The 230,686-nt window shown below is 54.6% G+C and carries 203 protein-coding genes, 5 tRNA genes, 1 other RNA gene and 2 pseudogenes (2 of these 211 only partly in view); 87 read left to right on the forward strand and 124 right to left on the reverse strand.

The annotated features are described in order from the left end of the window. On the reverse strand, positions 1-21 hold the 5' portion of the coding sequence (gene uvrY, locus Q5705_16200; GenBank protein WLI76115.1) for a UvrY/SirA/GacA family response regulator transcription factor. 636 nt of this gene lie to the left of the window's left edge; only the first 21 of its 657 coding nucleotides appear in the window; its start codon is at positions 19-21; its stop codon lies off the left edge, out of view. A 578-nt stretch (positions 22-599) separates the two neighbouring features. Here uvrY and Q5705_16205 point away from each other — a divergent pair. Continuing rightward, positions 600-824, forward strand: a complete 225-nt coding sequence (locus Q5705_16205) for a DUF2594 family protein (protein ID WLI76116.1) — start codon at positions 600-602, stop codon at positions 822-824. A 78-nt stretch (positions 825-902) separates the two neighbouring features. Here Q5705_16205 and sdiA read toward each other — a convergent pair whose 3' ends face one another. From sdiA to mltB, 18 genes are all read right to left on the reverse strand, one after another. Then, a complete protein-coding gene (sdiA, locus tag Q5705_16210) occupies positions 903-1,625 on the reverse strand; it encodes a transcriptional regulator SdiA (GenBank protein WLI76117.1) in 723 nt (240 codons plus the stop codon). A 246-nt stretch (positions 1,626-1,871) separates the two neighbouring features. Continuing rightward, complete coding sequence (tcyN, locus tag Q5705_16215) at positions 1,872-2,624, reverse strand: L-cystine ABC transporter ATP-binding protein TcyN (GenBank protein ID WLI76118.1); 753 nt, start codon at positions 2,622-2,624, stop codon at positions 1,872-1,874. Next, the gene (tcyL, locus tag Q5705_16220; protein ID WLI76119.1) at positions 2,621-3,289 is read right to left on the reverse strand and encodes a cystine ABC transporter permease; all 669 of its coding nucleotides are present in this window, start codon (positions 3,287-3,289) and stop codon (positions 2,621-2,623) included. The genes tcyN and tcyL overlap by 4 nt, the downstream gene beginning before the upstream one ends. A 21-nt stretch (positions 3,290-3,310) precedes the next feature. Further along, a complete protein-coding gene (dcyD, locus tag Q5705_16225; GenBank protein ID WLI76120.1) occupies positions 3,311-4,297 on the reverse strand; it encodes a D-cysteine desulfhydrase in 987 nt (328 codons plus the stop codon). Positions 4,298-4,406: 109 nt separating this feature from the next. Next, positions 4,407-5,207 (reverse strand): cystine ABC transporter substrate-binding protein, encoded by an 801-nt coding sequence (gene tcyJ, locus Q5705_16230; GenBank protein ID WLI76121.1) that lies wholly within the window; start codon positions 5,205-5,207, stop codon positions 4,407-4,409. An 80-nt stretch (positions 5,208-5,287) separates the two neighbouring features. Beyond that, a complete protein-coding gene (fliZ, locus tag Q5705_16235) occupies positions 5,288-5,839 on the reverse strand; it encodes a flagella biosynthesis regulatory protein FliZ (GenBank protein WLI76122.1) in 552 nt (183 codons plus the stop codon). A 65-nt stretch (positions 5,840-5,904) separates the two neighbouring features. After that, entirely contained in the window at positions 5,905-6,624 is a 720-nt protein-coding gene (locus Q5705_16240; GenBank protein ID WLI76123.1) for an RNA polymerase sigma factor FliA, read from the reverse strand. Between the two features lie 299 nt (positions 6,625-6,923). Beyond that, entirely contained in the window at positions 6,924-10,595 is a 3,672-nt protein-coding gene (locus tag Q5705_16245) for a glycosyltransferase (protein ID WLI76124.1), read from the reverse strand. 314 nt (positions 10,596-10,909) lie between these two features. Next, a tRNA-Ser gene (locus Q5705_16250) sits at positions 10,910-11,002 on the reverse strand. Positions 11,003-11,340: 338 nt separating this feature from the next. Then, entirely contained in the window at positions 11,341-11,526 is a 186-nt protein-coding gene (gene csrA, locus Q5705_16255) for a carbon storage regulator CsrA (protein WLI76125.1), read from the reverse strand. 239 nt (positions 11,527-11,765) lie between these two features. After that, positions 11,766-14,396, reverse strand: a complete 2,631-nt coding sequence (gene alaS, locus Q5705_16260) for an alanine--tRNA ligase (GenBank protein ID WLI76126.1) — start codon at positions 14,394-14,396, stop codon at positions 11,766-11,768. A gap of 129 nt (positions 14,397-14,525) precedes the next feature. Then, positions 14,526-15,026 (reverse strand): recombination regulator RecX, encoded by a 501-nt coding sequence (gene recX / locus Q5705_16265; protein ID WLI76127.1) that lies wholly within the window; start codon positions 15,024-15,026, stop codon positions 14,526-14,528. 68 nt (positions 15,027-15,094) lie between these two features. Next, the gene (gene recA / locus Q5705_16270) at positions 15,095-16,159 is read right to left on the reverse strand and encodes a recombinase RecA (protein ID WLI76128.1); all 1,065 of its coding nucleotides are present in this window, start codon (positions 16,157-16,159) and stop codon (positions 15,095-15,097) included. Between the two features lie 90 nt (positions 16,160-16,249). Beyond that, entirely contained in the window at positions 16,250-16,747 is a 498-nt protein-coding gene (pncC, locus tag Q5705_16275) for a nicotinamide-nucleotide amidase (protein WLI76129.1), read from the reverse strand. A gap of 146 nt (positions 16,748-16,893) precedes the next feature. Next, positions 16,894-17,772 carry a metal ABC transporter substrate-binding protein gene (locus tag Q5705_16280; protein ID WLI76130.1) on the reverse strand — a complete coding sequence of 293 codons (879 nt, stop codon included), beginning with the start codon at positions 17,770-17,772 and terminating at the stop codon, positions 16,894-16,896. A 10-nt stretch (positions 17,773-17,782) separates the two neighbouring features. Beyond that, positions 17,783-18,646, reverse strand: a complete 864-nt coding sequence (locus Q5705_16285) for a metal ABC transporter permease (GenBank protein WLI79047.1) — start codon at positions 18,644-18,646, stop codon at positions 17,783-17,785. After that, on the reverse strand, positions 18,643-19,311 hold the full coding sequence (locus tag Q5705_16290; GenBank protein ID WLI76131.1) for an ATP-binding cassette domain-containing protein: 669 nt from the start codon (positions 19,309-19,311) through the stop codon (positions 18,643-18,645). Before Q5705_16290 ends, Q5705_16285 begins: the two co-directional genes overlap by 4 nt. 224 nt (positions 19,312-19,535) lie before the next feature. Then, positions 19,536-20,618: a lytic murein transglycosylase B gene (mltB, locus tag Q5705_16295; GenBank protein WLI76132.1), complete on the reverse strand. Its 1,083-nt coding sequence runs from the start codon at positions 20,616-20,618 to the stop codon at positions 19,536-19,538. A gap of 266 nt (positions 20,619-20,884) precedes the next feature. Between mltB and srlA the strand changes: the two genes are divergently transcribed. From srlA to gutQ, 7 genes are all read left to right on the forward strand, one after another. Continuing rightward, a complete protein-coding gene (gene srlA / locus Q5705_16300) occupies positions 20,885-21,445 on the forward strand; it encodes a PTS glucitol/sorbitol transporter subunit IIC (GenBank protein ID WLI76133.1) in 561 nt (186 codons plus the stop codon). Then, entirely contained in the window at positions 21,442-22,401 is a 960-nt protein-coding gene (locus tag Q5705_16305; GenBank protein ID WLI76134.1) for a PTS glucitol/sorbitol transporter subunit IIB, read from the forward strand. The genes srlA and Q5705_16305 overlap by 4 nt, the downstream gene beginning before the upstream one ends. A gap of 10 nt (positions 22,402-22,411) precedes the next feature. After that, positions 22,412-22,774, forward strand: coding sequence for a PTS glucitol/sorbitol transporter subunit IIA (srlB, locus tag Q5705_16310; protein ID WLI76135.1), 363 nt, complete (start codon positions 22,412-22,414; stop codon positions 22,772-22,774). Positions 22,775-22,791: 17 nt separating this feature from the next. Further along, a complete protein-coding gene (srlD, locus tag Q5705_16315) occupies positions 22,792-23,571 on the forward strand; it encodes a sorbitol-6-phosphate dehydrogenase (protein WLI76136.1) in 780 nt (259 codons plus the stop codon). A 100-nt stretch (positions 23,572-23,671) separates the two neighbouring features. Continuing rightward, complete coding sequence (gene gutM / locus Q5705_16320) at positions 23,672-24,031, forward strand: transcriptional regulator GutM (GenBank protein ID WLI76137.1); 360 nt, start codon at positions 23,672-23,674, stop codon at positions 24,029-24,031. Positions 24,032-24,098: 67 nt separating this feature from the next. Further along, entirely contained in the window at positions 24,099-24,872 is a 774-nt protein-coding gene (locus Q5705_16325) for a DNA-binding transcriptional repressor (protein ID WLI76138.1), read from the forward strand. Beyond that, complete coding sequence (gene gutQ, locus Q5705_16330; GenBank protein WLI76139.1) at positions 24,865-25,830, forward strand: arabinose-5-phosphate isomerase GutQ; 966 nt, start codon at positions 24,865-24,867, stop codon at positions 25,828-25,830. Before Q5705_16325 ends, gutQ begins: the two co-directional genes overlap by 8 nt. Here gutQ and norR read toward each other — a convergent pair. After that, positions 25,827-27,341 (reverse strand): nitric oxide reductase transcriptional regulator NorR, encoded by a 1,515-nt coding sequence (gene norR, locus Q5705_16335; GenBank protein WLI76140.1) that lies wholly within the window; start codon positions 27,339-27,341, stop codon positions 25,827-25,829. The two genes, gutQ and norR, sit on opposite strands and share 4 nt — an antisense overlap. Before the next feature lie 182 nt (positions 27,342-27,523). Here norR and norV point away from each other — a divergent pair, with 182 nt between their 5' ends. Next, positions 27,524-28,969, forward strand: coding sequence for an anaerobic nitric oxide reductase flavorubredoxin (gene norV, locus Q5705_16340; protein ID WLI76141.1), 1,446 nt, complete (start codon positions 27,524-27,526; stop codon positions 28,967-28,969). Continuing rightward, positions 28,966-30,099 carry an NADH:flavorubredoxin reductase NorW gene (norW, locus tag Q5705_16345; protein ID WLI76142.1) on the forward strand — a complete coding sequence of 378 codons (1,134 nt, stop codon included), beginning with the start codon at positions 28,966-28,968 and terminating at the stop codon, positions 30,097-30,099. Before norV ends, norW begins: the two co-directional genes overlap by 4 nt. Here norW and hypF read toward each other — a convergent pair. From hypF to Q5705_16365, 4 genes are all read right to left on the reverse strand, one after another. Continuing rightward, a complete protein-coding gene (gene hypF / locus Q5705_16350) occupies positions 30,080-32,317 on the reverse strand; it encodes a carbamoyltransferase HypF (GenBank protein WLI76143.1) in 2,238 nt (745 codons plus the stop codon). The genes norW and hypF overlap by 20 nt on opposite strands. 4 nt (positions 32,318-32,321) lie before the next feature. Further along, positions 32,322-34,472 (reverse strand): formate dehydrogenase subunit alpha, encoded by a 2,151-nt coding sequence (gene fdhF / locus Q5705_16355; GenBank protein ID WLI76144.1) that lies wholly within the window; start codon positions 34,470-34,472, stop codon positions 32,322-32,324. 35 nt (positions 34,473-34,507) lie between these two features. After that, positions 34,508-35,053 (reverse strand): electron transport protein HydN, encoded by a 546-nt coding sequence (hydN, locus tag Q5705_16360; protein WLI76145.1) that lies wholly within the window; start codon positions 35,051-35,053, stop codon positions 34,508-34,510. Between the two features lie 134 nt (positions 35,054-35,187). After that, positions 35,188-36,201, reverse strand: coding sequence for a LacI family DNA-binding transcriptional regulator (locus Q5705_16365; protein ID WLI76146.1), 1,014 nt, complete (start codon positions 36,199-36,201; stop codon positions 35,188-35,190). A gap of 265 nt (positions 36,202-36,466) precedes the next feature. Between Q5705_16365 and ascF the strand changes: the two genes are divergently transcribed. From ascF to Q5705_16385, 4 genes are all read left to right on the forward strand, one after another. Then, the gene (ascF, locus tag Q5705_16370; protein ID WLI76147.1) at positions 36,467-37,909 is read left to right on the forward strand and encodes a PTS cellobiose/arbutin/salicin transporter subunit IIBC; all 1,443 of its coding nucleotides are present in this window, start codon (positions 36,467-36,469) and stop codon (positions 37,907-37,909) included. A 20-nt stretch (positions 37,910-37,929) separates the two neighbouring features. Beyond that, complete coding sequence (locus tag Q5705_16375) at positions 37,930-39,354, forward strand: 6-phospho-beta-glucosidase (GenBank protein ID WLI76148.1); 1,425 nt, start codon at positions 37,930-37,932, stop codon at positions 39,352-39,354. Positions 39,355-39,491: 137 nt separating this feature from the next. Beyond that, positions 39,492-40,385, forward strand: a complete 894-nt coding sequence (locus Q5705_16380) for an SDR family oxidoreductase (GenBank protein ID WLI76149.1) — start codon at positions 39,492-39,494, stop codon at positions 40,383-40,385. 83 nt (positions 40,386-40,468) lie between these two features. Beyond that, positions 40,469-42,283, forward strand: a complete 1,815-nt coding sequence (locus tag Q5705_16385) for a glycoside hydrolase family 15 protein (GenBank protein ID WLI76150.1) — start codon at positions 40,469-40,471, stop codon at positions 42,281-42,283. Between the two features lie 74 nt (positions 42,284-42,357). Here Q5705_16385 and Q5705_16390 read toward each other — a convergent pair whose 3' ends face one another. Further along, positions 42,358-42,657 (reverse strand): helix-turn-helix transcriptional regulator, encoded by a 300-nt coding sequence (locus Q5705_16390; protein ID WLI76151.1) that lies wholly within the window; start codon positions 42,655-42,657, stop codon positions 42,358-42,360. After that, the gene (locus Q5705_16395) at positions 42,645-43,007 is read right to left on the reverse strand and encodes a type II toxin-antitoxin system RelE/ParE family toxin (protein ID WLI76152.1); all 363 of its coding nucleotides are present in this window, start codon (positions 43,005-43,007) and stop codon (positions 42,645-42,647) included. Before Q5705_16395 ends, Q5705_16390 begins: the two co-directional genes overlap by 13 nt. 313 nt (positions 43,008-43,320) lie before the next feature. On the opposite strand from Q5705_16395, the gene Q5705_16400 reads away from it, so the two are divergent. Both Q5705_16400 and Q5705_16405 read left to right on the forward strand, forming a co-directional pair. After that, positions 43,321-45,174, forward strand: a complete 1,854-nt coding sequence (locus Q5705_16400) for a beta-glucoside-specific PTS transporter subunit IIABC (GenBank protein WLI76153.1) — start codon at positions 43,321-43,323, stop codon at positions 45,172-45,174. 30 nt (positions 45,175-45,204) lie between these two features. After that, positions 45,205-46,218, forward strand: coding sequence for a LacI family DNA-binding transcriptional regulator (locus tag Q5705_16405; GenBank protein WLI76154.1), 1,014 nt, complete (start codon positions 45,205-45,207; stop codon positions 46,216-46,218). A 39-nt stretch (positions 46,219-46,257) separates the two neighbouring features. Here Q5705_16405 and Q5705_16410 read toward each other — a convergent pair whose 3' ends face one another. Continuing rightward, on the reverse strand, positions 46,258-47,118 hold the full coding sequence (locus Q5705_16410; protein ID WLI76155.1) for an aldo/keto reductase family oxidoreductase: 861 nt from the start codon (positions 47,116-47,118) through the stop codon (positions 46,258-46,260). A 167-nt stretch (positions 47,119-47,285) separates the two neighbouring features. On the opposite strand from Q5705_16410, the gene Q5705_16415 reads away from it, so the two are divergent. Then, a complete protein-coding gene (locus Q5705_16415; protein WLI76156.1) occupies positions 47,286-48,239 on the forward strand; it encodes a sensor domain-containing diguanylate cyclase in 954 nt (317 codons plus the stop codon). 11 nt (positions 48,240-48,250) lie between these two features. Here the strand turns inward: Q5705_16415 and hycI are convergent, their stop codons facing one another. The 9 genes from hycI to hycA form a co-directional block, all read right to left on the reverse strand. Beyond that, positions 48,251-48,706 carry a hydrogenase maturation peptidase HycI gene (hycI, locus tag Q5705_16420; protein WLI76157.1) on the reverse strand — a complete coding sequence of 152 codons (456 nt, stop codon included), beginning with the start codon at positions 48,704-48,706 and terminating at the stop codon, positions 48,251-48,253. Next, positions 48,699-49,109 (reverse strand): formate hydrogenlyase maturation HycH family protein, encoded by a 411-nt coding sequence (locus Q5705_16425; protein ID WLI76158.1) that lies wholly within the window; start codon positions 49,107-49,109, stop codon positions 48,699-48,701. Before Q5705_16425 ends, hycI begins: the two co-directional genes overlap by 8 nt. Continuing rightward, positions 49,109-49,873: an NADH-quinone oxidoreductase subunit B family protein gene (locus Q5705_16430; protein WLI76159.1), complete on the reverse strand. Its 765-nt coding sequence runs from the start codon at positions 49,871-49,873 to the stop codon at positions 49,109-49,111. The genes Q5705_16425 and Q5705_16430 overlap by 1 nt, the downstream gene beginning before the upstream one ends. Further along, on the reverse strand, positions 49,873-50,415 hold the full coding sequence (locus tag Q5705_16435) for a formate hydrogenlyase complex iron-sulfur subunit (protein ID WLI76160.1): 543 nt from the start codon (positions 50,413-50,415) through the stop codon (positions 49,873-49,875). Before Q5705_16435 ends, Q5705_16430 begins: the two co-directional genes overlap by 1 nt. 18 nt (positions 50,416-50,433) lie before the next feature. Further along, positions 50,434-52,143, reverse strand: coding sequence for a formate hydrogenlyase subunit HycE (hycE, locus tag Q5705_16440; protein ID WLI76161.1), 1,710 nt, complete (start codon positions 52,141-52,143; stop codon positions 50,434-50,436). Positions 52,144-52,155: 12 nt separating this feature from the next. Further along, a complete protein-coding gene (locus Q5705_16445; protein ID WLI76162.1) occupies positions 52,156-53,082 on the reverse strand; it encodes a respiratory chain complex I subunit 1 family protein in 927 nt (308 codons plus the stop codon). Positions 53,083-53,084: 2 nt separating this feature from the next. Then, on the reverse strand, positions 53,085-54,899 hold the full coding sequence (gene hycC / locus Q5705_16450; GenBank protein ID WLI76163.1) for a formate hydrogenlyase subunit 3: 1,815 nt from the start codon (positions 54,897-54,899) through the stop codon (positions 53,085-53,087). After that, a complete protein-coding gene (locus Q5705_16455; GenBank protein WLI76164.1) occupies positions 54,896-55,504 on the reverse strand; it encodes a 4Fe-4S dicluster domain-containing protein in 609 nt (202 codons plus the stop codon). The genes hycC and Q5705_16455 overlap by 4 nt, the downstream gene beginning before the upstream one ends. 97 nt (positions 55,505-55,601) lie before the next feature. Next, positions 55,602-56,048: a formate hydrogenlyase regulator HycA gene (hycA, locus tag Q5705_16460; GenBank protein WLI76165.1), complete on the reverse strand. Its 447-nt coding sequence runs from the start codon at positions 56,046-56,048 to the stop codon at positions 55,602-55,604. Between the two features lie 200 nt (positions 56,049-56,248). Here hycA and hypA point away from each other — a divergent pair, with 200 nt between their 5' ends. From hypA to flhA, 6 genes are read left to right on the forward strand one after another with little or no spacing between them, the layout of a single operon-like run. Next, on the forward strand, positions 56,249-56,596 hold the full coding sequence (gene hypA, locus Q5705_16465; protein WLI76166.1) for a hydrogenase maturation nickel metallochaperone HypA: 348 nt from the start codon (positions 56,249-56,251) through the stop codon (positions 56,594-56,596). Between the two features lie 3 nt (positions 56,597-56,599). Next, a complete protein-coding gene (hypB, locus tag Q5705_16470) occupies positions 56,600-57,472 on the forward strand; it encodes a hydrogenase nickel incorporation protein HypB (protein ID WLI76167.1) in 873 nt (290 codons plus the stop codon). Beyond that, positions 57,463-57,735: a HypC/HybG/HupF family hydrogenase formation chaperone gene (locus Q5705_16475; GenBank protein ID WLI76168.1), complete on the forward strand. Its 273-nt coding sequence runs from the start codon at positions 57,463-57,465 to the stop codon at positions 57,733-57,735. The genes hypB and Q5705_16475 overlap by 10 nt, the downstream gene beginning before the upstream one ends. Next, the gene (hypD, locus tag Q5705_16480) at positions 57,735-58,856 is read left to right on the forward strand and encodes a hydrogenase formation protein HypD (protein ID WLI76169.1); all 1,122 of its coding nucleotides are present in this window, start codon (positions 57,735-57,737) and stop codon (positions 58,854-58,856) included. The genes Q5705_16475 and hypD overlap by 1 nt, the downstream gene beginning before the upstream one ends. Beyond that, the gene (hypE, locus tag Q5705_16485; GenBank protein WLI76170.1) at positions 58,853-59,863 is read left to right on the forward strand and encodes a hydrogenase expression/formation protein HypE; all 1,011 of its coding nucleotides are present in this window, start codon (positions 58,853-58,855) and stop codon (positions 59,861-59,863) included. Before hypD ends, hypE begins: the two co-directional genes overlap by 4 nt. Before the next feature lie 48 nt (positions 59,864-59,911). Beyond that, positions 59,912-61,984, forward strand: a complete 2,073-nt coding sequence (gene flhA, locus Q5705_16490; protein WLI76171.1) for a formate hydrogenlyase transcriptional activator FlhA — start codon at positions 59,912-59,914, stop codon at positions 61,982-61,984. Between the two features lie 403 nt (positions 61,985-62,387). On the opposite strand, the gene Q5705_16495 is transcribed toward flhA, so the two are convergent. After that, complete coding sequence (locus tag Q5705_16495) at positions 62,388-62,729, reverse strand: nitrous oxide-stimulated promoter family protein (GenBank protein ID WLI76172.1); 342 nt, start codon at positions 62,727-62,729, stop codon at positions 62,388-62,390. A 209-nt stretch (positions 62,730-62,938) separates the two neighbouring features. Between Q5705_16495 and Q5705_16500 the strand changes: the two genes are divergently transcribed. From Q5705_16500 to chbG, 13 genes are all read left to right on the forward strand, one after another. Further along, positions 62,939-63,853, forward strand: a complete 915-nt coding sequence (locus Q5705_16500; protein ID WLI76173.1) for a LysR family transcriptional regulator — start codon at positions 62,939-62,941, stop codon at positions 63,851-63,853. 116 nt (positions 63,854-63,969) lie between these two features. Beyond that, positions 63,970-65,397, forward strand: a complete 1,428-nt coding sequence (locus tag Q5705_16505; GenBank protein ID WLI76174.1) for a M20 family metallopeptidase — start codon at positions 63,970-63,972, stop codon at positions 65,395-65,397. 9 nt (positions 65,398-65,406) lie between these two features. Next, a complete protein-coding gene (locus Q5705_16510; GenBank protein ID WLI76175.1) occupies positions 65,407-66,999 on the forward strand; it encodes an ABC transporter substrate-binding protein in 1,593 nt (530 codons plus the stop codon). A gap of 12 nt (positions 67,000-67,011) precedes the next feature. Further along, complete coding sequence (locus Q5705_16515) at positions 67,012-68,082, forward strand: ABC transporter permease (GenBank protein WLI76176.1); 1,071 nt, start codon at positions 67,012-67,014, stop codon at positions 68,080-68,082. Beyond that, positions 68,079-69,008 (forward strand): ABC transporter permease, encoded by a 930-nt coding sequence (locus Q5705_16520; protein ID WLI76177.1) that lies wholly within the window; start codon positions 68,079-68,081, stop codon positions 69,006-69,008. The genes Q5705_16515 and Q5705_16520 overlap by 4 nt, the downstream gene beginning before the upstream one ends. Continuing rightward, entirely contained in the window at positions 69,001-69,867 is an 867-nt protein-coding gene (locus Q5705_16525; GenBank protein ID WLI76178.1) for an ABC transporter ATP-binding protein, read from the forward strand. Before Q5705_16520 ends, Q5705_16525 begins: the two co-directional genes overlap by 8 nt. Then, positions 69,864-70,628 carry an ABC transporter ATP-binding protein gene (locus Q5705_16530; protein WLI76179.1) on the forward strand — a complete coding sequence of 255 codons (765 nt, stop codon included), beginning with the start codon at positions 69,864-69,866 and terminating at the stop codon, positions 70,626-70,628. The genes Q5705_16525 and Q5705_16530 overlap by 4 nt, the downstream gene beginning before the upstream one ends. A gap of 28 nt (positions 70,629-70,656) precedes the next feature. Further along, positions 70,657-71,949, forward strand: coding sequence for an MmgE/PrpD family protein (locus Q5705_16535; protein ID WLI76180.1), 1,293 nt, complete (start codon positions 70,657-70,659; stop codon positions 71,947-71,949). A 243-nt stretch (positions 71,950-72,192) separates the two neighbouring features. After that, positions 72,193-72,513: a PTS sugar transporter subunit IIB gene (locus Q5705_16540; protein WLI76181.1), complete on the forward strand. Its 321-nt coding sequence runs from the start codon at positions 72,193-72,195 to the stop codon at positions 72,511-72,513. 77 nt (positions 72,514-72,590) lie between these two features. Beyond that, positions 72,591-73,949, forward strand: coding sequence for a PTS N,N'-diacetylchitobiose transporter subunit IIC (gene chbC, locus Q5705_16545; protein WLI76182.1), 1,359 nt, complete (start codon positions 72,591-72,593; stop codon positions 73,947-73,949). 29 nt (positions 73,950-73,978) lie between these two features. Beyond that, complete coding sequence (gene chbR / locus Q5705_16550) at positions 73,979-74,818, forward strand: transcriptional regulator ChbR (protein ID WLI76183.1); 840 nt, start codon at positions 73,979-73,981, stop codon at positions 74,816-74,818. Between the two features lie 29 nt (positions 74,819-74,847). Next, the gene (locus Q5705_16555; protein ID WLI76184.1) at positions 74,848-76,203 is read left to right on the forward strand and encodes a 6-phospho-beta-glucosidase; all 1,356 of its coding nucleotides are present in this window, start codon (positions 74,848-74,850) and stop codon (positions 76,201-76,203) included. Positions 76,204-76,215: 12 nt separating this feature from the next. Further along, positions 76,216-76,974 carry a chitin disaccharide deacetylase gene (chbG, locus tag Q5705_16560; GenBank protein ID WLI76185.1) on the forward strand — a complete coding sequence of 253 codons (759 nt, stop codon included), beginning with the start codon at positions 76,216-76,218 and terminating at the stop codon, positions 76,972-76,974. A gap of 35 nt (positions 76,975-77,009) precedes the next feature. Here the strand turns inward: chbG and Q5705_16565 are convergent, their stop codons facing one another. Beyond that, positions 77,010-78,551, reverse strand: coding sequence for a carbohydrate porin (locus Q5705_16565; protein ID WLI76186.1), 1,542 nt, complete (start codon positions 78,549-78,551; stop codon positions 77,010-77,012). Between the two features lie 320 nt (positions 78,552-78,871). On the opposite strand from Q5705_16565, the gene Q5705_16570 reads away from it, so the two are divergent. Next, complete coding sequence (locus tag Q5705_16570; protein WLI76187.1) at positions 78,872-79,069, forward strand: hypothetical protein; 198 nt, start codon at positions 78,872-78,874, stop codon at positions 79,067-79,069. Between the two features lies 1 nt (position 79,070). After that, positions 79,071-79,841 carry a hypothetical protein gene (locus tag Q5705_16575; GenBank protein ID WLI76188.1) on the forward strand — a complete coding sequence of 257 codons (771 nt, stop codon included), beginning with the start codon at positions 79,071-79,073 and terminating at the stop codon, positions 79,839-79,841. 83 nt (positions 79,842-79,924) lie between these two features. Here Q5705_16575 and Q5705_16580 read toward each other — a convergent pair whose 3' ends face one another. Then, positions 79,925-80,248 carry a hypothetical protein gene (locus tag Q5705_16580; GenBank protein WLI76189.1) on the reverse strand — a complete coding sequence of 108 codons (324 nt, stop codon included), beginning with the start codon at positions 80,246-80,248 and terminating at the stop codon, positions 79,925-79,927. A gap of 145 nt (positions 80,249-80,393) precedes the next feature. On the opposite strand from Q5705_16580, the gene Q5705_16585 reads away from it, so the two are divergent. The 5 genes from Q5705_16585 to mutS all read left to right on the forward strand — a co-directional run bounded on the left by Q5705_16585 (position 80,394) and on the right by mutS (position 87,805). Beyond that, positions 80,394-81,728 carry a cation:proton antiporter gene (locus tag Q5705_16585; GenBank protein WLI76190.1) on the forward strand — a complete coding sequence of 445 codons (1,335 nt, stop codon included), beginning with the start codon at positions 80,394-80,396 and terminating at the stop codon, positions 81,726-81,728. A 245-nt stretch (positions 81,729-81,973) separates the two neighbouring features. Further along, positions 81,974-83,242 (forward strand): carbohydrate porin, encoded by a 1,269-nt coding sequence (locus Q5705_16590; protein ID WLI79048.1) that lies wholly within the window; start codon positions 81,974-81,976, stop codon positions 83,240-83,242. A gap of 190 nt (positions 83,243-83,432) precedes the next feature. Further along, positions 83,433-84,299, forward strand: coding sequence for a helix-turn-helix domain-containing protein (locus Q5705_16595; protein ID WLI76191.1), 867 nt, complete (start codon positions 83,433-83,435; stop codon positions 84,297-84,299). A gap of 130 nt (positions 84,300-84,429) precedes the next feature. Then, complete coding sequence (locus Q5705_16600) at positions 84,430-85,026, forward strand: transporter (protein WLI76192.1); 597 nt, start codon at positions 84,430-84,432, stop codon at positions 85,024-85,026. Between the two features lie 217 nt (positions 85,027-85,243). Further along, on the forward strand, positions 85,244-87,805 hold the full coding sequence (mutS, locus tag Q5705_16605) for a DNA mismatch repair protein MutS (protein ID WLI76193.1): 2,562 nt from the start codon (positions 85,244-85,246) through the stop codon (positions 87,803-87,805). Between the two features lie 68 nt (positions 87,806-87,873). Here mutS and rpoS read toward each other — a convergent pair whose 3' ends face one another. The 13 genes from rpoS to cysG form a co-directional block, all read right to left on the reverse strand. Continuing rightward, positions 87,874-88,866, reverse strand: coding sequence for an RNA polymerase sigma factor RpoS (gene rpoS / locus Q5705_16610; protein ID WLI76194.1), 993 nt, complete (start codon positions 88,864-88,866; stop codon positions 87,874-87,876). A 128-nt stretch (positions 88,867-88,994) separates the two neighbouring features. Continuing rightward, the gene (nlpD, locus tag Q5705_16615; protein ID WLI79049.1) at positions 88,995-90,065 is read right to left on the reverse strand and encodes a murein hydrolase activator NlpD; all 1,071 of its coding nucleotides are present in this window, start codon (positions 90,063-90,065) and stop codon (positions 88,995-88,997) included. 166 nt (positions 90,066-90,231) lie between these two features. Next, positions 90,232-90,858, reverse strand: coding sequence for a protein-L-isoaspartate(D-aspartate) O-methyltransferase (locus Q5705_16620; protein WLI76195.1), 627 nt, complete (start codon positions 90,856-90,858; stop codon positions 90,232-90,234). Continuing rightward, positions 90,852-91,613: a 5'/3'-nucleotidase SurE gene (surE, locus tag Q5705_16625; protein WLI76196.1), complete on the reverse strand. Its 762-nt coding sequence runs from the start codon at positions 91,611-91,613 to the stop codon at positions 90,852-90,854. Before surE ends, Q5705_16620 begins: the two co-directional genes overlap by 7 nt. After that, positions 91,594-92,643 carry a tRNA pseudouridine(13) synthase TruD gene (gene truD, locus Q5705_16630; GenBank protein ID WLI76197.1) on the reverse strand — a complete coding sequence of 350 codons (1,050 nt, stop codon included), beginning with the start codon at positions 92,641-92,643 and terminating at the stop codon, positions 91,594-91,596. Before truD ends, surE begins: the two co-directional genes overlap by 20 nt. Further along, complete coding sequence (gene ispF, locus Q5705_16635; GenBank protein WLI76198.1) at positions 92,640-93,119, reverse strand: 2-C-methyl-D-erythritol 2,4-cyclodiphosphate synthase; 480 nt, start codon at positions 93,117-93,119, stop codon at positions 92,640-92,642. Before ispF ends, truD begins: the two co-directional genes overlap by 4 nt. Further along, positions 93,119-93,829, reverse strand: a complete 711-nt coding sequence (gene ispD, locus Q5705_16640; protein ID WLI76199.1) for a 2-C-methyl-D-erythritol 4-phosphate cytidylyltransferase — start codon at positions 93,827-93,829, stop codon at positions 93,119-93,121. The genes ispF and ispD overlap by 1 nt, the downstream gene beginning before the upstream one ends. 19 nt (positions 93,830-93,848) lie before the next feature. Further along, complete coding sequence (ftsB, locus tag Q5705_16645; GenBank protein ID WLI76200.1) at positions 93,849-94,169, reverse strand: cell division protein FtsB; 321 nt, start codon at positions 94,167-94,169, stop codon at positions 93,849-93,851. Between the two features lie 162 nt (positions 94,170-94,331). Beyond that, positions 94,332-94,658 carry a DUF3561 family protein gene (locus Q5705_16650; GenBank protein ID WLI76201.1) on the reverse strand — a complete coding sequence of 109 codons (327 nt, stop codon included), beginning with the start codon at positions 94,656-94,658 and terminating at the stop codon, positions 94,332-94,334. A 111-nt stretch (positions 94,659-94,769) separates the two neighbouring features. Beyond that, positions 94,770-95,375, reverse strand: a complete 606-nt coding sequence (gene cysC / locus Q5705_16655) for an adenylyl-sulfate kinase (GenBank protein WLI76202.1) — start codon at positions 95,373-95,375, stop codon at positions 94,770-94,772. After that, a complete protein-coding gene (gene cysN, locus Q5705_16660; protein WLI76203.1) occupies positions 95,375-96,802 on the reverse strand; it encodes a sulfate adenylyltransferase subunit CysN in 1,428 nt (475 codons plus the stop codon). The genes cysC and cysN overlap by 1 nt, the downstream gene beginning before the upstream one ends. Positions 96,803-96,811: 9 nt before the next feature. After that, positions 96,812-97,720 carry a sulfate adenylyltransferase subunit CysD gene (gene cysD / locus Q5705_16665; GenBank protein WLI76204.1) on the reverse strand — a complete coding sequence of 303 codons (909 nt, stop codon included), beginning with the start codon at positions 97,718-97,720 and terminating at the stop codon, positions 96,812-96,814. A gap of 9 nt (positions 97,721-97,729) precedes the next feature. Beyond that, on the reverse strand, positions 97,730-99,136 hold the full coding sequence (cysG, locus tag Q5705_16670) for a siroheme synthase CysG (protein ID WLI79050.1): 1,407 nt from the start codon (positions 99,134-99,136) through the stop codon (positions 97,730-97,732). A gap of 245 nt (positions 99,137-99,381) precedes the next feature. Between cysG and Q5705_16675 the strand changes: the two genes are divergently transcribed. Continuing rightward, a complete protein-coding gene (locus tag Q5705_16675; GenBank protein ID WLI76205.1) occupies positions 99,382-100,404 on the forward strand; it encodes an aminopeptidase in 1,023 nt (340 codons plus the stop codon). 89 nt (positions 100,405-100,493) lie between these two features. Here the strand turns inward: Q5705_16675 and rlmM are convergent, their stop codons facing one another. From rlmM to Q5705_16695, 4 genes are all read right to left on the reverse strand, one after another. Next, on the reverse strand, positions 100,494-101,594 hold the full coding sequence (gene rlmM, locus Q5705_16680) for a 23S rRNA (cytidine(2498)-2'-O)-methyltransferase RlmM (GenBank protein WLI76206.1): 1,101 nt from the start codon (positions 101,592-101,594) through the stop codon (positions 100,494-100,496). Continuing rightward, positions 101,587-101,982, reverse strand: coding sequence for a DUF423 domain-containing protein (locus tag Q5705_16685; protein ID WLI76207.1), 396 nt, complete (start codon positions 101,980-101,982; stop codon positions 101,587-101,589). The genes rlmM and Q5705_16685 overlap by 8 nt, the downstream gene beginning before the upstream one ends. A 41-nt stretch (positions 101,983-102,023) precedes the next feature. Continuing rightward, entirely contained in the window at positions 102,024-102,938 is a 915-nt protein-coding gene (gcvA, locus tag Q5705_16690; GenBank protein ID WLI76208.1) for a glycine cleavage system transcriptional regulator GcvA, read from the reverse strand. Between the two features lie 350 nt (positions 102,939-103,288). Continuing rightward, complete coding sequence (locus Q5705_16695; protein ID WLI76209.1) at positions 103,289-103,516, reverse strand: YgdI/YgdR family lipoprotein; 228 nt, start codon at positions 103,514-103,516, stop codon at positions 103,289-103,291. 197 nt (positions 103,517-103,713) lie between these two features. Here Q5705_16695 and csdA point away from each other — a divergent pair, with 197 nt between their 5' ends. Both csdA and csdE read left to right on the forward strand, forming a co-directional pair. Further along, positions 103,714-104,919, forward strand: coding sequence for a cysteine desulfurase CsdA (gene csdA / locus Q5705_16700; GenBank protein ID WLI76210.1), 1,206 nt, complete (start codon positions 103,714-103,716; stop codon positions 104,917-104,919). Then, positions 104,919-105,368, forward strand: a complete 450-nt coding sequence (csdE, locus tag Q5705_16705; protein ID WLI76211.1) for a cysteine desulfurase sulfur acceptor subunit CsdE — start codon at positions 104,919-104,921, stop codon at positions 105,366-105,368. The genes csdA and csdE overlap by 1 nt, the downstream gene beginning before the upstream one ends. Here csdE and tcdA read toward each other — a convergent pair. Both tcdA and mltA read right to left on the reverse strand, forming a co-directional pair. Next, complete coding sequence (tcdA, locus tag Q5705_16710) at positions 105,353-106,165, reverse strand: tRNA cyclic N6-threonylcarbamoyladenosine(37) synthase TcdA (protein WLI76212.1); 813 nt, start codon at positions 106,163-106,165, stop codon at positions 105,353-105,355. The genes csdE and tcdA overlap by 16 nt on opposite strands. 66 nt (positions 106,166-106,231) lie before the next feature. Next, positions 106,232-107,338 carry a murein transglycosylase A gene (gene mltA / locus Q5705_16715; GenBank protein ID WLI76213.1) on the reverse strand — a complete coding sequence of 369 codons (1,107 nt, stop codon included), beginning with the start codon at positions 107,336-107,338 and terminating at the stop codon, positions 106,232-106,234. Positions 107,339-107,544: 206 nt separating this feature from the next. Between mltA and Q5705_16720 the strand changes: the two genes are divergently transcribed. The 4 genes from Q5705_16720 (at position 107,545) to Q5705_16735 (ending at position 108,011) form a co-directional block, all read left to right on the forward strand. Continuing rightward, positions 107,545-107,621, forward strand: a tRNA-Met gene (locus Q5705_16720). Positions 107,622-107,674: 53 nt separating this feature from the next. Beyond that, a tRNA-Met gene (locus Q5705_16725) sits at positions 107,675-107,751 on the forward strand. Between the two features lie 53 nt (positions 107,752-107,804). Next, positions 107,805-107,881: transfer RNA gene (locus tag Q5705_16730), tRNA-Met, on the forward strand. Between the two features lie 53 nt (positions 107,882-107,934). Next, positions 107,935-108,011, forward strand: a tRNA-Met gene (locus Q5705_16735). 89 nt (positions 108,012-108,100) lie between these two features. On the opposite strand, the gene amiC is transcribed toward Q5705_16735, so the two are convergent. Next, the gene (gene amiC, locus Q5705_16740) at positions 108,101-109,354 is read right to left on the reverse strand and encodes an N-acetylmuramoyl-L-alanine amidase AmiC (GenBank protein ID WLI76214.1); all 1,254 of its coding nucleotides are present in this window, start codon (positions 109,352-109,354) and stop codon (positions 108,101-108,103) included. A gap of 224 nt (positions 109,355-109,578) precedes the next feature. Between amiC and argA the strand changes: the two genes are divergently transcribed. After that, a complete protein-coding gene (gene argA, locus Q5705_16745) occupies positions 109,579-110,910 on the forward strand; it encodes an amino-acid N-acetyltransferase (protein WLI76215.1) in 1,332 nt (443 codons plus the stop codon). Positions 110,911-110,938: 28 nt separating this feature from the next. Here the strand turns inward: argA and recD are convergent, their stop codons facing one another. The 12 genes from recD to rppH form a co-directional block, all read right to left on the reverse strand. Next, positions 110,939-112,777, reverse strand: coding sequence for an exodeoxyribonuclease V subunit alpha (gene recD / locus Q5705_16750; protein ID WLI76216.1), 1,839 nt, complete (start codon positions 112,775-112,777; stop codon positions 110,939-110,941). Beyond that, positions 112,774-116,322, reverse strand: a complete 3,549-nt coding sequence (gene recB / locus Q5705_16755) for an exodeoxyribonuclease V subunit beta (GenBank protein WLI76217.1) — start codon at positions 116,320-116,322, stop codon at positions 112,774-112,776. The genes recD and recB overlap by 4 nt, the downstream gene beginning before the upstream one ends. Further along, a complete protein-coding gene (gene ptrA / locus Q5705_16760) occupies positions 116,315-119,203 on the reverse strand; it encodes a pitrilysin (protein ID WLI76218.1) in 2,889 nt (962 codons plus the stop codon). The genes recB and ptrA overlap by 8 nt, the downstream gene beginning before the upstream one ends. Positions 119,204-119,353: 150 nt before the next feature. Beyond that, the gene (gene recC / locus Q5705_16765; protein ID WLI76219.1) at positions 119,354-122,725 is read right to left on the reverse strand and encodes an exodeoxyribonuclease V subunit gamma; all 3,372 of its coding nucleotides are present in this window, start codon (positions 122,723-122,725) and stop codon (positions 119,354-119,356) included. A 12-nt stretch (positions 122,726-122,737) separates the two neighbouring features. Continuing rightward, positions 122,738-123,061: a prepilin-type N-terminal cleavage/methylation domain-containing protein gene (locus Q5705_16770; GenBank protein ID WLI76220.1), complete on the reverse strand. Its 324-nt coding sequence runs from the start codon at positions 123,059-123,061 to the stop codon at positions 122,738-122,740. Further along, complete coding sequence (locus Q5705_16775) at positions 123,046-123,453, reverse strand: DUF2509 family protein (GenBank protein ID WLI76221.1); 408 nt, start codon at positions 123,451-123,453, stop codon at positions 123,046-123,048. Before Q5705_16775 ends, Q5705_16770 begins: the two co-directional genes overlap by 16 nt. Then, positions 123,450-124,013 carry a prepilin peptidase-dependent protein gene (locus Q5705_16780; protein ID WLI76222.1) on the reverse strand — a complete coding sequence of 188 codons (564 nt, stop codon included), beginning with the start codon at positions 124,011-124,013 and terminating at the stop codon, positions 123,450-123,452. Before Q5705_16780 ends, Q5705_16775 begins: the two co-directional genes overlap by 4 nt. Continuing rightward, positions 124,007-124,468, reverse strand: coding sequence for a prepilin peptidase-dependent protein (locus Q5705_16785; GenBank protein ID WLI76223.1), 462 nt, complete (start codon positions 124,466-124,468; stop codon positions 124,007-124,009). Before Q5705_16785 ends, Q5705_16780 begins: the two co-directional genes overlap by 7 nt. Before the next feature lie 184 nt (positions 124,469-124,652). Beyond that, a complete protein-coding gene (gene thyA / locus Q5705_16790; protein WLI76224.1) occupies positions 124,653-125,447 on the reverse strand; it encodes a thymidylate synthase in 795 nt (264 codons plus the stop codon). Positions 125,448-125,453: 6 nt separating this feature from the next. After that, positions 125,454-126,329 carry a prolipoprotein diacylglyceryl transferase gene (gene lgt, locus Q5705_16795; protein ID WLI76225.1) on the reverse strand — a complete coding sequence of 292 codons (876 nt, stop codon included), beginning with the start codon at positions 126,327-126,329 and terminating at the stop codon, positions 125,454-125,456. Between the two features lie 225 nt (positions 126,330-126,554). Further along, positions 126,555-128,801 (reverse strand): phosphoenolpyruvate--protein phosphotransferase, encoded by a 2,247-nt coding sequence (gene ptsP / locus Q5705_16800; protein ID WLI76226.1) that lies wholly within the window; start codon positions 128,799-128,801, stop codon positions 126,555-126,557. Between the two features lie 12 nt (positions 128,802-128,813). Next, entirely contained in the window at positions 128,814-129,344 is a 531-nt protein-coding gene (rppH, locus tag Q5705_16805; protein WLI76227.1) for an RNA pyrophosphohydrolase, read from the reverse strand. Between the two features lie 680 nt (positions 129,345-130,024). On the opposite strand from rppH, the gene mutH reads away from it, so the two are divergent. From mutH to Q5705_16825, 4 genes are all read left to right on the forward strand, one after another. Further along, complete coding sequence (gene mutH, locus Q5705_16810; protein WLI76228.1) at positions 130,025-130,720, forward strand: DNA mismatch repair endonuclease MutH; 696 nt, start codon at positions 130,025-130,027, stop codon at positions 130,718-130,720. Between the two features lie 63 nt (positions 130,721-130,783). Next, positions 130,784-131,497: a TerC family protein gene (locus tag Q5705_16815; protein ID WLI76229.1), complete on the forward strand. Its 714-nt coding sequence runs from the start codon at positions 130,784-130,786 to the stop codon at positions 131,495-131,497. A gap of 144 nt (positions 131,498-131,641) precedes the next feature. After that, the gene (locus Q5705_16820) at positions 131,642-131,860 is read left to right on the forward strand and encodes a YgdI/YgdR family lipoprotein (protein ID WLI76230.1); all 219 of its coding nucleotides are present in this window, start codon (positions 131,642-131,644) and stop codon (positions 131,858-131,860) included. 126 nt (positions 131,861-131,986) lie between these two features. After that, positions 131,987-133,027, forward strand: coding sequence for an NADP(H)-dependent aldo-keto reductase (locus Q5705_16825; GenBank protein WLI76231.1), 1,041 nt, complete (start codon positions 131,987-131,989; stop codon positions 133,025-133,027). Positions 133,028-133,030: 3 nt separating this feature from the next. On the opposite strand, the gene lplT is transcribed toward Q5705_16825, so the two are convergent. After that, the gene (lplT, locus tag Q5705_16830) at positions 133,031-134,224 is read right to left on the reverse strand and encodes a lysophospholipid transporter LplT (GenBank protein ID WLI76232.1); all 1,194 of its coding nucleotides are present in this window, start codon (positions 134,222-134,224) and stop codon (positions 133,031-133,033) included. Further along, a complete protein-coding gene (gene aas / locus Q5705_16835; GenBank protein ID WLI76233.1) occupies positions 134,217-136,376 on the reverse strand; it encodes a bifunctional acyl-ACP--phospholipid O-acyltransferase/long-chain-fatty-acid--ACP ligase in 2,160 nt (719 codons plus the stop codon). Before aas ends, lplT begins: the two co-directional genes overlap by 8 nt. A 411-nt stretch (positions 136,377-136,787) precedes the next feature. On the opposite strand from aas, the gene galR reads away from it, so the two are divergent. Further along, positions 136,788-137,795: an HTH-type transcriptional regulator GalR gene (gene galR, locus Q5705_16840; protein ID WLI76234.1), complete on the forward strand. Its 1,008-nt coding sequence runs from the start codon at positions 136,788-136,790 to the stop codon at positions 137,793-137,795. A 383-nt stretch (positions 137,796-138,178) separates the two neighbouring features. Here galR and Q5705_16845 read toward each other — a convergent pair. From Q5705_16845 to lysA, 6 genes and pseudogenes are all read right to left on the reverse strand, one after another. Beyond that, positions 138,179-138,310: pseudogene (locus Q5705_16845) on the reverse strand (GNAT family N-acetyltransferase). Between the two features lie 30 nt (positions 138,311-138,340). Continuing rightward, entirely contained in the window at positions 138,341-138,790 is a 450-nt protein-coding gene (locus Q5705_16850) for a GNAT family N-acetyltransferase (protein WLI76235.1), read from the reverse strand. Continuing rightward, a complete protein-coding gene (locus Q5705_16855; protein ID WLI76236.1) occupies positions 138,787-139,560 on the reverse strand; it encodes a GntR family transcriptional regulator in 774 nt (257 codons plus the stop codon). Before Q5705_16855 ends, Q5705_16850 begins: the two co-directional genes overlap by 4 nt. Before the next feature lie 31 nt (positions 139,561-139,591). Continuing rightward, positions 139,592-141,019, reverse strand: coding sequence for a glycoside hydrolase family 1 protein (locus Q5705_16860; protein ID WLI76237.1), 1,428 nt, complete (start codon positions 141,017-141,019; stop codon positions 139,592-139,594). A gap of 7 nt (positions 141,020-141,026) precedes the next feature. After that, a complete protein-coding gene (locus Q5705_16865) occupies positions 141,027-142,355 on the reverse strand; it encodes a PTS transporter subunit EIIC (protein WLI76238.1) in 1,329 nt (442 codons plus the stop codon). A 230-nt stretch (positions 142,356-142,585) separates the two neighbouring features. After that, positions 142,586-143,848, reverse strand: a complete 1,263-nt coding sequence (gene lysA, locus Q5705_16870) for a diaminopimelate decarboxylase (GenBank protein ID WLI76239.1) — start codon at positions 143,846-143,848, stop codon at positions 142,586-142,588. Between the two features lie 120 nt (positions 143,849-143,968). Between lysA and Q5705_16875 the strand changes: the two genes are divergently transcribed. Then, positions 143,969-144,895, forward strand: a complete 927-nt coding sequence (locus tag Q5705_16875; GenBank protein WLI76240.1) for a LysR family transcriptional regulator — start codon at positions 143,969-143,971, stop codon at positions 144,893-144,895. Here Q5705_16875 and Q5705_16880 read toward each other — a convergent pair. Then, on the reverse strand, positions 144,892-145,584 hold the full coding sequence (locus Q5705_16880; GenBank protein ID WLI76241.1) for an aspartate/glutamate racemase: 693 nt from the start codon (positions 145,582-145,584) through the stop codon (positions 144,892-144,894). The two genes, Q5705_16875 and Q5705_16880, sit on opposite strands and share 4 nt — an antisense overlap. Positions 145,585-145,733: 149 nt before the next feature. Between Q5705_16880 and Q5705_16885 the strand changes: the two genes are divergently transcribed. The 5 genes from Q5705_16885 (at position 145,734) to Q5705_16905 (ending at position 150,747) form a co-directional block, all read left to right on the forward strand. Next, the gene (locus tag Q5705_16885; GenBank protein ID WLI76242.1) at positions 145,734-146,060 is read left to right on the forward strand and encodes a cupin domain-containing protein; all 327 of its coding nucleotides are present in this window, start codon (positions 145,734-145,736) and stop codon (positions 146,058-146,060) included. Between the two features lie 456 nt (positions 146,061-146,516). Further along, on the forward strand, positions 146,517-147,407 hold the full coding sequence (locus Q5705_16890; protein ID WLI76243.1) for a sugar ABC transporter permease: 891 nt from the start codon (positions 146,517-146,519) through the stop codon (positions 147,405-147,407). Beyond that, a complete protein-coding gene (locus Q5705_16895; GenBank protein ID WLI76244.1) occupies positions 147,400-148,302 on the forward strand; it encodes a carbohydrate ABC transporter permease in 903 nt (300 codons plus the stop codon). Before Q5705_16890 ends, Q5705_16895 begins: the two co-directional genes overlap by 8 nt. A 12-nt stretch (positions 148,303-148,314) precedes the next feature. Next, the gene (locus Q5705_16900) at positions 148,315-149,442 is read left to right on the forward strand and encodes an ABC transporter ATP-binding protein (GenBank protein ID WLI76245.1); all 1,128 of its coding nucleotides are present in this window, start codon (positions 148,315-148,317) and stop codon (positions 149,440-149,442) included. A gap of 15 nt (positions 149,443-149,457) precedes the next feature. After that, positions 149,458-150,747, forward strand: coding sequence for an ABC transporter substrate-binding protein (locus Q5705_16905; protein WLI76246.1), 1,290 nt, complete (start codon positions 149,458-149,460; stop codon positions 150,745-150,747). Positions 150,748-150,793: 46 nt separating this feature from the next. Here Q5705_16905 and Q5705_16910 read toward each other — a convergent pair whose 3' ends face one another. The 3 genes from Q5705_16910 to kduI all read right to left on the reverse strand — a co-directional run bounded on the left by Q5705_16910 (position 150,794) and on the right by kduI (position 154,186). After that, the gene (locus Q5705_16910; protein WLI76247.1) at positions 150,794-152,212 is read right to left on the reverse strand and encodes a sugar porter family MFS transporter; all 1,419 of its coding nucleotides are present in this window, start codon (positions 152,210-152,212) and stop codon (positions 150,794-150,796) included. Between the two features lie 316 nt (positions 152,213-152,528). Next, entirely contained in the window at positions 152,529-153,290 is a 762-nt protein-coding gene (gene kduD, locus Q5705_16915) for a 2-dehydro-3-deoxy-D-gluconate 5-dehydrogenase KduD (GenBank protein WLI76248.1), read from the reverse strand. A 59-nt stretch (positions 153,291-153,349) separates the two neighbouring features. Then, a complete protein-coding gene (gene kduI, locus Q5705_16920) occupies positions 153,350-154,186 on the reverse strand; it encodes a 5-dehydro-4-deoxy-D-glucuronate isomerase (protein ID WLI76249.1) in 837 nt (278 codons plus the stop codon). A 500-nt stretch (positions 154,187-154,686) separates the two neighbouring features. Here kduI and Q5705_16925 point away from each other — a divergent pair, with 500 nt between their 5' ends. After that, the gene (locus tag Q5705_16925) at positions 154,687-155,862 is read left to right on the forward strand and encodes an oligogalacturonate lyase family protein (GenBank protein WLI76250.1); all 1,176 of its coding nucleotides are present in this window, start codon (positions 154,687-154,689) and stop codon (positions 155,860-155,862) included. Between the two features lie 209 nt (positions 155,863-156,071). Here the strand turns inward: Q5705_16925 and Q5705_16930 are convergent, their stop codons facing one another. The 5 genes from Q5705_16930 to Q5705_16950 form a co-directional block, all read right to left on the reverse strand. Then, the gene (locus Q5705_16930) at positions 156,072-156,752 is read right to left on the reverse strand and encodes an oligogalacturonate-specific porin KdgM family protein (protein WLI76251.1); all 681 of its coding nucleotides are present in this window, start codon (positions 156,750-156,752) and stop codon (positions 156,072-156,074) included. Between the two features lie 475 nt (positions 156,753-157,227). Further along, complete coding sequence (locus tag Q5705_16935; protein WLI76252.1) at positions 157,228-158,409, reverse strand: acetyl-CoA C-acetyltransferase; 1,182 nt, start codon at positions 158,407-158,409, stop codon at positions 157,228-157,230. A gap of 155 nt (positions 158,410-158,564) precedes the next feature. Beyond that, entirely contained in the window at positions 158,565-159,377 is an 813-nt protein-coding gene (locus tag Q5705_16940; protein WLI76253.1) for a MetQ/NlpA family ABC transporter substrate-binding protein, read from the reverse strand. Positions 159,378-159,395: 18 nt separating this feature from the next. Then, complete coding sequence (locus Q5705_16945) at positions 159,396-160,064, reverse strand: methionine ABC transporter permease (GenBank protein WLI76254.1); 669 nt, start codon at positions 160,062-160,064, stop codon at positions 159,396-159,398. Further along, the gene (locus Q5705_16950; protein WLI76255.1) at positions 160,057-161,079 is read right to left on the reverse strand and encodes an ATP-binding cassette domain-containing protein; all 1,023 of its coding nucleotides are present in this window, start codon (positions 161,077-161,079) and stop codon (positions 160,057-160,059) included. Before Q5705_16950 ends, Q5705_16945 begins: the two co-directional genes overlap by 8 nt. A 374-nt stretch (positions 161,080-161,453) precedes the next feature. Between Q5705_16950 and Q5705_16955 the strand changes: the two genes are divergently transcribed. Beyond that, positions 161,454-162,170 (forward strand): nitroreductase family protein, encoded by a 717-nt coding sequence (locus Q5705_16955; protein WLI76256.1) that lies wholly within the window; start codon positions 161,454-161,456, stop codon positions 162,168-162,170. Between the two features lie 50 nt (positions 162,171-162,220). Here Q5705_16955 and Q5705_16960 read toward each other — a convergent pair whose 3' ends face one another. Further along, positions 162,221-163,342 (reverse strand): cupin domain-containing protein, encoded by a 1,122-nt coding sequence (locus tag Q5705_16960; protein WLI76257.1) that lies wholly within the window; start codon positions 163,340-163,342, stop codon positions 162,221-162,223. A 66-nt stretch (positions 163,343-163,408) separates the two neighbouring features. After that, the gene (locus tag Q5705_16965) at positions 163,409-164,326 is read right to left on the reverse strand and encodes a LysR family transcriptional regulator (GenBank protein WLI76258.1); all 918 of its coding nucleotides are present in this window, start codon (positions 164,324-164,326) and stop codon (positions 163,409-163,411) included. A gap of 102 nt (positions 164,327-164,428) precedes the next feature. Here Q5705_16965 and Q5705_16970 point away from each other — a divergent pair, with 102 nt between their 5' ends. Continuing rightward, complete coding sequence (locus Q5705_16970; protein WLI76259.1) at positions 164,429-165,496, forward strand: SDR family oxidoreductase; 1,068 nt, start codon at positions 164,429-164,431, stop codon at positions 165,494-165,496. A 37-nt stretch (positions 165,497-165,533) separates the two neighbouring features. Here Q5705_16970 and Q5705_16975 read toward each other — a convergent pair whose 3' ends face one another. Next, on the reverse strand, positions 165,534-166,106 hold the full coding sequence (locus tag Q5705_16975) for an ABATE domain-containing protein (protein ID WLI76260.1): 573 nt from the start codon (positions 166,104-166,106) through the stop codon (positions 165,534-165,536). Between the two features lie 137 nt (positions 166,107-166,243). Here Q5705_16975 and Q5705_16980 point away from each other — a divergent pair, with 137 nt between their 5' ends. Next, complete coding sequence (locus Q5705_16980; GenBank protein WLI76261.1) at positions 166,244-167,113, forward strand: alpha/beta hydrolase; 870 nt, start codon at positions 166,244-166,246, stop codon at positions 167,111-167,113. Between the two features lie 36 nt (positions 167,114-167,149). Here Q5705_16980 and Q5705_16985 read toward each other — a convergent pair whose 3' ends face one another. After that, positions 167,150-167,914, reverse strand: a complete 765-nt coding sequence (locus Q5705_16985) for a methyltransferase domain-containing protein (protein ID WLI76262.1) — start codon at positions 167,912-167,914, stop codon at positions 167,150-167,152. Positions 167,915-168,026: 112 nt separating this feature from the next. On the opposite strand from Q5705_16985, the gene Q5705_16990 reads away from it, so the two are divergent. Then, entirely contained in the window at positions 168,027-168,806 is a 780-nt protein-coding gene (locus tag Q5705_16990; protein WLI76263.1) for a helix-turn-helix transcriptional regulator, read from the forward strand. A gap of 43 nt (positions 168,807-168,849) precedes the next feature. Here Q5705_16990 and Q5705_16995 read toward each other — a convergent pair whose 3' ends face one another. Next, positions 168,850-169,038: a cold-shock protein gene (locus Q5705_16995; GenBank protein ID WLI79051.1), complete on the reverse strand. Its 189-nt coding sequence runs from the start codon at positions 169,036-169,038 to the stop codon at positions 168,850-168,852. 10 nt (positions 169,039-169,048) lie between these two features. Then, a complete protein-coding gene (gene cspA / locus Q5705_17000) occupies positions 169,049-169,261 on the reverse strand; it encodes an RNA chaperone/antiterminator CspA (GenBank protein ID WLI76264.1) in 213 nt (70 codons plus the stop codon). Between the two features lie 362 nt (positions 169,262-169,623). Between cspA and uxuA the strand changes: the two genes are divergently transcribed. After that, positions 169,624-170,691 carry a mannonate dehydratase gene (gene uxuA, locus Q5705_17005; protein ID WLI76265.1) on the forward strand — a complete coding sequence of 356 codons (1,068 nt, stop codon included), beginning with the start codon at positions 169,624-169,626 and terminating at the stop codon, positions 170,689-170,691. Between the two features lie 61 nt (positions 170,692-170,752). Continuing rightward, positions 170,753-172,087 carry a gluconate:H+ symporter gene (locus Q5705_17010; protein WLI76266.1) on the forward strand — a complete coding sequence of 445 codons (1,335 nt, stop codon included), beginning with the start codon at positions 170,753-170,755 and terminating at the stop codon, positions 172,085-172,087. Between the two features lie 71 nt (positions 172,088-172,158). Here the strand turns inward: Q5705_17010 and Q5705_17015 are convergent, their stop codons facing one another. Both Q5705_17015 and Q5705_17020 read right to left on the reverse strand, forming a co-directional pair. Next, the gene (locus Q5705_17015; GenBank protein WLI76267.1) at positions 172,159-173,619 is read right to left on the reverse strand and encodes a methyl-accepting chemotaxis protein; all 1,461 of its coding nucleotides are present in this window, start codon (positions 173,617-173,619) and stop codon (positions 172,159-172,161) included. A 341-nt stretch (positions 173,620-173,960) separates the two neighbouring features. Further along, positions 173,961-174,851, reverse strand: coding sequence for an oxidoreductase (locus tag Q5705_17020; GenBank protein ID WLI79052.1), 891 nt, complete (start codon positions 174,849-174,851; stop codon positions 173,961-173,963). A 493-nt stretch (positions 174,852-175,344) separates the two neighbouring features. On the opposite strand from Q5705_17020, the gene Q5705_17025 reads away from it, so the two are divergent. Continuing rightward, a complete protein-coding gene (locus Q5705_17025) occupies positions 175,345-175,554 on the forward strand; it encodes a hypothetical protein (protein WLI76268.1) in 210 nt (69 codons plus the stop codon). Between the two features lie 213 nt (positions 175,555-175,767). Here Q5705_17025 and rplS read toward each other — a convergent pair whose 3' ends face one another. The 5 genes from rplS to ffh all read right to left on the reverse strand — a co-directional run bounded on the left by rplS (position 175,768) and on the right by ffh (position 179,402). Continuing rightward, a complete protein-coding gene (gene rplS / locus Q5705_17030) occupies positions 175,768-176,115 on the reverse strand; it encodes a 50S ribosomal protein L19 (protein ID WLI76269.1) in 348 nt (115 codons plus the stop codon). A gap of 71 nt (positions 176,116-176,186) precedes the next feature. Beyond that, positions 176,187-176,930 (reverse strand): tRNA (guanosine(37)-N1)-methyltransferase TrmD, encoded by a 744-nt coding sequence (gene trmD / locus Q5705_17035; GenBank protein WLI76270.1) that lies wholly within the window; start codon positions 176,928-176,930, stop codon positions 176,187-176,189. Between the two features lie 44 nt (positions 176,931-176,974). Beyond that, positions 176,975-177,523, reverse strand: coding sequence for a ribosome maturation factor RimM (rimM, locus tag Q5705_17040; protein WLI76271.1), 549 nt, complete (start codon positions 177,521-177,523; stop codon positions 176,975-176,977). Between the two features lie 18 nt (positions 177,524-177,541). Continuing rightward, positions 177,542-177,790 (reverse strand): 30S ribosomal protein S16, encoded by a 249-nt coding sequence (gene rpsP, locus Q5705_17045; GenBank protein WLI76272.1) that lies wholly within the window; start codon positions 177,788-177,790, stop codon positions 177,542-177,544. Positions 177,791-178,040: 250 nt separating this feature from the next. After that, positions 178,041-179,402, reverse strand: a complete 1,362-nt coding sequence (gene ffh, locus Q5705_17050; GenBank protein WLI76273.1) for a signal recognition particle protein — start codon at positions 179,400-179,402, stop codon at positions 178,041-178,043. A 168-nt stretch (positions 179,403-179,570) separates the two neighbouring features. Here ffh and Q5705_17055 point away from each other — a divergent pair, with 168 nt between their 5' ends. Continuing rightward, the gene (locus Q5705_17055; protein ID WLI76274.1) at positions 179,571-180,359 is read left to right on the forward strand and encodes an inner membrane protein YpjD; all 789 of its coding nucleotides are present in this window, start codon (positions 179,571-179,573) and stop codon (positions 180,357-180,359) included. A 16-nt stretch (positions 180,360-180,375) separates the two neighbouring features. After that, the gene (locus Q5705_17060; GenBank protein WLI79053.1) at positions 180,376-181,662 is read left to right on the forward strand and encodes an HlyC/CorC family transporter; all 1,287 of its coding nucleotides are present in this window, start codon (positions 180,376-180,378) and stop codon (positions 181,660-181,662) included. 33 nt (positions 181,663-181,695) lie between these two features. Here Q5705_17060 and grpE read toward each other — a convergent pair whose 3' ends face one another. Beyond that, positions 181,696-182,292, reverse strand: coding sequence for a nucleotide exchange factor GrpE (gene grpE, locus Q5705_17065; GenBank protein WLI76275.1), 597 nt, complete (start codon positions 182,290-182,292; stop codon positions 181,696-181,698). 122 nt (positions 182,293-182,414) lie between these two features. Here grpE and nadK point away from each other — a divergent pair, with 122 nt between their 5' ends. The 3 genes from nadK (at position 182,415) to bamE (ending at position 185,530) form a co-directional block, all read left to right on the forward strand. Then, positions 182,415-183,293 (forward strand): NAD(+) kinase, encoded by an 879-nt coding sequence (nadK, locus tag Q5705_17070; protein ID WLI76276.1) that lies wholly within the window; start codon positions 182,415-182,417, stop codon positions 183,291-183,293. 86 nt (positions 183,294-183,379) lie between these two features. Next, complete coding sequence (recN, locus tag Q5705_17075) at positions 183,380-185,041, forward strand: DNA repair protein RecN (GenBank protein WLI76277.1); 1,662 nt, start codon at positions 183,380-183,382, stop codon at positions 185,039-185,041. A 147-nt stretch (positions 185,042-185,188) separates the two neighbouring features. Then, positions 185,189-185,530 carry an outer membrane protein assembly factor BamE gene (bamE, locus tag Q5705_17080; GenBank protein WLI76278.1) on the forward strand — a complete coding sequence of 114 codons (342 nt, stop codon included), beginning with the start codon at positions 185,189-185,191 and terminating at the stop codon, positions 185,528-185,530. 60 nt (positions 185,531-185,590) lie between these two features. On the opposite strand, the gene Q5705_17085 is transcribed toward bamE, so the two are convergent. Then, complete coding sequence (locus Q5705_17085; protein ID WLI76279.1) at positions 185,591-185,884, reverse strand: RnfH family protein; 294 nt, start codon at positions 185,882-185,884, stop codon at positions 185,591-185,593. After that, positions 185,874-186,311 (reverse strand): type II toxin-antitoxin system RatA family toxin, encoded by a 438-nt coding sequence (locus tag Q5705_17090; GenBank protein ID WLI76280.1) that lies wholly within the window; start codon positions 186,309-186,311, stop codon positions 185,874-185,876. The genes Q5705_17085 and Q5705_17090 overlap by 11 nt, the downstream gene beginning before the upstream one ends. Before the next feature lie 158 nt (positions 186,312-186,469). Between Q5705_17090 and smpB the strand changes: the two genes are divergently transcribed. Then, complete coding sequence (smpB, locus tag Q5705_17095) at positions 186,470-186,952, forward strand: SsrA-binding protein SmpB (GenBank protein WLI76281.1); 483 nt, start codon at positions 186,470-186,472, stop codon at positions 186,950-186,952. Between the two features lie 51 nt (positions 186,953-187,003). On the opposite strand, the gene Q5705_17100 is transcribed toward smpB, so the two are convergent. From Q5705_17100 to Q5705_17115, 4 genes are all read right to left on the reverse strand, one after another. After that, the gene (locus tag Q5705_17100) at positions 187,004-188,173 is read right to left on the reverse strand and encodes an HlyD family efflux transporter periplasmic adaptor subunit (GenBank protein WLI76282.1); all 1,170 of its coding nucleotides are present in this window, start codon (positions 188,171-188,173) and stop codon (positions 187,004-187,006) included. 9 nt (positions 188,174-188,182) lie between these two features. Continuing rightward, a complete protein-coding gene (locus Q5705_17105; GenBank protein ID WLI76283.1) occupies positions 188,183-190,315 on the reverse strand; it encodes a type I secretion system permease/ATPase in 2,133 nt (710 codons plus the stop codon). A 20-nt stretch (positions 190,316-190,335) separates the two neighbouring features. Beyond that, complete coding sequence (locus tag Q5705_17110; GenBank protein ID WLI79054.1) at positions 190,336-191,643, reverse strand: TolC family outer membrane protein; 1,308 nt, start codon at positions 191,641-191,643, stop codon at positions 190,336-190,338. Positions 191,644-191,743: 100 nt separating this feature from the next. Beyond that, a complete protein-coding gene (locus Q5705_17115) occupies positions 191,744-203,953 on the reverse strand; it encodes an Ig-like domain-containing protein (protein WLI76284.1) in 12,210 nt (4,069 codons plus the stop codon). Between the two features lie 561 nt (positions 203,954-204,514). Here Q5705_17115 and ssrA point away from each other — a divergent pair. The 4 genes and pseudogenes from ssrA to Q5705_17135 all read left to right on the forward strand — a co-directional run bounded on the left by ssrA (position 204,515) and on the right by Q5705_17135 (position 206,834). Further along, positions 204,515-204,878: a transfer-messenger RNA gene (ssrA, locus tag Q5705_17120) on the forward strand. Positions 204,879-205,068: 190 nt separating this feature from the next. After that, positions 205,069-205,296: pseudogene (locus Q5705_17125) on the forward strand (integrase arm-type DNA-binding domain-containing protein). 424 nt (positions 205,297-205,720) lie between these two features. Continuing rightward, the gene (locus tag Q5705_17130; protein ID WLI76285.1) at positions 205,721-206,446 is read left to right on the forward strand and encodes a hypothetical protein; all 726 of its coding nucleotides are present in this window, start codon (positions 205,721-205,723) and stop codon (positions 206,444-206,446) included. Position 206,447: 1 nt separating this feature from the next. Further along, positions 206,448-206,834, forward strand: coding sequence for a hypothetical protein (locus Q5705_17135; protein WLI76286.1), 387 nt, complete (start codon positions 206,448-206,450; stop codon positions 206,832-206,834). A 214-nt stretch (positions 206,835-207,048) separates the two neighbouring features. Here Q5705_17135 and Q5705_17140 read toward each other — a convergent pair whose 3' ends face one another. The 10 genes from Q5705_17140 to Q5705_17185 form a co-directional block, all read right to left on the reverse strand. Beyond that, complete coding sequence (locus tag Q5705_17140; GenBank protein WLI76287.1) at positions 207,049-207,663, reverse strand: 2-dehydro-3-deoxy-6-phosphogalactonate aldolase; 615 nt, start codon at positions 207,661-207,663, stop codon at positions 207,049-207,051. Then, positions 207,647-208,525, reverse strand: coding sequence for a 2-dehydro-3-deoxygalactonokinase (locus tag Q5705_17145; protein ID WLI76288.1), 879 nt, complete (start codon positions 208,523-208,525; stop codon positions 207,647-207,649). Before Q5705_17145 ends, Q5705_17140 begins: the two co-directional genes overlap by 17 nt. A 73-nt stretch (positions 208,526-208,598) precedes the next feature. Beyond that, positions 208,599-209,729 carry a mandelate racemase/muconate lactonizing enzyme family protein gene (locus tag Q5705_17150; GenBank protein ID WLI76289.1) on the reverse strand — a complete coding sequence of 377 codons (1,131 nt, stop codon included), beginning with the start codon at positions 209,727-209,729 and terminating at the stop codon, positions 208,599-208,601. 20 nt (positions 209,730-209,749) lie between these two features. Beyond that, positions 209,750-211,531 (reverse strand): alkaline phosphatase family protein, encoded by a 1,782-nt coding sequence (locus Q5705_17155; protein WLI76290.1) that lies wholly within the window; start codon positions 211,529-211,531, stop codon positions 209,750-209,752. 4 nt (positions 211,532-211,535) lie between these two features. Then, on the reverse strand, positions 211,536-212,273 hold the full coding sequence (locus Q5705_17160; protein ID WLI76291.1) for a GntR family transcriptional regulator: 738 nt from the start codon (positions 212,271-212,273) through the stop codon (positions 211,536-211,538). Positions 212,274-212,296: 23 nt separating this feature from the next. After that, positions 212,297-213,661 carry an MFS transporter gene (locus Q5705_17165; protein ID WLI76292.1) on the reverse strand — a complete coding sequence of 455 codons (1,365 nt, stop codon included), beginning with the start codon at positions 213,659-213,661 and terminating at the stop codon, positions 212,297-212,299. Positions 213,662-214,261: 600 nt separating this feature from the next. Continuing rightward, the gene (locus tag Q5705_17170) at positions 214,262-215,611 is read right to left on the reverse strand and encodes a GntP family permease (GenBank protein ID WLI76293.1); all 1,350 of its coding nucleotides are present in this window, start codon (positions 215,609-215,611) and stop codon (positions 214,262-214,264) included. A gap of 102 nt (positions 215,612-215,713) precedes the next feature. After that, positions 215,714-217,681 (reverse strand): YjhG/YagF family D-xylonate dehydratase, encoded by a 1,968-nt coding sequence (locus Q5705_17175; GenBank protein WLI76294.1) that lies wholly within the window; start codon positions 217,679-217,681, stop codon positions 215,714-215,716. Between the two features lie 10 nt (positions 217,682-217,691). Beyond that, positions 217,692-218,597, reverse strand: coding sequence for a dihydrodipicolinate synthase family protein (locus tag Q5705_17180; protein ID WLI76295.1), 906 nt, complete (start codon positions 218,595-218,597; stop codon positions 217,692-217,694). A 4-nt stretch (positions 218,598-218,601) separates the two neighbouring features. Continuing rightward, the gene (locus Q5705_17185; GenBank protein ID WLI76296.1) at positions 218,602-219,390 is read right to left on the reverse strand and encodes an IclR family transcriptional regulator; all 789 of its coding nucleotides are present in this window, start codon (positions 219,388-219,390) and stop codon (positions 218,602-218,604) included. A gap of 333 nt (positions 219,391-219,723) precedes the next feature. Here Q5705_17185 and leuC point away from each other — a divergent pair, with 333 nt between their 5' ends. The 5 genes from leuC to Q5705_17210 are packed head-to-tail and all read left to right on the forward strand — an operon-like array spanning position 219,724 to position 224,315. Beyond that, entirely contained in the window at positions 219,724-221,145 is a 1,422-nt protein-coding gene (leuC, locus tag Q5705_17190; protein ID WLI76297.1) for a 3-isopropylmalate dehydratase large subunit, read from the forward strand. 1 nt (position 221,146) lies between these two features. Beyond that, positions 221,147-221,764 (forward strand): 3-isopropylmalate dehydratase small subunit, encoded by a 618-nt coding sequence (leuD, locus tag Q5705_17195; protein WLI76298.1) that lies wholly within the window; start codon positions 221,147-221,149, stop codon positions 221,762-221,764. Further along, positions 221,764-222,678, forward strand: coding sequence for an alpha/beta hydrolase (locus Q5705_17200; GenBank protein WLI76299.1), 915 nt, complete (start codon positions 221,764-221,766; stop codon positions 222,676-222,678). The genes leuD and Q5705_17200 overlap by 1 nt, the downstream gene beginning before the upstream one ends. Before the next feature lie 33 nt (positions 222,679-222,711). Beyond that, on the forward strand, positions 222,712-223,674 hold the full coding sequence (locus tag Q5705_17205) for a LysR family transcriptional regulator (protein WLI76300.1): 963 nt from the start codon (positions 222,712-222,714) through the stop codon (positions 223,672-223,674). Then, positions 223,674-224,315 (forward strand): DUF943 family protein, encoded by a 642-nt coding sequence (locus tag Q5705_17210; GenBank protein ID WLI76301.1) that lies wholly within the window; start codon positions 223,674-223,676, stop codon positions 224,313-224,315. The genes Q5705_17205 and Q5705_17210 overlap by 1 nt, the downstream gene beginning before the upstream one ends. A gap of 34 nt (positions 224,316-224,349) precedes the next feature. On the opposite strand, the gene Q5705_17215 is transcribed toward Q5705_17210, so the two are convergent. Beyond that, on the reverse strand, positions 224,350-225,975 hold the full coding sequence (locus tag Q5705_17215; protein ID WLI76302.1) for a GMC family oxidoreductase N-terminal domain-containing protein: 1,626 nt from the start codon (positions 225,973-225,975) through the stop codon (positions 224,350-224,352). Positions 225,976-226,950: 975 nt separating this feature from the next. Between Q5705_17215 and flhD the strand changes: the two genes are divergently transcribed. Further along, the gene (gene flhD, locus Q5705_17220) at positions 226,951-227,298 is read left to right on the forward strand and encodes a flagellar transcriptional regulator FlhD (GenBank protein ID WLI76303.1); all 348 of its coding nucleotides are present in this window, start codon (positions 226,951-226,953) and stop codon (positions 227,296-227,298) included. Between the two features lie 14 nt (positions 227,299-227,312). Beyond that, a complete protein-coding gene (gene flhC / locus Q5705_17225) occupies positions 227,313-227,870 on the forward strand; it encodes a flagellar transcriptional regulator FlhC (protein WLI79055.1) in 558 nt (185 codons plus the stop codon). Between the two features lie 83 nt (positions 227,871-227,953). Here the strand turns inward: flhC and Q5705_17230 are convergent, their stop codons facing one another. From Q5705_17230 to fliO, 5 genes are all read right to left on the reverse strand, one after another. Beyond that, positions 227,954-228,553 carry a LuxR C-terminal-related transcriptional regulator gene (locus tag Q5705_17230; GenBank protein WLI76304.1) on the reverse strand — a complete coding sequence of 200 codons (600 nt, stop codon included), beginning with the start codon at positions 228,551-228,553 and terminating at the stop codon, positions 227,954-227,956. A 67-nt stretch (positions 228,554-228,620) separates the two neighbouring features. Beyond that, positions 228,621-229,400 carry a flagellar biosynthetic protein FliR gene (gene fliR / locus Q5705_17235; GenBank protein WLI76305.1) on the reverse strand — a complete coding sequence of 260 codons (780 nt, stop codon included), beginning with the start codon at positions 229,398-229,400 and terminating at the stop codon, positions 228,621-228,623. A 2-nt stretch (positions 229,401-229,402) separates the two neighbouring features. Beyond that, positions 229,403-229,672: a flagellar biosynthesis protein FliQ gene (gene fliQ, locus Q5705_17240; protein WLI76306.1), complete on the reverse strand. Its 270-nt coding sequence runs from the start codon at positions 229,670-229,672 to the stop codon at positions 229,403-229,405. A 10-nt stretch (positions 229,673-229,682) separates the two neighbouring features. Next, positions 229,683-230,444: a flagellar type III secretion system pore protein FliP gene (fliP, locus tag Q5705_17245; GenBank protein WLI76307.1), complete on the reverse strand. Its 762-nt coding sequence runs from the start codon at positions 230,442-230,444 to the stop codon at positions 229,683-229,685. Then, positions 230,441-230,686, reverse strand: the 3' portion of a protein-coding gene (gene fliO / locus Q5705_17250; GenBank protein ID WLI76308.1) for a flagellar biosynthetic protein FliO. The gene runs 159 nt beyond the window's last position; the window shows 246 of its 405 coding nt (coding positions 160-405); its start codon lies beyond the right edge, outside the window; its stop codon occupies positions 230,441-230,443. The genes fliP and fliO overlap by 4 nt, the downstream gene beginning before the upstream one ends.

Consider the following 230,686-nt stretch of genomic DNA (forward strand, 5'->3'; position numbering starts at 1 on the left):
AACAAGTAGTACGTTGATCAAAGGAGTATCTCCGGAAATAGGGATAACGCTGCGAAAACTATATTTGGCTATATTAGCTTTTTTTCACATAACAAACCAGTTCATGGTCATCAACAAGTAGTACGTTGATCAAAGGAGTATCTCCGGAAATAGGGATAACGCTGCGAAAACTATATTTGGCTATATTAGCTTTTTTTCACATAACAAGGGAAGGTGAAAAAACAATGTCACCTGGATTTTGTTCTCGTTTTTGGAAATTAAGTTGTACATGACGTGGAAACTTTTACTGGTTAAACAAACGCAGCGGTAAAAAGACAAAACGCTTCTCTTTCAGAAAGTTAGCAAATTCTCTTTTTTTCACTGGCATAAATTGCTGTGCATTCGTTGTAACAACAATTAACCCTGTTTAAACGACAATTAAACATATATTTATAATGCATTAAATGCACTGCCCTTTATTGCGGCCGAGGTTTAATTCTATTACGCGCTGTAATGATCAAAAAACAACCACTGCTTTTTTTTGTAAACCTTGTGGTATACTTCGCCGCTTTGAGGGTGATCGTCGCGTAAGTTCGCGACGGCGTAACGAGGAAGATAAATTGAGCACACCTGATTTTTCCACTGCTGAGAACGCAAAGGAACTGGCGCAGGAAGTCGCTTGCCTGAAATCAATGATTACACTGATGCTGCAAGCGATGGGTCAGGCAGACGCGGGCCGCGTCATTATCAAAATGGAAAAGCTAATTGCACAAATGGAAGATGAAGCTAATGCCAGCGTATTTTCCAGCACTGTTAAGCAAATTAAACAAGCTTACCGCCAGTAAATAATATCCGGCTGTCAGATCGCGCTGACAGCCGGGTTTTGTTTAATATACTTTTCGCAATTACGATTCAAGTCAGATTCAAATGATTCCGGTTGCCGCCGCATAGCAGGCAATTTGTGTTTTATTCGGCGCGTTAAATTTCTTCTGCATGTTTTTCTGATGGAAATTAACGGTGTTTTCCGAAATAGATAAAATAATCGCAATTTCCGCCGAGGTTTTCCCTTCCGCCGTCCATTTCAGAATCTCACGTTCACGTTTACTGAATTTCATTTCCGGCGTCATTACCGTATGATCCTGCAAACGCGTCAATGCCAGCAGGCTTAACTGCACCAGCGTTTGCAAACGCAGTTCAATCTCATCATCCGCCATCATTTTGCCCGACAGGCTGGTTCGTGAGACGGACAAAAAGCCCAGCGCGTGGTTTGGCAGCATCAAACATTGCGAAATCCCTTTACGCAGGCCGTGGTCGCGCGCGGCGTCCCATAACGTCATCGCATCATGAAAGAGTTTGTCACTCCACGGCAAATGGCCCTGAATGAAATTTTCTGCCTTAAGCACCGGATCAATAGCAAAGTAATTCTCTGCCTGATAATGCTGCATCCATTCAGTCGGATATGACGTTTCAACGCTGAGCTTTGGCCGGGTAAAAGGGACCGGATGGCGTACGCAAAGTGAAAAATAATCAAATTCCAGCCGCTGAGTCTGCCGCTGAATCTCCGTATAAACGTCCTGTGCCGCTGTCATCTCCTGGAACCGCGATATCATTTCGCGACGCCAGGTAAAATAATCTTTTTGCTGCATACCGACCGGTAATACCCCTGCATTTAATAATCATTATTTTGTATACAATAACCTAACACATAAAACTTAATTATGAATATAAAATATCGGAACATTTGGAAATAAGTTAACTTTATTGCCGGATTTAACGCCAACAACCGGGCAGAAATATCGATTTATGCGAGGCATGCCAATCGCTTTGTATATTAATCACCTTAAGTGAAACTGCCGCGATTCAGCCGCCGGAAGGGGTGAATCGCGACACGGTTATTGCGTGAGGAATTTTTCGAGGAACTGGCGCGTGCGGGGGTGTTGCGGGTCATCGAAGAGGGTTTCTGCCGGGCCTTGCTCGACAATCCGCCCCTGATCCATAAAAATCGCCCGGTCCGCGACATAGCGGGCAAAGTTCATTTCATGGGTGACGATAACCATCGTACGTCTTTCCTCCGCCAGTTGGCGGATGGTATTCAGCACCTCGCCCACCAGTTCGGGATCGAGCGCCGAGGTCGGTTCATCGAATAAAATCACATCCGGGCGCATCGCCAGCGCCCGCGCAATGGCGACACGCTGCTGCTGCCCGCCGGATAAACGCCGCGGATAGCTGGTCTCTTTGTCACTCAGCCCCACTTTCGCCAGCAGTTCGCGCGCTCTCGCCGTTGCCTCTTCTTTCGCTTCGCCTTTCACAATCACCGGCCCTTCAATAATGTTTTCCAGCACCGTGCGATGCGGAAACAGGTTGAAGTTCTGGAATACAAAGCCGACATGCTGGCGCAACTGGCGGATAGCGCCCTTCTGCTTGCTGATGGCACGCGCGGCATCAATAGTGATATTACCCACGCGAATGGTGCCGCTTTCCGGCTGTTCCAGCAGGTTAATACTGCGCAGCAATGTGGTTTTACCGGAACCGCTCGGGCCGATAATCGCCACCACTTCACCCTCTTCGACCTGCAAATCGATACCGTGCAGCACCGTCTGCCCGTGGAATTTTTTCACCAGTTGTTTAACGTCGATGGCATTCATTTCGGATCACGCTCCTGGCGATTAAGCTGGTTTTCAAAATAGTTTTGCAGCGTCGACAGCACCGTTGCCATTACCCAGTAGATCAGCGACGCGGCAAGGTACATGGTGAACACTTCCAGCGTACGCGAGGTGATAAGCTGCGCCTGGCGGAACAACTCCGGCACCTGAATGGTGGCCGCCAGCGACGTATCTTTCACCAGGCTGATGAAACTGTTGCTGAGCGGCGGTAGCGCCACGCGGGCGGCCTGCGGCAGAATCGCCCGGCGCAGGGTTTGCCACGGCGTCATGCCAATACTCGCCGCCGCTTCCCACTGCCCTTTATCAATCGACGAGATCGCCGCGCGCAGCGTTTCCGCCGCATACGCCGCCGTGTTCAGCGACAGGCCAATCATCGCCGAGGGAATCGGGTCCAGCTCAATGCCAAACTGCGGTAGACCGTAATAGATCATAAAGAGCTGGGCGATAAGCGGCGTACCGCGAAAAATGGAGATATATAAGCGCGCCAGCCAGCGTATCGGCAGCAGCGGCGACATGCGCATCAATGCCAGGATAAAGCCGAGCAGCAAGCCAAAAAACATGCCGCCAATACTCAATTGCAGCGTGAAGACCGTGCCCTTTAACAGGAAAGGTGCGGAGTCGATAACGAGCTGTAAACTCTCTTGCATTATGATTTTTCTGCCTGCGGGTTAAATGTGAGGATGGTAGGCAAACAGCGCAGGTGCACCACCGGTGTGAATAAACAGGATCGGGCCATTATCTTTAAACCGTTTTTGTTCAATGCCATCAAGCAGCCCGGCCATGGCTTTACCGGTGTAAACCGGGTCGAGCAAGATACCTTCCAGACGCGCCAGTAACTTTACAGCTTCCATCCCTTCATCATTCGGCATGCCGTAGCCTGGCGCAAAATAGTCATCCCACAGCACTATATCTGCCTTTGCCTGCACCTCAAGTTGTTGCGCAATCTGCTGTTGAAGCGACACCACTTTCGGTTTTTGATCCGCCACGCTGCGCGACACCGTTACGCCAATCAGTTCCACCTCCGGCATCAGTTGTTCAAGGCCGACCGCCAGACCGGCGTGGGTCCCGGCGCTACCGGACGCCACCACCACGGAAGAGAGCCCGACCGCGCCTTCGCACTGCTGGGCAATTTCCAGCGCACTTTCAACATAACCCAGCGCGCCAAGGGCGTTAGAGCCGCCAACCGGAATGATATACGGGCGAAAACCCTGCGCTTCAATGCGCGTCGCCAGTTCGTCCAGTTGCGCCACCGGGTCGGTTAATGCATCGCACAGCTCAACCTGGGCATTAAACAGATCCAGCAGCAGTCGGTTGCCGTTGGTCAGGTAGTTTTCTGCACGCGTCCCGGTCGGGTTTTCCAGCAGCGCGACGCAATGTAGCCCCAATTTTGCCGCCACCGCCGCCGTCTGGCGTACATGGTTGGATTGAATCGCGCCCGCAGTCACCAGCGTGTCTGCGCCTTCACGCAGCGCATCGGCGGCGAGAAACTCCAGCTTGCGCAGTTTGTTGCCGCCCATTGCCACCGGCGTGACATCATCGCGTTTGATAAAAATGTCGCGCCCGAGGTAGTCAGAAAAACGCGGCAAATACTCCAGCGGCGTCGGGGCACCAATAAATTCCAGGCGGGGAAAGCGGGTTAAATTGTGCAAGGGCATGGATCCTCCGAAAGCCGCAAAATGAACTGTCTGGTTTTTATTATGCACGTAAAAATCCGATCAATAAAAAAGGCGCTTGATTAAGCGCCTTTTTCTGAGCGGGCAACGATTATTTCGTCACATCCGCCCCAAACCATTTTTCTGACAGCGCCTTCATGGTGCCATCTTTTTGCATGTCGGCAATCGCCGCATCAACCGCTTTCAGCAGGTCTTCGTTGCCCTTACGCAACGCCACGCCAGACTCCTGACGCGAGAACGCATCGCCCGCCACCGCCAGCGTATCTTTGGTTTTCTTCACCAGATCCAGCGCCGCCAGGCGGTCAACCAGAATGGCATCAATACGCCCTACGCGCAGATCCTGGTATTTCGTCGGATCATCATCATAGGTACGAATATCTACGCCCTGCACGTTCTGGCGCAGCCACTCTTCATAGTTGGTGCCCAGACCAACACCGACTTTTTTGCCTTTCAGATCGGCAGCCGACTTTATACTGGCTTCGTTGCCTTTTTTCACCAGCGCCTGAATGCCGGACACGGTGTACGGCGTGGAGAAGTCATATTTTTTCTTACGCTCGTCGGAAATGGTCACCTGATTGATAACCACATCGATGCGTTTAGAGTCCAGCGAGGCCAGCATACCGTCCCATTTGGTCGGTTTCAGCGACGCTTTAACGCCCAGATGTTTCGCCAGCGCTTCGGCAAATTCGACTTCAAACCCCGTCAACTTGCCATCATCACCCTGGAAGCTGAACGGCGGATAAGTTCCTTCCAGACCCACCAACAGCGTGCCGCGCTCTTTCACTTTATTGAGCAGGTTTTCTGCCGCGAACGTTTTTACGCTCATGCCTGCCACCAGCGCGACAGCCATAACGCTCATCAATAAATGACGACCAACAACAGCTAATCTCATCGAACCTCCATTAAGAATTTGGCTATAGCGGCCAGTGCCTGAGCAATACGCTCAGGCACTGCCTGTCTACATATTCATTTTTAATATATATCAGATGTCGCGCCGACAGCGATCTTTTGCACGCCAGCGAAACGCGCCTGGGTTTTAAACTGCGCATATTTGCGCAAGGCAATCCGATAGTTATTAGTGCTGGTCGCCGGTAACCAAGGTTCCAGATTTTCATCCAGGAAGCCCTCTTCCAGCAGTTGACGGGAGACATTGAGTTCGCTGAGATGGTTGCCTAAGCGGCGCAGACGCACAACATATTCGCGCACTGTGCCGTGGCTCATCTCGGTTTGTTCGAAGAGATACTGTTTAAAGCCGATGATATCGAAGAAATCGCTCTGCTCTTTGCAGTGCAGATCGCCGCAAAAACGGCAGAGTGCAACCCACTCTTTTTGCTCTTGTTGCCACGCCGCTTCGTCCAACAACATATCCAGACGCGAAATCGCAATTTTATTCACGATTTCGCCCCGGCGTACCAGCGTGATGCGATCAAGCAGTTTGTGGCAGTGAGCGCAATGCGTCTGGCTGTGTTTAAAGTCTTTCAGGTAGCGGCTTAGTGGCCGTCTTTTTGGTTGCTGCACCGTCATGATAACTCCTGGTTGTCAATGCGTTGTTCGGCATTTACCAGGAGGGATGCAGTCGCATCAACAACCTATAACTTACCCAGCTTGGTACGTAAGCGCTTAATGGCCTGGCTATGAAGCTGACTAACCCGCGACTCCCCAACTTCCAGTACCGCGCCAATCTCTTTAAGATTCAGCTCTTCCTGGTAGTAAAGCGTCAGGACAAGTTGTTCACGCTCCGGTAGCGATTCAATCGCGTCCATCACCCGGTGGCGTAAGTTACTTTCCATTAACTGGAATAACGGGTTTTCCTGTTGATGATCGTCCGTCACCAGCTCGATACTGTCGCCGTGCTCTTCCCGCCATTCGTCATAGGAGAAAAGCTGGCTATTATTGGTATCGAGCAGCATCTGACGGTATTCCTCGACAGGAATTCCAAGACGCTGCGACACTTCAGTTTCCGTCGCGTTACGTCCCAGCTCTTGCTCAAGTTGCCCCATAGCCTGCGCCACTTCGCGGGCATTACGCCGAACGCTGCGCGGCACCCAATCGCGGCTGCGCAGTTCGTCCAGCATTGCCCCACGAATACGCTGTACTGCGTAAGTGGTAAATGCCGTTCCTTGCAGAGCGTCATAGCGATCCACTGCATTCAATAGACCTATGCCGCCCGCCTGTAGCAGGTCGTCCAGTTCCACACTCGCCGGCAAACGCACCTGCAGGCGCAATGCTTCGTGACGCACAAGAGGTACATAACGCTGCCACAGCGAGTGTTTATCCATTACACCTTCAGCGGTATAGAGTGAATTCACGATAAACAGCCCTGCGTTAATTGAGTTATCGGCATGATTATCCTTTCCTGTAGGGGTTTTAATCGGAAGAATAGGCACTAAAAAGGATGTGTTTTTATTGGTATCGGCTTGAAATGTTAAATAAATGCGATTTTAAAAAGAAAAAACAGTATGTTAAGCAGGAACAAAAAATGAGCATTTTTTAAATTTTTGAGCTTCAAAGTTGGCATTTGAGGAAACCGAGTCACAAATTGCACCATTGTTCAGGTGCAATTCGCTCTGCTAAGGTTTGAATTGACATGTGATTTTCCACACGTGTATTACTTAACCCAGGCATTTCTCCAGGTCTCCAGCAACGCCCCTTCCAGCATCCAGTTATTGTTGATTGTTTCTCTTAACTTATCTCCGAGAATGGAGAGCGCATCCGGATTATTGATATGATCTTTAATCGCTTTAACCCAAGCTGAGAATTCATTTTTCACTAACGTTACAGGAAGACCGCACCGATATGGTTCTATGTCTGTGCATATAATAGGAATACCGCAGACACCTAACTCCAGTAAACGTAAGTTACTTTTACAGACATTAAATTGATTAATTTCGAGTGGAACAAGCGCCAGGTCAAGGTCAAGACTTGCAAGTTTTTCAGGGTATACCTCGATTGGTACCCCTTTGTGAAATTCACAATCCAAACCCTGAGGCTGCATTCCCATAAATACCCATTGCACATCGTTTTCAAACATTTTCATCAAGGGTTTGAGAATGGATAAATCCCCGGTATGAGTCGCCCCGCCAGCCCAACCGACACGTATTTTTTGACCAACCCGGCGACGAGATTTTAAGTTACCCCATATTTCGCGAGGTAGCCCGTTAGGCGCGACAACTATGGCGTCGGAAAAACGAAAGAACTCCTCAGCAAGTGCAGGGGTAGAAACCACTATTCGATCTGCCAACTGGCAATCTTTGCGAATGTCTTTAATGATATCCTGCTTAATAAAACGTCTAACTGCACTGCGCACGGGGATATTTGGCACATAGTCGTCATAATCAAGAATGATATTTGCATTGGAGAATTTCTTAATCCTTTCAATATAAGGTGCTAATCCTCTACGCGTTCCCGGTTGTATGAGTATGGTATCAGGCTTAAATTCCGTAATATCTGGAAGCTTAAGTAAAAGATCGCTCGTACCACCGTCAATGAAGAGTTCGTTGGTCAGTGCATTGAAAGGATGAATAATTCGATAGTAACCGCAGCCTTGTCTGTCAACGTTATTGGCGATAACTACAGGAAGTGGTTTTCCTGGCAGGTTATGATGCACTGTCGCCAGGTATGGAGATAACTCAAACCCTGGAGAATGTCGACTTAAGTTACGGTTATAAGCCGGATCCGAATGCAGTGAAGGAAGCCATTGTTCATAAAAACGCTCTTGCAAGCCTGCATCACTCTGACGGCTACTCGCAAAACCGATATTCAGACATACCAATCTGACGGAGGGAACAAAAACATGACAATATCCGTTTTGTATTAGGCGCAAAGCTAAATCCACTTCGCTAAAACCTGTAGTAAATTCATCTGCATTAAATCCAGATATGGCAACAAATACGTCTTTACGAATGGATAAACACTCGTGCGTCAACGCACTCATATTATTTGCTACCTGCAAGCGATTTAAATAACCAGCGGCAGCAGTAGATTCACCTTCGAAGATCCTACCAGTATTACCATTCATCCCCAAAACCAGACCGGCACCCACAACCTGGGCATCCTGGTTAATAATTTTCGGCCCAACCAATCCGACCTCAGGGCGAGTAAAATAACCCGCAAGCGTACTAAGCCAGTCGGGCTCCACGATTAACATGTCTGGGTTTAAAAATACGAGAATATCGCCGCTGCTCTCATAAGCTGCCATATTATTCATGCCCGGCCAGCTATAACTCCCCTGCCAGCTGCATACTTTAATCTGCGATATGCTTAAATCAGCCAGCTGTTGTAAATAACCTTTAACTTCAGGTAACAAATCATCATAGCTAACGACAATAATCTCGAAAGGAATTCCTGTGGTGAGTTCTAGCAGTTTTTCTACACAGCCACTTAACGCCTTCACGTCATTATTAGCGATGATGATGATTGAGGCACTGGCCGTTTCAAAACCCGTATATTTAATATTCAGCCATGAATTGTTATTAATAAAAATCGTGTCGATATGTGCTGCCACATTCAGGTTAGTAAGATGTTGACCAACTAACTTTTTGAAATGATGGGAATTATCTTTTGTTAACCATGCCAGGCTGGATACATTTGTACGGAAACAGATTTTCTGTAGATGCTCAATCACAGCAAGTCCCTGCTGTTCAATCAGTTTGAAGAACATCGAGACAGCGAAAAACTCACCATAAGTATTAACAGATGCACTTTCTTCGATTAACGTCGCGGTATCAAATGCGAGCATCTTGCCTACATAGGGGTAGCTTCTTAATAAATCAATATTGATGTCTGGTTTTAATATAGGGTGTGTTTTACCTTCCCCCCCAAAAACCTCTTCGTCAAAATAATACGCTTTTGCTTGAGGTTTCAGCGCCTTAGCTTCGGCTATAGCCAGTAAAGTGTGCGGGAAAACCATATCTCCCGCATGCACAAACAAAACAATGGAAGAATTGAGTACAGAAATAATATCGTTAAGGTTTGCGTCAAAACGGCTGTGTTCAGAGCCATTGATCGCTTCAACATACTGCTGACCTGCAACATCGCCGCTGAGCAACCAGACTTTGTTAGCCTTGTATTTCTGCTCTTCAATGCTCGCCAATGTCACGTCAATATCAATCGCCTCGTCTTGGCGGTAAATAATAACGTCTATAGGGATTAAAGCGTCATTTTCCTTCAGGATGTATTCCACAGCATCAAGACGTTTTTCACCATCCTGGATCGAGCTAAACCATTTGCTGTACGACCATGCAGGATCGACCAACTTCCTGAATTTTTTATTATGGAGGTCTATTTCACGGAATGCCGTTTCGCTGAACTGGAAAAATGAGGCTTCATCTTCTAAATCAATCAACGCAGAGAGTTTATTGTTTAAGCTCCAGCGACTGGCAAACTCGTTACGATTATTCACAACGAAACTGCGAGCATCTACATAGCCAGAGAGTATTTCGTTACAAATAGCGTCACCACTGCGTTTCTTATTTGTCGCGCGACCAGAGAAATTATGGTAATGAGATTTTTCCAGATTATCGGCAGTAAGGTAACCATCGCCTCCATATAGATCATAAATATAGACAGGAACGCCAGCGACTAAAGAATACTGTACTGATTTACCAATAGTGATGACTAAATCATATTCACTGATCAATTCAGGTGTGACTCTAACCTGCTTATTGTTACCCCCGATGAGCATACAGTCTACCCCTTCAGCAGTGAGTAGTTTGACTGCCTCATCAAGTTCGGGTGGGCGGTGATTGGAAATAAACAGTGCTTTTTTCAGTTCAGAAGAAGGATTAGCAGCCTTAGCGGTGATATAGCGATCAGGCACAGGATTGTCAAGCAGCGCAATCTTATCCGGATCAATTCCCCTTTCTTTCAGCGCGTCGCTACATTCATGGGATACGGCTAAGATACGATAAGCCATCTCATTTTCAGGAATGCCCGGTACAGGTAATTCCATGTCCGCAAAGGACGACATATGGTTGAAGATAAAGCGGGTACGTATGCCCTCCTCAAAAATATGACTACGTAACCACGCATTCATTACATTATGTTGCAACCAGACGATATCGTAATCACCCTCGAATGGATAGTTATCATCATTGGTCAGCAACAACCTCTCCTGGTGTTCCAGTTGCAAGAATAACTGCTCAACATCACCGCCAATGAGATGAGTAAAAACACCAACATCCCATCCATGCTCCAGAAAAAACTGTACGGCTTCCAGCGTGACTAGCTCGCTTCCCTGAAGTTTCTCTAAGTGGTTGGTTGTGATTAATATCCGGGGCATATTTTTTCCGTTGGCTGAGTAAGAGGTACCGCAGATAGCACGTCAACAAACTGCGTAAAATTCAAATTTACCTGATAACGCCAAATTCAAATTCGAAAAATCAGCTATAAAAAGTGGGTATTCCTGCGGATTACATCAGGTGGCAGGTGATTCGCTTCCTGGGCATAGATAAAAAAAAGCGCCGACAGACGGCGCTTTTTTATTACGAACTTTACGATTAACGCAGCAGGGACAGCATGGTCTGCGGAACCTGGTTGGCCTGAGCCAGCAGTTCGTAGCCGAGTACTCTATCCAGCTGAGCTACGGATGCAAAATGGCGGTGAGGCGGGGATTCGAACCCCGGATGCAGCTTTTGACCGCATACTCCCTTAGCAGGGGAGCGCCTTCAGCCTCTCGGCCACCTCACCACACGCCTCTTACGAGTGCTTCGAAGAACTTATTGAGAGCTCATCGTCGCTGCGTGGCGCACATATTACTTTCTGAGACTTATAAGTCAAACAATTTTTCCCACCCCTGAATCGTTTGCACACTTCGCAGACAATTAGCCTGCAAAAAGGCCAAAAAGGATGTTTTATCAGCAGAATTTCCGCCGTTTCGCTGATGAAAAGCATTGCGTAAATGGCAGCAAAAAAGGGCTCACAGAGAAAGAAATGCAGTGAATTTGAAATAAAAAGTCAACGTACGCGAAGGAGGATCTGGGAGAGTGGTTGCGTCTCGCCGGACAGCCGCGAGACGCATAATGGCATTAGTAATTGGACTGCTGGGATTTCTCAGCCTGGATACGCTGGTAGATCTCTTCACGGTGAACTGATACTTCTTTAGGAGCGTTTACGCCAATGCGTACCTGGTTACCCTTTACCCCTAATACAGTCACAGTGACCTCATCCCCAATCATGAGGGTTTCACCAACTCGACGAGTCAGAATCAGCATTCTTTGCTCCTTGAAAGATTAAAAGAGTCGGGTCTCTCTGTATCCCGGCATTATCCGTCATACAACGCTAAAAAGTAAGCGATGACAAACTCGTAAAGTGTAAGCAGTCACGGCATTACATTCTGCTAGACGTAAGTTTAGCCGATATACACAACTTCAACCTGACTTTCTCGTTACCAATAGCGTAGTGGCAACAAAGCCATAACCGCAAGGTTATGGCTTGTGCATTCGCTTTGTAATTATGACAGTTTAGCGCTTACCCAATCTTTAACACTGGCGAGAGCAGCAGGAAGTGCGGCTGCATCGGTACCACCGGCTTGTGCCATATCCGGGCGTCCACCACCTTTGCCCCCAACCTGCTGGGCGACCATTCCTACCAGTTCCCCTGCTTTCACACGGTCAGTCACATCCTTAGAGACGCCCGCGATAAGAGAAACTTTACCTTCGACTACGGTGGCAAGAACGATAACCGAAGCACCCAGTTGGTTCTTCAGATCATCCACCATAGTACGCAGCATCTTCGGCTCGACGCCTTCCAGCTCGCTCACCAGCAGTTTCACGCCGCTGATATCAATCGCTTTACCGGACAGGTTTGCGCTTTCTTGCGCTGCCGCCTGTGCTTTAAGCTGCTGCAACTCTTTTTCCAACTGCCGGGTACGTTCGATAACGGTACGCACTTTATCGCCAAGGTTCTGGCTGTCGCCCTTCAGCAGTTGTGCAATATCCTGCAACTGATCGTTCTGCGCATGCAGGCTGGCAATCGCTCCTTCGCCGGTAACAGCTTCGATACGACGTACGCCTGCCGCCGTGCCGGATTCAGACACAATGCGGAACAGACCAATATCGCCGGTGCGGGAAGCATGTGTGCCGCCGCAGAGCTCAGTCGAGAAATCACCCATGCGCAGCACGCGCACGCGATCTTCATATTTCTCGCCAAACAGCGCCATTGCGCCATTCGCTTTCGCCGCTTCCAGATCCATGATGTTGGTTTCGATTGGCAAGTTACGGCGAATTTGCGCGTTCACCAGATCTTCTACCGCACGGATTTCCGATGGCTTCATGGCTTCAAAATGGGAGAAGTCAAAGCGCAGCGCCTTGTCATTCACCAGCGAGCCTTTCTGCGCCACATGCGTACCGAGCACGCTACGCAGCGCAGCATGCATCAGGTGCGTTGCAGAGTGGTTCAGGCGAATACGGGCGCGACGCGCTTCGTCGACTTCCGCTTTCACACCCTCGCCCACTTTCAGGGAACCGGCGCTCAATTTACCGATATGACCAATCGCCTGGCCATATTTCTGCGTATCCTGCACGGCGAAGGTAAAACCGTTACCTTTCAGTTCACCTTTATCACCCACCTGGCCGCCAGATTCTGCATAGAATGGCGTTTCGTCGAGAACAACCACCGCATCCTGACCCGCAGCAATGGCGTCAACCGGTTTGCCATCGACAAACAGTGCGGTCACTTTGCCGTTCAGTTCAAGATGGTCATAACCTTTGAATTCTGACGCACCGTCAACGCGGATCATCGCGTTATAGTCTGCGCCGAACCCGCTGGATTCACGCGCGCGACGGCGCTGCTCTTCCATGGCGGCTTCGAAGCCCACTTCGTCAACTTTCAGATTACGCTCGCGGCAAACGTCAGCGGTCAGATCCACCGGGAAACCGTAGGTGTCATACAGGCGGAAAGCCGTTTCGCCATCCAGCGTGTCGCCTTTCAGTTTTGCCAGTTCTTCATCCAGCAGTGCCAGGCCGCGCTCCAGCGTACGGGCAAACTGCTCTTCTTCTGTTTTCAGAACCTGTTCAACCTGCGCTTGTTGACGTTGCAGATCTTCACCAGCGGAACCCATCACTTCAATCAACGGCCCAACCAGCTTATAGAAGAAGGTGTCTTTTGCGCCCAGCATATTGCCGTGACGAATTGCGCGGCGAATGATACGACGCAGCACATAGCCACGGTTTTCGTTCGATGGAATAACACCATCAGCGATCAGGAACGCACAAGAACGAATATGGTCGGCGATAACGCGCAGGGATTTGTTGCTCAAATCCGTCGCACCAGTCACCTTCGCTACCGCCTGAATCAGTTTGGTGAACAGGTCGATTTCATAGTTAGAGTTCACATGTTGCAGCACGGCCGCAACACGTTCCAGACCCATACCGGTATCCACGGACGGCTTCGGCAGCGGCTCCATAGTGCCATCGGCCTGGCGGTTAAACTGCATAAAGACGATATTCCAGATTTCGATATAGCGATCGCCGTCTTCTTCCGCGCTACCCGGAGGGCCGCCCCAGATATGGTCGCCGTGATCGTAGAAAATCTCGGTGCACGGGCCGCACGGGCCGGTATCACCCATCTGCCAGAAGTTGTCAGATGCATATGGTGCGCCTTTGTTATCACCGATGCGAATAATACGTTCGCGCGGGATACCCACTTCTTTTTCCCAAATTTCGTAGGCTTCATCGTCCGTTTCGTACACCGTCACCCACAGACGCTCTTTCGGCAGGTTGAACCAGTTTTCACCGGTCAGCAGTTCCCATGCGAACTGAATAGCATCATGTTTGAAGTAGTCGCCGAAGCTGAAGTTGCCCAGCATCTCAAAAAAGGTGTGATGACGCGCGGTGTAACCGACGTTTTCCAGGTCGTTGTGTTTACCACCAGCACGAACGCAGCGTTGTGCAGTAGTCGCGCGGGAATAATTACGTTTGTCGAGCCCAAGAAACACATCCTTGAACTGGTTCATCCCGGCGTTAGTAAACAGCAGAGTCGGGTCGTTATTCGGTACCAGGGAGCTGCTGGCAACTACCTGGTGTCCCTTGCTATGGAAAAAATCGAGAAACGCCTGACGGATCTCAGCGGTGCTCTTGCTCATAATTATCCTGAAATCAAGCTAACGAAATGTGGTAACTGGCCGTCGCCATTACATAACAGACGCACCAGCTACTGGAAAAAGTGGGAATAAGATAAGTTTTCTTTAGTGCGAAGTAAAACCCCTATGCGCTCAGTCGGCAAAATTTCGCCATATATCCTGAATATCGTCCTGCATAAAGCCGCGATAGAGTAAAAAGCGTTGCACTTTGACTTTGGCCGCAAACTCTGTCGGAAGCGGTTCGCCATATTTGCGTAGCGCCTGTTCGCGAGCATTGGCGACCCAGTCGATTTCACAATCGCGCATGGCATTTTCACTGATCTCGCGGGTGATCCCTTTTTGATTCAATTCCTGGCGGATACGCGCCGGACCATAACCTTTGCGCGCACGGCTGGCGATAAACTGGCGAACAAATCGTGTATCGTCGAGGAAGTTATGCTCCAGGCACCACGCCACGACCTGCTCGATCTCTTCCGGCGTGGCGTCTACTGCTTCCGGTCCGTTTTTCGTTATTACCGGCGCGGTGAGCTTACGCCGAAACTCTTGTTCACTGTGATCGCGCATCGCCAGAATGCGCATCGCCCGATCGCGTAAGCGGGCAACGGCTGAGCGGCGGGAAGAGTCATCAGACATAGCAAGATCCTGTAACCGTAGAAAACAAAAAGGGCTGCATCAGCAGCCCTTGATTGCGGTTCAGATTATCAAAAATCTTCGTTGGTTTCTTCAACGTCCGCGCCCTTGTCATCAACCGTGAATTCCGCTGTGGAATTCTGGTTGCTGAGCAGGATTTCGCGCAGTTTTTTCTCAATCTCTTTCGCCGCCGCCGGGTTTTCTTTCAGCCAGGTCGTCGCGTTAGCTTTACCCTGACCGATTTTGTCGCCGTTGTAGCTATACCAGGCACCCGCTTTTTCAATCAGCTTCTCTTTCACGCCCAGGTCAACCAGCTCGCCGTAGAAGTTGATACCTTCGCCGTAGAGGATCTGGAATTCAGCCTGTTTGAACGGCGCAGCGATTTTGTTTTTCACCACTTTCACGCGGGTTTCGCTGCCGACCACAACATCGCCCTCTTTCACCGCGCCAATACGACGGATATCCAGACGTACCGAGGCGTAGAATTTCAGCGCGTTACCACCGGTGGTGGTTTCCGGGTTACCGAACATCACGCCAATTTTCATACGGATCTGGTTGATGAAGATAAGCAGCGTGTTGGACTGCTTCAGGTTACCGGCCAGCTTACGCATCGCCTGGCTCATCATACGTGCCGCGAGGCCCATGTGAGAATCACCGATTTCGCCTTCGATTTCCGCTTTCGGCGTCAGTGCCGCAACGGAGTCGACAACCAGCACGTCAACCGCACCGGAGCGCGCCAGCGCATCACAGATTTCCAGCGCCTGCTCACCGGTATCCGGCTGAGAGCAGAGCAGGTTATCGATATCAACGCCGAGTTTACGGGCATAAACCGGATCCAGCGCGTGTTCCGCATCGATAAATGCACAGGTTTTGCCTTCGCGCTGTGCGGCGGCGATAACCTGCAAAGTCAACGTGGTTTTACCGGACGATTCCGGTCCGTAGATTTCGACGATACGGCCCATCGGCAGACCGCCCGCGCCCAGCGCGATATCCAGAGAGAGTGAGCCGGTAGAAATGGTTTCTACATCCATGGAGCGGTCTTCACCCAGACGCATGATAGAGCCTTTACCGAATTGCTTTTCGATCTGACCCAGTGCAGCTGCAAGCGCCTTTTGTTTGTTTTCGTCGATAGCCATTATTACTCCTGTCATGCAGAGTGAAGCGCATTACGCCCCGTGGTGAATAACTGTTCTGTTGCCGCAATTATACTGTATAGTCATACAGTATCAAGTGTTTTGTAGAAAATGTTGCCAAAGGGTCTGAAGCGCATAGGCGGTAGCCTGTCTGCGCACTGCTTCGCGGTCACCCTGGAAGCATTCACGTCGCGTAATCCCTTCTCCGCTGGCGCTGGCAAAGCCAAACCAGACCGTGCCAACGGGTTTGCTTTCGCTGCCACCGTCCGGCCCGGCAATCCCGCTAATTGAGATTGCATAATCAGCGCGCGCGGCTTTCAGTGCGCCAATTGCCATTTCCACGACGACCGGCTCACTCACCGCACCATGGGCATCCAGCGTCGCTGTTTTCACGCCAATCATTTGCGCTTTCGCTTCATTACTGTAGGTAACAAACCCGCGTTCAAACCAGGCGGAACTGCCTGCAATGTCGGTAATAACTTTTGCAACCCAACCGCCCGTGCAGGACTCCGCCGTCGTCAATGTCGCACCTCGCGCCTTCAGCGCCAGCCCGATGCGTTCACTCAACTGCATTAATTCGCTGTCCGTCATGATGGCTCCCGTGCGTCCAAAACCGTGGCGTGAAAGATAGCACTTTCCGGGCAAATAGGGGGATGTGTTAATAAATTTACGAGGAGGCTTCAGAAAAATTTACTGTGATGCCGGATGGCGGTGACAACCATCCGGCAAGAGAGAGGTTACTTCATGCTATTAGCGATAGTATCCACGTTATGACGAAACGCTTTCTGGTAAGTATCCGCCACTCCGCCCTTCGCGCTCAGCGCTTCCGGGTAGAGCTCGCCGCCCGGCTGTGCGCCGGTGGCGCTGGCGATCTGTTTCACCAGGCGCGGATCCAGTTGGTTTTCCATAAACCACACTTTCACCCCATCGGCTTTGATCTGCTTGATAAGCTCCGCAACCTGCGCCGCACTGGCCTCGCTTTCGGAAGAGATCCCCTGCGGAGCCATAAATTCGACGCCGTACGCGCGGGCAAAGTAGCCAAAGGCGTCATGGCTGGTCAGCACTTTACGTTTCGCCTGCGGGATGGCGCTGAAGCGCTCTTTTGCCCAGCTATCCATTTGTTTTAATTGCGCAATGTAACGCTGACCGGACGCGTTCAGCGCCGCTTCATCTGCCGGGTCGGCTTTCACCAGCGCAGTGAGAATATTTTGTGCATACAACGCGCCATTGGCGGCGCTATTCCAGGCATGCGGATCCGTCACCGTCGCGCCATCTTCTTCCAGCGTATGCGTTTCCACACCGTTTGACGCCACCACCAACTGGCCTTTAAAACCAGAGGCTTTGACCAGCCTGTCGAGCCAGCCTTCCAGTCCCAGGCCGTTGACCACCACCACATCAGCTTTGTTGAGTAATGCGCTATCTTTTGCCGATGGTTCAAACGTGTGCGGATCGCCATCCGGCCCCACCAGCGATGTCACCTTGACATGCTCACCGCCCACCTGCGAGGTGATATCCCCCAATATCGAAAAGCTGGTCACCACGTTTAACGTTTTTGCCATTGCACCCTGCGCCATCAGGCCGAGCGCGAGTGCCAGAATCAACCCTGTACGTTTCATTGTTTCCCCTTTATGTGAAAAGTGCGCGCAGGCTGTTCGCCAGCCCGCTACGCGTGCCGAATAAGATGGATAAAAAGAAGAAGACGCTGGCCGTCAGCACAATCGCCGGGCCAGCAGGCAAACCCGCCACCCATGACAGGCTTAAGCCCAGCCAGGCGCAAAGCGCGCCAATGCAGCCAGCCAGCAGCAATAACCCCGGCAACGTGCGCGCCCAGCAACGCGCCGCCACGGCAGGCAACATCATCACACCTACCGCCATCAGGGTGCCGAGCACCTGGAAACCGGCCACCAGGTTCAACACCAGCAGCGCCAGGAACAACCCGTGCAGCAAGCCCGGCAAGCGCGGCGCATTCACCTGCAAAAAAGCATTGTCGAAGGCTTCGCTGACTAACCCGCGATAGCAAAAAGCCAGCACCATCAGCGTCAGGCTGGCGACGCCAGCCACAAACAGCGCGGCATCACGATCCACCGCCAGAATTGAGCCAAACAGCAGATGTAAAAGATCGACATTCGAGCCGCGCAACGACACCAGCGTCACGCCAAGCGCCAGTGAACCGAGGTAGAACCCGGCGAAACTGGCATCCTCTTTTAACGGAGTGCGACGGCTCACCCAGCCCGCCACCAGCGCGACCACGATCCCGGCAATAAACCCGCCAATGCTCATTGCCAGCAGCGACATGCCGCTCAGCAGGTAACCTACTGCCACACCTGGCAAAATGGCGTGGGAAAGGGCGTCTCCCATCAGGCTCATACGCCGGAGTAACAGAAAAACGCCTAACGACGTAGTGCTAATAGAGAGCGCGAGGCACACCACCAGCGCGCGGCGCATAAAGCCAAACTCGATAAACGGTTGTAAAAAGAGATGCCAAATCATGCGTGGCACGCCTCCCTTTCCCGTTGTGGCGTTGCACCCCATTGCGCCACTTTTTCACCGAGGCGCAGGGTTTGCGGGAAATAGCGCGCCACGCGTTCGCTGTCGTGAAGCACCGCCAGCAGGGTTTGCCCCGCGCGGTGCATATCGACAATTTGTTCCATCAGGATCTGCGAAGTGATTTCATCGATACCGGTAAAAGGTTCGTCGAGCATCACCAGCGGCGCGTTCTGCACCCAGACGCGGGCAAACAACATGCGCTGAAACTGCCCGCCGGAGAGAGTGTCAATGGTCTCACGCGCCATGGACGACAGCCCGACGCGCTCCAGCCCCTGCGCCACGCGCTTACGGGCATCACGGTTAAGGCCACGAAACAGGGAGAATTGGGGCCAGCAGCCCATACTCACCACCTCCTGCACCGTGACCGGAAATTGCGATTCCAGGGCATGGCGCTGCGCCAGCCAGCCGATAGTTGGCCGCACCGGTTGCCAGCGCAGCACGCCGCTCACCGGGGGTAAAAATCCCGCCAGCGTTTTTAACAACGTCGATTTACCGCAGCCGTTCGCGCCGACAATCGCCGTCATGCTGCCCCGTTCCAGCGTGCCGCATAGCGCAGGGGTGATCGCCAGGCGGTCATAACCCGCCACCAAATGATCGAGTTCAATCATGGCAACGCGACCGCCCAACCAGTCAGAAGCCAAAGCACCAGCAATAGCCCCGCCGCCAGCAGCAGCCGGGTTGCGCCAGAAAGGGAAAACAGTGTTACGGGAATCATTCACACACCTCATATGTTATAACATAACAATAATCCGTAGTGATAATGAAGTAAACCGGTAAACGTAGCGGGAGTGCGTCGAAATGTTTCAATCCCCTCTCACAGGAGGGGAAAGCATTATTGAATACGCGTCAGCGAAACCGCCTGGCCGAGCTGCCAGACCGCCATGGCGTAGTGGGTGCTGTGGTTGTAACGGGTGATGGTGTAGAAATTCGGCAAACCGTACCAGTACTCATAACCGGTACCGACATCCAGGCGCAGCAGGCTGGCCTGTTGATGATCGCCGAGCGGCTGTTGCGGTGTCAGCCCCGCCGCGGCCAGTTGCCCGACGCTGTAATTGGTTTTAAAGCCATTTTCCAGCCCCGGCGCCTGGCCGTTCGCCGGGACCGCAACCAAATCGCCCTTCACCCAGCCATGCTGTTTGAAGTAGTTCGCCACGCTGCCGATGGCATCCACCGGATCCCACAGGTTGATGTGGCCGTCACCGTTGAAATCCACCGCATACTGCTTATAAGAGGACGGCATAAACTGGCCGTAACCCATTGCACCGGCGAACGAACCTTTCAGTTCAAGCGGGTCATCACTCTCATCACGCGCCATCAGCAGGAAAGTTTCCAGCTCGCTGGCGAAATAGTCCGCGCGACGCGGATAGGCAAAGGCCAGCGTCGCCAGCCCGTCGAGAATGCGGGTTTTGCCCATCACGCGGCCCCAGCGGGTCTCCACGCCAATAATGCCGACGATGATCTCCGGCGGCACGCCGTACACCTGCCAGGCGCGGTCGAGGGTATCCTGATACTGGTTCCAGAACGCCACGCCGTTTTGCACGTTATCCGGGGTAATAAATTGCTTGCGGTAACGCAGCCACGCCCCGTTTGGCCCGGTCGGCCCTGCGGTCGTAGGTGCTTGCCTGTCCATCAGGCGCAGGACGTAATCAAGACGTTTAGCCTGCGAAAGGATCTCGTGGAGCTGCTGACGATCGAAACCGTGCTTGCTCACCATCGCGTCAATAAACCGCTCCGCTGCCGGATTATTGGCGAAGTCGCCGCCGGTCATCACAACATCGTGCTGCGGCTTAAGCAAAAATCCACCGGACGGCGCGGGTGCTACCGTCTGAGGAGCTTCAGCAAGCGGGGGTTTACTGCTACAGGCACAGAGCAAAACAAACGCAGGCAGCAATGCTGCGTAACAACGCTTCAACATGGGACATCCATTTAAACGAATTCAGCCAGGAGCAAGTATGGTAAAGCATCTGGCTACCGACAAGGAAGCGCGGCAACGCTTGCGTAGACGATCGCATTTCACTTTTCTTTGTTACATCCGCCGTTCATTTAAAACCGTATACCCTCGCAAAACTTTCAAAGTGATCATTTTATCTTTCATAATGAGATCTAAATAACACATTTAGACCTTTCATCATGATTATTATAGTGCACGGTTAAATAACAAAAACCCTACAGGAGAGAACAATGGAAACCATTACACATGGTGCCGAATGGTTCATCGGGCTGTTTCAGAAAGGCGGCGAAGTGTTTACCGGCATGGTGACCGGTATTCTGCCGCTGCTGATAAGCCTGCTGGTCATCATGAATGCGCTCATTAACTTTATTGGCCAACACCGGATCGAAAACTTTGCCCAACGCTGCGCGGGTAACCCGATTGCCCGTTACCTGCTACTGCCCTGCGTCGGCACGTTTGTATTTTGTAACCCGATGACGCTGAGCCTGGGGCGCTTTATGCCAGAGAAGTACAAACCCAGTTATTACGCTGCGGCCTCATACAGTTGCCACTCGATGAATGGCCTGTTCCCACACATTAACCCTGGCGAGCTGTTTGTTTACCTCGGCATTGCTAATGGTCTGACGACGCTCGGTTTACCCCTGGGGCCGCTGGCGGTGAGCTACCTGCTGGTGGGTCTGGTGACCAACTTCTTCCGTGGTTGGATAACCGACCTGACCACCGCTGTCTTCGAGAAGAAAATGGGTATTCAACTTGAACAGAATGTTCAACTCGCCGGAGCAACATCATGAGCCGTATCGTTATTGAAAAAGGCACCGGCGGCTGGGGCGGCCCGCTGGAAATTGACGCCAGCACAGAGAAGAAAATCGTCTATATCACCGCCGGAACCCGCCCGGCTATCGTCGACAAGCTGGCACAGCTTACCGGCTGGCAAGCGGTGGACGGCTTTAAAGAGGGCGAACCGCCAGAAGAAGAAATTGGCGTCGCCGTCATCGACTGTGGCGGCACGCTGCGCTGCGGTATTTACCCTAAACGCCGCATCCCCACGGTCAATATTCACGCAACGGGTAAATCGGGGCCGCTGGCGCAGTACATCCTCGACGATATCTATGTCTCTGGCGTAAAAGAAGAAAACATCTATTACAAAGGAGAATCCACCGCAGCGAAACAGCCGCAACAGCGAGATTACGACACCAGCAAAAAAATTACCGAACAGAGCGACGGGCTGCTGGCGAAAGTCGGCATGGGCATGGGTTCAGCGGTAGCCGTACTGTTCCAGGCCGGACGCGACACCATCGATACGGTGTTAAAAACCATCCTGCCGTTTATGGCCTTCGTCTCGGCGCTGATCGGCATCATTATGGCCTCTGGTCTGGGCGACTGGATTGCCCACGGCCTCGCCCCGCTTGCCAGCCACCCGCTGGGTCTGGTGACGCTGGCGCTGATCTGCTCCTTCCCGCTGCTCTCGCCGTTCCTCGGCCCAGGCGCGGTGATCGCACAGGTCATCGGCGTGCTGATTGGCGTGCAGATAGGCCAGGGGCATATCCCACCGCACCTTGCCCTGCCCGCGCTGTTTGCTATTAACGCCCAGGCGGCCTGCGACTTTATCCCGGTAGGGTTGTCGCTGGCGGAAGCACGCCAGGATACGGTCCGCGTTGGGGTGCCATCGGTGCTGGTGAGTCGCTTTTTAACCGGCGCGCCAACGGTGCTGATCGCCTGGTTTGTCTCCGGCTTTATTTATCAATAAGGGGTGATGTATGACTGTGATTTATCAAACCACCATCACCCATATCGGTGAAAGCGCCCCGGACGCGCTCAGCGACAACATGCTGATTACCTTTCGCGAAGGTGCGCCTGCCGATGTTGCCGAGTTCTGTTTTATCCATAACCACGGTGCGCTCTCGGGCGCACTATTACCCGGCGCGCAGTTTGAGCTGGGTGACAAGCACTATCCGGTCACCGCAGTTGGCGACGTCGCCGAGCAGAATTTGCGCGAGCTGGGCCATATCACCCTGCGTTTCGATGGACAGACGCAGGCGGAATATCCGGGAACAGTACATGTCGCCGGCCCGGTGCCGGACGGTATCGTCCCCGGCTGCATTTTGAAATTTGTCGCTTAAGTCGTAAGGAGAAGAGTATGAAACAGGTTGCCGTTGTCATTGGTGGAGGACAAACCCTCGGGGCGTTCCTCAGCCGTGGGCTTGCCGCAGAAGGGTACCGCGTGGCGGTTGTGGATATTCAGAGTGATAAAGCGGCCACTGTCGCCCAGGAGATCAACAGCGAGTTTGGTGAAGGCATGGCGTATGGCTTTGGTGCCGACGCCACCAGCGAACAGAGCGTTCTGGCGCTGGCTCGCGGAGTGGATGAAATTTTTGGCCGCGTCGATTTGCTGGTCTACAGCGCAGGCATCGCCAAAGCGGCGTTTATCAGCGATTTCGCCCTCGGCGATTTTGACCGTTCGTTGCAGGTGAACCTGGTGGGCTATTTCCTCTGCGCACGCGAGTTCGCCAAACTGATGATCCGTGACGGTATTCAAGGGCGCATTATCCAGATCAACTCCAAATCCGGCAAAGTGGGCAGTAAACACAACTCCGGCTACAGCGCGGCGAAATTTGGCGGCGTGGGGCTGACGCAATCCCTGGCGTTGGATCTGGCGGAATACGGCATTACCGTCCACTCACTGATGCTTGGCAACCTGTTGAAATCACCCATGTTTCAGTCGCTTATCCCGCAGTATGCCAGCAAACTCGGTATCCCGGCAGACGAGGTGGAGCAGCATTACGTCGATAAAGTGCCGCTCAAACGCGGCTGCGATTACCAGGACGTGCTGAATGTGCTGATGTTTTACGCCAGCCCCAAAGCCTCTTACTGCACCGGCCAGTCCATTAATGTCACCGGCGGCCAGGTGATGTTTTGATAGCACAATAACCGCCTGATGGCGCTTCGCTTATCAGGTCTGCAAAATCCGCAGGCCGAATAAGGCAGCCGCCATCCGGCATCACGCTAAGGAGATATTCATGGTTTCATCTCTGATAACCCTCGCCGTCATCGCCTGGCTCAGCCAACTTGCCCTTGGTGGCTGGCAAATCCGCCAGTTCAACAAAGCTTTCGATGCCCTGTGCCAGCGCGGGCGCGTCGGCGTTGGGCGCTCCGGCGGGCGTTTTAAACCGCGCGTGGTGCTGGCGGTTGCTTTCGATCAACAAGACCGCGTCAGCGACACACTACTGATGCGCGGCATTACGGTCTTTGCCCGTCCGGCGAAAATCGACCACTTAATAGGTATAAAAAGAGAGGAATTAGAGCCTGATGTGATCTTTCCCCATGATCCGGGTTGTCAGAATGCTCTATCATTGGCGCTTAAAATGAAACATGGATAATTTCGTTGTGAACGCTATTAGCTTGCGAAATTATCATTTCGCAACGTAACGCAGGATAACTTCGCCTATGAAACCACGTCAGCGTCAGGCGGCAATTCTTGAGCATCTGCAAAAGCAGGGAAAGTGTTCTGTTGAAGAGCTGGCACATCACTTCGACACCACGGGGACGACCATACGTAAGGATTTGGTTGCGCTGGAGCAGTCCGGCGCGGTGATCCGCACCTATGGCGGCGTAGTGCTCAACAAAGACGAGGCCGATCCGCCTATCGATCACAAAACGCTGATCAATACCGTGCAAAAGGGGCTGATTGCCGAAGCGGCGGTTGGCTACATCCACGACGGGGATTCAATTATCCTCGACGCGGGCAGTACAGTGCTGCAAATGGTGCCGCTGCTGAGCCACTTCAACAACATCACGGTGATGACCAACAGCCTGCATATCGTCAACGCCCTGTCAGAGCTGGATAACGAACAAACCATTCTGATGCCCGGCGGCACCTTCCGTAAAAAATCCGCCTCCTTCCACGGCCAACTGGCAGAAAACGCCTTTGAGCACTTCAGTTTCGACAAACTGTTTATGGGCACCGACGGCATCGATCTGAATGCCGGGGTCACCACTTTCAATGAAGTGTTTACCGTCAGCAAAGCGATGTGCAACGCCGCGCGGGAAGTGATCCTGATGGCCGATTCTTCAAAGTTTGGCCGCAAAAGCCCGAACATTGTCTGTAGCCTTGAGAGCATCGACAAACTGATTACCGATGCCGGGATCCCAGCGGACGTACGTGCCGCCCTGGAAGAGAAAGGCGTCGAAGTGATCATTGCCGGAGAAGCGAATGAGTGAGTCATTAATTAACGCCGGGCGACAAACCCTGCTGCTGGAATTACAGGAAGCGAGCCGCCTGCCGGAACGCCTTGGCGAAGCGTTTGTCCGCGCCGCCGAAACGGTGCTGAGCTGCAAAGGGAAAGTGATTGTTTCCGGTATCGGTAAGTCGGGCCATATCGGCAAAAAGATTGCCGCTACGTTTGCCAGCACCGGCACACCGGCCTTTTTTGTCCATCCGGCGGAAGCGCTGCACGGCGATCTCGGCATGATTGAAAGCCGGGACGTGATGCTGTTTATCTCCTACTCCGGGTCGGCAAAAGAGCTGGATCTGATCCTGCCGCGCCTTGAAGAAAAGTCCGTTGCGCTGCTGGCAATGACCGGTAAACCTCTTTCGCCGCTGGCGCTGGCCGCCCACGCGGTGCTGGATATTGCCGTGGAACGTGAAGCCTGCCCAATGTATCTGGCGCCGACTTCCAGCACCGTCAATACGCTGATGATGGGCGATGCGCTGGCGATGGCGGTGATGCAGGCGCGCGGTTTCGATGAAGAGGATTTCGCCCGTTCGCACCCGGCGGGCGCACTTGGCGCACGGCTACTCAATAAAGTGCATCACCTGATGCGCAAAGAGGAGCAGGTTCCGCAGGTGATCCTCACCACCAGCGTGATGGACGCCATGCTGGAACTGAGCCGCACCGGTTTGGGTCTGGTGGCGGTATGCGACAGCGAACGCCACGTAAAAGGTGTTTTTACCGACGGCGACCTGCGCCGCTGGCTGGTGGCAGGCGGCGCGTTAACGGCAGATGTCAGCGAAGCGATGACACCGGGCGGTATTACGCTTGACGCCAGCAGCCGCGCGGTGGATGCCAAAGAGCGGTTGATGCAGCGCAAAATCGCCGCCGCACCGGTGGTGGATGACGCCGGTCAGTTGGTCGGTGCCATCAACCTTCAGGACTTTTACCAGGCCGGTATTCTTTAACCCTTCAGCCCCAGGCGTTTCGCCAGCCGGTGCAGGTTGGCGACGTCCATCTCCAGCGCTCTGGCGCAGGGCGCCCATTTTCCGCCGTGCTCTTGCAGCGAGCGGGAGATAAACGCCCGCTGAAAATCCTCTGTCGCATCACGCAAATTTTGCTCTGCGCCCGGCTGCGTGACCAACGGCGAAACCGCTGCGGGTTCATCGCTCAGGGCAAAATGACGCGCTTCCAGCACCACATCGTCATGGTTTCGCGTGCCGCGCGCCAGCACCACCGCACGGTGAATGGCATGTTCCAGCTCGCGCACATTCCCCGGCCAGCCATAGCTCAGCAGATGCGCCCGCGCACCGGGGCTTAACGCCACGCGGCCCAACCCCAGACGCAAACGGCACTGCTCGCAGAAATAACCCGCCAGCAGCACCACGTCTTCACCCCGCTCACGCAGCGGCGGTACCGTCAGCGGAAACACGCTCAGACGATGGTACAGATCGGCGCGAAAACGCCCGGCCAGCACTTCTTCGCGCAGGTCGCGGTTCGTCGCCGCGAGTACGCGCACATCCACCCGCAGGCTGCGGTCATCGCCCACGCGCTGAATATCGCCGTACTGCAACACACGCAATAGTTTCGCCTGGAGCGACAAGGAGAGTTCGCCAATCTCATCAAGAAACAGCGTGCCGTTATCCGCCATCTCGAATTTTCCGCTACGGTTGCTGATAGCCCCGGTAAACGCCCCTTTTACATGGCCGAAAAGCTCACTTTCGGCGACGCTTTCCGGCAATGCGGCACAGTTGAGATAGACCAGCGGATTGACCGCGCGCGGCGAACCTTCATGGAGAGCCTTCGCCACCAGCTCTTTGCCGGTGCCGGTCTCACCGCTTATCAGCACGTTAAGATCGGACGGCGCAACAATATCAATCTCTTTTTTCAACTGCATCATGCCCGCCGACAGGCCAATCATTTCGCTGCGTGCCACCTGCTCAAAAGTCGCGGGCGCACCGGGCAGCATGTTCTGGCTTTCCAGTTGCTCAATCAGCAGCGCATTGTTCAGCGCGCCTGCCGCCAGCGCGGCAATCAGCCGCAGCTCTTCATCGCTGAAGGTATCGAACTGATCTGGCGACATACCATCAAGGGTCAGCGCGCCAATCAGGTTCTGCCCGGCAAACAGCGGCAACCCGACGCAGGCATGCACTTTCAGGCTCTCCTGGCCGGGGATCAGGCCATCGTAGGGATCGGGCAGCGAGCTATCGGCGGGAAAACGCACCACATCGCCCGCGCGGGCAATCGCTTCGAGTCGCGGGTGGCCTTCCAGCGTAAAGCGCCGCCCCAACACATCCTGCGCCAGCCCGTCGATGGCCAGCGGAATAAACTGCCGCGCTTCGTAGCGCAATAACGCCGACGCATCGCACTCCAGCACCTGGCGCAGGGTGGTGATCAGCCGCTGGAAACGGTCCGCGTGCCCAATACCGCTTTGCAGTTCAATGGCGATGCCTGCCAGCACATTCAGCGAAAAACTCATGCTTACCTCACTGTCTTTTTGACAATGCATAGTGTCATATTGACAGTATTTATCATAGTCATAATGACATTTATGTTTTCGATAAAATAAATAAAAAGCTATAAATCAATAAATTAAAAAACTGGCACGCAACTTGATATAGCCATGCCATCGAATTGAAAAAACTGCACAGGACTTACACCATGGCTATTCATGTAAAAAATAACATTCACTGGGTTGGACAACGCGACTGGGAAGTGCGCGATTTTCATGGCACCGAATACAAAACCCTGAAAGGCAGCAGCTATAACAGCTACCTGATCCGCGAAGGCAAAAACGTGTTGATCGATACCGTCGATCACAAGTTCAGCCGCGAGTTCGTGCAGAATTTATGCGGCGAGATCGACCTTGAAATGATCGACTACATCGTGATCAACCACGCCGAAGAGGATCACGCTGGCGCACTGACCGAGCTAATGTCCCACATCCCGAACACGCCGATTTACTGCACCCATAACGCCATCGACTCGATCAACGGTCACCATCATCACCCAGAGTGGAATTTCCATGTGGTGAAAACCGGCGATACGCTGGATATCGGCAACGACAAACAGCTTATTTTCGTTGAAACGCCGATGCTGCACTGGCCGGACAGCATGATGACCTACCTGACCGGCGACGCCGTGCTGTTCAGCAACGACGCCTTCGGTCAGCACTACTGCGATGAACGTCTGTTCAATGATGAAGTGGATCAGGCCGAACTGTTCGAGCAGTGCCAGCGCTACTACGCCAATATTCTGACCCCGTTCAGCCGCCTGGTGACGCCAAAAATCACCGAGATCCTCGGCTTCAACCTGCCAGTGGATATGATTGCCACCTCCCACGGCGTGGTATGGCGCGATAACCCGACGCAAATCGTCGAGCTGTACCTGAAATGGGCGGCAGATTATCAGGAAGATCGCATCACGATTTTCTACGACACCATGTCCAACAACACCCGCATGATGGCCGACGCCATCGCTCAGGGGCTCAACGAAGTCGATCCGCGCGTGGCGGTGAAAATCTTTAACGTTGCCCGCAGCGACAAAAACGACATTCTCACCAATGTCTTCCGCTCGAAAGGTGTGCTGGTCGGCACGTCGACCATGAACAACGTGATGATGCCGAAAATCGCCGGGCTGGTGGAAGAGATAACCGGTCTGCGCTTTCGTAACAAACGCGCCGGCGCATTTGGATCCCACGGCTGGAGCGGCGGCGCGGTTGACCGTCTCTCTACCCGTCTACAGGATGCTGGCTTTGAGATGTCCGTCAGCCTGAAAGCGAAATGGCGACCGGACATGGACGCGCTGGAAGTGTGCCGCCAGCACGGGCGCGAGATTGCCCGCCAGTGGGCGCTCGCCCCGCTGCCGGAACCCGTAAGCAAACCCGCAGAAAAAGAAGCCTGCGCCTGTGCCGCGGCAGCCGTTGCGGATCTCGGCCCGAGTATGCAGTGCAGTGTTTGTCAGTGGATTTACGACCCGGAAAAAGGCGAGCCGATGCAGGATGTCGCGCCCGGTACGCCGTGGAGCGAGGTGCCGGACAACTTCCTTTGCCCGGAGTGTTCGCTCGGCAAAGAGGTGTTTGACGAACTGGCAGTGGAGGCAAAATGAGCGCAGGCATTGTGATTATCGGTTCGGGCTTCGCCGCCCGGACGCTGGTGAAAAATATCCGCAAACTGGATAGCAACGTGCCGCTAACCCTGATCGCCGCCGACGGCATGGAAGAGTACAACAAACCGGATCTCAGCCATGTCATTAGCCAGGCGCAGCGCGCCGACGATTTGATTCGCCAGACGGCGGGTGAGTTTGCCGAGCAGTTTAACTTGCGGCTGTTCCCCTACACTTTTGTCTCCGCTATCGACACCCACGCGCAGGTGGTGAAAAGCGCGGACAAACAGTGGCAGTACGACAAATTAGTGCTGGCAACCGGGGCGAAAGCGTTTGTGCCGCCGCTGCCGGGGCGCGAACAGATGCTGACGCTCAACAGCTTGCAGGAGTATCACGCCTGCGAAGCCAAACTGCGCGATGCCAACAGCGTGTTGATTGTCGGCGCGGGGCTGATTGGCTGCGAGCTGGCGATGGATTTTCGCCGCGCGGGAAAAACCGTGACCGTGCTGGATAACGCGGCGAGCATTCTGCCTTCGCTGATGCCACCGGAAGTGAGCGGTCGCCTGCAACACTGCCTGACAGCAATGGGCGTGCGACTGCTGCTCTCATCGCGCTTAACGCAGCTTGATGAGCGTGAAAACGGCGTGCGCGCGCAGCTTGATGATGAACGTTTTGTCGACGCCGATGTGGTGGTCGCCGCCACCGGTCTGTTGCCGCATAGCGCGCTGGCGCAGGCCGCCGGGCTGGAAACCGGGCGCGGGATTGTGGTAAACGGCATGCTGCAAACCAGCAATCCGAATATCTTCGCGCTGGGTGATTGCGCTGAGATCAACGGTCGGGTATTGCCATTCCTGCAACCTATCCAGCTTAGCGCGCTGACGCTGGCGAAAAACCTCACTGGCAACCCGGCGCAACTGACGCTGCCCGCAATGCTGGTGAAAGTGAAAACGCCGCTGATGCCGCTGCATCTGGCTGGCGAAACTCATCGCGCCGATCTGCGCTGGCAGGTTGCCACCGACGCCGTCGGCATGGTGGCGAAAGGGATGGATAGCGACGACAAACTTCGTGCGTTTGTCGTCAGCGAAGATCGGATGAAAGAAGCGTTTGCCCTGCTTAAAGCGCTGGCGGTATAGCCCGCGCCGCTGCCACCAGCCCCTGGCCGAAGGCAATCCCGCCATCCCCGGCCGGGAGCTGGTGGGGAAACAGCAACTGGAAATCCGCCAGATAGTGCTGTAAGCGGCGCTTGAGCAGGCGGTTATGCAGCACGCCGCCGCTGAACACCAGCGTGTGGATATCTCTCGGTGTTGCCTGTTCCCGCATAAGCTGTGCAAATCCCCGCGCCAGCGCATCGTGAAACGCCCATGCCCGTTGCTCCGGCGCAGCCTGCCAGTTCAGCCACGTCTGCCAGAAGCTCGCCAGATCGAGCAGATTGTCGCGCAGCGGCAAAATGACAGGGTGCTCAACGTTTGCAACCTGACGCGCCAGCGCTTCCAGCCGACAGGCGGCCTCGCCTTCATAACTGAGTTCCCGCGGCGCACAGCCGAGCGCGCAGGCAACTGCATCAAACAGTCGCCCGCAGGATGACGCCAGCGGCGATTGAATACCCCGCTCGATTGCCCGCGCCAGTAGCGGCCAGTTCTGCTGCTGGATTTCCGCCGTTTCCGGGTAGTTTTGCCAACCGGGCACAAACGCCAGCATCTGGGCCAGCAAATTACGCCACGGCTGCCTGGCGGCGACATCACCGCCCGGCAGCGCTACCGCAGGCAGGCCGCCGAGGTGTTCACACTCGCGGTAATTGACCCGCAAACACTCGCCGCCCCACAACGCCCCGCCCTCGCCCATGCCGATGCCATCAAGCGTCAGCGCAATGACATCTCCGCCATTGAGCGGCCAGCCATGCTCACCGAGGCAGGCGGCGGCGTGGGCGTGATGGTGCAGCACCGTTTGCAGCGGCAAACCTTCACTTTCTGCCCACTGGCGGGTGCGATACGCCGGGTGAGCATCCACCACCAGCTGTTGCGGGGTGAAATCGTAGATGTGCTGCATCAGGCGCAGCGCGTTTCGCCACTGCGCTTCTACGCCATCATCGGTTAAATCACCGAAATGCTGCCCCGGCACAGCACTGTCGCCGCGCACCAGGCAGAAGGTGTTTTTCATGTCCGCGCCAAGGCACAGCAACGGCGGAATAGCGCGAAAACCGTTGGGAAGCGGCAACGCATCCGGCACATAACCTCGGGAGCGCCTGAGCATTTCACCGCTCGCCCGCACTACAGAATCGTCCATGCGCTGCACAATATCGCGGTTATGCAGCAGGAAACCGTCAGCGATGTGTGTCAGGTCGTCCAGCGCTTGCGCATTGCTGATAGCGGGCGGTTTGCCGCTGAGATTGCCAGAGGTCATCACCAGCGGGCGCTGTAACGCCTGCGCCAGTAAATGTTGCAGCGGGTTTGCCGGTAACATCACGCCGACTTCATCAAGCCCTGGGGCAATGGCGTCACACAGGCCGCTGAGGCTGGATTTTTCCACCAGCACAATCGGCGCGGCAGGCGTTGAAAGCAGGCGCTGCGCATCCGTTGCCAGCCCGTCACCGTTTGGCAGCATTACCGCCAGCGGTTTCGCCGGGCGCTGTTTGCGCGTACGCAGGTGCAACACAGCCGCCTGGTTACTGGCATCGCAAGCAAGATGAAACCCGCCGATGCCTTTCACCGCCACCACGCCGCCGCTTTTTATCAGCGCGACGGCCATTTGCAGCGCCTCTTCGCCTGTCGCACGGTAGCTGTTATCACGCCACGCCAGTTGCGGCCCGCAGTCCGGGCAGGCCACCGGTTGAGCGTGAAAACGCCGGTCCAGCGGGTTACGGTACTCCGCCTCACAGGCCGGGCACAGCGGAAACGCCGCCATCACCGTATAAGGCCGGTCATAGGGCATGGCGTTGATAATGGTAAAGCGCGGCCCGCAATGGGTGCAGTTGATAAACGGGTAGCGAAAGCGGCGCTCAGCGGGGTTGAACATCTCCGCAAGACACGCGGGACAGGTTGCCGCATCGGGGACGATTTGGGTGTTCATCGCGCCGCCCGCGCTGTGACGAATTGTGAAATCTTGCGGGACGGGTTGCCAGTGAAAAGGCTGGTGCTCAACACGATCAATGCGCGCCAGCGGCGGGCAGTGCTGTTGCAGCAGGGCGAGGAAGTTATCTGCATCGCCAAGCAGACGAACCTCCACACCCTGCGCGTCGTTACAGACATCGCCCTTTAGCGCAAGCTGCTGCGCCAGTTGCCAGACAAAGGGGCGGAAGCCCACCCCTTGCACTTTACCGTACACACGTAAGCAAACACCGTTGCTATTGCTCATATCATCATTGCATCGCCGCATTGCGCAGGCGCGTCTTCATCTGTTGATAGGTGCTCCGAGTGTACTCTTCGGCCCAGGGCTGATCGTTGATCGCACTCACCCTGACTGCGCAATATTTGGTCTCCGGCGTTTTGGAAATCGGGTCGAGATTATCCTGGGTCAGCTCGTTGCACGCGCCAACCCACCACTGGTAGGTCATATAAACGCTGCCCTGATTGATACGCTCACTCACATCCGCACGGGTAATCACTTTGCCGCGGCGGGATTCGACCCATACCAGTTGGCGGTCTTTGACGCCCAGTGCTTCTGCATCTTGCGGGTTGATCTGCACAAAACCCGGTTCATCCGCGAGGGTTTGCAGCGCCGCGCAGTTGCCGGTCATCGAACGGCAGGAGTAGTGCCCCACTTCGCGCACCGTACAGAGTACCAGCGGGAATTCGTTATCCGGGCGCTCGGCAGGCGCGCGCCAGGGGGCGGCGAACAGGTGGCCTTTGCCGTCCGGGGTATCGAATTTGTTGTTCTGGTAGAGATACGGCGTGCCGGGGTGATCCAGCGTCGGGCACGGCCACTGCACATGGCCCATATCGCCCATTTTTTCGTAGGTGACGCCGTAAAACAGCGGGCACAACTCGCGCAGCTCATCCCAAATCTGCTGGTTGTTGTCGTAATGCATCGGGTAGCCCATTTCAGTCGCAATGAGGCTGATAATTTCCCAGTCACGTTTGACGTTGTACTTCGGCTCTATAGCTTTTTCGAACCGCTGGAAACCGCGATCGGCACAGGTAAAGACGCCGCCGTGTTCGCCCCAGGAGGTGGCGGGCAGCAGCACATCCGCCTGTTCGGCAGTTTTGGTCATAAAGATATCCTGCACGATGACCAAATCGAGAGCTGCAAAGCCTTTGCGCACCAGGCCTAAATCCGCTTCGGTCTGCAACGGATCTTCGCCCATGATGTAGTAGGCTTTCACTTTGCCTTCCAGCGCCAGGTGCGGCACTTCGGTAATACGCACGCCGACTTTATCGTCCATCACCGCCGGATCGATGCCCCAGGCGTTAGCGAATTTAGCCCGCACCTGCGGGTTCACCACATCCTGATAACCGGGGAACTGGTTAGGAATGACACCCATATCGCACGCGCCCTGCACGTTGTTTTGCCCACGTACCGGGCCGACGCCGACATTTTCCCGGCCAAGGTTACCGGTGAGCAGCGCAAGGCTGGAGAGGCCTTTAACCACATCCACCGCCTGGCCAAACTGCGTAACGCCCATACCCCACATAATGGTGGCAGACGGCGCGGCGGCGTAGGTGCGCATTGCCTGGCGCACCTGTTTTGCCGGTACGCCGGTCAGGTGTTCTACCGCTTCCGGCGCGTAATCTTTCACCGTTTCGCGGTAAGCCTCCAGCCCGGTGGTGAAGCTGGCGACATAATTTTTATCGTAGAGTTCTTCTTCAAGCAGCACGTAACCAAAGGCGTTAACCAGCGCCATATTGCAGCCGTTTTTCAGTTGCAGATGCTGATCGGCAATGCGCGCGGTTTCAATGCGACGCGGGTCGCAAACAATGATTTTCGCCCCTTTTTGTTTCGCTTTGACCACCCGGCGCGCCACGATCGGGTGCGAATCGGCGCAGTTGTAGCCGAAAACTAACAGGCAACTGGAGTTTTCAATATCACCGATGGAGTTACTCATCGCGCCGTTACCAAGGGTTTCCTGCAACCCGGCGACAGAGGGGCCGTGGCATACGCGGGCGCAGCAGTCGACGTTATTGGTATTCAGCACGCCACGGGCAAATTTTTGCATCACATAGTTGGTTTCGTTGCCCGTGCCGCGTGAAGAACCGGTGGTCATGATGGCGCGCGGGCCGAATTTGGCCTTGATCTCACTCAGACGTTTTGCGGTGTAGCGAATCGCCTCTTCCCAGGTGACCGGGGTTAATTTGCCGCCTTTTTGATAGCGGATCATCGGCTGGGTCAGGCGTGGGGTCAGCAGTTTGGTGTCGTTGAGAAAATCCCAGCCGTAGTAACCTTTCAGGCACAGTTCATTCTGGTTGGTATGGCCGTCGGCGGCTTCCGCGCGAATGATTTTTCCGTCTTCAACAACCAGTTTTAATTTGCAGCCCGCGCCGCAGTATGGGCAAACACTTGTGATCTTTTTCATCAGTAACAGACCTGTTAAAAGTGAAAGGGGATGAGTTAGAACATGATGGACACATTGCTGTCCAGCGCGGCGCGACGTCGTTTTTCCGCGCTCATCTGTTCCAGTAAATTACGATCGACACAGACCAGCGCTTTGGTCGGGCAGACTTGCATACAGGCCGGGCCGCTTTCACTGTGGTGACAGAGATCGCATTTGTTGGCTTCGGCTTTCTCGGCCCGTACGTTTAACCCCGCGCCGCTGTGGCGGATCACCGGGCGCACGACCACTTCCATTGCGCCGTAGGGACACGCCACCACGCAGGTTTTGCAGCCAATGCAGCGCTCCTGCATCACATGCACAAACCCTTCATCACGGCGGATTGCGCCGTTCGGGCAGACGTTGGCGCAGGGTGCGTCTTCGCACTGACGACAGAGCGTTGCCGTCGACACATTGACGCCTTTGATGACATGAATACGCGGTAAAAAGGTTTCCGGGGTGAGCGCCGCGCAATCCTGCTGCGCCTGGTGAGAGACCACGCAGGCGACCTCACAGGTGCGACAGCCAATGCATTTTGCGGCGTCGGCCATAATAAATCGGTTCATTATTTTCTCCAGCTAAGAGCCTTGTCCCGCGGGAGTATTCATAAAGCGTGCCAGTTTTTAACTGGTTGTTAAGTAAGAAGATTAAAAAAAGCGGGTGCTGTCATCGACACAAGTGACGATGACAGCTGACGAGATCAGGCGTGGGGGCCGCAAATCAGGGAGTCGCGCAGAATTAATTCGCCGGGGAACGTGCGCTGGTAAGTAAAATCGCCGCCGTCGAGCATAAATATCAGGCGATTGATGGTCTCTTTAATCATCCCGGTCACGGGGATTTTGACGCTGGACAGCGCCGGAACGGTGAACGGCGCCATGGCGATATCATCAAAGCCAATGACCGAGACCTGCTGCGGCACCGCAATCCCGCTGTCATGAAGCTGCTTAATGGCGCCCACCGCCATATCGTCATTGCTCGCCACCAGCGCGGTGAATTTTGCCTGGTGAGAGAGCAATGCTTTCACTCCCTGAGCGCCGCTCTGCGGTGTCCATTTCCCTTCGACAATCAAATCGTTACGCACAGCAATGCCGTGCTGGGCCAGCGCATCTTTATAGCCGGATAAACGCTCAATACCAGTAGGAGAATCCAGCGAGCCGGTGATAAAGGCGATATCCCGGTGGCCGTGCGCAATCAGTTCCGCCACCGCGCGCTGGCTGGCGACGTGCTGATCGCAAAAAACGCAATGGCTGAGGTTTTTTCGCAAGCGGCGGTTAAGCACCATAATCGGCTGCGAATGGCTGTCGATAATCGCATCCAGCTCATCGACGCTGAGAAAACGCGGGTAGATGATAATGGCGTCACAGCGCAGATCGAGCAGGTACTGGATTGCCTGGCGCTCTTCATCGGCGCTGTGTTTGCCATCCGCCAGCAGCAACTGGCGGCCTTTATCTTCGGTCATACGCGCTGCGTGAGAGAGCAGCTCGCTAAAGTAAACGCCGTGATACAAGGTGTTGGTGACCACTAAACCCAGCGTCTGGGTTTTGCTGCTGGCAAGGCTGCGTGCCAGCAGGTTCGGGCGATAGCCGCTTTCGCTAATCGCCTGAAACACGCGGCTTTTTGTCTCTTCGCTGACATACCCTTTGCCCGTTAGCACGCGTGAGACGGTGGCTTTTGACACCCCTGCCCGCTTTGCCACTTCCAGCATTGTCGCCATCTTTGACACCCCTGCAAATTTCGTGACCCGAAGTGTACTTCAGGCGCAGCGAGGAAGGGAACCGTTAACCCTTGATCCGTCGGTTTATCCCTTCTCTTTTCATGGTGATCTGCATCACGATTTTGAATATTGCTAATTTTTAGCGCTTGCCCACTACAAATAAACTCATCATGATTTTGTGGAACCGGTTACTTATTTTCTATTTCATCGCCGCCTGAACGTGCGATAAATCCTTACCCTATTGATTAAACAGGATAAAAATAAAATGGCTAAGAATTATGCACCGTTAGCCCGCTCGGTAGTGGATGCGCTCGGCGGAGTCGATAACATCGCCGCCGTAACGCACTGCATGACGCGTCTGCGCTTCGTGGTGAAAGATGAAACGCGCATCGACAGTGCCACGTTAAAAAGCGTGAGCGGCGTAATGGGCGTGGTTCGTAACGACAACCAGTGCCAGGTGATTATTGGTAACACCGTTTCCCAGGCGTTTCGCGAAGTGGTCAGCCTGCTGCCACAGGATATGCAGCCGGTCGAGGTGCAAACCAACCAGAAGCTGACGCTGCGACGCATTGGCGCGGGCATTCTCGATGCGCTGATCGGCACCATGTCACCGCTGATCCCGGCGATCATCGGCGGGTCGATGGTCAAACTGCTGGCGATGATGCTGGAGATGTCCGGCGCGCTGCCAAAGGGTTCCTCAACGCTGACTATTCTGACGGTGATCGGCGATGGGGCCTTCTTCTTCCTGCCGCTGATGGTGGCCGCCTCGGCTGCCGTTAAATTCAAAACCAATATGTCGCTGGCGATTGCGATTGCCGGTGTATTGGTGCACCCGAGTTTTATTGATTTAATGGCGAAAGCCGCACAGGGCGAGCATGTAGAGTTCGCGCTGATCCCGGTGACCGCGGTGAAATACACCTACACGGTTATCCCGGCGCTGGTGATGACCTGGTGCCTCTCTTACATTGAGCGCTGGGTGGATCGCATCACCCCGGCGGTGACGAAAAACTTCCTCAAACCGATGCTGATCGTGTTGATTGCCGCGCCACTGGCGATTGTGCTGATTGGCCCGTTGGGGATCTGGATCGGTAGCGCGATTTCCGCGCTGGTTTACACCATTCACGGCTATCTTGGCTGGCTCTCCGTTGCCATTATGGGCGCGCTGTGGCCGCTGCTGGTGATGACCGGGATGCACCGCGTCTTTACGCCAACCATTATTCAGACCATTGCCGAAACCGGTAAAGAAGGCATGGTGATGCCGTCGGAAATCGGCGCGAACCTGTCTCTCGGCGGCTCTTCGCTGGCGGTGGCGTGGAAAACGAAAAACCCGGAACTGCGTCAGACTGCAATGGCGGCGGCAGCGTCCGCTATTCTTGCCGGGATCTCCGAACCGGCGCTGTACGGTGTCGCAGTGCGCCTGAAACGCCCGCTTATCGCCAGCTTAATTAGCGGCTTTATCTGCGGCGCGGTCGCTGGCATTGCCGGGCTTGCCAGCCACTCGATGGCGGCCCCGGGGTTATTTACCAGCGTGCAGTTCTTCGATCCGGCAAACCCGATGACCATTGTCTGGGTGTTCGGCGTGATGGCGCTGGCGGTGGTGTTGTCCTTTGTGCTGACGCTGCTGCTCGGGTTTGAGGATATTCCGGTCGAAACTGAGAACAAAGCACCAACGGCGCAGCCGGTCACTGTTAAAGAAGCACAAGCCTGATTAATAAAGCGAGGTAACGCATGGCTGTATTTCCGCAAGGATTTTTATGGGGCGGCGCACTGGCCGCCAACCAGTCGGAAGGGGGATATCTGGAGGGCGGCAAAGGGCTGACCACCGTCGATATGATCCCGCACGGCGCGAACCGTCTGCCGGTCAAACTGGGTCAGGAAAAACGCTTTGCCTTGCGCGATGACGAATATTACCCGAGCCATGAGGCGATCGATTTTTATCACCGCTACAAAGAGGATATCGCCCTGATGGCGGAGATGGGCTTTACGGTGTTTCGCACCTCAATTGCCTGGAGCCGCCTCTACCCGAAAGGGGATGAACTGACGCCAAACCCGGAAGGCATCGCTTTTTACCGTTCGGTGTTTGAAGAGTGCAAAAAGTACAACATTGAGCCGCTGGTGACGCTGTGCCATTTCGATGTGCCGATGCATCTGGTAATTGAGTATGGCTCCTGGCGTAACCGCAAAATGGTGGAGTTTTTCACCCGTTACGCCCGTACCTGCTTTGAAGCCTTCGATGGGCTGGTGAAGTACTGGCTGACCTTCAACGAAATCAACATTATGCTGCACAGCCCCTTCTCCGGTGCCGGGCTGGTGTTCGAGGAAGGCGAAAATCAGGATCAGGTGAAATACCAGGCCGCGCATCATGAGCTGATTGCCAGCGCGCTGGCGACCAAAATCGCCCATGAAGTGAACCCGCAAAACCAGGTTGGCTGCATGCTGGCGGGCGGCAATTTCTACCCGTATTCCTGCAAACCGGCCGATGTCTGGACGGCGCTGGAAAAAGATCGCGAAAATCTATTCTTTATCGATGTGCAGGCGCGCGGCAGCTACCCGGCTTACTCCGCCCGCGTGTTTCGTGAGAAAGGCGTGCAGATTGTCAAAGAAGCCGGGGATGACGCGATCCTCAAGAACATCGTCGATTTTGTTTCGTTCAGCTATTACGCCTCGCGCTGTGCTTCGGCGGATATGAACGCCAATAACACCAGCGCGGCGAATATCGTCAAATCCCTGCGTAACCCGCACGTTGAATTGAGCGAATGGGGCTGGGGCATCGACCCGCTTGGTCTGCGCATCACCATGAACATGATGTACGACCGCTACCAGAAACCGCTGTTCCTGGTGGAAAACGGGCTGGGCGCGAAAGATGAAATCAACGCCAACGGCGAGATTGAAGATGATTACCGCATTAGCTACCTGCGCGAGCATATCCGCGCGATGGGCGATGCGATTGAAGACGGGATCCCGGTTATCGGTTACACCACCTGGGGCTGTATCGATCTGGTGGCGGCGTCCACTGGCGAGATGAGCAAGCGCTACGGGTTTGTTTATGTCGACAGAGACGATACCGGTAACGGTACGCTGGCCCGCAGCCGCAAGAAATCCTTCTGGTGGTACAAGAAAGTGATCGCCAGTAACGGGGCCGATCTCGACTGATATCAGCTGGCAGCGGGAAACCCCTTTTCCGCTGCCGGCATTTTTTACATGCGCATATTTTGCGCAGCCGTAACGTGACAATGCTCACATCTATGCCAGGCTTAAAAACGTGTCTACATAACGTTTAAGGAGAAAGCATGGCAGAGCAAAGCCCTAAAAACACATTAGCGCCGCAGTACCCAAATCCTCCTTTTGCCGAACAACCGCAAACGCCTCCCGGTCTTGCCAGCAAGATGATCCCGGTGCCGGATCATGGCGAAACCAGCTATCGTGGTTCTGGCCGTTTGACCGGGCGCAAGGCGCTTATCACCGGCGGTGATTCTGGTATCGGCCGCGCTGTCGCCATTGCCTATGCCCGCGAAGGCGCGGATGTCGCGATTGGCTACCTGCCGGAAGAAGAGTCCGATGCGGCTGAAGTTATCAAACTGATCGAAGCCGAAGGCCGCAAAGCGATCGCCATTCCAGGCGATATCCGCTCTGAAGATTTCTGTAAGAAGCTGGTGAAAGAGGCGGTGGATGGCCTGGGCGGGCTGGATATTCTGGTGAATAACGCCGGTCGCCAGCAGTTCAACGAGTCTATCCTGACCCTTTCCACGGAAGACTTTGACGCGACCTTTAAAACCAACGTCTATGCCATGTTCTGGATAACCAAAGCGGCGGTCGAATACCTGCCACGCGGGGCCAGCATCATTAACACTTCGTCGGTGCAGGCGTACCAGCCAAGCCCGATCCTGCTGGATTACGCGCAAACGAAAGCAGCGATTGTGGCGTTTACTAAATCCCTTGCCCAGCAGCTTGGCGAGAAAGGTATTCGCGTGAATGCGGTTGCGCCGGGGCCATACTGGACGCCGCTGCAATCCAGTGGCGGTCAGCCGCAGGAAAAAGTGCAGCAGTTCGGTGCCAGCGCGCCGCTCAAACGTCCAGGCCAGCCGGTGGAAATTGCGCCGCTGTACGTGACCATGGCGTCGGCGGAAAGCAGCTACAGCTCCGGTCAGGTATGGTGCTCCGATGGCGGTACCGGTACGTTGTAAAACCCGGTTTTCATGCCAACCTGCGTGGTCGCCGCCCGGCGGCCACGTCTGCATTTCCCCCTCTGCACAGGACAACAAATACCGTGAAGAACGCGCAATACACGTCTCCCGTCCGGGAAAATGGTTTTGTCGAGCCTGGCGATTACGCCGCGATTGGCGAGGGCCGATCCGTTGCGTTAATCGCGCCCGATGGCTCCATTGACTGGTGGTGTGCGCCAAACCTGGATTCTTCCCCGCTTTTTGACCGCCTGCTCGACCCCGGTATTGGCGGTTTTTTTCAGCTTGAACCGGGGCAGCCCTACAGCGTAACGCGCCGCTATCGCGATGACAGCAATGTACTGGAAACCATCTTTACCACCGATACCGGCAAAGTGCGGGTGACCGAGTCGATTAACAGCACGCTGGCGGGCCGCCTGCCGTGGAGCGAACTGGCGCGGCGCGTGGAGGGGATTGAAGGTGAAGTGACGATGACGCTCGCGCTGCGTTTCGGTACGCGGGCGGAGACCTGTTCCCCCTGGCTGCATGAGACCTCGCACGGCAACGTCTACCATATTGCAGATTTAATGGCGATGCTGCGCACCAGCGAGGATGTCGAGATTACGTGTCTGGATGATGAACAGATCCGCGGCACGCTAACCGCCGTGCCTGGGCGTCGCACGCTGATCGCCTTGCTGGTCACTGAGAAAGAGCCGCTGGCGGTGCCCGATCTTGCGGCTATTGATGAGCGAATCGAAACCAGCCATACCGCCTGGGTCGACTGGTCGAAAAGTCTCAATTATGCAGGGAGTTATCGAAACCATGTCGGGCGCTCGGCGCTGGCGTTGAAGTTTCTCTGGTATTCACCCACCGGAGCCCTTGCAGCGGCGGCGACAACCTCGATCCCGGAAAGGGTCGGGAAAGAGAAAAATTATGACTACCGCTATGCCTGGGTGCGCGATGCGTGTCTGATCATTAAAGCCTTCGCCTTTCTCGGCGCGCTGGAAGAGTGTAAGGCCGCGTTTTCCTGGTTATCAAAAACGATTATTCGCCACGGCGTAGAGTTGCAGGCTTGCTACACGCTGGAAGGCGATAGAGTGCCGCGCGAAACGTATCCGCCCCTGCGCGGGTTTAAGGATTCCCGCCCGGTTCGGGTGGGGAATAATGCTCAGGATCAGCTCCAGCTCAGTATGTACGGCGACATGCTGGCGACGGCGCAACTGTTTGTGAAGGCCGGGCATGTGCTGGATCTGCGAACATCGCGCTTGCTCGGCGAGCTGGCAAATTGCTGCGCCGATCACTGGCGGCAAAAAGATTGCGGCATTTGGGAGTTGCCCGAGCATCAGCACTATACCCATTCGAAAATGGCGTGCTGGATGGCACTGGATATGGCGCTGCAAATGGCAAAAGAGATGTCTATTGAACCGACCTGGGTGGGCCGCTGGGAGCGTGAGCGCGATCGGATCCGCGACTGGATTGAAAGCCACTGCTGGTCGGAGAGCAAACAGGCTTATCTCTTTTACCCACAAAGCGACGGTCGGCTGGATGCGTCGCTGGCGCTGGTTCATCACTACGGCAATAAGGTCAATCCGCAGCGCATGTTATCCACCTACCGGGCGATACGCGAAGAGTTGGGCGACGGCTGCGCCATGACGTACCGCTACAGCGGCGTGCAGGAAGAGGAAAACACTTTTGTCGCGTGCTCTTTCTGGCTGGCGGAAGCCTGGGCGGCAATGGGCGACATTGAGCAGGCGAAAAAGACGATGGATGAGATCCTCAACTGCATCTGCGACAAAGGGAATGTCGATACCTTCAATGAGATGTTTGATGTCCGCACCGGGAAATGGAGCGGCAACTTGCCGCAGGGCTTAAGCCACCTGGCGCTGATTTGCGCCGCGCAGGCGATAACGGAACATTCGTGAAAAAACCGGGCCTACGGGAGTGTAGGCCGGTTAAGGTGCAGGTGCCTTCCGGCAACGTATTCACAACATTAATGTCAGATATGAAATGCGACGCGCTTGCCTGTCGGTAAAGTGATATCAATGCTTAATTCACCACCCAATGCAGCAACGTAACGTTTAAGGGTTGAAAGGCGCGGATCATTTCCGGGCTGCTCGATTTTCGCCAATGTCGGCTGTTTCACCCCCATAGCCACGGCAAGCTCAGTCTGGGAAATATTGAGTTCCTCACGCAGTTGGCTCAAAACAATGTTCCGGCGCAGTTCATCAACTCGGGCTTCAATGCGCGCCAGGCTTTCAGGGCTACGTTTTGCTAAAAGCTCATCTAAGGTTGCCATGTTAACTCCTTATTTCGTAGATGAAGGCTGAACTCTGCATCTGCGATTTTGATCATGTCTTTATAAAATCGTTTCTCATTAACGCCAGTCTTATCTCCAGCACATAACACAATGGCTTGCCGCCTGGGGTCAAAAGCAAAAAATGCCCGAACAGGATTACCCGAAAATTGAATTCTTAACTCTTTCATATTCACGTATTTAGATCCTTTGACGGTATCGACATAGGGGCGTCCAAGGTTGGGTCCAAATTCGCCCAGTATTCTGAAAGCAGCCAAAATTTCATCCTGCAAAAGCTCAGGCTGTAGATAAAACCAAACATCGAAACGCTCCGTTGTTATGACATCCCACATTATCGTTCCCTCATAGCTTTCCCGCTATCGGCGAACATTATAGCCATTAGGCTATAAACTCAAGGGTAAAAACCGATCCGTACTAAATGAAACACGGTTGGCTCTGAGTTTTCACCAAAAAAACTACTCTGCCTTTCAAGCTTACCCTAACAAACTTTACTGGTTCGTCTTCCTCCCCCTACCACAAATCATGGAGTGATTTAGCTCGCATTTCTCCATGAAACCGGTTGCGCAAGGTCCTCACCAGGCCAGCATGAAACCGGTTTCACCCAGTTACACCTACTCAGTTTCCGATAATAAAAGGTAAATAAAAATGGCCGTTATCAGGGATTACAACAAGTTAGCGAGTGATATCCTTCGGGAAGTTGGCGGTGAAGAGAACATCAGCAACTTCTCCCGCTGCGCCACGCGTCTGCGGCTGGTGCTGAATAAAACGCCCGAAACGGCGAAAGCGAATGTGCAGAGCCTGCCCGGCGTGATTGCGGTGGTGGAAAGCGGCGGACAGTTCCAGGTGGTGATTGGCACTCACGTCGCCGATGTGTTTAGCGCCTTCAGCGGCATGGTGAAAGAGCGCGACAACAGCGCACCGCAGAAAACACGCTGGCTGGATGCGGTGATCGCCACCATGTCGGCGGTGTTTGCGCCCATCGTTTATATCCTTGCCGCCGCCGGGATTTTGCAAGGCCTGCTGATCCTGCTCGGTCTGGCGGATGCGGATATCAAATCCACCGGCACATTTGCGGTGCTCAACTTTATGTCATGGACGCCGTTTGCCTTCTTGCCGGTATTTATTGCCATTACCGCCGCGCGCCATTTCAAATGTAACCCTTTTATTGCCGTGCTCTGCTGCTGTGCGCTGATAAACCCGGAGTGGACAACGCTGGCAGGGAAAATCGCCGCCGGTAGCGAAGTGAAATTCCTCTTCTTCCCGCTTGCGGAAACAGTCTATACCTCGTCGGTGCTGCCGCCGCTGTTCCTCGTCTGGGCGCTCTCCTGGTTTGAGCGCCGCGTGGAAAAATGGCTGCCGGACGTGATTAGCCCGCTGCTTACGCCGCTCATCTGTTTTGTGGTGATCGTGCCGCTAACGTTAATTGTCATTGGGCCGATAACCAGTTGGGCGGCACTCGGCGTGGCGAACGGTTATAACGCCCTGTTCCATGCGGCTCCGGCATTGGCGGCGGCGATTATTGGTGGCGTGTGGCAGGTGATTGTGATTTTTGGCGTGCACTGGGGCATTACGCCGGTGATCATGGCCAACTTCGACACCCAGGGTTATGACTCTTTCCAGGCCTACCAGACCATCGCGGTGATCGGCCAGATGGCGGCAGTGTTCGGCGTGTTTATCAAAAGCCGCAACAAGCAACTGAAAGCCACCTCCCTGTCGGCAGGCGTAACGGCCATTTTTGGTATCACCGAACCGGCGATTTACGGCGTGACGTTACGCTTCAAAAAGCCGTTTATCTGCGGCTGCATTGGCGGGGCGATCGGTGCCGTGGTCGCGAGTCTCTTTGGCAGCCTTTATTACGCCTATGCCGCATTGCCGGGTCTGTTTACGCTGGTGAACGCCATTAGCCCTGAAGCGCCAATGTCCTTTATTGGCGAACTGGCAGGCGCCGGCACAGCGATTGTGCTGACCGTTGTGATGGTGCAGTTTGTTGGTTTTGACGACCCGGTTGAAGAAATCCAGCCGGAAACAAACGCGCCGCTGACCGTCGGTTCGTTGCAGATGCTAAGCCCGATAAAAGGCGAAGTGATTGCGCTGGAAAGTGTGAAAGATGAAGCTTTTGCCGGCAAAGTGCTGGGCGATGGCATCGCCATTATTCCTCACGAAGGTAAAGTTGTTGCGCCTTGTGATGCGCAGGTCGCAACATTGATTGACTCTCATCACGCTATCGGCCTGATATGTGATAATGGTGCAGAATTATTGATCCATGTCGGCCTCAATACCGTTAATTTACAGGGGCAGTATTTTACGCCGTTGGTCAAAGAGGGCGACAGAGTGAGCGCAGGCACACCGCTGCTGGCATTCGATAAAGAGCACATTGAGCAGGCAGGATACGATCTGACGACGCCGGTGCTGGTGGTCAATAGCGATGAATTTACGCTTACCCGCCACCAGTCGCAGGGCGCGGTCACCGTGGGCGTGCCGCTGATGTCGCTGGCCTGAGCAGCATAAAAATAAGAGTGAGGTTGAATAATGGTAACGATACTGGATGTCGCCCGGCTGGCGGGCGTCTCCAAAGCGACAGTATCGCGCGCGCTGAATGGCAAAGTTTTTGTCCGCGAGGAGGTCAAAGCCCGCATTATGCAGGCGATTGACGAAACGGGTTACAAGCCAAACCAACTGGCGCGCAACCTTGCCAACAACAAAACCAACTCGGTGGGGTTGGTTATCACTAACGGTCTGTACAATGGCCCGTTCTTCTCCAGCATGATTTACCACGCGGCGACGGACAGCGAAATGCATGGCCGCCAGTTGGTACTGGCCGACGGTAAACACAGTGCGCAGGAAGAGCGCGACGCCATCGACCTGCTGCTGTCGCTGCGTTGTGAAGCAATCATGATTTACCCCAAATACCTGACGGTCGAGGAACTCGACGAGATTATCGATAACAGCGAAACGCCAATTGTGGTGATCAACCGCGAGCTGATTCGCCACCGCCACCAGTGCGTGTATGTCGATCATCAGCAAAGCTGCGAAACGATGATGGCGCATCTGCTGGCGCAGGGACATACGCGTATCGCGTTTGTTGCCGGTTCAGAAGGCTCGCCGACGGGCGAGAGCCGTTTAGCGGGTTATGAGAATGCGCTGCGCAAGGCCGGTATCGAGCCGGATCCGCAATTGCTGGTGCGCGGCAGCTGGAGCACCGACAGCGGCTATGAAGCCGGGCGTGAATTGCTGGCCCGCAATGTGCCATTTACCTGTGTGCTGGCGGGCAATGATGATATGGCAATTGGCGTGGCAAAAGCCTGCCAGCAAGCAGGATTACGCTTACCGCAGGATGTTTCCCTTGCGGGGTTCGATGATTCGGTGATTGGCAAATATTACAACCCGGCGCTCACCACCCTTCACGTGCCGATGGATGAGATGATCCGCCACGCGGTGGCGATTGTGTTGATGCCGGATGAAACGCCGCCGAGCGCCCATCAGGGCGAATTAGTGTGCCGGGAATCGGTAGCGACCATCGACCGTAGCGATGCCACAACGTAGGCCGGAGTAGCGTTTACGCGCCATCCGGCACACATCTTATTACGCACCAATACCGTTCAATGTCGCCAGCGCTTCTGGCGGCAGTTCAAGCTGCGCACTGGCCAGATTTTCCTGCAAATGCTGCGGGGAAGAGGTTCCCGGAATAAGCAGAATATTTGGCGAACGCTGCAACAGCCACGCCAGCGCGACCTGCATTGGCGTGGCGCCCAATGCCTGCGCGACATCATTCAACTCGCTGGATTGCAACGGCGTAAACCCGCCGAGCGGGAAGAACGGCACAAAGGCAATGCCCTGCGCATTCAGGCTGTCGATAAGCGCGTCATCCTGGCGGTTCGCCACGTTGTAGAGATTCTGCACACAGGCGATAGTCGTCATTTTTTGCGCGTCCGCCACCTGTTTCGCCGTAACATTGCTCAGGCCGATATGGCGAATCAAGCCGCTTTCTTTCAGCTTAATCAATGTTGCAAGCGGTGCCTCAAGCGATCCTTCTTCCGGCCCGTGCACGCCGAACATCGCGCGCAGGTTAACCACATCCAGCGCCTCCAGCCCAAGATTACGCAGGTTATCTTCCACCGCGCGGGTTAGCTCTTCGTCGCTGAATGCCGGCAGCCAGTTGGCTTTATCATCACGACGCGCGCCCACTTTCGTCACAATCGTTAAATTGTCCGGGTAAGGATGCAGCGCCTGTTTAATCAATTTATTGGTGACATGCGGGCCGTAAAAATCACTGGTATCAATATGATTGACCCCGGCGGCAATCGCATCGCGCAGCACCTGAATCGCGCGAGCTTCGTCAGCCGGTGGGCCAAACACGCCAGGACCGGCAAGCTGCATGGCACCGTAACCCAGACGACCCACTTCTTTGTCGCCCAGACGATATGTAAGCGAGAGTTGAGACATGGCATAACTCCTGTTTGGTAAGTCAGACGATTGTAGGTGCATCGCCAGGGGGCGGCAATTCGCAGGGAGTGCGATCCGTTTTCGCGTCAGACAAGTTATGGATATATAACGCAATAGCTATAAGAAATGTCTACACTTTAGTAAACACGGTTTATCGAGGGCGTCGTATGATTTTTCCGGCTATGCCAGTCAATGAAAGAGAGCGGCTGAAATCGCTGTATATGATGGATCTGCTCGATAAAAAGGATGACGAACGCTTTGACCGGTTAACCCGCATGGCAAAAACGACGTTTGATGTGCCGATTGCGGTGATTAGCCTGCTCGATCGCGACCGTCAATGGCTGCTCTCGCGCAGCGGCATCGATAACCGTGAAACCCCGCGCAACCTCTCTTTTTGCGCCCATGCCATTCTCGAAGAGGGCGCGTTTATTGTGAAAGACACGCTTGCCGATACGCGCTTTGCCGATAACCCGTTTGTCACCGGCGAGCCGTGGGTGCGTTTCTATGCCGGTTGCCCGGTGCGCCTGCCAGACGGCGCAATTGCCGGGACTATCTGCATTATCGATACCTATCCGCGCCCGTTCTCCAGCGCGGAAATCAACACCCTGCTTGATTTCGCCGCCATCGTCGAAGATGAGTTTTTAATCCTCAGTATGGCAATGACCGACTCCCTTACCGGCATGCCAAACAACCGGGGGTTTTATCGTTCCGGCGAAAAACGATTTAGCTGGTCAAAAGAGCACAACACGCCGTTCAGCCTGCTCTATTTCAGTATCGATAACCTGAAATCGATTAACGAAGTCCTTGGTAATAAAGAGGGCGACGCGGTGGTAAAAACCTTCTCCAGCAATCTGACCAAATGCCTGAAAGAGCAGGATATCGCCGCGCGGATGGGCGGCGGTGAGTTTGCGGTACTGCTGGGCAACAGCGCCAGTCACGATGTGGATGCGTTTTTATTCGATCTGCAAACGCGGATGGATGCCTTCGACCAGTTGCCCGGTAAGAACTACCACATCAACTACTCCCACGGCATTATCGAAAACGGTGATAAGTACACTACGCTGCGCGATATGCTCGAAGACAGCGGCAAGGTGATGTACGCGGAAAAACGCCGCAGCTAAGGCGGCGCGCATCACAGGCTGTCGAAACCGCCCTGCCCTTGCCAGCCTGCCAGCCGCTGGTAAATCGTCTCGACTGCCGCTTTTACCGGCGGCGTCATCGGGTAGTAAAAACCGACAATATCGGGCTGAATGCCGAGAAAAATCACCTCGCCAACATCCTCTTTGAGCTGATCGACAAGGTAGTTGAGCGGCATGTTGTGGGTGGTCATCAGGAACATCTCGGCAATGTCGTCCGGGTTGACCACGCGGATCTCTCCGGGGTTAAGCCCCATATCGGTCGCATCAACAATTAACAGCCGCGCTGGTCGCAATTCGCGAATGGCGACCACATCATTTTCCGGCGCGCTGCCGCCGTCGATCACCCGCCAGTTGCCCGCCGGGTTTGCCGCGCACATCTCCGCCAGCAGCGGGCCTGCGCCATCGTCGCCCATCATGCTATTGCCAACACACAGCAACACGTCAGTCACGCAGTCTCCTTACCATCAGATAGATGGCGCTCTCCTGATAAATATCGTGCAGCATCGACAGCAGTTCACGGCTCCAGGCCTGCTGCGCCGCGGTTTGCTGCGCCAGCGCGCGGTCAAAGGCATTTGCCAGTAACATCACGTGCGTGCTGTCGATAACAATTTCGCCGTAGCGCGGCACGCCTTCCATTTTCCGCCGCGCTTCACTGCCCGCCTCCAGCGTGGCGATCCACGCCAGGTACGCTTCCCACGGGCACGAGAGCGCCGTTTCCAGGCAGTCGATCACCCCAAGATGGTGGCCGATAGCCAGGCTGTAATAGACCACCTGCTGCGCTTGCGCGGGCGTTGCGTCATTTTCGTCGATAAATTTGCGCCGCAGCTGGCTAAAGACCACCGATTCGCCCATCAGATTTTCGCCTCCTGCACCACCTGGTTAAGATGGCTGACAATCTCTGTCAGGCGCGGATCGTTCTCCTGCGCCAGCCAGCGCACCACTTCATGCTCACCGGCGCTGCGCAGGCGCAGGTAGTCGTCGGCAATCTGGCGACCATAACGGTAGCCCGCCAGGCGGCGCGCGGTGCGATCCACTTTTACGCGCAGCGGCTGCACCATCGTTGGGTGCAAAATCTCCGCCGGTTGGTCGTCCTGCTCACCGGGCAAACGCGCATGGATTTTCTGCTCCAGCAGCCCCAGCGCCATAGCAAACCCATACAGCGTGGCGGCAGGCGTTGGCGGGCAGCCGGGAATATAGACATCCACCGGCACGATTTTATCGGTGCCGCCCCACACGCAGTACAGGTCGTGGAAGATACCACCGCTATTGCCGCACGCGCCGTAAGAGATACAGATTTTGGGATCCGGCGCAGATTGCCACGCCCGCAGCGCAGGCGAGCGCATCGCACGCGTTACCGCGCCGGTAAACAGCAAAATATCAGCGTGACGCGGCGACGGCACCACTTTAATCCCGAAGCGTTCGGCATCGAACAGCGGCGAAAGCGTGGCGAAAATTTCGATTTCACAACCGTTGCAGCCGCCGCAGTCCACGCGGTAGACATAGGCAGAGCGTTTAATTTTATTCAGCAGCGAGGCTTTCATGCTGGCGATGGATTCGTCCACCGTCATCGGCACTGGGATCCCGTCCGCGTCGCGTGGACCTAATAACTGGCTCATTAGCTGGCCTCTCTCATATGGCGGGTCAATTCAATACGATCGGATGGCACCAGGCACTTCTGGCGTTTGCACGCCGGGCAGGTTTCAAAGCTTTCCCGGTGCTGCTCCGCGCGGGTATCGCCATTGTGGGCCAGCAGCGCGATGGCGTAATCAATCTCTTTTTGTACCGCGAACGGGCGCGCGCACTCACGGCACTGGCACAGTTCAAAGCGCGACTGTTGCAGGAAATCGGCTTTGTTCCACACCGCCAGTTCAAACTCCTGCGAAAGCGTAATTGCCGCCGTCGGGCACACCTCTTCGCAGCGGGCGCAAAAGATGCAGCGCCCCAGATTGAACTGCCAGGCTAACTCGCCGGTGGCGAGATCGGTCTCCACCGACAGCGCATTCGACGGGCAGGCATTGACACACGCCGCGCAGCCAATGCACTGCTGCGGGTTGTGCTGCGGCTTGCCGCGAAAGTTTTTATCGACCGGCATCGGCGACAGCGGATAACGGCTGGTCGGCGTGCCGGTTTTGAGCACTTTTTTGATAAAGGTAAACATGGCTCGCGAGGTTCCTCTCTATTTCAGCGGCGAGTGCTTACGCTCAACGCTGTAACGTTCGAGCTCTTTGTAGGCCACCACCTGGCTTTTCTTCTTGCGCACATCAACCACGGTCATGCGATCGGTACAGGAGTAGCACGGGTCGAGGCTGCCAATAATCAGCGGCGCATCAGAAACGGTATTGCCGCGCAGCATATAGCGCAGGGTCGGCCAGTTGGCATAGGTCGCCGCACGGCAGCGCCAGCGGTAGAGTTTCTGGTTGTCGCCGGTCATGCTCCAGTGGATATCGTCCCCGCGCGGCGCTTCGGAAAAGCCGAGCGCGAAGCGGTGCGGAATATAGGTAAAGCCTTCCACCATCAGCGGGCCGCCGGGCAGGTTATCGAGGCCGTAATCAATCATATTCAGCGCGGTAAAGACTTCGTTGATGCGCACTTTCAGGCGCGAAATCACATCGCAGCCCTGTTCGGTATGCACCGTCATCGGCAGCAGGCCATAACCGACAAACGGGTGATCGGCGCGGGTGTCGCGGGCATGGCCGCTGGCGCGCACCATCGGGCCGACGTTACTGAAATCACGGGCAATTTGCGGATCGAGACGGCCAATGCCCACCGTACGCTGCTCAATATTCGGCGTGCTCAGTAGCATGTCGACCAGCTCCTGCACATCGCGGCGCATCTGCTGCGCCAGTTGGCGGGTCTGGATCATGTCGTCTTTCAGCATGTCGCGGCGAATACCGCCAATCAGGTTCAGACCGTAGGTTTTGCGCGCGCCGGTGAGGATTTCCGCCATCTTCATGGAGGCTTCACGCACGCGGAAGAACTGCATAAAACCGGAGTCAAAGCCAACAAAGTGGCAGGCCAGCCCCAGGTTGAGCAGGTTGGAGTGCAGGCGTTCCACTTCCAGCAAAATGGCGCGGATCATCTGTGCCCGCTCCGGCACCACAATGCCCATCGCGTTTTCTACCGAGGTGGTGTACGCGGTGCTGTGGGCGAAGCCACAAATGCCACACACCCGATCCGAGAGGAACGTTACTTCGTTGTAACCCATGCGGGTTTCGGCCAGTTTTTCCATGCCGCGATGGACGTAAAACATGCGGTAATCGGCATCAACAATGTTTTCGCCATCGACAAACAGACGGAAATGACCCGGTTCGTCCGACGTGACATGCAGCGGGCCAATCGGCACCACATTGTTTTTCTTATCACCCAGCTCGTTAATAAATTCGTAGGTTTCCGCGTCCGTCGTTGGCGCAGGACGCTGGCGGTAATCCATGCTGTCTTTACGCAGCGGGTAGAGTTCGTCCGGCCAGTCATCGGGCAACACCAGGCGGCGTTCATCCGGCAAGCCGACCGGAACCAGCCCGTACATGTCGCGCACTTCGCGCTCGCCCCACACCGCCGCTGGCACGCGCGGCGTCACGGACGGGTATTCCGGTTTCAGGGCATCAACTTCGACGCGAACCGTTATCCAGCATTTGATGCCCTGCTCCATCGACAGCACATAGTAAACGGCGAAATGGCCGTTCAGCTTGCGCTCGTCGTTGCCAAACAGCACCGACAACCAGCCGCCCTGCTGGTAATAGAGAAACTCCACCACGTCCGGCAAATAATTAATTTTGATGGTGATGGTCAGTTGATCTTTGGTCTGCCACGCCTCATCAAGCACCACGCCGGGGAATTTCTCGTGCAGCGCGGCGAGATAGTGTTGACCGATTTTTTCTTCAGACATGCATAAACTCTCTTAATAGGTCGCCAGCAAGGAGACAAAAGCCAAAAAGGCGACGCCGAAACCGGCCCAGGTGATGCGCGAGGTGGCGACAAAACGCAGGCGCGCCATGCTGTTTTCAAACAGCGCGATCACCAGCACGCCGAGCAGCAGTTTGCCCAGCGCCACGACGACTGCCAGCAGCAAGCCCGTCACGCTAAAGTCGCTCATCTGCCCCCAGGGTAAAAAGACACCGACAAACAGTTGCAGCACCACCAGTTGTTTTAAGCTGATGCCCCATTTCATCACGGCAAAGCCGCTGCCGCTGTACTCGGAGAGCGGCCCTTCCTGCAACTCCTGCTCTGCTTCCGCGAGATCAAAAGGCAGTTTGCCCATTTCGATAAAAGTGGCGAAAGCGCAGGCGCAGAGCGCCAGAAACAGTGACAGGCTGTTGTGCAGCGGCCAGTGGTAAACGGTATCGGTGATGTGTGTGATATGGGTGGAACCCGCAACCAGCGCCGCTACCCACAAACCGAGCAGCAAAATCGGCTCTACCAGCACGCCGAGCATCGCTTCGCGACTGGCACCGATGCCTGTAAACGGGCTGCCGGTATCCAGCCCGCTAATAACAAAAAAGAAGCGGGCAATCGCGAACAGGTAAATCAGGGTGATCAAATCGCCGAGCACCGGCAGCGGCGAGGCAATCGTCACCACTGGCAGCGCCGTGGCGATGGTCAGCATTACCCCGACCATCACAAACGGCGTTAACCGAAACACCCAACCGGACGCTGCCGGGGCGATACTTTGCCGCCCGAGCAGTTTGAACAGGTCGCGGTACTCTTGCAGCACGCCCGGCCCTACGCGGTTATGCAAACGCGCACGCGCCACGCGGCTAATACCAGAAAGCAGCGGCGCGAGGGCGAACAGCACCAGCGCCTGTATGGCAGCAAACAGAAAACTCATCTTCAGGCTCCTCGCGAAATCACCACAACTACCAGCACCGCCAGCTCAATCAACGCCAGCCGCCGGAACAACACCGGTGCGCCCTCACCGCGCCATCCGGGAATGGGAAGCGTCGGCTCCAGCCATTTGCGCAGCTTCAGCACCGGGGCAAAGGCCGCTTTCACCGGCATGGCAAACCCGTGCGCGGTGATAACCATCGACTCTTCGTGATCGTAACCGCACACCCAGGCACTTCCCCGGCGGCGGGCCGGCAGGCGATCGCCTTTAAGCAGCAACATCAGCAGCAGCGGTAACAGCGGCGCGGCAATCAGCAGCAGCGCCATCATCGGTTGTGAAACCACGGTATTGGCGGTTTGTAACGGCAGCGGAACGGCAGCGAACAGACGCGGTAGTAACCACGGCGCGGCAACGCCACCAATGACGCAGCACAATGCCAGCGCCGCGACACTTGCCGTCATCAGCCACGGCACCGCGCGCGGGCTTGCGGCCTGTGCGGTACGCGGCGCACCGAGGAAGGTAACGCCATAGACTTTCGCCATACACATCACCGCCAGCGCGCCGGTAATAGCGAGACCCACCGCCAGCAGCGGCCCGAGTAGTTGCAAAGAGAACTCCCCGCTCGCACTTAAGCGAAAGAAGGATTGGTAGATAACCCACTCTCCGGCAAAACCGTTGAGCGGCGGCAGCGCGGCCATTGCCATCAACCCCACCAGCATTGCCAGTGAAAGAACCGGCATCTTTTTACCGATGCCGCCGAGTTTTTCGATATCGCGATAGCCGGTGGAAAACCACAGCGCACCCGCGCCAAGAAACAGCGTGCTTTTAAATAAGCTGTGATTGAAAAGATGGTACAGACCGCCAACAAGCCCCAGCGCCACCAGCGCGGGTTGACGCAGCGCCAGCCCGGTAATGCCCGCGCCAAGCCCCAGCAAAATAATGCCGATATTCTCCAGCGTGTGGTAAGCGAGCAGGCGCTGAATGTTGTGCTCCATCAGCGCATACAACCCGCCGACAAAGGCGGTAATGATGCCAAACACCAGCAGCGCCACGCCCCACCATAGCGGCGGCTGGCCGCCGAGCAGAGAGAGATTCAAAATACCGAACAGGCCGATTTTCATGACCACAGAGGAAAAGAGCGCCGCCGCCGGAGCCGGTGCGTTGGCATGGGCCTGCGGCACCCAGGCATGCAGCGGAATAATCCCCGCCAGCAGGCCAAAACCGATAACACCTGTCAGCCAGATGCCGCTGCTCAGCGGTTGTCCATTTAAGACGGCGAAATCCAGTGTCTGATAGCGCTGCCACAGCAGCCAGCAGACAATTGCCAGCAACAGCGTGCCAAGGCGACCCATGGCAAACCACAGTTTGCCCGATGCGCTACAGCCGGTGAGGAACACTGCACTTAGCGCCATGATCTCTGCCATTACCACCAGCGCGCCAAAACTCGCCGCGCTCACGGCGCAGATCGCCGCCGCCAGCAATAAATTGATCAGCAAACCGTTGGCTTGCACCTGCTCATGGCGATGCCAGGCAATGTTATACAGGCTGGTAAACGCGCCGCAAACGCCGAGGGTAATCAGCCATACTGCACTCAGCGGTGTGACCAGGATGTGATACTCAATCAGCGGGAGCGTGCCGGTCAGGGTTTGTGCGTCGAGCAGGACACTGATGCCTGTCACCGTTGCCAACACGCTGCCAACGACGCCGCCAATACCGGCCAGCAGGCCGCTGAAGATTTTTACTGGCGTAAAGAGATACGCCAGCGCCGCTGCGCAGGTAAGCACCAGTACGGCACCGCTAAGCAAAGAGAGAAGAGTCATTTCGCGCTCCCGTTACGCTGCGTAAATAACGACAAATCGCCGTAATCGGTATTCAGGGTTTGCTCGCGCTTGCGCCGGCTAGCTCGGGCAATATCACGGTTATTCACCAGATGCAGCGCTTTGGTCGGGCACATACGCACGCAGGCCGGGCCTTGAGAATCGAAATGGCAGAGATCGCATTTCACGGCGATGGCGCGAACGCCGGGCACCCAGTCCAGCAAGCTGCTGACCCGCGCAGGCGCAGGGGGCGCTGCGGGCGCTTTCGGGCTGTTGACGTTGGCCGGAATATCCAGCGGGCGGCTCCCGGAAAATTCGATAGCGCCAAAGGGACAGGCAATTGCGCATAGCTTGCAACTGACGCACAGGCTTTCATTAAGCTGCACCGCGCCATCGATGCGGTTAATGGCATTGACCGGACAGACGCCTGCGCAGGGGGCATCTTCACAATGGTGACACTGCTGCGGCGCGGATTCATGTTCATTGCGCATCACGCGCAGGCGCGGCATGGCTTGCAGCCCATGCGCCCGGTGCGTTTCCGCGCAGGCGGCTTCGCAGGTGTGGCAGCCAATACACAGTGCGGAATCGGCAATTACAAAACGGTTCACCAGTTCATCCTCAGGTGATTCACCCGGCTTACGGGCGGTCATTTTTGACGAAACGTGTCGCCCGGCGTGTCACTTCGACACCCGTCGACACCCAAACTCAGGCCAGCGCCAGCGTGGCGAGATTGACCGGCGTATCCGCTTCCATGGCGACGTACAGGGTGGTGTAAACGGTGGCGATTTTGTCGAGATAGTGCTCGAGCACTTTTTCACGATCCTGCGCGCTGAACACGCCATCGACTTTGCCATCGCTGGTGAGCCAGGCCTCGCCAATCACGTGCTTATCGTCGCTATCTTTGTTGGCAATTGCGTATTCGATGGTGTGGCCGTTAAAGCCGCCGGACAGCGTGATGTAAACCGTGAAGTGCTCGAACAGGACAAAACTGAGCTGCTGTTCCGGCGCACAGCCAATGGCGTGATGTAAACGCGCTCTGGAGAGCGTAATCCCCTGAACCAGCGCGTTGCAGTAATTGCGCCACGCGTCTTGCAGGCGGTGATGCCGCCCGGCGATGTAATCTGCCTTTTCGCTAATTTCCCAAATCGTCATGTCTGCTTACCCGGTTAATTGAAACAACGGCGGTAAAGCATCATCCGTGCCAAATTTTAATTGCTTGATTTTTATGAAAATAAAGTGGGATAGCAGAAGATTTCGACGTGTCATCTCGACATGTTCGACATCGTCACAGTGACTAAACCGGCGGTGGCACTGTTATTGCATCTAAGGCGGCAAAGCCATGAGGAGGCGTTATGCATGAAATAACCCTGTGCCAGCGTGCGCTGGAAGTGATTGAACAACAGGCGGCGGCGAACGGTGCCCGAAAAGTCACCGCCGTGTGGCTAAAAATTGGCGCATTTTCTTGCGTCGAAACGGAAGCTTTAACGTTTTGTTTTGATCTGGTTTGCCGTGGCAGCCTGGCGGAAGGTTGTACACTGCACATCGAAGAACAACAGGCCGAGTGCTGGTGTGAGTCTTGCCAGCAATACGTCACGTTACTTAGCCAGCGTGTGCGCCGCTGTCCACAATGCCACAGCGACCAGTTGCAGATCGTCGCCGATGACGGAATGCAAATTCAGCGACTGGAAATTGAGGAGTAAACAATGTGTACAACATGTGGTTGTCAGGACGGAAACCTTTATATAGAAGGTGACGAGCATAATCCCCACTCCGCGTTTCGCGGCGCGCCTTTCGCCCCGGCGAACCGCCCGGCGTTAAAAATCACCGGGGTGAAAACCGACAATTTCAGCCCGACGCAGCTCGATTCCGGCGATCTGCATTATGGTCACGGTGAAGCCGGAACCCATGCGCCAGGCATGAGCCAGCGGCGGATGCTGGAAGTCGAAATCGACGTGCTGGATAAAAACAACCAGATCGCCGCCCGCAACCGCGCCCGCTTCGCCGCCCGCCAACAGCTCGTACTGAATCTCGTGTCCAGCCCCGGCTCCGGCAAAACCACCCTGCTTACGGAAACGCTCCAGCGCCTGAAAAATCGCCTCCCTTGCGCGGTTATCGAAGGCGATCAGCAAACTGTCAACGACGCCGCGCGCATTCGCGCCACCGGCACCCCGGCGATTCAGGTCAATACCGGCAAAGGCTGCCATCTTGATGCGCAGATGATTGCCGATGCCGCGCCGCGCCTGCCCCTTGATGAACACGGCATTCTGTTTATCGAAAACGTCGGCAACCTGGTCTGCCCGGCCGGGTTTGATCTCGGCGAGCGTCATAAAGTGGCGGTGTTATCCGTCACCGAAGGGGAAGACAAGCCGCTTAAATACCCGCATATGTTCGCCGCCGCCTCGCTGATGTTACTCAATAAAATCGACCTGCTGCCGTACCTTAATTTCAACGTTGAACAGTGCATCGCTTACGCACGGGAAGTGAACCCGGACATTGAGATCCTGCTGGTTTCCGCCACCAAAGGCGACGGCATGGACGCGTGGCTTGACTGGCTGGAGACGCAACGATGTGTATAGGCGTTCCGGGTCAAATTTGTGCCATTAATGGCTTACAGGCCAAAGTGGATGTCAGCGGTATTCAGCGCGATGTGGATTTAACCCTCGTCGGCAGCCATGACGAAAACGGCCAGTCGCGCCTTGGGCAGTGGGTGCTGGTGCATGTTGGTTTCGCGATGAGCGTGATTAACGAAGACGAAGCGCTGGATACCCTGGCAGCGCTGCAAAACATGTTCGATGTCGAACCCGATATCGGCGCGCTGCTCTACGGCGAGGAGAAATAATGCGTTTTGTCGATGAATACCGCGCCCCGGAACAGGTGATGCAGTTGATTGCTCACCTGCGCGAACGGGCAACGCATCTCACTTACACCGAAGCGCGCCCGCTGCGCATTATGGAAGTGTGCGGCGGTCACACCCATGCCATTTTCAAGTTCGGCCTCGACCAGCTATTGCCGGACAATATTGAGTTTATCCACGGCCCTGGCTGCCCGGTTTGCGTGCTGCCGATGGGGCGCATTGATACCTGCGTGGAGATTGCCAGCCACCCGGAGGTGATTTTCTGCACCTTTGGCGATGCCATGCGCGTGCCGGGGAAAAACGGTTCGCTATTGCAGGCGAAAGCGCGCGGCGCGGATGTGCGCATTGTCTATTCACCGATGGACGCGCTGGCGCTGGCGGAAAAAAATCCGCAGCGCAAAGTGGTGTTCTTTGGTCTCGGTTTCGAAACCACCATGCCCGCCACCGCCATTACGCTGCAACAGGCGAAAGCGCGTGATATCGACAATTTCTGGTTCTTCTGCCAGCACATTACGCTGATTCCGACGCTGCGCAGCCTGCTCGAACAGCCGGATAACGGCATTGATGCTTTTCTCGCGCCCGGCCATGTCAGCATGGTGATCGGTACAGAGGCTTACACTTTTATCGCCGATGAGTTTCAGCGCCCGTTAGTGGTGGCGGGTTTCGAACCCCTGGATCTGTTACAGGGCGTGGTGATGCTGGTCGAACAGAAAATTTCCGCCCACAGCCAGGTGGAAAACCAGTACCGCCGCGTAGTGCCGGATGAGGGCAACCGGCTGGCGCAGGCTGCCATCGCCGAGGTGTTTACGGTACGCGGCGACAGCGAATGGCGCGGGCTGGGGTTAATTGGCGAGTCCGGCGTCCATCTGACAGAGCACTACCAGCGTTTCGATGCCGAAGCGAATTTTCGCCCGGCGGTGCAGCAGGTCTATGACGACCCGCGCGCCCGCTGCGGCGACGTGCTGACCGGGCGATGCAAACCGCACCAGTGCCCGCTCTTTGGCAACACCTGTAACCCGCAAACGGCCTTTGGTGCATTGATGGTCTCGTCCGAAGGCGCCTGCGCGGCCTGGTATCACTATCGCGCTCAGGAGAGTGAAGCATGAATGACGTCCAGATGGCGCACGGCAGCGGCGGCCAGGCGATGCAGCAGCTAATCAGCCAGCTTTTTATGGAAGCCTTTGCCAACCCGTGGCTGGCGGAGCAGGAAGATCAGGCGCGCCTTGATTTAACCACGCTGGCAGCGGATGGCGACAGGTTGGCCTTCTCTACCGACAGCTATGTTATCGACCCGCTGTTTTTCCCCGGCGGCGATATCGGCAAGCTGGCGGTCTGCGGCACGGCGAATGATATTGCCGTTAGCGGCGCCACGCCGCGCTACCTCTCCTGCGGTTTTATCCTCGAAGAAGGCCTGCCGATGGCAACGCTGAAAAGCGTGGTTGAGAGCATGGCGGAAACCGCCCGCCGCGCCGATATCGCCATTGTGACCGGTGATACCAAAGTGGTGCAGCGCGGCGCGGCGGACAAACTGTTTATCAATACCGCCGGGATCGGCGCTATCCCAACCTCCCTTCGTTGGGCGGCAGCGTCACTTCAGCCGGGTGATGTGTTGCTGGTCAGCGGTACACTTGGCGATCACGGTGCCACCATTCTCAACTTACGTGAAGGGCTAGGGCTGGACGGCGAACTTACCAGCGACTGTGCGGTATTAACGCCGCTGATCGCGCAGTTACGCCATATTCCCGGCGTGAAAGCCCTGCGCGATGCCACCCGTGGCGGTGTTAACGCAGTGGTGCATGAATTTGCCGCGTCTTGCGGCTATGGCATTGAATTAAATGAGCGGAGTTTGCCGGTCAAACCGGCAGTGCGCGGGGTTTGCGAGCTGCTGGGGCTGGATGCGCTCAATTTCGCCAATGAAGGAAAACTGGTGATTGCCGTACAGCGCGAGGCCGCAGAGCAGGTGCTGGCACAATTACGCGCTCATCCATTAGGGCGCGATGCAGCAATAATTGGGGAAGTGGTCGAACACAAAGGTGTGCGGCTGGCAGGGCTTTATGGCGTAAAACGCCTTTTAGATTTACCCCATGCGGAGCCGCTGCCGCGGATTTGCTAGGTTTTTTTATTTTTTTCACACCTGTTGGTGTGTTCCTGGATGAGCAAAATGGCGTATACACCGATGAGCGATCTCGGGCAGCAAGGGCTGTTCGATATTACACGGATTTTATTACAGCAGCCGGACATGGCGGCGCTCTGCGAGACGCTAACCCGGCTGGCCCGTCAGGCGGGGCTTGCGGATAGCACGGCGATTGTTCTGTGGCATGCAGACAGCCACCGGGCAAGCCGCTACGGCGTGCAGGCACCGGAAAAAGGCGCAGAATATTGCGATCAGATCCTGCTGGCAAGCGGGCCGGTACGGCATATTCTTTCCCATCCGCAGGCGCTGCACTGCACTCCTCACACCTTTGACGAGACGTGGCCTGCCATTGCTCACAGCGGGATCTATCCCGCATTCGCCCATTACGCCCTGTTGCCGCTGGCGGCAGAGGGGAAAATTTTTGGCGGCTGCGAGTTTTTCCGTCATGACGACAGGCCATGGAGCGAGCGGGAGATTGACCGTTTGCACACGCTGACGCAACTGGTCGCCGTGGTCGCCGAGCAGTTACAAAGCCGCGACAATCTGACGCCGGACGTTGAGTCTCTGAGCCAGGAGCGCGATGATTTTCGCATTCTGGTGGCCATCACCAATGCGGTGCTTTCGCGGCTGCATATGGATGAGCTGGTCAGCGAAGTCGCCAAAGAGATCCACTACTACTTCGGCATCGACGCCATCAGCCTGGTGTTGCGCGGTAGCCGTAAAGGCAAGCTGACTATCTATTCCACCCATTATCTGGACGAGGCCAATCCAACCCACGAAACGCAGGAAGCTGACGAAGCGGGCACCCTCACCGAGCGGGTGTTTCAGAGCAAAGAGATGCTGCTACTCAACCTGCACGAACACGACAAACTCGCGCCCTACGAGCGCATGTTGTTTGAAACCTGGGGCAATAAAATCCAGACCCTGTGCCTGCTGCCGTTGATGTCGGGGAAAAACCCGCTTGGCGTACTGAAGCTGGCGCAGTGCCAGAAAGAGGTGTTTACCCAGGCGAACCTGAAACTGCTGCGCCAGATTGCCGAACGAATCGCCATTGCGGTGGATAACGCGCTGGCCTACCAGGAGATCCACCGCCTGAAAGAGCGGCTGGTGGATGAGAACCTGGCGCTGACGGAGCAACTGAACAATGTCGATAGCGAGTTTGGCGAGATTATCGGGCGCAGTGAGGCCATGTCGAACGTGCTTAAACAGGTCGGCATGGTGGCGCAGAGCAACAGCACGGTGCTGATCCTCGGTGAAACCGGCACCGGCAAAGAGCTTATCGCGCGGGCGATTCATAACCTGAGCGATCGCAACGGCCGTCGGATGGTGAAAATGAACTGTGCGGCGATGCCCGCAGGGCTGCTGGAAAGTGACCTGTTCGGCCATGAGCGCGGCGCGTTTACCGGGGCCAGCGCCCAGCGGATTGGCCGTTTTGAACTGGCAGATAAAAGTTCGCTGTTTCTTGATGAAGTGGGCGATATGCCGCTGGAGCTGCAACCGAAGCTGCTGCGCGTGTTGCAGGAACAGGAGTTTGAGCGGCTCGGCAGCAATAAGCTGATCCGCACCGATGTGCGGCTGATTGCAGCGACCAACCGGGATCTGAAACAGATGGTCGCCGATCGCGAGTTTCGCAGCGATCTCTATTACCGGCTGAATGTGTTTCCGATCCATCTGCCGCCGCTGCGCGAGCGCCCGGAAGATATTCCGCTGCTGGTGAAGGCGTTTACCTTCAAAATCGCCCGTAAGATGGGGCGCAATATCGACAGTATTCCGGCACAGACGTTGCAGGTGCTGAGCGCGATGGAGTGGCCAGGCAATGTGCGTGAGCTGGAGAATGTTATCGAGCGCGCGGTGCTGCTGACGCGCGGTAATGTATTGCAGTTGTCGATGGCGGAAATCGCCGTACCGCAGGCTCCCGTTGAGCAACCGGCAGAAGCCGCGCGCGACGGGGAAGATGAGTATCAATTGATTGTTCGCGTGCTGCGGGAAACTAACGGCGTGGTCGCCGGGCCAAAAGGTGCCGCCCAGCGGCTGGGGCTTAAGCGCACGACGCTGCTTTCCAGAATGAAAAAGTTGGGGATTGATAAAAAAGCGTTGTAGCGATTTGCCCGATGGCGCTGCGCTTATCGGACATATATGCCGGGATTGTGGAAAGGTTCCGTTCACCAGGCGTTTGGTGGTTTCAGAAACGCCACATACGGTGAACGGGACAAGGGGAACACCGCGTTCCCTTTGTCAATCCCCGCGGCCCCGCAGGGAAATCGGTGCTTCGCACTGCGCTCACCTCCCGCGTGTCTGCCTGCGGGCGGCTCGACTCGACATCCTGTCTCGGTTCGCCTCTGGCCGCCATCCCTGGCGTCCAGACCTGGTCATTCACGCTTCGGTTCGCCGATTTCGGCGGGGACTCAACACCCCCGCTGTGAGGCTTGCGCTCAAAAATAAACAACGTGTAGCTGTAGGCCCGATAAGCGTTAGCGCCATCGGGCATTTCAACGGATGACATTTATTTGCGTCTGTACTTCTCCGGGAGCTCCGGCACCGGGCGTTTATCATCGATCAAATGCCGCACCGTCAAAATCGGGTGTCGCCACAACATGCGCGGCCCTGCCCAGCGCATAATCTGCTTCATCTCTTCACGCTTTGCGGGCTGATAACAGTGCACCGGACACTGCTTGCAGGCCGGTTTCTCTTCGCCGAACACGCACTTATCCAGCCGCTTTTCGGCGTAAGTGTATAAATCCGCATAATGCGCCGCGCTGCTTACCGCATCCGGGCAGCCACGCTGATAAAGCGCAATCATCTTCCGAATGGTTAATTTTTCCCGCAGGATCCGTGGCCCAGACATACGCATCACCAATAGTTAAGATGCATTAATAATACAACTTAATATTGCAACATTGCACTCTGAGAGTGCACTTTCTGCGCAATCATGGTGGCCTCCCCCAACGCCTTTCTCCTCATCCCGCACCAGCGCCCGGCTGCGAGACTGGCGCGTTTCTTGCGTGCTGATTTTACTTTGGAGACGTTTTCCCATTCATTTCGCAAGGTATCGCTATGGAATTGAAATGGTTTGAAGATTTTCTCAGTGTTGCCCGCAGTCTTAGCTTCACGCGCGCCGCCGATGAGCGACACATCACCCAATCCGCATTAAGCCGCCGCATCCGCCAGCTGGAAGAGTGGCTTGGTGTGCCGTTATTCGATCGCAAAACCTACCCCGTAACCCTGACGCCGGAAGGCGAAAGCTTCCTCGCCACCGCCAGCGAAACGGTCTTCGCCATGACCCATTTACGCAACGATCTCAACCAGCGCTTTCGCTCCCGTACGGCGGTGCTGCGTTTTGCCATGCTCAACACCCTGTCATTGACCTTTTTCCCGGACTGGATCCAGCGCCTGAACCTGCAACAGCAGTTGGGCTATATCCGCATGTGCAACTCCAAGCCGAGTTTTGTCGAACACATTGCCACCTTGCACAGCGGCGAAACCGACTTTCTGCTCACTTACGCTCACGATGCGGTGTCGCTTATCCACCAGCTTGCGCCTTACCCGATGATCCCGCTCGGGCGCGAGTGGGCGATCCCGGTTTGCCGCCCGGACAGCAGCGGCCAGCCGCTCTACCCCATCAACCCTGAGGGCCGCCCGATCCCGTGGCTGAGCTACGGTCACCACTCCTTTTTTGCCCATGCGCTGGCACAGATGCTCGGCGAACATCCCCTGCCGCTGGAGGCGGTCTATGAAAATGGCATGTCGGCCAACCTGAAAGCGATGACGCTGGCGGGCGGCGGTGTGGCCTGGCTGCCCCTGAGCCTGGTGCATGCAGAGCTGTCGAATGGAATGCTGGTGCGTGCCGGAAGCAGCGAGTGGGAGATCAAACTGGCGATCCGCCTCTACCGCCAGCCGGTGCTGCGTAACCCGCAGGCGGAACAACTTTGGCAGTTGATCCAGCAGAGTGAAACCGCGCATGCCGCCTGATGGCGGCAGACTATGCAAAAACGGAATAGCCGGTGTGAATTGCTCATTGGCCTTTTCAAAACGTTTGCCCGCATTCTGACCTGACGTCATCCCGATCAACCACACTGGGGAGCATCATGGAAAACAAAGCGTTAGTCTGGAAATGGGTAGAAGCACACCAGCAGGATTTTTGTGATCTCAGCGACAGAGTCTGGGGCACACCGGAAATCTGCTACACCGAATACCGTTCAGTGGCTGAACATACCGCAATGCTGAAAGCGCAAGGTTTTCGCGTTACCGAAAACGTCGCGGACATCCCTACCGCCGTGATGGGCGAAGCAGGCGCTGGTGGGCCAATCATCGCTTTTCTTGGCGAATATGACGCCCTGCCGGGCCTGAGCCAGGCCGCTGGCGTTGCGCACTACTCGCCGCTACCGGGTAACGGCAACGGCCACGGCTGTGGGCACAATCTGCTTGGCTCCGGGGCAATGCTCGCCGCCACCGCCCTGAAAGCCTGGCTGGAAGAGACCGGCACGCCGGGCCGCGTGCGCTACTACGGTTGCCCGGCGGAAGAAGGCGGCGCGGCAAAATCGTTTATGGCGCGCGCCGGGGCGTTTGATGGCGTTGATGTCGCGATCACCTGGCACCCGAGCGCCCATCACGAAGTGGCAAAACCGTTGTCGCTGGCTAACACCCGCATGGACTTCTTCTTTACCGGCCGCTCGTCTCACGCCGCCGCTTCGCCGCATCTCGGGCGCAGCGCGCTGGACGCCGCAGAACTGATGAACGTCGGCGTCCAGTTCTTACGCGAGCATGTGCCGCAAGATTCCCGTATCCACTACGCGATGCTGGATTCCGGCGGTATCGCGCCGAACGTGGTGCAGGCGAAAGCCGCCGTGCGTTACGCTATTCGCGCCCGCGATGTGCACGCCATGTTTGAACTGAACGAACGGGTGAAGCGCGTGGCGCACGGCGCGGCGATGATGACCGATACCAAAGTAGACATCAGCATCATGAGCGCGGTCTCCAACCTGCTGGGCAACCGTCCGCTGGAAGAGGCGATGCAGCGTAATCTGGAAACCCTCGGCCCGGTACCGTTCGACGATGCCGACCTGGCCTTTGCTGCTGAAATTCAGGGCACGCTTTCTGACGAGGAAATCGCCAGTTGCTATCGCAAAACCGGGATCAAACCGGCGAAACCGAAACCGCTCAGCGACTACATCATCCCGCTTGATACCCACGGTGAAGTGATGATTGGCTCCACCGATGTCGGCGATGTGAGTTGGGTGCTGCCCACCGTGCAGGCGCACATTCCCACCATGGCGATCGGTACGCCGGGTCACTCCTGGCAGTTAACCGCGCAGGGCAAAATGCCCGCCGCCCATAAAGGCCTCGCTCACGTGGCGAAGGTGATGGCAGCAACCGCCGTGGATGTGCTGACCGACAAAGTGTTGCTGGCGCAGGTGAAAAAAGCGCACTTCGAGCAGGTGAGCGAAAAACCGTACCACTGCCCAATTCCGGCAGAGGTCAAACCGCCTATCCAGCCCCGCCCGGAAACCCTATAAGGACACGCCATGAAATTGACTCCCGTTGCCGCCGCGCTGGCGTTGACCAGCGTTTTTAGCCTCCCTTCGCAGGCCGCCACGCCGCCGGACTCGCTGGTAATGGCGTGGAATATCGACGCCATCAGCACCTGGGATCCGGCGCAAATTGGCGAAGTGGTCACCAGCGAAATTTACGCCAACACCTGCGATACGCTGGTTGATTTTGATGTGAAAGATGAGAAGAAGCTGACGCCGCTGATGGCGAAAAGCTGGGACGTGTCGGACGACCGTAAAACCCTCACCTTCCACTTGCAGGATAACCTCACCTTCCCGGACGGCTCACCCGCCAGTGCGGGCGATCTCGCCTGGTCGATGCAGCGCGTGGTGAAACTCGGCTATGGCAACGCCGCGCAAATCACCGAGTACGGTTTTACCAAAGAGAATGTCGACAGCCGCATTACCGCCCCGGATGACAAAACACTGGTCATGCAACTGGACAAACCCTACCCCACCAGCCTCGTGTTACAGGCGGTGGCGGCCAATAATGTCTCGTCGCTGATTAACCGCAAAGTGGTGGAAAAAGAGGCGGTCGACGGTGATTTCGGCCACAAATATCTCACCACCCATACCGCCTGCGTTGGGCCTTATCAACTGGTGCGCTGGAATGCCGGTGAAGGGGTGATGTTGCAGGCAAACAATCACTACTGGGGCAAAGCGCCGGTGCTGAAGCGCGTGCTGATCCGCCATGTGGCGGAAACTGGCACTCAGCGCCTACTGCTGACCCAGGGCGATGTCGATATTGCCCGCGATTTGTCGGCAGACGATCTGGAGACCCTCGATAAAGGCGGCAAAGTTCGCGTGGAGAAAGTCCTCAAGCCGCAGCTCTTTTTCTGGACCTTCAACAACGAAGATCCGATTTTCAAAAACGAAAAAGTGCGCCTCGCGATGCGCTACCTGATTGATTACGACGGGCTGGGCAAAAGCGTGATGCCCTATCTCGGCGTGCCGCGCGCCAGTTTTGTACAGATTGGTGCCTTCGGTGCGCTGGATGAAAAAGAGGGTCAGCCGTTCAAACTCGATCTGGCAAAAGCCAAACAGCTACTGACAGAAGCCGGTTACCCGGAGGGCTTCAGCGCCTCGGTCATTTTCGGCACTCTGGCGCACTCCGCGCCCATTGCCCAGAGCATCCAGCAAAACGCGGCGAAAATTGGCGTGAAGCTAACGCTGGAACGTATGGCAAACGCCCAGTTGTTTAGTCGGGCGCGCGGGCGCGAGTTCCAGAGCGCAATGATGGCGTGGCAAACCCCGGTACCGGATGCTTACGGTAACGCCTCGCGGCTGGTGTTCAACCCGGATAACCGCAAAGAGGCGCGCGCCACGCAGTACCCAAGCTGGCGGGCCGCCTATTACGACGCGCAGATGAACCAGAAAGTAGAGGCCGCCCTGCTGGAGCCGGACGATGCCAAACGTAGCGAGATGTATGCCGCACTGCAAAAAGAGGTCATGGAGAAAGGCCCGATGGCCATCATGTTTCAGATGTACAACAGCGCGGGTATCAGCCCGGGCGTGAAGAACTGGACGTGGAACGGCTTTCGTGTCTGGTACGGCGACGCAAGTAAGTAACGGAGGTGGCAGATGTCCCAGCTGATTACACCCATGACCGATAACTCCCCCGCGCCGCTGTGGCGGCTATTCAGGCGCGTTGGCCGGGGGGTGATTTCTATCTGCTGTACGCTGCTGGGGCTGGCGGCGCTGACTTTCTTTATTGGTCGGCTGCTGCCTATCGACCCGGTAGTGGCGGTGATTGGCGATAATGCCAGTCAGGAAGCTTACGAGAAGATGTATCAGCAACTCGGGCTTAATCAGCCACTGTGGAAACAGTTTGTCGATTATGTCTGGCAACTGTTGCATCTGGATTTCGGCACTGCGCTCACCACCAGCCAGCCGGTCGCGCTGGATATTGCCCGCGTCTTTCCGGCCACGCTGGAACTGGCGACGGTGGCGGCGATTATCGGCGTCGGTCTTGGCATTCCGGCCGGGGTGTTCTCGGCGATGTACCGCAACTCGTGGTTCGATCACCTGATCCGCTTTGTCGGTCTGCTGAGCTACTCCACGCCGCATTTCTGGCTCGGTTTAATGGGGCTGCTGCTGTTTTACGCCACGCTCGGCTGGATTGGCGGGCCGGGGCGCATCGACTTTATGTATGAGTTTGAACTGCATCCGGTGACCGGTTTCTGGCTGCTGGACAGTGCCTTAAGCGGTAACTGGGCGGTATTCAAAAATGTCTTCAGCCACATCATTTTACCGGCCTCGATCCTCGGGTTGAGCGCGCTGGCCTACATCAGCCGCATGACCCGCAGCTTTATGATTGAGCAACTGTCGCAGGAGTACATCATCACCGCGCGGGTGAAGGGGCTGTCCTGGGCGCGCTGCGTCTGGGTACATGCGTTTCGCAATATCGCCGTGCCGGTGCTGACGGTGGTGGCGCTCTCATGGGCGTGGCTGCTTGAGGGCGCAGTGCTGACGGAAACCGTCTTCGCCTGGCCCGGCTTTGGCCGCTATCTGACCAACGCCCTGCTGGCGGGCGACATGAATGCGGTGGTCGGTTGCACGCTGCTCACCGGCGCGATTTTCGTGGTGCTCAATTTGCTGTGCGATTTGCTTTATCGCCTCTTTGATCCCCGCACACGACAGGAGGAGCAATGACCGATTCTGTTAAATTTCTGCGCGTGTCCCGCCAGGGGCTGCGCGCCTGGCTGAGCGATCCCGCGCCGCAATCGCCATTGCAGGCGAGAGCGCAACTGGCGTGGATCCAGTGGCGACGTTTTTGTGCTAATCATTCGGCGCTGTTTGGCCTGCTGGTGCTGCTTGTGATTATTGCCGCCGCGCTGTTTGCGCCGTGGCTGGCGAACCACGATATTTACGCGCAAAACCTCGCCGCACGCCTGCAACCGCCCAGTGCCGATCACTGGCTCGGCACCGATGAACTGGGGCGCGATATCTTTAGCCGCCTGCTGTATGGCGCGCGCATTACGCTCTATATCACCTGCCTGACCGCGTTGATTATCACCCCGCTCGGGCTGGTGATTGGCGCAACGGCGGGTTATCTGGGCGGGCGTGTGGATACGGTGCTGATGCGGCTGGTGGATATTTTTCTCGCCTTCCCAAGCCTGATCCTTGCACTGGCATTTGTCGCTGCCCTTGGCCCCGGTATTGAGAACGCGATTATTGCTATTTCGCTTTCTGCCTGGCCCCCCATTGCGCGCCTGGCGCGCGCCGAAACGCTGGCCATTCGCAAGATGGATTACATTGCCGCCGTGCGCTTACAGGGTGCGTCTGCCTGGCACATTATCTTGCACCACGTCATGCCCATGTGCCTGCCTTCAGTGGTGGTGCGCGTCACCCTGAATATGGCGGCGATCATCCTCACCGCGGCCGGTCTTGGGTTTCTTGGACTCGGTGCGCAAGCGCCCAGCCCGGAATGGGGCGCCATGCTCGCCTCCGGGCGTGAATTTATGCTGAACAATGGCTGGATTGCCGCCATACCCGGTTTAGCGATCTTGTTCACCAGCCTGGCCTTTAACCTGCTCGGTGATGGCCTGCGCGACGTAATGGATCTTCGCCATGAATAACCCGCTATTAGAGGTGGAAAATCTCAGCATTCTGTTTAAGGGCGCGCATGAAGATAACCTCGCGGTGCGCGATGTGAGCTTTCAGGTCGGTCGGGAAAAAGTGGCGATTGTGGGCGAGTCCGGCTCCGGGAAATCCCAGACCTGTCGCGCGTTGCTGAAGCTGACGCCCAAAATCGGCCAGCTACGGGCGACGAAAATGCGCTTCGGCGATATCGATTTGCTGCATGCCAGCGAGCGACAGATGCGCACCATTCGCGGCAACCGTATCTCAATGATCCTGCAAGACCCGCGTTTTTCACTCAACCCTCTGATGCGTGTTGGCGATCAGGTGGCGGAAGCCTGGCGTCTGCATCGCCGTGTCAGTAAAGAGGAAGCCCGCGCGCGGGCGCTGGAGATGCTCGAATCGGTGCATATTCGCGAGGTAGCGAAAGTCGCACGGCTCTATCCGCACGAAATCTCCGGCGGTATGGGGCAGCGGGTGATGATCGCCATGATGCTTATCCCGGAACCGGATCTGATTATTGCCGACGAACCGACGTCGGCGCTGGATGTGACCGTGCGCCGCCAGGTACTGAGCATTCTTGATGAGCAATTGCAGCGCCGCCAGACCGGGCTGCTGTTTATCACCCATGATTTGAACCTGGTGTCGCGCTTTTGCGACCGGGTGCTGGTGATGTATGCCGGGCGTATTGTTGAAGAGTTACGGGCAAACGAACTCGACAATGCCTGCCACCCTTACACCCAGGCGCTGCTTGCCAGCCAGCCGCGTCTGCGCGAGCCGGTGGAAACCTTGCGCGTTCCCACCCGCGATCCCGCCTGGCTGAACGGCCCCTGCTACCGTGATGGAGTTGCCTTATGAACCCGATTCCCACCGCCGATCGCGCCATTGAACTGGTTTCCCTCGCCATCGCATTTGGTCAGGGTAGCCAGCGCCGCCAGGTGGTGAACGATGTCAGCCTGACGCTGGCGCGCGGCGAAAGTTATGGCCTGATTGGTGAATCCGGCTGCGGTAAATCTACCATTCTGCGCGCGCTGGCCGGGCTGAATCATGACTACCACGGTCATATTTTGTTCAATAACCGCGAGCAGCAACCGCGGCGCGATAAGCCCTTTTACCGCCAGGTACAGATGGTTTTTCAGGATCCTTATGCCTCGCTGCACCCGCGCAAAATGGTATGGGCCAGCCTGCGTGAGCCGCTGCAACTTCACGGCATGGACAGGCACGAATCGCGGATAAGCGACGTGCTGCGCGCGGTCGGCCTGTCGGACGCGTTTCGCTACCGCTACCCGCATCAACTTTCTGGCGGTCAGCGTCAGCGCGTGGCGATTGCCAGAGCGTTGATCCTTGAGCCGTCGGTGTTGCTACTTGATGAACCGACTTCAGCGCTGGATGTGTCGGTGCAGGCAGAAATCCTCAACCTGCTCAGCCGTATGCGCCAGCAGCGCAATTTAACCTATTTGCTGGTGACGCACGATCTGGCGGTGGTCACCCATTTATGCCAGCGCGTCGGGGTGATGTATCAGGGGAAACTGCTGGAAGAGGTAAGCGCAACGCGTTTGAGAAAGGGCGAAGCGCAGGAAACCTATACGCGGGAGTTTCTCGCGGCGAGTGAGGCGTGAGCATAAGGCTAACGGAGGATTTGGCATCATGACATTGATTGAAACGCTGGCAAACTGGTGCGCGGCACCGGGGCCATTTAGCGTGCGGGCAAAAGAACTCGCCCGCGACGCCATTACCGACACTCTCGCCTGCCTGGTTGCCGGGCGGGATGATTTCTCTACCCGCGCGGTATGCGAAACCTGGCGCGAAACGGCACACACGCCATCACACGCGGCGCTGATCAATGCCACCGCTGCGCATGCCATTGATTATGACGATAACTTTGCGCCTGGCATGAGCCACGCCTCGGCGGTGCTGGTCCCTGCGTTGCTGCCTGTCGCGCTGTCGCAGGGCAGCAGCGGCGCGGCGTTGATCGACGCGTATCTGGTAGGGTTACAGGCGCAGGCATTTATCGGCGATGCCATCGGTTACGGGCACTACACCGCTGGCTGGCATGGCACATCGACCGTAGGCTGCATTGGCAGCGCGGCGGGCGTGGCATCATTAATGGGAGAAGATGCAGGCGGTATCGCGCGTGCGTTAAGTATTGCGATCAGTATGGCAAGCGGCGTTAAAGGGCAGTTCGGTACGCCGCTAAAACCGTTTCATGCGGGCATGGCAGCGCGCAATGCCGTTGACGCCGCCATGCTCGCCCGCACCGGCATGTACGGCAGGCCGGATATCATCGAATGCCCGCAGGGTTTTGCTGAACTGTATGCCGGAAATGTGCACCGGCCTGCGTGGCTTAATGATGCTCAGCATGTGATTGAACGTATCGGCGTGATGCCCAAAAAGCATCCTTGCTGCGGCTCAACGCACCGGATCCTTGATGCCATTACGGATTTGCAAACGCTTCATGCCTTTAGTGCATATGATGTCGAACAGGCGCACTGCCAGGTTGGGATTGCCAACTGGCGTAACCTGGCGTATCCGCAACCGGTGGATGAGATGCAGGCGCGCTTTTCAATGCAGTATTGTGCGGCAGTAATGCTGGAAAAAGGGTCGCTCAGCGTCGCGGATTTCACCCCAGACGCGGTCGCCGCGCAAGCGGATGCTCAGAAACTGGCGCGTATCACCATGGATACGTGGACAGCTGAACAGGAGGCAGAAAACCCGGCGCTGCCGCATATTCTGACGCTCACGCTGAAAGATGGTCGCATCGTGCGCCACGCGCGATTGCGTGCCAAAGGCGCGCTGGAAGAGCCGTTTAGCAATGACGAACGACAAGCGAAATTTCTCGATTGCTGTGCGCGTCTTCCCGATGCGCAGGCTTTATATGGCCAGCTTCTCGAATTGGATTCAGCCCGTGATATCGGTTTTTTGCGCCAGATGATGGTGTGATGGTGCCGGATGGCGGCTAATGCCTTATCCGCCTGGATTAAATAATTCCCCAAACTGTGAAGGAGAGCATAACACCAGGTCAACCAGAGACAATTCTGGCCGGCCGTGGAATACCCGCATCCGGTGCGCTACCGTATACTTGTTTCAGAGCAAGAAAAAAGTTTTAAGCGAAACTCGTGGCCGGAACAGAGATATCAATCGCTGCCCGGCCAGCGGAAAATGGGGCTGTGAGGGGGCGAGTTTATGGAAAAGAAGCATATTTATCTGTTTTGTTCTGCGGGCATGTCGACATCGTTACTGGTTACGAAAATGCGGGCACAGGCTGAAAAATATGACGTTCCGGTCATTATTGAAGCATTTTCTGAAACGCTTGCCGCTGAAAAAGGCCCCCTCGCCGATGTCGTGTTGCTTGGCCCGCAAATCGCCTGGAAGTTACCCGAGATCCAACGATTACTCCCCGATAAACCCGTAGAGGTCATTGATTCGATGCTGTATGGCAAAGTCGATGGCTTAGGCGTGCTGAAAGCGGCGGTCGCCGCTATCAAAAAAACTGCCGTGCAATAAGCCGTTCTTCATTCTTATCAGCATGTTAATTACGAATCACCGCAACCCCGCGTTGCGGTGTTTAAGGGGATTTGTCTATGAGTCATGCCCTTGCTTCCCTTGAAAAGGTACTTCTGCCTTTTGCCATCAAAATCGGCCAGCAGCCGCACGTTAACGCCATTAAAAACGGCTTTATCCGTTTAATGCCGTTAACCCTCGTCGGGGCTATGTTTGTTCTTATCAATAACGTGTTCCTGAGCTTTGGCGACGGATCGTTTTTCTATTCGCTGGGCGTACGGCTGGATGCCTCCACCATTGAAACTCTGAACGGGTTAAAGGGCATCGGGGCGAATGTTTATAACGGCACGCTGGGCATTATGTCGTTGATGGCGCCTTTTTTTATCGGCATGGCGCTGGCGGAAGAGCGCAAAGTGGATGCGCTGGCAGCGGGTCTGCTCTCGATTGCCGCCTTTATGACCGTCACGCCGTATAGCGTGGGTGAATCGTATGCCGTGGGCGCGAACTGGTTAGGCGGGGCGAATATTATCTCCGGGATAATCGTTGGCCTCGCGGTCGCCGAGATGTTTACCTTTATCGTGCGCCGCAACTGGGTCATCACCTTGCCCGAAAGCGTCCCCAGCTCGGTTGCCCGCTCGTTTTCCGCGCTGATCCCCGGCTTTATTATTCTCTCGATTATGGGTGTCATCGCCTGGGCGCTGGCGAGCCACGCCAGCAACTTTCACCAGATGATTATGGATACCCTCTCCACCCCGCTGGCCTCTCTCGGCAGCGTTGTCGGCTGGGCGTATGTGATTTTTGTCCCGCTGCTGTGGTTTTTTGGTATTCACGGATCGCTGGCGTTGACCGCGCTGGACAGCGGCATCATGACGCCCTGGGCGCTGGAAAATATCGCCATCTATCAGCAATACGGTTCGGTAGACGCCGCGCTGGAAGCGGGAAAAAGTTTTCATGTCTGGGCAAAACCGATGCTCGACTCCTATATTTTCCTTGGCGGCAGCGGCGCAACACTTGGGCTTATCATCGCCATTTTCCTTGCATCACGTCGGGCGGATTATCGCCAGGTAGCAAAACTGGCCCTGCCTTCCGGCCTCTTTCAGATTAACGAACCGATTCTGTTTGGCCTGCCGATTATTATGAATCCGGTGATGTTTATCCCTTTTATCCTCGTGCAGCCGATCCTGGCTGCCATCACCCTGCTGGCGTATTACTCGGGTCTGATCCCACCCGTCACCAACATTGCGCCGTGGACAATGCCAACTGGCCTCGGCGCGTTTTTCAACACCAATGGCAGTATTAGCGCGCTGCTGCTCGCGCTGTTTAACCTCGCTATCGCAACGCTGGTTTACCTGCCCTTTGTGGTGGTCGCCAATAAAGCGCAGAACATCATTGAGCAGGAAGAGAGCGAAGACGATATCGCTAACGCACTCAAATTTTGACATTAACTGGAAGTCGTAAGGAGTTAACGATGCAGCCGACCGCCAACGCCCTGGAAATAAAAACGGCTCAGGAACAGCAGCTGTTTAAGGGTAAAAATTTCCATGTGTTTATCTATAACAAAACGGAGAGTGTCAGCGGGCTGCATCAGCACGATTATTATGAATTTACGCTCGTGTTAACCGGGCGCTGCTATCAGGTCATCAATGGCAAACGCGTGCTGCTGGAGCGCGGTGATTTCGTGTTTATCCCGCTGGGATCGCATCATCAAAGCTTTTATGAATTTGGTGCCACGCGGATCCTGAATGTCGGTATCAGCAAGCGTTTTTTTGAACAACACTATCTGTCGTTGCTGCCGTTTTGTTTTGTCGCGTCCCAGGCGTACCGGACCCACCGCGCGTTTCTGACCTATGTTGAAACGGTGATTGCGTCGCTTAATTTTCGCGAAAACGGGCTGGACGAATTTGTCGAAACCATCACCTTTTATGTGCTCAATCGCCTGCGTCACTACCGTGAAGAACAGGGGCTTGATGATATTCCGCCCTGGCTTAAAAACACCGTCGAAGCGATGCACGACAAAGTGCAGTTTAGCGACAACGCGCTGGAAAATATGGTGCGGCTGTCTGCCAGAACGCAGGAGTATTTAACCCGCGCGACCCGGCGTTATTACGACAAAACACCGATGCAAATCATCAATGAAATCCGTATCGATTTTGCGAAACGACAGCTGGAAATCACCAACTATTCGGTGAGCGATATTGCGTGGGAGTCGGGTTACAGCAGCCCAAGCTTGTTTATCAAAACGTTTAAGAAAATGACCTCGTTCACTCCAAACAGTTACCGGAAACGGTTAACTGAGATAAACCAGTAAATCTGCTTAACCCACGATAAGGAGAAGCCATGAGCCAGAAATTAAAAGTCGTCACCATCGGCGGGGGAAGCAGCTACACCCCGGAATTACTGGAAGGGTTTATTAAGCGTTATCACGAGCTGCCGGTAACGGAATTGTGGCTGGTCGATGTTGAAGACGGCAAAGAGAAACTGGAGATTATTTTTGATCTCTGCCAGCGCATGATTGCTAACGCGGGTGTGCCGCTAAAACTCTACAAAACACTGGATCGCCGTGAAGCGCTGCACGACGCAGATTTTGTGACCACCCAACTGCGCGTCGGCCAGTTGAAAGCGCGTGAACTGGATGAACGCATCCCGTTAAGCCACGGCTATCTGGGCCAGGAAACCAACGGCGCAGGCGGCCTGTTTAAAGGGTTGCGCACTATTCCGGTGATTTTCGACATCATTAAAGATGTGGAAGAAATTTGCCCGCGCGCCTGGGTGATTAACTTTACCAACCCGGCGGGCATGGTTACTGAGGCGGTATATCGCCATACCGGTTTTAAACGGTTTATTGGCGTCTGTAATATTCCCATCGGCATGAAAATGTTTGTCCGCGACGTGCTGGCATTAAGCGAGAGCGACGATATCGCCATGGATCTTTTTGGTCTTAACCACATGGTGTTTATCAAAGATGTGCTGGTGAATGGCACGTCGCGCTTCGCGGAGCTGCTTGACGGTGTAGCCCGCGGCACATTGAAAGCCTCGTCGGTGAAAAACATTTTCGATCTGCCGTTCAGTGAAGGATTGATTCGCTCGTTGAATCTGTTGCCCTGCTCGTATTTGCTATATTACTTCAAACAGAAAGAGATGCTGGCTATCGAAATGGGCGAATACTACAAAGGCGGCGCGCGGGCGCAAGTGGTGCAGCAGGTCGAAAAACAACTGTTTGAACTGTATAAAGACCCGCAACTGAAAGTTAAGCCGAAAGAGCTGGAACAGCGCGGCGGCGCGTACTACTCCGATGCGGCGTGCGAAGTGATTAACGCTATCTATAACGACAAGCAAACTGAGCATTACGTGAATATTCCCCATTACGGGCATATCGATAATATTCCGCCGGAATGGGCCGTCGAAATGACCTGTCTGCTGGGGCGCAATGGCGCAACGCCGCACCCGCGCGTGACCCATTTTGATGAAAAAGTGCTGGGGCTAATCCACACCATTAAAGGGTTTGAAGTGGCAGCAAGCCATGCCGCGCTGAGCGGCGAGTTTAACGATGTGCTGCTGGCGCTCAACCTCAGCCCACTGGTTCACTCCGACAGCGACGCTGAAATCCTGGCGCGCGAAATGCTGCTGGCCCATGAAAAATGGCTGCCTCATTTTGCCCCTACCATTGAACGCCTGAAGACCAGGCAAGCGTAACGGAGGCTGGCAATGGAACGCATAGTGATCGTCAATGCGGATGACTTTGGTCTCAGCAAAGGGCAGAACTACGGCATTATTGAAAGCTTTCGTCATGGCGTGGTGACCTCGACCACAGCACTGGTCAACGGCGAGGCGGTGGAACATGCGGCTGAGCTCTGCCTGAATGCCCCGTTGCTCGCCGTCGGCATGCACTTTGTGCTGACGTTGGGTAAGCCGTTAACGCCGATGCCAAACCTTGCGCGGGATGGCAGATTGGGTAAGTGGATCTGGCAAATGGCCGAGGAAGACCGGCTGCCGCTGGAAGAGATAGCCCAGGAGTTGGCGAGCCAGTATCAGCGCTTTATCGCCCTGTTCGGCCGCGAACCGACCCATCTCGACAGTCATCACCATGTGCATATGATCCCGCAGATTTTGCCGATAGTGACGGCGTTTGCCGCCCGACACGGGCTGGCGCTGCGTCTCGATCGCAAGGCTTTAGCCGGTGGATTAACATTACCGGCAGCCCTGCGCAGCACGTCGGGTTTCAGCAGTGAATTTTACGGTGACGCGGTTTCTGAGGAGAGCTTTTTGCGCGCGCTTGATGCGTCTGCCGCACGGGGTGACACCTCGCTGGAAGTGATGTGCCACCCGGCCTTTATTGATAGTACCCTGCAACAAAGTAGCTATTGTTACCCCCGCTTAACTGAACTGGAGGTGCTGACGTCGCCATCGCTGAAATACGCGATAGCCGAACGCGGCTACCGGCTGGGCAGTTTTCTTGATCTCTAGCCCCTTTTGCGGCGCAGTGATGCGCCGCTTTTTTCTTACCACCACACCTCGGCTTGTGCACCCACGGTGAACTGATCTTTTCGACCATCGCCAAACTGGAACTGGCTGATGGCGGTATCTTGCGCACGCAGCCAGGTGGTATAGAAGCGCAGCTCCGGTCTCGATGCCAGCAGGCTGGTATCAACTTTCAGCGCATGATAAAGCGTCGCTTTGTAGCCTTTTTCATGATAATCCACGCCCTGCTGTTTGTTGGTCTGCTTAAACCACGCCAGCTCTACCCCCGTCTGGTTGTGGTTATCCCAAATCCAGGCCGGACGCAGCACTGTACGGTAACTGCGAAAATCCGTATGCGCACCGGTGTCATAGCTGTAGATATCCTGCCCGGCTGAGTAAACCAGCGCATGGGCCAGCACGGTTTGCGAGGTAGGATAAAACTCGCCCTGCGAAATGACGCGGTAGGCTTTGCCGTAGGTGTGATCGCCATAGTAGTTATCGCGATAGCCATAAGTCGCACCGGCGTTGGAAATCAGCGCAAAACCACTGGCAAGGGCGTTATCCGCTGCCTGTACGGTCAGTTCCTCAAAACCGCCCCGCTTAAAGTTGTGTCGCAAGATCCCGCCCGCTAACCACGCGTCTTTGATGCTGTAGTAACGTCCGCTCTTTTCGTGTGCTTTGTAGCTGTCGGATTTGTTCGCCAGGGAATAACGCCCAATCAGCTCCAGCGTGGTGTCATCCCCCACCGGCAGTTCTTTGTAGCGGATGTCGACGCTGTTGGTATTGACCTGCATAACGTCGCGCGTTGCCGGGTAGCTAACCGCATGTGCGTCCAGGTCCTGGCGTACCAGCGCGACGTTAAGTTTGCCCGCACCCAGTTGCCAGTTTTCTATGCCTATCCCTGCGCCGCTGTCGGTCTGGTGGTTTTTCCAGTCCAGCATCTGGATTTCATATTTCGGCAGGTTATGTTTACCGACCCACAAATCCGCTTCCGGGGCAAAGGGCAGGAATCCGCGCGTGGTGAGAAAAATATCGGAAAATTGCAGCATGTTTTCGGAGTCTTTATCAAACCAGGCACTGCCATACTGCGCGCCGACATTGCCGTCTAACTGCACGACGGCATAGGCGGATTTCCCATTTTGCTCATACACCCGCTGCTTTAATACCAGATCGAACCAGGATGAGTATTCATTACCAAAACGCCCCAGCGAACCGATAGCATACTCTTTTGGCGATCCATTGCTGGCGGCTCCCCAGCCAGAACGTAAATAACCGTTATAAGAGAAACCAATATCCTCTTTTACAAAGTCGCTGATCTCTTTTAGCGTGAACGGCTCTTTTTCTGCCGTCTGCATGTTATTTGTTGAGGAATCATTGATGACAGTTATAACTGAATCGGGTTGTGCGTTATGTGCTGCGGCCTTTTTATAGTGCGTCAGTTCTGCTTTTGTTTTCGCCAGCTCTGCCGTGTTTTCTTGCAACGTTTTTTCCAGCAGAGCAAGCCGTTCTTCAACGGTTAAACCTTGCGCACTGGCGTTTGTGCAGAGGGCAGAAATAAACAGAACGAGTAAGGACTTATTCATAATAACTAATCCATTTATAGATATATAAGCGCACCGAATAAATGGTTCGCTTAATTTATTAGCGCACTTTCCCGTGGCTAAGCGAAATATAAGAAAATTAACAAAATGCGTGATGCATAAGATTATTTATTGACTTGTTAAATATTCAGATAATTAACCCTCCCGACAATGCAAATGTAATTAAGAGGGAGCATATTCGGTCAGGATGTTTCTTTGTGTCTATAAAGATATATCCGTTTTTAGATCTCTCTCGCAGAGAAATAGCGATGAAATTTCACAAATCCGCAGATTGGTTCCTATACTTTTCGCGGAGGTTATTAATGAGAAAACTACTACGCTCTTTATTTGACAGCCCTGACAAACTGTTGCAGGTGATGAGCCACAGCGAGATTCAGGATTCCATCGAAGACGGTGAACGCATTGTGATCGATGCCGATGGCAATGCCTCGGTGAATATTCACTGCAAGCGGGTACAGGAAGACTTTAAACGGCATGTTGATGCATTAAAGAGGGCTTAGGATGGGCACAGCGATATTCATGGTTCTGATGGTTTGCGGCTACTGGTACACCTCGCACGATCTCTCTACACGCTTTAAATTCAAACGCAGCTTCGGCTGGGATGTCTACTTTTTGGTCGCTCTCTACGGCTGCGTGTTCGTGTTGCAGGGGATCATCGCGACGGCGTTTTTATGGTTCTGCTTGCTGATAAGTTCAGCCGTAATGAACGCCCTGCCCGGCGTCTTTGGCCCGGAGCAACACCACCTGCATATGACGTTTATGAACTGGACCTTTTTAGGCATTCAGGCTCCGGTAGTCATCATGCTGACTTTCGCCGTGCTGTTTTGCCTGTGGCGATCGAACTGGTCCGGCAGCGCCCGCCTGGATATCTCCGGGCGTAGGGAATTGTATAAACATTTGTCCCGCGCCAATGGCGTTGAAGGGCTGATTTATCAATGTATGGAGCGCGGCGATCTGGCCTGGATCACCCTCAAATCCCAGCGTATTTACATTGGGATGATCCATACCGCCACGTTTGATGTGGCCGATGCGAATAACATCGTGCTGATCCCAATGCTGAGCGGTTATCGCGATCACGAGACGCTGGATCTGCGGGTAGAGCACAACTACAGCGCCTGGTACGACGCGCATAATATCGATCTGGCTTCAGAACCGCTCTCCGCGCTGGATTTCCGCAAAGTGCTGCTGCTGTCGCAAGTCGAAAGTTTATCCCTGTTCCACCCTTCCCAGGTGATGGCGATGGGCATTAATAAACTGAGCGTAGATGAGTAATTAACGGCTAAGGGATTAGCTTTATTTCGATATCCTTACGCGCGGCGAAACCGCGGCAACCGCAGACAGCGCACAACTCAGTTTCAGACCCAGTCTTCAATCGTGCAATCCAGTGGCCGGAGCGGGGGTGTGATCCGGCCAATCTCTTCTTCAATATTGAATTCCGTCAGATCTTCCGCCGTGGCGAGCAGGTAAGTGTGCCCTTCCGGCGATAGCCATTCGGTAATGAAATATTGCTCCTTGCGCGAGAGCTCGATTTTCTTTTTCCCTGCCCTGTCAAAGAACTGACCGTAACGCTCATCATGTTTTGACAGGTTCAACCCCATTGACGGGTAGACGCCGCGCCACACTTCACCGTGATGTTTGCCGCCTAGCACAAGATACTCCTGCATTATCTTCTTGCTCATTTGCGCTCCTCGTTAAGGTCTTTCCCTAAGCGTAGCCAAAGAGCGGCGCTTGCACATTCACCCTTGCAGGCCTGGTGCAGACCTTTTTCAGCAACTATAACTTTTAAGACACTATTCAGGATGAATCGTCGTGTTGTGGAGGAGTATGAGTTATTTGATGTGGATGGCGGCCACGGGTGGCCTGTTACTGTTGATGTCCTTGTCGTATGGCTGGATTAGCCGGGTACCGATTCCCGTTTTCGGGCTCTATTTAATCGTCGGTATTATCTGCGGCCCCTGGGAGATGGGCATCCTGAACATTGATATTGCGGCGCATGCGCACCTGACCAGCCGCATTACCGAAATCGCCATGGCGGCCTCGCTGTTTATCACCGGGCTGAAAATTCGCCTGCCGCTCACCTCTCCTTACTGGAAGATGGGCATCAAGCTGGCGCTGCCCGCTATGCTGTTGACCATTGGCGGGATTATGGTCGCCGCGCATTATCTTATTAATCTCTCATGGCCGTTATCGCTGGCGCTGGGCGCTATTTTGGCACCAACCGATCCGGTGCTGGCAAGCCTGGTGGCTATCAATGACGCACGGGATGACGATCAGCTACGCATCGCGTTGTCCAGCGAGGCGGGCCTCAATGACGGCACGGCGTTACCTTTTTTGATGCTGGCGCTTATCTGGTATCAGGCCGACGGTGCGCCAACATCTGAAGAACTCTTGAAATGGTTTAGCGTCGATTTGGTGTGGGCCCTGGTCGGCGGGCTGTTAATCGGTTTCTTTCTGGGCAGGGTGGTGGGTATTATCGCCACCCGCTCACGCCATGCGCAGGGAGAAGTTGCGCCCAGTGATTTCATCGCCCTTGCGCTGATTTGCCTGAGCTTTTCCCTGGCGATAGCGGTGAGTGCTTCCGGCTTTCTCGCCGCGTTTGCGGCCGGCATTGGCTTACGCAGCGCGGAGGTGAGCGTGCAGAAACGTCATGCCGACCCGGAAGATGACCATGATTTGCCGGCAGAGATGCAGGTTAATCCGCATATGCGCCACGCGCTGGAGGAGCAAAATCCGATTAAATCCGTGGGGTTGGTAATCGGGGATGCGCTCTCCTTTGGTGATACTGTGGAGCGTCTGCTGGCGGCGCTGCTGGTGATTGTGCTGGGGGTGACGCTTTCGCAGCACTGGGATGCGCACGCGCTGGTGCTGGCATTCATCGTTTTTGTCGTGATCAGGCCGCTATCGGTATTGATTGTCACCCTGCGCGACGGCAGTTCGTGGTTTCATCGCGTCAGCCTGGGCTGGCTGGGTATTCGCGGCATTGGCAGCCTTAATTATATTGCTTATGCCTATGTTCACGGCTTGCAGGGCGCAGATGCCAATATTGTGGCGGATATCGCTATCACCATTGTGACCCTGAGCGTGCTGCTGCACGGTATCTCCGTAACGCCGCTGCTGACCGTACGGCGGAAGAAAAAACAGCGTTCGCAAAACAAATAAATCACTGCGCCGCAAACCACTAAAACAGGCAAAGTGGAATCCTGTGAATGCAATTTTGCGGTGCCGATCAAATTTTTTCGCCAAGAAAAACTTACTCGCACGAATCTATAAAACCCACCTCGCCAGATTATTACACTCAAAACTCCATCAACACCGACTTAAGAAGAATAAATAAAATGAAATATAAAGAAACAGTGGCGAAACATCCCGCATTATCCGGTATTGCCGGAGCATTACTCCTGACCATGCCGTGCCTTGCACAGGCTGCCGACGCCTTCAGTGCCGACTCACCGTGGATGTTCGGCGACTGGGGCGGTACCCGCTCCGAACTGAAAGATCAGGGCGTCGATTTTCAGCTTGGCTACACGCTGGAAGCGGCCTCCAATCTGGCGGGCGGTTATAACACATCAACCACTGCCCGCTATAGCGATCAGCAGGCATTCGGCGTCACGCTCGATCTCGAAAAACTGCTTAACTGGCAGGATGCCGAGTTCCAGATGACCATTACCAACCGTGACGGGCAAAACGTTTCCGATCAGGTAGCGGATCCGCGAACCGGTATGCTCTCTTCCACGCAGGAAGTCTACGGCCGCGGCCAAACCTGGCGTCTGACCCAGTTCTGGCTGCGCAAAGGCTTTTTTGACGATGTGCTGGATGTCAAAGCGGGTCGCGTCACCGTTGGCGAAGATTTCGATAACTTCGACAGCAAGTTTCAGAACCTGGCGTTCGGCAGTGGTCAGGCGGGCAACTGGCGCGGCGATCACTGGTATAACTGGCCAGTCTCCCAGTGGGGCGGACGCGTGCGTATCAACTTTACGCCTGAGGTCTTTATGCAGGTGGGTTTCTATAACCAGAACCCATACAACTACGATCGCGGGGATGGCTTCCGCATGGAATTCAACCCGACGGAAGGCAACCTGGTGCCAGTCGAACTGGGCTGGCAACCGCAGCTTGGCGCGGACAAATTGCCGGGTAATTACCGCATCGGCTATTACTACTCCTCAACGCACGATGATGTCTATGGCTCATGGCGCAACGGCAGTTACGGTGACACCGCCCACTCTTATGGCGGCTACATTCTTGCGCAGCAGCAGTTGACCGCGCAGGGCGGTTCCAGCGATCGCGGTATCACGCTGACCGTTCAGGCGGTGATGAACGATCATAAGACCTCCAAAACCGATAACTATCAATCCGTTGCATTGACCTGGAAAGGGCCGTTTGACGCGCGCCCGCAGGATGAAATTGGCGTTGCCGCTGGCCGTGTTCATGTGAATTCGTCCTATACCAACATGCTGGAAAACGAGAACCGCCTCAACGGCCAGACCGACTATAACAGCCTGGCGTATCTGCCGATTCAGGATGGCTCAGAGTACAACTACGAAATCTATTACAATGTCCAGGCGACAAATTGGTTGCAGATTCGTCCTAATCTGCAATATATCTCTGCACCGGGTGCAGTAGATAAAGTGGATGATGCGTTTGTTGGCGGCATTAGCGCAAACGTCGAGTTCTAAGCATTACGCCGGACATAAATCCACGCTGCGGCGTGGATTTTTTTGTATTGTCGAGTACACAGCCCACCTTTTGATTATTTGTGCGTTTTTTTTCGCGAAAACCCGCCTAAGATTCATTTAAGAGAACCGAAATGTAATACTCGCTGCCCATTATAATTTAATAACACCCGCGTTTTTTGAGGGGTTTCTTATGCGTGATTTTATATCCGACCTCCTTTTTTGGCTCGAAAAAAATTTAGAGCAACCCCTCTCTATTGAAATCATTGAAAAAAGAGCGGGCTATAGCCGCTGGCATTTACAACGTATTTTTCGCGAGGTGACGGGTATACCGATGGCAACGTATATTAGACGACGCCGCTTATGTAAAGCCGCCACCGCGCTGAAAATATCCAGCGATTCAATATTAAATATTGCGCTTCGCTACCGATTTAACACCCAGCAGAGCTTTAATCGGCGTTTTAAAGATCATTTCGGCATGGCTCCTGGTATCTGGCGTAGTGAAGAGACCTGGGACTTCTCCAAACTGGCTCCGCCAATAAAAATGACGAAACCTGACTCACCTGCCCCCAAACTACGGGAAATGGAGCCCTGCGAGATTGCAGTAAAGACTTACGAACGCATGTTGTCCCTTGAAGCACTGGATAATCCGGACACGATGACGGCGCTTGAGTTAACGACGTTAAGCGCCTTTATCAATGACACCCCTTTAAGTGAGGATAAGCTATTTATCTTCACTAATTATTTCCATGTGAAACATCCTGGCGAATTTGGTGTTACCTACGAATTTTCCACCGGCAATTGTCATAGCGTCTTTAAACCCAACGGCAATAAATTAATCATCAAGAAAATTAAAAAAGGAAAATACTTATCTTTTCATTGGCAGGGCACACTGTCGGATCACAGCCGCTTTGTGGAAAACATTTATCATTACGCATTACCGCAAACGTCCCATTGCCGCAGACATGAAAGCGACATTAATATTATCAGTACCCACGGCGCGACCAACATTGATAACGAGACCATACTCAGCGGTGAGTATCTTATTCCAGTGATTTGATTTGGGAATCGTCCTATTTGTCGCAGAACCGCTCTATTTGTTAAAATCTGGGCGTGGTAAAGCACAAAGAGGGAAACCTGCTGTACTAATATGAATAAGAATCTTGGTTTTGACTCAACCAGTGTACAGAATGCCAATTATTAAACCCATTTACCATTTCCTCCTGTTAGCCGTTGCCGTTTCGTTAGGCATGGTATGTCTCTATATTGACGTCAACGTATTTCACAATGGCTTATCTGAATTATCTGTGACTGAAATTGTCCAGGAAGCAATATTATTTGCCATCGCCATGATTTGGCTGACGCTTGCGCGCAGGCAGAAGGAATATCGTGAGCGTAATATACTGACAGCCGGTTTTTTCACCGCTATGTTGTTCCGCGAACTCGACGCGTTTTTTGACCTTATTGCCCACGGTAGCTGGGTTTGGTTTTCATTATTAGCAGCCGCTAGCGCTATCGCCTGCGCAATGAAAAATAGAAGGCACGTACCGGGGCAAGTCATGGATTACACAGCACATACGACTTACGGCATGATGAGCGCCGGGTTAATCTGCATCCTGGTATTTTCCCGTTTATTTGGCCTGCATATTTTCTGGCAGGATGTGATGCAAGGGGAATATATCCGCATCGTGAAAAATATAGTCGAAGAAGAAACTGAATTATTTGGCTATATTCTCTGTTTGACTTCATCGGTGTTGTATCTGTTAGAGAATAAAGCCAGGTCGTAATTCCCGCTTTTTATCGCCCTTTATTCAGGGCTACGTTTTGGCGATTTTAACCTGCTCCCCCTGTTTTCCTGCCCCACAGACTCCGTTATCATGCTGCCCTGGGTGCTGATGAAAGCCATACGCCCTTTCATCAGTTCCCACCAGGCTGAGCGATCGCTAACCAGAACAACAACATGATCAACTCATTACTTTTCAAGAAAATGGACATCCCTAACTGATGAGTACTATCGAGAATTTCGACGCGCATACCCCAATGATGCAGCAGTACCTGAAGCTGAAAGCGCAGCATCCGGACATTCTGCTGTTCTACCGTATGGGCGACTTCTACGAGCTGTTTTACGACGACGCCAAACGCGCGTCACAGCTGATGGACATTTCGCTGACCAAACGCGGCGCGTCTGCGGGTGAACCCATTCCGATGGCGGGCGTGCCGCATCACGCGGTGGAAAACTATCTGGCGAAGCTGGTAAGCCTGGGTGAATCGGTCGCTATTTGCGAGCAGATTGGCGATCCCGCCACCAGCAAAGGGCCGGTGGAACGTAAAGTTGTGCGTATCGTGACGCCGGGTACCATCAGTGATGAAGCGTTATTGCAGGAGCGCCAGGATAACCTGCTGGCGGCTATCTGGCAGGACAGTAAAGGCTTTGGTTACGCGACACTCGATATCAGCTCTGGCCGTTTTCGCGTCAGCGAACCGGCGGATCGCGACACGATGGCCGCCGAATTACAACGCACCAACCCTGCCGAACTGCTGTATGCAGAAGATTTTGCCGAGACCTCGCTGATCGAAGGCCGTCGCGGTCTGCGCCGCCGCCCGCTGTGGGAGTTCGAAATCGACACCGCACGTCAGCAATTGAATCTACAGTTTGGTACGCGCGATCTGGTGGGTTTTGGCGTCGAAAATGCGCCGCGCGGCCTGTGCGCCGCAGGTTGTCTGCTGCAATATGTCAAAGATACGCAGCGCACCGCCCTGCCGCACATCCGCTCAATCACCATGGAACGCCAGCAGGACACCATCATTATGGATGCCGCTACGCGCCGTAACCTGGAGATCACCCAGAACCTGGCGGGCGGCATTGAGAACACGCTGGCGTCTGTACTCGACTGTACCGTCACGCCAATGGGCAGCCGCATGCTTAAACGCTGGCTCCATATGCCGGTGCGCGATACCAACGTGCTTACCGAACGCCAGCAAACCATTAGCGCGTTACAGGACAGCGCGGCGGAGCTGCAACCGGTGTTGCGCCAGGTGGGCGATCTGGAGCGTATTCTGGCGCGCCTGGCACTGCGTACCGCCCGCCCGCGTGATTTGGCGCGTATGCGGTACGCTTTTCAGCAATTACCGGAACTGCGCCGTCAGTTAGCGGACGTGGACTGCGCGCCGGTGCAGACGCTGCGTGAAAAAATGGGCGAGTTCAGCGAACTGCGCGAACTGCTGGAGCGCGCCATTATCGATGCGCCGCCGGTACTGGTGCGCGATGGCGGCGTCATTGCCCCCGGTTATAATGCGGAACTTGACGAGTGGCGCGGGCTGGCAGACGGAGCGACCGATTATCTCGATCGACTGGAGATCCGCGAGCGCGAGCGCCTCGGGCTGGATACGCTGAAAGTCGGCTATAACGCTGTACATGGCTATTTCATCCAGATCAGCCGCGGTCAGAGCCATCTTGCTCCGATTCACTATGTCCGTCGCCAGACGCTGAAAAATGCCGAACGCTACATCATCCCTGAACTGAAAGAGTACGAAGACAAGGTTCTGACTTCCAAAGGCAAAGCGCTGGCGCTGGAAAAACAGCTTTATGACGAACTGTTCGACCTGCTGATGCCGCACCTGGCTGACCTGCAACAGAGCGCCTCGGCGCTGGCTGAACTGGATGTTCTGGTGAATCTGGCGGAACGCGCGTACACCCTCAACTACTGCTGCCCGACCTTTAGTGACAAACCGGGTATTCGCATTAGTGAAGGGCGTCATCCGGTAGTTGAGCAGGTGCTGAAAGAGCCGTTTATCGCCAACCCGCTTAATTTGTCGCCGCAGCGCCGGATGCTGATCATCACCGGGCCGAATATGGGCGGTAAAAGTACCTATATGCGCCAGACCGCGCTGATTGCGCTGCTGGCCTATATCGGCAGCTATGTGCCGGCACAGAAAGTGGAGATCGGGCCAATCGACCGTATTTTCACCCGCGTCGGCGCGGCGGACGATCTGGCGAGCGGGCGTTCAACCTTTATGGTTGAGATGACTGAAACCGCCAATATTTTGCATAACGCCACGGAAAACAGCCTGGTGTTGATGGACGAGATTGGGCGCGGTACATCGACCTATGATGGCTTGTCGCTGGCCTGGGCCTGCGCGGAAAACTTGGCTAATAAAATCAAAGCGTTGACGCTGTTTGCTACCCACTACTTTGAGCTGACGCAACTGCCAGAGAAAATGGAAGGCGTGGCGAATGTGCATCTCGACGCGCTGGAGCATGGCGATACTATTGCCTTTATGCACAGCGTGCAGGATGGCGCAGCGAGCAAAAGTTATGGTCTGGCGGTTGCCGCACTGGCGGGTGTGCCAAAAGAGGTGATTAAACGGGCGCGCGGGAAATTGCGCGAGCTGGAAAGTTTGTCGCCCAGCGCAGCGGGAACGCAGATCGACGGCACGCAGATGTCCCTGCTCGTTCCGGCAGAAGAGACCAGCCCGGCGGTCGAAGCGCTGGAGAATCTGGACCCCGATACCCTGACGCCGCGCCAGGCGCTGGAGTGGATTTACCGGTTGAAGAACCTGGTGTAAAGAGCCGATCAGCAGGCAAAGAAAAAGGCCAGTCATCTGCGACCGGCCTTTTTGACGTGAAAGGTTGCTTATTCGCGGAACAGCGCTTCGATATTCAGCCCTTGTGTTTGCAGGATTTCGCGCAAACGACGCAGACCTTCAACCTGAATCTGACGAACACGTTCGCGGGTGAGACCAATTTCGCGGCCTACATCTTCGAGTGTCGCAGCTTCATAACCCAGCAGACCGAAACGACGTGCCAGCACTTCACGCTGTTTGGCGTTCAGTTCGAACAGCCATTTGACGATGCTTTGTTTCATATCATCATCTTGCGTGGTGTCTTCCGGACCGTTGTCTTTCTCATCGGCCAGGATATCCAGCAGCGCTTTTTCAGAATCACCGCCCAGCGGTGTATCGACTGAGGTAATGCGCTCGTTGAGACGCAGCATACGGCTGACATCATCAACAGGTTTATCTAACTGTTCGGCAATCTCTTCCGCACTCGGTTCGTGGTCCAGTTTATGGGACAACTCACGCGCGGTACGCAGATACACGTTCAGTTCTTTAACAATGTGAATCGGCAGACGAATGGTGCGGGTTTGGTTCATGATAGCCCGCTCGATGGTCTGACGAATCCACCAGGTTGCATAAGTTGAGAAACGGAACCCACGTTCAGGGTCAAACTTCTCAACCGCACGGATCAACCCCAGGTTGCCCTCTTCAATCAGATCCAGCAGTGCCAGACCGCGATTGCTGTAACGACGGGCAATCTTCACCACCAGACGCAGGTTACTTTCAATCATGCGTCGGCGGGAGGCTACGTCACCACGAAGTGCACGGCGTGCAAAGTAAACTTCTTCTTCGGCCGTCAAAAGCGGGGAGTACCCAATTTCCCCAAGATAAAGCTGAGTCGCGTCTAAAACACGCTGGGTGGCTCCCTGCGATAACAGCTCTTCTTCAGCCAGGTCGTTATCACTGGGTTCCTCTTCTACTAAGACTTTTTCGTCAAAAGTCTCTGTTCCGTTCTCATCAAATTCCGCGTCTTCATTTAGATCATGAACTTTCAGCGTATTCTGACTCATAAAGTGGCTCCTACCCGTGATCCCTGGGCAAAGCACCTGAAGGTTCTTCCTCATTGCGCCCGTTGCAGCGGCATCTGCGCGCGCTACAACGGCTCAAGTGGGGAGGACTTCAACTACCTTGCACCGATTTATCGCTGCGGCAAATAGCGCAGCGGGTTTACGGATTTCCCCTTGTAACGAATTTCAAAATGCAAGCGTGTAGAACTGGTGCCGGTGCTACCCATGGTAGCTATTTTTTGCCCCGCCTTAACTTCTTGTTGTTCCCGGACCAGCATCGTGTCGTTATGGGCGTAGGCACTCAGGTAATCATCGTTGTGTTTAATGATGATGAGATTACCGTAACCGCGCAGTGCGTTACCGGCATATACAACGCGCCCATCTGCGGTCGCGACGATAGCCTGTCCTTTACTGCCTGAGATATCGACCCCCTTGTTACCACCTTCGGTGGCAGAGAAGTTATCGATAACTTTGCCTTCAGTTGGCCAGCGCCATGTAGCAATCGGCGAGCTGGTTGTTGTACTGCTGACAGTCGGTTCGGTTGCGCTAACAGCAGGTGCCGTGACAGGCGCTGTGACCGGGGCCGCAGGCTTGTTGTTCGGCAACATTTTGTTAGCAGGTTGTTCACCTGAATCCTCAGAATACGTAATTGTCGGTTTTGAAGCAACCACTGCGGTTGAATTTTGCGCAGTTTTTGAGACTATTCCTTGTGCGGATGCATCAGCCTGAGTTATTGCATTGCCGCCTGTGATAGGTGTACCGGATGCATTTCCGACCTGCAAGGTCTGCCCAACGTTCAGCGCATACGGCGCGGCAACGTTATTACGCTGCGCCAGATCGCGGAAATCGTTCCCGGTGATCCACGCAATATAAAACAGGGTATCGCCGCGCTTGACGGTGTACGTGCTGCCACCCGTGTAGCTGCCTTTGGCAATGTTGCCGTACTGGCGGTTATAAACGATATGTCCATTCACCGTTTGCACGGGCTGTTGCTGCACCGGTTGAACCTGCGTCGGTTGGACGGCCTGCGGCTGTACCGGCTGAATTTGTGGTTGTTGTGATGCTGTGCCCAGTTTTGGTGGTGGCGTGATGAGCATACCGGAATCGCTGCCGCCGCTGGAACTTGAGCTGCCGCCAACGGAGCTAACCGGTGCTGGAGTATTAGTGGAATTTGAACACCCTGCCAGCCAAAGCGAAACCAGTGACAATGCCGCAACACGGCTTACGGTTAATTTCGGGCTTCCCGCGCTCATTTTTCCCCCAATAATATGTAAATTACCAATGACTTAAAGATGACCGCGAATGTCGACGGCAAATTTGCCCACAATACGCTGTTATGGCTTGAAAAACCCAGGATAAATCTGTAACTCAGGCCAACTCACCACGCACCAGCGGAACAAAGCGTACAGCTTCTACGGTATCGATAATGAATTCGCTTCCCCGCCGACGAACCCGTTTCAACTGCTGGAGTTCATCGCCCACGGGCAAAACGAGAATGCCGCCGTCGTCCAGTTGCGACATCAGTGCAGCCGGAATTTCCGGCGGAGCGGCAGTCACAATAATAGCGTCAAATGGGGCGCGCGCCTGCCACCCCAGCCAGCCATCACCATGACGAGTAGAAACATTGTGCAGATCGAGCTGCTTCAGGCGGCGACGTGCCTGCCATTGCAACCCTTTGATACGTTCAACAGAACAGACATGATGTACCAGATGCGCCAGAATCGCCGTCTGATAGCCCGAACCGGTGCCAATCTCCAGCACGCGGGACTCGGGTGTCAGTTCGAGCAACTCGGTCATGCGCGCCACCATATACGGCTGGGAAATAGTTTGCCCCTGACCAATAGGCAGCGCGACGTTATCCCACGCTTTATGTTCAAACGCCTCGTCAACGAATTTCTCACGCGGCACAAGCGACAGCGCTTCGAGCACCTGTTCGTTTTTGATGCCCTGCGCACGTAATTGATTGAGAAGATCCTGTACGCGTTTGCTTACCATTGCGTATTCACCCCGGCGCGCTCCAGCCAACCAGACACCACATCATGCGCGCTGTAGGCGGTTAAATCCACATGCAGCGGCGTCACGGAAACGTAGCCTTCGTCGACGGCGGCGAAGTCCGTATCCGGCCCGGCATCGAATTTTTCACCCGGCGGGCCAATCCAGTAAAGTGTATTGCCGCGCGGATCCTGCTGCGGAATAACCTGGTCTGCCGGATGGCGGCTACCGCAGCGCGTCACGCGAATCCCTTTGATCTCATCAAGCGGCAGATCCGGCACGTTAATATTCAAAATACGCCCGGTTCGCAGCGGTTCGCGGCTTAACGCTCGCAGAATGGAACAGGTGACCGCCGCCGCAGTTTCGTAATGGGTATAGCCATTAAGGGAAACCGCCAGCGCCGGAAAACCGAGATGACGCCCTTCCATGGCAGCGGCAACGGTGCCGGAGTAGATAACATCATCGCCGAGGTTCGGCCCGGCGTTGATACCGGAAACGACCACATCCGGGCGCGGACGCATTAAGGCGTTGACGCCGAGATAGACGCAGTCCGTCGGCGTACCCATTTGCACGGCGATATCACCGTTGTCGAAAGTAAACGTACGAAGCGAAGATTCAAGCGTCAGCGAATTGGACGCACCGCTGCGGTTACGATCGGGAGCGACGACCTGAACGTCGGCAAACTCCCGGAGAGCACGGGCCAGCGTCTGGATACCCGGCGCGTGGATCCCGTCATCGTTACTCAGCAATATTCGCATAATCACCCGATGTGTTGATAAGTTCCCTGACCACGCTGGTGGCAAAACTCCCCGCCGGTAGCCAGAAACGTAACTCGACGGTGACATCATCCCACCAGTTCCAGCTTAGCTTTTGCGGGTAGAGCAGCATCGCGCGGCGTGCCGCTTCCACTTTTTCCCGCACCAGCAAAGCCTGTAATTCTGGCGCATCGGCAACGGCCTGTTGCTCAAATGCCAGCGCTTCTTGTTGTGAACCCCAGTCGCCACTGCCCGGCAATGGCGCGGTGATCATCAGCGCTTTAGCATCGACGCGTGCCTGCAACGCTGTGCGCTCTTCGTCGGTCGCGACAAACCAGCTTCCGCGACCCGCTAATTGTAGCGCATCGCCGCCAACAACTTGATTAAAGTCTGGTTTTTTCAGCCGCTCGCTAACGACCTGATTAAACAACGCGCTACGCGCTGCCGACAACCAAAAACTGCGCTTATTGCGATCGCGTACCGGCGCGTTACTCTGCGCCCAGCGCAGCGCGCCCTGAAGGTTACTGCCGCCAATCCCGAAGCGCTGAGCGCCGAAATAATTCGCTACACCTTTTTCACGGATAGCCTGCAAACGCGCCTCGACATCTGCCCGATCGCTCACTTCACGCAGCACCAGAGTAAAGTCGTTACCCTGCAAAGCCCCCAAGCGTAATTTGCGTTTATGGCGCGCATACTCAAGCACTTTACAGCCTTCCAGCGTGAACTGGCTGAGATCCGGCATCGCATTGCCCGGTACGCGGGCGCAAAGCCACTGTTCGGTCACGGCATGCTTGTCCTTTTGACCCGCAAAGCTGACTTCACGGGCATGAATTTTAAGGAATTTCGCTAACGCGTCAGCAACAAAACGCGTATTGCAGCCATTTTTCAGAATTCGTACCAGAATATGCTCACCTTCGCCGTCTGGCGCAAAGCCAAGATCTTCGACAACGACAAAATCTTCCGGGTTAGCTTTCAGAATGCCGCTGCCCGCTGGTTTACCGTGTAAGTACGTCAGATTGTCGAAATCGGTCATTTCGCCGCCTTCACTAACAGCGCGACAGCTTCACAGGCGATGCCTTCACCGCGCCCGGCAAAGCCCAGCTTCTCGGTGGTGGTTGCTTTGACATTCACATCATCCATATGGCAGCCGAGATCTTCGGCAATGAACACGCGCATCTGCGGAATATGCGGCAGCATTTTCGGTGCCTGCGCAATGAGGGTCACGTCGACATTGCCAAGTTGATAGCCTTTAGCCTGAATGCGCCGCCAGGCTTCACGCAGCAGTTCGCGGCTGTCCGCGCCTTTAAACGCCGGGTCGGTATCCGGGAAAAGTTTACCGATATCGCCGAGCGCCGCCGCGCCCAACAGCGCATCGGTCAGCGCATGCAGTGCGACATCGCCATCGGAGTGAGCCAGCAGCCCTTTCTCAAAGGGAATGCGCACGCCACCAATAATAATCGGGCCAACGCCTCCAAAGGCGTGTACGTCAAAACCGTGTCCAATGCGCATTATGCTTTCTCCTGGTGGTCTGCATGGGTCAGATAGAATTCTGCGAGCCGTAAATCTTCGGGTCGGGTGACTTTAATATTATCCGCGCGCCCGGCGATCAATTCCGGGTGATAACCGCAATATTCCAGCGCCGAGGCTTCATCGGTGATGGTTGCGCCTTCATTGAGCGCGCGCGTTAAACAGGCGTGAAGTAACTCAAGGGGGAAAAATTGCGGCGTCAGCGCGTGCCATAAGTCATTGCGCTCAACGGTATGGGCAATTGCTGCTTTGCCCGGTTCGCCACGTTTCATGGTGTCGCGCACGGGAGCGGCAAGAATACCGCCCACGCGGCTGGTTTCACTGAGCGCGAGCAGGCGGTTTAAATCGTCCTGATGCAGGCAAGGACGCGCGGCATCGTGTACCAACACCCACTGCGCGCCTGCGGCGGCGTTCAATCCTGCCAGCACCGAGTCGGCGCGTTCGATGCCGCCCTCAACGACGGTGATTTGTGGATGTCGGGCAAGAGGAAGCTGGGCGAAGCGCTCGTCGCCCGCGCTAACGGCAATCACCACGCGGGCAACGCGCGGGTGGGCGAGCAGCGCGGCGACCGCGTGCTCAAGAATGGTTTTATCGCCGATGGAGAGGTACTGCTTTGGACATTCCGTTAGCATGCGGCGGCCGAATCCGGCAGCCGGCACCACGGCACAGACGTCCGGTATCATTGCTGACATGTCGTGAATCCGGGATTATTTAAGGTCTGTTTTGTGTGTTTTGCGCTGCCCCCGGTGCGTGTTTCGACGCATCCGGCACCAGACGATAGAATGTTTCGCCCGGTTTCGTCATGGTTAATTCGTTGCGTGCGCGTTCTTCGATCGCCTCCTGGCCGCCATTGAGATCGTCAATTTCGGCGAATAGCTGATCGTTGCGCGATTTTAATTTTGCGTTTGTCGCCTGCTGTGCTGCGACATCTTCGCTGACGCGGCCATAGTCATGCAGACCATTCTTGCCGAACCACAGCGAATATTGCAGCCAGACCAGTAAAGCCAGCAATAGCAGCGTTAGTTTACCCATCCTGCCCCCTGAAAAACGGCATCATCATCCCATAACTTTGCGTCAGACTCCACTTCGGGGCCGGGTGATACCGCGCAAGCGCCAGACTTTACCATAAATGTATGGCGATCCGAACCCGGACACATTGCCTTAATGAAGGTTACGCTTTGTCGCCCGACGATGTTAGCCCAGCAGCCATAAGAACAGCACGCCGAACATCGCGGCCACCGTTAACAGCGTCGCCACGCAGCTATATTGCAACTTTCCATCAAGCAGGGAGTGGAGCGCAATCCCCACCACCACAGAAACGGGCATCAGAGCAAGAAAAAAGGGCCAGGTGTAGAGAAAGAAAAACAGCGTGTTGGAGCCATAGAGCATAAACGGGATCGCCAGCGCCAGCAGCCATGCGACAAAACCGACGATAGCCCCGGGGAGAGACCATGTTGTTTCGTCGGCGGTCGTCGTGATGGTTTGTGACCGGGGGATGGTGATGTTCTGACTGTTGCGCATATCTGATCCTGTTGCCTGTACGACCGGTAAACGGGATACACGCAAGCTTTCAGGACGCACAAGCGTTAACGCCGCAATGACCTGAAGATGGCGTGTATCGCCAGTACCGTCTCAGGATCTGATAATATCGCCCTCGCGTAAGAGGTCTAATAATTGGCTGACCAAATTTGTTACCAATTGTTCTCCATCCAGATGCACTTCCGGCGATTCAGGCGCTTCGTAGACTGAATCAATGCCGGTGAAATTGCGCAGCTCACCGGCGCGCGCTTTCTTATATAACCCTTTCGGATCGCGCGCTTCGCAAATCGCCAGCGGCGTATCAACAAACACCTCAATAAAGCGCCCTTCGCCAAGACGCTCGCGCACCATCTGGCGCTCCGCGCGGTGCGGCGAGATAAACGCCGTCAGCACCACTAAACCAGATTCAACCATCAGTTTGGCAACTTCGCCCACCCGGCGGATGTTCTCTTTGCGATCGACGTCGCTAAAGCCCAAATCGCTACATAAACCGTGGCGCACGTTGTCGCCATCAAGCAGATAAGTGCTGACGCCCGCGCGGTGCAACGCCTCTTCCAGCGCGCCCGCGACGGTGGATTTCCCTGAGCCGGAAAGCCCGGTAAACCACAGCACAACCCCACGATGACCGTGGAGTTGCTCGCGCTGCTCAGGCGTGACCGGATGAGCGTGCCAGACGACATTTTCGTCATGCTGGGCCATTATTTGCCTCCCAGCAGATCGCGTGCGCCCCAGTGCGGGAAGTGTTTACGAATAAGCTGATTTAGCTCCAGTTCAAACGCGCTGAACTCTGATGGCGCCGCCTGCGATTCGCTGTGGACTTCGCGCACCATGCCTGCCCCAACCGTCACGTTGCTCAGGCGATCGATAAAGATCATCCCGCCGGTAACCGGGTTTTGTTGATAGGCATCCAGCGTCAGCGGCTCATCAAAGGTGACATCCACCAGGCCGATTCCGTTCAGCGGCAGCTTTTCCACCTGGCGCTGGGTCAGGTTGTTGATATCCACCTGGTACTGAATGTTGTCGATGCGCGCACGGGTTTTCTTGCCCGCCACTTTGATGTCAAAGCTCTGGCCTGCTTGCAGCGGTTGTTCCGCCATCCATACCACGTCCAGCGAGGCGCTTTGCACTGACGGCAATGTTTCCTGCGCATCGAGGATCAGGTCGCCACGGCTGATATCAATCTCATCTTTCAGCACCAGGGTAATGGCTTCACCCGCCGCCGCTTCCTGTAAATCACCGTCAAACGTGACAATGCGCGCAATAGACGATTCCACGCCTGACGGCAGCACTTTGATGCGCTGACCAACGTTCACCACACCAGACGCCAGCGTGCCGGAGAAACCGCGGAAATCGAGGTTCGGGCGGTTCACATACTGCACCGGAAAACGCATTGGTTGCGTATCCACCACGCGCTGGATTTCCACCATTTCCAGTACTTCCAGCAGCGTCGGGCCACTGTACCACGGCATTTTCTCGCTCTGGCTGGCAACGTTATCCCCTTCCAGCGCCGACAGCGGCACAAAGCGAATATCAAGGTTGCCCGGCAGTTGTTCGGCAAAGGTCAGGTAGTCCTGGCGAATGTTCTCAAAGGTCTCTTCGCTGAATGCCACCAGATCCATTTTGTTCACCGCCACCACCAGGTGTTTAATGCCCAGCAGCGTGGAGATAAAGCTGTGGCGGCGCGTCTGATCCAGCACGCCTTTACGCGCATCCATCAGCAAAATCGCCAGATCGCAGGTCGACGCGCCGGTCGCCATGTTGCGCGTGTACTGCTCATGCCCTGGCGTGTCGGCAATAATAAATTTGCGTTTCTCCGTCGAGAAATAGCGATAGGCCACATCAATAGTGATGCCCTGTTCGCGCTCGGCTTGCAGGCCATCGACCAGCAGCGCGAGGTCGAGTTTTTCCCCCTGCGTACCGTGGCGTTTGCTGTCGTTATGCAGCGTGGAGAGCTGATCTTCGTAGATCTGGCGGGTATCGTGCAGCAGGCGGCCAATCAGCGTACTTTTGCCGTCATCGACGCTGCCGCAGGTCAGAAAGCGCAGCAGGCTTTTGTGTTGCTGGGCATGCAGATACGCTTCGACGCCGCCTTCATTAGCAATTTGTTGGGCAATGGTGGTGTTCATGGCGGCTCCTTAGAAATATCCCTGACGTTTTTTCAGCTCCATGGAGCCGGCCTGGTCGCGGTCAATCACGCGGCCCTGACGTTCACTGGTGGTGGAAACCAGCATCTCTTCGATAATTTCCGGCAGCGTCTGCGCACTGGATTCCACAGCGCCGGTCAGCGGCCAGCAGCCGAGGGTACGAAAACGCACCATCCGCTTTTCAATCACTTCACCCGGTTGCAGGTCTATACGGTCGTCGTCGATCATCATCAGCATACCGTCGCGCTTCAGTACCGGGCGCTCGGCGGCGAGGTACAGCGGAACGATGTCGATATTTTCCAGGAAGATATACTGCCAGATATCCAGTTCGGTCCAGTTCGACAGCGGGAAGACGCGAATGCTTTCGCCTTTGTTAATCTGGCCGTTGTAGTTGTGCCACAGCTCCGGGCGCTGGTTTTTCGGATCCCAGCGGTGGAAACGGTCGCGGAACGAGTAGATACGCTCTTTAGCGCGTGATTTCTCTTCATCACGGCGCGCGCCGCCGAAAGCCGCGTCAAAACCGTATTTGTTCAGCGCCTGTTTCAGCCCTTCGGTTTTCATAATATCGGTGTGTTTGGCGCTGCCGTGCACGAACGGGTTGATGCCCATCGCCACCCCTTCCGGGTTTTTATGCACCAGCAGTTCACAGCCGTAGGCTTTAGCGGTACGGTCACGGAATTCATACATCTCACGGAATTTCCAGCCGGTATCGACATGTAGCAGCGGGAATGGCAGCGTGCCAGGGTAAAAAGCTTTGCGCGCCAGATGCAGCATCACGCTGGAATCTTTGCCGATGGAGTACATCATCACCGGGTTGGAAAACTCCGCCGCCACTTCGCGGATGATATGGATGCTTTCCGCCTCCAGTTGTCGCAGGTGAGTGAGTCGTTTTTGGTCCATATCCATTCCTTAAGCCAGATTAATCACGGCAGCGTCAAACGCCGCCGTTGCTGTCGTTTGCTGGAACCAGGCAAGTTCGCGATGAAGCCCAACCACCTCGCCCACCACCAGCAGGGCGGGCATCGGGGCCGCTTTCGCCAGTTCCTCGAGTTGTTCTAATGTGCCGGTGGCAACGTGCTGATCCGCACGCGTCCCGCGCGAAATCACCGCCACCGCTGTCGTTTTGTCGCGTCCATGGGCAATTAACTGTGCGCTGATTTCCGCCGCCTTCATCGTTCCCATGTAGATGGCCAGCGTCTGGCGGCTTTGCGCCAGTTGCGCCCAGTCGAAGGGTGCGCTGTCGGCTTTGTAATGGCCGGTGACAAAGGTCACGCTCTGGGCGAAATCCCGGTGCGTCAGGGGAATGCCCGCATAAGCCGTTGCGCCCGATGCCGCCGTCACGCCCGGCACCACCTGGAAAGGGATCCCGGCAGCGGCTGCGGCCTGTAACTCTTCACCGCCGCGCCCGAAAATAAACGGATCGCCGCCTTTCAGACGCACCACGGTTTTGCCCTTGTGCGCGGCTTCAACCAACATGCGGTTGGTCTCGTGCTGCATCACAGAATGGGAGCCAGCGCGTTTGCCGACGCAGATTTTCTGCGCATCGCGGCGGGTCAGTTCCAGCACCTCGTCGCTGACCAGATGATCGTAAAACACCACATCGGCCTGCTGAATCACCTGCAAACCCCGTAGCGTCAGCAAACCCGCATCGCCCGGCCCTGCGCCGACGAGGATAATTTCCCCGTGGGCCGAGCCTGGCTGTTGCAGTTCGGCTTCCAGCGCTTTTTCGGCACCGGGTTCATCACCGGCGGCCATCAGGCTGGCGAAGCGCCCGCGAAAAGCACTTTCCCAGAAACGGCGACGCTCATCGGTGGTGCGGCGAAACGCCCTGATGCGTGTACGCCAGCACCCGGCAACATCCGCCATGCGCCCAAGATTACCGGGCAATAGCGCTTCAATTTTTTCGCGCAGCAGACGTGCCAGCACCGGCGCGTTACCGCCAGAGGAGATCGCCACCAGCAGCGGGGAGCGATCGACAATCGACGGGAAAATAAAGGAGCACAGCGGCTGGTCATCCACCACGTTCACCAGCCGATGACGTGCGTTAGCGGCATCAAACACCCGGCGGTTAAGGGCGGCATCGTCGGTGGCGGCGATCACCAGAAAAACCGCATCGAGTTGTGATTCGTCAAAAGCAGTTGCCCGCCAGTGAATAGCTTGTTCGTCGGCGAGTTGTTGTAAGTGCGGTTCCAGTTGTTGCGCGACGACCTGCACATACGCACCCGCACGACGCAAAAAAGTGATTTTGCGCGCGGCGATGTCACCGCCGCCAATGACTAATACGGGGCGGTCTTTTACAGCAGCAAATAAAGGCAGGTAATCCACAACGCAGTAACTCACTCACAGCCAGCAATAGAGGGACTATAGGGGGCGCTTTAGAACGAATGAAATTACGAATTGGAATGAGTAGTTCCGCAAAGGAATAACGTCTGTGCAAAGCAAATACCAAAAAGTGCTTAACGTGAGACTTTTCGTAAGGTTAAGAACAAATGAAATTGTGTAAAGCCGGTCACAGTTTCATACTAAGCGCGTTAAAAATCTTGCTGCATAAAGGACTCCCTATGTTTTCCGCATTGCGCCTCCGTACCGCTGCCCTGGCGCTCGGCGTATGCTTTATCCTTCCGGCTGATGCCCGCCCTTCCCAACCCGGTGACTTTGCAAGCGAACAGGCGCGACATATTGCCACGCTGTTTCCTGGCCGTATGACGGGCACGCCCGCCGAAATGCTCAGCGCAGATTATGTGCAGCAGCAGTTTGAACAGATGGGTTATCAGAGCGATATCCGCAAGTTCAAAACCCGCTATCGCTACAGCACAAAAGATAACCAGCAGAACTGGCAAAATGTGACTGGCAGTACGGTGATTGCCGCCCATGAGGGCAAACTGGCGCAGCAAATTATTATTATGGCGCATCTGGATACCTACGCGCCGCACAGCGATGCAGATGTCGACAATAATCTTGGCGGTTTAACGCTTCAGGGGATCGATGATAATGCCGCCGCAATCGGCGTGATGCTGGAGTTAGCGCAGGCGCTGAAAGCGGTGCCGACGGAGTACAGCATTCGCTTTGTGGCGACCAGCGGCGAAGAGGAAGGCCAGCTTGGTGCAGAAAGTTTCCTGAACCGGATGAGCGAAAAAGAGCGCAAGAATACGCTGTTGGTTATCAATATGAATAACCTGATCGTCGGCGACAAACTCTACTTTAATAGCGGTAAAAATACCCCGGCGTCGGTGCGTAAGCTGACGCGGGATCGCGCGCTGACGATTGCCCGCTCACACGGGATCCAGACCAATACCGCCAGTAATGTCCACTGTTGTAACGACGCCGACGTGTTTGATAAGGCGATGATCCCGGTGCTGTCGGTGGAAGCCACTAACTGGACACTGGGCAAGAAAGACGGTACACAGCAGCGGGCAAAATCGAAAGCGTTCCCGGACGGGGTGAGCTACCACAATGCGCGCCTCGATAACCAACAGTACATCGACAAAACGTTGCCCGGCCGTATTGAACGCCGCAGCCGCGATGTTATGCGGATTATGCTGCCGTTAGTGAAAGAGTTAGCGAAGGCGGGGAAAACAAAATAAGCGCCGGATGGCGGCTACGCCTTATTCGGCCTACAAGATCGGCAAAATCTCTGTAGGCCTGATAAGCGAAGCGCCATCAGGCATCAGTCTTAACGCTCGTCCCTGCGCCCACCTACCGCCGCCCACATTCTGCGAACGTGCACCGTCACCTCTTCGCGATCGTGATAGAGCTGACGCGCCTGGATCTGCGCGGCAATGCCATGCTCATCCAGTTGAGCCTGGATATACGCCAGGTTGTTTGACACCTCTTCGTAGCGTTTTTTCATCGGCAATTTGAGGTTAAAAATGGTTTCGCGACACCAGCCTTCTGTCAGCCACTGCGCCATCAACGCCGCGACTTTCGCCGGTTTTTCCACCATATCGCACACCATCCACGAGATGTTGTTGCGGTTCGGTTTGTAGCGGAAACCATCTTCGCGCAACCAGGTGACCTGTCCGGTATCCATCAGGCTTTGCGCCATCGGGCCGTTATCTACCGAATAGACCCACATGTTGCGTTTCACTAATTGGTAGGTCCAGCCCCCAGGACATGCGCCCAGATCGACGGCATACATGCCATTCGCCAGGCGCTCATCCCACTCATCTTCCGGAATAAAGATATGGAACGCCTCTTCCAGTTTCAGCGTCGAGCGGCTCGGCGCATCGGACGGGAATTTCAGGCGCGGAATGCCCATATAGAACGGCGAATTATTGTTGGTGTAGGAATAGCCGGTGTAACAGCAGCCCGGCGCAATAAAGAACACATGCACCACCGGGCGTTTTGGCGTATCACTGCGGGCCAGCACACCCGCTTCACGTAGCGCACTACGCAGCGGAACGGTGAACTTGCGGCAGAACTTCATCAGCTCTTTGCTTTCGTTGGTATCCGCCACTTCCACACGCAGATCGCCGCCCTTCTCTACCACGCCTTGCAGCATGCCGACGATGGGCGTGATCCTGTCTTCCTGCGGCAAATCGCGCAGCAGTTCGCCAACAACGAACATCTGGCGGGCGAAAATTAACGAGCTAAACGGCAACTCGCGCGCCAGCTTGTCTGCGTCGTCTTCCTGATAGCACTCAAAAATGACATAGCCCGCGTTCTCTTTCACACGGGCAAAACCGAACACATTCTGGCGTCCGGCTTTATCGGTAATCTCCGCGGCACACTCTTTCTCAAACCCCGGGCGGCACAGCAAAACCACTTTATTCATGAACAACGCCCCTACGTTTCAGACGAATTGCACCAACTAACATTAATGCCCAGCCGATTAAAAAGCATACGCCACCGACCGGAGTAACAAACGCCCACAAGCGTAAATGGGAGAGCGCCAGGCAGTACAGGCTGCCGCTAAACAGCACGGTGCCGAGCGCCAGAAAAACACTGCTCCAGTAAAACCAGATGCTGATGCGGCGCTGCATCGCAACCGCCAGACCAAACACCGCTAAGGTGTGGAATGCCTGATATTCGAGGCCGGTCTGGATCCAGCTCATCTCCTGTACACCTAAGGATTTACTGAGAATATGTGCGCCGAAAGCGCCCAGCGCGACAAAGATAAAACCGCTTATTGCGGCGAAAATCAGCATAAAACGGCTGGTCATGTGAGTACCCTAAAAAGTCATACGCGCCCTGTGCGCGCGAATTATTGTTCGTAACGGAAACGGAATTTTTCCTGTTCGCTTGCCGCTTTGGCCAGAATCCACTGACGAAAGGCGGCTATTTTACCCAGTTCTGCCTGGCTGTCATGACAAACCAGATAAAACGCATTCTTGCTGACCAGAACATCGTTAAATGGGCAGACCAGGCGGCCTGCTTCAATTTCGGACTGTGCCATCACATTGTTGGCCAGCGCGATCCCCTGTCCGTGGATTGCCGCCTGTAACACCATAGAGCTATGGCTAAAGATGGGTCCCTGCTGAACGTTAAGCGTAAGACCTAATTGCCGGGTATAAGTTTGCCAGTCACGGCGCGAAGCGTCGTGCAATAACGTGTGGTGCGCCAGATCTGCGGGTGTTTTCAGCGCCTTATCCCCGGTGAGTAATAAAGGAGAGCAGACCGGCAGCAGATATTCCGCGTACAATTTTTCGACGCGCAGCCCCGGCCAGTTGCCGCGGCCGTAGAAAATCGCCACGTCGACATCGTCAGCCAGTTTATCCTCTTCCCGATCGACAGCCTGGATACGCACGTCGATCCCCGGATAAGCTGAGTTAAAGCTGGAAAGCCTCGGCACCAGCCATTGAATGGCAAAACTGGGCAATAAACTGACGGTGAGCGCCCCTTTGGCACTGCGCGCCTGGAGTTTGCGCGTTGCCTCATTGAGCTGGGAAAATATCTCTTTGATATCCTGAAAATAACTTTGACCTTCCTCGGTGAGCAGCAGCGAACGGTTGCGTCGGCGGAAGAGTTTCAGGCCGAGAAAATCCTCGAGAGACTTGATTTGATGGCTTACTGCGGCTTGCGTCACAAAAAGCTCATCGGCAGCGCGAGTAAAGCTTAAATGGCGAGCAGCGGCATCAAAAACACGTAATGCGTTCAGGGGTGGTAATCGCTTGGACATGGTTATCAGGCTTAGATGTAAAGGCAATTTAACAAACAGGAAACAGCAGTTAACCTATTAGTTTTTTTTATCTGAGCCATTATAAATTGTCCGTTGAGCTTCTACCAGCAAATACCTATAGTGGCGGCACTTCCTGAGCCGGAACGAAAAGCGTGTTTGGAATGAGAGTTCTGAAGGGCTTTTGGCTTACGGTTGTGATGTTGTGTTGTTGTGTTTGCAAATTGGTCTGCTTTTCAGACCCCGGTAGCAACGCTACCCCTTTTTCACTTCCTGTACATTTACCCTGTCTGTCCATAGTGATTAATGTAGCACCGCGAATTGCGGTGCTTTTTTTTACCCGGCACCCAGGATTATTTCTCCAGAGCGACCATCTCTTTCACGTCGGAACGGTTAATCTGCTGCTTATTACCGTTGGCGTCTTTGTATGAAATCATACCGGTCTGGTCATCGGTTTTCGGCTTACCTTCAGAAACAATCGTCCGGCCATCGTTGGTGTGCAACGCATAGTTCGGACCGGAACAGGCGCTCAGGGCAAAAGCTAACGTACAGGCAGAAATAATTGCGGCAGTCTTCTTCATCTTCTTCTCCTTGCTTTTGGCAATTAATGCTGTGAAATACTCTTCCTGGAAGAGTCTCGAACACTTACCTAACACTATTCAGCATAACCTGCTTACATCCCTTTGCCAGTACAAACAGATAATTCCGATGGTTATCAACCTCCTTGCTACAACGTAAAAATTGCGCGACGATCGTCGGCCTACAGATGAGGATGAGTATGAACGCATTTAACCCATCACAGTTTCGTGCCCAGTTTCCGGCGCTCGCCGATGCGGGTGTTTATCTCGACAGTGCCGCCACGGCGTTAAAACCCCAGACCGTGATTGACGCCACACAACAGTTCTACAGCCTGAGCGCAGGCAATGTGCACCGCAGCCAGTTTGCCCAGGCACAACAGCTCACCGCGCGTTATGAAGCCGCGCGCGAACAGGTTGCCGCCCTGCTTAATGCCCCTTCCGGCAAAAATATTGTCTGGACGCGCGGCACCACCGAAGCCATCAATATGGTCGCCCAATGTTATGCCCGACCACGTTTACAGCCCGACGATGAAATCATTGTGAGCGAAGCGGAACATCACGCGAACCTGGTGCCGTGGCTGATGGTGGCAGAGCAAACCGGCGCGCGGGTGGTGAAATTGCCGCTCGGTGCCGATCGCCTGCCGGATCTTAACCAGTTGCCGCAGTTGATCACTGCGCGCAGCCGTATTCTCGCGCTGGGGCAAATGTCCAATGTCACCGGCGGCTGCCCGGATCTCGACAAAGCCATTACGCTTGCCCATGCGGCGGGCATGGTGGTGATGGTCGATGGCGCACAAGGCGTGGTGCATTTCCCGGCCAATGTGCAGCGTCTGGATATCGATTTCTATGCGTTCTCCGGCCATAAACTCTACGGGCCAAACGGCATCGGCGCGCTGTATGGCAAAGCGGAATTGCTGAACGCGATGTCGCCGTGGCTTGGCGGCGGCAAGATGATCACCGAAGTCACCTTCGACGGCTTCACCACGCAGCCGGTGCCTTACAAGCTGGAAGCCGGGACACCGAATGTGGCGGGCGTGATTGGTTTAAGCGCCGCGCTCGAGTGGCTCGAAACGCTTGATACCGCGCAGGCAGAGAGCTACAGCCGCGGGCTGGCAACGCTTGCCGAGGAGCAACTGGCGAAGCGCCCTGGTTTTCGTTCTTTCCGCTGCCAGGACTCCAGCCTGCTGGCCTTTGATTTTGATGGGGTTCATCACAGCGATATGGTGACGCTGCTCGCCGGTTATGGCATCGCGCTGCGCGCCGGTCAGCACTGCGCACAGCCACTGCTGGCGGCGCTTGGCGTCAGCGGCACGTTGCGGACTTCATTTGCACCCTATAATACTCAACAGGATGTCGACGCGCTGGTGAACGCCGTTGACCGCGCCCTGGAACTATTGGTGGATTAATGACAAGCCCTGCTTTCGCCGGACATCCGTTCGGCACCATTGTGACCGCAGAGATACTGCGCCGGAAATTTGGCGCGCTCAGCGCATGGGAAGAGAAGTACCGTGAGCTTATTTTGCTCGGCAAGCAGTTACCTGCCGCAACAGATGACGTGAAAGCGCAGGCACGGGAGATCCCGGGCTGCGAAAATCGCGTTTGGCTCGGCTCCACCCTGTCACCAGAAGGAACAATGCATTTCTTTGGCGACAGCGAAGGCCGCATTGTGCGCGGGTTGCTGGCCGTATTGCTGACTGCCGTGGAAGGCAAGCGCCCGGAAACGCTGGTGGATAACGATCCGCTGGCGCTGTTTGATGAACTGGGTCTGCGTACCCAACTTAGCGCGTCGCGCGGCCAGGGGCTGGAAGCACTGGCCGCCGCCGTGCAGGAGCAAGCCCGTCAGGCGCTGGCCTGACGCTCTGCTTTCGCCATCAGTTTTTTCAGGGCATGGGAAACCGCGATAAGACCAAAGGTCGCGGTGACCATCGTCGCCGCGCCAAATCCCGAGGCGCAATCCATGCGTTTTGGCCCTTCGGCGGTGCTTTTCATCGCGCATACCGAACCGTCGGACTGCGGGTAAACCAGCGCTTCGGTAGAAAAGACGCAATTCACACCAAGCTTACCTTTGCTATTCTTCACCACGCCAAAATCGCTTTTCAGCCGCTCGCGCAGTTTGGCCGCCAGCGGATCCTGAATGGTTTTCGCCAGATCGCTGACCTGGATCTGCGTCGGATCGATCTGCCCGCCCGCGCCGCCGGTAGTCACCAGCGGGATCTTATTGCGTCGGCAATACGCAATCAGCGCCGCTTTCGGGCGCACGCTATCAATGGCGTCAATGACATAGCTGTAATCGCGGTTCATCAATTGCGCGACGTTATCCGCCGTAACGAAATCATCCACCACCGTGACCAGGCACTCCGGGTTTATCTCGCGAAGGCGATCCGCCATCACTTCGGCTTTCGCCAGACCGACATTGCCGCGCAGGGCGTGGATCTGCCGGTTGGTGTTGGTGACACAGACATCGTCCATATCAATCAGCGTGATAGCGCCGATACCGGTGCGTGCCAGCGCTTCCGCCGCCCAGGATCCTACGCCGCCAATCCCCACCACGCAGACATGGGCATCGGCAAACCATTGCAGCGCTTTTTCACCATACAAACGCGCCGTGCCACCAAAGCGCTGCCGCCAGGCGTCGCTGATTACTGCTGACATAAACAAACCTCGAGATGAAACAGAAAACCCTCTTCCGGGGCCGAAAGAGGGTGAAGTCTACCACATTCAGCCGCTGAACACGTTGCCCGCCAGACCGGCACCCGGCGCATTTTTCAGCACCCAGACACGGCCATAATGGTTATACCAGCCAGCGCGGTGGCCCGCGTCCGGGCCGATCCCCTGGTAAATATCAAAATGCTGGCCTTTAATGGCCCCGCCAACATCGAGCGCCACCATCAAGCGCAGTTCATACTGGCCATTGAACTTTCCTTTATTATCCAGTTGCGGCACTTCCGCCAGCAGCGTCGTGCCCGGTGGAATAACGGTACGGTCAGAGGCAACGGACGCCCGGCCAATCAGCGGTACTGCGCTCGCGCCTTTTACCGGTGCCCAGGATTGCGGTTTAAAGAAAACAAATGAGGCGTTCTCTTCCAGCAGCGCGCGCACTTCGGCTTCGCTGTGCTTTTCGCCCCACTCGCGGATGGCCTGCATCGACATATCTTCCCGCTTCACCTCACCCCGGTCGATCAGTACTTTGCCGATACTGCGGTAAGCATGGCCGTTTTTCCCGGCATAGCTAAAGAAGTTGAGCGGGCTGCCATCGCCGAAATCGATGTAGCCGCTGCCCTGCACATCCATAATAAAGTTGTCCATCAGCGAGTTGCTGTAGGCGAGTACATAATCCTCGCTGAGCGCCCCGGCGTAGATTTCTGCGCGCGATGGCAAGCGGCCGCGTTTTGGCGGCATGCGGTAAATCGGATACTGGAACTCGCCCTGGCGGGTATGACGCGCCTGCACCACCGGCGTGTAGTAGCCGGTAAATTGCACATTGCCATAATTGTCTGTGCCTTCCATCTGCCAGGCATCAATGCCGAACTGGCGCAGCATGCGCGTATCGCCCCCGGCGCGCAGCCAGGCGTCAATGGCGTTATAAACGCTGCTTTGGCTGCCATACAGGCGCGGCGCGGCACTGCGAACCTGGCTTATCTGCTCGGAGAAGTCTCCGGCGTTGATGGGCGCCCCAACGGCGTCCGGCTGGTTGACGAGGGAAAAAGGCTGGGAAAATTTTCCGTCTTTATACTGTTGACCGCGATCGGTCGGTTTTGAAGAGCAGGCCGCGAGTATTGCTACCATTGCGCCTGTGAATACGAACTTAGCCCAACGTGCTTTCATTATTTCTCATCTTCTGGTTAACCCGGAGCGGGGTGAAGATAACAAACCCCTCTCGCTAATGAAATGCGCAAGAACATTCCGAGGACAATTTCGCTTAAATCTTGAACGGATTGTATTGTTTTTACACATAAACTCGGTAATTCAGTGATTAGGGTAAAAAAAAGGTTGCATCGAAATGTTTGCAGAGTATAGTGCGCATCCACGGACGCGGGGTGGAGCAGCCTGGTAGCTCGTCGGGCTCATAACCCGACGGTCGTCGGTTCAAATCCGGCCCCCGCAACCATTTAAGATGTGAAGAAAGAAAAAGTTTACATGATGGTAGTGTAAACAGACGGACGCGGGGTGGAGCAGCCGGGTAGCTCGTCGGGCTCATAACCCGAAGGTCGTCGGTTCAAATCCGGCCCCCGCAACCAATTAAGATGTGAAGAAAGAAAAAGTTTACATGATGGAAGTGTAAACAGACGGACGCGGGGTGGAGCAGCCTGGTAGCTCGTCGGGCTCATAACCCGACGGTCGTCGGTTCAAATCCGGCCCCCGCAACCAAGTAAGATGTGAAGAAAGAAAAAGTTTACATGATGGTAGTGTAAACAGACGGACGCGGGGTGGAGCAGCCGGGTAGCTCGTCGGGCTCATAACCCGAAGGTCGTCGGTTCAAATCCGGCCCCCGCAACCAACACAATAAACACCTTAACGGGTGTTTTTTTGTATCTACGGTTTGTAAAACTCTACATAAAGAAAATGGCGCCTTTCAGCGCCATTCTGTTATCCCCTTCTCGCCAGCGTCGCGCCATCCGCGAAGTAGGCTTTGATCCCTGCCAGAATCGACTCCGCCACTTCCTGCTGGAATTTCGCCGTCTTGAGCTTGCGCTCCTCTTCCACGTTACTGATAAACGCCGTTTCCACGAGGATCGACGGAATATCCGGCGCTTTCAGTACCGCAAAGCCGGCCTGTTCAACGCTGTTTTTATGCAGATTATTGACGTTGCCGAGCTTGTTCAGCACCGCTTTACCAAACTTCAGGCTATCGTTAATGGTCAGCGACTGCACCATATCGAACATGGTGTGATCCAGATAGCGGTCGCCGCTTTTACTCACGCCACCAATTAAGTCTGCGGCGTTCTGCGTATCCGCCAGATATTTCGCGGCAGTACTGGTTGCCCCTTTGGTAGAGAGCGCAAACACCGACGAACCTCTCGGTTGACGGCTGCTAAAGGCATCGGCGTGAATCGAGACAAACAGGTCAGCGCGCTGTTTCTGCGCTTTCGCCACGCGCACTTTCAGCGGAATAAACACATCTTCGTTGCGCGTCATATAGGCTTTCATATTGCCTTCTTTCTCGATCAGCGCATGCAGGCGACGCGCGATTTGCAGCACCACATCTTTCTCGCGGGTTTTATATTTCCCCGTCGCACCCGGATCTTCCCCGCCGTGGCCAGGATCGAGCATAATCACGATCGGCCTGTCGCGCCCGGCTTTGCCCGGTTGCGGGCCGCTTTCCGCGGGTGGCACTTGTTGGTCAAGATCGCCTTTGTTGTACTCTTCAAGTAACGCCAGCAACGGATCCTGAACATCCTTCGCATTCGCCGGATAGAGATCCATCACCAGACGCTCTTTAAAGCCCGCTACCGGTGCCAGCGCAAACAGTTGTGGCTTCACGTTTTGCTTGAGTTCAAACACCATGCGCACCGTCTGCGGATCGAACTGACCCACGCGGGCGGATTTGATAAAGGGATCGTCACCGTGGATCTGCGCGCCCATGCCTTTCAGCACCGAGTTAAGGTGTACGCCTTCCAGATCCACCACCAGCCGGTCGGGGTTGCTCAACGCAAACTGTTTATATTTCACTACGCGGTTCGATTCCACCGTCACGCGTGTATAGCTGGACGCAGGCCAGACGCGAACCGCGACAACCTGGCTGACAGCAGCCAGGCCAATTTGGCTCACGCTTAATAACCACATGGCACCCGCCCCTTTTAATAATTTGCGGCGGCTTAGCGCTGAATGACTTCCCGACATGCTTCTCCCGAGCAATTTCTTTAAACAATGGTTAACGCCACAATTGACCGAAAACTTTAGCGAATGATGCATAAACTGTCATCAATTAAAGGGTAAACATATGTCTGATGCTTCTCTGCGCCAGGATACAGGGAGTAGATGGTGAAAAAATTTGCACTTGCACGCCGCGCCATAAAAGAATAAAAATACATTTTTTACGAATAATCATGCATTGAGGACAGGCCGTGGTAAAAGAGCGCAGAACCGAACTGGTGCAGGGATTTCGCCATTCCGTTCCCTATATTAATGCCCATCGGGGAAAGACATTTGTCATTATGCTCGGCGGGGAAGCCATTGAGCATGAAAATTTCTCCAGTATTGTCAATGACATCGGTCTGCTGCATAGCCTGGGGATCAGGCTGGTTGTGGTCTATGGTGCGCGTCCGCAAATCGACGCCAATCTCGCCGAACATAACCACGAGCCGATTTATCACAAACACACCCGCGTCACCGACGCAAAAACCCTTGAGCTGGTCAAGCAAGCCGCCGGACTGTTGCAACTGGACATTACCGCGCGCTTGTCAATGAGCCTCAACAATACGCCGCTCCAGGGCGCGCATATTAATGTGGTGAGCGGCAACTTTATTATTTCCCAGCCGTTGGGCGTCGATGATGGCGTCGATTACTGCCACAGCGGACGTATTCGTCGCATTGATGAAGAGGCGATCCATCGCCAGCTCGACAGCGGCGCGATTGTGCTGATGGGGCCGGTCGCGGTCTCCGTCACGGGTGAAAGCTTCAACCTCACCTCCGAAGAAGTCGCCACCCAACTGGCTATCAAACTGAAAGCGGAAAAGATGATCGGCTTTTGCTCAACGCAAGGGGTGATGAACGACGACGGCGAGATTGTCTCCGAACTGTTCCCCAACGAAGCGCAGGCGCGGGTCGATGTGCTTGAAGCGCGCGGGGATTACCATTCGGGCACGGTGCGCTTTCTGCGCGGTGCGGTGAAAGCCTGTCGCAGCGGCGTACGTCGCAGCCACTTAATCAGCTACCAGGAAGATGGCTCGCTGTTACAAGAGCTCTTCTCTCGCGACGGTATTGGGACGCAGATCGTGATGGAGAGCGCCGAGCAAATTCGCCGCGCCACCATTAACGATATCGGCGGTATTCTGGAACTGATTCGCCCGCTGGAGCAGCAAGGGATTCTGGTGCGTCGTTCCCGTGAGCAGCTCGAAATGGAGATCGATAAGTTCACCATTATCGAGCGCGATAATCTGACCATCGCCTGCGCGGCGCTTTATCCGTTTCCGGAGGAGAAGATCGGTGAAATGGCCTGCGTGGCCGTACACCCGGATTACCGCAGTTCCTCGCGCGGGGAAGTGCTGCTGGAACGTATTGCCGCCCAGGCGAGGCAAATTGGCCTGAGCAAACTGTTTGTGCTAACTACCCGCAGCATTCACTGGTTCCAGGAGCGTGGTTTTACGCCGGTGGACATCGATTCGCTGCCGGAAACCAAAAAGCAGATGTACAACTACCAGCGGCGCTCCAAAGTGCTGATGGCGGATCTCACCTGAAGCTGCCCCCCGTATCGTGCGGGGGTTTTTACTTCAGCGCGCTGAACAGCGCTTCCAGGCCGCTGCGCCGCTCGGTGCGTGTGGCAATCGCCTGCGCCAGCACACGTTCGTCGGCATAGAGCGACAGCCGTTTGCGCGCGCGGGTAATGGCGGTGTAAACCAGCTCGCGCGTCACCACCGGCACCATTTGCCCCGGCAGGATCAGCGCGGCGTGATCGAACTCCGAGCCCTGTGATTTATGCACCGTCATCGCCCAGGCCGTATCATGCTCGGGTAAGCGGCTCGGTTGCACCGATTTGATTTTACCGTCCGGCAACGGAAACCAGACGCGGATCCCCTGCCCCTGATCCAGCGCAATGCCGATATCACCGTTAAATAATCCCAGAGCAGAGTCGTTACGCGAGATCATCACCGGCCGCCCGTGATACCAGCGAGAGAAGGGCTGACGGGCGATTTTATGCTGACGCACCAGCGCCAGTTCCAGCCGCTCATTAAGCCCGCTCACGCCAAACGGCCCTTCACGCAGCGCGCACAGCAGCTGGTATTCACCAAACGCGGCAATAACCGCTTCCGGCGCGGCGTGACTGCGCACCAGCGACAAATAGTGCGCGTAACCTGCCAGCGCATCATCGATCATCACCTGGTACTCTTCGGCGCTGTTCAACGGCTTACGTTCAATATCCATAAAGCCCTGACTGAACACCGCCCGCATGGCGTGTTTATCCCCGCGATTGACCGCCGCCGCCAGTTGACCAATACCGGACTCGCTGCCAAAACGGTAACTTTTTTGCAGCAGACACAGGCTATCGCGCAGCGCCGTGGCCTTATCGCCATCGCCGCCGGGAACGGTTGCTCCGGTAAGGCGCGACAGTTGTGCCGCCCGCTCAGCGCTGTAACCCGCGTTAACCCACGCGCAGATATCCCCCAGCACCGCGCCGGCTTCCACCGACGCCAGTTGATCGCGATCGCCAAGAAAAATCACTCTGGCGCGCGGCGGTAGCGCGTCAATCAGCCGCGACATCATCGGCAAATCAATCATTGAAGCTTCGTCCACCACCAGCACATCCAGGTGCAACGGATTACCCGCATGGTGGCGCAAGCGCTGGCTACCGGGCTGAGCGCCTAATAGCCGGTGCAGCGTGCTGGCCTCTTCCGGCAACATTGCTTTTTGTTGTTCATTCAACGGTAACTGGCGCAGCGCATTACCCAGCGATTCGGTCAAGCGCGCGGCGGCTTTGCCCGTCGGCGCAGCAAGGCAGATACGGCATTTATTTCCCTCAACGGTTTGCACCAACGCCGCGAGCAGTTTCGCCACAGTCGTGGTTTTACCGGTGCCTGGCCCGCCAGAGATAACCGAAATACGCCGGGTAAGCGCCACGGCGGCAGCCACTTTCTGCCAGTCCACCTGCGCATCCGCAGCCGGTGGAAACAGGGTTTCCAGTGTGTGCGCCAGCCGGGCTTCATCGGCCCCGCTAAGCTCGCTCTGTTGTGCAAAGAACTCCGCCACGCGCCGTTCGTTCCACCACATGCGGTTCAGATAGAGCCGCGAGCCGTGCAGAATAAGCGGCGTTGCGCTGCTGCCATCACCCACGGCAGAGGACGCAAGTAACACCTGTTGCCAGTCATCGGGCTCCCCGGCTTGTTCAAACAACGCGCTGACGAGTGGCGACGCGCCGCCAAAGGCTTGCGGTGCCAGACGTGACAAAGGCAGGCAGACATGCCCCTCGCCCGCATCCCGGCTCAGTAGCGCTGCGGCCAGCATTAACGCGGGTTCCTCTTCGGTGGCGACGGTCAGGGCAAACTGAACATCCAGCGGGCGCAGCAGTTTTTGCTCCATCGCCTCCTGTAACAAAGCCTGCATACTCATGGCGTCATCTCCGGTACATCACCCGCAAACAGGGTATCCATGTGGGCGATCAGCGCAGCGTCTGGCCGGGTAGTGAAAATGCCCTGCTGTGGTTTCTGCGCTTCCACGCCGCGTAAAAAGAGGTAAATCACGCCGCCGAAATGCTGCTCATAGTCGTAATCCGCAATGCGGTGGCGCAGATAGCGGTGTAGCGCCAGGCAGTAGAGTTGATACTGCAAATCGTAGCGGTGAGATTGCATTGCCGTCGCCATGGCCGCCTGGGTGTAGGCTTCCGCGCTCTCGCCAAGCCAGTTGGACTTGTAGTCCAGCAGGTAGTAACGCCCGTTATGGCGAAACACCAGGTCAATAAAGCCTTTCAGCATGCCACGCACGTCGCGGAAATCCAGCGGCGGGCAACCTGCCGACAAGGGATCGTAATGGCGCATGGCACTGTCCAGCGCTTCGGCGCTCAGCGTCGCGCTAATCGGCAAATAAAATTCCATCTCAACTTGTTTATCTTTCGCCGTGAGCTGGCTCAGGGAGACCCCTTCGGGTATCAGCGGCGCGTGCAGCACCGTCTCCAGCCAGCCGCTCAACACCGGCTGCCAGTGCTCCTCATAACCGGACACGAGCAGCTTTTCAGCGACCCATGCAGATGAAACGGGCTGCGTAAAATCGAGGTCTTCAAACAGGCTGTGCAAAAAGGTTCCGGGAGCTGCGCCACGCGGAAACTGATGCGGGGTGAGCATCGGCTCCGCCTGCACTTCCCGCTCACCGGCGGCGTCGAGATCCAGGCGCGGCAGCAGATCCTGAGCAATGCCGTGGGCGCGTTGCTGTAAGCCGGAATAACTGGTCACGCGCCAGTCATCGGCAACTTTGCGCATCACTTCACGCACGCTCAGGGCAGGCGGTTGCGCCTGCGGCAACTGCCAGCGCGCCATATCCGGCGTTGGTGGCGTCGCAAGGACAATATCGTCATTGCATAACTGCTCCAGCGCGTTACGCAGGCCGACCGCATCCAGCGCTTCGCCTTTCTGGATCAGGCGGCCCAGCGCGCTCTGGTGAAAGTCGCTCGGCCCGGTTTTCTCGCCACGGCGACGAAACAGCGGCGCAATGCCGAGGCTACAGTGCCAGACCGATCGCGTCAGCGCCACATAGAGCAAGCGCAGATCTTCGGCCAGCCGCTCCGCTTCCGCCAGTTCAACGCTCTCGTCGGCATGGCTGAGGTCAAGTACGGCATTGAATGAAGCACGGTCGTGATAAAAGCCCTGGTCCTGAACGCGGAAGTTGGCGATAAACGGCAGCCAGACCAGCGGATACTCCAGACCTTTCGACTTATGAATGGTGACAATTTGCACCAGGTGTTTATCGCTCTCCAGGCGCATCTGTTCGCTGGAGGCGCTGGCATTGGGTTCCGCAATATGCTGTGTCAGCCAGCGGGTAAGTGCATGCTCACTTTCAAGCTGCGTCCCGGCTTCCTGCAACAACTCGCTGATATGCAAGATATCGGTCAGCCGCCTTTCCCCGCCGGGAGTGGCAAGTAAGTTTTCTGCCACATGGCGTGCACTCATCAGGGTGCGCAGCATCGGCATCACACCGCGTTTCTGCCACAGTTCGCGGTAGTGGGTAAACTCCTCTACCACGTTATCCCACGCCTGTTCATCAAGGTTCAGCGCTTCGATATCGCGCGCGGTAAGCCCGAGCATCGAGGTTGCCAGCGCACTGCGCAGCGTGCTTTCCCGCTCCGGCGTTAATACCGCCTGTAGTAACCAAAGCAGTTCATGCGCTTCCGGCGTTTCAAATACGCTATCGCGATTGGAGAGATAGACCGACGGAATGCCGAGCAGGGTCAGCGCATCGCGGATAAGCGACGCTTCGTGGCGGCTACGCACCAGCACCGTGATGTCCGAGGCCTTAACGGGCCGCGCTTTTTCACCTTCCCAGAGCAGCGCTTCACCTTTCTGACCGGCGCTTAACCAGTCGCGGATTTGCGTCGCGCACAGCTGCGCCATAAAGCTCTGGTAATCGCCGACGCCCACACCCTCGCCTTCCATCAGCCACAGCTTCATGGACGGTTGTGTTTCCCCGTGAACGGCAAAACGCAGCCCTGCATTCCTGGCGGCGGCCTTCACCGGCAAGAACGGGATCTGCTGAAACATAAACGCGTTGTCCAGGTGACTGAACAGTCGGTTGACGCTGGCAATCATGCCCGGAGACGATCGCCAGTTGGTGTCGAGGGTATAGCGGGCACTCACTTCATCGCGCGCTTTCATATAGGTAAAGATATCCGCGCCGCGAAAGGCGTAGATAGCCTGTTTAGGGTCGCCAATCAGCAATAAGCCGCACTCAGGCTGGTTTAACCAGATGCGGCTGAAAATGCGGTATTGCTGCGGGTCAGTATCCTGAAATTCATCAATCATCGCGACGGGAAAACGGGTGCGGATAGCCGCAGCCAACGCGTCGCCATTCGGGCTTTGCAGCGCACTGTCCAGCCGACTGAGCATATCGTCAAAACCGAGTTCGCCACGTCGACGCTTCTCTTTTGCCACCGCGTCGCGGATTTCGCGCATGGCGCGGGTAAGCACCAGGTCATTGAGCGTCAGCGGCTGCGCCAGCAGTTCTTCAATGACAACAAACAGCGGATGTTCCGGCACCGCACCACCGGCTTTGGTACGTTGCACAAGGAAAGACTGGGAAAATTTCTCCAGCGCGTCCGGCAACAAATAGGTGCGGGTCTCTTCCTGCGCCCAGGCTGAGATTTTCTCAATCCACTTCGCCTGATTTCCGCGGTTGAATTTACGTCGGTCGATACCAGAGCTTTCGATGAGCGGCTCCAGCTCATCCACCGAGGCTAGCCACTGGCGTTTCACTTTGTCTATCTGCGCGACAATCTGCTCATGGCGGGAAGCGAGCGTTTCATCGGCGGGCGGCGGAGTTTTGATTTGCGGGGCTTCGCCTTGCAGATAACGATCGATAGATTTCAGGAGATCCTGCGGCCCTTTCCACGCGTCGTGGATAACCTGCGCGATGGCGCGCGGCAACGGGTAGCAGTGACGACGCCAGAAGTCCGCGCAGGCCTGGTAGCGCAGCAGGGTTTCATCTTCCAGCAGTTTCAGGTCAAACAGCATGCCGGATTCGAACGCATTCAGGCTTAGCATGCGCTGGCAAAAACCGTGGATGGTAAAGACGGCAGCTTCGTCCATCTGCCGTTCGGCCAGCATCAACCAATGCGCCGCCTGCTGTTTATCATCAATCTCTTCCAGCAGGCTGGCATACAGCGGGTTGTCGCTGCTTTCACGCAGGCAGGCAATACGCAATTCATGAATATTGCTGCGAATACGCCCGCGCAGCTCTTCTGTCGCGGCCTCGGTGAAGGTGACCACCAGCAGTTCTTCAACGCTGAGCGGGCGGGGAAAGGCGGCGTTGCCGCCCAGTCCTAATAACAGCCGCAAATAGAGTGCAGCGATGGTGAAGGTTTTACCGGTGCCCGCCGAGGCTTCAATCAGGCGCTCGCCGGTCAGCGGCAAGCGCAGGGGATCAAGGGTCTCAGCGGTGTGTTCACTCATTTTTCTCGCTCATCAATGGTAAGGATCGCTGCAAGGCGCTGGCGTTATCCCAAATCTTCCAGCCATCAGGTCGGGCATATTCTACTTTCCCGCTCTGGCTACCGGAGATCTGTGACAGTATCGCCATACCTTGCGGCTCAACCACCGCGTGATGGAAGAAGTCAGCAAGTTTTTGCGGCGTCAGCAGCTTTATCTGGGCCACTACTTTATCACGTGAATCGAAACGCATATTCCCGCGATCGAAATCTTTGCTGAGTTTGGAAGCTTCCTCGCCTAATGTTTGCGGCGCTTGCATGATTTGCGCAATGACGCCCTGCTGAATTTGCGCAAACTCTTCCGGTTTCATCGCCCGCAGTTTGGCCTCTGCCGTTGGGAAGAAGGCTTTGTACCGCCCCCACAGGTAAGCGGGCTGTTTGTCGTTGCTCTGCAACAGGAAGCCCATTCCCCACTGGCGACCCACGCTCATTGGGAAGGCAAAGACCGCGTAGCCAAGCTGTTCTTCGGTACGCAACTGGTTGTAAAACCACGGCTGGACAATTTGCCCCAGCATCGCGCTGTACGCCGAACTGCTGTACTCATCAAAGCCTGGCGGCACAAACACCGCAGCAAGTGCGGAATCCGTACTGGTGCCTGCTTTCTCAAAGCTCACGTTCTGCTGTTTGTCCACCAGCACATCTTTGTTGCGACACCATTCGTTACCGTTAGCGCCAAGCTGTTTTTGCACATCATGCGCAAGATCTTTCGCCTGCTGTTCGCTCAGGTTACCCACCACGAGAAACTCCGGGCGTGCATTATTTTTCAGCGCATCGCGATAGTGCAAAATGTCCTGCAAGGTAATCGATGGCAACAGTGCGCGACGCTCTTCGCGCTGGAAGTACGGAACCTGCGACAGCATTTGCACCGGCATAATCGCCTGGTCGAAGGCTTTGCCTTTCTCTGCCGACGCCATCATCTGGCTGTACCACGATTTCGCCTGCGCAAGCTGTTCATCCGTCGGCGTATAGCTGAAATACCCCGCCAGTAACGCCTGGAAAAGCTTCGGCAGACGCTGGGTATAACCATTAGCGTTAAGCATTAAGCCGTTATTCGCATTGGTAGAAAAACTGATCCCGCCAACCGCGGCCTGGTTGCTGAGTTGATCAAGCGCCAGGCCGGCCAGGTAATCATTCAGGGCAAACATCACCTGATTTTTGGCGCTGTCCATTGCCTGCGGGTTACGCAACACCACGCTGACATCCGCTTTCGGTTCGTTAGCGAAGTAGCGGCTCGGCTGGTAAACCACGCGTAGCGTCGGCTCATCCACGATCAGTTCGGGGTGCTCATATTTTTTCGTCGCCGTTACCAGCGAGAAATCATCCGGGATATAGGGGTTAAGCTCCGGGAATTTCAACGCAATAGCGGCCTCACGTTTTTGCCAGTCGGCAAAGGTCTCCGGCGTGATTTTGTCGACCTGATACGGGGCATCAACAAAGTAGGCTTTTTTATTGTGCGGCTCGTCCGGGCTGATATACCAGATACGGGCATTTTGTGGCGTCATTTCATCAAGACGCGCCTGCACCGCTTTGGCATCAAACTGATCGGCGATATTGACCGAATCCAGCGTATGGGCCACCGGTACACGGATCATGGTATCCGCCAGCCACTCGACATAATCCATATCGCGGGTAATAGACGGGTAGCGGAAATCGAGATCAAGAATATGTGACAGCTCGTCGAAATAACGTTTATCAACGCCTTTTTCACGCAGCAGTTGCAGGTAGCTGAATATCGCGGCCACCACCTGGTCACGATTCGCCTGGCCTTTGTCGGTTAGCGTGGCGGAGATAGCCAGCACACCGCTATTACCGTTCACCACCGGGTCTGAGTCACCGCGAATCCCCTCAACCAGCCCCTGGCTTTGCAGCCAGTCAGAGAGGGTTCCCGGGCTGCGGTTACCGATCAGGTAAGTAATAAGTTCGTCGGTTTTACTGCGAAATGCCGCGGTGTTGTTAGCGATGCGAAACTCGACGCGCAGCACTTTGCGTGGCACTTCCGGGACATAGTGAATGATGATGCCTTTTTGCGCATCGGTGACCACAGGCACAGTGATGTCCGGCTTGTCGATGTTTTTATTCGGCACGCGACCGTAGGTCTGCACCGCCATCTTTGCCAGATCGGAGAGCGGGCGATTACTGTAAATCACCGCCTTCATCAGGTTCGCCGAGTAGTACTTATCGCGAAACGCCAGCAGCGCATCGTGAATCGGGCTGCCCGGCTTATCACTCAGCGTTTCAAGGTTACCGCCGGAGAAACGCGCGCCGGGGTGGGCGGGGTTGATGGTCTCCGCGCTGACCTGCGCCATACGCATACCATCACGGGTGCGCGCCATGGTCAGTTCCGCGTTCACCGCGTTACGTTCACGTTCGCCATACTTTTTATCCAGCATTGGCGAAGCAATGGCGTCTGCTAAGCGGTCAACTGCCCCGTCCAGCGCGTCATTTTCCACTTCCAGATAATACGCAGTGCGATAAGGCGCAGTGCTGGCGTTATGGCTGCCGCCGTGCAATTTGAGGTATTCGGCGAGGCTATCCGGCTGCGGGTATTTTTTCGACCCCATCAGCGTCATATGTTCGAGATAGTGAGCCAGGCCAGGATGCGCATCGGGATCTTCCAACGAGCCAACCGGCACCACCAGCGCGGAGAGAGATTTCACCGCCTGAGTGTCGGACACCAGCAGAACGACCATGCCGTTAACAAGGCGAATGGCCTGATACTGACGCGTATCTTTATCACTCTTACGGATAGTTTCCTGAACAGGTTGCCAACCGTTATCTGCCTGACTGAATGACGCCCAGAGGGCAAAAAACAGAACGAAAGCTTTTAACCAGGTGCTGCGGGGCATTCACGAACCTCATCATTAACTTTTCCCGCTACCCCAATAACCGTGGCGATAGCGGGTAAATGTGTGCTGACTGTGCCAACACGCGTTATATCAGTCCGTGACCGTCGCGCATGATAATGGAAGCCTCCATTTCGCGCAATTTTTATACGATCAACCGGGCTGATTATGTCGATAAAGCGGTAACAGGAAACGTTGCGCCAGTTCGGTAATTTCCGCGTAGTACTCCGGCTCCAGGGTTCGCCACAGGCGCTGATACCAGACATCATCGCCTTCGCCGCTGACCACCATATTGCCTTCATAGGCCTGCAAAAATTTACTCTGCGCTTTTTGTAACGTCTCGTCGTCCTTTACCATGGCATCATTTGCCGCGTCATAACAGGCTTTTATCCACGCCCCGCCGCTTTCCGGCAGCAGCAGCAGAGGTTTTGCCATCCCTTCGCGATACCCCTCGATCATCAACGCAAGATACTGCATCGCCTGTTCGGCCGGTAACGCAGGAAAGCGCCACTGCCCGTCTTTGCGGACAAACAACCGGCTCTCTCCGGTTCCGCCACTGGCACAGTAGACAAGATGTTCCAGCCAAAGTTGCAGCCCCTGCGAGACCTTTAAGCGCGAAGGACGCCAGCGCAGCAGCCCGTCAGATTGCACATGGGAGAGCCAACCGGTCAGATGCACGCCTGCGCAATGCAGATCAATTTCGAGGTTATCCGCTGGCTGACGGTGCTCAATGACACGGCTGGCCAATTCCTGCATCTCCTGGCACTGCGTCTCCCAGATAATTTCGCCAAACGCACCATACGGCAGCACACCCGCCGCCCGGTAACGACGAAACAACTTTTCCGCGTCCTGTTCTTCAACCAGCGCATTTAAGAGTTCGTCATTGAGCTGATAGCGGCTTAAGCCATCGAGAATGAACGGTTCGGCATCGGGAATATCCTCCTCTTCCGGGCGGAAATTGACCCGCAAACGCATCTGGAAAAAGGCGCGCACCGGATGCGCCCAAAAACGCTGGAGTTGATCAAAGGGCAGTGTCTCCAGCGCTGGCGTTTCCAGGGTCTGAATAAAGGGCAAATGCTCCTCGCCTTGCAGGCTTGCGGCGGGCAGCCAGTCGCGGGCATAGCTTTGCCATTCATCCGGTGTGTAGTTAGCAGGATCGAACGGCATACGCGTGTGCAGATGGGTGATCTGCGCTTTTACACGCTGTTCGCTTCCGTCACAGTTGAGCGCTTCATCACCCGGCAAATAGTGGCTCTGGCCGATATAGTCCACCAACTCCTGCACCAGCACAGAGGGGAAACGCTCTTTGTTATCCTGGATGGAGCGGCCAATGTAACTGATATAGAGCTGTTGCTGAGCCGAGATCAGCGCCTCGAGAAAGAGATAGCGGTCATCGTCCCGGCGGCTGCGATCGCCGCGCTGCGGTTTCTGGCTCATCAGATCAAACCCGAGCGGCGGCAGCGTTCGCGGGTAAACGCCGTCGTTCATACCCAGCAGGCAAACGACTTTAAATGGAATGGAGCGCATCGGCATCAGCGTACAGATGTTGACCGGCCCGGCGAGGAAACGCTGGCTAATGCGTTCCTGGTCAAGACGTTGGGCCAGCTCATCACGCAATAGCGACAGGGGAATGGCTTCACCGTAGTTTGCGCTAACGCCCTGGGCGATGATCGCCTGCCACTGCTGCTCAATAAGCGCCAGTGCTGCTTCGGTCTCCTGATCCGGCAGGAAAAAGTCATTGAGCATTTCACGGCAAACGGGCAGCCACTCTTCCAGCGGACGCTCCTGGGAAAGCCCTCTGCGCCAGATATTGAGCTGCATTAACAGTGAGGCCAGGTGACCCACCAGTTCAGCGATAAGCCCGCTTGATTCGTCATAAGGCAGAATGGATTGCCATTCGCCCTGGCGGCTCTCCATTGCATAGCCGAGCAGCATACGCGTCAGGCCGAATTGCCAGGTATGCTGGCCGGTCGGCGGCAGTTCAAGCTCGCGCACGTTGTCGTCATCCATGCCCCAGCGAATACCAGACTCGTTCACCCACAGGCGCAGATAGCGCAGCCCCTCTTCATTGATATTGAAACGCGCAGCCAGCACGGGGACATCCAACAGTGCCAGCACATCTTCAGAAACAAAGCGGCTGTCCGGTAGCGATAGCAGGCTGATAAAGGCCTGAAGTGCCGGGTGCGCCTGTCGTGCGCGACGGTCAGAAATCGCAAAGGGTAAATAGCGATCGCCGCTGGCGCTGCCAAATACCGCCTGGATATAAGGGCTGTAGCTGTCGATATCGGCGACCATCACCACGATATCGCGCGGCGTCAGTTCGGGGTCTTCTTCCAGCATCGCCAGCAGGCGGTCATGCAGCACTTCCACTTCGCGCTGTGGGCTGTGGCAAATATGCACCGTGACGCTGCGATCGTCCGGATCGAGCAGACGTTTTTTGTCACTGCGGGCAAACTCTTCTGCGGTCACGCCAGCTACCGCGCCGTTTTGCAGTTCAAGGATGTCATATTTGAGGTTTTGCAGCAGCGTACCGGGCGTAACATCAACGAACGCATCCAGCTCTTCATAGCGCTCCATCCCGGCCAGCAGGAAAATATTGTCACGCCCCAGTTTGCCCCAGGAAGCCAGCATCGGGTTGCCGACATCCTGTTCACCCTCGCCATTAAACAAACCTTCCGCACGTTGCGTATCGCGAAACAACGGAAGCTGGCGATCGTCCCGGTGGTGGCGACGCCTGCGGGTAATAAGCTTCGCCAGAAACGCCGGGTCTTTGATATCACCCCAGTAGTAGCGGCACGGGTTAGTGAACAGCAGATGGACATCAATGTGTTTGCCCAGCGCCTGCAAGGCCTGTAGATAAACAGGCGGCAGAGCGGAAATCCCGCAGATAAAAACGCGGGCAGGCAGCCCGGCAGGCGGCTCTTGTGCAGCCTCGAGCTTATCAATAAAGCGTTTATAGAGATTGGCACGGTGCCAATGCGGCTGTCCCAGTGCGCGGGTATGCTCCACCAGGGCGCGCCAGAGCGGCGCTTGCCAGCGCTGGGCGTCGTCGAGCCCGTCGACCATTTCACCCGCTTCCCAACGTGTCAGCCATTCGGGGCGGTAGACCAGATACTGGTCATAGAGATCCGCCACGCGGGAAGAGAGTTGGAAGAGTTTACGCTTGTCATCATCGTCATGCAGATAGTGATGCAGCATGGCGAACTCTTCTTGCGCCAGCATATCCGGCAGCAACGACATCAGTTTCCAGCTCATGCTCTGTTTGTTGAAAGCGCTCTCTTTGGGGATATCGTCAAGCACGGTGACAAACATGTCCCAGATAAAGCTCGCCGGGAGCGGAAACGTGATATTGGCGGCAATGCCAAACTTTTGCGCCAGCGTCATTTGCAGCCATTGCGCCATGCCGGTGCTTTGCACCATCACCACTTCGGGTGCAAAGGGATCCTCGAGCCTGTCGTGCTCGACGATAAACTCCATCAACGCTTCAAGCACATCCAGACGATTGGAGTGATAAACCCTTAACATACATGCTCCTGGCTACTGACTATTTGGGCAAAATAAGCGCGTCATTTTCCCCTGCCTGCCCACTGGCGAGATAACGGTGACGTTGATGCTGACACATCCTTCTGTTGTTGTCTGCCCCTGCAAAACCTGCCAACCCGGCGGCAGAGGCGATGCGTTCGGTTGCGCCTGCTGCCATGCATAACGCCATAGCTGTCGCCCCTGGCTGGCGGAGGCAAACCCGGATGCCAGGGCGCGATGATAACCGCCAAGCGCGGTCATCACCATCACCATTAACAGCATGGCCAGCAGAACTTCCGTCAGGCTAAAACCCTGCTCTCTGTTTATGGCAACTGACATAGCGCTTCCTCCGAAAGCGGGCAGAAATCGCTCCAGCCATGGGGCAGGAACCGCACCGTTGCGTTATCCACGCGCCCCAGACGCCACAGCATGGTTTCTGTATTTGCCACAATCAGCAGCGCGGAACTGTCAGCGAAAATACGCAGGCAGCTTCGCACACCCTGCCCGGCAGGTTGCAGGCATTGTTGTGCAGGCAGCGGTAACCACACTTGTCGACGCGCCCATTCCATCGCGGAATGCACTTGCGCCGCATTGCGTATACCCTGACCTTCGTGGTTCACGCGCCAGATATGGCTGGTCAATTGCTGGTTCAGGCCATTTAGCAGCAGGCTACCCAGCAACAATAAAAGGAGTACCAATGCCAGGGATGACATGCCTCGCTGTCGGTTCATAAGTTATATCCCGTCACGCTTAGCTCGCCGCTTACTACCTTGCCGGTATTGCCCGGTACACTGGCAGTAAGCGTGACGGTGAGTTGTGGGGCAAAGCCCGCCGTCTGGCGTTTCGTCACTGAAAAATGCTCAACGCGCATCTGCGCCGGATCGGTGACCTTTTCCCACCCACGACCGACGCAGGACGTTGCACCGCGTAGGGTTTCCAGTGCGCCACTTTGCAGGCGAAAGCCGGTTTGCTCTGCGTCACTGCTGGCGGAGGCCTCCCATCGGCCATTGTTGTTGGCATCCCACTGCGCAATCACGCACTCTCCCGTACTGCTGATAAACAGCGGCTGACCGCTGCAACTGCCCTTGCAGTAACCCGCACGTTGCAGGTGTTTCGCGACTGCCCGCAGCCGCTGCCAGAGATCGTCTTCTACGGTCTGGATCTTTGTATGCTCTGTGACCGCCAGTTGCAACCCCGGCAAAAAACGCGCGGAAGCGAGCAGCAATACGCTGCCAATCGCCATTGCCAGCACTGTCTCAAGTAATGAAAACCCCTGCTGCTCGCTTAACATACACTCTCCGCCGCGTGCCGACACATCCTGATCCTCCCCCACGCTGACACCACGACCCGCCACTCTCCTGCACTGCTGCGCAGGCGAATATGACCAGGCCAGGCGGTGCTGCGCAAACCATAGAACCCGAGCGAGGGGGTAACCTCCCCCAGCGAGATATCCGGCCAGGCGGGGCGCAGCACAAACGCGCCCTCAGTTGCGCACGTTTGCGACGTGGTGGTAAGCAAACACCACTGCTCGCCTTCCCGCGCGCTGTAAACAACCTGCGGGCGATTGTGCCAGTTGGCATCCTCCCGCAGTCGCTCCAGAAAGTGACGCGCCTGTAACGCGGTCTGCCACAGCCGCTGCTGCGCCTGCCAGCTTTGCCAGCCAGAGATACCCACCGCACTCAGAATAACGACCAACGCCACCGCAACGAGGGTTTCAATCAGGGTGAATCCATCTTGTTTTTTCATGGCGGCAGTCTGACGTTGGCATGTCATCTCGTCGAGGCGCAAAAAGCGCGTTTTCGAGGCGTTACGCAAGAAATATACGGCGTTGCAGCGAGTTGCACCGCGCCCGGAAGCGTTGCCGCAGATGTGATTTTCAGGCAAAAAAAACCGGCACGTTAATGTACCGGTTATGACATGCTAAGCGAGGTTAGATAGCGACCGGCGCTTTAATTGCAGGATGGGGATCGTAGCCTTCGATTTCGAAGTCTTCGAAACGGTAATCAAACAGCGAGGCAGGTTTGCGTTTGATTATCAGTTTTGGCAACGCGCGGGGTTCACGGCTCAGTTGCAAATGGGTCTGCTCAAGATGATTGCTGTAAAGGTGCGTGTCGCCACCCGTCCAGACAAAATCACCCGGCTCCAGATCGCACTGCTGCGCCATCATATGCACTAACAACGCATAGCTGGCGATGTTGAACGGCAGACCGAGGAACACATCGCAGGAGCGCTGATAAAGCTGGCACGAGAGCTTGCCGTCTGCAACGTAGAACTGGAAAAACGCGTGGCACGGCGCCAGCGCCATTTTGTCCAGCTCGCCGACGTTCCAGGCCGAGACAATAATGCGACGGGAGTCCGGGTCATTTTTCAACTGGTTGATAACCGTTGAAATCTGGTCGATATGACGACCGTCAGGCGTAGGCCATGCGCGCCATTGTTTGCCATAAACCGGGCCGAGGGAGCCATTTTCATCAGCCCATTCGTCCCAGATGGTGACGTTGTTTTCGCGCAGGTAAGCAATATTGGTATCGCCCTGTAAAAACCACAGCAGCTCATGAATAATTGAACGCAAATGACAACGCTTGGTGGTCACCAGCGGGAAGCCGTCCTGCAAATTAAAACGCATCTGGTGGCCAAAAATAGACAGCGTGCCAGTCCCGGTGCGGTCATTTTTCGGGGTGCCTTCGCTCAGCACCTTTTGCATCAATTCTAAATACTGTTTCATGGTTCCTCAGGAAACGTGTTGCGGCGAACGATGGCGGTATGCCCAAATCATCATGATTGCGCCTGCGACAATCATCGGGATAGAGAGGATCTGCCCCATGCTGATGTACTGCACCCACGCGCCGGTAAACTGCGCATCGGGCTGGCGGAAAAACTCAACAATGATACGGAACGCGCCGTAGCCAATCAGGAACAAGCCAGAGACGGAGCCGGTCGGTCGCGGTTTGCGGATAAACAGGTTAAGGATGATAAACAGGACTACGCCTTCCAGCGCCAGCTCATATAACTGAGACATATGACGCGGCAGCACGCCGTAAGTATCAAAAATAGATTGCCACTCCGGGTGTGCAGGCAACAGCGCGATATCTTCTGCGCGTGAGCCAGGGAACAGCATGGTATAGGGGAATGACGGATCGACACGTCCCCACAGCTCGCCGTTGATAAAGTTGCCCAGGCGTCCTGCGCCGAGACCAAACGGGATCAGGGGAGCAATAAAATCAGAGACCTGGAAAAAGCTGCGTTTGGTGCGTTTGGCGAAAATAATCATCACCACGATCACACCGATCAAACCGCCGTGGAAGGACATGCCACCGTCCCATACGCGGAACAGATAGAGCGGATCATCAAGGAACAGCGGGAAATTGTAGAACAGCACGTAGCCGAGACGGCCACCAAGGAATACCCCGAGAAAGCCTGCGTAGAGAAGGTTTTCGACTTCGTTTTTCGTCCAGCCGCTGTTCGGACGATTAGCCCGGCGAGTTGCCAGCCACATGGCAAAAACGAAACCCACCAGATACATCAAACCGTACCAGTGGAGGGAAACGGGCCCAACGGAGAAAATCACCGGATCAAAATCCGGAAAATGCAGATAGCCACTGTTCATCTGTCACCACAACTTGTTGTTATTCCGCCGAAAGTGGGCAGCGGTACACGTATGCGACTGCACCAGGCGGCCGCTCCAAAGCTGCGAATCATAGCATAAGGCACAGGGAGCAGGTTGCAGCTATGTTGTAAAAGTTATGTATAAAGCAAGCGCGCTGCGGTGCATGTTGATCGCCGGATGGCGGCTTCGCCTTACCCGGCCTACACATATGCGTGCAATATTCCTTTAAATGCCGCCACGGATCAAACCGCCCAGCCCGCGCCGCTCCATAAAGGCAGCGACCTGATGGCGCACCTCGGTTGCCAGTTGCGCCTCCAGCGCACGTTGAGCCAGCGTCTGCGCTTCTTCGCAATCGATGCGACGCAGCAAATATTTAATACGCGCCACGGAGCGCCCGTTCATCGACAGATGACGGTAGCCAAGACCAATCAACACCGCAACGCACATGGGATCGCCCGCCATCTCACCGCACAGGCAAAGATCGATGCCTAACCGTTCAGTTTCGCTTGCGACCATTGCCAGCACGCGCAGCACCGCCGGGTGCAAACTGTCATACATGGACGCCACGCGGGTATTGTTACGATCCACCGCCAGAATGTACTGCGTCAGATCGTTGGTGCCGATAGAGATGAAATCGACCCGGTTTACCAGGTGCGACAGCATAAATACCATCGACGGCACTTCCAGCATCACGCCGATACGCGGTCTCGGAATGGCATAACCGATCATCTCTTCCACTTCACGCCCAGCGCGTTCAATCAGCCTGCGCGCTTCGTCCACCTCATCAATGCTGGTGATCATCGGCAGCAAAATGCTGAGATTGCCGGTGGCCGCATTCGCACGCAGCATCGCGCGCACCTGGATAAGGAAAATCTCCGGTTGATCGAGCGTAATACGAATGCCACGCCAGCCAAGGCACGGGTTCTCTTCGCTAATCGGCATATATGGCAGTTGCTTGTCCGCGCCAATATCCAGCGTACGCAACGTCACGGGTTTGTCGTTGAACATCTGCAACATGCCCTGATATTGCGCCACCTGCTCCTCTTCCGAAGGGAAGCCGCTTTGCAACATAAAGGGGATTTCGGTGCGATAAAGCCCAATGCCGTCGATGCGCTTGCCGAGCTTCTCTTCATGCTCAGGGCTTAAACCGGCATTGAGCATCACTTTTACGCGCTCACCGCTGCTTAGCCGGGCATCCAGATTGACGTCATCTTCGGCAAGACGGCTTAACTCATTTTCTTCAGTAATGAGACGCTGATATTCCTGCAACAGAACCGGTTCAGGATCCACCAGCAGTTCACCGCGGTAACCATCCACCACCAGCTTACGGCGATGCAACACAGAAGGCTGAATATCCGCCCCCATAACCGTCGGAATGCCCAGTGCGCGCACCATAATGGCGGCATGGGAGTTGGCTGCGCCATCGCGTACGACCACACCGGCCAGTCGATCGTGCGGCAATTCCGCAAGCGTAGTCGCCGACAGTTCATCGGCGACCAGCACAAAACGCTCAGGCCAGGTATTTGGTCCCTGAATATTGTCATCAAGATGGAACAACAGGCGCTGGCCGAGGGTACGCAGATCGCCGGCGCGCTCTTTCAGGTAACCATCGCTGAGCGCCGCAAACTGCGCGGCGAAGCTTTCAATTACGGTTTTCACCGCCCATTCAGCCACCACGCCACGGTCTACTTCCTCAAACAGTTCGCGGCGTAAACGGGCATCGGAAAGCAGGTGCGAATAGAGGTCAAAAATCGCCGCCGTCTCTTTTTGCGCCCCGGCGGAAAAGCGTTTGCTGTAGCGGCGAAACTCATTGGCCGCCTCTTCCAGCGCGGTGGTTAAGCGTTCCCGTTCATGGGTGGTATCGAGCGTGGATGCCGGATAAACCTGCTCCATTAATGGCAGCGTTTCATCCATCCAGCCTTCAGCGATCGCCACGCCTGGTGCCGCGGGCAGTGCGCGAATACGCGTCTGCCGATACTGACCAAACAGCGCATTTAACTGAGATTGCGAGAGGATCGCCGCCATCTGCGTGGCAAGCGTAACCAGGAAAGACTCTTCGCTTTCATCGTACTGGCGAAGTTCACGCTGCTGCACCACCAGCACGCCAAGCAGTTGACGACGCTGAATAATCGGTACGCCGAGAAAAGCGCGGAATCGTTCTTCTTTTACAGAGGGAATGTATTTAAAGCTGGGGTGCTTTTGCGCATCGGCAAGGTTGATAGGTTCCGCCAGCCTGCCTACCAGACCGACGATGCCTTGATCGAACGCGAGCGCAACAGTGCGACCACGCGGTTTTTTCAAACCGCGCGTCGCCATAAGGTAGTAACAACGCCGGTCGTGGTCTGCGAGATATACCGAACACACTTCGGTTTCCATCGCCAGACAAACGTCGGTAACCAGTATTTCCAGCGCTTCGTTAAGACGTGGCGCGCTGGCGACTTTCTCAACTATTTCTCGCAGTCGGGTGAGCATAATATGGGTGGCTTAACCTCGTTTACGTCGCCAGGCAGGCGCATTTTGTGGCTTAGGAGGTGCCTCCTGAAGCGACAAAACCGCAGCTGCAAATTCTTTCATCACCCGCCGGTAGACATCGCGTTTAAACGACACGACCTGGCGAACAGGATACCAGTAGCTCACCCAGCGCCAGCCATCAAACTCGGGTGTACTGCTGGTTTGCATGTTGATATCGCTGTCATTACTTACCAACTGCAAGAGAAACCATTTTTGTTTCTGGCCGATGCAAACCGGCTTTGTGTCCCAACGCACCAAACGTTTCGGTAACTTGTAACGCAACCAGTTACGGGTAGAAGCAAGGATACGAACATCTTTACGACTTAAGCCCACTTCCTCGAACAGTTCCCGGTACATTGCCTGCTCGGGAGACTCCCCTGGGTTAATTCCCCCCTGGGGGAATTGCCACGAGTGTTGTCCAAAGCGTTTGGCCCACATGACCTGACCCTGCCGATTACAGATTACGATTCCCACATTTGGGCGGTAGCCATCGTCATCAATCACCGGACTACCTCAAAATAAACCTGAATGAAGCGATTGTTTCACACTCCCGGAAAACGGTAAACCACTCTCTGACAGGGATGAGAACGGATAACAATTGAATAACTCACAGTTATTGTCAGAGTTATAAACAGCACTTGTCCTTGCCGCCGGGTTTTATTCACCTTTTCTGTGGATAGAGTTGTGAAGAAGTATGGAATTACCCAGGGAAAACCCAGAGAAGTCTGAATCACACATTCTTAAGGTCAAAAAATTAAAACAATTAATTCATTAAGTTAATACCATATCCACTCTTTTCCCAGCACATAAGGTGACGATCATCACGCTATGGATCCTGGCAGTGATGAAAGATCGAACAGAGTCGGTTTTATCCACAGATTATGCCAATAAGTTAGGCATATTTTGTGCAGAAATTCGATTTTCGTCGCACGTCAAGGCTGTAAATGGAAACAGTAGTGCGGCTTTTTACTAGTTATCCCACTTTTCTGTGGATAACAGGGTGTAAGATCCTGTTCATTGTCAGTGACCAGATTTGGAAAAACTGCCGCCCTGTTGCGCAACTCTTTCATGCAGTAAATAAATGTCCTTACAAATCATTGAATTGCTCAACGTTATTTGAAACAGGTAAACTGCCCGAATGCGGTGGAAAACTGCTGTTTACTTTTTAACCAGAAGGTCCTGGCATGTTGGCACTCTCTCCCCTCACCTCACCACCGGAATCTGAAGCACACTTATTAACCCAGGCCCAGCGTCTTGCTGGCTACACTCTGGGCGAGCTGGCAGCGCTCGCGGGCATGCCTGTGCCACGTGATTTGAAGCGGGATAAAGGCTGGACAGGCGTATTACTTGAGCTGTGGCTGGGAGCCAGTGCGGGCAGCAAGCCCGAGCAGGATTTTGCCGCACTGGGCGTTGAGCTGAAAACCATTCCGGTGGATAACCAGGGGCGCCCTTTGGAAACGACGTTCGTCTGCGTTGCGCCGCTGACGGGTAACAGCGGCGTCGTATGGGAAACCAGCCATGTGCGGCACAAACTGAAGCGTGTCTTATGGGTTCCTATTGAAGGTTCACGCGACATCCCGGTGGCGGAAAGGCGGGTCGGATCGCCGCTACTCTGGAGCCCAAACGAAGAGGAGGAACGGCAGTTGCGCCTCGACTGGGAAGAGCTGATGGACTTGATTGTGTTAGGCCAGGTAACGCGTATTACCGCGCGTCACGGGGAAGTGCTGCAACTGCGACCAAAGGCTGCCAACAGTAAAGCCCTGACTGAAGCCATTGGTGAACACGGCGAGCCCATCCTGACGCTACCGCGCGGTTTTTACCTGAAAAAGAACTTCACCGGCGCGCTACTGGCCCGCCATTTTTTATTGTCGCCTTATTAAACTTTTGCCAGATGTTTATCGGCGCTTATAATTAGCGCTTCTTTTTTTGGCAGGACTTTATCGATGTTATTTGCATGGATCACCGATCCCAACGCCTGGCTCGCGCTCGGTACACTGACGCTACTGGAGATCGTTCTTGGGATCGACAACATTATTTTTCTCTCTCTGGTTGTCGCAAAACTCCCCACCGCTCAACGCAATCACGCCCGCAGGCTTGGGCTGGCGGCAGCAATGATCATGCGGTTATTGTTGCTGGCCTCTATTGCCTGGGTCACAAGGCTGACACACCCGCTATTTAGCGTGTTTGACCACAATGTCTCTGCTCGCGACCTGATTCTTTTCTTAGGCGGCCTGTTCCTGATCTGGAAGGCAAGCAAAGAGATCCACGAATCGATCGAAGGCGAAGAAGAAGGGCTGAAAACCAACGTTCACTCCTTCTTTGGCGCGATTGTGCAGATTATGCTGCTGGATATTATTTTCAGCCTGGACTCAGTGATAACCGCCGTCGGTCTCTCCGATCATCTGTTTATCATGATGGCCGCGGTGATTATTTCCGTGGGAGTGATGATGTTCGCCGCCCGTCCGATTGGTGATTTTGTCGATCGTCACCCCTCGGTCAAAATGCTGGCGCTGTCATTTTTGATCCTTGTCGGCTTTACGCTGATCCTGGAAAGCGTCTCCATTCATGTGCCGAAAGGCTATATCTATTTCGCCATGTTCTTCTCGATAGCCGTCGAATCCCTGAACCTGCTGCGCAACAAAAAGAACCCGCTGTAAACAGGACGCTTCCTCGAAAGGGGGAGCGTTTCTTCTCTTTTCTGCGCCTTCGCCGTCGATTTTCAGATAATCCCACTTTTTCATCACGCAACAGCGCGTTATTACTACACTTCTGTGAGGATAAGCCACAAGAGGACAATATCGATGAAGAAATGGGCAGTGATTATTTCCGCAGTGGGGCTCGTATGCGCAGCCACCGGATGCAGCAGTGATTATGTGATGGCAACAAAAGACGGCAGAATGATCCTGACGGACGGAAAACCAGAAATTGACGATGATACCGGGCTGGTGAGCTATCACGATCAGCAAGGTAATAAGATGCAGATTAACCGCGATGACGTCTCCCAGATTATTGAGCGCTAAGAAATCTCTTTAAAGGTCAGTCACCTGCTGGCCTTTAATCCATTTTTTCCTTTCCCTTTTGCTTCCCCTCTGCCATGTTTATATTCCTTTGTCACAACTGACATTGCATGTTTAAGGAAGCCGGCTATGCAGTATCACCGTATCCCCCACAGTTCGCTTGAAATAAGCACCCTGGGGCTGGGCACAATGACGTTTGGTGAACAAAACAGCGAAGCCGACGCCCATGCACAGCTCGATTACGCCGTCAGCCAGGGGATCAACCTGATTGATGTCGCCGAAATGTACCCTGTTCCACCCCGCCCGGAAACGCAGGGGCTGACTGAAACCTACGTCGGCAACTGGCTGGCGAAACGCGGCAACCGTGAAAAACTGGTTATCGCCTCTAAAGTCAGCGGCCCGAGTCGCAACAACGACAGCGGCATTCGTCCGAACCAGGCGCTGGATCGCAAAAATATTCGTGCAGCGCTCGATGAAAGCTTAAAGCGCTTGCAAACAGATTATCTCGACCTCTACCAGGTTCACTGGCCGCAGCGCCCCACCAACTGCTTCGGCAAGCTGGGTTACAGCTGGGTTGAGAGCGCACCGGTCGTGACGCTGCTGGAGACGCTGGAAGCCCTGACCGAGTGTCAACGCGCGGGGAAAATTCGTTATATCGGCGTCTCAAACGAAACGGCATTTGGCGTGATGCGCTATCTGCATCTGGCAGAGAAACATGAATTGCCGCGCATTGTGACCATTCAGAACCCCTACAGCTTGCTGAACCGCAGCTTCGAAGTGGGTCTGGCGGAAGTGAGCCAATATGAAGGTGTCGAACTGCTGGCCTATTCGTGCCTGGCGTTTGGCACCCTGACCGGCAAGTACCTTAACGGTGCGAAACCGGCAGGCGCGCGCAATACGTTGTTTAGCCGTTTTACGCGTTACAGCGGCGAGCAGGCGCAAAAAGCGGTAGCCGCGTATGTCGATATCGCGAAGCGACATAACCTGGATCCGGCGCAAATGGCGCTGGCCTTTGTGCGCCGCCAGCCTTTCGTCGCCAGCACCCTGCTGGGCGCGACGACGATGGAACAGCTAAAAACCAATATTGAGAGCTTCCACCTGGAGCTGAGCGACGACGTTCTGGCAGAGATCGAAGCGGTGCATCAGGTTTATACCTACCCGGCACCGTAATTATTAGCGGCGGCGCTGCCACACCCACAGCGCCGCAATCGCCACCGCAAACAGCACACCGAAACCAACCCCCGTTCCCACCACCGGCACGCCAACTTTCACCGCCAGGGAATAAAGCCCCAGCATCAGCAGCATCGCGGCATTTTCACCGAGATTTTGCACCGCAATCGCGTTACCCGCGCCGACAGACTCTTTACCGATCGCCTGTAATAACGCATTCAGTGGCACCACGAAAAAACCGCCCAGCACGCCAATTAGCATCAAAACCGCGTAGGCGGGCAGTAATGCATGTTGTAACGAGAACAGCACCACCGCGACGCCAATCAGGATCCCGGCAGGCATACAGCGGGTCACTTTTTCCAGCGTCACCAGTTTTGCCGCCAGCCCGGCACCGATCACAATGCCGACGGCCACCATCGCGTTGAGATATGTCGGCGTGGCGTTATCGCTAATGCCCAGCGCCACCGGCACCCACAGCACCAGCAGAAAGCGCAACGTGACGCCCGCGCCCCAGAACAGGCTGGTGCCGACCAGCGAAAAACGGGTGTCGCTGTTATGCCACAGGCTTTTACAAGCGTGAAAGAAGCTGGATGTCATTGGCGCAAAGCGCCAGGAACGCCCCGGTCGCGCCGCAGGCAGTTTGGGGATCATCAGATTGGCAACCACGGCGCCCGCATAAACCAGCGCGCAAACCCCTACCGCCGCCAGCACATGCCAGTCGGCCAGCACGCCGCCGGCAACAGAGCCGAGCAGGATAGCGGCAATCGTCGAGGACTCCATCAGCCCGTTGGCTTTCACCAGCTTATCGCCAGTGGTGATTTCGCCGAGGATGCCGTATTTAGCCGGTGAGTAGGCCGCTGCGCCTATTCCCACCAGTAAATAGCCAACAAAGGGGTTAATACCTGCGCAAATACTCGCCGCGCCGAGCAGTTTCAGGCCGTTGGCGACCATCATCACGCGCCCTTTGGCAAAACTGTCGGCCACCTGACCAACAAAGGGAGCAAAAAGGATGTAAGCGCCCACAAACACCATCTGCAAAATCGGCTGGCTCCAGTCGGGATAGAACTCCGCTTTCAGCAGCGCCAGGGTGGCAAACAGCAGCGCGTTATCGCCAAAGGCCGAAAGGAACTGGGCGGCGATCACCGCCATCATTCCGCGCGACCACAGCGAGGAGTTAGTGCTTACTGACTCATGCATGTTGGGTTTCCGCCTCATCAACCATCTTTTTCAGCGTCACGAAATCGGGCTTACCGCTGCCTAACACCGGTAGCTGTTTCATGAAACGAATATCGCGCGGCACCGCCAGTTCCGGGATGCCGTGCGCACGTGCCTGCTGCTGCAACGTATCACGCGTTAGCTCGCTATCGGTGGTAAACATCACCAGCGCTTCGCCTTTGCTGGCATCGCTTTTCACGACGGTGGCATGCATTTTTTCAGGTGACGCTGCTGTCGCAAGTTGCTCGACCATCTCCAGAGAGATCATCTCTCCTGCGATTTTGGCAAACCGCTTCGCACGACCCAGGATCTGCACAAAACCCTGCTCGTCAAAACGCACAATATCGCCGGTGTCGTACCAGCCTGGCTCCATCTCTCCATTGACGTTTTCCGCCACCGGCGCTTCCAGCACGCCGGGATTTTCCACTCGCAGGTAGCCGGTCATCACGTTTGGCCCTTTCAGTTGCAGGCGGCCGCCCTCTTCAATTCCTGGCACTGCCATTAAACGCGCATCCATGCCGGGTAAAATTCGCCCAACCGTACCGGGTTTTGCCGCCATCGGCACGTTGATGGAAACCACCGGCGCGCATTCGGTCACGCCGTAGCCTTCAAGGATGCGCAGGCCGAACTTATCCTGCCAAATCTGGCGGGTGCTCTCCTGCAATTTTTCCGCTCCGGCAACCACATAGCGCAGGCGGAAAAAGTCATACGGATTGGCGAAACGCGCGTAATGGCCGAGGAAAGTCGAGGTGCCAAACAGCACCGTGCAGTTACGGTCATACACCAGTTCCGGCACGATGCGGTAATGCAGCGGGCTTGGGTAGAGGAACACCTGCGCGCCAGCCAGCAGCGGCGTGAATAAGCCAACCGTCAGGCCGAAGGAGTGAAACAGCGGCAGCGCCGACATAAAGCGGTCGTTGGCGGTGAAATCAGCGATGGTTTTGATTTGCTCGACATTCGCCAGCAGGCTCTTGTGGCTGTGCACCACGCCTTTCGGGTTGCCTTCTGAACCGGAGGTAAAGAGGATCAACGCCGGATCTTCCGGCTTTTGCGCCACCTGCGCTTTCAGCGGCGTCAGCAAGTGGCGGAAAATCCACACTTTATCTTCAAGACCGACGTCCCCTTTCAGGTCTTCCAGATAGACCCAACGCACCTGCGTTAACTGCTCCGGCAGATGCCACAGCTTGCCTTTATCCATAAAGGTGCGCGAGGTGAAGATAGTCTTGATTTGTGCGGCGGTGATCGCGCTGCCCAGCCCTTTTACACCAGCGGTATAGTTCATCATCGCCGGAATACGCCCGCGGGCAATCGCGCCGAAAATCACCGCCGCGCTGATGCTGGCATTTGGCAACATCAGGCCGATGTTCTCGCCCTGGGCACTGTATTTATCGAGAATGCGCGCAACAAACAGCGTTTTGGTCAACAGCTTGCGGTAGCTGTCCGGGGTGAAGTTGATGTCTTCGACACAGGGTTTGCTCTCACCGTAGCGATACTGCGCTGAGATCAACGCTTCGAACAGCGTTTCACGTGGGCGCACCGCCATGCGCGCTTCCATCATAATCTGGTGCAGCATCTCACCGGCCAGCTTGCGGCGATCGCGGGCGCGCGGCGCATCCGGCATCGGTAAGTGCGTTGGCGGCAGAATATGCAGGGTAATGCGCGGGAACAAACGCTGTTTCACCAGCCCTTTCAGGCGGCTGAAGTAAGTCAGCTCTGCACCATCAATACGCAGGGGGATAACAGTTGCGCCCGATTTCGCCGCCACAAAACCGGCTCCGTCATAAATCTTCATTAGCGAGCCGGAAACGGAAATGCGCCCTTCCGGGAAGATAACCACTGGCCTGCCTTGCTCAATCAGGCGCACCAGGTGTTTGATTGACATCGGCTTTGTCGGGTCGAGTGGTACAAAATCAATCAGCTTGCTTATCCAGCGCATATACCACTGCTGGCTTATCGAGGTGTAGACCGCAAAAACCGGCCGTACGGGGAGAAACAGCGCCAGCAAAATGCCGTCGATAAAAGAGACATGGTTAGGGGTAATGAGCACACGTTCGCCGTGCAGTGCCTGTGTGTTTCCGGTCACCTGGATACGGAACAACACGCGAAACAGGCCGCGGAAAAAGCCCAGTAGCATTTCAACTCCTTTTGCCAGTCAATTAAGCAAGTTATCTTCAGAGTGTGGCAGATTACATGAGAAGTGCGGAGGGATAAAACGCGGGCGAAAAAAAACCTGCGCATCTGCGCAGGTTGGTGTAACTGGAGTCTGCAACCACAAGGGTTACGCACACCTATCAATACCTCTGGGATCACTACTCTGTCACGGGGACCTCATTTGCCACCAGCAGACAATCGAAACAGCCTTTCGCAAAGTGTAAGCAAAGATTCTGCCTGTATTACTTTGCAATTTTTACTGTGTAACGTTTTCACGGTTTTCCTTCGCGCTGGCTCACGTTTGCACACTCCCGCCAGCCAACTTCCTTGAACAGGCTCCCTTTTTCCGTAACACTTAGCAGCGTGTAAACGCTTACCCAGAGGAAGGTGCGTCATGGCGACCATAAAAGATGTAGCGCGGCTGGCAGGGGTTTCTGTCGCGACGGTTTCCCGCGTGATTAACAGCTCACCGAAGGCGAGTGTGAGTTCACGCCAGGCGGTACAAAGCGCGATGGATACGCTCAATTACCACCCCAATGCCAACGCCCGCGCGCTGGCGCAACAGTCCACCGAAACGGTCGGCCTGGTGGTCGGCGATGTGTCAGATCCTTTTTTCGGCGCGATGGTGAAAGCCGTTGAGCAGGTCGCTTCCGCCACCGGCAATTTTTTGCTGATTGGCAACGGCTACCATAACGAAGAAAAAGAGCGCAAAGCGATTGAGCAGTTGATCCGCCACCGCTGCGCGGCGCTGGTGGTGCACGCCAAAATCATTCCTGATGCGGATCTTGCCTCGCTGATGGAGCAGATGCCGGGCATGGTGCTTATTAACCGGATTGTGCCGGGCTTCGAGCAGCGCTGCGTGGCGCTTGATGACCGCTACGGTGCCTGGCTGGCAACGCGCCATCTTATTCAACAGGGCCATACGCGCATTGGTTACCTTTGTTCTAATCATGAAATTTCCGATGCCGACGATCGTTTGCAAGGCTATTACGCTGCGTTGAAAGAGAACGGTTTGCCGTGCAATGACCGGCTGGTGACCTTCGGCGAACCGGATGAGAGCGGCGGCGAGCAGGCAATGACCGAGCTGCTTGGGCGCGGGCGCAATTTTACCGCTGTGGCCTGTTATAACGATTCAATGGCCGCCGGGGCGATGGGTGTGCTGAATGATAACGGCATTGATGTGCCGCGTGAGATTTCGCTGATTGGTTTTGATGATGTGCTGGTATCGCGCTACGTTCGCCCGCGTTTAACCACCGTGCGTTACCCGATTGTCACCATGGCAACCCAGGCCGCCGAGTTAGCATTAGCGCTGGCAGAAAACCGTCCGTTACCGGACATTACGCATGTGTTTAACCCGACGTTGGTGCGGCGCCATTCGGTGATTGCACCGCCGGAGAGTTAATCCCGATCGCCGTTCGGCTGCGCTTTATCCGGCCTACAAAACCTTCAGCAACACGGAATTTTTTATTCGCTCAAATCTCACCGCGAGGGGTTGAGTCCCCGCCGAAATCGGCGAACCGAAGAGTGAATGACAAGGTCTGGACGCCAGGGATGGCGGCCAGAGGCGAACCGAGCCAGGACGGCGAGTCGAGCCGACCGCAGGCAGGCACTCGGGAGGTGAGCGCAGTGCGAAGCACCGATTTCCCTGCGGGGCCGCGGGGATTGACAAGGGGAGCGCGGTGCTCCCCTTGTCCCGTTCACTGCATGACGAGTCTCTGAAACCACTGAACGCCTGGTGAACGGAACCATTCCACAACCGTGACATATACGCCATCCGACAAAACATCAAAGCGCAATGCGGTACAAATGCACGGTAGTATCAGGGTAATCGAGGCCGTCGCCGATGTACTGCCAGCCAAAGCGTTCGTAAAAATCGCGGCAGGCGGAGTAAAGATGCAACTGGCTAAAGCCCATTGCTTCGTGACATATACGCCATCCGACAAAACATCAAAGCGCAATGCGGTACAAATGCACGGTAGTATCAGGGTAATCGAGGCCGTCGCCGATGTACTGCCAGCCAAAGCGTTCGTAAAAATCGCGGCAGGCGGAGTAAAGATGCAACTGGCTAAAGCCCATTGCTTTCGCCTGCTCAATAACATGGCGCTGTAACTGCCCGGCCAGCCCCTGACCGCGCGCACTCTCTTTCACATACAGCGCGGCAAGCCACGGGAAGAGATCCTGGCGGCTTATCAAGTCGCAACGCCACAGCCCCACGGTTGCCAGTAATTGATCGTTATCCACCAGCACAAAGGTCAGCGGCAACTGCCCCGGCGTCTGGCTGTGTTCGATAATACTGGCGAAAAAATCGCGCGACAGTGAATCGCCAAATTCCTGCCACAGCCAGTCGATAACCTGTTCGGCAAACTGCGGTGCCTGATACAGAGGAATAATCTTCACATTAATTTCCCCTGGAAAATCGGCACCGATTCAAACAGATAACCGTCGAAGTCCGGCGCGTCTTCATCCGACAGCTCCATCAGACTCTTTTTTACGTTTTCCAGGTGCTGCCACATCGCCTGCCAGGCACCCATTACATCGCGACGGCGCAGGGCGGCGAGCAGCGTTTGCCGGTCGCCCAGCCATTTCAGCCGGTACGGGCGGCTGGCGATATGCACATTAAATTGCTGCCACAACGGGCTGCTGTCCATGTGATGCCAGATGCTCTCTACCGTCGCCAGCAGCATCTGGTTTTGCGATGCGCCCGCCAGCACCAGGTGAAACATTTTGCTGTTATCCTGCGAAGTGTCATTCATGGCGATGGCACGCTGTTCCTGCTCCAGAATGCGTCTAAGATTGTCGATATCCGCCCGCGTTGCCATTTTGGCGGCAAAGGCGGCGATATTGCTCTCCAGTAGCTGGCGCGCCTGCAAAATCTCAAACGGGCCGACGTCGCTACTTAAAAAGCGCTCCTCTTCGTTTTCATGGGCCTGCGGAATGCGCATCACGTAGACACCGGAGCCCTGGCGGATATCCACCGTGCCTTGCAGCTCCAGCATCAGTAACGCTTCGCGAACGATGGTGCGGCTGACGCCATATTTCTCGGCGATATTGCGCTCGGGCGGCAAGCGCGAACCCACGGGATAATGGCCCTGGATTATCTGATCGCGTAAATCTTCGCCAATCTCCTGGTACTGCTTTTTTTCCGGCGGGACGACGGCCTTCTCCACAATATCACCTGCACTTATCAATAATTGCGCACTATCTTACGTCATCATCAAGGGTCAGGGTCAACTGACGCTCATCGCTCAATTTACGATACCAGGCGAGGGACTTTTTCGGCCTGCGGTCGCGGTTGTGTTGCAGGTCAATCTCCACCAGCCCGTAACGGTTTTTGAAGGCGTTCATCGGCGAAACGTTATCGGTAAACGCCCACAGCATATAACCCTGGCAGTTTGCGCCGTCTTCCCTGGCGCGTAGCGTCTGGTACAGATGCGCGGCGATAAAGTCGATGCGGTAGTCATCCTCGATGGTGCCTTGCGCATTGCGAAACTGCCCTTCGTTCTCAATGCCCATGCCGCTTTCGGCCACAAACCACGGAATATTGCCGTAGTCGTTTTTAATGCGCATCGCCATGTCATAGATAATTTCTGGCAGGATCTCCCAGCCGCGGGATTTATTCATCTTGCGCCCCGGCAGTTCAAACGGCTCGTAGTAATACGCCGGATGGAAAGGCGTTTCCGGGTGCCAGGCACGGGACGGCGCTTTGACGCGGTGCGGATAGTAAAGATTAATGCCCAGTTCATCGACAGTGTTATCGCGAATGATCGCCAGCTCTTCGTCACTGTAATCCCACTTCACGCCATGTTTTTCCAGAAGTTGTAATAACTCTGGCGGATAGTGGCCTTTGACCATCGGGTCGAGAAATACGCGGTTATAAAAGAGATCGTAACGCTCGGCGGCGAGCACATCGTGCGGGGCACGCGAACGCGGGTAGGTCACTTCCGGGTTGAGAATGCAGCCCACCGTTCCGGCGTAACCTTTTTCGCGAAACAGCTTCACCACTTTTGCCGTCGCGAGGTTTTTATGGTGGTTCCACTGCATCCAGGTTCCGGTGTTCTGCTCGTAGGGCCAGCGCAGCGCGTCCAGATAGACGCGGGTTTGCACCACAATCGGCTCGTTGAATGTGAACCAGCGCGTCACTTTGTGGTGATAGCGCTCAAACACTTTTTCGACATACAGCAGATAGAGTTCGACCACTTTTTTCGACGCCCAGCCGCCGTAGGTTTCCAGCAAATAACCGGGCAGTTCGTAATGTTCAAGGCAAATCATCGGCACGATGCCGTGGCGCGCCATCTCATCAAACAGCGCGTCGTAATACGCGGCATAGCGCTCATCCACCACGCCATGTTCATAATCCGTGAGAAAACGTGACCAGTTAATCGACGTGCGATAGTGGGTCAGCCCTGCCTGCTTCATTAACTGCACATCTTCGCGAAAGCGCTGATAGAAGTGAGTCGCCACCGCCGGGCCGTAGCCTTCGTGCCAGACGTGACGATCGTTTTTGTACCAGAGATCGGGCCAGGAGTCCTGGCCCTCGCGTTTGTCTGTCCAGCCTTCGGTTTGCCAGGCCGACGCGGCGGCGCCGAGAATAAACGACGGTGGTATCGCGACAGTTTTTGTGCTCATTGCATCCTCAGGCGTTATTGGTGGCTTCTGCCTGTAACTGCGCCTGCTCGGCGCGGCGTGAGGCAATCTTCACAAACGGCAGGTAAATAAGAATAGCGGTAAGAATGCAGATAAGCTGCGTGACCACCGCGCCCATCGAACCGGCAGTAGAGAGCCAGGCATTAATCAGTGGCGGCGTGGTCCACGGCACCATCACCACCGCTTTTCCGGCGAAACCGGTGGCAGTCGCGAAGTAGCCAATCGAACCGGTGACCAGCGGCGTGATGATAAACGGGATCGCGAGGATCGGGTTGAGCATGATAGGCATGCCGAAAATCACCGGCTCGTTAATGTTGAAGATCCCCGGCCCAATCGACAGCTTGGCGATCTCTTTCATCTCTTTGCGTTTGGTGGCGATCATCACCGCCACCAGCAAGCCGATGGTCAGCCCGGAGCCGCCAATGCTCATATACACATCCCAGAACGGCATGGTGATGATGTTCGGCACCTCTTTGCCCTGCTCAAAGGCGCTCATATTGACGGTGATGGCACCTAATAGCAGCGGTTCGCGGATAGGTTTAATCATCTGGTTGCCGTGAATACCAATCACCCAGAAAAGTTGCGCAACAAACATCAGCAGCAAAATCCCCGGCAGGCTTTGCACCACGCGCTCCAGCGGCTGCTGAACCACCTGGTAAACGGCGTCGTACAGATACATGCCGGTCACCTGATGGAAGACAAAGCCAAAGGTGGCAATTACCGTGGTGGTGATGATCGCCGGGATCAGCGCGGAAAACGAGGCTGAAACATTAGGCGGCACGGTGTCCGGCATTTCGATCTTCAGCCCTTCGCGGTTCTCCAGCCAGCAATAAATCTCTACCGACAAAATGGCGATAAACATGCCGAGGAACAGGCTACGGGTATCAGAGAACTGGCGCAGCAGTACGTCTTTCACCACGTGCATCTGCCCGTCGACCAGCATTTCAACAGTCGTTGGCGTGACGCAGATAAAGCAGATCACCGCCAGCAGGCCGGGAAACAACGTTCTGATGCCGTTAATTCGCCCCAGTTCGATGCCGATTAAGAACACCGCGCCGATGTTGAGGAAGTTCAGCGTGGCGTAGTTAATGGCGCTGGTAATCGGTTTAAGCGCGGCCAGAAATGAGAGGGACTGGAAGCTGGCGAGACCGTTTTTCGGATCCAGCACCATGTTAGAGATAAGCACGGAGAACGCGCCGACGATAATCACCGGCATCAGAGTAATAAACGAGGATTTGATCGCCATGATGTAGCGATAGCTGTTGAATTTCGTCGCAAAACTACCCAGAGAATCGATGAGCTTTTCTTGTAGGGCCATGAGTAACACCTCAGTAAAGGGGCTTTTTATCGATACAGGGATACGGCTTAAGTCCCATTTGGCATACCAAAAATAGCTATGCAGCGGGAAAAGTTCTGTGACACGTCTCGCAACGCGCTATCTGGTATTCCAAAATGCAACGCAGCGGGGCTTTGGCATACCACCTTACGCTAAGCAAGGTTTTGCGGGAGGAGCGATCCCACCAGGGGCGGCGGGATCGGGAAGAAAGGTTAAATGAGTTCGAGACCAATCAGCTCTTCAATGGTCTGGCGACGGCGGATCAGGCGCGCAACGCCATTATCAAACAGCACTTCCGGCAGCAGCGGGCGGCTGTTGTAATTAGAGGACATCGACGCACCATACGCACCGGTATCATGCAGCACTAAATAATCCCCCGCTTTCACCGCCGGCAGCGCGCGGGTTTCCACTTTGCCGCCCTCTTGCTGGGTAAAGACATCGCCGGATTCACACAGCGGCCCGGCAACCACGGTGTCGATCAACGGTTGATGCTGAAGGTCGCGGCCATCGGCGGCCAGCGCCGTAATGTGGTGATAGCTGCCGTACATTGCCGGGCGCATCAGGTCGTTAAACCCGGCGTCGATCAGCACAAAATGGCGGCTGCCCATGTTTTTCACGCTGCGTACCTGTGAGACCAGCACGCCGGATTCGGCCACCAGGAAGCGCCCCGGTTCGATCTCCAGTTTTACCGCATGGCCCAGATGCCTGGCGATTTGCTCACGCGCCGCATTCCACAGCCCGTAATAGTGGGCGGTATCGACCGGTTCCTCACCTTCACGATAAGGAACCGACAAGCCGCCGCCCGCCGAAATAGCGTGCAGATCCTGGCCGAATTCCACCACCTGCTGCACCATTGCGCCGCACACTTGCTCAAGATGGCCGTAATCCACACCGGAACCGATATGCATGTGAATGCCCGCCAGTTTCAACTGGTAACGCTGCATCACGTCCAGCGCCGCGCCCATATCGCCGTACCAGATCCCGTGTTTACTGTTTTCGCCGCCGGTGTTGGTTTTTTGGCTGTGGCCGTGACCAAAACCGGGGTTGACCCGCAGCCAGACGCGATGGCCCGGCGATACTGCACCAAGCTGCTCCAGCATATCCACTGAACCGGCGTTCACCGCAATGCCCAGTTCACTGACTCGCGCAATCGTCGCGTCATCCAGCACATCGGCAGTGAAAACAATATCGTCCGGGTGAGTTTTCGGATCGTAACCCGCCGCCAGCGCGCGCTCGATTTCCCCCAGCGACACAGAATCCACTTTCACGCCCTGCTCGCGCATCAGGCGCAAAATATGAATGTTGGAACAGGCTTTCTGCGCAAAACGGATCACGTCGAATTCGCGCAGTTTAGCGATTTGCCCGCGAATGATTTGTGCATCATAAACCCACACCGGGCAGCCAAATTCAGCGGGCAGCTTCAGCAGGTTGGCGGCGTTCAGGTCTGTTTCGGTCTGGTGTAATGAGCGTGGCATAACAACTCCGGCAGCAATCTTTTTTATGATTACGCCATAGCGCGAAGAGAATAAAAAATATCGTTTTATCGCCACTCTATGCAAAAATGATATAGCTAACGCTTTCAACCGGACACCACCATGCCTGCCGTTAATCTGCGCCATATCGAAATCTTTCACGCCGTGATGACCACCGGCAACCTGACGGAAGCCGCTGCCATGCTGCACACCTCGCAGCCGACGGTTAGCCGCGAACTGGCACGTTTTGAAAAAGTGCTTGGGCTAAAGCTATTTGAACGTACGCGCGGGCGCTTACACCCGACGGTGCAAGGGCTGCGGCTGTTTGAAGAGGTGCAGCGCTCCTGGTACGGGCTGGACCGGATTGTCAGCGCGGCAGAAAGCCTGCGCGAGTTCCGCCAGGGTGAACTATCCATTGCCTGTTTGCCGGTGTTTTCCCAATCGTTTTTACCGCTGCTGTTGCAGCCGTTTCTGGCCCGCTATCCGGATGTCAGCCTGAATATCGTGCCGCAGGAATCCCCGCTGCTGGAAGAGTGGCTCTCAGCCCAGCGCCACGATTTGGGTTTAACCGAAACCCTCAGCACGCCGGCAGGCACCGAGCGCACGCCGCTGCTGACCTGTAATGAAGTGTGCGTGATGCCCCAGGATCATCCGCTGGCACAAAAAAACGTGCTGACCCCGACGGATTTTCAGGGTGAGAATTACATCAGTTTGTCGCGCACTGACAGCTACCGGCAGTTGCTGGATGCGCTGTTTACTGAACATCAGGTGAAACGGCGGATGGTGCTGGAAACCCACAGCGCGGCGTCGGTGTGCGCGATGGTGCGCGCCGGGGTCGGCATTTCGGTGGTGAACCCGCTCACGGCGCTCGATTATGCCGCCAGCGGCGTGGCGGTGCGGCGTTTCAGTATTGATGTGCCGTTTACCGTCAGCCTCATTCGCCCGCTGCATCGCCCGGCGTCTGCGCTGGTCGAGGCCTTTACCCATCATTTGCAGGCAGCCACGGCGCAGGTTAGCGAGCCGCTGGCTGCCATGCTGGGCGAGCGTTAAGAGAGCATAAAATCCACCGCATCGGCGGCATGCAGCGCCGTGGTGTCGAACACTTTAATCGGACTATGGGTTTGGGGCAGCAGCAGGCCAATTTCGGTACAGCCGAAAATGACCCCCTGCGCGCCTTCATCCGCCATCTGCTTGATCAAATTCATAAAATAGTAGCGCGACTCATCGCTGAACGTACCGAGACAGAGTTCATCAAAGATGATTTGGTTGATGCGTTCTCTGTCTTCCGGGCCTGGTACAGACGTTTTGATGCCGAACTGTTTTTCCAGACGCCCGCGATAGAAATCCTGCTCCATGGTGTAGCGCGTACCGAGCAGCGCGACGTTGTGCTGACCGGCATTTTCAATCGCCCGGCCGGTGGCATCGGCAATATGCAGGAATGGAATCTGGCAGCGTTCTTCAATTTGCCCGGCCACTTTGTGCATGGTGTTGGTGCACAGCACAATCGCCTGTGCGCCCGCCTGCTCCAGACCGGCCGCCGCCTGGGCGAGAATTTCTCCGGCTTTGTGCCACTGCGCCGTCGCCTGGCAGGTCTCTATGTCGTGAAAATCCACGCTGTGCAACAGCAAACTGGCGGAGTGTAAGCCACCGAGGCGGGCTTTGACGCCCTCGTTGATCAGGCGATAGTAGGGAATGGTCGATTCCCAGCTCATGCCACCCAGCAAACCTATCGTTTTCATTGTGTCTCTCCGTCGGGTTTAGCACCCAGTCAAGCAAAGTTGTGATCGACTTTCAACTTCTCTGGCCTCGCGTTTATTTTTACGCAACCCTGAGATAAATTATTTTGAAACAACGTTTCATCATCCAACATCCACTACAGGACAGCCCGATGTTTATCTTTCATAAAGACACGCAACTTGACGATTTGGGCAACGGTGTCACCCGCCGCATTCTGGCCCATGGGGGCAAAATGATGGCGGTCGAAGTTATGTTCGAACAAGGTGCCATCGGCCCAATGCACAACCATCCTCACGAGCAACTCACCTATGTGTTATCCGGGGAGTTCGAATTTACCATTGGTGATGAGAAACATATCGTCACCGCAGGCGATACTCTTTATAAGCAACCGCACATTATGCACGGCTGCGTGTGCCTGAAACCGGGAACGTTGCTCGACACCTTTACGCCAGTGCGTGAAGATTTCTTAAAATCCTGACGCCTCAACGCCTCCACAACCGGGGGCGTTTTTATTTCCACGCCCTTTTTAATGCTTCGCCGGATAATCGTTTTAATGTTGAATGATTTCGTTCTGCGATATTTATCTTGTCCCTTTTCACCCGCGTTTATTTCCTGAGAACCCTGCTTTTTTGGCTAAAAATGACAGCCACCTCACTTTATTGAAACATCGTTTCGACTCTGATCACATTTCACACATTAATAGAATGACGGCAAAATTAAACACAATAAAATATTTTAAAACGATGTTTTACAAATCGAGAACAAAAGTTCAGAGGATTTTAAAACCCGGAATATTTGCAATGTTTTCCGTCCGTTATCGATTTTAAACGCATTGATATCATTGAATATTGTGGTCATGCGAAGCCGTAACGCCCAGCGACAGGGACGCCACGCACCGAATCCGAATTACACATTGTTCGCCAGGTAGGTATGTATGAATGAAAACAGACTACTGGGATTGGCCTGGATATCGCCCTACATAATAGGGCTGATTGTCTTTACGGCTTTCCCATTCATCTCATCCTTCTTTCTCAGTTTTACTGAGTATGATCTGATGAGCCCGCCGGTATTTAATGGCATCGAAAACTATCGCTACATGTTTACGGAAGACACCCTCTTCTGGAAATCGATGGGCGTGACATTTGCGTATGTATTTTTAACGATTCCGCTGAAACTCGCTTTTGCGCTGGGCATTGCGTTTGTGCTGAATTTTAAATTGCGCGGCATCGGCTTTTTCCGCACCGCGTACTACATTCCGTCGATTCTTGGCAGCTCGGTGGCGATTGCGGTGCTGTGGCGTGCCTTGTTTGCTATTGATGGCCTGCTGAACAGTTTTATCGGCGTGTTCGGTCTTGATCCCATTAACTGGCTAGGCGAACCCTCGCTGGCGCTGATGTCCGTGACCTTGCTGCGCGTCTGGCAGTTTGGTTCCGCGATGGTGATTTTCCTCGCCGCGCTGCAAAACGTCCCGCAATCGCAGTATGAAGCGGCAATGATCGACGGCGCCAGCAAATGGCAGATGTTTATGAAAGTGACCGTGCCGCTGATTACGCCGGTGATCTTCTTCAATTTCATCATGCAGACCACGCAGGCGTTCCAGGAATTTACCGGCCCGTATGTGATTACCGGCGGCGGCCCGACTTATTACACCTACCTGTTCTCGCTCTACATCTACGACACCGCGTTTAAATATTTCGATATGGGCTACGGCGCGGCGCTGGCCTGGGTGCTGTTCCTGGTGGTGGCGGTGTTTGCCTCTATCGCCTTTAAGTCCTCGAAATATTGGGTCTTTTACTCTGCCGATAAGGGAGGCAAAAATGGCTGATGTTCAACACCTTACGCCGGGTATGAAGGAAGCCGAACGTGAAGTGGCGCGCACCCTGCGCCGCGAGAAAGTGAGCGCGTGGTGTCGCTACGTGATCCTGCTTTTTGTCGGCCTGTTAATGCTCTACCCGCTGGCGTGGATGTTCTCAGCGTCATTCAAACCGAACCATGAGATCTTCACCACGCTGGGCCTCTGGCCGACGCACGCCACCTGGGATGGTTTTGTGAACGGCTGGAAAACCGGCACCGAATACACCTTCGGCCATTACATGCTGAACACCTTTAAGTATGTGATCCCAAAAGTGGTGCTGACCATTATCTCTTCGACGGTGGTGGCTTACGGTTTCGCCCGCTTTGAGATCCCGTGGAAGAACTTCTGGTTCGGCACGCTTATCGCCACCATGCTGCTGCCAAGCACCGTGCTGCTGATCCCGCAGTACTTGATGTTCCGTGAAATGGGCATGCTCAATAGTTATATGCCGCTTTACCTGCCGCTGGCGTTCGCCACACAAGGCTTCTTCGTCTTTATGTTGATTCAGTTTTTACGCGGCGTGCCGCGCGATATGGAAGAAGCCGCGCAAATCGACGGCTGCAATTCGTGGCAGGTGCTGTGGTACGTGGTGGTGCCGATTCTGAAACCGGCGATTATCTCCGTGGCGCTGTTCCAGTTTATGTGGTCGATGAATGACTTTATCGGCCCGCTGATTTACGTCTACAGCGTGGATAAATACCCCATCGCGCTGGCGCTGAAAATGTCCATCGACGTTACCGAAGGCGCGCCGTGGAACGAAATTCTGGCCATGGCGAGTATCTCGATCCTGCCGTCCATCATTGTCTTCTTCCTGGCACAGCGCTACTTCGTTCAGGGCGTGACCAGCAGCGGAATTAAAGGTTAAGAGGGAAGTATCATGGCTGAAGTGATTTTCAACAAACTGGAAAAAGTCTACTCCAACGGCTTCAAAGCGGTACATGGTATCGACCTGAAAATTGCCGACGGTGAATTTATGGTGATCGTCGGGCCTTCCGGCTGCGCTAAATCCACCACTCTGCGTATGCTGGCGGGGCTTGAAACCATCAGCGGCGGCGAAGTGCGCATTGGCGAGAAGATTGTGAACAACCTTGCGCCGAAAGCGCGCGGCATTGCGATGGTGTTTCAGAACTATGCGCTCTATCCGCATATGACCGTGCGGGAAAACCTCGCCTTCGGCCTGAAGCTGAGCAAACTGCCGAAGGATGAAATCACCAAACAGGTGGATGAAGCGGCGAAAATCCTCGAACTGGAAGAGTTGATGGACCGTTTGCCGCGCCAACTCTCCGGTGGCCAGGCACAGCGCGTGGCAGTGGGTCGTGCGATTGTGAAAAAACCGGACGTGTTCCTGTTCGACGAACCGCTATCGAACCTCGACGCCAAACTGCGCGCCTCGATGCGTATTCGTATTTCCGATCTGCACAAGCAATTAAAAAGCTCCGGCAAACCGGCCACCACTGTTTACGTTACGCACGATCAGACCGAAGCGATGACCATGGGCGACAGGATTTGCGTGATGAAGCTCGGCCATATCATGCAGGTGGACACGCCGGATAACCTGTATCACTTCCCGAACAATATGTTTGTCGCGGGCTTTATCGGCGCGCCAGAGATGAATATCAAACCGGCGAAAATCGTGCAGAAAGAGGATGGCCTGCATATCACCGTCGGTCACGAAACGCTGGCGCTTAACGCGCGTCAGCAGGAAAAAGTCGCGCCTTACGCGGATAAAGAGGTGTTCTTTGGCGTGCGTCCGGAGTTTGTCTCCGTCGCTGATGAACCGTTTGGCGAAAATTGCGGCTCCGGCGAGCTGGTACGCGTAGAGAACATGGGCCACGAGTTCTTTATCTACCTGAAAGTCGCCGACTATGAGCTGACCGCCCGAATTCCTTCTGATGAAGCTAAGCCAATGATTGCAAAGGGGCTTCACCGGAAGGTGTATTTTAAGTTCGATATGAATAAGTGCCATATTTTTGACGCAAAAACTGAACAGAACATCTCTCTCTAATTTCGGAGTATAAAAATGAAAAAAGTACTCATCGGCGCGGTCATTTCCGCAACTTTAGGCATGTGCGGCTTACCCGCCACCGCCGCTGACAATGTTGACTTGCGTATGTCCTGGTGGGGGGGCAACGGCCGTCATCAGGTGACATTGAAAGCGCTGGAAGAGTTTCACAAACAGCACCCGGACATTACCGTTAAATCTGAATACACCGGTTGGGACGGACATCTTTCGCGCCTGACCACACAGATCGCTGGCGGCACTGAGCCGGACGTGATGCAGACCAACTGGAACTGGCTGCCGATTTTTTCTAAAAACGGCGACGGGTTTTACGATCTGAACCAGGTAAAAGACATTATCGACCTGAGCCAGTTCGATGCTAAAGAGCTGCAATCCACCACCGTTAACGGCAAGCTGAACGGTATTCCTATCTCCGTGACCGCACGCGTTTTCTACTTTAACGATGAGCAGTGGAAAAAAGCGGGCATTGCCTTCCCGAAAAGCTGGGATGAGCTGATGGCGGCGGGCAAAACGTTTGAAAGCAAACTTGGCAAACAGTACTACCCGGTAGTGCTGGAGCACCAGGATACGCTGGCGCTGCTGAACTCTTATATGGTGCAGAAGTACAACATTCCGGCCGTTGACGAGAAAGCGAAGAAATTCAGCTATACCGACGCGCAGTGGGTTGAATTCTTCCAGATGTATAAAAAACTGGTCGATAGCCACGTAATGCCGGACTCGAAGTACTATGCGTCGTTCGGTAAGAGCAACATGTATGAAATGAAGCCGTGGATTGAAGGTGAATGGGGCGGAACTTATATGTGGAACTCAACCATCACTAAATATTCCGACAACCTGAAGCCGCCCGCCAAACTGGTGCTGGGCGATTACCCGATGCTGCCGGGTGCGAAAGATGCGGGCTTGTTCTTTAAACCGGCGCAAATGCTGTCGATTGGTAAATCGACGCAGCATCCGAAGGAAGCCGCGCAGGTGATCAACTTCCTGCTGAACAGCAAAGAAGGCGTGGAAACGCTGGGTCTGGAGCGTGGTGTGCCGCTGAGCAAAGCGGCAGTGCAAACGCTGACGGCAAGCGGAGCGATTAAAGAGGACGATCCGGCGGTTGCGGGTCTGCGCCTGGCGCAGTCTCTGCCAGCGAAACTTTCTGTGTCGCCGTACTTTGACGACCCGCAGATTGTGGCTCAGTTCGGCACCGCAATTCAGTACATCGATTATGGTCAGAAAACGGTGGAAGAGACTGCCGCCGACTTCCAGCGCCAGGCCGAGCGTATTTTGAAACGTGCTATGCGTTAAGTATCAGCGTTAATCGCCGGATGGCACTAAGCCATCCGGCAAATTATCAAACCCCAATATCCCGCAACTTCTCCCCGGCCATTAACCGGCGCTCAATATGCTCCAGCGTCACGTTTTTTGTTTCCGGCACCAGCCAGAATGTCACCCCAACAAACGCCAGGTTCAGGGCGGTGTAGAGCCAGAAAGTTCCCGCCGCGCCAATGGCGTCCAGCAACGTCAGGAAGGTCGCGCCGATAATCATGTTCGACACCCAGTTAGTGGTGGTGGAACAGGTGATCCCAAAATCGCGGCATTTCAGCGGCTGGATCTCCGAACACAAAATCCAGACTACCGGTGCGGCACTCATCGCGTAGCCCGCAATACAGATCATCGTCATACCCACAGAGAGCCAGGATAAGCCGCTTGATGCCGTGCCGTTATCAAACTGCATCAGGCAGTAACCGAGGATCAGCGTTCCGATGGCCATCACGCTAAAGCCAATCTTAAGCGCCGGTTTGCGCCCGGCTTTATCCACCGTAAAAACCGCGATAAAGGTGGCGAACATAAAGGTCAGGCCGACCACCAGCGTGGCAATCATCTGCTGCTCGGTGGTGGTAAACCCGGCCATTTTAAAAATACGCGGCGCGTAATACATGATGATATTCATACCGGTAAACTGCTGCATCGCCTGTAACAACATGCCAAGAAACACGGCGCGGCGCACATTGCGGTTAGCTTTAAACAACTGAAAACCGCCCTGCTTCAGTTTCAGGCTTTCACGAATATCGTTTAACTCTTCGCGGGCTTTTTCTGAGGTATCGCGCAGCATACGCAGCACCTCTTCCGCTTCAATATGCCGCCCTTTTTGCGCCAGCCAGCGCGGGCTGTTGGGCAGGAACACCACCAGAATAATCAGCAGCACCGCTGGCAGCGCCAGCACGCCGAGCATGGCCCGCCAGTTGCCGCTGTAGCTAAACGCCGTATCGGATAAAAACGCCAGCACAATCCCCAGCGTCACCATCAACTGGTACATGCTGATCATCTTGCCGCGCACATTTTCGCTCGCCATTTCAGAGAGATAGAGCGGCGCGGTATAAGACGCAATACCAACGGCTACGCCCAGCAGTACGCGGGAAATGAGCAGAACTTCTATGCTGTTGGCAAATGCAGAACCGAGCGAACCGGCGACAAACAGCACTGCGCCAACCATCAGGCTGTATTTACGCCCAAGCCGGAACGAGAGCCAGCCGTTGAACAGCGCCCCGATGGCCGCGCCAAGCATCATGCTGCTCACCACCCACTCCTGCAACCGGCTGCTTAAAGTGAAATGATCGGTGATAAACGGCAATGCGCCAGCGATCACGCCAATATCCAGACCAAACAGCAGCCCGGCAACGGCGGCCGAGACAGAGACAAACAGGTTCATGCGCCGGGTATCACGCAGCGCGCGCGGTAAAACTACAGAGTCATTACTGAGAGAAGCCATTTTTTTCCTGCCTGCACAGAATAAGACGTAATAAGAAAGTAAGTCAGCGCCGGGAATAAGCGTCAGGCAGTAAAACGCGAAGATATGGATTAATTTGCTATCACATGTTGTTTTGTGATGGAGTTTACAGTTTTGAAAATAGAGTTTAAGCGATAAAATATTTTTAATATGCTTATTTATAAGAAGTTTTTAATAATGCACATGTATTTAAGACAAATTGATATGGATATTTCTATTTATTGAATATGGACAATTAATATGCAGAGCTAAAAAAACCTGCCGCAGCAGGTTTTATTTCTATTTAAGCAAGAACGCATTAACGCGCCAGCCAGCCACCGTCTACGGCAATGGTATAACCGTTAATGTAGTCGGACGCTTTGGATGACAGGAACACCACCGGCCCCATCAGATCGCTCGGCAGCCCCCAGCGGCCAGCCGGAATGCGGTCGAGGATCTCGGCGCTACGCTGTTCGTCAGCGCGCAATTGCTGGGTGTTATTGGTTGCCATGTAACCCGGTGCAATCGCGTTGACGTTAATATTGTGCTTCGCCCACTCGTTCGCCAGCAGACGAGTTACGCCCATTACGCCGCTTTTCGACGCGGTGTAAGACGGCACACGGATGCCACCCTGGAAGGAGAGCATGGAGGCGATGTTGATGATTTTGCCGCCGTTGCCCTGTGCGATGAAGTGTTTCGCCGCCGCCTGAGACATAAAGAACACGCTCTTGATATTCAGGTTCATGACGTCGTCCCAGTCCTGTTCGCTGAAGTTAATCGCGTCTTCACGACGGATCAAACCTGCGTTGTTGACCAGAATATCGATCTTGCCGAATTCTGCGACCGCGCGCTCCAGCAGGGCCGGAATACCGTCGACTTTACGCAGATCGGCAGTCAGGCTCAGGAAACGACGGCCCAGCGCGGTCACACGTTCGATAGTTTCTGTCGGTTCAACAATGTTGATGCCCACAATATCGCAGCCCGCTTCTGCCAGACCCAGCGCCATGCCCTGACCCAGACCGGTGTCGCAACCGCTCACTACCGCAACTTTACCTTGAAGAGAAAATGCATCCAGAATCATGTTTGTTCCTTAATCTATCAGCGCCTGTACCGGACAGGCATCGTTTGTGCTGCCCGCAATTAGCGCAGATCTTTTACCGCGACGTGGTCCATATCATCAAAGACCTGGTTCTCGCCCACCATCCCCCAGATGAAGGTATACGCACGCGTCCCGACACCTGAATGGATTGACCAGCTTGGCGAAATCACCGCTTGTTCGTTATGCATCACGATATGACGCGTTTCCTGCGGTTGGCCCATCATATGGAATACGCAGGCGTCCTCTTCCATATTGAAGTAGAAGTAAACTTCCATGCGGCGTTCATGGGTGTGGCATGGCATGGTGTTCCACAGGTTGCCCGGCGCAAGCTCCGTCAAGCCCATGCTCAACTGGCAGGTTTCCAGCACATCCGGCACGAAATATTTGTTGATGGTGCGACGGTTGCTGGTTAACGGATCGCCAAGGGTGACGGGCGCAACATCCGCAGGGGTCACTTTTTTGGTCGGGAACGTCATGTGCGCCGGTGCGCAGTTGTAATAAAACTTCGCCGGTTTTGCGCTATCGACGCTGGCGAAAACCACTTCTTTCGCCCCTTTGCCGACATATAACGCGTCGCGATGGCCAATTTCATAGCACTGGCCGTCAACGGTAATGGTGCCCGGACCGCCGATATTGATAACGCCCAATTCGCGGCGTTCAAGGAAATAGGTCACGCCCAGTTGTTTACCCACTTCACCACCGACAGAAACAGTTTTCGCCACCGGCTTAATGCCGCCGACAATGATGCGATCGATGTGGCTGTAAACCATGGTGTATTCGTCATCAACGAACACTTTTTCGACTAAAAACTCATCGCGCAGGCCCTGGGTATCCAGGATTTTTGCGTGCGCGCTGTGGATGCTTTGTCTGACTTCCACAATAACCTCCGACGTCAATTTTGAGCGAAATGCCATAAAAACGAAGCGCAGAAACAGCGTTCCGGTTCTTGTATTAGCGCATCTTATCCCGGCTAAAACGCGTTTTCAATGTTAAATAAAACAACGTTTCACTTTTTCTGTTACTTATTTTAAGATCTGGAAGTGGGATCACGATTGTTTGGCATTGACACTATTTCTGTCGCCATTTCGCCTGCGGGTTTTGTTTAAATTAAGCATAGCAAACAATAAGTTAAGCAAACCTTTGAGTTTTGACACGCAAACGGCACTTTTCCTGTTGAAAATCAAAGGCCACTTTCGCAGCGCCGATGTTTTCACTGCTTTTGCAGCCTGTCGTAACAATTTTCTTATAAAGTGCGTCAGCAATCACACATACTGAAACGTTGTTTTGATAAATTAACACCCTATTTTTAAACTTAAGCGAATCTGGGGTCATCACTGGGGTGCAACTTTCCCACTTGCCCCGCTAAAGGAGTGAAAACATGGCGAAAGGCATGCGGGTAAAATTGAATTATCACGTCAGCTGCGATCCGGATACCGGCGCGGAAGTCACTCGCTTAACCCCCGCGGAAGTGACCTGCCACCGGAACTACTTTTATCAAAAGTGCTTCTTTAATGATGGCAGCCATCTGTTATTTGCCGGGGAATTTGATGGCAACTGGAACTATTACCTGCTGGATATTGCCAATGCCGAAGCGGTGCAGTTGACCGAAGGCGCGGGCGATAACACTTTTGGCGGTTTTCTCTCGCCGGATGACAGCGCTTTATATTATGTGAAAAACGATCGCACCCTGCGCGAAGTGAATTTGCATACGCTTGCCGAGCGCGAGGTTTACCGCGTGCCGGATGAGTGGGTGGGCTACGGCACCTGGGTGGCAAACAGTGATTGCAGCAAACTGGTAGGCATTGAGATTTCCGCCAAAGACTGGACGCCGCTGAACGACTGGCAGCTATTCCATGATTTCTTCTATAAAGGGCCGCACTGCCGCCTGTTGCGCGTGGATCTGCACACGGGCGCAAGCAATGTTATTCACGAAGAAAAGATCTGGCTCGGCCACCCCATTTATCGCCCGTTCGATGACAACACCGTTGCGTTTTGTCATGAAGGCCCGCACGACCTGGTGGATGCGCGGATGTGGCTGGTCAATGAAGACGGCAGCCATGTGCGTAAAGTGAAAGATCACGCCAAAGGTGAAAGCTGCACTCATGAGTTCTGGGTCCCGGACGGCTCCGCTCTGGTGTATGTCTCTTATTTCAAAGGCCAACAAGGCCGCGTGGTTTACCGCTTTAACTCGGAAACGGGCATGAATGAAGCGATTATGCCGATCCCGGCGTGTTCGCATTTGATGAGTAATTTTGATGGCACGCTGTTGGTCGGCGACGGTTCCGGCACGCCGGTGGATGTGAAAGATACCGGCGGCTACACCATCGACAACGACCCGTATTTGTACGTTTTCGACGTGGCGCAAAAAGCGTATTTCCGCGTGGCACGTCACGACACCTCCTGGACGACATTTGCCAATAGCCGCCAGGTCACCCATCCGCACCCGTCGTTTACCCCCGACGACAGTGCGATTTTGTTTAGTTCGGATAAAGACGGCAAACCGGCCCTCTATATCGCGAAACTTCCCGGGCAACGTACTCTGTTGCAATCATGACTTGAGTTAGTGTTTCTGTAACTGGCCTTGCCCTCCCTCGCTGGAGGGCTTTTTTTCTTTACCCGTCATACTTCGCGCCGCAGGGGCGTTGGCTTTCCTGCAACTCGAATTATTTAGGGTAAAGGGTTATTGGTATTGCCACTTTCCTGCAAAAACAAAAAACCCGGCCATGACTGCGCCGGGATTTTAATTGAGGGTAATTCAGACAATCAGAAAGAGTAAGCCACGCCCAGGCGGAAACGGGTCTGGCGTTCGTCGCTTCCCGTTACACCCACGTTGCCGAGTTCAACATACGGAGACCAGTTCTGGTCGAGTTTATACGCCAGCTTAGCGTTATATTCGTTGGAGTAGGTTTTATCGTTATCACGTAAAACCCCTTCGGTGCTCTTCGCATAAACATAATTCAGCTCGACGCGGTAATCGCCCATCGCCCACCCTAACCAGGTATCGAATTTATTGACTTTATTATCGACAGCGTTGGAATTCGGGTAGCGTGTGTATTCATAACGATAACGGCCCGCAATATAAACGCCGTTATCAAAGCTATATTGCACATGAAGATACGGTTTATAGATTGAGTTTGAATCTTTACTTTCGATATTAAAGCCCGGATTCAGTGCAAAATTCTTGGTCCACGCCCAGCGGTAGTTAATGGATTCTTCGTGGCCGTTGCCAACAATTTCCGTTAACGGTTTATCGGCATCATCGCCGCCGGATTTCCATTTTGCTTCGACACCGAAACCTACGCCATTCGCGAAACGGTGAGAAACCGCAACACGGTCAGCGTTTGAGCCGCTGTCGATGTATTCGTGACGCAAATCAACGGTTACAGCTTGTGAAGCGAAGGATGCGCCAAGGAGTGAAGCAAGGGCCAGAGTTTTCTTAAACATGAGTTACCTCAATAATTAAAATTATGTTCCATTTTTATGGAATTGCATTTTATTTTTTCGGTAACTTTATTTTAGTGATCGCGATCGTAAATATTTGCACGGAACGGAACTATGTATAACGGCGTGATGAATATCAATAAAAAACCCATTTAAAGCCCTAAAAAACAGATGAAGATCACACCAAATATTTTATTAACCGAACACTTACAAATTGAAATACAAATAAAAAACATAATAAAAACAGATCACTACAAAAGCGATTCGCTAATAATAAGCATGCTTATTTCTCACATTTCAAATTGTAACGGCAGCAATAATATAAGATCTCTAAGGTGCAGAAGTATTTTTAAATAAAATCGTAGGATTATTAACGGAAGGCATAGAGATTTTATTTTAATTGAAACAAAACCTGCGACGGTTATCACAAACAATAAAGCCTTCCGGCTGGAAGGCTTTATTTGGAGAGAGAAAGAGATTAATCGCGCTCGATAGCCAATGCCACGCCCTGACCACCACCAATGCAGAGCGTTGCCAGCCCTTTGCGGGCCTGCCGTTTTTGCATCTCATGCACCAGCGAAACGAGGATACGACACCCGGACGCCCCAATCGGGTGACCCAGCGCTATCGCACCGCCATTGACGTTTACCCGCTTCTCATCCCATTCGAGGATTTTGCCCACCGACAGCGCCTGCGCGGCGTATGCTTCGTTGGCTTCTATCAGTTCAACATCATCTAACTTCCAGCCGGCCCGCTCCAGACAGCGCCGCATGGCATACACCGGCGCAATGCCCATCAGAGCAGGATCCACACCGACGCTGGCGAACGCGCGGATCCGTGCCAGCATCGGTAAATTAAGTTGCTGGGCTTTGCCTGCGCTCATCATTAATACCGCTGCCGCACCATCGTTGATCGGTGAAGCGTTTCCGGCGGTGACCGAACCGCTTTGTTTAAACGCTGGCGCGAGTTGCGCCAGCGCCTCTGCGCTGGCATCGGTGCGCGGCTGCTCATCCGTATCGACAAGCACGGTTTTCCCGTCGGCGCTCAGGGTGTGTACCGGCACGATTTCGTCGCGAAAACGCCCGGAATCAATGGCGGCGCGGGCTTTATGCTGGGAACTCAGCGCCCATTCATCCTGGCGTTCACGGCTGATCCCGTACTCGCGCGCCAGATTTTCCGCCGTGACGCCCATATGGTAATCGTTGAAGGCATCCCACAAACCGTCATGCACCAGGCTGTCGATGAGCTGGCTATTACCAAGTTGCGCGCCGGTGCGGCTATCGCTCAGCACATGCGGCGCGCGGCTCATGTTTTCCTGCCCGCCCGCAATCACCACGTCAGCTTCGCCGCACTGGATGGCCTGCGAGGCCAGATGCAGCGCCTTTAACCCGGAACCGCACACATCGTTGATGGTAATGGCCGAAACGGTATTCGGCAGGCCACCTTTAATTGCCGACTGGCGGGCCGGGTTTTGCCCGGCTCCGGCGGTCAGCACCTGGCCTAAAATCACTTCATCGATATCCTGTGGCTGCACACCGCTGCGCGCAATTAACGCCTGCACCACCGCGCTACCTAACTCGACGGCAGAGTGGCGCGACAGCGCACCCTGAAAACAGCCGATCGGCGTGCGCACCGCAGCCACAATCACGACATCTTTCATCTCTACCCCCGAGGTCACTGAACCCGGCCATAGTAGTGCATTGTTAAAAAGGTTTATCGAAGATGTTTAAAATTGGTGAGATTAATCACAGGGAATAATGTGAAGCGGGAAAGCAGAATGAAATGCGCGGCCAGGGCGACCGCGCATAAGGCAGATTAATTGTTTACCGGAATGACCGCGCCTTTATATTTGGTGCGGATCCAGTCCTGAATCTCTTTCGAGTGCAGGACATTCACCAGCGCAACAATATCTTTTTTCTTCTCGTCGCCGCGATGCACGGTAATGATGTTGGCATACGGGTTATTTTCACCGCTCTCAACGGCAATCGGATCGTGAACCGGATCGAGGCCCGCATCAATGGCGTAGTTTGCATTAATTACCACCGCATCGCCTTCATCGTTGTTGTACATCTGCGGCAGAAGTGCAGCTTCAACGTTTGGCAGGAACTTCAGTTTTTTCGGGTTATCGACGATATCGTCAATACGCGCAGTCACTTTATCGATGCCTGGTTTCAGCTTGATCACGCCCTCTTTCTCGAAGATGGAGAGAATACGCCCCTCTTCGGACACCGCGTCACGCATGATGATTTTGCCGCCTTCCGGCAGATCTTTCAGCGATTTGTATTTTTTAGAATAAATACCAATCGGCTCAATATGGATAGCGCCTGCGCTGACGAAATCATAGGTTTTATCGCCCGCGTGATCTTTGATAACGCTGTTCAGGTAAGGAATATGCTGGAAGTAGTTGGCGTCCAGTTCACGGCTGGCCAGCGCCGTGTTCGGCAGAATGTAGTCCTGGAACGGTTTAATCTCCAGATCGATACCCTGCTTCGCCAGAATCGGTTTCGCCTGCTCAAGAATTTCCGCGTGCGGCACGTTGGACGCGCCAACGGTCAGCGTATCGGCCCAGGAGGAGAAACTCAGCACGCTGAGAGTGGCTGCGGCAATCAGTGTCAGTGTTTTTTTCATGATGTGGGTTTCCAATAATTATCGTTTATCTAACAGAGAAGTAATCACGTCGCCGCAGAACTGGATGATGAAGACGATGATAAGAATGGTCACCGTCGCCACCAGCGTGACGTCGTTGTGGTTCCGCTGGAATCCTTCCAGATAAGCAAGATTGCCCAACCCGCCAGCACCGATAACCCCGGCCATGGCGCTGTAGCTCACCAGCGCAATCAGCGTCACGGTAATACCGGACACCAGCGCAGGTGATGATTCAGGCAGTAACACCCGAAATACTAACGTGCTCAGACGTGCGCCCATGGAGCGCGTCGCCTCAATCACTCCTTTATCCACTTCGCGCAGCGCAATCTCGACCAGACGGGCATAAAACGGTGCCGCGCCGACAATAAGCGCCGGTAGCGCCGCGTTCGCGCCAAGAATGGTGCCCACCAGCGCTTTGGTAAAAGGAATTAACAGCACAATCAAAATGATGAACGGAATCGAGCGAAAGACGTTCACCAGAATCGAAATCACGCTATACAGCGTGCGGTTCTGGAACAGCCCGCCGCGCGCGGTCAGAAACAGCGCCAGCCCCAGCAAAATGCCCAGCACAAAGGTCGCCGCGCCAGAGAGCGCCGTCATATATAACGTCTCTTGCGTTGCCGCCCAGAGTTGTTCCCATTTCAGGTGCGGGAAAAATGATTCAGCCATGTGTGACGACCTCGCTCTCAATATCGGACTTGCGCAAATCCGCAAGGATATTGTTCAGTTGTTCCGGGGTCGCCACCACGTGCACCCATAATTGTCCAAATACGCCATGCGCCGTTTGCGACATCTTGCCGTGCAGAATGTTAAACGGCAGGCCGTAGCGCAGGGTCAGTTCGCCGACGATCGGCTGATGCGTACTGTGTCCGGTAAACGTCAGCTTGATAACCGTGCCATCGAGATCGCTATTCAGCTCCGGGTTAAACGCCTCTTCTTCTTTATACTGGCTCACCTGGCGCACAAACTGTTTGGTGATCGGCTGTTGCGGATGGGTAAAGACGCTCAGCACATCGCCCTCTTCCACCACTTTGCCGTCCTCCATCACCGCCACGCGGTCGCAAATTTTGCGCACCACATGCATTTCATGGGTGATGAGCACAATCGTCAGTTTGAAACGGCGGTTAATATCCAGCAGTAAGTCGAGGATCTGATCGGTGGTTTGCGGATCGAGTGCCGATGTCGCTTCATCGCACAGCAGCACATCCGGGGTATTCGCCAGCGCGCGGGCAATGCCGACACGCTGTTTTTGCCCGCCGCTCAACTGCGACGGATAAGCGTTTTCACGGCCCTTAAGCCCCACCAGTTCAATCAGCTCCGCGACGCGCGCCTTAATGTGCGCTTTCGGCGCACCGGCAATTTGCATCGAAAACGCAATGTTTTCGCTCACCGTGCGCGACCACAGCAGGTTGAAGTGCTGGAAAACCATGCTGATTTTCAGGCGAGCCTGGCGTAGGGATTCACCTTTCGCCGCGGCAATATCCTGACCATTAATCACGACGCTGCCGGATGTGGGTTTTTCCAGCCCGTTCAGCAAGCGGATCAGCGTACTTTTGCCCGCGCCGCTGTAGCCAATAATTCCGTAAATTTGCCCCTGCTCAACCGTCAGATTGACGCTGTCGACGGCGGTAATCGATGCCTTTCCCTGGTCGAAAATCTTGGAAATATTCCTGAGGACGATCATGCGTTGATGTTTCCGTTTGGCGGTTTAGCAGTATGGATGTCCAGACGATATTAATCAGCTTCAGTGATAATTCAAATACCCAAATTGACATTACTTATAACAATTTGTGCTTAGCCCGCCACAACGCGGGATTGGGCGATAAGGAATTATTTCACTTTGCATTGCTGGAATAAGCATAACCCCGGCGGCTCAATCAAAGACCGGGGCGCGCTGGCGTAATGGCTCCCGGTGAATTCAGCCGCGTTTTCCGTTAAGAAAAGAAGCATGAAAATACCCTGTTTTATTTCATCTGTTTGCTGGATCGAGTTGTGCTGGCCTGTGCTCTGATAACGTTTCTCTTTACACCGTTGACGCTCACGACAGGAACAGTATTCATGGATCCGTTTCAGCAAATATTGAAGTCTACCCTCGCCCGCACGGATGCCGCGCCGCAGGCCGCTGCGCCACAGCCGCTGCTGGAAACGGTGTTAAAACCCCGGGTTGAGAGCGTTAGCGTGGAGGGTTTTCTGTCCCTCGCCAAAGCGCGCCGCACTATCTACACACTGGGCAAGGATCTTCCCGTCGCCGAAGATGACGTGGTTGCGACGATTAAAGAAGCGATCCGCCAGGCGCCTTCGGCGTTTAATTCACAAAGCTCGCGGGCGCTTATCTTGCTGGGTAAGGAGCACGATCGTTTCTGGGAACTGGTGCGCGGACAGTTGCGTAACGTTATTCCGGCGGAGCATTTTCACGCCACCGCCGATAAGCTGGATGGTTTTGCCGCCGCTGCCGGATCGGTGCTGTTTTTTGAAGATCAGGAAGTGATCAGCCACCTGCAACGCCAGTACATTGCCTGGGCCGATAATTTCCCGGTTTGGTCGGAGCAGAGCAGCGGTATCGCGCAATACGCGGTGTGGCTGGCGCTGGCGGAAAAGCAGATTGGCGCGAACCTGCAACATTACAACCCATTGATTGATATTGATGTGCGTGCGACGTGGAATATCCCGGAAAGCTGGAAGCTGCGCGCAGAAATGAATTTCGGCAATATTCTCGCCGCCGCCGATGAGAAAACGTTTATTGACGACGATAAGCGGTTTATCGTCGCCCGATAATCAATCCTGGCCGGACAAGTGCAGTTCAGCAGCGCCATCCGGCAAAAAAGTTAATCGTTAAAGTACCAATAACCCTGGTTTACCAGCCCGGTCAGCTCCTGCGCAAAGGCCGGGTTATCCAGCGCGTCGCCCAGTTCCTTCACACCAATAGTGGTGTAGCGGCATAGCGCATCGGCGGCGTGTGGATCGGCGGTTTCCAGACACTCGCTATTGATAAAGAAGCTGTCGCCAATGTGCAGCACACGTAAGCCGCTGAGGCGGGTCAGGACTTGCCCCTCTTTCAGCGCCCCGATAACCTCTTCAACCGGGTAATCATCCGGCTCTGGCGCAACATCCAGCTCGTGGCGCGGCGTGGTAATAAAGCTGCCAAACCACTGAGTGAAATGCTCCGGGTCGTTGATCATCGCGATCATCATGTTGCGCACGCGCTCCAGCTCGTACTCTTCAATACGGCCCGGATGTTCGCGGCAGGTCAGATCCGGATCGCTGTAATGCTCGCCGCCGAGATCGTTTTCCAGCGCGTAATCGGCAAAGCTGCTGATCAGATCGCGACCATTTGGCCCACGGAAACCAATCGAGTAGTTAAACGCAGTTTCATGGGTGAAACCGTCGTGCGGGAATCCTGGCGGAATATAGAGAATGTCGCCCGGTTGCAGGTCTTCATCAATGATCGGCGGGAACGGATCAACATGCAGCAACGCCGGATGCGGGCAGAACTGACGCATCGGTAATTTATCGCCTACGCGCCAGCGGCGGCTGCCCATCCCCTGAATAATAAACACATCATACTGGTCAATATGCGGGCCGACGCCACCGCCCGGCACCGAATAGGAAATCATCAGATCGTCAAAGCGCCACTCCGGTAACACGCGAAACGGCTTCACCAGTTCGGCAGACGGCGCATGCCAGTGGTTCACCGCCTGCGCCAGCAGCGACCAGTTGGTGTCGCCTAAGTGATCAAACGTCTCGAACGGCCCGTTCCACGCCTGCCATTGACCATTCACATGGCTGACGATCCGGCTATCAATTTCCGGTTCCATCGCCAGCCCGGCCAGTTCGTCCGGTGAAATCGGATCGACAAAATCAGGAAATGCGCCTTTCAGCACTACGGGTTGCTTTTGCCAGTATTTTTCGAAAAATTCCGGCCAGTTAAGGTTGAGTTGGTAAGCCATAGATCCACACCAGTGAGATAAGGAAACGGCGCAGATTATAAAAAGGGATCGCGCCTGCCCGCCTTGTCATTGGTCAAGAGGCGGCGCAATGCTCAACTGGCTGAGCGCCGATAATAAGGCGTCAACTTTAGGCAGCAACTGCTTACGCCGGGGCCAGACGAGGCTCAATGCCAGCCCTGCCGGCTGGTGCTGCGGCACAATGACCGTCAGTTCACCGCGCTGAAGATGTTCATGCACCAGCCAGGTGGGCAGTTGCCCAACGCCAAGCCCGGCGCAAATCGCCTGCACCTGCGCATCGACATCACCGAGCGCCATGCAGTACGGCACGTTACGCCATTCGGGATACCCGTCTGTGGTGGTAAATAGCCAGGGTTTGGTGCTGCCATCAACCCGCTCGTAGAGGATCGCCCGGTGCTGCATCAGTTGCGCTTCGTTGCGCGGCGTGCCTTCATGCTCCAGATACACGGGCGAGGCGCAAAAAACCATCTTCTCGCGGCCAATCTGCCGACAGCCTACGGAAGCGGGCAGATCGCCGCCCTGGCCGATGCGAACCGCCACATCGATCCCCTCCTCAAAGAGATCGACAAAGCGATCGGAGAAAGTGAGGCTCAACGCGATTTCCGGGTGGTGCTGACAAAACGGGATCAGTAACGGCATTACGCCAAGCCGCCCGTAAGTGTTCGGTACCGCCAGCCGCAAACGCCCGGAAGGGATGGTGCGGTGCGCCGCCAGTACCGATTCGGCCTCTGCCAGCTCTTCCAGAATGCGAATGCAGGTCTGGTAATACGCTTGCCCGGCATCCGTTAACGCCAGACGGCGGGTGGTGCGCTCCAGTAAACGCGAGCCAAGCCGCGCTTCAAGGCGGCTAACGCTTTTGCTGATCGCTGAACCGGTAAGGTTCAGGCGCTCGGCCGCTGCCGCAAAACTCCCCTCTTCTACACTTGCTACAAAGGGGACGATATCTTTCAGGCGTTGATCGCTCATGGTATTCGTGAATTTAAGTTGTGAATGACGTGAATTAATACCAGAGATAAGAATTAAATTCTCTATTAGTCTGTGTGTACTGCAAACACAGGAGGTAATCCAATGCAAAAACGAGCACTTATTGTCGGTATCAGCGGTGTGATTGGGCGCGCGCTGGCGGAACAACTTAAAAGTGAAGGCTGGCAAGTGAGCGGCTTGTCACGCGGGCGTGGCGCAGTGCCGGAAGGTTGCACCAGCCTGACGGCGGATCTGACCGATGCCGCGGCCGTGAACGAAGCGCTGCAAGGCGTGGAAACCGATGCGCTCTTTTTCAGTGTCTGGTCGCGCCAGGAAGATGAAAAAGCCAATATTCGCGTCAACGGCGCAATCGTCAAAAACGTGATTGAAGCCCTGGGCGAACGCCTTGCTGGCGCGCATGTCGCGCTGGTTACCGGCCTGAAACACTACCTTGGCCCGTTCGAAGCCTACGGCAAAGGCGCAGTGCCGGTGACGCCATTTCGTGAAGAACAGGGTCGCCAGCCAGTAGATAATTTCTACTACGCGCAGGAAGATGAAGTCTTCGCCGGGGCGAAAAAATATGGCTATCGCTGGAGCATACATCGCCCGCATACCATTATTGGCTACGCGCTTGGCAATGCGATGAATATGGGCCAGACGCTGGCGGTGTATGCCACGTTGTGCCGCGAAAAAGGCTGGCCGTTTATCTTCCCCGGCTCTCCTGAACAGTGGAACGGGCTGGCGGATGTCACCGATGCCGGTTTGCTGGCAGAACAACTGAGTTGGGCGGCGCAAAGTGAAACAGCGGCCAATGAAGATTTCAACGCGGTGAATGGCGATGTGTTCCGCTGGAACTGGCTGTGGCCACGTCTGGCGGCTTACTTCGGTATTGACGCGGCGGAATACCCGGCAAGCATGATGCCGCTGGAAGGCCGGATGCAGGATGCGCAGGCTGCGTGGACTGAGATTGCGCAGAAATATAATTTGCGCGAAGCGGATATCAACAAGCTGGCCTCGTGGTGGCATACGGATGCGGATCTCGGTCGCCCGATGGAAGCGTTCACCGACATGAGTAAGAGCCGCAAAGCAGGCTTTACCGGCTATCGCTACACGCCGGACTCCTTCTTTGCGCTGTTTGACCGTCTGAAGCAGGACAATATTATTCCGCGTTAATTGCGATAATGCCCTGCGGGCGAAAAGCCACTGCCTGTCAGCTTTTCGCCCGAAACCTGGCGACTTTTGCCCGATTGCCGCACAGCGCCATGCTGCACCAGCGGCGGCGGTGCGCTTTGGTTTTGTCGTAAAACCAGAGTGTGCAATCCGGGTGCTCGCACTGGCGAATGTAGGCAAACTGCCCGTGGGCGATTAACTCTGCCGCCATTTCCGCGACCGGTGCCAGCGCCTGCTGTGGCGTATCGAGCCGGTAAATGCGCGCAATCTGCATGTTATTGTCACTATCTTCCGTTATCTGCAAATGACTTTGCGCCTGCATAAGCCAGGCATTCAGCGTATCCAGCGAGAGCACTTTTCCCTCTTTTTTCGCTTCCACCATTTCGCGAATGGTTTCGCGTAATGCACGCGCGGCGTTTAGCAGTTCGCCCGGGTGCGCCATCGGCTTAACCGGTAAGCCAAGCTGATGCAGCCAGTGAAGGACATCCTCATCGGATTGCAAAAAGTCATGCTGCCCTTTTTCCGCCGTGGCCAGCGTATTGATAAAATCCAGCGCGCTGTTTTCCGCGATAAACCACGGGCCGTCCGGTCGGGTTGCTGCTGTTGTCGCCATTGTTGAAGGCTCCTTCTGTCACTTTTTGCGCATTGTAACCTATAAAAATCATTTTACATAGTTACACTCCTTCGCCATACTCAATCCAGGGGTAACCCCTTAAACCAACTTTTAACGGTTTCAATAGAGGTATGGATATGGCTGGCAACACGCATTTTCCTGTTCGTTATCACTTTGCCGACGCCGATGGCGTGCGGGTGTTTTATCGCGAAGCAGGTGACCCAAATAACCCGGTGCTACTGCTGCTGCACGGGTTTCCCAGTTCTTCCCACCAGTTTCGTGAGCTGATCCCGTTGCTGGCGGATAAGTACCATCTCATCGCCCCGGATTTACCGGGCTTTGGTTTTACCGAGGTGCCTGAAGAACGGCGCTACGTCTACAGTTTTGACGGGCTGGCAAAAACGCTGATCGCTTTTGTCGATGAACTGGATCTGCAACGTTTTGCAATATACGTGTTTGATTACGGCGCGCCCACCGGCCTGCGGCTGGCGCTGCACTACCCGCAGCGGGTGAGCGGTTTTATTTCGCAAAACGGCAATGCGTATCTGGAAGGGCTGGGCGATGCGTGGGCACCGGTGCGCGCGTATTGGGAGGATCCATCGGCGGCGAATCGCCAGGTAGTTAACGACGCAATCCTCAATCTGGAAGGAACAAAGTGGCAATATCTGCACGGCGTAAGCGACCCTGCAACTGTCGCGCCGGAAGGTTATCAACTGGATGCGCGGTTAATGGAGCGGCCAGGCAACAAAGAGATCCAACTGGATCTGTTTCTCGACTATGCCAATAACCTGACGCGCTACCCGGAATTTCAGGCCTTCTTCCGCGATGTGCAGCCGCCGTCGCTTATCATCTGGGGAAAACACGATCCCTTCTTTATCCCACCGGGCGCGGAAGCCTACAAACGCGATAACCCGAATGCGGTGGTGGAACTGCTTGATACCGGCCATTTCGCGCTGGAAACCCACGTGGGTTACATTGCGCAGCGCATTCGTCAGGTGATTGGCTGAAAATAGAGTGCGCCCACAGGATTGGGCGCACCGGTTTTATGATGTGCGGGTCTGAAACATGAGGGTGTCGGAGGTAAAAGAGCCATCGTCAGCCAGGCAAAAATGGTTTTTTACCTCTTCGGATACGCCGTTTTGCAGGTAACGAATTGCCGCGCGCAGCACGTCCGGGGTTTGCATGCGCTCCACCCATGAGCTGTATTCCAGCGCCAGCCGCCCGGTAACCAGTTTTTCTGTCAACATGCCGCTTTGCTGCGTCATTTGCAGCCACTCTGCCGCAGAATAATTACGCACGTGAGACGGATCGCGCAGCACTTCGATGGTTTGCAGCCAGATATCCAGCACCGGCTGGCCGGGCGAGGCGATATCCATCAGGATAAATTTGCCGCCGGGTTTCAGTACGCGTTTGACTTCGCGTAACGCCAGCGCGACATCGTGCCAGTGATGCGCGGAGTAGCGGCTGATCACCACATCAAAAGCGCCATCAGCAAAGGGCAATTTTTCCGCCGCGCCGTGGACGGTGGTGAGGTTCTCCAACTGGCGATCGCTTGCCGCCTGGCGCACCACAGCAAGCATTTTTTCTGACAAATCGTAGGCGGTAACATCCCGCACCACGCCTGCGGCGACAAAGCTGGCATGCCCTGCCCCGCAGCCTAAATCGAGCACCGACGCCGTTGTATTTTCACCCAGCCACTGCGCCAGGCGTACCAAATCTTCCCCTTGCGCGTGAACTGCACTGCTCAGATAGGCCTGCGCCCGATCGCCGAATTGCTGTTTCGTTAACTCATGATGATTGACCGCCATTCTCTTTTTCCTTTTAGCTATGCACGACAAAAAGCTGCTCTTTGCCGACTATACGACCCTCTTTATAGGGGTACAATATTGCTACTTATACTGGTATTAGCGAGTACCACCCATGGAAAATACTCTGTTTGCCGGGCCGAAAACCCTCGGCGATTTTTTACGATCACAGCGTGAAAACACCGCGCCCGCGGATATCGGCCTGCCTGCGCAGGGTCGACGGCGCACGCGCGGATTACGGCGCGAAGAAGTGGCGCAGCTCAGCGGGATCAGCACCACCTGGTATACGTGGATTGAACAAGGCCGCGATATTGTGGTGTCGCCGCAAACGCTGTCGAATATCGCCAGCGTGTTGAAAATGAAGCCGACAGAGCGAAAGTATTTATTTCTTCTGGCGCGGCAAAACGATCCGCAGGAAGAGCAGGTGGTGACGGTCGAAAAGGAAGTGCTGGCGGCGGTGCACCAGATGGCGTGTCCCTGCTATTTACTCGATTTAACCTGGACGATGCTGGCATGGAATAAAGCGGCTGAAGCGCTGTTCAGCGGCTGGCTGGATAGCGACCCGCAGCCCAATATGATGAGTTTTATGTTTCGACATCCGCTTGCGCGAACGCTGGTTGCTGACTGGGAGAACCGCGCCAGCCGAATAGTCGCAGAGCTGCGTGCCGATGCGATGCACTATCCGCACGATCAAGGATTGAATAGTTTTGTGCAGAACCTGAGCAATGACAGCGAACTGTTTCGCGCATTTTGGTCGCGCCAGCAAGTGGTTGTGCGAGAAGGCGGTGAGCGCGTTTTTCTTCATCCGCAGCAAGGCGAATTGCACTACCGACAGATGACCTGGCAACTGACCAGCAATCGCTCGATCAAGATGATTATGTTAATGGCGGGGTGATATTGCAGGCATAAAAAAAGGCCAGAAAACTGGCCTTCTTTTGTCACTTACGGAAATCCAGCGCAACCTGAGATGTCTGGAAAAGGGCGGCGATATTATCAAATGTCATCATTGCTGATTTGCAAAAAATACATTTGGCACCGGCCGGATTTTTCTCAGTCATATCAAAACTGGAAATTCTGTATTGCGACCCGTGACAGCACGGGCAGCGGAAATGGATACGGTTAGTAATTTCGTTATCCTTAGCGCGGTACCACGTTTGCGGCAGCCGGGCCTTTTGCACCATTTTCGATGGTGAATTCAACTTCCTGATTTTCATCAAGAGTACGGTAGTTATCGCTCTGGATTGCAGAGAAGTGTACGAATACATCTTTGCTGCCATCTTTAGGAGTAATAAAACCAAAGCCTTTCTCAGCGTTGAACCATTTTACGATACCAGTCATTTTATTAGACATGTTTGTTACCTTCTGTTTTGTTAGCCTTTTCTTCGGCAGCAATGGTCTGAGACATTATTTTTATCAGTGCGTAAAGAAGACCCAAAAAGAAGTAACAACGAGGTACTTAGAGATGAGAGAGACTTTAGTGAACTACTGGAGATAATGATTTATCAAACCGACGGCGCATTAACGCATGGTTACCTCCTGGTAGGCAAGGATTAATTTAAAAAGTTTTGTCAGCAACGTGTAAGCCCTGATCTGCAACGTCACGCGCAAAACCACGTTGTGTGAAGCAGATCGCAAAATGTTGGCGGTACGCACGTTACTATCAATACTAGTATGGCAGTTGAGTGTGTTTACTTTTAAAGGTGGTAATAAGCATGCAAATGACAATGCGCTGGTTTGGGCCAGTCGAAGATAAAATTCCGCTGGAGCATATCCGCCAGGTTCCCGGCGTTGAAGGCGTTGTAGGCGCGCTGTATGACGTTCCGGTTGGCGATGTGTGGCCAAAAGAGAAAATCCGCGCCCTTGCCGACCAGGTTCACCAGGCCGGTCTGAAAATGGAAGTGATTGAAAGCGTTAACATTCACGATGATATCAAAATCGGTCTGCCCAGCCGCGACCAGTTGATTGCTAATTACCAACAAACGATCCGCAACCTGGCGGAAATCGGCGTTAAAGTCATCTGTTATAACTTCATGCCGGTCTTTGACTGGATGAAAACGGACATGAATTACGTCCTGCCGGATGGTTCATTGACCATGGCGTTTGAGAAAAAAGGCATCGATAAGACCCTCGACGAAGTGGTGAAAGAGGTGCTGGAAAATTCCAACGGTTTTGCCCTGCCGGGCTGGGAGCCGGAACGCCTGGCGAAAGTGCAGGAGTTATTTGCCAAATATAAAGATGTTGATGATGCGAAACTGCGGGAAAATCTGGTCTATTTCCTTGAGCGCGTTGTTCCGGTGTGTGAAGAAGTCGGTATTAAAATGGCTATTCACCCGGACGATCCGCCGTATTCCATTTTCGGTTTGCCGCGCATTGTTAAAAACCGCGACGATCTCGACTGGATTTGTAATGCAGTGAATTCTGAAGCCAATGGAATTACGTTATGCACCGGCTCCATTGCCGAAGATCCTGATAATAACGTTTATGAAATCCTTGCCGAATTTACCCGCCGCAAGCGTATTCATTTCGCCCATGTGCGAAATATCAAATTAATCAAAGATAAAGATTTTTACGAATCAGCGCATTTGTCCCGTTACGGTTCGCTGGATATGTTTGAAGTGATGAAAGCCTTGCACGCCAATGGCTTTGACGGCTATATCCGACCCGATCACGGGCGCTTTATCTGGGGTGAAACTGGACGTCCCGGCTACGGCCTGTACGACCGCGCACTTGGCGTTACCTACCTACACGGATTGTGGGAAGCTCTCGAAAAACAACACTAATAATTTATGGGCCGGTGGTTCCACCGGCTTTTCTTGATGACAAATCCGTAAGGTATTCTCTATGTCCCCGCTGTTAGCATTATTTTGGGTGCTGGTAGGTATTGCGCTCTTAGTTGTCATGAACCTCCGCTATAAATTCCACAATATTTTCGCTTTGCTGATTGCCGGTATTTTTGTCGCCATCATGGAAGGCATTCCGCTGGACAAAATCGTCACCGTAATTCAGGACGGGTTGGGCAGTATTCTCGGCCACCTGGCGCTGATTATTATTTTCGGTGCCATCATTGGGAAATTTATGACCGAGTCCGGCGCCAGCCAGCGGATCGCTGACACGGTTATTGAACATTGCGGCACGCGTTTTCTCTCTGTCGGTTTAATGTTTATTGGCGTTATTTTTGGCATTGCCATGTTTTATGAAGTGGCATTCCTGATTGCCATGCCGCTGGTGTTAAATATCGCCAAAAAAGCCAATATTCCGTACATGAAATTAGTAGTACCGACGGTCGTGGGCGCAACGATGGGACACAGCCTGTTCCCGCCGCAGCCCGGCCCGGTTGCGCTGATCAGCGCCTTTAATGCCGATATTGTGCAGGTCTATCTGTATGGCATTTTAGTGATTATTCCGGCGCTGTTTTGCGCGGGCATTTTACTGCCAAAATATCTGCCGGGCATCAAAGCGATTCCGCTCAATTCGCTGCTCAAACCGGTCGAAGAAAAAACCTCACACGATTTGCCCTCTTTTGGCATCAGCATCTTCATTCCGCTGATCCCGGCGGTGCTAATGATTGTCGCCTCTGTCGTCAAAGGGTTTATGCCTGCGGGTTCTGAACTGGTCAAAGTGTGCACTTTTTTTGGTAGCGCGGAGATCAGCATGCTGCTGGCAACGCTCGCCGCAGTGTGGTTCCTTGGCGTCAAGCGAGGCATGACGCCGGACGGGGTGACCCACTGCGTGAGCGACGCGATTGCGAAAATCGCTAACGTTTTATTTGTGATAAGCGCAGGCGGCATCCTGAAACAGGTAATTGTGGTTTCCGGGGTCGGCGATCATATCGTGACGATTATGAGTGACGTTCCTTTATCGCCGTTTATTGTGGCATGGATAATCACCGCGATTATTCGCATTCTCACCGGCCAAGGCGCGGTAGCGGCTATTACCTCTGCCGGGATTGTTGCGCCGATGGTCAACGCGTTTCATCTCAACCCGGCATTGATGTGCCTCGCCGTTGCCTGCGGCAGCAACACCATTACGCTAATGTACGACGGCGGCTTTTTGCTGTTCAAAGAGACATTCGGCATTTCGATGAAAGACACCTTTAAAACATGGGGCCTGCTGGAATTGATCAACTCGGTGGTTGGCTTAGGAATGGTACTGGTGCTGAGCCTGTTTATTGCCTGATAGCATGACAAAGGGGGAATGTAACATTCCCCTCTTTTCATGATTATCGTGATAAGCAGCAGCAAGAGAGATTACTTTATAGGCAGCTTTTCTTTCTGTTCATCAAAGGTAAAAAACGAAACGATATCAGCCAGTTGCTTCGCATAATGATCCATGTTTTTAGCGATGCTGGCAGATTGCTCCACCAGTAACGCATTTTGCTGCGTCACGCTATCCATCTCATTGAGGGCAACAGCCACCTGGTTCACACCGCTGCTTTGCTCATCGGAAGAGTGGCTAATTTCATTCATAATGGTGCTCACTTGCGATATCGCATCCACCACTTCGTCCATCGCTTTAGCCGCATCCTTGACATGCACTGTGCCCGCATTCACATCCAACTTTGACTCCTGAATAAGCGCGTTGATCTCATCTGCCGCGTCGGCGCTTCGTTTCGCCAGATTGCGCACCTCCGAGGCCACCACGGCGAACCCTCGCCCGCTTTCGCCAGCGCGGGCAGCCTCCACAGCGGCATTGAGAGCCAGAATATTCGTCTGTTGAGCAATACTGTTGATCACATGGTTGATCTCGGCAATATGCGCCGTGCTTTCCTCAATTTTTTGCATGCCGGTAATAACTACTGACATGGCTTCCGCTCCGGCCCGGGCGGTTTCATTTGCATGAGTGGCCACAACATTCGCCTGGTGGGCATTTTGCGTGTTCCCCACCACGGTAATTTTGATCTCTTCCATGCTGGCAGCCGTTTGTTGTAAAGCGCTGGCCTGCTGTTCAGTGCGTGAAGAGAGTTCATCGTTACCCGATGCTATTTCGGCAGCGATTAATTTTATTTGTGCTGCTGATGTTTTAATTGAAAAGGCGATTTTTGTTAACGCCTCTCTCATGCCCTCCAGCTCCTGGTTAACCCCATTAATATCATCATTCGCTTTATTACCCGCAGAACTTAAATTACCCCGGGAAATCAAACCGATATTTTTCTTAATTGATTCCGTAATGCCAAAAAATTCATTACGTAATACAAAAAACAAAATCACGGATACGATAAAGAAAATGGCTAATGTGATAAATATCACTATCCCCGTGAATTGATAAGACGAGGCCACGCTCTCTTTTGTGCCATTAACATCGTATTTGACAATCAGCCCACGAAAATCCGCAGCCAATTTATTGAAATGTTCTATCGTTTCGTGGGTTGGCGACAGTTTAATCCGATCAAGCGCCGAAGCGAGTTCCTTCGTCATTTTTACGCCACTTTCAGTTTTTACCGGTGCAACCTTGAGAAAACTGTCAAAAGCATGCGTAGCCTGTACCAACTCCTCTTTTATTTCATTTTCCGTCAGGCCATCCAGCCTCAAATGAGCGCTTGTTCGTGCAAGCGAATCATATTGATAAAAACCAAGCGCGAAGCCTTCTACGCGCTCTTTTATATCGCTTAAGGATGACAATGGATAGAAAGATAAAAACAAGAAAGAAGCAAATACCATCGTATAAAAAAATATAACGGTATATTTTAGTTTCCATTTTTTCATAGACATAACACTCCCTTGCAGTATGACAAACCTTCATACAATAGATATTCAGAATATTACACAGCAAATATCCCACACAAATACAATTGAATTGGAAATAATAAATGGCGCCATATTATTAATAGTGAACTTATATACTACTTAAAAGATGAAGAAACAAGCAGCCGATATAAAAATGACGGACCATAAAATTAAAGCCACAAAAAGAGCACGAAAACAAAAGGTATTTGATGCATTGCGCAAAAAATAATCTTAGTTAAAAACATACCAACTTTAGCCAGTATATTTTTATTTATGTTTAGCCAACGGGCAAACCAGGATGATTTTACGGTTCTCGCTACGTATTATTAACCCGGCCCATCGCTGCCTGCGGCAAGCAGTGGCACGATAATGTCGCTGATGGGCGTTGCAATACCATGTTTACGACCATAGCGCTGTATCACGCCATTACGAATATCCCATTCCATCGGGCGTCCGGCCTGCTTGTCTACCTGGATTGAGGTGGCTAAATCGGGGGGCAATTGATGAAATTGATCCACAATCTCTTGCGGCAATTCATCGCCCAGATTTGCACCTTCCGCACGCGCAACGGCAAGGCACTCCCGCAGGTAGGCCAACCCTAGCTCGCTGATATCGTCACGTCTGAACATCCCCACCCGCCGACCAGAAAGGGCCATTAATCCGCCGACAGCGTTCTGTAGTAGCTTGCTCCAGGCGGTAGAGTGGAAATCGGCGGCAACATCCACCTCGCAGCGCGTGTCCTGCAAGGCCGCCAGCACAAGGTCAGATTGCGGAGTGTCGGGCAACGTCAGGCGCGGTTTGGCGCGCAGCCAGACTGACGCATCAGGTTCACGCAATGCCGGAAACCACACCACCGACGGCAACACCGTCGCGCCAGAGACATAGGGCGTTATTTGCGCTTTCTGCTCCACGCCGTTTTGCAGGGCACAGACCACTGTCTTCTCGTCACATAATGCTGCCAGCCATCCAGCGCTGTCAGACAGTTGGGTGGCCTTGACCGCTACAAACACCAGGTCGAACGGCTGTTTAATCGCGGTGGGATCGGTCAATACCGGGCCGGGCACCACAATGCGCCCTTCATCGTAGCGCAATACCAGTTGGGGGTACGCGGTGCGGCCACATACCGTTGGGGTACGCCCAACTTCATGTAACGCTGCCGCAATGGTGGTCCCGATAGCGCCGGGGCCGACAAGGGCAACGCGGGGATTTTCTGACACCATTACCACTCTCCTGATAACCCTTCACCGCCCTGATGGCAGCAGTCATCGCGCACTATGCGCCTGGTGAGAATGGGAGGTAATTGGCACAATGTGCGCTTATTCTGCACAACGATTGCCTACCTGAGGTTGCGGTAATGAATTCAGAATAACCGTACGGTCATACAGATCGACTGGCCTGCGCCGGGGACGATGTTTACGGTCGATTGATGACACCATCAAACACTGGCAGTGTGCCCCCGGCAACACGCGCCTGCAACGGTTGTCTCGGATGAGCAAAATCTGAGGGTTTTCTCAGCGCCCCCTGACGCGCGGGCACGCACATGCGCACGGGGGCGCGGGCGAGCTATACAATTGAGGGAGGCCCACGCATAAACGTTCAATTTTTCAAGTCGGCTGTATGAAACATAATCGGATTTTACGGGGCATGTTCTCGCAACACCCCGTGTTAAAATACCTATCCTGCCTATGATTTGCGCTAAAGGAATATTAAATGAGACGTTTCGTAGTGGCTGCCGCTTTTGCAATGATTAGCTTATCAGCCCAAGCACTAACCGGAAATCAGGTGTGGGAAGAGGTCAGAGATGAAGCCAATAATGTAAACCCTTCTTACAATACGGGATATGTACAGGGTTATGTTCAGGGTATTGCAGTAGCGAGCAGGAACTATATTTGTGTTCCTAAAGGTGCTGACGGGAGCTAGGCAGTCAGCGTGGTTTATAACTACATGCAACGTAACGCTGCAACCCGTAATGAAGAGTTCGTAGTAATCGTTATGAACAGCTTAATGGAGGCATGGCCTTGTCAGAAAAGGTAGGCTCCTTTTAGGACGAACCGCAGAACTATAGGCTAACGGTAGAATGCGGCTTACAGAGGATTGTGGACACCCCGCTTTGGATGTAGCGCGCGCGCTTTATTAGTTAAGACGCTCTTTAATACGAGCAGACTTACCAGTGCGCTCACGCAGGTAGTACAGTTTAGCTTTACGTACAGCACCACGACGTTTAACAGCAATGCTGTCAACTACCGGAGAGTGAGTCTGGAAGACACGCTCAACGCCTTCGCCGTTGGAAATTTTACGAACAGTGAATGCAGAGTGCAGACCGCGGTTACGAATAGCGATAACCACGCCCTCGAATGCCTGCAGACGTTTTTTGGAACCTTCAACAACCCATACTTTCACTTCCACGGTATCACCCGGACGGAAGGAAGGTACGTCCTGCTTCATCTGCTCTTGTTCAAGTTGCTTAATAATGTTGCTCATAATTTAATCTCTTATCCTGGGTAAACTGATATTTGGAGGCGTTACGCCATCCCATCATGTTTCTGTTGCAGTTACTGTTGTGCGTGTTCGCTTTTGAACTCCGCCAGTAACCTTGCTTGCTCTTCAGTCAGAGCCAGGTTTTCCAGAAGTTCAGGTCTTCTAAGCCAGGTGCGGCCCAGCGACTGCTTCAAACGCCAGCGACGTATCTCGGCATGATTTCCCGACAGTAACACCGCCGGTACTTCCATCCCTTCTAACACTTCAGGTCGGGTATAGTGTGGACAGTCCAGCAATCCATCAGCAAAGGAATCTTCCGTTGCTGAAGCTTCATGGCCCAGTACGCCCGGAATAAACCGGGAAACCGAATCAATCAGCGTCATTGCTGGTAACTCACCACCGCTGAGAACGTAATCGCCGATAGACCATTCTTCGTCAATCTCGGTTTGAATTACGCGCTCATCTATCCCTTCGTAGCGACCGCACACCAGAATCAATTTCTGATGGGTAGCCAGTTCGCTAACGCCCGCTTGATCAAGCTTGCGTCCCTGAGGCGACAGATAAATCACTTTAGCGCCTTCACCCGCCGCGGCTTTTGCTGCATGAATGGCGTCCCGCAAAGGGTTCACCATCATTAACATCCCCGGTCCGCCGCCGTAAGGACGATCGTCTACGGTACGGTGCCGGTCATGCGTAAAGTCACGCGGACTCCAGCTCTGGATGCTCAGCAGGCCATTTTTTACTGCCCGGCCAGTTACCCCGTAGTCGGTAATCGCGCGGAACATTTCAGGAAACAGGCTAACGATACCTATAAACACAAGCCAATCCCCATAGCGCCGTCTTTTACCGTATATCCGGAGGTTTAAAAACCAGGATCCCAATCTACTTCAATGGTTTGAGTAGCGAGATCGACTTTCTTGATAACCTGCCCATCGAGGAACGGAACCAACCGCTCCTTGATACCAAATGCATCTTTCAGGTTTGCCTTGACGACGAGAACGTCGTTCGACCCGGTTTCCATCATATCGACGACTTTACCGAGGCTGTAACCTTCAGTAGTCACTACCTGGCAACCCATAAGGTCTTTCCAGTAGTAGTCACCCTCTTCCAGTTGCGGCAACTGCGAGGAATCAACGAGAATTTCACAATTCGTCAGAAGATTCGCGGCATCTCTGTCATCAACACCTTTCAGTTTGATGACGATATCCTGATTGTGGTAGCGCCAGCTTTCCAGCTCAATGCTCTGCCACTGACCCGCCCTCTGGATAAACCAGGGCTGATAGTCAAAAATGCTTTCGGCGTCTTCGGTGGAGGAAAACACTCTGAGCCAACCACGAATTCCGTAAGAAGAACCCAGTTTGCCAACAACAATTGGCTCAACAGGGGCCGATGCGGCTTGTTGCTTGCTCATCATGACCACCGTGACAGATTAAGCTGCTTTTTGTGCTGCTTTGATCAGCGCGGAAACGCGATCGGAAACGGTAGCGCCCTGGCCAACCCAATGTGCGATGCGATCCAGATTCAGGCGAGTGCCTTCTTCTTTCTCGGACGCGATCGGGTTAAAGAAACCAACGCGCTCAATGAAGCGACCGTTGCGTGCATTGCGGCTGTCAGTAACAACAACCTGGTAGAACGGACGCTTTTTAGCGCCGTGACGAGCTAAACGAATAGTTACCATAACATCCTCTTGTGTGAATAAAACACCGGGCCCCATCGAGGAACGGAGCCTGGTGTCATATTAAAAGCCCGAAAATTTTACTCATTTTTTGCTAAAAAGCAATCGACAGTTACGAAACTGTGAGGAGTGAGGCCGTTGGCATTGCAGCCAGTTTGACGTCGGCGTGCGCGCAAAAAGCGGAGCGTACACGCAGTACGTGAGCATTTTGAGCACACCCCGGCGTCAAAATGGCCAATAAGCCAGGCCGTTATTATCTACCCGGGAAACCAGGCGGCATCATCCCTTTCATCCCGCGCATCATCTTCGCCATCCCGCCCTTCTTCATTTTCTTCATCATGCGCTGCATGTCGTCGAATTGTTTGAGCAGACGGTTCACATCCTGCACCTGCAAACCGCAACCGGCAGCGATGCGGCGTTTACGCGAGCCTTTGATAATGTCCGGGTTGGCGCGCTCTTTGAAGGTCATGGAATTAATGATGGCTTCCATACGCACCAGCACTTTGTCATCCATCTGCGCTTTTACGTTGTCAGGGATTTGCCCCATGCCCGGCAATTTGCCCATCAGGCTTGCCATGCCACCCATGTTTTTCATCTGGCGTAATTGCTCAAGGAAGTCGGTCAGATCGAAGCCGTCGCCTTTCTTTAGTTTATTCGCCAGCTTCTCAGCCTGGGCGCGGTCAACTTTGCTTTCGATATCTTCGATAAGCGACAGCACGTCGCCCATGCCAAGAATGCGCGATGCGATACGATCCGGATGGAACGGTTCCAGCGCTTCGGTTTTCTCGCCAACGCCGAGGAATTTAATCGGTTTACCCGTGATATGACGGATTGAGAGCGCCGCACCGCCGCGCGCGTCACCGTCCACTTTGGTCAGCACCACGCCGGTGAGCGGCAGCGCTTCATTAAAGGCTTTTGCGGTATTGGCAGCATCCTGGCCGGTCATGGCATCGACGACAAACAGCGTTTCCACCGGGTTAATCGCCGCGTGAACTTGTTTGATCTCGTCCATCATGGCTTCATCGACGTGCAAACGACCGGCGGTATCCACCAGTAGCACGTCGTAGAACTTCAGCTTCGCTTCTTTCAGCGCAGCATTCACAATATCGACCGGTTTTTGCGCCGCGTCGGACGGGAAGAAATCCACCCCAACCTGCTGCGCCAGGGTTTCCAGCTGTTTGATCGCCGCCGGGCGATAAACGTCGGCAGAAACGACCATCACTTTTTTCTTGTGCTTTTCGCGCAGGAACTTACCGAGCTTACCGACGCTGGTGGTTTTACCTGCACCTTGCAGGCCCGCCATCAGCACCACCGCTGGCGGCTGCGCTGCGAGGTTCAGGCTCTGGTTCTCTTCGCCCATCGCCGCAACCAGTTCGTTACGGACGATTTTGACGAACTCCTGGCCTGGCGTCAGACTTTTATTGACTTCATGGCCTACCGCTTTCTCTTTTACGCGGTTGATAAAGTCACGCACCACCGGCAGCGCAACGTCCGCTTCCAGCAGCGCCATACGCACTTCGCGCAGGGTTTCTTTGACGTTTTCTTCAGTGAGGCGTCCACGGCCACTGATATTGCGCAGGGTGCGCGACAAACGATCGGTTAAATTATCAAACATTGTCTCTCGCCTGAGGTGATACGATTGGCCGCCAGCGCGACGCATAACAGAAATTCGCCGCAGTATAGCATGAAGACATTGCTCCTGTATGTGATGCAACTGTTGGAGCCTTGGTCGCGTAACGTTATACTGCTTTTCTTTCTCCCTTAGTCAACTGCCGACACTCATATGCCTGTTTTTGCTCTGATCGCACTTGTTGCCTACTCAACCAGCATCGCGCTGATCGTTCCCAGTTTGTTACAGAAAAACAGCGGTTGGCGCAAAATGGCCATTCTTTCGGCGGTACTCGCGCTGATTTTTCACGGCTTAGGGCTGAAGGAACGTATATTTCCGGGCGACGGCGGGCAAAATCTCAGTCTGCTGAATGTCGGTTCGCTGGTCAGCCTGATGATCTGTACGGTGATGACCATCGTCGCGTCGAAAAATCGCGGCTGGCTGCTGCTGCCGATTGTTTATACTTTCGCGCTAATCAATCTCGCCTTCGCTATTTTTGTGCCGAATGCCTATATCACGCACCTTGAAGCCACGCCCGGGATGATGGTGCACATCGGCCTGTCGCTGTTTGCCTACGCTACACTGATTATTGCGGCCATGTACGCGCTACAGCTGGCGTGGATCGATTACCAGTTGAAGAATAAACGGCTGGCGTTCAGCAGTGAAATGCCGCCGCTGATGGTTATCGAGCGCAAAATGTTTCACATCACACAGGTTGGTGTGGTGCTACTGACCCTGACGCTCTGCACTGGACTGTTCTATATGAAAAACCTGTTCAGCATGGAGAATATCGACAAAGCGGTGCTGTCTATCATCGCCTGGTTTGTCTATATCGTTTTGCTGTGGGGTCACTATCATGAAGGCTGGCGCGGTCGCCGGGTCGTCTGGTTCAACGTCGCGGGCGCAGGTATTTTAACGCTGGCCTATTTTGGCAGCCGCGTTCTGCAACAATTCGTAAGCTAAAGCAAAGGAGTTCCCCCTGGAACACATCTCCACCACGACGCTGATTGTTACGCTTATCATCATGGTCGTGGTTTCGGCGTATTTTTCCGGTTCAGAAACCGGAATGATGACCCTCAATCGTTATCGCCTGCGCCACCTGGCAAAGCAGGGCAACCGTGCGGCAAAACGTGTCGAAAAACTGCTGCGCAAGCCAGACCGCTTAATTAGCCTGGTGCTGATTGGTAACAACCTCGTCAATATTCTCGCATCGGCTATTGGCACGATTGTCGGTATGCGTCTGTACGGCAATGCGGGTGTCGCCATCGCCACCGGTGTGCTGACCTTTGTCGTGCTGGTGTTTGCCGAAGTGCTGCCCAAAACCATCGCCGCGCTGTACCCGGAAAAAGTCGCTTTTCCGAGTAGTTTTCTGCTCGCCCCATTGCAAATTATTATGTTGCCACTGGTTTGGCTGCTTAACGGCGTGACGCGCGTATTAATGCGCATGGTGGGGATTAAAGCCGACGTGGTGGTCAGCGGTGCGCTGAGCAAAGATGAACTGCGCACCATCGTCAACGAGTCGCGCTCGAAAATCTCCCGCCGCAACCAGGATATGCTGTTGTCGATCCTCGACCTGGAGAAAGTCAGCGTCGACGACATTATGGTGCCGCGCAATGAGATTGTCGGTATCGATATCAATGACGACTGGAAATCGATTGTTCGCCAGCTTACCCATTCGCCGCACGGCCGCATTGTGCTGTATCGCGACTCGCTGGACGATGCCATCAGCATGTTGCGTGTACGCGAAGCCTACCGTTTAATGACCGAGAAAAATGAGTTCACCAAAGAGGTAATGCTGCGCGCCGCCGACGAGATTTACTATGTGCCGGAAGGCACACCGCTCAGCGTCCAGTTAATCAAATTTCAGCGTAATAAAAAGAAAGTCGGTCTGGTGGTAGATGAGTACGGCGATATTCAGGGACTGGTAACGGTTGAGGATATTCTCGAAGAGATTGTCGGGGATTTCACCACCTCAATGTCCCCGGCGCTGGCCGATGAAGCGACACCGCAGAACGACGGTTCGGTGATTATTGACGGCAGCGCCAGCGTGCGCGAACTGAACAAAGCCTTTAACTGGCGCTTGCCGGAACAGGAAGCCCGCACCATTAACGGTATGCTGCTTGAAGAGCTGGAGGAGATACCGGCGGCGGGAACGCGCGTGCGTATTGAGCAGTACGACATCGATATTCTCGAGGTGCAGGACAATATGATTAAGCAGGTGAAAGTGATCCCGGTGAAAGCGCTGCGGGAAAGCGTTACCGAGTAAAAAACCCTCTCCTGGCGGAGAGGGTTTCTGCTTTCAGCCCTTCGCTTTCGCCACAGTGACCATCGCTGCGCGAATGGTACGTCCGTTCAGGGTATAGCCTTTTTGCATCACGCCCAGCACTTTGCCGGCGGCAACGTCTTCAGACTCCACCATCGCAATCGCCTGATGCACGTTCGGATCCAGCGGAACGTCGGTATCGGCAATCACTTCCACGCCGAATTTCTTCACCACGTCCAGCATGTTTTTCAGCGTCAGTTCGATGCCTTCAACCATCGGAGCCATCTCGGCGTTATTCTTGTCCGCCACTTCCAGTGCGCGATCCAGGCTATCGATAACCGGCAGCAGTTCGTTAATGAACTTCTCCAGCGCAAATTTATGCGCTTTTTCGATATCCAGTTCGGTACGGCGGCGCAGGTTTTCCATTTCTGCTTTAATGCGCAACACGGTTTCGCGCTCGCGGTTTTCCGCTTCAGCTAACTGCGCTTCAAGGTTCGCAATTTTCTCATCGCGCGGATCCACCTGCTCAGCAGAATCGTCAGACTCAACAACTGCCTCAACTTCGTCGTGCTGTTCCTTGATAATTTCTTCCGGGGCTTGCCCGTCAGGCGTTTTCTGTTCTTTACTACTCATGAATTTCTCCGCGTTTTTTTGCAATCATCTCGCTAACCTGCATTATTATGGGGATCCGTTTCCGGGATTCAAGGGAACATATCAGATTGTCATCATTCATTCGCCACAAGGACCAGCAGAAAATGACCCAACATTTCAAGTGTATTGGTATTGTCGGGCATCCACGACACCCTACGGCGCTAACCACACATGAAATGCTCTACCGCTGGCTATGCGCCAAAGGCTACGACGTTATTGTCGAGCAGCAGATTGCCCAGGAGTTGCAACTGGGTAATGTGAAAACCGGCACCCTGGCGGAAATCGGCCAGCAAGCCGATCTGGCGGTGGTGGTTGGCGGCGACGGCAATATGCTAGGTGCTGCGCGAACGCTGGCGCGCTATGATATCAAAGTGATTGGCATTAACCGTGGCAATCTTGGTTTTCTCACCGATCTCGACCCGGATAACGCCCAGCAGCAACTGGCCGACGTGCTGGAAGGCCACTATATTGCTGAGAAACGCTTCCTGCTGGAAGTGCAGGTTTGCCAGCAGGATTGCCAGAAACGGATCAGTACCGCGATTAACGAAGTGGTGCTGCACCCTGGCAAAGTGGCGCATATGATTGAATTTGAAGTTTATATCGATGAAATCTTCGCCTTTTCTCAGCGCTCAGACGGCTTGATTATCTCCACGCCCACCGGCTCGACGGCCTACTCACTTTCCGCTGGCGGGCCTATTCTGACGCCCTCGCTGGACGCCATCACGCTGGTTCCGATGTTTCCGCATACCTTGTCAGCGCGTCCGCTGGTTATCAACAGCAGCAGCACCATTCGCCTGCGCTTTTCCCATCGCCGTAGCGATCTGGAAATTAGCTGTGATAGTCAAATCGCCCTGCCGATCCAGGAAGGCGAAGATGTGCTGATCCGCCGCTGTGACTATCATCTCAATTTGATTCACCCGAAAGATTACAGTTATTTCAATACATTAAGTTCAAAACTAGGCTGGTCGAAAAAATTGTTCTGAAAACCATCATCAGAGCTTTACTGTATATAAATCCAGATTATACTGTACGAAAACACAGTTATGGTTTTTCATACAGGAAAGCAACCATGTTGGCACAACTCACTATCAGTAATTTTGCTATCGTTCGTGAGCTTGAGATTGATTTTCACAGCGGGATGACGGCTATTACCGGCGAAACCGGCGCGGGTAAATCTATTGCTATCGACGCGCTTGGGCTGTGCCTGGGCGGCCGTGCTGAAGCCGACATGGTTCGCGCAGGGTCGCCACGCGCCGATCTATGTGCCCGCTTCGCCCTGAAAGATACCCCCGCCGCGCAACGCTGGCTCGAAGAGAATCAACTTGAAGATGGACGTGAGTGTTTACTTCGCCGCGTCATCAGCAGCGACGGGCGCTCCCGTGGTTTTATCAACGGTACAGCGGTTCCCCTTTCGCAGTTGCGTGAGCTGGGTCAGCTATTAATCCAGATCCACGGTCAACACGCGCATCAGTTGCTCACCAAATCTGAACACCAAAAAAACCTGCTTGATGGCTATGCCGGTGAGTATGCACTTACTCTGCAAATGGCCGAGCGCTACCGCGCCTGGCATCAAAGCTGCCGCGAGCTGGCTCAGCACCAGCAGCAGAGCCAGGAGCGCTCAGCCCGTGCGGAACTGCTGCACTATCAACTGAAAGAGCTGAACGAATTTAGCCCTCAACCGGGGGAATTCGAACAGATCGACGAAGAGTACAAGCGCCTTGCAAACAGCGGACAATTGCTCTCCACCAGCCAGCACGCGCTGAACGTACTGGCCGATGGCGAGGACGTTAACCTGCAAAGCCAGCTCTACAGCGCCCGTCAGTTGCTGACGGAACTGTCCGGCATGGACACGCGCCTTTCCAGCGTGCTGGATATGCTTGAAGAAGCCGCCATCCAGATTAGCGAAGCCAGCGATGAACTGCGCCACTACTGTGACCGTTTAGATCTCGATCCGAATCGCCTCTACGAACTGGAGCAGCGTATCTCCAGGCAGATTTCGCTGGCGCGTAAGCACCATATCGCCCCGGAAGAGCTGCCGCAGCTCCATCAGTCGCTGCTCGACGAACAGCAGCTACTTGACGATCAGGCCGACTCGCAGGAAACATTGGCGCTGGCGGTCACTCATCATCATAAGCTGGCGATGGAGAGCGCTCAGCAATTGCACGACCAGCGCATGAAGTATGCGCAGGAACTCAGCCAGTTAATCACGGAAAGCATGCACTCACTTTCCATGCCGCACGGCGTGTTTGAGATTGATGTCGCATTCGATGCGCACTCGCTGACGGCAGAGGGCGCAGACTGTATCGAATTCCGTGTAACAACCAACCCAGGCCAGCCGCTGCAAGCGATCGCCAAAGTGGCCTCTGGCGGTGAGCTGTCACGTATCGCGCTGGCGATTCAGGTGATTACCGCCCGCAAGATGGAAACCCCGGCGCTAATTTTCGATGAAGTGGACGTCGGTATCAGCGGGCCAACTGCTGCGGTGGTCGGTAAACTGCTGCGCCAGTTGGGCGAATCCACTCAAGTGATGTGCGTAACGCACCTGCCGCAGGTGGCCGGTTGCGGTCATCATCACTTCTTTGTCAGCAAAGAGACCGATGGCGCAATGACGGAAACCCATATGCAACCGCTGGATAAACGTGCTCGCCTGCAAGAACTGGCGCGTCTGCTGGGTGGCAGCGAAGTGACGCGTAACGCGCTGGCAAACGCCAAAGAGCTGCTGGCGGCGTAAACTTTTCTGTAATATGACAGTCTGAGTTGTCGATAAAACGACAACAGACCCGGCCGCAAAGGTTTTAAACTGGCGAAAGGTCTATTATTATCGGCATATTACATATGAGCCACGTACTGTTCGGGCCCGAAAAGGAATCAAATCACTATGCGCTGTAAAATGCTGACTGCTGCCGCAGCAGTTCTCCTGATGTTGACCGCTGGTTGCTCTACCGTAGAACGCGTGGTTTACCGCCCCGATATCAATCAGGGGAACTATCTCACCTCAACTGACGTTTCTAAAATCCGCGTGGGTATGACGCAACAGCAGGTTGCTTATGCACTGGGTACGCCGATGATGAGCGACCCGTTTGGTACTAACACCTGGTTCTACATTTTCCGCCAGCAGCCGGGCCACGAAGATGTCTCTCAGCAAACGCTGACCCTGACTTTTAACAGTAATGGCGTGTTAACCAACATCGATAACAAACCTGCGCTGACCAAAAACTAAAGTTTGAAAAATGCAAAAAGGTGCTCAGTGAGCACCTTTTTTGTTGCCTTCGCAAGCCGGTTACGACTTGTTCGCGGATTTCTCTGCGCGCTGTCGCCGCAGCTCTTTCGGGTCGGCAATCAGCGGGCGGTAAATCTCCACGCGGTCGCCATCGTGAACGCTATCCTGCAATTTCACCGGGCGGCTGAAAATACCGACTTTGTTGACCTTCAAATCGATATCCGTGCGCAGCTCCAGCAAACCCGACGCGCGGATCGCCTGCTCGACGGTTGCGCCGTCATCCAGCGTCACGCGTTGCAGATACTGCTTTTCCGGCAGCGCATACGCCACTTCCACGGCAATTTTACCCGGCACTGTAAACCTCTTTTGCACGATGGGTAAACGCCTGCACCATGTTTGCCGCCAGCTCTTTAAAGATGCGGCCAAACGCCAGCTCAATCAGCTTGTTGGTAAATTCAAAATCCAGCTGAAATTCAATGCGGCAGGCATCTGCGCTAAGCGGGGTAAATTTCCACCCGCCCATTAACGACTTAAACGGGCCGTCTACCAGCTGCATCAAAATGCTTTGGTTAGTCTCCAGCGTATTACGCGTGGTAAACGTCTTGCTGATCCCGGCTTTGGAGACATCCACCGCCGCCGTCATTTGCGACGGCCCGGCTTCCAGCACCCGGCTGCCAGTACAGCCCGGAAGAAACTGCGGGTAGGATTTAACATCGTTCACTAACTGATACATTTGTTCTGCGCTATAAGGCACCAGCGCAGTACGGCTAATCTGAGGCATAAGGTTTTCCGCGTTCACACAATCACCAAATAATAACATTTCCGAAGGATGAAAGGAAAACGCGATGCCCCAACTCATGCTAAGATAACGCGTTCAGCCTCACAGGACGCAATGAGGTCAGTTTCAGATATCAGATTACCGGATGGCTTCACGATACTATGACGAAGAAAAAAGCATATAAACCTGGTTCAGCCACCATCGCGCTGAACAAGCGCGCCCGCCATGAATACTTTATTGAAGAAGAATTTGAGGCCGGGCTTTCTCTGCAAGGCTGGGAAGTAAAATCCTTACGTGCCGGTAAAGCAAACATTGGCGACAGCTACGTTATCCTCAAAGACGGCGAAGCTTATCTGTTTGGCGCGAACTTTACGCCACTGACCGTGGCGTCCAGCCACTATGTTTGCGACCCGACCCGCACGCGCAAACTGTTGCTTAACCAGCGCGAGCTGGACTCCCTCTACGGTCGCATCAACCGCGAAGGTTATACCGTGGTCGCGCTCTCGCTGTACTGGAAAAATGCCTGGTGCAAAGTGAAAATCGGCGTGGCGAAGGGTAAGAAACAGCACGATAAACGCTCCGATGTGAAAGAGCGTGAATGGCAAGTGGATAAAGCACGCATCATGAAAAACGCGGGGCGTTAATCCTCTCCCGCACTGCCCTCTCACACCGGGAGAGGGCATCGATTCTCACCGTTAACGCTCCCTCAGCGCTTCATTCAGTTTATTCAGCGGCTTAATCAGATAATCCATCACCGATTTTTGTCCGGTCTTGATTTCAACATTGGCGATCATCCCCGGCAGGATCGGGAAGCTTTTACCGCTGCGATTTTTCAGTTCCGCGCTTTGCGTGCGGACATACACGCGGTAATAGAACTGATCGCGACGCACCTCATCCTGAAGCGTATCCGGCGACACCACTTCCACCGTCCCTTTCAAATCACCGTAAATCGACGAATCATAGGCAGTGACTTTTACCGTCGCTGGCAAACCGGGGCGAATATAGGCGATATCGCGCGGGTTAATACGCGTCTCGACCAGCAATTGATCTTCCAGCGGCACAATCTCCATCAGCTTTCCGCCGGGCTGCAACACGCCGCCAACGGTATTGACCTGAATATCTTTCACGATCCCGCGCACCGGCGAGTTAATCACCGCGCGATCCAGCTGATCCGCTTTCCCGGCCATCACCTGCAACTGCGCATCCAGATCGGCATTATTTTTCACCTGCTCCTCGCGGGCGCGCACCGCAAACTGGTTTCGCGCCTCGTCGATTTTGCCCTTCAGCTCCGTCGCCTGGCGTTGCAGGCGAATCACTTCCACATCGCTGGCCGCGCCTTTCGCCACCAGCGGCTGCGTCATACGTAGCTCCGACATCACCAGTTGATAGGTTTTTTGTAGATTCGCCACCGTTTCGTTGAGATTGCGCCGCCGGGATTCATACAATTGCCGTTCACGGGCCACCAGAGCCGGTTCACGCATAGATTCAGCGCTAAAGCGTAGCGGTTCGCCGGTCAACTCAGAGCGCAAGCGTTCGCTGGAAGCCCGCAGCGCGCGAACCCGCGCCGCCGCTTCGCCGTAATTAGACTGAAAGCGCGTCGGATCGAGGCGCGCCAGCATCTGCCCACGCTCGACAATATCGCCCTCTTTCACAATCAACGCGCTGACAATCCCGCCATCCAGGCTTTCAATCACCTGCGCATGGGTCGACGGCGTGATTTTGCCAGTGCCAACCGTCACTTCATCGAGAATAGCCCACGCCGACCACCCCACAAACAGCACCAGCCCAATCAACGTTAGCCAGATAACCGATGAGTAAAATCGCCCCTGGCGCGCCAGATCGTCCTGCATTGAGAGTTGACTCATGTTCCTTCCTCAGGCGATGGACGCCACGTTGCTGTTACGCGCCGCCTGTTTAAGCAGAGTATCGCGCGGGCCATCGGCCACCACTTTGCCGTTTTCCATCACGATGATGCGATCCACCAGGTTAAGCAGCGCCGGGCGGTGTGTGACCAGCACCAGCGTGCGCCCGGTCAGCCACTGTTGAAGCTGGCGAATCACCCAGCCTTCCAGTTGCTCATCCATCGACGCCGTCGGTTCATCCAGCAGCACGATTTGCGGGTTGCGAACAATTAAGCGGCTGAGCAGCACCATCTGCCGCTGGCCGCCGGAAAGCCCGCGCCCGCCTTCGTTAATCAGACGGTCGAGGCTGGCAGCATCCTGTTGCACCAGGTTGATCGCCCCACTAATACGCAGCGCCTGAAGCAACTCCGCTTCCGTGGCATGGGGGTGGCCAAGCATCAGGTTTTGCCGCAGCGTGCCAAAGAAAAGCCGGGAGTCCTGCGACAGATACCCCACCTGGCGGCGCACATCGGTGGGATCGATATGCGCCATATCCACGCCATCAATAATCACTTTGCCTTTGCTGGCCTGCGCCTGGCCGGAAAGCAGCTTCAGTAGCGTGGATTTCCCGGCCCCGGTTTTGCCGAGGATCGCCACCCGCTCACCGGGTTTAATCTCCAGTTCGTTGACATTCAACGCCAGGTCGCCTTTTTCCACATCGTAGCTGTACTGCATCTGCTGCACCTGGTAATGGCCCGCCAGCACCGGGCAGTGCGCCATCTTTTTGTCAGCCTCTTTATCGAGCGGTTTTTTCAGCAGTTCGTTTAGCCCCGTCATGGCGGATTTCGCATGCTGCCAGCGGGAAAAAACCATGGTCAGTTGCATCAGCGGCGCAATCGTGCGCGAGGACAACAAACTACAGGCCACCAGCGTCCCGGTGGTAATCGCACCGTCAATCACCAGAAAACAGCCGAACACCAGCATCCCGGCATAAGTGATTTGCTGCACGGTCGACGCCCAGCCGCTGAGTCGTGCGCCCCAGACGCGCTGCTTCATGCCGACATTCGCCCCCACCGCGTGGGTATTTTCCCACTGGCGCTGAAAGTAGGGTTCCGCCTGCAACGCTTTGATGTCCTCCACCCCTTCGATGGACTCCACCAGCACCGCGTTACGAATTGCGCTTTCACGCATCCCCGCTTTCGCCAGCTTCGCCATCGGCCACTGCACCAGCAGCCCCGGAATGACAATCAGCGGAATAGCAATAAGTGGAATGATCACCAGCGGGCCGCCGACCAGCGCCATAATGCCGAGAAACAGCAGTACAAAGGGAATATCCATCGCCGCGCCGACGGTTGTTGAGGTCAGCAGTTCACGCACCTGGTCCAGCTCACGCAATTGCGAGATAAACGAGCCAGTGGACTTGGGTCGCGCGTCGTTTTTAATTGCCATCGCCCGGGCGAAAAAAAGTGAGGAGACATTCAGGTCGATATGTTTGCCCATAATGTCCGAAACATGAGTGCGTGCCAGGCGAATAAAGAACTCCAGCGCCGCCGCCAGCAGGACACCGAAAAAGAGCACCCACAGCGTCGGCAGAGATTGCGCCGGGATCACCCGGTCATAGACCTGCATGGAGAAGAGGATCCCCGCCAGCGCCAGTACGTTACCCACCACCGAGGCGAGCGCAATCTCCGTCAATTTGCGCCCGCTGTGGCGAAAGTGCTTCCAGAACCAGTGCGCTTCCCACGGGCGGGTAAAATCATCAATGCGTGAATCGCGCCCGCGCGCGGCGATGCCGAGCATCACCACGTCGGGTTTCGCACGGGTGAGCAGCGTTTCCAGCGGCTCTTCGCGCACCAGATCGCCGCCGTTATCCAGCCAGTAAGTAGCCAGCCCGTCGGCGTCCAGTGATTCCAGCAGCATCAGTTCACCGCTCTCAAGCTGCATAATCACCGGCAAGTTTTGCGCATTCCAGCGCATGCGCTCAAGGGGCACACTGCGCACCTGCAACCCCATCAGGCCACTGAGCCTTTCCAGCCGCGCAGTGAGCGGCAGCGCTTCAAACCAGCGCATCTGTTGTCGTACAGCGGGGGCATCGGCGGGCAGACCAAAGCGTCCCGCCGCGCGCACCATCACATTAATCCAGCTTTCACTATCCGGCTCTTGCATGACTACTCCTGCGTTTGCGCTTACAGCGCGGGCAAGTCATCGCCCACGGTACGACTACGTTCAATCCCCAGCATATCGAGCAAGTTATCTGCCGCAGCGGCGTAACGCACGGCGGCATCCCAGGCGTCATAGCGCGCGGTAATCGAGGCGGTGTCGGCCTGGAAAACATCTTGTTCGATGCTCAGAAGATCGTTCAGGCTGCGCTTACTCAGCCGGTATTCATCACGGTAAACGCCACGGGCGCGCCCGGCGCTTGCCGCCTGCGCATCGCCCGCCAACTGGCGCTGCTGCGCACCGATCAGATCCGCCAGAGCCGTGGCCGCACGCTGGTTGATATCCAGTTTGCTGGCTTCCACTTGCGCCTGTGCATTCGCGCGGTCGCCCTGCGCGGCATCCACGCGCGCGCTCACCGCGCCGCCCTGGTAAAGCGGTGCATCGACGACAAGTTGCACCTGATCGTCCCAGTAACTGCTCTGATCGTTTTGATAGCGCGTTCTGCCCGCCTGGACAGAAACAGTGGGCCAGTGCTGCGCCTGCGCCTGGCGAATACGCTGCTCCGCCGCCTGCTGTTTCGCCTGCGCGCTGCGCACGGCGTAGTTGCGCTCATAAGGCAGCGCATCAAGGGTAATGTTCTGTTTAAGCAAATCGTCGGGCAGGTCGGGCAAGGTATCGGACACCACGCCCGTCAGCACGCTGAGCGCTGCCTGCGCCGAGCGCATCTGCGCCTGGTACTGCGCAAGGGTGGCGTTCATACCGGCAATGCGGGATTGCGCTTGCAGACCATCAGACGCCGAGCTTAACCCGGCTTCGGAGCGCAAATTGGCCATCTCCAGCACGCTGTCCAGGGAACGGATATTGTTTTGCGCCGCCAGCGACAGCGCCTGGTAACGCTTCACCTGCAAATAGGCTTGCAGGGTCTGCATTCCCACCTCATTCAGGGTGCTGAAAAGATCGTAGCGCCAGGCGTCGGAGAGATTATGTTGCTCATCGATACTGCCGCCGGTTTTGCCAAAATCGTACAGCAGCTGTTTTAACGTAATGCCGCCGGAGCCGTTACTGTTTAGCGACCCGGCGGAGTCAGTCCGGTGTGAACGCCCGACGTTGCCCTGCAAGGAGACCTGCGGAAACCAGGCGCTTTCTGCTTCTGTCAGATTCGCTTTGCCCACACGGATTTGCGCAGCCGCCTGGGCGATTTTGGGGTTACGTGCAAAGGCGCGAAGAATAGCCTCTTTAATAGTGAGCTGCGCGGCGCGCTGTTCGCCCGGAGCCAATTGCCAGCGAGAGTTTGCTTCTTCGTCAGTGGCGGCTAATACACTTGTAACGGGCATGACCAATAACAACAGACATACGGCTCTTTTCATTTATCGACCTTTGGATTGCCCGTAATAATATTTCGCTTGCTTGCCTCATCCCTGAGGCGTAATTCCCTCAGACCATATTGACGTGCAGGCCATGCTGGATCAGCACATCGCTGAGCGTGTTGGCCTGCGCACTGTTGTGATAAACATCGAACTGGATGCCATCCACTTCGCGCTGCCCACTGATAGCCCAGGTATCGGTGGTTCCGTGTTTGAGGTTAATCTGGTCGCCGAGGCTGCCCTTAATCAGCAGGTCATCTTCCGGTTTATCGGTAATGCTCAGCGCGTCGTTGACATCCAGCGTGACGCTGTTAGTCCCGGATTTACCGAGGTCAATCACTTCAATGTTGCTAACTTTGCTTCCGAGATCGATAAGGTTCAGCAGCATGTTCGCGCCGTCCAGCACCAGCGTATCGGTTCCGTCTCCGCCGTTAATCTGCGTAAAGCCAAGCGTCGCCAGGTGGATGGTATCGTTGCCGCTGCTGCCCTCCACGCTCTCACCGCTCTGGCTGGTGCCGTCTGCCAGATCGATACTGACGCCGCCGATGGTGTAACTCTCGTTCGTCGCCGTTTCCGGTGTGCTGTCGCGGGTAGCGGCGGACGTTGTGCTGTGGGTTGCGGTCGTGCTGTCGGTACTGGTTGACTCCGAACCTTCCGTTGAACTGGCGGCTAACAGCGAGAAAGTGCTCGCGTCCGCCATCAACGACGACGCAGTGCCCGCTGGCGGCGTGGTGGTCGGGTTGCTGCCGTTCAGCCCAACGTTGAGGTAAGCGATGTTACCCGCCACATCGGCCGCGTAGAGGTTGAGTACGGTGCTCAGCGACAGGATCTTCGCCAGGTCGAGGCCGACATCAAGCTGCGCCGACCATTTCCCGTCCGCGCCGACAATCGCTGTCGTCGAGGCCAGGTTCAACAAGTTCAGGTGGACAATCGAGCCCTGATTGAGGTTAGTAGACGAACCGCCGATCGTCAGTTTCGCCGACCCTACCAACCCTAGCAGGACGTTGCCCAACAAGCCGACCAGGTTGGTTAACGGGTTGGTGCTCAGCGTCGGCTGGGTAAATTTCACCTGCACATCCGCTTCTGTCGCGGTGGTGTTACCCACCCGGTCAGTCACGGCAATGCCGACTTTTGCCGTCCCGTTCGCCAGCCCTTGCAGCAGGGAATTATTCACCGCCGCCGTCCAGTTACCGTTGGCATCCACCGTTGCGTTAATCTGCGTGCCGCCGATGGTAACCACCACCGTTGAGCCGCTAACCACGCCGCCGATTTTGCCGCCGATAACCTGGCCGTTCGCCGCTTCACTGATATTCAGATAACCGTCGTTCCCGAACAGCGAGGTCAGCGAAACCGTCGGCAGGTTGTGGGTGATAACATCCAGCGCGCTGGTGATATTCGCCACTTTCCCGGCGGCGTTAGTGAGGGCGACATTGACCGCTTGTGAACCATCAGCGAGCGCGCTGAGATCCACTTTCGGCACCGTCACGCTCCAGCTTCCGTCCACCGCAACGGTGGTGAGGTAATTTTTGCCACCCACGGACACCGTTAGCTGCGAACCCTCCGCATTCTGGCTGGTGCCCGAAATCACCTGGGACGTATTAATATCCGCGAGGCTCAGCGTACCGTCGCCAAACAGCGAGTTAATGATCACCGACGGCAGTGCCTGAATGGCAACGCTGGCGTTTTGCACAATAGTGGCGACGTTGCCCGCCAGATCCGTGGCGGTGGCGGAAACATGCAGAATGTCGGTGCCATCCTGCAAGTTTTGCAGAGAGAGCGCCGGAACGCTGAGCTGCCACTGGCCGTTCGCCCCGACGGTGGTGGTGTAAGAGAGCGGCCCGACATTCACAGTGATTTGTGTGCCAACCGCCAGGTTGGAACTGGTGCCAGAGAGGATCGGGTTGGTCAGCAGATCGCTGAGATCCAGCGTGCCGTTGCCAAACAGCGTATTGATGCCAATCGACGGCACCGCCTGCACGATCGCGTTCACCAGTTGGTTACCGGTGACGGTGTTGCCCACCGCATCGGTCACCGAGGCCGTTACGCTCAGCGTACCGTCGGCGATAGAGGCCAGCGTGCCAGCGGAGAGCGCCAGCGACCAGGTGCCGTTATTGCCGACGGGAGCCTGATACGACGTGCCGCCCACCGTGACGGTAACCGACCCGGAGGTCAAGCCGCTCACCGTGCCGGAGATGGTCTGTGCCGCCAGGGCTTCAGTCTGGTTGAGGAAACCATCGTTGCCAAACAGCGAGGTGATCGCCACCGTCGGCAGGTTTTTCACGCCGATAATGACCGGCCCACCCGTGCTGGTCGAGGTATTGCCTTCCGGTGTGGTGATTTTTATCGACGGCGTAAAGGTGCCGTCCACCAGCGTGGCGAGAATGGCGGGCGTTAAACCAATTGAGAAACCACCGCTGGCATTCACGACGCCGGTAAACACTTTTGCGCCGAGTGTCACTTCAACCGTCGAGCCCAGCGGCGCACCGCTGGCAACACCGCTAATCGTCTGGCTGACCAGCGAATCCGCCACGTTCAGCAGGCCGTCACCAAACAGCGTTACGCGCCCAAGCACCGGAGCCACCAGGTTAACGTTGAGGCTGCCGGTTTGCGTGGCCTGGTTACCGTACTGATCGGTCGCGGTAAGAGTGATGGTTTCACTGCCGCTGCCCAGCCCCTGCAATACCGCTTTCACCGCATCCGGCAAGTTCACCGACCAGCGGCCCGTATTATCCACATTGGTGGTAAAGGCGGTGGTATTCCCAATTTGGATCGTCAGCGTGCGTCCTGCCAGGTTCGTTGCCGTACCGCTGAGTAGCGCGTTCGCCAGTTCAGGAATGCTCAACACGCCATCGCTAGACAGCGGATCGAGAGAGATAGCCGGCAGGTTGTGGCTGACCACGGTAAAGCTGGCGTTACTATTAATCACGTTACCGAATTTATCAGAGACCGCGACGCCAACAGACGCCGTGCCGTCCGGCAGCGTACTGAGCAGCGCCGCCGGTAGCGCGGCGGTCCAGTTGCCGAGGGCATCCACGGTGGCGGTAATCGCCTGCCCGCCGAAATTCACCACCACGCGTGAGACATTCGCCACGTTACTGACAGTACCGGAAATGGTCTGGCTGGCCGCGCTTTCCACCAGGTTGAGGAAGTTATCCCCCGCCACCAGCACATCGTTCACCACCGGCAGATCGGTCAGCGCCAGGCCGATATCGACCGTCTGGTAAGTGGTATTGCCGTTGGCATCGACCACATCAACGCGCAGTTGCAACGTATCGGTGAGCAGCCCGGCCCAGATTGAAGGCGGCAGGGAAATGGAGTACGTCCCGTCAGGCGCCACCGCCAGATCGTTAATGGTGAAGTCCGCGCCAATCACGGTGAGCGACACTTTCGCGCCGCGATAATCCCCGCTGACGCGCCCGGTAAGCAGTTGCGTGACCAGCGACTCCGCGACGTTGAGGATGCCATCGTTGAATACCTGGTCGATCACCACGCCGAGGCCTTTATTCAGCGCGACATTCAGCGAAACATTGTTGGTTGAGGTGTTCCCTGCCGCATCCGTCGAGGAGATATTCACCACCTGCGGGCCGTCGGTCAGGGTGCTGAGATCGAGCTGCGGGAAGGTGTGGCTCCAGTGGCCCTGCGCATCTACCGTGCCGCTCCAGCTCAACGGCCCGAGTCGAACGGTAACGCTGTTCCCCGGTTCCCCCTGGCCCTGCAACAGCACGCCCGTTGCCGCCGTGACGGTGTTCAGCACGGCCGGAACGCCCAGCGCATCCACTTCCAGCAGCGGCGAATCGGCGTCCACGGTAAAGGTCTGCGAAGCGGTCGACGGGTTGCCCGCCGGGTCACGCAGGGTGGCGTTAATGGTATACGAACCGTTGTTCAGCGCGGCCATATCCGACTGCGGCACATCCACCGACCAGGCCCCGTTGACCACGGTTGCCGTGTAGGTTTTGCCGTTCAGCGTAAGGGTGACCTGGCTGCCGTTGGCATCTGATGTCCCGCTGATGGTCTGCGCAACGCCTTTCTCACTGCTGTTCACCACATTGTCGACGGCAAACTGCGCGACGGTAAGCGTTGGCGCAACAGTATCAACCACCACCGTTTGCGACGCGGCCGTGGTGTCCGGCTGGCTGTCGCTCTGCACCGTGAAGGTGTAGTTCCCGTCCGGCAACGAGGCGCGTGGCACATTAAACGTCCAACTGCCGTCGGCGTTGACCGTTGCCGTCCCGAGCGTGGTCGTCCCGTTCAAAATCGTCAGGGTGGTGCCGTTGAGGTTATACGCGTGGCCGGAAAGCTGAAGCGTACCGTTGGTGAACTCCCCGGCGTTGACGTAATTGTCACCGGCCACTAAATCCATATTGATGGAATAGTCCGGCGGCGTCAGATCGATAGCCAGCGTACCGCCGTTACCGGCGCTGCCGCCGACGTTACCCGCTTTATCAACTCCTTCAACCGTTATCGGCCCGGCCTGCAAGGTGGCGATTTGCGCCGGAGTTAATACCAGCGACCAGCTACCGTCCGCCTGCACGGTAGTGGTAAAGACGCGGCCACCGGTAAAGGTCACGCGAACGGTATCGCCAGTGGCTAAGCCAGTGGAAATTCCGGCGATGGCCTGGCTGGTCTGACTTTCGGCGTAATCAAGCAGGTTATCACCGGCAAACGGTGTCGTAATGGCGACCGTTGGCGCATCCAACAGTAACGTCGCCGTTGCGCTGGCGGTATTGATGTTGTGCGCGCCATCTTCCACCGACACGATAATGCTTTGCTGGCCGCGTGCCGTTACGGTGCTCCAGTCGGCAGCGTCCATGTTCAGCGTCCATTGGGTGCCATTCACCGTCGCATCAAAGGTTTGATCGCCCACCGTCACTCTGACCACGGTGTTCGCCGGGTACGGAGAAGAGAATGTGCCGCGCAGCACCGTGCCGTCTGCGGCTTCCGCCGCGCTGACATAACCATCGTCAAAAATTGGGGAAGTAATCGTCACCGCTGGCGGCGTTAGCGCCACCTGGTAAGGCACAGTGGTGGTGTGGCTGTTGCCGTACTGATCTTCGGCGTAGACAGAGATTTCATGCGGGCCGGCGCTGAGAGATTGCAGCGTCCCCGCTGGTAAAGTAACCGACCAGTTACCGCTGGCATCAACATCGGCAGTGTAGCTCACCCCGTCAACGTCGATTTTCATCGTCACATACTGGTTCGGGCCAGTTGCGCCGGTCAGACCCGACAGCGTGACTTCGCCCGCCGCTTCGGCAATGTTCACAATGCCATCGCCAAACGGGTTGGTGACCGTTGGCGCAGGCAGCGCGTTATGTACCGTGACGTTAGGTGTGGTTTGCGCATCGGTGGTGGCCGTGTTACCGGCGCGGTCAGTCACCGTTACGCTGAACGGCAGCGAGGCGTTATTGGTTAAATTTGCCAGATCCGCCTGCGGCACCGTCACCGTCCAGTCACCGTTGTCATCCACGGTGCCGGTATAGGTGGTGGTGCCCAGCACCAGCGTCACCGTCTGCCCGGCGCCGGTCACCCCGGTATTGCCGGTGATCCGTTGGTCGCTCTGGGTTTCGCTGTAGTTAATGGCGAAATCACCAAACGGCGTGACATAGTTCGCCACCGGCAGGTTATTAACGATGGCCTCAAAACTGCCCTGCCCGGAAACCTGGTTATTGGCAATATCGGTCACGGTAATGGTGACGGGTAAAACACCATCCGGCAGCGCCTGCAACGTGGTGCTGTCGACATCCAGTGACCAACTGCCATCTGCATTGACGGTGGCCTCGACGGCAGGTGCGTTGTTGATGCTGACCATCACCGTTTTGACCAGCGCCGGATCCAGGTTCAACTGGCCGCTAAGCGTCTGGGTTGTGCCTGCTTCGCCCGCGCTCAGGATCCCATCGTCGAATGGCTGCGCCAGTTCCGGGGCTGGCAGCGGATCGGTGCGCACTTCCACGCTGGTCACGGGAGACGTAGCGGTATTGCCTGCGCGATCCGTTACCGAAACCTGAACATTGTGCGGACCGTCAGTAATGGCGTTCAACTGCTGCGGCGTGAGCGACACGCTCCAGTTGCCGTTCGCATCCACGGTGCCGGTAAATTCTTGCGAATTATCGAGGATGATTTTCACCGTCTGCCCCGGCCCAGCCTGGCCGGTGGAGCCGGTCAGTTGCACCCCGGCATTGGCTTCCGCCTGGCTTAAAATGTTGTCATCACCAAACAGCGGCCCGGTGACGATGGCCGCCGGTCTGTCGAGCACCACATCCAGATTGCCGTTCACCGTGGCCGGGTTGCCCCAGGCGTCTTGCGCGGTGACGGTGACAGTAAATTGCCCGCTGGTGGTCAACTCACCGCCGGGAATCGCCACCGACCAGGTGTTGCCGGAAACCGTACCGGTAAAGTTCTGGCCATTAATGGTGACCACCACGGGCGTCCCGTTAGTGAGCCCGCTCACCGTACCGGTAAGCGTTGTGCCGTTCGTGGCTTCGTCGATGCTGACAATGTTATTGCCAAACATTGTATTCAGGGTGAGGCTCGGCCCGCCGCTGGTTTTCACGTTAATGCTGACCGGCTGCTGACTGGTGTTGCCCTGCGCATCGGTACTGATGAAAGTGAGCTGCGACGCGCCTTGCGGCAAGGCTTTCAGATCCGTGGCAGGGATAGCCATCGTCCACTGCCCCTGTTCATTCACTAGCGCCGACAGGGTTGTGCCGTTAATGGTCAGCGTGACTGTTTCGCCAGCCGTACCGGTCCCGCTGATCTGTTGATCCAGCGCGGCTTCGGCGATGCTGACACGCCCATCGTTTAAGAAGGAGTTGGCAAGATCCACCGTCAGCACTGGCGCGCGGGTATCGACCGCCACGCTGTGGGTGGCGCTGGCCGGGTTTTGCGCCGCATCAAGCGCGGAGGCAGAAACGACATACGGCGCATTAGCCGGTGTATCAGTCAGTGCCTGCACATCCGCCTGTGGCACGGCGATCGTCCAGTTACCACTGCCGTTGACGCTGGCGGTGTACGTTTTGTCGTTAAACAGCACCGTGATCACCGTGCCCGCCGCCAGCGCGGTCGAAGAACCGGTGATATTCAGCGCCAGGTTGTGCTCAATGGCATTTATCACGTCATCCTGCGCCACGGTGTTGATGGTGATGGTCGGCTGCGAGGCCGGTTTCGCAGCAAAGGTCACGCTATGGCTCGCCGAGGTGCTGTTGCCTGCGGCGTCGCTCACGTTCACCGAGATAACTTGCGTGCCATCCTGCACCCGCGCCAGGTCTTCAGGCGGCACGCCTACCGACCAGGTGCCGTCGGCATTGACCGTGGTGATGTAGTTTTTGCCGTTTAAGGTAACAGTCAGTGTGCGGCCGTTTTCAACATGGGTCGAGGTGCCGCTAATCTGTACCTGCCCCTGCGCTTCTGTCTGGTTGATAAAGTCATCGCCAGCGACTTTGTTGATTTGCACCTGCGGCGCATTAAGCGGCGAGGCATCCAGCGTGAAGCTGCCGGTCTGCGTGCTGCTGTTACCGGCGTAATCGGTAATGGTAACTTTTACCGCCACCGGGCCATCCGGCACGTTAGCCAGCGCCCCGGCGGGCAGCACAATGCTCCACACACCGCCTGGCTGAAGGATTGCGTCATAGTTCTGACCATTCACCAGCACGGTAAGGGTCTGCGGATGTTGCGAGTCGTAAACGCCTGTACCGCTGATGGTGATAGCTCCTGCCACCTCAGTACTGTTGATAATGTTATCGCTGGTGACCGGATCGAGCGCGGCGGTCGGCGCAGTGGTATCAACCGTCATCGGCGTAGTGACGGTACCGGTGTTCCCCGCCGCGTCGATAGCCGTCACCGTCAGCGTATGGCTACCCTCAGCGAGCGCACTCAGTTGCGTAGGTGTCAGCGGTACGGTCCAGTTGCCATTGGCATCGACCGTGGCAGTGAGCGGCGTACCGTTATCAATCTTTATGCTCACGCTCTGGCCTGCACCGACCACGCCGGTGTTGCCCGCCAGATTGCCGCCCGCTGCGGCTTCCACCGCGTTGACGACGCCATCGCCGAACGGCGCATTCATGGTCGGCTGCGGCAAGACGTGCGTAATCAGGGTAAACGGCAGCTCGTTGGAGATAACCGCGTTATCGATATCCACGGCAGTGACCGTCAGGGTGACGGTGCCGTCGGCAATCGCGGCGGCGTCAGCATTCGGCACGGTAAGTTGCCAGAAACCGCTGGCATTCACCATGGTGGTGTATTGCACCCCGTTAAGCGTAACGGTGATATGGCCGCCTTCCGGGATACGCACCGACGTGCCGTTAATGGTCAGGCCATCGGCAATATCGGCAAGGCTAACCCGGTTATCCGCATCGACCGGGTTGATAGCAATCGCACTGGCGGTGGTATCCACCGAGAAGGTACTGGAGACCGGCTGCGAGGCGTTACCCGCGCTGTCGGTCACGGTGACAGAAACCGCATAAGTCCCGTCGGTCAGGCCGCTTAATACCGCCGGGGAGACGGGAATAGTCCACAAGCCGTCGCCTGCGACCACGCCGGTCAGGGTTTCGCCATTCAGCGTAACGCTGACCGTCGCGCCAGGCTCTGCCGGGACGGTTCGCCCGGAGAGGCTAAAGCCCGCGTTCAGTTCGGCGGTGTCAATGATATTGTCGCGGGCTACCGGATCCATCACCACATTCGGCGCGGTGATATCGACGGCTACGGTGCGGATCGCGGTGGTGACGTTTCCGGCGTTATCCGTTGCGGTCACCGTCCAGGAGGTCACGCCAGATGGCAGCGCGCCGAGCACATTGTTACCGAGATCGAGACTCCAGTTGCCGTTGGTGACAGTCGCCGGATACGTGTTGCCGTTAATGGTCACCACGACCGACGCCGCATCAGCGGACGTCGCACCGCTGAGGGTGATACCGCTGGCAATGTTATTGCCGTTCAGCACATCGGTGCCGTTTAGCGGCGTGACACTCAGCGTCGGCGGGGTTTTATCGACGGTAAAATCAAGGGCATCGTTCGCGCGGTTACCGGCGACATCAGTTACCACTATCGCGATGCTGCCCGGACCTTCTTCGAGCAGTTCCATTGCGCCCTGCGGCAACGTTACCGACCAGCTTCCATCGGTGTTCACCACGCCGGTATAGCTTTGACCATTGAGTGTCGCCACCACCGTCTGCCCGGCACCGGTAATGTTGGTATTGCCGGTCAGGGTCTGGTTTTGGGTGGATTCTGTCAGGTTCACCACGTTATCGATAAACGCCGGGTTCACGGTAACGCTCGGCAAGGTGTGGATAGCGACGGTGAAATTGTGGCTATCCAGCACGGTTCCTGCGGGGGTTACCACCGTTGCGGTGACGGTCTGGATCCCATCGTTCAGCGCGTTCAGCGCCGCCTGGCTGATCACCGTTTGCCAGGAACCATCGGCCTGGATGGTGGCCGGGTAATCGGTACCGTTAAGAGAAACCGTGACGGTGGTTCCGGCAGGCAGTCCCGCGCTGTTGCCCTGGATAGTTAAGCCGCCCGCCGTTTCGCTGGCGTTCAGGTAGTCATCGCTGGCGATAATATTAATCGCCACCGCGTCGGTGGTGGTATCCACACTGAAGCCTGATTCGATAGTGGTGCTCTGACCAAACGCGTCGGTCAGGCTCACGCTCAGGTTGTGATCGCCATCGCTCAGTTTTTGCAGCTCGACGGACGGCAGCGTGACCTGCCAGTTGCCGAGGGCATCCGTCACGCCCTGATAGCTCACCCCGCCTAAGGTGACGGTCACGGTGCTGCCCGCTTCCGCATTCGAGGTGCCATGCAGGATCTGATCGACTTTGATCTCTGCCGCATCGAGCGAGTTACCGTCAGTCAGCGCCTGCACGCCAATTTCCAGCGCGCTTGTTTTCACACTGACCGGTTGCGTGACGGTGGTGCGGTTTCCAGCGGCGTCAGTCAGCGTGACGGTGAGCGGATACTCGCCGGTTTGTAACTGGGTGAGATCGGCGGCGGGCAGCGAGAGTTGCCAGTTGCCATCGCTGCCAACGACCGTGGTGTAAGTTTTCCCGTTCAGGGTGACCACGACCGTTTGCCCCTGCTCGCTGGCACCGCTGATGCCGCTCAGGGTCTGATTCTGCGCCAGTTCATCACCGTTCAACTTGCCGTCCGTCGTCAGCGGTAACACGCTCAGCGCTGGCAACTGCGTATCGACAACCGCCGTCTGAGCAATTGGCGTGGTGTTGCCGGACGCATCGCTGGCGTTAACCGTCACCGTCAACAAACCATCAGGAATGCTTTGCAGATCCCCGGCGGGCACGGTCACTTTCCAGCTTCCGTCGTTATCGACCGTGGCCTGGTAGGTTTTGCCCCCGATCTGCACCGTTACCCGTTGGCCGATGCTGGTGACGCCGGTGTTACCGCTCAGCACTTGATCAACGCTTTTTTCTGCCGCGTTGAGGTAGCCGTCGCCAAACGGCGCGTCAATTACCGGATTGGGTAAGTGGTGGATCTGCACGTTCAGGGTGTGGGAATCCTGCGCGTTCTGATCGTTTAGCACCACCTTCGCGGTAATCACATTTGGCCCGTCATTGAGCCGCAGCAGAGCTTCCGAGGGGATCGTTACGCTCCAGCGGCCCGAAGCATCAATGCTGGTGACCTGATAATCGATGCCGTTCACCGTCACGATGATGGAGACGCCATCACCAATAACTGTCGTGACCCCGCGCACTTCCAGCGGGTTTTCCGCCTCGCTGGCGTTGAGGTAATCATCGGTCGAGAGAATAGCGATGGCGATGCCCTGGGTGGCAGTATCGACATTGATAGGTACGGTTTTAACGATGGTGTTGCCATCGGCATCGTTGACCGACACCGAGAGCGTACTGTCGCCCTGCGGCAATGCGCCGAGATCGCCAGAAGGCAGCACCGTTTTCCAACTGCCGTCGCCCATCACTTCTGCATAGTAGATTTTGCCGTTCAGGGTGATGGTCACCACCTGACCGGGCGGAATGTTAAAGGTTTGCCCGGAGATAGCCTGGGTAACGAGGATCTCGGCGCTGTTGATGATGTTATCGCTGGCGACGGGATCGATGATGATAGCCGGTGTGCTGAAGTTGGTGCTGAAATCGCGTTGCTCTTCGGTGACGTTCCCGGCGATGTCAACGGCGCGATAGGTGAGCGTGTACGTTTGCCCGTCCTGGAGCAGCGCCATATCTGCCTGCGGGATAACCAATTGCCATTCACCGTCGGCATTGGCGATGGCGGTATAGGTGCGGCCATTAAGGGTAACAGTGATGGTGCTTCCCGCATCTTCCGCGCCGACATAGCCACGGACAATTTTGTCGGCGATATGCTGATCCTGATCGACAATGTCACCCGGCGCGAACGGTGTCAGCTCCAGCACCGGCGGCGTGGTACTGATCATCACTTGTGAATCCGTCGTGGCGGTCGCGCCCGCAGGCGTGACAAGGGCAAATCGCAGCACATGCACGCCCTGAGGGAAACTGCTTAGCTCGCTGGGTGACAACCAGACACCCCAGCTTCCGTCGCCAGCAACGGTGGTGGTCCAGGTCTGCCCGTTGGCGCTGATGGTCACGGTACTGCCTGCGTGTTCGGTCTCCGTCATACCACTAATAAGTTGTGGTTCGGTAGATTCGGCCAGGTTGATGATGTTATCGGCCGCGATAGTATTCACTTTCAGCGTTGGGGTTACGGGCGTTTCTCCCCCGCCGTTATCACCGCCGCCATTGTCCCCACCACCGTTATCACCGCCGCCATTGTCGCCACCGCCATTGTCCCCACCACCGTTGTCACCGCTGCCGTTATTGCCCCCGCTATGGCCACCACCACCCGTGCTTGCTGCTGCGGCAACGCCCGCCAGCCCGGCAATGCCAGCAAGGCCACCTAACACCGCAAGGGTGGAAATTCCACCGGCACCGACCAGAGAATCAAATGCGACTTCACTGAAAGCCGGGACGATAGTTTCTGCGCTCGCCGGGCCCGCTTCTGCGGCATAGGGGAAGGCGGCATGATGAGTACCAAGCTCATCCTGGAAAATCAGTTCGCTGTGCAGGCCGTCGCTATCGAGGTTAAAGAAGCTGTTGTAACGCACCGTTGAGCCATCTTTCATATGGACAATCAGGTCGTTTCCTTCGCGCTCATAAAAATTAACCGACTCTTGCGAAGCATGAATGCGGACAATACTGGTTTCGGTTAAATTAACGACCCGGTCACTGCCTTGTGCATATTGCGCAACGACATTGCCGGTTTTTTGATTTATGACATCTACTGAACCAGGAAGGCTATTTTGCGGGGCCATATATTTACCTCGGGAGCGAAAGCAATATTAAAAGCGCCTGCCAGCGTTTATTTACGCACAGGAGACGTGAAACAAAATTAAAAGTGTCGGTGGATTTTTACTGTGCCACAAGCAAGTGAATAAAGGTTAAGTTGTTATTTTTCATCTATTATTTTCTTTTTCAGTCAATAAACAAAATTTTACAATAAGAAAGATATAAACAACGTTTTGTAATTAGGCAAATTCTTAACTCATAAAATTAAGCAATTTTTCCCAAATACAGAATATATTCTTTTTATGATGTTTACGTTTAAGCATGGCTTAATGCGCTGCGTGGATTATTTAAATGAAAATTGAATAATCATTGTTATAAATAGAATAAATGGAAAATGTATAATATATTAATATTTCCCTGTTAATTATCTGGTTTCTTTATCGGAATATCATTCACCGTGCAAATTATTGTCATTGAGAGCGCTGACGTGGCTGCTAACGTTGTTCACAATTTCGTCAGATAAAAACGAGAGTGATATGGACTGGCATGCCGTAGTCAAAGTTTGCTATACTTGACGTCACACTTTTGGGGCTGATTCTGGATTCGACGGGATTCGCGAAACCCAAGGTGCATGCCGAGGGGCGGTTGGCCTCGTAAAAAGCCGCAAAAAAATAGTCGCAAACGACGAAAACTACGCTTTAGCAGCTTAATAACCTGCTGAGAGCCCTCTCTCCCTAGCCTCCGCTCTTAGGACGGGGATCAAGAGAGGTCAAACCCAAAAGAGATCGCGTGGAGACCCTGCCTGGGGTTGAAGCGTTAAAACTAATCAGGCTAGTTTGTTAGTGGCGTGTCCATCCGCAGCTGGCAAGCGAATGTAAAGATTGGACTAAGCATGTAGTACCGAGGATGTAGGAATTTCGGACGCGGGTTCAACTCCCGCCAGCTCCACCAAAATTCTCCATCGGTGATTACCAGAGTCATCCGATGAAGTCCTGAGAGCCCGCACAGCACAAGCCTTGCGGGCTTTTTTGTGTCTGCAATTTGTCCCGCGAAGTCCGAAGAGAACTGATTAAATCCGAACCTTTTAGGCACCTTGTTAGGCACCTCATAAAGCTATATTGTTTTTGAGGTGCCTAAAACTATGGAAACCCGGCAATGGCAAGACAAACCTCTATCCGTTAAAGAAATCGAATCCGTCAAACCCAAAGAAGCGGGCTACGTTCTCTATGATGGTGATGGCCTTGAGCTACTCATCAAATCCAGCGGGAGCAAAATCTGGCAGTTTCGCTACATTCGCCCACTTATCAAGAAAAGTGCGAAGAAGAGCATAGGCCCCTACCCGTCAGTTACCCTTGCCGATGCAAGACACAACCTGGCGCTAAAAGAAGAAAGTAACGGCGACTGGCTGCCGAAGTGTCATGAACCCGTAACGAGACAACCCAACCTGACCGGCAATCGCCGGTCTTTTTTTGCCTGCCAAACACTCACGGTGAAGAGTTAACTGTTCACTCTTCACAGACCATACACTTAATATCGGATTGAAAATAAAAACAAAAACCACTTAGTGAACAGTATGACCAGTTAAACCAAAAAAAAGAATTTTTATGCTCTGTTCGAAACACAGCAAAAGCTTAGTTGCAGTAACTAAGGGAACTCCGAATAACCGGTTTCGTTTCACAAATCACGTACCGTTTGCTTAGCAAAAAAACAGACTGTAAGTATCATTGGGAACATATCAATTCGTCATGATGAGATGCTGAATGGGATTCACATACCCAGCTGTCGCTGGAGCAATGCAGAATGATCAGAGAGCCTTTTCTGCGGCTCTGGCCTCGCTGCAAGGAACGGCATCAAACTTTGCCGCGCATTGTATTCAGGACTCTCGTGTCAGAGAGCAATATTTGCGTGATATTCAAAAGATGTCTGCCGAGTTTGTTCGTGCAGTTGAAAGCGGGAAAATGTCTCCCCGGGAAGCCGCCACGTTAGCCTCTCAAATGCGTAACGAGATACTGGATCTTTCACGGCTAAGAAACAGCCCTGTCGGTAGAGCGTATGCGAAAAAGCTAAAACCATCGGGGCGCACGATGGCTGACCTGACCGAACATTACGCCACTAAGATGTTTCAGCAACCTTTCGAGTCTCTATCAGAAAGGCAGCAGGCCACAATCTTTAAAGAAATGATCCAGTCGGCTGGACGTGACAGGGGCGCTGTATCGGGTATCGCTAAAACATTGAGTGTTGCCGGTAAGCGTGTTCTCTTCGTCTCTTTCGCTGTCGCCGCTTATGAAGTTTATCAGGCGGAAGATAAAACCACCGAAACGATGCATCAAGGTGCTATAGCCACCGCTGGAATTGCTGGAGGATGGGGAGCCGGTGCTGCGGTGGTCGCAACAGGCGTTTGTGCAGCAACAGCGCCTGTTTGCATTGGTGTTGCGGCATTAGTGGGAGGAATTCTCGCATCGGTCGGAACAGACCTCCTGTTCGGAACCCTGTATGTTTCGCCGCAGGGGAGAAACTAATATGCACCTGACAGAAGCCCAACTGGTGAACCGTGTCCCTGTCTGGCACGCATTATCCGAGCTTTTTACCGGGCGCGAACTCCAGGACTACGACTACCGCTGGATAGCGCAGAGATTGAAGGAGTCCGGTTTAAGCCGGGAAGAGATATTCAGGATTCTGGATGAGGAAGTTGCCCCTGCCCTACAGGCCAACCTTCTCTACAACCCAACGCCGGTCATGGATGGTTGGACAGAAGAAGATGTTAAGCGGCTCGTAACGGAGTACGTGACCAAGAAGCCGACAATTATCGAGCGCGTTATTCCTGCCCGCTTGCTGCTAAAACAGCGACGCAAACACATTCAGGGCGAACTAAACAAGCTTTCCGCCGAGCTGGATAAATGCTCCTGAAAGGGTCTTAAGCGAAGCGATTGGTATACGCTTAGGTATACATTTGAAATCTGAATTCATTAAAAACATTTAAATTCAGCTAGTTAAAAGAAAGATTCAGACTCCGCCAGCCCAAAATTCTCCATCGGTGATTACCAGAGTCATCCGACGAGGTCCTAAGAGCCCGCACGGCGCAAGCCCTGCGGGCTTTTTTGTGTCCTCAATCGCTATCAACTCATTCCATTTTACGCCAGGCCGCGATAAAGGCCTGTGCCTGCTCACGCGTACGCCCGACCGGTTGGCCTGCGCGATAGAGATCGCTCCCCAGCCCTGCGCCTGCGCATCCGGCCTGTAACCAGCTGGCAAGATTTTCCGGCGTCACGCCGCCCACGGCCATTACCGGCACGTCCGGCGGTAACACCGCCTTGAGGGAGTGAATATACCCAGGGCCAAAAGTGGACGAAGGAAAGATTTTTAGTATCTGCGCGCCGCTCTCTATGGCAGTAAAAGCTTCAGTCGCAGTCGCGCAGCCTGCGCAAACGGTCATGCCATGCGTCCTGGCGCGGCGAATCACTTGCGCGCAGGTATTGGGCGTAACCACCAGCCTTCCGCCCACGGCGGCCAGCGCATCCACCTGTCCGGGCTGCAATACCGTTCCGGCACCAAATAAACCCGCATTCCCGAACTGTTTGACCACACGGGCAATACTCTCCTCCCAGCCTGGAGAATTCGTCGGGATCTCTATCGCCGTAAACCCTTCCTCCAGAAGTGCGCCGACGTGATCCAGCACCTCTTCTGGCCTGATCCCGCGCAGAATGGCGATCAATGGAACATCAATTCCCCAGGTCATTCACAATACTCCTTATTCCCTGTTGAAACGCGACATCGCCTGCCAGGAGATCCGCGTTAACGCCAAGAAAGTTCAACGCCGTGAGATAGCGCGCCCCCAGTTGCGGGCTGGCGACAATAGACACGCGATGCGCCTCAAGTTGCCCATAAAGACGACGCATCTGCGCGATCTCCGCGCCAATTAATAACCCCGACAGTTGCTCGCTCACCGCCTCCCGCGCCTGTTGTCCAAGAATATAAGCGGCGCGCACCTCAAACAGACGCGGCAAAAGATCGCCACCGTGCAGGGTTTGATTAAGTGCATCAATGAATATCTGCTGATCCGTTATCTGTAGCGGTAAGTCCTGGCCAATCAGCGAGTGGTTAAGTAACAGATGATGCAACTCCCCGGTCATTACCGTGGAAAAACGCTGCAAACGCCCTTCTTCAACCCGCGCCCATTTACAGTGCGTTCCCGGCATCACATACAGGGAAGCGGGAACCTGCTGCCACGCCCCCAGCAATTGAGTCTCCTCACCTCGCATAATATTGCAGCGATCGCCGCCGACGCTGACGCCAGGCACGATCCACACATTTTCCTCGATGCGGGTCAGCATGCTGGCGATATCGGTAAGCCTTAACGGGCAAGGCAAATAAGGCACATTGCACCAGCCCTGAGCACTTCCGACCATACCTGCCATGATGATCGGCACTTGCCTCTCCCAGCCCTCAGTAATGCTGGTTAAAATATCGCGGGGATGACGCCCGGCAAGGCGTGTGATGCCCGCCTCCTGCTGGCGGCTGTCGGTACAAACACCGTGCTGATAGCGCCAGGCACGCAGGTGGGTCGAGCCCCAGTCAATCGCAATATAATTTGTTGTCACGCTGTAGCGCTCCTGCTCAAGCGCTGATTGCCTTTCGCCAAACCCGCAATCAGCGCTCCCTACCCAAGGGAACTTACCGTTTAAAAAACGCCAGCGCGTCGCGGTTGATTTCAATTCCCAGCCCCGGCCCTGAAGGGATCGTGACGACACCGCGATGATGAGTAATCGGGGTTTGCAGGATAGCCTGACGTACAGGATGTTCGGTCTGATCAAATTCCAGTAATGGCTGGGCGGGCGATAACGAGACCGGTGTATGCGTCGGCACCATGGCTATCCATTGCAATGACGCGGCGATACCCACCCCGCTGCCCCAAACGTGGGGATTGGTGCGGATACCAAACGCCTGCGCCATATCCGAGATTTTTTTGCACTCCGTTAATCCCCCCGCCGCGCAAATATCCGGCTGGATAATGTCCATCGCCTCACTGACCAGCACGTTTTTAAAACCGTAGCGGGTAAACTCACACTCCCCTCCCGCCAGCGGAATGGTGGTTGCCGCTTTCACGCGCTGATACCCCCGCAAATCTTCTGGCGGCACCGGCTCCTCAAACCACGCAATATCAAACTGCTCGATTTTCTGCGCCAGTTTAATGGCGGCCACCGTATCATAGGCGTGGTTGGCATCGACCATAAGCGCGATATCAGGCCCAATGGCTTCCCGGATGGCGCGGGTAACGGTGTAATCTTCCTCCACGCCAAAACCCACTTTGAGTTTCATCGCCGTAAAGCCCTGCTCAACGTAACTGAGCGCCTCTTCCACCAGATAGTCCACCGCATCACCGCTATCCCGACGATAAAGCCCGGTCGCGTAGGCCTGAACCTCGCTACGCATCTGGCCTCCCAATAGCTGCCAGGCTGGCGCGTTGAAATATTTGCCGCGAATATCCCACAGGGCGATATCAATGCCGCTCAGGCCTTCAATCAGTAAGCCCTTCTGACCATGATCCCGCAGCCGGGCATAGAGATCCTGCCAAAGAAACTCACCGTTTAGCGGATCGCTGCCGATGATCATACTTCCCAACTCGTCCACCACTGCTTTTGTCATGCGGGCCGGGCCGTAGCACTCTCCCCAGCCGCTAATCCCCTCGTCCGTTTCGATTTCCACAAGCATAGCGGTGCGGGTATCGTAACGTGCGCGTGAGTAGGAAAACGGCTGGCTGAGTTTTGCCGTCAATAAATGAGTCGTAACACCGGTAATTTTCATTTTGTCCTCTCTTGTGGCGCTCAGCGTTTTGGCGAAAGCATATCGTGCATGACCCGACCATCCAGCGTATCCAGCGGCAGCCCCAGTAAATGCGCAATCGTTGCCGCCGGATCGGTCATATTCCACGGACCCTGATTCTGCCGATCGCGGTAGTAGCCCGGTCGGACATCAGCGCCGTACATCAGCAAAGCGCCGTAGTTATTCGACAGCGTAGTTTCAGCGGTCGGCTTTTGCGGGCCGTGATTGGCTCCGGGCACTTCTACCGGGCAAATATCCTCCCCGTCCTGGCTGACTCCCCAGACAAAACCGGCGTTGTAGGCGAAAATGATGTCACCCGCGCACGGGCCCCAAAAACCAATCCCGACGGCATCTTGTTTCAACAGAGCCAGGCTGACCGCATTGCGCGCAACGCCATTCTCCTGCACCTGCCAGCTACCCAGCGCGAGCAGCGTCCGGGCGCATACCGCGTCATACTCCTGCTGGCTGACAATACCGGCGGCTTCTCTTCCGGCGAGGTTGACAAAAATCTCCAGGCCACCGCGTTCATCTTTGAGATAGACCTGGCTGCGGGACATGTCCGGTTGCCCCTGTTCATCCAGCACCACCAGATGATGTTTAGCCAGGTAGCGGTAGATATCGCACATATAGCTATTCGGCACGGCCCCGTGATCGGAAGCCAGCATCAGCACGGTCTCGTCATCCATTTCGTGCATCAATTTCGCCATCGTCCGATCCAGAACCTGGTAACACTGGCGCATCACATCGTCATACTTGGCCGCCTGCGACGGGTCATAAAAAGGCGACGCAGGATCGCACTGGCCCAGGCAGTTATGATGAGACTCATCGATCAAACGATGCACAGTCGCCCATAAGGCGTAATTTTTTTGTTGGGTAAGCGCAAGCGCACTGTCCGCCAGCCACAGCGACTGCTCTTCCGCCTCCTGCAAGGTGGCTTGCAGGTAATCCTCCTCCGGCGAGGCTTTAACGACCCATTTACTGTAAAACGGCGCGGTGTTGGTGATTGCAGGTTGTGAGGAGAGCTGCTGGCTGTCCGTCACCTGGCTTTGCAGGATTTCTACCTCATTATTTTCAGGATCAAACACCCCCGGGAAAAAGCGCACCTTTGCCGTACGCTCTCCAGACGTGAAGGTCAGCCAGCGGCTCCACGCGCCCGGCGTCAGTTCAAGGGTCTGATCTGCCAGGTGCAGCACCGGCTTGCCCTGCTGGCTGGTCAGCGTCACGGTCATGTTTTCGCCGTTGTTACCCTGCATGGTGAACTGATAACCATCATTGTGCGGCGTTAAGGGCTGCCATGCGCCTTTATCGTGGTAAGCCAGGGCGGACGTGGGCGGCCAGCCCAGTTTTTGTTTTTTCACCTGCTTGTTACCGGTGTGGGCTTCGTAGCGGGTGGTATAGCCCATAGGTTTGAAGATTTCGCCAGGCCAGGGCGCGCTGCGGCCCCAATAGGGCGCAAAGCTGAAATGTTCTTTATCCGCCGTAATACTTTCAGGAAAGTGGACCAGCGCGGCACGCAGGCCATGGTGACTCATCTGCCCAAGCAGGTTACCCGTATGCTGGTTATCCTGAGGCATTCCCTGCCCTACCCATGATGTTCCCACCGCCTGCCCGGCCATAAATGTCACCCAGTTGATATCTCCCCAGGCAGAAATAAAGGGAAGTAATTCGGTCGCAGCACCGCGTTCCAGCATCTGTGCTATCGCCGGTAAGCTTCCTTCCCGGGCATAACGTTGCAGCAACGGCATGGATAACCCATCGACGCCAAAAATAATCACTTTTCGCATGACTTCACTCCTGTTTCTCATTTTTTGGCAGCCTGCCAGGCAAGGGATACGGCTGTTTAATGGCCTTTTGATAATCGATCTTATTTTCGATCAGGCTTAATAACAGGCTTTCCAGGCTGCTTCGGATATGTTTACGCATTAACGCTTCGGCAAGGGAACCATCCCTTTCTTTCAGTGCAAAAAATATTTCCCGGTGTTCGCGCCATGATTGCAATTTCCGTCCAGGCAAGCTGCTGGTAATAAGGTGGAACATTTGCAATCGTTCAAGGTGAATACTCATCACTTCATTAATTAAGGTATTGCCAGAAAATCGAAAAATCAGGCTATGAATTGAATCGCCCGGATCGTCGACCGCCTCTTCATTTTCTTGCAGGAGCGTTTCCAGCGACTCGAGATAGCTTTCCATTCTTTGCAATTCTTCATCGCTTATGCGTTCTGCCGCATGGCGTGCGGAGATCCCCTCCAGCGCCTCGCGAATTACGTAAAGCTCCTGAATATCAGAGAGTTTTATCTCACTGACGAACCACCCTTTCCCGGGTACCAGTTCAACGAAGTGCTCTTGCTGAAGGCGATACAGCGCCTCGCGAATGGGGGTGCGGCTCATCCGCAAGCGTTCGATTAACCCCATTTCAGTCACTGAATGCCCCGGTTTTAACGCCAGGTTCAGGATCATGGTTTTTATTTCGTCATAGGCGATAACGCTTAATGACCTTTTTATTTCCGCTTCATCTGAGATAGCCATAACATGCTCCCGGATTAAAAGTATTACGCCGTTTGCTTAAGGACCAGGCGTTGAATTTTGCCGACCATAAATAAGTAAAAGAAAATAACCATGACCGCATGTGAAATAACAAACCACAACACCGCATGGAAAGAGCCTGTGATATTCAAAATATAGCCAGTAATAATTGGCGTGGTAATACTTGACGCATTGCTAAACGTATTCAGCATGCTGCCTGATAACCCCGCTATCTCTTTTGGTGCCGTATCGGTATTAATCGTCCAGCCCATTCCACCAATCCCTTTGCCGAGGAATGACATAGCCATAATGGCGATAACGGCAGATTCCGAGTTGGTGTAATTACACAGCACCATGACGCAGCAGAGCATCATGCCGCTAATAATGGGGATTTTGCGTGCAACAGAGACAGATACGCCTTTGCGGATCAGGAAGTCAGAGAAAAAGCCGCCGATCAAGCCGCCTAAAAATCCGCAGATTGCCGGGATCGCCGCGACCACGCCAGCTTTCATGATCGACATATTCTTTTCCTGCACCAGGTAAATGGGAAACCAGGTAATGAAGAAGAAGCCAATCGCATTAAGGCAATATTGAGCCAGATAGGTGCCGAGCATCATGCGGCTACTTAATAGCTGCTTCAGATAGCCTAATTTGGGGCCTTCATCTTTGGTCTGCTGCCCTTTCTTTTCTTCAAGGGTGATCAGCGCGCCACCGGCAGAGATATAGTCCAGCTCCGCCTCATTCACCATCGGATGTTCTTTCGGGCTTTTTACGATTTTGCGAAATACGGGCAGAAAGGCGATACCTAATAACCCCAGCACGGTGAACACGGAGTGCCAGCCCCAGGTGTGCGCCAGCCAGCCCATTAACGGCGCGAAAAAGACGGTAGAGCCATATTGCGCCGAGTTGAAAATGGCAGCCGCCGTTCCGCGCTCAGAAGCCGGGAACCATGTCGCCACAATACGGCTGTTTGCCGGAAACGAGGGGGCTTCCGATGCGCCGACCAAAAAACGCATGGCGAAGATAAAAGCCACCGCCATCGCACCGGAGACAAAGCCCGCCATGCCCGTCATCAATGTAAACAGCGACCAAAAAAAGATACTGAAGCTGTAGATAAGTTTCGAACCAAACTTATCCAGTAACCAACCGCCAGGTAACTGGAAAATGACATAAGCCCATCCAAAAGCGGAAAAAATAAACCCCATATCGACAGGATTCAGGCCCAGGTCTTTCGCCATCGCAGGACCGGCGAGGGATATTGAAGATCGGTCGGCATAGTTGATTAATGTCATAAAAAATAACATAGCAACGACTAACCAGCGCACGTTTGATTTTTTTATCGTGCCTGTTGCTTCACGCAAACCAATCGACTTGGAATTTTCCAATTGCATTGCAGTGCACCTCACGGGTTATGGGCATAGGGTCTCATTTATTGTTGAGGTAATAATATTAAATGCCCCGTTGTATTGTATTGAGAATATGCGTATCGGGTGAAAACTTCATATTTACAATTACCCGTCACGACAGTTTTTGTGTTGTATACAATACAAATACAATAGTCGGGAATATCCTTAATCGTCTATTGCTGAAGAAAGCTTTTATGAGTCGCATCACATTTTGTTTACATGTACGAAAAACAAAACAAACAAAAGCAACAAACTAAGCAGTTGAATTATAAGTAAATAAAACGCAAGGGTGTGTTTTTGTGGTTTATAAGAAAATAATACGCCCGCAGAAAGCAGTTCACTTTTTACGCCAGATTCCTTACCTGAATTGATGCGGGTTGTATAGAATTCAAAACCTATTGTTCTTAATCAGGAACAATAGGTTTTTGATTTAATACAATAGCGACACGCTGTATTCGCCATTAATTAAAATCCAGGCATAAATAAAAAATGGCACAGGGTATGTTATTTGTGACATACCCTGCGCCAGGTTTCGCTCAAATTTTCTAATTTTGGGCGGTTATTTCCAGAAAACCAGATGTGCAGTTACACCACCATGCTGGCCAGCAGAATAAACAGCAGCCCGAAGATGGATAACAGCGTTGACATTAATGTCCAGGACAATAACGTCTCTTTGGTCGTCAGGCCGAAGAAATCTTTAATCATCCAGAAGCTGGCGTCATTGACATGCGAGCAGATACAAGAGCCTGCGCCCGTTGCCAGCGTAATCAAGGCAAGGTTGGTATCAGGATGGACGGCCAGTAAAGGGATCACGAGCCCGGCAGTAGAGATAGCCGCCACGGTAGCCGATCCCAGACAAATCCGCAGGAAAGCCGCCACACCCCAGGCCATCAGAATCGGATTGATATCCATACCCGATACTAACGTCGAGATATATTGACCGACACCGGAATCAATCAGCACCTGCTTAAAGGCTCCCCCGCCGCCGATAATCAGCAGCAGCCCGGCAATACCGGCGATCGCTTTACCACAGGAATCCATCAACTCCGGAATGGTTTTCCCGCGGCCTAACCCCATCGTGTAAATGGCAAACAACAATGAAATCAGCATGGCAATCGTCGAGTTGCCTAAAAACAGGAACACGTTATAGAGCAGGCCAGGATCCCCGGCACCTTTTGCACGGGACATCTGCATAATGGTGACCAGCGCCATCAGGATCACCGGCAACATCGCGGTTAAGAAGCTGATACCGAACCCTGGCATTTCACTTTCGCTGAATCTTTTGGTTGCCCCAAGTGAGGCAATATTGCCCTCTTTTTTAAACGCATCCGGAATGATCCGCTGGCAGAATTTGTTCAGTATCGGGCCGCAGAGAATAAAGGTTGGAATGCCAACAATAATTCCGTATATCAGCACTAACCCAACATCAGCGCCATATTCCCGGGCGATAACTGTCGGGCCCGGATGGGGTGGCAAAAAGCCGTGCGCAACCAGCAAACCGGCGAGCATGGGCACACACATATACATGGGTGATATTTTCGCTTCGCGCGCGATGGCGAACAAAATAGGCACCAGCAGAATCAAACCCACTTCGAAAAAGAGCGCAATACCGACAATAAATGCGGAACAAACCACCGCCCAGTCGAGCCTTTTTTCACCGAAATAATTCAGCATGGTCAGCGCAATACGCTGTGCTCCCCCCGCATCAGATAACAGGCGGCCAAGCATCACACCAAAGCCAAATATCAAACCAATATGACCAAGCGTACCGCCAAGACCAGACTCGACCGAGGCGACGACTTTATTCAGATCCATTCCACTGGCGATGGCGACAGCAATCGAGACAATAATTAAAGAAACAAAGGTGTTGAGTCTAACTTTTATGGTTAAAAGCAGGAGTAAAGCAATACCTGCCACAACGATAATTAGTGGCATAATGTCCTCTCATTATTCAGGTAGGTACCCGTCATAATTCGGCTGCATAAATTACGCCTATACAGCCGAATTATTCAGGGTCAAGATGTTCTATTTTTACTTTCAGTTTTTATTAAAATAGTCGCGCAATGCATTGCTGATTTTATTGACGTCATATACACACCCGCACCATGTCCCGCCGCTCACGGCCTGGAGCATCGCCCACAGTCGGGTATCATCCGGCAGATCAGGGTCGGGCATTAAATCCGGGTGACTATTTCTGGCATTTAAAATAGCGGTGGCCTCCTCTCGTGAGGGTAATTTTTTATCTGCGCTTGTCCCTAAAAAATTGACCTCGCCTTGCAGCTTCCGACAGTCAATTTTTATTTCAATAATATCCCCTGTGCGTAATTTACCAATTGCGCCACCAGCCAGCGCTTCCGGCCCGACATGGCCGATACAGGCACCGGTAGAGACGCCCGAAAAACGAGCATCGGTAATCAGCGAAACATGCTTGCCGTAAGAGAGATGTTTTAACGCGCTGGTCACCTGATACGTCTCTTCCATCCCGGTGCCGGATGGCCCGACCCCAATAATGACCAGGATATCCCCGGCTTTAATGTTGTCGTGCTTGATATCGTAAATCACGCTTTTCTCAGACAGGTAAACCTTCGCAATGCCTTTGTGGTGGTAGATCCCCTGGTCATCAATCACCGAGGCATCAATGGCGGTGGATTTGATCACCGATCCTTGTGGCGCAATGTTGCCCACCGGGAAAGTGATAGTGGAGGTCAATCCCCGTTTTTGCGCCTGCGGCGGTGACATAATCACCTCATCAGCATCAATCTGCTCCTGTTCACGCAGCAGCGCTTTGAATCGTTGCCGACGTTCAGAGTGCTCCCACCAGTCGAGGTTTTCCTTCAGCGTACTGCCCGTTACGGTCATCACCTCTTCATGCAATAACCCCAGGCCACGCAGATGCAACATCACTTCTGGCACGCCGCCTGCCATAAAGGCGTTGACGGTCGGATGATAAACCGGGCCATTTGGCAGCACACTGACCAGCCGCGGCACCAACCTGTTGATGCGGATCCAGTCATCGACCGTCGGGATGTGGCAACCGGCCTGATGGGCGATGGCCGGGATATGTAACAGCAGATTGGTCGAACCGCCGAATGCCGCATGCACTATCATCGCGTTCTCAATCGCTTTATCGGTGAGAATGTCTTTGGTGGTGATACCTTTTTTACTCAAATGCAGCGCTGCTCGCGCAGAGGCTCTGGCAATTTCCTGCCACACCGGCTCGCCGGAAGGCGCCAGTGCAGAGTGCGGGATAGCCAACCCCAGCCCTTCGGCCACCACCTGAGATGTCCCGGCGGTGCCTAAAAACTGGCAGCCGCCACCGGAGGAGGCACATGCCTGGCAACCCGCGCGACGCGCGGCCTGTAGCGTTAACTCGCCATTCGCGAATCGGGCGCCTATCGTCTGCACTTTGCCGTTATCTTCACCGTGCTGCGCAGGCAGTGTCGCACCGCCGGGAATTAACACCGTCGCTTTGTCATGTTGCGACGCAAGCGCCATCATGGTAGCGGGAAGCCCTTTATCACAGGTCGCCACACCGATCACCGCTTTCGCGCCGGGCAAGGAACGGATAAGACGGCGCATCACCATCGATGCGTCATTACGATAAGGCAGCGAGTCAAACATCCCGATCGTGCCCTGGGTTCGCCCGTCACACGGATCAGAAACATACACAGCATAAGGCAGGGCGTTGTGCGTTTTGATAACCTCCGCCGCCGCTTTCATCTGAATATCCAGCTCGTAGTGCCCCTGGTGCAGCGCCAGCGCGACAGGCTTACCATCAGCGCCGCGCAATCCGCCCAGCGTACTGAGCAGCAGTATTTCATCACGATCCAGCTCTTCGGGCTTCCAGCCCATACCGGCGTTCATGGTCATGCCAAACAGATCCCCGCTCGGGCGATTGATGAGCATCTCCGGCGTTAACGGCAATTCACCTTGTGGACCGGCGGCGTGTGTCCTGACCCGGTAGATATCGTGATTCTCGTCAGCAAAAATATCGCGAACAGACATAATGTTCTCCTCAGGCCTGTGAAATGCCCTGCGCGACCAGCAGCGCACGTACTTTTTCTTTGGCTTCTTCTGAAGCCTCAAGGATTGGCGGCAGGCAATAGGTGTCCACAGGCAGCCCCACACATTGCATGCTGTACTTGATAAGCGAAACAAACGGTGTTTCCAGCGCGTAGATCGACGGCAGTTGCAGTAACTTTTTATTCAGTGTGGCGGCAGTCGCCAGATTGCCCTCACGCCAGGCGTTGTAGATGCCAACGGATAATTCCGGGGCAAAATTAGCACTGGCGGTAATCGCGCCATCGCCGCCCAGCAGCAGGGTATTGAGTAGATGGTCGTCGTAACCACAGAACACGGAGAATGCCGGGCGTACCGCTTTGATCGTGTTGATCATCGTGCGCAAGTGGCCGACGCTGTCGATGGTGTCTTTGATCCCAACGATGTTCTCATTTTGTAAAACCAGACGCGTCACGATGTCGGGGGTTAAATCCTGGCCGGTTAAGTCCGGGAAGTTATAAAGGATCACCGGCAGCGTGACGCTGCGGGCAATGCGCTGGTAATAGTCGTCCAGATTGCGTGACGCGATTTTCCAGTAATACGGGTTGATGGCGACCACGCCATCCGCGCCGCAGGCTTCGGCATGCCGGGCCAGTTTGACCGCTTCATCGGTCGATGGCGAGCCAACGCCAATTAACACCGGGACTCGCCCGGCGACGACAGCCACGGCTTCCTCCGTTAATGCCATCCGTTGGCTGGTATTCATCTGGCTAAATTCACCGCCGGTGCCCAGGTAAAACAGCCCGTCAACGCCTTCATTAATTAAGAAGTCGGCGACATGCTGCATTGCCGCTTTATCAATTGTCCCGTCCCGGTGAAATGTGCTGGATACCGGCGGAATAATTCCCTTAAATTTTCTCATGACTTCAGTTTCCTTTTCTTAAATATTCATTTTCGTTTCTGTATCCCAGTCCATATGATATTTGCCCTGCACATTGCCGGAGCAATTCAAGATAACCGTCGACCTTATTACTGGAATACACCACCGGATTGCCAGAAAGTGAGATCGCATAGTTAACCCGGCTGTACATATTAAATACCGGCATACTTAAACATACTGCACCATAAGTAGATTCTTCATTGTCTATTGCCCACCCACGCAGCCGTGTTTTTTGCAACTCTTCCAGGAATAAATTCTTATCGGTGATCGTATTGCGCGTGTGCTTTGGCAATGTTAATACATTTAAAAAATAATCCAGCTCTTCGCGTGTCTTCCAGGCCAGTAACGCTTTACCCAGTGCGGTAATATGTAATTCCAGTTTTTTGCCGATCCAACTTTTCCGCGTCGGCACCGAATCCGGGCTTTCTACCTTGTCGAGATAAATCGCGGAGTAACTCTCCATCGCGCCCAGGTGGCACACCAGGCCGCTTTTCAGCGACAGTTCCTGCATGGGTCGCTTGGTCACCTCGAAGATATTTTTGCGGTGCAACGCCTGGCAGCCAAGTTCATAGTTTTTTATCCCCAGGGCATATTGACCATGCTCATTTTTAATTAAGAAGCCACAATCAACCATCACATTTAATAAATTCAGCAAGCTACTTTTTGGGTATTGAAATTCTTTCAAGAGCTCCATATAACTCGCCACGCCAACATAAGCGATATGCGTTAATATTTTCTCGGCACGAATTAATGAATTACACCCTTTGCGAACCATCTCAGAACCCTCTTACTGTTGATATAAATAGTATCCGCCATGAACGGGGGAAAATATGCCTTGTTCAACAGGCTGAACTGGAATAAGAAGATTAAGTGTGATCCAGGGCGCAGTTTGAATGCCCGGACGCGATGGAAACGCCGCGCAAACGCCAGGCATACCCCATCCAGGGGTTAAAAGTGGGTGGCTATACAGCAAAATCTTATTGAAATAATGTGAGCATCAACACGATATGTATTTTTATACTTTCCAGTCTGGAATCATCGTTAACGTAATAGTGTGTCATCATAAACCAGACACTTATCTGCAACAGGGTTGCCCAGGATAATAACCATGTCGGCTAAAACGCTATACGAAAAAATCGTTGAATCACATACGATCCGCGAGCTGGATAATGAAGGCCATCTATTACTTTATATCGACCGTTCTATTCTGAACGAATATACCAGCCCGCAAGCCTTTAGCGGGTTACGGGAACGCCACCGTACAGTGCGACGACCGCAAAATTTTTTACTCAATATCGACCACGTTAATCCCACCCGACCGCAGCGCGATAGTGATATGACCGACGCTGGCGGACAGTTGCAGGTCGACTACTTCAGGCAAAACGCCGCCGATTTCGGTATTGAACTGTTTGATGTGCTGGACCCACGGCAAGGTATTGAACACGTTGTTGCGCACGAACAAGGCCTGGTGATGCCCGGCATGGTTATTGCCGCCGGTGACAGCCATACAACAACTTACGGGGCGTTCGGCGCGCTGGGGTTTGGCATTGGCACGTCGGAAATTGAACATCTGCTGGCGACACAAACGCTGGTTTATCACAAGCTCAAAACCTTACGCGTGCGCGTGATGGGGGAATTACCGTTTGGCTGTACGGCAAAAGATATCGTACTCGAACTGCTTGAACGCATAGGCGCGGATGGTGCAACAGGCTACGCCATTGAATTTGACGGCGAGGCCATTGCAGCGCTGAGCGTCGAGGGCCGAATGACGCTCTGTAATATGGCGGTTGAGGCGGGCGCGCGCGGTGCGCTTATCGCCCCGGACGAGAAAGTCTTTGCGTATATAGAAGGAAAACCGCAAATCCCAACCGGTGCGCTCTGGCGCCAGGCGCGGCAAGCATGGTCAGCACTTCACAGCGACCCGGATGCCGTTTTTGATAAAACCGTCACCCTCGATTGCCGCGTCATGACACCGAAAGTGACCTGGGGCGTCAGCCCGGATCAAACCTGTTCTATTGACAGCTGCGTCCCCTCGCCCGATCAGGAGCGGGATCGGGTAAAACGTCAGGCAATGGAAAACGCACTACGCTATATGGCACTCACACCCGGCATGCCGCTGCGCGGGCTGCCTATCACCCATGCGTTCATTGGGTCTTGCACCAACGGGCGGATTGAAGACCTCCGCGCGGCGGCAGCGGTTGTCCGGGGACGCAAAGTCGCCAGCCATGTGCGGGCCATCGTCGTGCCGGGCTCCTCACAGGTTCGCCAGCAGGCGGAAAAAGAGGGCGTTGCACAGATCTTTCTTGATGCCGGTTTTGAATGGCGTCAGTCCGGGTGCTCAATGTGTCTTGCCATGAACGAGGACGTACTGGCGCCCGGCGATCGCTGCGCGTCGGGGACGAACCGTAATTTTCCCGGTCGACAGGGTGCAGGTTCAAGAACCCATTTGATGAGCCCGGCCATGGTTGCTGCGGCAGCGGTCGCCGGGCACCTGGTGGATGTGCGTACGTTACTGGAGGCCAGTGAATAACATGGAACAATTTAAGCGCATCAACGGCCTGCTTGCCCCCATGCTGGAGGCGAACATCGATACCGATGTCATTATGCCAAAGCAATTTCTCAAAGGGATCGATCGTCAGGGGCTGGATAAAGGCGTCTTTTTTGACCGCCGTTTTCTTGCCGATGGTCAACCCGATCCCGCTTTTATTCTCAATATGCCAGGCTGGCAGGGGGCGACATTCCTGCTGACAGGCCCTAATTTCGGCTGTGGTTCGAGTCGCGAACATGCCGTCTGGGGACTGAAACAGTTGGGGATCCGCGCGCTTATCGGCACAACGTTCGCGGGGATCTTTAACGACAACTGCCAGCGCAACGGTGTGCTGACCATCTCTGTGGACGACGCGGCTTTCGAAGACCTGAAAAAATGCGCCTTTGATATCACGACCAACCACATTACGGTTTCCCTTGCGCCGTGTGAAATTATGACCAGCGATAAGGTCATCCCGTTTGCGATAAGCGAGCTTAAGCGCGAAATGTTGGCGAGCGGAGACGATGCGGTTGAATGGACGTTGCAATATGAGGCCGGGATAACGCAATTCGAGGAGCAACATTATGCGCGTCATCCGTGGTTAAAGCGGGAGCAGCAATAATGAGCACGATAACCGAAAAAGGCGCCTCGCCCTTTATTGACGGGTTCGCGCTTAAGGATGTGCGCCTGGCGAATAATTTAACTATCCGGGCAGCGGTTGGCGGTAGCGGTTTGCCGCTGGTGCTGCTGCATGGACACCCACAAAACCATGTGACATGGCAAAAAGTCGCCCCTAAGCTTGCGAAAGAGTACACCGTAGTCCTGCCCGATTTACGCGGCTATGGCGACAGTGACAAGCCAGAGAGCGACGAAACACACCGCGCCTACTCTAAGCGGGCAATGGCGCAGGATATTGTCATGCTGATGGCAGCGTTAGGGTTTGCGCGTTTTGCCTTTGTCGGCCACGATCGCGGCGCGCGGGTCGGCCATCGGCTGGCGCTCGATTATCCGCAGAATGTCATGTGCTGTACGTTTATTGATATTGCGCCAACCGCCACGATGTACGCCCTGACGGATAAAACCTTTGCCACTCGCTATTTCTGGTGGTTCTTCCTGATTCAGCCTTTCCCGCTGCCAGAAACGATGATCGGGCACGATCCTGAATTTTTTCTGCGTAAGCATATTGAAGGCCAGCTAAAAACGCCCGGTGCGACATCCGAGAAAACCCTGCAAGAGTATCTGCGTTGCTACCAGCGCCCGGAAATGATCCACGCGGTCTGCGAAGATTACCGGGCGGCAGCAACCATAGATTTGGTGGATGATGCAGAAGATGCTTCGGCCCGCATTCACTGTCCGCTGCTGTTGCTATGGGGCGCGCACGGTACAGTTGGGCAACTGTATGACGTGGTGGATACCTGGCGGGAGAAAGCGGTTTTGGTCGAGGGTGAAGCGTTACCCTGTGGGCATTCTCCGCAGGAAGAGATCCCGGAACGCTTCCTCGCTAAATTACGGCCTTTTCTGCAATCAGTGCTATAACACCTTCATTATCCATGGCCTGCCAATAACGCGATGAAATTGATGCCACCAGGGAAAAAACATCCCCAGCCTCTCGAAGGCTGGCCTTCCGTCGACGATCTTTACGTTTTTGTCACCGTAGTCCGTAATGGTGGTTTCGCCCGCGCAGCGCTGGAACTGGGCTTGTCGCCGTCATACATCAGTAAGCGGATCGCCATTCTGGAAAAGCGCCTTGAGACGCGGCTTTTTTTTCGTAATAACCGAATCATGCGCTTAACGCCTGAAGGGGAAAATGCGCTGGAAGGGGCGATGCAGGTGGTGAGCGAAATGGATACGTTTGTCAGCCTCCTCAACGGCCAGCGTGGGGCGCTTAGCGGCAATATCACCATCAGTTGTTCATTTGGTTTTGGACACCGTTTCATTGCGGATGCACTGGCGGAATTTATGCTGCGCTATCCCAATATCAACGTGAAGCTACTGCTTAGCGCTCGTGAAATGGATTTAGTGGAAGAAGGTATCGATATTGAGATCCGCGTCGGTGATGACATCAACGAACGGTATATCGCCCGCCCGCTGGCAGCCAACCGCCGTATTCTTTGCGCGTCGCCGGATTACCTTGCGCGTCACGGCGTACCGGAATCTATTGATGCCCTGCTACAGCATGAATGCCTGATGATTCAGGAAAAAAATTCCGCGTTTGGTAACTGGTTACTGACGGACGGCGAGCAACACATTCAATGCCGGTTGAATAGTCGTCACTCATCAAACAGCGGCAGCGTGGTGCTGACCTGGACGCGAAAAGGGCACGGTATTGCATTGCGTTCGACATGGGATGTGGCGACGTTCATTGAGCGCGGCGAACTGGTGCATATATTGCCGCAATGGTATCAGGCTGCGAATATCTGGGCGGTGTATACCCGGCGCGCGTCCAGCGCTCAGCGTATCAAAACGTGCATCGATTTTTTGAGCGAGTATCTGGCCCAGAGATTGCCCGCTATCGCAGATGCTGCGTTATAGTGTTGTGCCCTTGCCTGCCCCGGTCACTGCTTTTGGCTGCGGATGCGTCCAGAGGGCTTGAGAAGGTAACAAGGCAGGAGTGTTGCCGTATTCTGTTTGATGAGTTCCGCCATCTGTCGAATCCCTTTACTATCTACAGCCCATACCGACATTTGATTAGAAATCAAGGGATAACGCTTATGTTTAGTAAACGAAAGATGGTATTTTATGCACTATTTCTTTTGGGATGCATGCTGGGTGGTTATTTTTTATGGCTGACATTACGTCCAGTGGAAATTGTAGAAATACACCAACGAAGAAATTTTAGTGATGTTCTGGTGAATAACTTTCCGCTTACTGATAAAGCAAAAATAAACTGGTGGCTAAAAAACAAGGATCGCTTAAAAAAAGAATATGGAATTCCCAAACCCGCATCATATGGTAATTTCACCATCACTTTCTGGTTATTCGGCGAGGGTTATAAAGAAGAAGGTAAATACGACAGGCTTTGTTTTGATGATATGAAAACAAAAAGAAACTGCATCGAAAAAGAAGCCGTTTTTTCTGTGGACTGGAGCAAAAACTTAGGGCTGGTATTTACCGTAGATGACGGCGCCTATCAAATGACTAAAAATGGCGACGTTGTGAAACTTAATAAATAGCAGGGGAAAACCTTCCCCTGCCCGAAAATTACGCTTAAAAATAGTGCGATCCCATCACCTGCAACCCATGCGTTGCTTTAATGAGATCGGCGGCGCGTTCACCGATCACCACACAGGGTGCCATGATGTTGCCAACGGGTATTCTTGGCAGAACGGACGCATCGGCAATGCGCAGGTTTTTAATGCCGTAAACCCGCAGTTGCCCGTCGACCACCGACATCGCATCACGCCCCATTTTCGCGGTACAGGATTGGTGCCAGAACGTCACCGCTGAGTTGCGCAAGAATTGCTCCATCTGATGACGTTCGCGATACAGCGGCGTCACTTCGCGCTTGATGAGGTTATCAAAATGCGGATGGTTGCCAATTGCCCGGCACAGTTCAACGGTCGCGAAAGCCGCGGTTAAATCCTCCGGCTCACTGAGCACGTTAGGATCAATCACCAGCGGATCGTCAGGATCGGGGCCTGACAACCGCACGCTCCCGCGGCTTTTCGGCTGTGCCAGCCCGGCAAACATCGTCCAGCCATGCTCAGGCGGGTCAATCCCCACCTCCGGCGGCGACGGTACGGCAAATTCGAGTTGGCACTGCAACAGATCCGGCGTCTCAAGACGCGTGTCGCTCTTCCAGTACAGCGTTGATTCGCAGCCACCCGCATTCACCGGTTGCGGTGTGCGATACTCCCACGTGCAGCCAAAAGCAATATGGTCCTGATGATTCTGCCCCACGCCAGGATGGTGCTCGACCACCTTGATGCCGTGCGCGTGTAGTTCTTCCTGCGGGCCAATCCCTGATTGCATCAGGACTTTCGGCGTCTGGATAGCGCCCATCGACATCACCACTTCGCATAGCGCGCCGATACGGCACAGTTGACCATTCATCACCACTTCTACGCCTATCACCTGCTTACCTTCAAACAGCAAACGCGTGACCAGCGCATGGGTTACCACCGTCAAATTGGGCTGATACATGCGCGGATAGACATAAGAGCGAAAGATGGACTGGCGTCGGCCATTGCGAATACGCAAATCAGCGATCGCCACCCCGCCGGGGCCTTCCATCATCTCACCGTTCGGGCTATCAAAACGGGGAATACCAAATGCACTGGCGGCCCCAAGCGTGGCATGTACCAGCGGCTGCGGTTCAATCGCGGGGGCAACATAGACTGGCCCACCGACACCACGGCGTCGCTGATCGGGCGCGCCCTGCCAGTTCTCGATCCGCCGGTAATAGTCGAGGATAGACGCATATTCCCAGCCCGAATCGCCCGACTCTGCGGCATAGTAATCCCAGTCGCTTTTATGCCCGCGCGACCAGACCATCACATTAATGCTTGAACCGCCGCCCAGCCCTTTGCCCATATTTAAGGGCAACCGCCGGCCATTGAGATGCGGATTGGGTTCCCCAACAAAATTCCAGTCGTATTTAGAACCCAAATTCAACGGCCAGCTACCGGGGTCGTAAATGGTAGGGCTGACATCATCGTCGCCCGCTTCAAGAAGCAAGACCTGGACATCCGGCAGCTCGGACAGACGTGCAGCAACCACACACCCGGCAGAACCTGCACCGCAAACAATGAAGTCATAATGCGATTTCAGCCCAAAAGTAAGCGAACCGGACGTTTTAGCGGCTCCTGTCCTGCTATTAAAATCAACGCTCATTTTAAATCCTCATAGATATTCACAGTAAGAGTTCTTCCAATCACAACTATTGCGATCGCGCTCCCTGATAACCTCTTGACTGCATACCTGTGCTGAAAAGGATCGTACTGCATTCAACTACCCGGTCCGTGCCAGCAAACGCGGCAGCATTAGGGAAGCATGAAAAGCAATTCTTCGCGCCATTGCCCGGTTTTAAGGATTCCTGACACCTTTCGCCCGGCGAACGCAGAATAAAATTCCACCCTAAAGAGAACTTGTTAACAACTTGTGATAATAACTAACAGCGATAATAACCAAAGTAAATAGTCAGTTTTATGAACTATTCAGATGATTTTCTTATATGCCCGCAGGACGCGGGGGATTAGGAGGAGAAGCCTTGAAAACAAGACTATTCTTAGAGATCGCCTGTGAGCAGGTCACCAGCCCATCTTTCGTCGATTTTTCACATCAGAGAATGATTCGCATATTCAAACCACGAACATTTAAAATTATCATTACAACTTATCCCATCCCCCCTCAAATAACCTTTTTATACGCATAGCACCACTGCGGATATATTCTCTTTACGCCTAATCATTTCAATAGGATAAGTTATTACTGAAAAAGAGACACTTTCTCACCCCCAACGCGGAAATTTATGTAACTAAAGTAATATTCGTACCAATATCTTATGTAAGCATATGAAATATATAGTTATTTTAAAATATCATAAAACAGGATTTACGATTCTCCTGTTTTTTCCGCATTTTCGCGATTGTTCGAATTAAGGCAATTGTGTAATCTTATTTCCGTCTTAGGCAACAACCTAAAGACATTTAAAGCAGGAATAATAAATTTCACCTGCATAATAAAATAGTAAAATTTTGCTTGTTAGTTAATTTGATTATTATCGAAATAAAGTGGTTGCTCGCATATTTATTAATTAAATAAAAGTAAAAACCTATATCGACTGGCGGTTTTTACGGGAGCAACTTGATGAACGAACACAATTTTGAAGAACAAATGCAGTCCATTCAGGATCTGAACCTGTCCTACTTGTTACTGGCACAGCGTCTGATCCGTGAAGATAAAATTGCCGCCGGTTTCCGCCTGGGTTTAAACGACACTACGCTGGAAACATTAGGTACTTTATCGCTGCCGCAACTTATTAAGCTCTCTTCGACCGGCCAGCTTATCAGCCGGTTGCGTATTGATGATGATGTAGTGATTAATTGCCTGACAAAAGATTCCCGTATCGATGCGCTTCAGCGCTTGCACACCGGGATCATTCTGTCGAGCAATCTGCTTAACACCCTCGGCGAAGACGGCAACGAGGCAGCATAATGGAAGACACTATGTTGCACGAAAAAAGCATTATGTCGGAGATCAGAGACGCGCAAATCGCGATGGAACTGATTAATTTCGGCGCCAGAATGCAGGTTCTGGAGAGTGAAACCAGCCTCAGCCGCAGAAGGCTGTTAAAGCTCTACAAAGAGCTGAAAGGCGATTCACCGCCAAAAGGAATGCTGCCCTTTTCTGCCGACTGGTATATGGCGTGGGAACAGAATATCCACTCATCCATTTTCTATAATATTTACTGCTACTTGCAGAAAGTAGAAAAGGGACGCTCTGTTGAGTTAATGCTGAAAGCCTACCGTATTTATCTTGAACACGGTCTGGCTGAAGCCGATGAAAAACCGGTGCTGGGGTTAACCCGCGCATGGACGCTGTTACGTTTTGTCGACGGCGGCATGTTAAAACAGACACAGTGCGATTGTTGTGGCGGCAATTTTATTAGCACGCCGGAACATATGTTCAAAGGTTTTACCTGTAGCCTTTGTATTCCACCATCACGGGCGATGAAAAAAAGCCCGATGTTAAACTTTGTGTCAGGCACAACCGCGACCCTGCAATAATCGCTTCCCCTGCGGGTCACTCGTGAAAGCCCCGGCTGGTTAACAACCGCCGGGGCTTTCTTGTTTCTGCGCCCGTTTACCTTTTACGACAACCGGGCGGTAAAGACACCGCGATAATAACTCGGGCAGATATTAAGGCGCGTCAGAATATCCCGGCGGTGAACGTAGGCGGTTTTCAGGCTAATGCCCAGAACAGATGAAACTTCCTGCGCGCTGGAGCCAGAGGCCAGCAGGCAGAGCACTTCGCGCTGGCGCTGCGTTAACAGCGGTAACTCGACAAGCTTTTGCCGTTTCGCGCCTTTTTTCGTCATCAAGCCGGTTATCGACTCAAAAATAGTGCGAATAGGCGAATCCAGCCCCAGCGTCGGAATATCCGGTAACAGCGCGGGCAGCACGGGGTTGAGATCTTCGCTGAGTAGCAAACAGGGCAACTCTTCTTTTGTCTCACGCAAACACTGCATCGTCTGCATCAGCGACATCAGATTCGTCGCCTGAGTTGCCACCGCCACCAGAACACGCAGCTTACCGCTTACCGCCAGGCTCGCCTCCTCCACACTACGAATATGGCTGACGCGCAGATTTGGTCGGTAGAGCTTAATCAAGGTGATAAGCCCCATCGCGGAAAAATGATCTTCACTGTAAATCAATACATTAGCGGTATTGACAGAGGATTTCAGGTTCATAACCCCTTCCCTGGTATGCGTCACCGCCGGTGACATAAAGCGGTAAATAAAAGCGTCCTTTCATGCGTTATCTGAACCCGGTCAGGATCACAAACAGATGGTCAAAAATCCCGCCCATCATGTTTTCAAAGAAAGGAGCAAGCGTGAACATGACCAGCGACATGGCAACCATGCCGACGGTCAACGAAATCGGAAAACCAATGACAAAGATGGAAAGCTGCGGTGTCAGGCGGTTGAGCAACCCCATCGTCAGGTTGAGGCAGAGCAGCAAAGTAATAACCGGCAGACCCAGCATCAAGCCGTAACGGAAAACCATACTTCCCGCCTGAACCATCGCGATAAACCCGTCAGGACCAAGCGGAACGGCGCTCACCGGAAAAGCGACAAAACTGTTCGCCAGCACTTCCAGCATATAAAGGTGGCCATTGAAGGTAAGAAACAACAGCGTAACGAACAGGTTTAACAGCCGGGAAACCACCGGCATTGTCGGGCCGCCGCTGGGATCGTAAACCATGGCAAACGACAGCCCCATCTGCATACCGATAATCTCGCCCGCGTGACGCACGGCGACGAAAATCAACTGGACGGAAAGCCCGATAGCAACACCAATAATAAGTTGCTGGCAGCAGGCCCAGAAACCGTCCAGCGAAGCGATGGCAATACTGCTTTGCGGTAATTGCGGGGCAATCAAAAAAGTGGTGAGTAACGCTAACGCGACTTTGAGCCGCGCACTTAACTGCTTTTCACTGAAAATCGGCGCCGTACCGAACAGCGCGAGCATGCGCAGGCACGGCCAGAAATACTGGTTTACTTGGTCATACAGGTGAACCAGCGAGAGCGTAAACATAATTAACGGATGAGGTAAGGAAGGCTACTGAACAAACCACGCATATAATCGACCAGGGTGGTTAACATCCACGGGCCACAGGCGATCAGCACAACCACAATCGTCAGGATCTTCGGAATAAACGACAGGGTCATTTCGTTGATTTGCGTCGAGGCCTGCAAAATGCTGACCACCAGGCCCGCCACAAGCGCAGCTAACAATAACGGTGTGGCGATTAACAGCCCGACCTTAGTCGCCTGAAACCCCAGCGACATTACACTTTCAGGTGTCATTCTCTACTCTCTAACTAAAAAAGCTTTGCGCCAGCGAACCGATAACCAGTTGCCAACCATCGACTAACACAAACAGCATCAGCTTAAACGGCAGCGAAATCGTGGCCGGAGGAACCATCATCATCCCCAGCGCCATCAGTACGCTGGCAACCACCAGGTCGATGATTAAAAAAGGGATGAACATCGTAAAACCAATCTGGAAGCCGGTTTTTAACTCGCTGGTGACAAACGCCGGTACCAGGATGCTCATCGGCACATCGGCGGCGGTAGCAAAATCACCGGCTTTGGCGATGCGGGAAAAGAGCGCCAGATCCCCTTCGCGGGTCTGCTTCAGCATGAAAGCGCGCAGCGGCTGTGAGCCTTTCTCAATCGCCACTTCCATTGAAATCTTGTCTTGTGAGAGCGGTACCCACGCTTCGTCGTAAATACGGTTGAACACCGGCGACATAACAAAAAAGGTCAGAAACAGTGCCAGACCAAGCAGCACCTGGTTGGGCGGCGTACTGGCCGTGCCGAGGGCATTTCGCAGCAGCCCCAGCACAATCACGATGCGGGTAAAGCCTGTCATCATCAGCAGGATCGCCGGTAAAAACGTCAGCGATGTCAGCAGGACAAGCGTTTGAACCGATAATGACCAGCTATCGCCATTGGCGGAGTGCGAAAGCAGAAGGTCAGCATTGGCAGCCAGCGCCTGTTGCGCAGGGAGTAAGATCCCGGCCAACGTCAGGCCCGTGCCGATCACTGCCGTCAGCAGGTGAGCGTTACGTTTCATTTTTTGCTCTCACCTTTACGCTGGGCAATGCAGTTCACTAATGCCGCCTGAAAACTGGAGATAAACGGTGCCGGTTTAACGCTTTCAAGCTCCGCTTTTTTCTCCATCGTCATCAGGTTAGTGATGTTGTCTTGCGTCACCCCCAGCAACAGCCATTTGTCGTCCACTTCGACCACGACCAGGCGCTCGCGCGCACCGATTGACTGGGTGTGTTTAACAGAAAGAATGCTATTTCCCTTTAC

Origin of the sequence: Kosakonia sp. H02 (genome assembly GCA_030704225.1) — a bacterium.
Lineage (GTDB): Bacteria > Pseudomonadota > Gammaproteobacteria > Enterobacterales > Enterobacteriaceae > Kosakonia.

What these genes read in the sequence shown, in the direction of transcription:
- sdiA (WLI76117.1), bottom strand. Translation starts at nt 1,625, where the DNA reads ATGCAGCAAAAAGATTATTTTACCTGGCGTCGCGAAATGATATCGCGG.
- tcyN (WLI76118.1), bottom strand. Translation starts at nt 2,624, where the DNA reads ATGAATGCCATCGACGTTAAACAACTGGTGAAAAAATTCCACGGGCAG.
- tcyL (WLI76119.1), bottom strand. Translation starts at nt 3,289, where the DNA reads ATGCAAGAGAGTTTACAGCTCGTTATCGACTCCGCACCTTTCCTGTTA.
- dcyD (WLI76120.1), bottom strand. Translation starts at nt 4,297, where the DNA reads ATGCCCTTGCACAATTTAACCCGCTTTCCCCGCCTGGAATTTATTGGT.
- tcyJ (WLI76121.1), bottom strand. Translation starts at nt 5,207, where the DNA reads ATGAGATTAGCTGTTGTTGGTCGTCATTTATTGATGAGCGTTATGGCT.
- fliZ (WLI76122.1), bottom strand. Translation starts at nt 5,839, where the DNA reads ATGACGGTGCAGCAACCAAAAAGACGGCCACTAAGCCGCTACCTGAAA.
- Q5705_16245 (WLI76124.1), bottom strand. Translation starts at nt 10,595, where the DNA reads ATGCCCCGGATATTAATCACAACCAACCACTTAGAGAAACTTCAGGGA.
- csrA (WLI76125.1), bottom strand. Translation starts at nt 11,526, where the DNA reads ATGCTGATTCTGACTCGTCGAGTTGGTGAAACCCTCATGATTGGGGAT.
- alaS (WLI76126.1), bottom strand. Translation starts at nt 14,396, where the DNA reads ATGAGCAAGAGCACCGCTGAGATCCGTCAGGCGTTTCTCGATTTTTTC.
- recX (WLI76127.1), bottom strand. Translation starts at nt 15,026, where the DNA reads ATGTCTGATGACTCTTCCCGCCGCTCAGCCGTTGCCCGCTTACGCGAT.
- recA (WLI76128.1), bottom strand. Translation starts at nt 16,159, where the DNA reads ATGGCTATCGACGAAAACAAACAAAAGGCGCTTGCAGCTGCACTGGGT.
- pncC (WLI76129.1), bottom strand. Translation starts at nt 16,747, where the DNA reads ATGACGGACAGCGAATTAATGCAGTTGAGTGAACGCATCGGGCTGGCG.
- Q5705_16280 (WLI76130.1), bottom strand. Translation starts at nt 17,772, where the DNA reads ATGAAACGTACAGGGTTGATTCTGGCACTCGCGCTCGGCCTGATGGCG.
- Q5705_16285 (WLI79047.1), bottom strand. Translation starts at nt 18,646, where the DNA reads ATGATTTGGCATCTCTTTTTACAACCGTTTATCGAGTTTGGCTTTATG.
- Q5705_16290 (WLI76131.1), bottom strand. Translation starts at nt 19,311, where the DNA reads ATGATTGAACTCGATCATTTGGTGGCGGGTTATGACCGCCTGGCGATC.
- mltB (WLI76132.1), bottom strand. Translation starts at nt 20,618, where the DNA reads ATGTTGAAGCGTTGTTACGCAGCATTGCTGCCTGCGTTTGTTTTGCTC.
- srlA (WLI76133.1), top strand. Translation starts at nt 20,885, where the DNA reads ATGGAAACCATTACACATGGTGCCGAATGGTTCATCGGGCTGTTTCAG.
- Q5705_16305 (WLI76134.1), top strand. Translation starts at nt 21,442, where the DNA reads ATGAGCCGTATCGTTATTGAAAAAGGCACCGGCGGCTGGGGCGGCCCG.
- srlB (WLI76135.1), top strand. Translation starts at nt 22,412, where the DNA reads ATGACTGTGATTTATCAAACCACCATCACCCATATCGGTGAAAGCGCC.
- srlD (WLI76136.1), top strand. Translation starts at nt 22,792, where the DNA reads ATGAAACAGGTTGCCGTTGTCATTGGTGGAGGACAAACCCTCGGGGCG.
- gutM (WLI76137.1), top strand. Translation starts at nt 23,672, where the DNA reads ATGGTTTCATCTCTGATAACCCTCGCCGTCATCGCCTGGCTCAGCCAA.
- Q5705_16325 (WLI76138.1), top strand. Translation starts at nt 24,099, where the DNA reads ATGAAACCACGTCAGCGTCAGGCGGCAATTCTTGAGCATCTGCAAAAG.
- gutQ (WLI76139.1), top strand. Translation starts at nt 24,865, where the DNA reads ATGAGTGAGTCATTAATTAACGCCGGGCGACAAACCCTGCTGCTGGAA.
- norR (WLI76140.1), bottom strand. Translation starts at nt 27,341, where the DNA reads ATGAGTTTTTCGCTGAATGTGCTGGCAGGCATCGCCATTGAACTGCAA.
- norV (WLI76141.1), top strand. Translation starts at nt 27,524, where the DNA reads ATGGCTATTCATGTAAAAAATAACATTCACTGGGTTGGACAACGCGAC.
- norW (WLI76142.1), top strand. Translation starts at nt 28,966, where the DNA reads ATGAGCGCAGGCATTGTGATTATCGGTTCGGGCTTCGCCGCCCGGACG.
- hypF (WLI76143.1), bottom strand. Translation starts at nt 32,317, where the DNA reads ATGAGCAATAGCAACGGTGTTTGCTTACGTGTGTACGGTAAAGTGCAA.
- fdhF (WLI76144.1), bottom strand. Translation starts at nt 34,472, where the DNA reads ATGAAAAAGATCACAAGTGTTTGCCCATACTGCGGCGCGGGCTGCAAA.
- hydN (WLI76145.1), bottom strand. Translation starts at nt 35,053, where the DNA reads ATGAACCGATTTATTATGGCCGACGCCGCAAAATGCATTGGCTGTCGC.
- Q5705_16365 (WLI76146.1), bottom strand. Translation starts at nt 36,201, where the DNA reads ATGGCGACAATGCTGGAAGTGGCAAAGCGGGCAGGGGTGTCAAAAGCC.
- ascF (WLI76147.1), top strand. Translation starts at nt 36,467, where the DNA reads ATGGCTAAGAATTATGCACCGTTAGCCCGCTCGGTAGTGGATGCGCTC.
- Q5705_16375 (WLI76148.1), top strand. Translation starts at nt 37,930, where the DNA reads ATGGCTGTATTTCCGCAAGGATTTTTATGGGGCGGCGCACTGGCCGCC.
- Q5705_16380 (WLI76149.1), top strand. Translation starts at nt 39,492, where the DNA reads ATGGCAGAGCAAAGCCCTAAAAACACATTAGCGCCGCAGTACCCAAAT.
- Q5705_16390 (WLI76151.1), bottom strand. Translation starts at nt 42,657, where the DNA reads ATGGCAACCTTAGATGAGCTTTTAGCAAAACGTAGCCCTGAAAGCCTG.
- Q5705_16395 (WLI76152.1), bottom strand. Translation starts at nt 43,007, where the DNA reads ATGTGGGATGTCATAACAACGGAGCGTTTCGATGTTTGGTTTTATCTA.
- Q5705_16400 (WLI76153.1), top strand. Translation starts at nt 43,321, where the DNA reads ATGGCCGTTATCAGGGATTACAACAAGTTAGCGAGTGATATCCTTCGG.
- Q5705_16405 (WLI76154.1), top strand. Translation starts at nt 45,205, where the DNA reads ATGGTAACGATACTGGATGTCGCCCGGCTGGCGGGCGTCTCCAAAGCG.
- Q5705_16410 (WLI76155.1), bottom strand. Translation starts at nt 47,118, where the DNA reads ATGTCTCAACTCTCGCTTACATATCGTCTGGGCGACAAAGAAGTGGGT.
- Q5705_16415 (WLI76156.1), top strand. Translation starts at nt 47,286, where the DNA reads ATGATTTTTCCGGCTATGCCAGTCAATGAAAGAGAGCGGCTGAAATCG.
- Q5705_16425 (WLI76158.1), bottom strand. Translation starts at nt 49,109, where the DNA reads ATGGGCGAATCGGTGGTCTTTAGCCAGCTGCGGCGCAAATTTATCGAC.
- Q5705_16430 (WLI76159.1), bottom strand. Translation starts at nt 49,873, where the DNA reads ATGAGCCAGTTATTAGGTCCACGCGACGCGGACGGGATCCCAGTGCCG.
- Q5705_16435 (WLI76160.1), bottom strand. Translation starts at nt 50,415, where the DNA reads ATGTTTACCTTTATCAAAAAAGTGCTCAAAACCGGCACGCCGACCAGC.
- hycE (WLI76161.1), bottom strand. Translation starts at nt 52,143, where the DNA reads ATGTCTGAAGAAAAAATCGGTCAACACTATCTCGCCGCGCTGCACGAG.
- Q5705_16445 (WLI76162.1), bottom strand. Translation starts at nt 53,082, where the DNA reads ATGAGTTTTCTGTTTGCTGCCATACAGGCGCTGGTGCTGTTCGCCCTC.
- hycC (WLI76163.1), bottom strand. Translation starts at nt 54,899, where the DNA reads ATGACTCTTCTCTCTTTGCTTAGCGGTGCCGTACTGGTGCTTACCTGC.
- hycA (WLI76165.1), bottom strand. Translation starts at nt 56,048, where the DNA reads ATGACGATTTGGGAAATTAGCGAAAAGGCAGATTACATCGCCGGGCGG.
- hypA (WLI76166.1), top strand. Translation starts at nt 56,249, where the DNA reads ATGCATGAAATAACCCTGTGCCAGCGTGCGCTGGAAGTGATTGAACAA.
- hypB (WLI76167.1), top strand. Translation starts at nt 56,600, where the DNA reads ATGTGTACAACATGTGGTTGTCAGGACGGAAACCTTTATATAGAAGGT.
- Q5705_16475 (WLI76168.1), top strand. Translation starts at nt 57,463, where the DNA reads ATGTGTATAGGCGTTCCGGGTCAAATTTGTGCCATTAATGGCTTACAG.
- hypD (WLI76169.1), top strand. Translation starts at nt 57,735, where the DNA reads ATGCGTTTTGTCGATGAATACCGCGCCCCGGAACAGGTGATGCAGTTG.
- hypE (WLI76170.1), top strand. Translation starts at nt 58,853, where the DNA reads ATGAATGACGTCCAGATGGCGCACGGCAGCGGCGGCCAGGCGATGCAG.
- flhA (WLI76171.1), top strand. Translation starts at nt 59,912, where the DNA reads ATGGCGTATACACCGATGAGCGATCTCGGGCAGCAAGGGCTGTTCGAT.
- Q5705_16495 (WLI76172.1), bottom strand. Translation starts at nt 62,729, where the DNA reads ATGTCTGGGCCACGGATCCTGCGGGAAAAATTAACCATTCGGAAGATG.
- Q5705_16500 (WLI76173.1), top strand. Translation starts at nt 62,939, where the DNA reads ATGGAATTGAAATGGTTTGAAGATTTTCTCAGTGTTGCCCGCAGTCTT.
- Q5705_16505 (WLI76174.1), top strand. Translation starts at nt 63,970, where the DNA reads ATGGAAAACAAAGCGTTAGTCTGGAAATGGGTAGAAGCACACCAGCAG.
- Q5705_16510 (WLI76175.1), top strand. Translation starts at nt 65,407, where the DNA reads ATGAAATTGACTCCCGTTGCCGCCGCGCTGGCGTTGACCAGCGTTTTT.
- Q5705_16515 (WLI76176.1), top strand. Translation starts at nt 67,012, where the DNA reads ATGTCCCAGCTGATTACACCCATGACCGATAACTCCCCCGCGCCGCTG.
- Q5705_16520 (WLI76177.1), top strand. Translation starts at nt 68,079, where the DNA reads ATGACCGATTCTGTTAAATTTCTGCGCGTGTCCCGCCAGGGGCTGCGC.
- Q5705_16525 (WLI76178.1), top strand. Translation starts at nt 69,001, where the DNA reads ATGAATAACCCGCTATTAGAGGTGGAAAATCTCAGCATTCTGTTTAAG.
- Q5705_16530 (WLI76179.1), top strand. Translation starts at nt 69,864, where the DNA reads ATGAACCCGATTCCCACCGCCGATCGCGCCATTGAACTGGTTTCCCTC.
- Q5705_16535 (WLI76180.1), top strand. Translation starts at nt 70,657, where the DNA reads ATGACATTGATTGAAACGCTGGCAAACTGGTGCGCGGCACCGGGGCCA.
- Q5705_16540 (WLI76181.1), top strand. Translation starts at nt 72,193, where the DNA reads ATGGAAAAGAAGCATATTTATCTGTTTTGTTCTGCGGGCATGTCGACA.
- chbC (WLI76182.1), top strand. Translation starts at nt 72,591, where the DNA reads ATGAGTCATGCCCTTGCTTCCCTTGAAAAGGTACTTCTGCCTTTTGCC.
- chbR (WLI76183.1), top strand. Translation starts at nt 73,979, where the DNA reads ATGCAGCCGACCGCCAACGCCCTGGAAATAAAAACGGCTCAGGAACAG.
- Q5705_16555 (WLI76184.1), top strand. Translation starts at nt 74,848, where the DNA reads ATGAGCCAGAAATTAAAAGTCGTCACCATCGGCGGGGGAAGCAGCTAC.
- chbG (WLI76185.1), top strand. Translation starts at nt 76,216, where the DNA reads ATGGAACGCATAGTGATCGTCAATGCGGATGACTTTGGTCTCAGCAAA.
- Q5705_16565 (WLI76186.1), bottom strand. Translation starts at nt 78,551, where the DNA reads ATGAATAAGTCCTTACTCGTTCTGTTTATTTCTGCCCTCTGCACAAAC.
- Q5705_16570 (WLI76187.1), top strand. Translation starts at nt 78,872, where the DNA reads ATGAGAAAACTACTACGCTCTTTATTTGACAGCCCTGACAAACTGTTG.
- Q5705_16575 (WLI76188.1), top strand. Translation starts at nt 79,071, where the DNA reads ATGGGCACAGCGATATTCATGGTTCTGATGGTTTGCGGCTACTGGTAC.
- Q5705_16580 (WLI76189.1), bottom strand. Translation starts at nt 80,248, where the DNA reads ATGAGCAAGAAGATAATGCAGGAGTATCTTGTGCTAGGCGGCAAACAT.
- Q5705_16585 (WLI76190.1), top strand. Translation starts at nt 80,394, where the DNA reads ATGAGTTATTTGATGTGGATGGCGGCCACGGGTGGCCTGTTACTGTTG.
- Q5705_16590 (WLI79048.1), top strand. Translation starts at nt 81,974, where the DNA reads ATGCCGTGCCTTGCACAGGCTGCCGACGCCTTCAGTGCCGACTCACCG.
- Q5705_16595 (WLI76191.1), top strand. Translation starts at nt 83,433, where the DNA reads ATGCGTGATTTTATATCCGACCTCCTTTTTTGGCTCGAAAAAAATTTA.
- Q5705_16600 (WLI76192.1), top strand. Translation starts at nt 84,430, where the DNA reads ATGCCAATTATTAAACCCATTTACCATTTCCTCCTGTTAGCCGTTGCC.
- mutS (WLI76193.1), top strand. Translation starts at nt 85,244, where the DNA reads ATGAGTACTATCGAGAATTTCGACGCGCATACCCCAATGATGCAGCAG.
- rpoS (WLI76194.1), bottom strand. Translation starts at nt 88,866, where the DNA reads ATGAGTCAGAATACGCTGAAAGTTCATGATCTAAATGAAGACGCGGAA.
- Q5705_16620 (WLI76195.1), bottom strand. Translation starts at nt 90,858, where the DNA reads ATGGTAAGCAAACGCGTACAGGATCTTCTCAATCAATTACGTGCGCAG.
- surE (WLI76196.1), bottom strand. Translation starts at nt 91,613, where the DNA reads ATGCGAATATTGCTGAGTAACGATGACGGGATCCACGCGCCGGGTATC.
- truD (WLI76197.1), bottom strand. Translation starts at nt 92,643, where the DNA reads ATGACCGATTTCGACAATCTGACGTACTTACACGGTAAACCAGCGGGC.
- ispF (WLI76198.1), bottom strand. Translation starts at nt 93,119, where the DNA reads ATGCGCATTGGACACGGTTTTGACGTACACGCCTTTGGAGGCGTTGGC.
- ispD (WLI76199.1), bottom strand. Translation starts at nt 93,829, where the DNA reads ATGTCAGCAATGATACCGGACGTCTGTGCCGTGGTGCCGGCTGCCGGA.
- ftsB (WLI76200.1), bottom strand. Translation starts at nt 94,169, where the DNA reads ATGGGTAAACTAACGCTGCTATTGCTGGCTTTACTGGTCTGGCTGCAA.
- Q5705_16650 (WLI76201.1), bottom strand. Translation starts at nt 94,658, where the DNA reads ATGCGCAACAGTCAGAACATCACCATCCCCCGGTCACAAACCATCACG.
- cysC (WLI76202.1), bottom strand. Translation starts at nt 95,375, where the DNA reads ATGGCCCAGCATGACGAAAATGTCGTCTGGCACGCTCATCCGGTCACG.
- cysN (WLI76203.1), bottom strand. Translation starts at nt 96,802, where the DNA reads ATGAACACCACCATTGCCCAACAAATTGCTAATGAAGGCGGCGTCGAA.
- cysD (WLI76204.1), bottom strand. Translation starts at nt 97,720, where the DNA reads ATGGACCAAAAACGACTCACTCACCTGCGACAACTGGAGGCGGAAAGC.
- Q5705_16675 (WLI76205.1), top strand. Translation starts at nt 99,382, where the DNA reads ATGTTTTCCGCATTGCGCCTCCGTACCGCTGCCCTGGCGCTCGGCGTA.
- rlmM (WLI76206.1), bottom strand. Translation starts at nt 101,594, where the DNA reads ATGAATAAAGTGGTTTTGCTGTGCCGCCCGGGGTTTGAGAAAGAGTGT.
- Q5705_16685 (WLI76207.1), bottom strand. Translation starts at nt 101,982, where the DNA reads ATGACCAGCCGTTTTATGCTGATTTTCGCCGCAATAAGCGGTTTTATC.
- gcvA (WLI76208.1), bottom strand. Translation starts at nt 102,938, where the DNA reads ATGTCCAAGCGATTACCACCCCTGAACGCATTACGTGTTTTTGATGCC.
- Q5705_16695 (WLI76209.1), bottom strand. Translation starts at nt 103,516, where the DNA reads ATGAAGAAGACTGCCGCAATTATTTCTGCCTGTACGTTAGCTTTTGCC.
- csdA (WLI76210.1), top strand. Translation starts at nt 103,714, where the DNA reads ATGAACGCATTTAACCCATCACAGTTTCGTGCCCAGTTTCCGGCGCTC.
- csdE (WLI76211.1), top strand. Translation starts at nt 104,919, where the DNA reads ATGACAAGCCCTGCTTTCGCCGGACATCCGTTCGGCACCATTGTGACC.
- tcdA (WLI76212.1), bottom strand. Translation starts at nt 106,165, where the DNA reads ATGTCAGCAGTAATCAGCGACGCCTGGCGGCAGCGCTTTGGTGGCACG.
- mltA (WLI76213.1), bottom strand. Translation starts at nt 107,338, where the DNA reads ATGAAAGCACGTTGGGCTAAGTTCGTATTCACAGGCGCAATGGTAGCA.
- amiC (WLI76214.1), bottom strand. Translation starts at nt 109,354, where the DNA reads ATGTCGGGAAGTCATTCAGCGCTAAGCCGCCGCAAATTATTAAAAGGG.
- recD (WLI76216.1), bottom strand. Translation starts at nt 112,777, where the DNA reads ATGAGTATGCAGGCTTTGTTACAGGAGGCGATGGAGCAAAAACTGCTG.
- recB (WLI76217.1), bottom strand. Translation starts at nt 116,322, where the DNA reads ATGAGTGAACACACCGCTGAGACCCTTGATCCCCTGCGCTTGCCGCTG.
- ptrA (WLI76218.1), bottom strand. Translation starts at nt 119,203, where the DNA reads ATGCCCCGCAGCACCTGGTTAAAAGCTTTCGTTCTGTTTTTTGCCCTC.
- recC (WLI76219.1), bottom strand. Translation starts at nt 122,725, where the DNA reads ATGTTAAGGGTTTATCACTCCAATCGTCTGGATGTGCTTGAAGCGTTG.
- Q5705_16770 (WLI76220.1), bottom strand. Translation starts at nt 123,061, where the DNA reads ATGTCAGTTGCCATAAACAGAGAGCAGGGTTTTAGCCTGACGGAAGTT.
- Q5705_16775 (WLI76221.1), bottom strand. Translation starts at nt 123,453, where the DNA reads ATGAACCGACAGCGAGGCATGTCATCCCTGGCATTGGTACTCCTTTTA.
- Q5705_16780 (WLI76222.1), bottom strand. Translation starts at nt 124,013, where the DNA reads ATGTTAAGCGAGCAGCAGGGGTTTTCATTACTTGAGACAGTGCTGGCA.
- Q5705_16785 (WLI76223.1), bottom strand. Translation starts at nt 124,468, where the DNA reads ATGAAAAAACAAGATGGATTCACCCTGATTGAAACCCTCGTTGCGGTG.
- thyA (WLI76224.1), bottom strand. Translation starts at nt 125,447, where the DNA reads ATGAAACAGTATTTAGAATTGATGCAAAAGGTGCTGAGCGAAGGCACC.
- lgt (WLI76225.1), bottom strand. Translation starts at nt 126,329, where the DNA reads ATGAACAGTGGCTATCTGCATTTTCCGGATTTTGATCCGGTGATTTTC.
- ptsP (WLI76226.1), bottom strand. Translation starts at nt 128,801, where the DNA reads ATGCTCACCCGACTGCGAGAAATAGTTGAGAAAGTCGCCAGCGCGCCA.
- mutH (WLI76228.1), top strand. Translation starts at nt 130,025, where the DNA reads ATGTTGGCACTCTCTCCCCTCACCTCACCACCGGAATCTGAAGCACAC.
- Q5705_16815 (WLI76229.1), top strand. Translation starts at nt 130,784, where the DNA reads ATGTTATTTGCATGGATCACCGATCCCAACGCCTGGCTCGCGCTCGGT.
- Q5705_16820 (WLI76230.1), top strand. Translation starts at nt 131,642, where the DNA reads ATGAAGAAATGGGCAGTGATTATTTCCGCAGTGGGGCTCGTATGCGCA.
- Q5705_16825 (WLI76231.1), top strand. Translation starts at nt 131,987, where the DNA reads ATGCAGTATCACCGTATCCCCCACAGTTCGCTTGAAATAAGCACCCTG.
- lplT (WLI76232.1), bottom strand. Translation starts at nt 134,224, where the DNA reads ATGCATGAGTCAGTAAGCACTAACTCCTCGCTGTGGTCGCGCGGAATG.
- aas (WLI76233.1), bottom strand. Translation starts at nt 136,376, where the DNA reads ATGCTACTGGGCTTTTTCCGCGGCCTGTTTCGCGTGTTGTTCCGTATC.
- galR (WLI76234.1), top strand. Translation starts at nt 136,788, where the DNA reads ATGGCGACCATAAAAGATGTAGCGCGGCTGGCAGGGGTTTCTGTCGCG.
- Q5705_16860 (WLI76237.1), bottom strand. Translation starts at nt 141,019, where the DNA reads ATGAGCACAAAAACTGTCGCGATACCACCGTCGTTTATTCTCGGCGCC.
- Q5705_16865 (WLI76238.1), bottom strand. Translation starts at nt 142,355, where the DNA reads ATGGCCCTACAAGAAAAGCTCATCGATTCTCTGGGTAGTTTTGCGACG.
- lysA (WLI76239.1), bottom strand. Translation starts at nt 143,848, where the DNA reads ATGCCACGCTCATTACACCAGACCGAAACAGACCTGAACGCCGCCAAC.
- Q5705_16875 (WLI76240.1), top strand. Translation starts at nt 143,969, where the DNA reads ATGCCTGCCGTTAATCTGCGCCATATCGAAATCTTTCACGCCGTGATG.
- Q5705_16880 (WLI76241.1), bottom strand. Translation starts at nt 145,584, where the DNA reads ATGAAAACGATAGGTTTGCTGGGTGGCATGAGCTGGGAATCGACCATT.
- Q5705_16885 (WLI76242.1), top strand. Translation starts at nt 145,734, where the DNA reads ATGTTTATCTTTCATAAAGACACGCAACTTGACGATTTGGGCAACGGT.
- Q5705_16890 (WLI76243.1), top strand. Translation starts at nt 146,517, where the DNA reads ATGAATGAAAACAGACTACTGGGATTGGCCTGGATATCGCCCTACATA.
- Q5705_16895 (WLI76244.1), top strand. Translation starts at nt 147,400, where the DNA reads ATGGCTGATGTTCAACACCTTACGCCGGGTATGAAGGAAGCCGAACGT.
- Q5705_16900 (WLI76245.1), top strand. Translation starts at nt 148,315, where the DNA reads ATGGCTGAAGTGATTTTCAACAAACTGGAAAAAGTCTACTCCAACGGC.
- Q5705_16905 (WLI76246.1), top strand. Translation starts at nt 149,458, where the DNA reads ATGAAAAAAGTACTCATCGGCGCGGTCATTTCCGCAACTTTAGGCATG.
- Q5705_16910 (WLI76247.1), bottom strand. Translation starts at nt 152,212, where the DNA reads ATGGCTTCTCTCAGTAATGACTCTGTAGTTTTACCGCGCGCGCTGCGT.
- kduD (WLI76248.1), bottom strand. Translation starts at nt 153,290, where the DNA reads ATGATTCTGGATGCATTTTCTCTTCAAGGTAAAGTTGCGGTAGTGAGC.
- Q5705_16925 (WLI76250.1), top strand. Translation starts at nt 154,687, where the DNA reads ATGGCGAAAGGCATGCGGGTAAAATTGAATTATCACGTCAGCTGCGAT.
- Q5705_16930 (WLI76251.1), bottom strand. Translation starts at nt 156,752, where the DNA reads ATGTTTAAGAAAACTCTGGCCCTTGCTTCACTCCTTGGCGCATCCTTC.
- Q5705_16935 (WLI76252.1), bottom strand. Translation starts at nt 158,409, where the DNA reads ATGAAAGATGTCGTGATTGTGGCTGCGGTGCGCACGCCGATCGGCTGT.
- Q5705_16940 (WLI76253.1), bottom strand. Translation starts at nt 159,377, where the DNA reads ATGAAAAAAACACTGACACTGATTGCCGCAGCCACTCTCAGCGTGCTG.
- Q5705_16945 (WLI76254.1), bottom strand. Translation starts at nt 160,064, where the DNA reads ATGGCTGAATCATTTTTCCCGCACCTGAAATGGGAACAACTCTGGGCG.
- Q5705_16950 (WLI76255.1), bottom strand. Translation starts at nt 161,079, where the DNA reads ATGATCGTCCTCAGGAATATTTCCAAGATTTTCGACCAGGGAAAGGCA.
- Q5705_16955 (WLI76256.1), top strand. Translation starts at nt 161,454, where the DNA reads ATGGATCCGTTTCAGCAAATATTGAAGTCTACCCTCGCCCGCACGGAT.
- Q5705_16960 (WLI76257.1), bottom strand. Translation starts at nt 163,342, where the DNA reads ATGGCTTACCAACTCAACCTTAACTGGCCGGAATTTTTCGAAAAATAC.
- Q5705_16965 (WLI76258.1), bottom strand. Translation starts at nt 164,326, where the DNA reads ATGAGCGATCAACGCCTGAAAGATATCGTCCCCTTTGTAGCAAGTGTA.
- Q5705_16970 (WLI76259.1), top strand. Translation starts at nt 164,429, where the DNA reads ATGCAAAAACGAGCACTTATTGTCGGTATCAGCGGTGTGATTGGGCGC.
- Q5705_16975 (WLI76260.1), bottom strand. Translation starts at nt 166,106, where the DNA reads ATGGCGACAACAGCAGCAACCCGACCGGACGGCCCGTGGTTTATCGCG.
- Q5705_16980 (WLI76261.1), top strand. Translation starts at nt 166,244, where the DNA reads ATGGCTGGCAACACGCATTTTCCTGTTCGTTATCACTTTGCCGACGCC.
- Q5705_16985 (WLI76262.1), bottom strand. Translation starts at nt 167,914, where the DNA reads ATGGCGGTCAATCATCATGAGTTAACGAAACAGCAATTCGGCGATCGG.
- Q5705_16990 (WLI76263.1), top strand. Translation starts at nt 168,027, where the DNA reads ATGGAAAATACTCTGTTTGCCGGGCCGAAAACCCTCGGCGATTTTTTA.
- cspA (WLI76264.1), bottom strand. Translation starts at nt 169,261, where the DNA reads ATGTCTAATAAAATGACTGGTATCGTAAAATGGTTCAACGCTGAGAAA.
- uxuA (WLI76265.1), top strand. Translation starts at nt 169,624, where the DNA reads ATGCAAATGACAATGCGCTGGTTTGGGCCAGTCGAAGATAAAATTCCG.
- Q5705_17010 (WLI76266.1), top strand. Translation starts at nt 170,753, where the DNA reads ATGTCCCCGCTGTTAGCATTATTTTGGGTGCTGGTAGGTATTGCGCTC.
- Q5705_17015 (WLI76267.1), bottom strand. Translation starts at nt 173,619, where the DNA reads ATGTCTATGAAAAAATGGAAACTAAAATATACCGTTATATTTTTTTAT.
- Q5705_17025 (WLI76268.1), top strand. Translation starts at nt 175,345, where the DNA reads ATGAGACGTTTCGTAGTGGCTGCCGCTTTTGCAATGATTAGCTTATCA.
- rplS (WLI76269.1), bottom strand. Translation starts at nt 176,115, where the DNA reads ATGAGCAACATTATTAAGCAACTTGAACAAGAGCAGATGAAGCAGGAC.
- rimM (WLI76271.1), bottom strand. Translation starts at nt 177,523, where the DNA reads ATGAGCAAGCAACAAGCCGCATCGGCCCCTGTTGAGCCAATTGTTGTT.
- rpsP (WLI76272.1), bottom strand. Translation starts at nt 177,790, where the DNA reads ATGGTAACTATTCGTTTAGCTCGTCACGGCGCTAAAAAGCGTCCGTTC.
- ffh (WLI76273.1), bottom strand. Translation starts at nt 179,402, where the DNA reads ATGTTTGATAATTTAACCGATCGTTTGTCGCGCACCCTGCGCAATATC.
- Q5705_17055 (WLI76274.1), top strand. Translation starts at nt 179,571, where the DNA reads ATGCCTGTTTTTGCTCTGATCGCACTTGTTGCCTACTCAACCAGCATC.
- grpE (WLI76275.1), bottom strand. Translation starts at nt 182,292, where the DNA reads ATGAGTAGTAAAGAACAGAAAACGCCTGACGGGCAAGCCCCGGAAGAA.
- nadK (WLI76276.1), top strand. Translation starts at nt 182,415, where the DNA reads ATGACCCAACATTTCAAGTGTATTGGTATTGTCGGGCATCCACGACAC.
- recN (WLI76277.1), top strand. Translation starts at nt 183,380, where the DNA reads ATGTTGGCACAACTCACTATCAGTAATTTTGCTATCGTTCGTGAGCTT.
- bamE (WLI76278.1), top strand. Translation starts at nt 185,189, where the DNA reads ATGCGCTGTAAAATGCTGACTGCTGCCGCAGCAGTTCTCCTGATGTTG.
- Q5705_17090 (WLI76280.1), bottom strand. Translation starts at nt 186,311, where the DNA reads ATGCCTCAGATTAGCCGTACTGCGCTGGTGCCTTATAGCGCAGAACAA.
- smpB (WLI76281.1), top strand. Translation starts at nt 186,470, where the DNA reads ATGACGAAGAAAAAAGCATATAAACCTGGTTCAGCCACCATCGCGCTG.
- Q5705_17100 (WLI76282.1), bottom strand. Translation starts at nt 188,173, where the DNA reads ATGAGTCAACTCTCAATGCAGGACGATCTGGCGCGCCAGGGGCGATTT.
- Q5705_17105 (WLI76283.1), bottom strand. Translation starts at nt 190,315, where the DNA reads ATGCAAGAGCCGGATAGTGAAAGCTGGATTAATGTGATGGTGCGCGCG.
- Q5705_17110 (WLI79054.1), bottom strand. Translation starts at nt 191,643, where the DNA reads ATGCCCGTTACAAGTGTATTAGCCGCCACTGACGAAGAAGCAAACTCT.
- Q5705_17115 (WLI76284.1), bottom strand. Translation starts at nt 203,953, where the DNA reads ATGGCCCCGCAAAATAGCCTTCCTGGTTCAGTAGATGTCATAAATCAA.
- Q5705_17130 (WLI76285.1), top strand. Translation starts at nt 205,721, where the DNA reads ATGCAGAATGATCAGAGAGCCTTTTCTGCGGCTCTGGCCTCGCTGCAA.
- Q5705_17135 (WLI76286.1), top strand. Translation starts at nt 206,448, where the DNA reads ATGCACCTGACAGAAGCCCAACTGGTGAACCGTGTCCCTGTCTGGCAC.
- Q5705_17140 (WLI76287.1), bottom strand. Translation starts at nt 207,663, where the DNA reads ATGACCTGGGGAATTGATGTTCCATTGATCGCCATTCTGCGCGGGATC.
- Q5705_17150 (WLI76289.1), bottom strand. Translation starts at nt 209,729, where the DNA reads ATGAAAATTACCGGTGTTACGACTCATTTATTGACGGCAAAACTCAGC.
- Q5705_17155 (WLI76290.1), bottom strand. Translation starts at nt 211,531, where the DNA reads ATGCGAAAAGTGATTATTTTTGGCGTCGATGGGTTATCCATGCCGTTG.
- Q5705_17160 (WLI76291.1), bottom strand. Translation starts at nt 212,273, where the DNA reads ATGGCTATCTCAGATGAAGCGGAAATAAAAAGGTCATTAAGCGTTATC.
- Q5705_17165 (WLI76292.1), bottom strand. Translation starts at nt 213,661, where the DNA reads ATGCAATTGGAAAATTCCAAGTCGATTGGTTTGCGTGAAGCAACAGGC.
- Q5705_17170 (WLI76293.1), bottom strand. Translation starts at nt 215,611, where the DNA reads ATGCCACTAATTATCGTTGTGGCAGGTATTGCTTTACTCCTGCTTTTA.
- Q5705_17175 (WLI76294.1), bottom strand. Translation starts at nt 217,681, where the DNA reads ATGTCTGTTCGCGATATTTTTGCTGACGAGAATCACGATATCTACCGG.
- Q5705_17180 (WLI76295.1), bottom strand. Translation starts at nt 218,597, where the DNA reads ATGAGAAAATTTAAGGGAATTATTCCGCCGGTATCCAGCACATTTCAC.
- Q5705_17185 (WLI76296.1), bottom strand. Translation starts at nt 219,390, where the DNA reads ATGGTTCGCAAAGGGTGTAATTCATTAATTCGTGCCGAGAAAATATTA.
- leuC (WLI76297.1), top strand. Translation starts at nt 219,724, where the DNA reads ATGTCGGCTAAAACGCTATACGAAAAAATCGTTGAATCACATACGATC.
- leuD (WLI76298.1), top strand. Translation starts at nt 221,147, where the DNA reads ATGGAACAATTTAAGCGCATCAACGGCCTGCTTGCCCCCATGCTGGAG.
- Q5705_17200 (WLI76299.1), top strand. Translation starts at nt 221,764, where the DNA reads ATGAGCACGATAACCGAAAAAGGCGCCTCGCCCTTTATTGACGGGTTC.
- Q5705_17205 (WLI76300.1), top strand. Translation starts at nt 222,712, where the DNA reads ATGAAATTGATGCCACCAGGGAAAAAACATCCCCAGCCTCTCGAAGGC.
- Q5705_17215 (WLI76302.1), bottom strand. Translation starts at nt 225,975, where the DNA reads ATGAGCGTTGATTTTAATAGCAGGACAGGAGCCGCTAAAACGTCCGGT.
- flhD (WLI76303.1), top strand. Translation starts at nt 226,951, where the DNA reads ATGAACGAACACAATTTTGAAGAACAAATGCAGTCCATTCAGGATCTG.
- Q5705_17230 (WLI76304.1), bottom strand. Translation starts at nt 228,553, where the DNA reads ATGAACCTGAAATCCTCTGTCAATACCGCTAATGTATTGATTTACAGT.
- fliR (WLI76305.1), bottom strand. Translation starts at nt 229,400, where the DNA reads ATGTTTACGCTCTCGCTGGTTCACCTGTATGACCAAGTAAACCAGTAT.
- fliQ (WLI76306.1), bottom strand. Translation starts at nt 229,672, where the DNA reads ATGACACCTGAAAGTGTAATGTCGCTGGGGTTTCAGGCGACTAAGGTC.
- fliP (WLI76307.1), bottom strand. Translation starts at nt 230,444, where the DNA reads ATGAAACGTAACGCTCACCTGCTGACGGCAGTGATCGGCACGGGCCTG.